General features: G+C 57.4%; 228 protein-coding genes, 1 tRNA gene and 3 pseudogenes (1 of these 232 only partly in view). 135 read left to right on the top strand and 97 right to left on the bottom strand.

Features of this window, described 5'->3' with window-relative positions; all coding sequences use genetic code 11:
- Together ACR0J8_RS01160 and ACR0J8_RS01155 are read right to left on the bottom strand one after the other, a co-directional pair.
- A protein-coding gene (locus ACR0J8_RS01160; RefSeq protein WP_480888732.1) for a DcaP family trimeric outer membrane transporter crosses the window boundary here: on the bottom strand, positions 1-221 show its beginning. It extends 931 nt beyond the left edge of the window; the window shows 221 of its 1,152 coding nt (coding positions 1-221); the start codon lies at positions 219-221; its stop codon lies beyond the left edge, outside the window.
- 96 nt (positions 222-317) lie between these two features.
- Entirely contained in the window at positions 318-668 is a 351-nt protein-coding gene (locus ACR0J8_RS01155) for a hypothetical protein (protein ID WP_480888731.1), read from the bottom strand.
- A 203-nt stretch (positions 669-871) separates the two neighbouring features.
- Here ACR0J8_RS01155 and ACR0J8_RS01150 point away from each other — a divergent pair, with 203 nt between their 5' ends.
- Both ACR0J8_RS01150 and ACR0J8_RS01145 read left to right on the top strand, forming a co-directional pair.
- Positions 872-1,075, top strand: coding sequence for a hypothetical protein (locus ACR0J8_RS01150; protein WP_170609939.1), 204 nt, complete (start codon positions 872-874; stop codon positions 1,073-1,075).
- Positions 1,076-1,192: 117 nt separating this feature from the next.
- Positions 1,193-3,238 (top strand): ATP-binding protein, encoded by a 2,046-nt coding sequence (locus ACR0J8_RS01145; protein ID WP_480525701.1) that lies wholly within the window; start codon positions 1,193-1,195, stop codon positions 3,236-3,238.
- A 76-nt stretch (positions 3,239-3,314) separates the two neighbouring features.
- On the opposite strand, the gene ACR0J8_RS01140 is transcribed toward ACR0J8_RS01145, so the two are convergent.
- Complete coding sequence (locus tag ACR0J8_RS01140; RefSeq protein WP_480525703.1) at positions 3,315-3,761, bottom strand: DUF4174 domain-containing protein; 447 nt, start codon at positions 3,759-3,761, stop codon at positions 3,315-3,317.
- 165 nt (positions 3,762-3,926) lie between these two features.
- On the opposite strand from ACR0J8_RS01140, the gene scpA reads away from it, so the two are divergent.
- The 6 genes from scpA (at position 3,927) to ACR0J8_RS01110 (ending at position 9,401) form a co-directional block, all read left to right on the top strand.
- Positions 3,927-6,053: a methylmalonyl-CoA mutase gene (scpA, locus tag ACR0J8_RS01135; RefSeq protein ID WP_480525705.1), complete on the top strand. Its 2,127-nt coding sequence runs from the start codon at positions 3,927-3,929 to the stop codon at positions 6,051-6,053.
- 109 nt (positions 6,054-6,162) lie between these two features.
- A complete protein-coding gene (locus ACR0J8_RS01130; RefSeq protein ID WP_480525706.1) occupies positions 6,163-6,759 on the top strand; it encodes a VOC family protein in 597 nt (198 codons plus the stop codon).
- A complete protein-coding gene (locus ACR0J8_RS01125; protein WP_480888728.1) occupies positions 6,756-7,244 on the top strand; it encodes an N-acetyltransferase family protein in 489 nt (162 codons plus the stop codon). Before ACR0J8_RS01130 ends, ACR0J8_RS01125 begins: the two co-directional genes overlap by 4 nt.
- A gap of 45 nt (positions 7,245-7,289) precedes the next feature.
- The gene (locus ACR0J8_RS01120) at positions 7,290-7,970 is read left to right on the top strand and encodes a molecular chaperone DjiA (protein WP_170609951.1); all 681 of its coding nucleotides are present in this window, start codon (positions 7,290-7,292) and stop codon (positions 7,968-7,970) included.
- A 4-nt stretch (positions 7,971-7,974) separates the two neighbouring features.
- Positions 7,975-8,988, top strand: coding sequence for an endonuclease/exonuclease/phosphatase family protein (locus ACR0J8_RS01115; protein ID WP_170681990.1), 1,014 nt, complete (start codon positions 7,975-7,977; stop codon positions 8,986-8,988).
- 38 nt (positions 8,989-9,026) lie between these two features.
- Positions 9,027-9,401 (top strand): hypothetical protein, encoded by a 375-nt coding sequence (locus tag ACR0J8_RS01110; RefSeq protein WP_480525710.1) that lies wholly within the window; start codon positions 9,027-9,029, stop codon positions 9,399-9,401.
- Positions 9,402-9,415: 14 nt separating this feature from the next.
- On the opposite strand, the gene ACR0J8_RS01105 is transcribed toward ACR0J8_RS01110, so the two are convergent.
- From ACR0J8_RS01105 to ACR0J8_RS01085, 5 genes are all read right to left on the bottom strand, one after another.
- Positions 9,416-10,960 (bottom strand): Ppx/GppA family phosphatase, encoded by a 1,545-nt coding sequence (locus ACR0J8_RS01105; protein ID WP_480525712.1) that lies wholly within the window; start codon positions 10,958-10,960, stop codon positions 9,416-9,418.
- 58 nt (positions 10,961-11,018) lie between these two features.
- Positions 11,019-11,699 carry a P-loop NTPase family protein gene (locus ACR0J8_RS01100; RefSeq protein ID WP_480525713.1) on the bottom strand — a complete coding sequence of 227 codons (681 nt, stop codon included), beginning with the start codon at positions 11,697-11,699 and terminating at the stop codon, positions 11,019-11,021.
- Entirely contained in the window at positions 11,700-12,773 is a 1,074-nt protein-coding gene (locus tag ACR0J8_RS01095) for an AI-2E family transporter (RefSeq protein WP_170609960.1), read from the bottom strand.
- 90 nt (positions 12,774-12,863) lie between these two features.
- Positions 12,864-13,838 (bottom strand): isopenicillin N synthase family dioxygenase, encoded by a 975-nt coding sequence (locus ACR0J8_RS01090; RefSeq protein ID WP_480525715.1) that lies wholly within the window; start codon positions 13,836-13,838, stop codon positions 12,864-12,866.
- Positions 13,838-15,202, bottom strand: coding sequence for an FAD-dependent oxidoreductase (locus ACR0J8_RS01085; protein WP_480440466.1), 1,365 nt, complete (start codon positions 15,200-15,202; stop codon positions 13,838-13,840). Before ACR0J8_RS01085 ends, ACR0J8_RS01090 begins: the two co-directional genes overlap by 1 nt.
- Before the next feature lie 168 nt (positions 15,203-15,370).
- Here ACR0J8_RS01085 and proS point away from each other — a divergent pair, with 168 nt between their 5' ends.
- Positions 15,371-16,711, top strand: a complete 1,341-nt coding sequence (gene proS / locus ACR0J8_RS01080; RefSeq protein WP_480888725.1) for a proline--tRNA ligase — start codon at positions 15,371-15,373, stop codon at positions 16,709-16,711.
- Positions 16,695-17,588 carry a glycosyltransferase gene (locus tag ACR0J8_RS01075; protein ID WP_480525719.1) on the top strand — a complete coding sequence of 298 codons (894 nt, stop codon included), beginning with the start codon at positions 16,695-16,697 and terminating at the stop codon, positions 17,586-17,588. The genes proS and ACR0J8_RS01075 overlap by 17 nt, the downstream gene beginning before the upstream one ends.
- A gap of 9 nt (positions 17,589-17,597) precedes the next feature.
- Here the strand turns inward: ACR0J8_RS01075 and ACR0J8_RS01070 are convergent, their stop codons facing one another.
- Entirely contained in the window at positions 17,598-17,933 is a 336-nt protein-coding gene (locus ACR0J8_RS01070) for a hypothetical protein (protein ID WP_480525721.1), read from the bottom strand.
- Positions 17,934-18,291: 358 nt separating this feature from the next.
- Between ACR0J8_RS01070 and ACR0J8_RS01065 the strand changes: the two genes are divergently transcribed.
- The 3 genes from ACR0J8_RS01065 to ACR0J8_RS01055 all read left to right on the top strand — a co-directional run bounded on the left by ACR0J8_RS01065 (position 18,292) and on the right by ACR0J8_RS01055 (position 21,336).
- Positions 18,292-19,278: a DUF6492 family protein gene (locus tag ACR0J8_RS01065; RefSeq protein WP_480525722.1), complete on the top strand. Its 987-nt coding sequence runs from the start codon at positions 18,292-18,294 to the stop codon at positions 19,276-19,278.
- An 83-nt stretch (positions 19,279-19,361) separates the two neighbouring features.
- Positions 19,362-20,657: a lipoprotein-releasing ABC transporter permease subunit gene (locus tag ACR0J8_RS01060; protein WP_480525724.1), complete on the top strand. Its 1,296-nt coding sequence runs from the start codon at positions 19,362-19,364 to the stop codon at positions 20,655-20,657.
- Positions 20,650-21,336: an ABC transporter ATP-binding protein gene (locus ACR0J8_RS01055; protein ID WP_170609973.1), complete on the top strand. Its 687-nt coding sequence runs from the start codon at positions 20,650-20,652 to the stop codon at positions 21,334-21,336. The genes ACR0J8_RS01060 and ACR0J8_RS01055 overlap by 8 nt, the downstream gene beginning before the upstream one ends.
- On the opposite strand, the gene ACR0J8_RS01050 is transcribed toward ACR0J8_RS01055, so the two are convergent.
- Positions 21,320-21,757: a DMT family transporter gene (locus ACR0J8_RS01050; protein WP_170609975.1), complete on the bottom strand. Its 438-nt coding sequence runs from the start codon at positions 21,755-21,757 to the stop codon at positions 21,320-21,322. The two genes, ACR0J8_RS01055 and ACR0J8_RS01050, sit on opposite strands and share 17 nt — an antisense overlap.
- A 96-nt stretch (positions 21,758-21,853) precedes the next feature.
- Here ACR0J8_RS01050 and ACR0J8_RS01045 point away from each other — a divergent pair, with 96 nt between their 5' ends.
- The gene (locus tag ACR0J8_RS01045; protein WP_480525726.1) at positions 21,854-22,255 is read left to right on the top strand and encodes a c-type cytochrome; all 402 of its coding nucleotides are present in this window, start codon (positions 21,854-21,856) and stop codon (positions 22,253-22,255) included.
- A gap of 6 nt (positions 22,256-22,261) precedes the next feature.
- On the opposite strand, the gene ACR0J8_RS01040 is transcribed toward ACR0J8_RS01045, so the two are convergent.
- Positions 22,262-22,948 (bottom strand): hypothetical protein, encoded by a 687-nt coding sequence (locus ACR0J8_RS01040; protein WP_170681977.1) that lies wholly within the window; start codon positions 22,946-22,948, stop codon positions 22,262-22,264.
- 42 nt (positions 22,949-22,990) lie between these two features.
- Positions 22,991-23,653: a DNA-3-methyladenine glycosylase I gene (locus ACR0J8_RS01035; RefSeq protein ID WP_480525739.1), complete on the bottom strand. Its 663-nt coding sequence runs from the start codon at positions 23,651-23,653 to the stop codon at positions 22,991-22,993.
- Between the two features lie 414 nt (positions 23,654-24,067).
- On the opposite strand from ACR0J8_RS01035, the gene ACR0J8_RS01030 reads away from it, so the two are divergent.
- The 9 genes from ACR0J8_RS01030 to ACR0J8_RS00990 all read left to right on the top strand — a co-directional run bounded on the left by ACR0J8_RS01030 (position 24,068) and on the right by ACR0J8_RS00990 (position 33,060).
- A complete protein-coding gene (locus ACR0J8_RS01030) occupies positions 24,068-25,018 on the top strand; it encodes an ABC transporter substrate-binding protein (protein WP_170609981.1) in 951 nt (316 codons plus the stop codon).
- Positions 25,019-25,027: 9 nt separating this feature from the next.
- Positions 25,028-26,080 (top strand): betaine/proline/choline family ABC transporter ATP-binding protein, encoded by a 1,053-nt coding sequence (locus tag ACR0J8_RS01025; RefSeq protein ID WP_170609983.1) that lies wholly within the window; start codon positions 25,028-25,030, stop codon positions 26,078-26,080.
- Positions 26,077-28,140, top strand: a complete 2,064-nt coding sequence (locus ACR0J8_RS01020; protein WP_480525729.1) for an ABC transporter permease — start codon at positions 26,077-26,079, stop codon at positions 28,138-28,140. Before ACR0J8_RS01025 ends, ACR0J8_RS01020 begins: the two co-directional genes overlap by 4 nt.
- Before the next feature lie 106 nt (positions 28,141-28,246).
- Positions 28,247-28,912, top strand: a complete 666-nt coding sequence (locus tag ACR0J8_RS01015; RefSeq protein WP_480888722.1) for an NnrU family protein — start codon at positions 28,247-28,249, stop codon at positions 28,910-28,912.
- A gap of 72 nt (positions 28,913-28,984) precedes the next feature.
- Positions 28,985-29,506: a DUF2478 domain-containing protein gene (locus ACR0J8_RS01010; protein ID WP_480525732.1), complete on the top strand. Its 522-nt coding sequence runs from the start codon at positions 28,985-28,987 to the stop codon at positions 29,504-29,506.
- Positions 29,507-29,871: 365 nt separating this feature from the next.
- Complete coding sequence (locus tag ACR0J8_RS01005) at positions 29,872-30,735, top strand: hypothetical protein (protein WP_171186125.1); 864 nt, start codon at positions 29,872-29,874, stop codon at positions 30,733-30,735.
- A 235-nt stretch (positions 30,736-30,970) separates the two neighbouring features.
- On the top strand, positions 30,971-31,273 hold the full coding sequence (locus ACR0J8_RS01000) for a helix-turn-helix transcriptional regulator (protein ID WP_171186123.1): 303 nt from the start codon (positions 30,971-30,973) through the stop codon (positions 31,271-31,273).
- Positions 31,266-32,486 carry a type II toxin-antitoxin system HipA family toxin gene (locus ACR0J8_RS00995; RefSeq protein WP_171186121.1) on the top strand — a complete coding sequence of 407 codons (1,221 nt, stop codon included), beginning with the start codon at positions 31,266-31,268 and terminating at the stop codon, positions 32,484-32,486. The genes ACR0J8_RS01000 and ACR0J8_RS00995 overlap by 8 nt, the downstream gene beginning before the upstream one ends.
- A gap of 376 nt (positions 32,487-32,862) precedes the next feature.
- Positions 32,863-33,060: a hypothetical protein gene (locus ACR0J8_RS00990; protein ID WP_171186119.1), complete on the top strand. Its 198-nt coding sequence runs from the start codon at positions 32,863-32,865 to the stop codon at positions 33,058-33,060.
- 311 nt (positions 33,061-33,371) lie between these two features.
- On the opposite strand, the gene ACR0J8_RS00985 is transcribed toward ACR0J8_RS00990, so the two are convergent.
- The 3 genes from ACR0J8_RS00985 to ACR0J8_RS00975 form a co-directional block, all read right to left on the bottom strand.
- Positions 33,372-34,739, bottom strand: a complete 1,368-nt coding sequence (locus tag ACR0J8_RS00985; RefSeq protein ID WP_171186117.1) for an exonuclease domain-containing protein — start codon at positions 34,737-34,739, stop codon at positions 33,372-33,374.
- Positions 34,740-34,816: 77 nt separating this feature from the next.
- Positions 34,817-36,844 (bottom strand): DNA phosphorothioation-associated putative methyltransferase, encoded by a 2,028-nt coding sequence (locus tag ACR0J8_RS00980; RefSeq protein WP_171186115.1) that lies wholly within the window; start codon positions 36,842-36,844, stop codon positions 34,817-34,819.
- Between the two features lie 71 nt (positions 36,845-36,915).
- Positions 36,916-38,058: a cysteine desulfurase family protein gene (locus tag ACR0J8_RS00975; RefSeq protein WP_171186113.1), complete on the bottom strand. Its 1,143-nt coding sequence runs from the start codon at positions 38,056-38,058 to the stop codon at positions 36,916-36,918.
- 126 nt (positions 38,059-38,184) lie between these two features.
- On the opposite strand from ACR0J8_RS00975, the gene ACR0J8_RS00970 reads away from it, so the two are divergent.
- The 6 genes from ACR0J8_RS00970 to ACR0J8_RS00945 all read left to right on the top strand — a co-directional run bounded on the left by ACR0J8_RS00970 (position 38,185) and on the right by ACR0J8_RS00945 (position 47,906).
- Positions 38,185-39,126 (top strand): DUF4007 family protein, encoded by a 942-nt coding sequence (locus ACR0J8_RS00970; RefSeq protein ID WP_171186112.1) that lies wholly within the window; start codon positions 38,185-38,187, stop codon positions 39,124-39,126.
- Entirely contained in the window at positions 39,116-42,466 is a 3,351-nt protein-coding gene (locus tag ACR0J8_RS00965) for an ATP-binding protein (protein ID WP_171186110.1), read from the top strand. Before ACR0J8_RS00970 ends, ACR0J8_RS00965 begins: the two co-directional genes overlap by 11 nt.
- Entirely contained in the window at positions 42,459-43,298 is an 840-nt protein-coding gene (locus ACR0J8_RS00960; RefSeq protein ID WP_171186108.1) for a phosphoadenosine phosphosulfate reductase domain-containing protein, read from the top strand. The genes ACR0J8_RS00965 and ACR0J8_RS00960 overlap by 8 nt, the downstream gene beginning before the upstream one ends.
- 267 nt (positions 43,299-43,565) lie before the next feature.
- Positions 43,566-45,230, top strand: a complete 1,665-nt coding sequence (locus tag ACR0J8_RS00955) for a DEAD/DEAH box helicase (protein WP_171186107.1) — start codon at positions 43,566-43,568, stop codon at positions 45,228-45,230.
- The gene (locus tag ACR0J8_RS00950) at positions 45,227-46,993 is read left to right on the top strand and encodes an ATP-binding protein (RefSeq protein ID WP_480888720.1); all 1,767 of its coding nucleotides are present in this window, start codon (positions 45,227-45,229) and stop codon (positions 46,991-46,993) included. The genes ACR0J8_RS00955 and ACR0J8_RS00950 overlap by 4 nt, the downstream gene beginning before the upstream one ends.
- Position 46,994: 1 nt before the next feature.
- Positions 46,995-47,906 (top strand): phospholipase D family protein, encoded by a 912-nt coding sequence (locus tag ACR0J8_RS00945; protein ID WP_480888719.1) that lies wholly within the window; start codon positions 46,995-46,997, stop codon positions 47,904-47,906.
- Positions 47,907-47,981: 75 nt separating this feature from the next.
- Here the strand turns inward: ACR0J8_RS00945 and ACR0J8_RS00940 are convergent, their stop codons facing one another.
- A complete protein-coding gene (locus tag ACR0J8_RS00940) occupies positions 47,982-49,022 on the bottom strand; it encodes a class I SAM-dependent methyltransferase (RefSeq protein ID WP_480888717.1) in 1,041 nt (346 codons plus the stop codon).
- 552 nt (positions 49,023-49,574) lie between these two features.
- Here ACR0J8_RS00940 and ACR0J8_RS00935 point away from each other — a divergent pair.
- The 3 genes from ACR0J8_RS00935 to ACR0J8_RS00925 all read left to right on the top strand — a co-directional run bounded on the left by ACR0J8_RS00935 (position 49,575) and on the right by ACR0J8_RS00925 (position 51,587).
- A complete protein-coding gene (locus ACR0J8_RS00935; RefSeq protein ID WP_480888715.1) occupies positions 49,575-50,453 on the top strand; it encodes an ArdC family protein in 879 nt (292 codons plus the stop codon).
- 625 nt (positions 50,454-51,078) lie between these two features.
- Positions 51,079-51,387: a hypothetical protein gene (locus ACR0J8_RS00930; protein ID WP_480888713.1), complete on the top strand. Its 309-nt coding sequence runs from the start codon at positions 51,079-51,081 to the stop codon at positions 51,385-51,387.
- Positions 51,384-51,587: a hypothetical protein gene (locus tag ACR0J8_RS00925; protein WP_025060004.1), complete on the top strand. Its 204-nt coding sequence runs from the start codon at positions 51,384-51,386 to the stop codon at positions 51,585-51,587. The genes ACR0J8_RS00930 and ACR0J8_RS00925 overlap by 4 nt, the downstream gene beginning before the upstream one ends.
- A 1-nt stretch (position 51,588) precedes the next feature.
- Here ACR0J8_RS00925 and ACR0J8_RS00920 read toward each other — a convergent pair whose 3' ends face one another.
- Entirely contained in the window at positions 51,589-52,224 is a 636-nt protein-coding gene (locus ACR0J8_RS00920; RefSeq protein ID WP_480888803.1) for a DUF429 domain-containing protein, read from the bottom strand.
- A 306-nt stretch (positions 52,225-52,530) separates the two neighbouring features.
- Between ACR0J8_RS00920 and ACR0J8_RS00915 the strand changes: the two genes are divergently transcribed.
- The 6 genes from ACR0J8_RS00915 (at position 52,531) to ACR0J8_RS00890 (ending at position 61,215) form a co-directional block, all read left to right on the top strand.
- Entirely contained in the window at positions 52,531-53,121 is a 591-nt protein-coding gene (locus tag ACR0J8_RS00915; protein ID WP_480888711.1) for a hypothetical protein, read from the top strand.
- Entirely contained in the window at positions 53,108-54,916 is a 1,809-nt protein-coding gene (locus ACR0J8_RS00910) for a relaxase/mobilization nuclease domain-containing protein (protein WP_480888709.1), read from the top strand. The genes ACR0J8_RS00915 and ACR0J8_RS00910 overlap by 14 nt, the downstream gene beginning before the upstream one ends.
- A complete protein-coding gene (locus ACR0J8_RS00905) occupies positions 54,909-56,801 on the top strand; it encodes a type IV secretory system conjugative DNA transfer family protein (RefSeq protein ID WP_480888708.1) in 1,893 nt (630 codons plus the stop codon). Before ACR0J8_RS00910 ends, ACR0J8_RS00905 begins: the two co-directional genes overlap by 8 nt.
- Before the next feature lie 104 nt (positions 56,802-56,905).
- On the top strand, positions 56,906-58,339 hold the full coding sequence (locus ACR0J8_RS00900; RefSeq protein ID WP_480888707.1) for an SIR2 family protein: 1,434 nt from the start codon (positions 56,906-56,908) through the stop codon (positions 58,337-58,339).
- On the top strand, positions 58,336-60,144 hold the full coding sequence (locus ACR0J8_RS00895) for an ATP-binding protein (RefSeq protein ID WP_480888706.1): 1,809 nt from the start codon (positions 58,336-58,338) through the stop codon (positions 60,142-60,144). Before ACR0J8_RS00900 ends, ACR0J8_RS00895 begins: the two co-directional genes overlap by 4 nt.
- A gap of 15 nt (positions 60,145-60,159) precedes the next feature.
- Entirely contained in the window at positions 60,160-61,215 is a 1,056-nt protein-coding gene (locus ACR0J8_RS00890; RefSeq protein WP_480888705.1) for a hypothetical protein, read from the top strand.
- A 113-nt stretch (positions 61,216-61,328) separates the two neighbouring features.
- Here the strand turns inward: ACR0J8_RS00890 and ACR0J8_RS00885 are convergent, their stop codons facing one another.
- From ACR0J8_RS00885 to ACR0J8_RS00820, 14 genes are all read right to left on the bottom strand, one after another.
- On the bottom strand, positions 61,329-62,327 hold the full coding sequence (locus ACR0J8_RS00885) for a TrbL/VirB6 family protein (protein ID WP_480888703.1): 999 nt from the start codon (positions 62,325-62,327) through the stop codon (positions 61,329-61,331).
- A 20-nt stretch (positions 62,328-62,347) separates the two neighbouring features.
- Positions 62,348-62,524: a DUF4177 domain-containing protein gene (locus ACR0J8_RS00880; RefSeq protein ID WP_480888702.1), complete on the bottom strand. Its 177-nt coding sequence runs from the start codon at positions 62,522-62,524 to the stop codon at positions 62,348-62,350.
- Positions 62,517-63,527 carry an ATPase, T2SS/T4P/T4SS family gene (locus ACR0J8_RS00875; RefSeq protein WP_480888701.1) on the bottom strand — a complete coding sequence of 337 codons (1,011 nt, stop codon included), beginning with the start codon at positions 63,525-63,527 and terminating at the stop codon, positions 62,517-62,519. The genes ACR0J8_RS00880 and ACR0J8_RS00875 overlap by 8 nt, the downstream gene beginning before the upstream one ends.
- 2 nt (positions 63,528-63,529) lie before the next feature.
- A complete protein-coding gene (locus ACR0J8_RS00870; protein ID WP_480888699.1) occupies positions 63,530-64,843 on the bottom strand; it encodes a TraB/TrbI/VirB10 family type IV secretion system protein in 1,314 nt (437 codons plus the stop codon).
- Positions 64,836-65,531 carry a TrbG/VirB9 family P-type conjugative transfer protein gene (locus ACR0J8_RS00865; RefSeq protein WP_480888698.1) on the bottom strand — a complete coding sequence of 232 codons (696 nt, stop codon included), beginning with the start codon at positions 65,529-65,531 and terminating at the stop codon, positions 64,836-64,838. The genes ACR0J8_RS00870 and ACR0J8_RS00865 overlap by 8 nt, the downstream gene beginning before the upstream one ends.
- A 3-nt stretch (positions 65,532-65,534) precedes the next feature.
- Positions 65,535-66,185 carry a VirB8 family type IV secretion system protein gene (locus tag ACR0J8_RS00860; RefSeq protein WP_480888696.1) on the bottom strand — a complete coding sequence of 217 codons (651 nt, stop codon included), beginning with the start codon at positions 66,183-66,185 and terminating at the stop codon, positions 65,535-65,537.
- 4 nt (positions 66,186-66,189) lie between these two features.
- The gene (locus ACR0J8_RS00855) at positions 66,190-66,969 is read right to left on the bottom strand and encodes a type IV secretion system protein (RefSeq protein ID WP_171186071.1); all 780 of its coding nucleotides are present in this window, start codon (positions 66,967-66,969) and stop codon (positions 66,190-66,192) included.
- Positions 66,966-68,114, bottom strand: coding sequence for a lytic transglycosylase domain-containing protein (locus ACR0J8_RS00850; RefSeq protein ID WP_171186069.1), 1,149 nt, complete (start codon positions 68,112-68,114; stop codon positions 66,966-66,968). Before ACR0J8_RS00850 ends, ACR0J8_RS00855 begins: the two co-directional genes overlap by 4 nt.
- Positions 68,107-68,250, bottom strand: coding sequence for a hypothetical protein (locus tag ACR0J8_RS00845; RefSeq protein WP_480888694.1), 144 nt, complete (start codon positions 68,248-68,250; stop codon positions 68,107-68,109). Before ACR0J8_RS00845 ends, ACR0J8_RS00850 begins: the two co-directional genes overlap by 8 nt.
- 7 nt (positions 68,251-68,257) lie before the next feature.
- Entirely contained in the window at positions 68,258-70,624 is a 2,367-nt protein-coding gene (locus tag ACR0J8_RS00840) for a VirB4 family type IV secretion/conjugal transfer ATPase (protein ID WP_171186068.1), read from the bottom strand.
- The gene (locus tag ACR0J8_RS00835) at positions 70,614-70,892 is read right to left on the bottom strand and encodes a VirB3 family type IV secretion system protein (protein WP_058260733.1); all 279 of its coding nucleotides are present in this window, start codon (positions 70,890-70,892) and stop codon (positions 70,614-70,616) included. The genes ACR0J8_RS00840 and ACR0J8_RS00835 overlap by 11 nt, the downstream gene beginning before the upstream one ends.
- Positions 70,893-70,899: 7 nt before the next feature.
- Positions 70,900-71,190, bottom strand: a complete 291-nt coding sequence (locus tag ACR0J8_RS00830; protein ID WP_114885057.1) for a TrbC/VirB2 family type IV secretion system protein — start codon at positions 71,188-71,190, stop codon at positions 70,900-70,902.
- Positions 71,190-71,768, bottom strand: coding sequence for a lytic transglycosylase domain-containing protein (locus ACR0J8_RS00825; RefSeq protein ID WP_171186066.1), 579 nt, complete (start codon positions 71,766-71,768; stop codon positions 71,190-71,192). The genes ACR0J8_RS00830 and ACR0J8_RS00825 overlap by 1 nt, the downstream gene beginning before the upstream one ends.
- 64 nt (positions 71,769-71,832) lie before the next feature.
- Positions 71,833-72,150, bottom strand: a complete 318-nt coding sequence (locus tag ACR0J8_RS00820) for a hypothetical protein (protein ID WP_480888692.1) — start codon at positions 72,148-72,150, stop codon at positions 71,833-71,835.
- Between the two features lie 202 nt (positions 72,151-72,352).
- Here ACR0J8_RS00820 and ACR0J8_RS00815 point away from each other — a divergent pair, with 202 nt between their 5' ends.
- From ACR0J8_RS00815 to eno, 16 genes are all read left to right on the top strand, one after another.
- Positions 72,353-72,610, top strand: coding sequence for a hypothetical protein (locus ACR0J8_RS00815; protein ID WP_171186247.1), 258 nt, complete (start codon positions 72,353-72,355; stop codon positions 72,608-72,610).
- 353 nt (positions 72,611-72,963) lie between these two features.
- Positions 72,964-73,140, top strand: a complete 177-nt coding sequence (locus tag ACR0J8_RS00810; RefSeq protein ID WP_480888691.1) for a hypothetical protein — start codon at positions 72,964-72,966, stop codon at positions 73,138-73,140.
- A gap of 38 nt (positions 73,141-73,178) precedes the next feature.
- On the top strand, positions 73,179-73,853 hold the full coding sequence (locus tag ACR0J8_RS00805) for a GntR family transcriptional regulator (protein WP_480888689.1): 675 nt from the start codon (positions 73,179-73,181) through the stop codon (positions 73,851-73,853).
- Between the two features lie 290 nt (positions 73,854-74,143).
- Positions 74,144-75,181, top strand: coding sequence for a TRAP transporter substrate-binding protein (locus ACR0J8_RS00800; protein WP_480888687.1), 1,038 nt, complete (start codon positions 74,144-74,146; stop codon positions 75,179-75,181).
- Positions 75,182-75,187: 6 nt separating this feature from the next.
- Positions 75,188-75,787, top strand: a complete 600-nt coding sequence (locus tag ACR0J8_RS00795; protein ID WP_480888685.1) for a TRAP transporter small permease subunit — start codon at positions 75,188-75,190, stop codon at positions 75,785-75,787.
- A complete protein-coding gene (locus tag ACR0J8_RS00790; RefSeq protein ID WP_480888683.1) occupies positions 75,780-77,123 on the top strand; it encodes a TRAP transporter large permease in 1,344 nt (447 codons plus the stop codon). The genes ACR0J8_RS00795 and ACR0J8_RS00790 overlap by 8 nt, the downstream gene beginning before the upstream one ends.
- Positions 77,124-77,133: 10 nt before the next feature.
- The gene (locus ACR0J8_RS00785) at positions 77,134-77,952 is read left to right on the top strand and encodes an SDR family oxidoreductase (protein ID WP_480888681.1); all 819 of its coding nucleotides are present in this window, start codon (positions 77,134-77,136) and stop codon (positions 77,950-77,952) included.
- Between the two features lie 20 nt (positions 77,953-77,972).
- Positions 77,973-78,914, top strand: coding sequence for a 3,5-dioxohexanoate:acetyl-CoA acetone transferase (kce, locus tag ACR0J8_RS00780; protein ID WP_480888680.1), 942 nt, complete (start codon positions 77,973-77,975; stop codon positions 78,912-78,914).
- A 79-nt stretch (positions 78,915-78,993) separates the two neighbouring features.
- On the top strand, positions 78,994-79,647 hold the full coding sequence (locus tag ACR0J8_RS00775; RefSeq protein ID WP_480888679.1) for a CoA transferase subunit A: 654 nt from the start codon (positions 78,994-78,996) through the stop codon (positions 79,645-79,647).
- Positions 79,648-80,325, top strand: coding sequence for a 3-oxoacid CoA-transferase subunit B (locus ACR0J8_RS00770; RefSeq protein ID WP_480888678.1), 678 nt, complete (start codon positions 79,648-79,650; stop codon positions 80,323-80,325). It begins immediately after the preceding gene.
- A 108-nt stretch (positions 80,326-80,433) separates the two neighbouring features.
- Positions 80,434-81,375 carry a 3-hydroxyacyl-CoA dehydrogenase gene (locus tag ACR0J8_RS00765; protein ID WP_480888677.1) on the top strand — a complete coding sequence of 314 codons (942 nt, stop codon included), beginning with the start codon at positions 80,434-80,436 and terminating at the stop codon, positions 81,373-81,375.
- 63 nt (positions 81,376-81,438) lie between these two features.
- A complete protein-coding gene (locus tag ACR0J8_RS00760; protein ID WP_480888676.1) occupies positions 81,439-82,965 on the top strand; it encodes a UxaA family hydrolase in 1,527 nt (508 codons plus the stop codon).
- Positions 82,966-83,037: 72 nt separating this feature from the next.
- Positions 83,038-83,553 (top strand): gamma carbonic anhydrase family protein, encoded by a 516-nt coding sequence (locus ACR0J8_RS00755; RefSeq protein WP_303963468.1) that lies wholly within the window; start codon positions 83,038-83,040, stop codon positions 83,551-83,553.
- A gap of 22 nt (positions 83,554-83,575) precedes the next feature.
- On the top strand, positions 83,576-84,709 hold the full coding sequence (locus ACR0J8_RS00750; RefSeq protein ID WP_480888675.1) for a DUF4147 domain-containing protein: 1,134 nt from the start codon (positions 83,576-83,578) through the stop codon (positions 84,707-84,709).
- Between the two features lie 10 nt (positions 84,710-84,719).
- The gene (gene pyk / locus ACR0J8_RS00745) at positions 84,720-86,147 is read left to right on the top strand and encodes a pyruvate kinase (RefSeq protein WP_480888674.1); all 1,428 of its coding nucleotides are present in this window, start codon (positions 84,720-84,722) and stop codon (positions 86,145-86,147) included.
- A gap of 10 nt (positions 86,148-86,157) precedes the next feature.
- Positions 86,158-87,435: a phosphopyruvate hydratase gene (gene eno / locus ACR0J8_RS00740; RefSeq protein ID WP_480888673.1), complete on the top strand. Its 1,278-nt coding sequence runs from the start codon at positions 86,158-86,160 to the stop codon at positions 87,433-87,435.
- On the opposite strand, the gene ACR0J8_RS00735 is transcribed toward eno, so the two are convergent.
- The 3 genes from ACR0J8_RS00735 to ACR0J8_RS00725 form a co-directional block, all read right to left on the bottom strand.
- Complete coding sequence (locus ACR0J8_RS00735; RefSeq protein ID WP_303963459.1) at positions 87,436-87,804, bottom strand: hypothetical protein; 369 nt, start codon at positions 87,802-87,804, stop codon at positions 87,436-87,438.
- Between the two features lie 377 nt (positions 87,805-88,181).
- Entirely contained in the window at positions 88,182-88,382 is a 201-nt protein-coding gene (locus tag ACR0J8_RS00730; protein ID WP_058260737.1) for a hypothetical protein, read from the bottom strand.
- 2 nt (positions 88,383-88,384) lie between these two features.
- The gene (locus ACR0J8_RS00725; protein ID WP_170349196.1) at positions 88,385-88,597 is read right to left on the bottom strand and encodes a helix-turn-helix domain-containing protein; all 213 of its coding nucleotides are present in this window, start codon (positions 88,595-88,597) and stop codon (positions 88,385-88,387) included.
- Positions 88,598-88,755: 158 nt separating this feature from the next.
- Here ACR0J8_RS00725 and ACR0J8_RS00720 point away from each other — a divergent pair, with 158 nt between their 5' ends.
- On the top strand, positions 88,756-89,397 hold the full coding sequence (locus ACR0J8_RS00720) for a hypothetical protein (RefSeq protein ID WP_480888672.1): 642 nt from the start codon (positions 88,756-88,758) through the stop codon (positions 89,395-89,397).
- Positions 89,398-89,399: 2 nt separating this feature from the next.
- Here ACR0J8_RS00720 and ACR0J8_RS00715 read toward each other — a convergent pair whose 3' ends face one another.
- Complete coding sequence (locus ACR0J8_RS00715) at positions 89,400-89,705, bottom strand: hypothetical protein (protein ID WP_131727396.1); 306 nt, start codon at positions 89,703-89,705, stop codon at positions 89,400-89,402.
- 471 nt (positions 89,706-90,176) lie between these two features.
- On the opposite strand from ACR0J8_RS00715, the gene ACR0J8_RS00710 reads away from it, so the two are divergent.
- Positions 90,177-91,253: a tyrosine-type recombinase/integrase gene (locus ACR0J8_RS00710; RefSeq protein WP_171186031.1), complete on the top strand. Its 1,077-nt coding sequence runs from the start codon at positions 90,177-90,179 to the stop codon at positions 91,251-91,253.
- Between the two features lie 62 nt (positions 91,254-91,315).
- Here the strand turns inward: ACR0J8_RS00710 and ACR0J8_RS00705 are convergent.
- A tRNA-Cys gene (locus tag ACR0J8_RS00705) sits at positions 91,316-91,389 on the bottom strand.
- 225 nt (positions 91,390-91,614) lie between these two features.
- On the opposite strand from ACR0J8_RS00705, the gene ACR0J8_RS00700 reads away from it, so the two are divergent.
- The 3 genes from ACR0J8_RS00700 (at position 91,615) to ACR0J8_RS00690 (ending at position 94,621) form a co-directional block, all read left to right on the top strand.
- The gene (locus ACR0J8_RS00700; RefSeq protein WP_480522619.1) at positions 91,615-92,268 is read left to right on the top strand and encodes a protein-L-isoaspartate O-methyltransferase family protein; all 654 of its coding nucleotides are present in this window, start codon (positions 91,615-91,617) and stop codon (positions 92,266-92,268) included.
- A 95-nt stretch (positions 92,269-92,363) separates the two neighbouring features.
- On the top strand, positions 92,364-93,782 hold the full coding sequence (locus ACR0J8_RS00695; protein WP_170676266.1) for a TolC family outer membrane protein: 1,419 nt from the start codon (positions 92,364-92,366) through the stop codon (positions 93,780-93,782).
- A gap of 74 nt (positions 93,783-93,856) precedes the next feature.
- Entirely contained in the window at positions 93,857-94,621 is a 765-nt protein-coding gene (locus ACR0J8_RS00690) for a hypothetical protein (RefSeq protein ID WP_480522617.1), read from the top strand.
- 4 nt (positions 94,622-94,625) lie between these two features.
- Here the strand turns inward: ACR0J8_RS00690 and ACR0J8_RS00685 are convergent, their stop codons facing one another.
- Positions 94,626-96,083 (bottom strand): cobyric acid synthase, encoded by a 1,458-nt coding sequence (locus ACR0J8_RS00685; RefSeq protein WP_480522615.1) that lies wholly within the window; start codon positions 96,081-96,083, stop codon positions 94,626-94,628.
- A 60-nt stretch (positions 96,084-96,143) separates the two neighbouring features.
- Here ACR0J8_RS00685 and ACR0J8_RS00680 point away from each other — a divergent pair, with 60 nt between their 5' ends.
- A complete protein-coding gene (locus ACR0J8_RS00680) occupies positions 96,144-96,713 on the top strand; it encodes a cobalamin biosynthesis protein CobQ (protein ID WP_480522613.1) in 570 nt (189 codons plus the stop codon).
- A gap of 64 nt (positions 96,714-96,777) precedes the next feature.
- Here ACR0J8_RS00680 and ACR0J8_RS00675 read toward each other — a convergent pair whose 3' ends face one another.
- Positions 96,778-97,098, bottom strand: coding sequence for a DUF6280 family protein (locus tag ACR0J8_RS00675; RefSeq protein ID WP_037310273.1), 321 nt, complete (start codon positions 97,096-97,098; stop codon positions 96,778-96,780).
- 219 nt (positions 97,099-97,317) lie between these two features.
- Between ACR0J8_RS00675 and efp the strand changes: the two genes are divergently transcribed.
- The gene (gene efp, locus ACR0J8_RS00670) at positions 97,318-97,881 is read left to right on the top strand and encodes an elongation factor P (protein WP_170610085.1); all 564 of its coding nucleotides are present in this window, start codon (positions 97,318-97,320) and stop codon (positions 97,879-97,881) included.
- 57 nt (positions 97,882-97,938) lie between these two features.
- On the opposite strand, the gene ACR0J8_RS00665 is transcribed toward efp, so the two are convergent.
- On the bottom strand, positions 97,939-98,883 hold the full coding sequence (locus ACR0J8_RS00665) for an ABC transporter transmembrane domain-containing protein (protein ID WP_170610087.1): 945 nt from the start codon (positions 98,881-98,883) through the stop codon (positions 97,939-97,941).
- A 106-nt stretch (positions 98,884-98,989) separates the two neighbouring features.
- A complete protein-coding gene (gene ygfZ, locus ACR0J8_RS00660) occupies positions 98,990-99,727 on the bottom strand; it encodes a CAF17-like 4Fe-4S cluster assembly/insertion protein YgfZ (protein ID WP_480522609.1) in 738 nt (245 codons plus the stop codon).
- A 73-nt stretch (positions 99,728-99,800) separates the two neighbouring features.
- Between ygfZ and ACR0J8_RS00655 the strand changes: the two genes are divergently transcribed.
- Positions 99,801-100,475: a TIGR04283 family arsenosugar biosynthesis glycosyltransferase gene (locus ACR0J8_RS00655; protein ID WP_480522607.1), complete on the top strand. Its 675-nt coding sequence runs from the start codon at positions 99,801-99,803 to the stop codon at positions 100,473-100,475.
- Positions 100,476-100,482: 7 nt separating this feature from the next.
- On the opposite strand, the pseudogene ACR0J8_RS00650 reads toward ACR0J8_RS00655, so the two are convergent.
- Both ACR0J8_RS00650 and ACR0J8_RS00645 read right to left on the bottom strand, forming a co-directional pair.
- Positions 100,483-101,238: pseudogene (locus ACR0J8_RS00650) on the bottom strand (hypothetical protein); the annotation flags it as partial.
- 88 nt (positions 101,239-101,326) lie between these two features.
- Complete coding sequence (locus tag ACR0J8_RS00645; RefSeq protein WP_480522605.1) at positions 101,327-102,196, bottom strand: MurR/RpiR family transcriptional regulator; 870 nt, start codon at positions 102,194-102,196, stop codon at positions 101,327-101,329.
- Positions 102,197-102,303: 107 nt separating this feature from the next.
- Between ACR0J8_RS00645 and ACR0J8_RS00640 the strand changes: the two genes are divergently transcribed.
- From ACR0J8_RS00640 to ACR0J8_RS00600, 9 genes are all read left to right on the top strand, one after another.
- Entirely contained in the window at positions 102,304-103,119 is an 816-nt protein-coding gene (locus ACR0J8_RS00640) for an N-formylglutamate amidohydrolase (RefSeq protein ID WP_480522603.1), read from the top strand.
- A complete protein-coding gene (locus ACR0J8_RS00635; protein ID WP_321252206.1) occupies positions 103,116-103,640 on the top strand; it encodes a TRAP transporter small permease subunit in 525 nt (174 codons plus the stop codon). Before ACR0J8_RS00640 ends, ACR0J8_RS00635 begins: the two co-directional genes overlap by 4 nt.
- A complete protein-coding gene (locus tag ACR0J8_RS00630) occupies positions 103,640-104,965 on the top strand; it encodes a TRAP transporter large permease (protein WP_170610096.1) in 1,326 nt (441 codons plus the stop codon). The genes ACR0J8_RS00635 and ACR0J8_RS00630 overlap by 1 nt, the downstream gene beginning before the upstream one ends.
- Before the next feature lie 57 nt (positions 104,966-105,022).
- Complete coding sequence (locus ACR0J8_RS00625) at positions 105,023-106,060, top strand: TRAP transporter substrate-binding protein (protein WP_170610097.1); 1,038 nt, start codon at positions 105,023-105,025, stop codon at positions 106,058-106,060.
- A gap of 57 nt (positions 106,061-106,117) precedes the next feature.
- Positions 106,118-107,479: a glutamine synthetase family protein gene (locus ACR0J8_RS00620; RefSeq protein WP_480522600.1), complete on the top strand. Its 1,362-nt coding sequence runs from the start codon at positions 106,118-106,120 to the stop codon at positions 107,477-107,479.
- Between the two features lie 99 nt (positions 107,480-107,578).
- Positions 107,579-108,961, top strand: coding sequence for an aldehyde dehydrogenase family protein (locus ACR0J8_RS00615; protein ID WP_480522598.1), 1,383 nt, complete (start codon positions 107,579-107,581; stop codon positions 108,959-108,961).
- Between the two features lie 65 nt (positions 108,962-109,026).
- The gene (locus ACR0J8_RS00610) at positions 109,027-110,172 is read left to right on the top strand and encodes an iron-containing alcohol dehydrogenase (protein WP_480522596.1); all 1,146 of its coding nucleotides are present in this window, start codon (positions 109,027-109,029) and stop codon (positions 110,170-110,172) included.
- A gap of 72 nt (positions 110,173-110,244) precedes the next feature.
- Positions 110,245-111,084, top strand: coding sequence for an EamA family transporter (locus ACR0J8_RS00605; RefSeq protein WP_480522594.1), 840 nt, complete (start codon positions 110,245-110,247; stop codon positions 111,082-111,084).
- A 73-nt stretch (positions 111,085-111,157) separates the two neighbouring features.
- Complete coding sequence (locus ACR0J8_RS00600; RefSeq protein ID WP_480522592.1) at positions 111,158-111,928, top strand: alpha/beta hydrolase; 771 nt, start codon at positions 111,158-111,160, stop codon at positions 111,926-111,928.
- A gap of 16 nt (positions 111,929-111,944) precedes the next feature.
- Here ACR0J8_RS00600 and ACR0J8_RS00595 read toward each other — a convergent pair whose 3' ends face one another.
- From ACR0J8_RS00595 to parE, 3 genes are all read right to left on the bottom strand, one after another.
- Positions 111,945-112,226, bottom strand: coding sequence for a hypothetical protein (locus tag ACR0J8_RS00595; RefSeq protein WP_170676297.1), 282 nt, complete (start codon positions 112,224-112,226; stop codon positions 111,945-111,947).
- Positions 112,227-112,480: 254 nt separating this feature from the next.
- Positions 112,481-113,443 carry an MrcB family domain-containing protein gene (locus ACR0J8_RS00590; RefSeq protein ID WP_480522590.1) on the bottom strand — a complete coding sequence of 321 codons (963 nt, stop codon included), beginning with the start codon at positions 113,441-113,443 and terminating at the stop codon, positions 112,481-112,483.
- A gap of 8 nt (positions 113,444-113,451) precedes the next feature.
- Positions 113,452-115,410 (bottom strand): DNA topoisomerase IV subunit B, encoded by a 1,959-nt coding sequence (gene parE / locus ACR0J8_RS00585; RefSeq protein ID WP_480522589.1) that lies wholly within the window; start codon positions 115,408-115,410, stop codon positions 113,452-113,454.
- Positions 115,411-115,581: 171 nt separating this feature from the next.
- Between parE and ACR0J8_RS00580 the strand changes: the two genes are divergently transcribed.
- The 4 genes from ACR0J8_RS00580 (at position 115,582) to ACR0J8_RS00565 (ending at position 119,649) form a co-directional block, all read left to right on the top strand.
- On the top strand, positions 115,582-116,400 hold the full coding sequence (locus ACR0J8_RS00580) for a class I SAM-dependent methyltransferase (RefSeq protein ID WP_480522587.1): 819 nt from the start codon (positions 115,582-115,584) through the stop codon (positions 116,398-116,400).
- A gap of 128 nt (positions 116,401-116,528) precedes the next feature.
- A complete protein-coding gene (locus ACR0J8_RS00575) occupies positions 116,529-117,137 on the top strand; it encodes a carboxymuconolactone decarboxylase family protein (protein WP_480888671.1) in 609 nt (202 codons plus the stop codon).
- 117 nt (positions 117,138-117,254) lie between these two features.
- Positions 117,255-118,181 (top strand): polyphosphate kinase 2, encoded by a 927-nt coding sequence (gene ppk2, locus ACR0J8_RS00570; RefSeq protein ID WP_480522585.1) that lies wholly within the window; start codon positions 117,255-117,257, stop codon positions 118,179-118,181.
- A gap of 91 nt (positions 118,182-118,272) precedes the next feature.
- Positions 118,273-119,649, top strand: a complete 1,377-nt coding sequence (locus ACR0J8_RS00565; RefSeq protein ID WP_480888802.1) for an MATE family efflux transporter — start codon at positions 118,273-118,275, stop codon at positions 119,647-119,649.
- Here the strand turns inward: ACR0J8_RS00565 and ACR0J8_RS00560 are convergent, their stop codons facing one another.
- Positions 119,650-120,051 carry a hypothetical protein gene (locus ACR0J8_RS00560; RefSeq protein ID WP_480522583.1) on the bottom strand — a complete coding sequence of 134 codons (402 nt, stop codon included), beginning with the start codon at positions 120,049-120,051 and terminating at the stop codon, positions 119,650-119,652.
- Positions 120,052-120,064: 13 nt separating this feature from the next.
- Positions 120,065-121,267: a pyridoxal phosphate-dependent aminotransferase gene (locus ACR0J8_RS00555; protein WP_480888670.1), complete on the bottom strand. Its 1,203-nt coding sequence runs from the start codon at positions 121,265-121,267 to the stop codon at positions 120,065-120,067.
- A 91-nt stretch (positions 121,268-121,358) separates the two neighbouring features.
- On the opposite strand from ACR0J8_RS00555, the gene ACR0J8_RS00550 reads away from it, so the two are divergent.
- The 7 genes from ACR0J8_RS00550 (at position 121,359) to ACR0J8_RS00520 (ending at position 126,369) form a co-directional block, all read left to right on the top strand.
- Positions 121,359-121,751: a helix-turn-helix domain-containing protein gene (locus ACR0J8_RS00550; RefSeq protein WP_480888669.1), complete on the top strand. Its 393-nt coding sequence runs from the start codon at positions 121,359-121,361 to the stop codon at positions 121,749-121,751.
- Positions 121,748-122,005: a succinate dehydrogenase assembly factor 2 gene (locus ACR0J8_RS00545; RefSeq protein WP_480522579.1), complete on the top strand. Its 258-nt coding sequence runs from the start codon at positions 121,748-121,750 to the stop codon at positions 122,003-122,005. The genes ACR0J8_RS00550 and ACR0J8_RS00545 overlap by 4 nt, the downstream gene beginning before the upstream one ends.
- A gap of 78 nt (positions 122,006-122,083) precedes the next feature.
- Positions 122,084-122,581, top strand: a complete 498-nt coding sequence (locus tag ACR0J8_RS00540) for a winged helix DNA-binding protein (RefSeq protein WP_170805411.1) — start codon at positions 122,084-122,086, stop codon at positions 122,579-122,581.
- 389 nt (positions 122,582-122,970) lie between these two features.
- Entirely contained in the window at positions 122,971-123,966 is a 996-nt protein-coding gene (dusA, locus tag ACR0J8_RS00535; RefSeq protein ID WP_480522577.1) for a tRNA dihydrouridine(20/20a) synthase DusA, read from the top strand.
- 34 nt (positions 123,967-124,000) lie between these two features.
- Positions 124,001-124,825 (top strand): sulfite exporter TauE/SafE family protein, encoded by an 825-nt coding sequence (locus ACR0J8_RS00530; RefSeq protein WP_321252227.1) that lies wholly within the window; start codon positions 124,001-124,003, stop codon positions 124,823-124,825.
- Entirely contained in the window at positions 124,819-125,604 is a 786-nt protein-coding gene (locus ACR0J8_RS00525; protein WP_480888668.1) for a hypothetical protein, read from the top strand. The genes ACR0J8_RS00530 and ACR0J8_RS00525 overlap by 7 nt, the downstream gene beginning before the upstream one ends.
- 39 nt (positions 125,605-125,643) lie before the next feature.
- Positions 125,644-126,369, top strand: coding sequence for an STAS/SEC14 domain-containing protein (locus ACR0J8_RS00520; protein WP_321252229.1), 726 nt, complete (start codon positions 125,644-125,646; stop codon positions 126,367-126,369).
- 138 nt (positions 126,370-126,507) lie between these two features.
- Here ACR0J8_RS00520 and ACR0J8_RS00515 read toward each other — a convergent pair whose 3' ends face one another.
- From ACR0J8_RS00515 to ccmI, 3 genes are read right to left on the bottom strand one after another with little or no spacing between them, the layout of a single operon-like run.
- The gene (locus ACR0J8_RS00515; protein WP_170610137.1) at positions 126,508-126,741 is read right to left on the bottom strand and encodes a DUF1289 domain-containing protein; all 234 of its coding nucleotides are present in this window, start codon (positions 126,739-126,741) and stop codon (positions 126,508-126,510) included.
- Positions 126,742-126,758: 17 nt separating this feature from the next.
- Entirely contained in the window at positions 126,759-127,223 is a 465-nt protein-coding gene (ruvX, locus tag ACR0J8_RS00510) for a Holliday junction resolvase RuvX (protein WP_170610139.1), read from the bottom strand.
- On the bottom strand, positions 127,220-128,449 hold the full coding sequence (ccmI, locus tag ACR0J8_RS00505; protein WP_480522574.1) for a c-type cytochrome biogenesis protein CcmI: 1,230 nt from the start codon (positions 128,447-128,449) through the stop codon (positions 127,220-127,222). The genes ruvX and ccmI overlap by 4 nt, the downstream gene beginning before the upstream one ends.
- Positions 128,450-128,625: 176 nt before the next feature.
- On the opposite strand from ccmI, the gene ACR0J8_RS00500 reads away from it, so the two are divergent.
- The 5 genes from ACR0J8_RS00500 (at position 128,626) to ACR0J8_RS00480 (ending at position 134,659) form a co-directional block, all read left to right on the top strand.
- On the top strand, positions 128,626-129,870 hold the full coding sequence (locus ACR0J8_RS00500) for a sarcosine oxidase subunit beta family protein (RefSeq protein WP_170610143.1): 1,245 nt from the start codon (positions 128,626-128,628) through the stop codon (positions 129,868-129,870).
- Complete coding sequence (locus tag ACR0J8_RS00495; RefSeq protein WP_480522573.1) at positions 129,870-130,664, top strand: FkbM family methyltransferase; 795 nt, start codon at positions 129,870-129,872, stop codon at positions 130,662-130,664. Before ACR0J8_RS00500 ends, ACR0J8_RS00495 begins: the two co-directional genes overlap by 1 nt.
- A 24-nt stretch (positions 130,665-130,688) precedes the next feature.
- On the top strand, positions 130,689-131,018 hold the full coding sequence (locus tag ACR0J8_RS00490) for a sarcosine oxidase subunit delta (protein ID WP_480522572.1): 330 nt from the start codon (positions 130,689-130,691) through the stop codon (positions 131,016-131,018).
- Positions 131,019-131,085: 67 nt separating this feature from the next.
- Complete coding sequence (locus ACR0J8_RS00485) at positions 131,086-134,100, top strand: sarcosine oxidase subunit alpha family protein (RefSeq protein WP_480522571.1); 3,015 nt, start codon at positions 131,086-131,088, stop codon at positions 134,098-134,100.
- Positions 134,093-134,659, top strand: a complete 567-nt coding sequence (locus tag ACR0J8_RS00480) for a sarcosine oxidase subunit gamma (protein ID WP_170610149.1) — start codon at positions 134,093-134,095, stop codon at positions 134,657-134,659. Before ACR0J8_RS00485 ends, ACR0J8_RS00480 begins: the two co-directional genes overlap by 8 nt.
- Before the next feature lie 51 nt (positions 134,660-134,710).
- On the opposite strand, the gene ACR0J8_RS00475 is transcribed toward ACR0J8_RS00480, so the two are convergent.
- On the bottom strand, positions 134,711-135,097 hold the full coding sequence (locus ACR0J8_RS00475; protein ID WP_480522570.1) for a hypothetical protein: 387 nt from the start codon (positions 135,095-135,097) through the stop codon (positions 134,711-134,713).
- 102 nt (positions 135,098-135,199) lie between these two features.
- Positions 135,200-135,961: an FkbM family methyltransferase gene (locus ACR0J8_RS00470; protein WP_480522569.1), complete on the bottom strand. Its 762-nt coding sequence runs from the start codon at positions 135,959-135,961 to the stop codon at positions 135,200-135,202.
- Positions 135,962-136,061: 100 nt separating this feature from the next.
- On the opposite strand from ACR0J8_RS00470, the gene ACR0J8_RS00465 reads away from it, so the two are divergent.
- The 3 genes from ACR0J8_RS00465 (at position 136,062) to ACR0J8_RS00455 (ending at position 138,226) form a co-directional block, all read left to right on the top strand.
- Positions 136,062-136,661, top strand: coding sequence for a superoxide dismutase (locus ACR0J8_RS00465; protein WP_480522568.1), 600 nt, complete (start codon positions 136,062-136,064; stop codon positions 136,659-136,661).
- Positions 136,662-136,664: 3 nt separating this feature from the next.
- The gene (locus ACR0J8_RS00460; protein WP_480522567.1) at positions 136,665-137,546 is read left to right on the top strand and encodes a metallophosphoesterase; all 882 of its coding nucleotides are present in this window, start codon (positions 136,665-136,667) and stop codon (positions 137,544-137,546) included.
- A gap of 221 nt (positions 137,547-137,767) precedes the next feature.
- Entirely contained in the window at positions 137,768-138,226 is a 459-nt protein-coding gene (locus ACR0J8_RS00455; protein WP_170676343.1) for a baeRF12 domain-containing protein, read from the top strand.
- Between the two features lie 52 nt (positions 138,227-138,278).
- Here ACR0J8_RS00455 and ACR0J8_RS00450 read toward each other — a convergent pair whose 3' ends face one another.
- A complete protein-coding gene (locus ACR0J8_RS00450) occupies positions 138,279-138,830 on the bottom strand; it encodes an LOG family protein (RefSeq protein WP_480522566.1) in 552 nt (183 codons plus the stop codon).
- A 126-nt stretch (positions 138,831-138,956) separates the two neighbouring features.
- Here ACR0J8_RS00450 and ACR0J8_RS00445 point away from each other — a divergent pair, with 126 nt between their 5' ends.
- From ACR0J8_RS00445 to ACR0J8_RS00435, 3 genes are all read left to right on the top strand, one after another.
- A complete protein-coding gene (locus ACR0J8_RS00445; protein WP_480888667.1) occupies positions 138,957-140,432 on the top strand; it encodes a LysM peptidoglycan-binding domain-containing protein in 1,476 nt (491 codons plus the stop codon).
- A gap of 79 nt (positions 140,433-140,511) precedes the next feature.
- Positions 140,512-142,317 (top strand): ABCB family ABC transporter ATP-binding protein/permease, encoded by a 1,806-nt coding sequence (locus ACR0J8_RS00440; protein WP_480522564.1) that lies wholly within the window; start codon positions 140,512-140,514, stop codon positions 142,315-142,317.
- A gap of 64 nt (positions 142,318-142,381) precedes the next feature.
- Positions 142,382-142,792 (top strand): DUF2147 domain-containing protein, encoded by a 411-nt coding sequence (locus tag ACR0J8_RS00435; RefSeq protein ID WP_480522563.1) that lies wholly within the window; start codon positions 142,382-142,384, stop codon positions 142,790-142,792.
- Between the two features lie 30 nt (positions 142,793-142,822).
- On the opposite strand, the gene ACR0J8_RS00430 is transcribed toward ACR0J8_RS00435, so the two are convergent.
- On the bottom strand, positions 142,823-146,620 hold the full coding sequence (locus ACR0J8_RS00430) for an efflux RND transporter permease subunit (RefSeq protein ID WP_480888666.1): 3,798 nt from the start codon (positions 146,618-146,620) through the stop codon (positions 142,823-142,825).
- Positions 146,617-147,849 (bottom strand): efflux RND transporter periplasmic adaptor subunit, encoded by a 1,233-nt coding sequence (locus ACR0J8_RS00425; protein ID WP_480522560.1) that lies wholly within the window; start codon positions 147,847-147,849, stop codon positions 146,617-146,619. Before ACR0J8_RS00425 ends, ACR0J8_RS00430 begins: the two co-directional genes overlap by 4 nt.
- 226 nt (positions 147,850-148,075) lie before the next feature.
- On the opposite strand from ACR0J8_RS00425, the gene ACR0J8_RS00420 reads away from it, so the two are divergent.
- The 5 genes from ACR0J8_RS00420 (at position 148,076) to ACR0J8_RS00400 (ending at position 153,726) form a co-directional block, all read left to right on the top strand.
- Complete coding sequence (locus tag ACR0J8_RS00420) at positions 148,076-148,747, top strand: hypothetical protein (RefSeq protein ID WP_480888665.1); 672 nt, start codon at positions 148,076-148,078, stop codon at positions 148,745-148,747.
- A 45-nt stretch (positions 148,748-148,792) separates the two neighbouring features.
- A complete protein-coding gene (locus ACR0J8_RS00415; RefSeq protein WP_480888664.1) occupies positions 148,793-150,115 on the top strand; it encodes a PQQ-like beta-propeller repeat protein in 1,323 nt (440 codons plus the stop codon).
- 49 nt (positions 150,116-150,164) lie between these two features.
- Positions 150,165-151,628, top strand: a complete 1,464-nt coding sequence (gene der, locus ACR0J8_RS00410) for a ribosome biogenesis GTPase Der (RefSeq protein WP_480888663.1) — start codon at positions 150,165-150,167, stop codon at positions 151,626-151,628.
- A gap of 434 nt (positions 151,629-152,062) precedes the next feature.
- Positions 152,063-153,049 (top strand): fatty acid desaturase, encoded by a 987-nt coding sequence (locus ACR0J8_RS00405; RefSeq protein WP_480522557.1) that lies wholly within the window; start codon positions 152,063-152,065, stop codon positions 153,047-153,049.
- Positions 153,050-153,141: 92 nt separating this feature from the next.
- Positions 153,142-153,726, top strand: coding sequence for a helix-hairpin-helix domain-containing protein (locus ACR0J8_RS00400; protein WP_480522556.1), 585 nt, complete (start codon positions 153,142-153,144; stop codon positions 153,724-153,726).
- A 64-nt stretch (positions 153,727-153,790) separates the two neighbouring features.
- On the opposite strand, the gene serS is transcribed toward ACR0J8_RS00400, so the two are convergent.
- Both serS and ACR0J8_RS00390 read right to left on the bottom strand, forming a co-directional pair.
- On the bottom strand, positions 153,791-155,083 hold the full coding sequence (gene serS, locus ACR0J8_RS00395) for a serine--tRNA ligase (RefSeq protein WP_480522555.1): 1,293 nt from the start codon (positions 155,081-155,083) through the stop codon (positions 153,791-153,793).
- Positions 155,084-155,168: 85 nt separating this feature from the next.
- The gene (locus ACR0J8_RS00390; protein ID WP_480522554.1) at positions 155,169-156,830 is read right to left on the bottom strand and encodes a mechanosensitive ion channel family protein; all 1,662 of its coding nucleotides are present in this window, start codon (positions 156,828-156,830) and stop codon (positions 155,169-155,171) included.
- Positions 156,831-157,031: 201 nt separating this feature from the next.
- Between ACR0J8_RS00390 and yajC the strand changes: the two genes are divergently transcribed.
- From yajC to ACR0J8_RS00340, 10 genes are all read left to right on the top strand, one after another.
- Positions 157,032-157,319, top strand: coding sequence for a preprotein translocase subunit YajC (gene yajC, locus ACR0J8_RS00385; protein ID WP_170610183.1), 288 nt, complete (start codon positions 157,032-157,034; stop codon positions 157,317-157,319).
- Positions 157,320-157,352: 33 nt separating this feature from the next.
- Complete coding sequence (gene secD, locus ACR0J8_RS00380) at positions 157,353-159,014, top strand: protein translocase subunit SecD (RefSeq protein ID WP_480888662.1); 1,662 nt, start codon at positions 157,353-157,355, stop codon at positions 159,012-159,014.
- 1 nt (position 159,015) lies between these two features.
- Positions 159,016-159,984, top strand: a complete 969-nt coding sequence (secF, locus tag ACR0J8_RS00375; protein WP_170610187.1) for a protein translocase subunit SecF — start codon at positions 159,016-159,018, stop codon at positions 159,982-159,984.
- Positions 159,977-160,723, top strand: coding sequence for a sulfite exporter TauE/SafE family protein (locus tag ACR0J8_RS00370; protein ID WP_170610189.1), 747 nt, complete (start codon positions 159,977-159,979; stop codon positions 160,721-160,723). The genes secF and ACR0J8_RS00370 overlap by 8 nt, the downstream gene beginning before the upstream one ends.
- Before the next feature lie 9 nt (positions 160,724-160,732).
- A complete protein-coding gene (locus tag ACR0J8_RS00365) occupies positions 160,733-161,086 on the top strand; it encodes an Mth938-like domain-containing protein (protein WP_480522551.1) in 354 nt (117 codons plus the stop codon).
- Between the two features lie 147 nt (positions 161,087-161,233).
- The gene (ccmA, locus tag ACR0J8_RS00360) at positions 161,234-161,848 is read left to right on the top strand and encodes a heme ABC exporter ATP-binding protein CcmA (RefSeq protein ID WP_480522550.1); all 615 of its coding nucleotides are present in this window, start codon (positions 161,234-161,236) and stop codon (positions 161,846-161,848) included.
- The gene (gene ccmB, locus ACR0J8_RS00355; RefSeq protein ID WP_170610195.1) at positions 161,845-162,501 is read left to right on the top strand and encodes a heme exporter protein CcmB; all 657 of its coding nucleotides are present in this window, start codon (positions 161,845-161,847) and stop codon (positions 162,499-162,501) included. Before ccmA ends, ccmB begins: the two co-directional genes overlap by 4 nt.
- 61 nt (positions 162,502-162,562) lie before the next feature.
- Complete coding sequence (locus ACR0J8_RS00350) at positions 162,563-163,336, top strand: heme ABC transporter permease (RefSeq protein ID WP_480522548.1); 774 nt, start codon at positions 162,563-162,565, stop codon at positions 163,334-163,336.
- The gene (ccmD, locus tag ACR0J8_RS00345; protein ID WP_480522546.1) at positions 163,333-163,491 is read left to right on the top strand and encodes a heme exporter protein CcmD; all 159 of its coding nucleotides are present in this window, start codon (positions 163,333-163,335) and stop codon (positions 163,489-163,491) included. The genes ACR0J8_RS00350 and ccmD overlap by 4 nt, the downstream gene beginning before the upstream one ends.
- Positions 163,484-164,023 (top strand): DsbE family thiol:disulfide interchange protein, encoded by a 540-nt coding sequence (locus ACR0J8_RS00340; RefSeq protein ID WP_170610201.1) that lies wholly within the window; start codon positions 163,484-163,486, stop codon positions 164,021-164,023. Before ccmD ends, ACR0J8_RS00340 begins: the two co-directional genes overlap by 8 nt.
- A gap of 25 nt (positions 164,024-164,048) precedes the next feature.
- Here ACR0J8_RS00340 and ACR0J8_RS00335 read toward each other — a convergent pair whose 3' ends face one another.
- Together ACR0J8_RS00335 and acnA are read right to left on the bottom strand one after the other, a co-directional pair.
- Entirely contained in the window at positions 164,049-164,750 is a 702-nt protein-coding gene (locus ACR0J8_RS00335) for an SDR family NAD(P)-dependent oxidoreductase (protein WP_480522545.1), read from the bottom strand.
- Between the two features lie 144 nt (positions 164,751-164,894).
- Entirely contained in the window at positions 164,895-167,585 is a 2,691-nt protein-coding gene (gene acnA / locus ACR0J8_RS00330) for an aconitate hydratase AcnA (protein ID WP_480522544.1), read from the bottom strand.
- A gap of 235 nt (positions 167,586-167,820) precedes the next feature.
- Between acnA and ACR0J8_RS00325 the strand changes: the two genes are divergently transcribed.
- A complete protein-coding gene (locus ACR0J8_RS00325) occupies positions 167,821-168,513 on the top strand; it encodes a DUF1223 domain-containing protein (RefSeq protein ID WP_480888661.1) in 693 nt (230 codons plus the stop codon).
- Position 168,514: 1 nt separating this feature from the next.
- On the opposite strand, the gene ACR0J8_RS00320 is transcribed toward ACR0J8_RS00325, so the two are convergent.
- The 5 genes from ACR0J8_RS00320 to purB form a co-directional block, all read right to left on the bottom strand.
- Positions 168,515-169,438, bottom strand: coding sequence for a lysophospholipid acyltransferase family protein (locus tag ACR0J8_RS00320; RefSeq protein WP_480522541.1), 924 nt, complete (start codon positions 169,436-169,438; stop codon positions 168,515-168,517).
- Positions 169,439-169,551: 113 nt separating this feature from the next.
- Positions 169,552-170,649 (bottom strand): flagellar motor switch protein FliG, encoded by a 1,098-nt coding sequence (locus ACR0J8_RS00315; protein ID WP_480522540.1) that lies wholly within the window; start codon positions 170,647-170,649, stop codon positions 169,552-169,554.
- Positions 170,650-170,717: 68 nt separating this feature from the next.
- Positions 170,718-171,260 carry a hypothetical protein gene (locus ACR0J8_RS00310; protein ID WP_170610210.1) on the bottom strand — a complete coding sequence of 181 codons (543 nt, stop codon included), beginning with the start codon at positions 171,258-171,260 and terminating at the stop codon, positions 170,718-170,720.
- A 102-nt stretch (positions 171,261-171,362) separates the two neighbouring features.
- On the bottom strand, positions 171,363-171,515 hold the full coding sequence (locus ACR0J8_RS00305; protein ID WP_480522539.1) for a chitin-binding domain-containing protein: 153 nt from the start codon (positions 171,513-171,515) through the stop codon (positions 171,363-171,365).
- Positions 171,516-171,632: 117 nt separating this feature from the next.
- On the bottom strand, positions 171,633-172,937 hold the full coding sequence (gene purB / locus ACR0J8_RS00300) for an adenylosuccinate lyase (RefSeq protein ID WP_480522537.1): 1,305 nt from the start codon (positions 172,935-172,937) through the stop codon (positions 171,633-171,635).
- 87 nt (positions 172,938-173,024) lie between these two features.
- On the opposite strand from purB, the gene ACR0J8_RS00295 reads away from it, so the two are divergent.
- The 3 genes from ACR0J8_RS00295 to ACR0J8_RS00285 all read left to right on the top strand — a co-directional run bounded on the left by ACR0J8_RS00295 (position 173,025) and on the right by ACR0J8_RS00285 (position 174,396).
- Positions 173,025-173,357, top strand: a complete 333-nt coding sequence (locus ACR0J8_RS00295) for a hypothetical protein (RefSeq protein ID WP_480522535.1) — start codon at positions 173,025-173,027, stop codon at positions 173,355-173,357.
- A gap of 144 nt (positions 173,358-173,501) precedes the next feature.
- Positions 173,502-174,062 (top strand): hypothetical protein, encoded by a 561-nt coding sequence (locus ACR0J8_RS00290; RefSeq protein WP_480522534.1) that lies wholly within the window; start codon positions 173,502-173,504, stop codon positions 174,060-174,062.
- A gap of 10 nt (positions 174,063-174,072) precedes the next feature.
- Positions 174,073-174,396 (top strand): hypothetical protein, encoded by a 324-nt coding sequence (locus ACR0J8_RS00285; RefSeq protein WP_170610219.1) that lies wholly within the window; start codon positions 174,073-174,075, stop codon positions 174,394-174,396.
- A 12-nt stretch (positions 174,397-174,408) separates the two neighbouring features.
- On the opposite strand, the gene ACR0J8_RS00280 is transcribed toward ACR0J8_RS00285, so the two are convergent.
- Both ACR0J8_RS00280 and dddP read right to left on the bottom strand, forming a co-directional pair.
- The gene (locus ACR0J8_RS00280) at positions 174,409-175,626 is read right to left on the bottom strand and encodes a bifunctional alpha/beta hydrolase/OsmC family protein (protein ID WP_170610221.1); all 1,218 of its coding nucleotides are present in this window, start codon (positions 175,624-175,626) and stop codon (positions 174,409-174,411) included.
- 187 nt (positions 175,627-175,813) lie between these two features.
- Complete coding sequence (gene dddP / locus ACR0J8_RS00275; RefSeq protein ID WP_480522533.1) at positions 175,814-177,157, bottom strand: dimethylsulfonioproprionate lyase DddP; 1,344 nt, start codon at positions 177,155-177,157, stop codon at positions 175,814-175,816.
- 123 nt (positions 177,158-177,280) lie between these two features.
- On the opposite strand from dddP, the gene ACR0J8_RS00270 reads away from it, so the two are divergent.
- Positions 177,281-178,024: a heme-dependent oxidative N-demethylase family protein gene (locus ACR0J8_RS00270; RefSeq protein ID WP_480522532.1), complete on the top strand. Its 744-nt coding sequence runs from the start codon at positions 177,281-177,283 to the stop codon at positions 178,022-178,024.
- A 36-nt stretch (positions 178,025-178,060) separates the two neighbouring features.
- Here the strand turns inward: ACR0J8_RS00270 and ACR0J8_RS00265 are convergent, their stop codons facing one another.
- From ACR0J8_RS00265 to ACR0J8_RS00245, 5 genes are all read right to left on the bottom strand, one after another.
- Positions 178,061-178,975 (bottom strand): hypothetical protein, encoded by a 915-nt coding sequence (locus tag ACR0J8_RS00265; RefSeq protein WP_480522531.1) that lies wholly within the window; start codon positions 178,973-178,975, stop codon positions 178,061-178,063.
- Positions 178,976-179,174: 199 nt separating this feature from the next.
- On the bottom strand, positions 179,175-179,969 hold the full coding sequence (locus tag ACR0J8_RS00260) for a lytic murein transglycosylase (RefSeq protein ID WP_480888660.1): 795 nt from the start codon (positions 179,967-179,969) through the stop codon (positions 179,175-179,177).
- Between the two features lie 78 nt (positions 179,970-180,047).
- Positions 180,048-180,695 (bottom strand): MSMEG_1061 family FMN-dependent PPOX-type flavoprotein, encoded by a 648-nt coding sequence (locus ACR0J8_RS00255; RefSeq protein ID WP_480522529.1) that lies wholly within the window; start codon positions 180,693-180,695, stop codon positions 180,048-180,050.
- A gap of 133 nt (positions 180,696-180,828) precedes the next feature.
- Positions 180,829-182,235: a type I glutamate--ammonia ligase gene (glnA, locus tag ACR0J8_RS00250; RefSeq protein WP_170610233.1), complete on the bottom strand. Its 1,407-nt coding sequence runs from the start codon at positions 182,233-182,235 to the stop codon at positions 180,829-180,831.
- A 43-nt stretch (positions 182,236-182,278) separates the two neighbouring features.
- The gene (locus tag ACR0J8_RS00245; RefSeq protein ID WP_480522527.1) at positions 182,279-182,617 is read right to left on the bottom strand and encodes a P-II family nitrogen regulator; all 339 of its coding nucleotides are present in this window, start codon (positions 182,615-182,617) and stop codon (positions 182,279-182,281) included.
- A 167-nt stretch (positions 182,618-182,784) separates the two neighbouring features.
- Between ACR0J8_RS00245 and ACR0J8_RS00240 the strand changes: the two genes are divergently transcribed.
- The 3 genes from ACR0J8_RS00240 to tig all read left to right on the top strand — a co-directional run bounded on the left by ACR0J8_RS00240 (position 182,785) and on the right by tig (position 187,279).
- Complete coding sequence (locus ACR0J8_RS00240; protein WP_480888659.1) at positions 182,785-184,320, top strand: NAD(P)H-hydrate dehydratase; 1,536 nt, start codon at positions 182,785-182,787, stop codon at positions 184,318-184,320.
- Positions 184,321-184,639: 319 nt separating this feature from the next.
- The gene (locus ACR0J8_RS00235; RefSeq protein WP_170676416.1) at positions 184,640-185,764 is read left to right on the top strand and encodes a porin; all 1,125 of its coding nucleotides are present in this window, start codon (positions 184,640-184,642) and stop codon (positions 185,762-185,764) included.
- 183 nt (positions 185,765-185,947) lie between these two features.
- The gene (gene tig / locus ACR0J8_RS00230; protein ID WP_480522525.1) at positions 185,948-187,279 is read left to right on the top strand and encodes a trigger factor; all 1,332 of its coding nucleotides are present in this window, start codon (positions 185,948-185,950) and stop codon (positions 187,277-187,279) included.
- 101 nt (positions 187,280-187,380) lie between these two features.
- Here tig and ACR0J8_RS00225 read toward each other — a convergent pair whose 3' ends face one another.
- The 6 genes from ACR0J8_RS00225 to rpsF all read right to left on the bottom strand — a co-directional run bounded on the left by ACR0J8_RS00225 (position 187,381) and on the right by rpsF (position 191,130).
- A complete protein-coding gene (locus tag ACR0J8_RS00225) occupies positions 187,381-188,244 on the bottom strand; it encodes an acyl-homoserine-lactone synthase (RefSeq protein ID WP_480522523.1) in 864 nt (287 codons plus the stop codon).
- 97 nt (positions 188,245-188,341) lie between these two features.
- A complete protein-coding gene (locus ACR0J8_RS00220; RefSeq protein WP_170610242.1) occupies positions 188,342-189,043 on the bottom strand; it encodes a helix-turn-helix transcriptional regulator in 702 nt (233 codons plus the stop codon).
- A gap of 226 nt (positions 189,044-189,269) precedes the next feature.
- Positions 189,270-189,746 (bottom strand): lytic transglycosylase domain-containing protein, encoded by a 477-nt coding sequence (locus ACR0J8_RS00215; RefSeq protein WP_170610244.1) that lies wholly within the window; start codon positions 189,744-189,746, stop codon positions 189,270-189,272.
- A gap of 145 nt (positions 189,747-189,891) precedes the next feature.
- Complete coding sequence (rplI, locus tag ACR0J8_RS00210) at positions 189,892-190,509, bottom strand: 50S ribosomal protein L9 (protein ID WP_480522522.1); 618 nt, start codon at positions 190,507-190,509, stop codon at positions 189,892-189,894.
- A gap of 12 nt (positions 190,510-190,521) precedes the next feature.
- The gene (gene rpsR / locus ACR0J8_RS00205; protein WP_005982441.1) at positions 190,522-190,749 is read right to left on the bottom strand and encodes a 30S ribosomal protein S18; all 228 of its coding nucleotides are present in this window, start codon (positions 190,747-190,749) and stop codon (positions 190,522-190,524) included.
- A 27-nt stretch (positions 190,750-190,776) separates the two neighbouring features.
- Entirely contained in the window at positions 190,777-191,130 is a 354-nt protein-coding gene (gene rpsF, locus ACR0J8_RS00200; protein ID WP_480888658.1) for a 30S ribosomal protein S6, read from the bottom strand.
- A 283-nt stretch (positions 191,131-191,413) separates the two neighbouring features.
- Between rpsF and ACR0J8_RS00195 the strand changes: the two genes are divergently transcribed.
- Positions 191,414-191,932 (top strand): hypothetical protein, encoded by a 519-nt coding sequence (locus ACR0J8_RS00195; protein WP_480522521.1) that lies wholly within the window; start codon positions 191,414-191,416, stop codon positions 191,930-191,932.
- Positions 191,933-192,058: 126 nt separating this feature from the next.
- Positions 192,059-192,631, top strand: a complete 573-nt coding sequence (locus ACR0J8_RS00190) for a YceI family protein (RefSeq protein WP_480522520.1) — start codon at positions 192,059-192,061, stop codon at positions 192,629-192,631.
- A 68-nt stretch (positions 192,632-192,699) separates the two neighbouring features.
- Here the strand turns inward: ACR0J8_RS00190 and ACR0J8_RS00185 are convergent, their stop codons facing one another.
- Positions 192,700-193,926, bottom strand: coding sequence for a cytochrome b/b6 domain-containing protein (locus tag ACR0J8_RS00185; protein WP_480522519.1), 1,227 nt, complete (start codon positions 193,924-193,926; stop codon positions 192,700-192,702).
- Between the two features lie 174 nt (positions 193,927-194,100).
- Between ACR0J8_RS00185 and fabD the strand changes: the two genes are divergently transcribed.
- The 7 genes from fabD (at position 194,101) to mltG (ending at position 200,436) form a co-directional block, all read left to right on the top strand.
- Entirely contained in the window at positions 194,101-195,039 is a 939-nt protein-coding gene (gene fabD / locus ACR0J8_RS00180; RefSeq protein WP_480522642.1) for an ACP S-malonyltransferase, read from the top strand.
- Between the two features lie 42 nt (positions 195,040-195,081).
- Entirely contained in the window at positions 195,082-195,819 is a 738-nt protein-coding gene (gene fabG / locus ACR0J8_RS00175) for a 3-oxoacyl-[acyl-carrier-protein] reductase (protein WP_170610255.1), read from the top strand.
- Positions 195,820-196,029: 210 nt separating this feature from the next.
- Positions 196,030-196,263 carry an acyl carrier protein gene (locus ACR0J8_RS00170; RefSeq protein ID WP_008756330.1) on the top strand — a complete coding sequence of 78 codons (234 nt, stop codon included), beginning with the start codon at positions 196,030-196,032 and terminating at the stop codon, positions 196,261-196,263.
- 138 nt (positions 196,264-196,401) lie between these two features.
- Positions 196,402-196,941 (top strand): GNAT family N-acetyltransferase, encoded by a 540-nt coding sequence (locus ACR0J8_RS00165; RefSeq protein WP_480888657.1) that lies wholly within the window; start codon positions 196,402-196,404, stop codon positions 196,939-196,941.
- 122 nt (positions 196,942-197,063) lie between these two features.
- A complete protein-coding gene (locus ACR0J8_RS00160) occupies positions 197,064-197,807 on the top strand; it encodes a 1-(5-phosphoribosyl)-5-[(5-phosphoribosylamino)methylideneamino] imidazole-4-carboxamide isomerase (protein ID WP_170610259.1) in 744 nt (247 codons plus the stop codon).
- A 208-nt stretch (positions 197,808-198,015) separates the two neighbouring features.
- Positions 198,016-199,281 carry a beta-ketoacyl-ACP synthase II gene (fabF, locus tag ACR0J8_RS00155; RefSeq protein ID WP_480522517.1) on the top strand — a complete coding sequence of 422 codons (1,266 nt, stop codon included), beginning with the start codon at positions 198,016-198,018 and terminating at the stop codon, positions 199,279-199,281.
- On the top strand, positions 199,282-200,436 hold the full coding sequence (gene mltG / locus ACR0J8_RS00150; RefSeq protein ID WP_480522516.1) for an endolytic transglycosylase MltG: 1,155 nt from the start codon (positions 199,282-199,284) through the stop codon (positions 200,434-200,436).
- 62 nt (positions 200,437-200,498) lie between these two features.
- On the opposite strand, the gene ACR0J8_RS00145 is transcribed toward mltG, so the two are convergent.
- The 3 genes from ACR0J8_RS00145 to phhA all read right to left on the bottom strand — a co-directional run bounded on the left by ACR0J8_RS00145 (position 200,499) and on the right by phhA (position 203,206).
- The gene (locus ACR0J8_RS00145; RefSeq protein WP_480522640.1) at positions 200,499-201,761 is read right to left on the bottom strand and encodes a DEAD/DEAH box helicase; all 1,263 of its coding nucleotides are present in this window, start codon (positions 201,759-201,761) and stop codon (positions 200,499-200,501) included.
- 299 nt (positions 201,762-202,060) lie between these two features.
- Complete coding sequence (locus tag ACR0J8_RS00140; RefSeq protein WP_170610266.1) at positions 202,061-202,399, bottom strand: 4a-hydroxytetrahydrobiopterin dehydratase; 339 nt, start codon at positions 202,397-202,399, stop codon at positions 202,061-202,063.
- 6 nt (positions 202,400-202,405) lie between these two features.
- Complete coding sequence (gene phhA, locus ACR0J8_RS00135; RefSeq protein WP_480522515.1) at positions 202,406-203,206, bottom strand: phenylalanine 4-monooxygenase; 801 nt, start codon at positions 203,204-203,206, stop codon at positions 202,406-202,408.
- Positions 203,207-203,303: 97 nt separating this feature from the next.
- Here phhA and ACR0J8_RS00130 point away from each other — a divergent pair, with 97 nt between their 5' ends.
- The gene (locus tag ACR0J8_RS00130; protein ID WP_480522514.1) at positions 203,304-203,780 is read left to right on the top strand and encodes an Lrp/AsnC family transcriptional regulator; all 477 of its coding nucleotides are present in this window, start codon (positions 203,304-203,306) and stop codon (positions 203,778-203,780) included.
- On the opposite strand, the gene ACR0J8_RS00125 is transcribed toward ACR0J8_RS00130, so the two are convergent.
- Positions 203,744-204,076 carry a hypothetical protein gene (locus tag ACR0J8_RS00125; RefSeq protein WP_480522512.1) on the bottom strand — a complete coding sequence of 111 codons (333 nt, stop codon included), beginning with the start codon at positions 204,074-204,076 and terminating at the stop codon, positions 203,744-203,746. The genes ACR0J8_RS00130 and ACR0J8_RS00125 overlap by 37 nt on opposite strands.
- 251 nt (positions 204,077-204,327) lie before the next feature.
- Between ACR0J8_RS00125 and ACR0J8_RS00120 the strand changes: the two genes are divergently transcribed.
- Positions 204,328-205,629 carry a DNA-packaging protein gene (locus ACR0J8_RS00120; RefSeq protein ID WP_480888801.1) on the top strand — a complete coding sequence of 434 codons (1,302 nt, stop codon included), beginning with the start codon at positions 204,328-204,330 and terminating at the stop codon, positions 205,627-205,629.
- A 77-nt stretch (positions 205,630-205,706) separates the two neighbouring features.
- Here the strand turns inward: ACR0J8_RS00120 and ACR0J8_RS00115 are convergent, their stop codons facing one another.
- Complete coding sequence (locus ACR0J8_RS00115; protein ID WP_480522511.1) at positions 205,707-206,279, bottom strand: dihydrofolate reductase family protein; 573 nt, start codon at positions 206,277-206,279, stop codon at positions 205,707-205,709.
- Positions 206,280-206,537: 258 nt separating this feature from the next.
- Between ACR0J8_RS00115 and ACR0J8_RS00110 the strand changes: the two are divergent.
- Positions 206,538-207,439, top strand: a pseudogene (locus ACR0J8_RS00110) (phage portal protein).
- Here the strand turns inward: ACR0J8_RS00110 and ACR0J8_RS00105 are convergent.
- The gene (locus ACR0J8_RS00105) at positions 207,420-207,758 is read right to left on the bottom strand and encodes a TraR/DksA family transcriptional regulator (protein WP_480522510.1); all 339 of its coding nucleotides are present in this window, start codon (positions 207,756-207,758) and stop codon (positions 207,420-207,422) included. The pseudogene ACR0J8_RS00110 and the gene ACR0J8_RS00105 sit on opposite strands and share 20 nt — an antisense overlap.
- A gap of 84 nt (positions 207,759-207,842) precedes the next feature.
- Here ACR0J8_RS00105 and cysE point away from each other — a divergent pair, with 84 nt between their 5' ends.
- Complete coding sequence (gene cysE / locus ACR0J8_RS00100; RefSeq protein WP_480522508.1) at positions 207,843-208,652, top strand: serine O-acetyltransferase; 810 nt, start codon at positions 207,843-207,845, stop codon at positions 208,650-208,652.
- A gap of 397 nt (positions 208,653-209,049) precedes the next feature.
- Here the strand turns inward: cysE and ACR0J8_RS00095 are convergent, their stop codons facing one another.
- The 7 genes from ACR0J8_RS00095 to ACR0J8_RS00065 form a co-directional block, all read right to left on the bottom strand.
- The gene (locus ACR0J8_RS00095) at positions 209,050-210,354 is read right to left on the bottom strand and encodes a pyruvate dehydrogenase complex dihydrolipoamide acetyltransferase (protein WP_480888656.1); all 1,305 of its coding nucleotides are present in this window, start codon (positions 210,352-210,354) and stop codon (positions 209,050-209,052) included.
- Positions 210,355-210,368: 14 nt separating this feature from the next.
- Positions 210,369-210,854 (bottom strand): hypothetical protein, encoded by a 486-nt coding sequence (locus tag ACR0J8_RS00090; RefSeq protein WP_480522506.1) that lies wholly within the window; start codon positions 210,852-210,854, stop codon positions 210,369-210,371.
- Positions 210,855-210,857: 3 nt separating this feature from the next.
- Positions 210,858-212,228 carry a pyruvate dehydrogenase complex E1 component subunit beta gene (locus ACR0J8_RS00085; protein ID WP_480522504.1) on the bottom strand — a complete coding sequence of 457 codons (1,371 nt, stop codon included), beginning with the start codon at positions 212,226-212,228 and terminating at the stop codon, positions 210,858-210,860.
- Positions 212,229-212,243: 15 nt separating this feature from the next.
- Complete coding sequence (gene pdhA, locus ACR0J8_RS00080; protein ID WP_170610291.1) at positions 212,244-213,233, bottom strand: pyruvate dehydrogenase (acetyl-transferring) E1 component subunit alpha; 990 nt, start codon at positions 213,231-213,233, stop codon at positions 212,244-212,246.
- 180 nt (positions 213,234-213,413) lie between these two features.
- Positions 213,414-213,713 carry an FtsB family cell division protein gene (locus ACR0J8_RS00075; protein WP_480522503.1) on the bottom strand — a complete coding sequence of 100 codons (300 nt, stop codon included), beginning with the start codon at positions 213,711-213,713 and terminating at the stop codon, positions 213,414-213,416.
- Positions 213,714-213,845: 132 nt separating this feature from the next.
- Positions 213,846-214,190, bottom strand: coding sequence for a lysozyme inhibitor LprI family protein (locus tag ACR0J8_RS00070; protein WP_170610298.1), 345 nt, complete (start codon positions 214,188-214,190; stop codon positions 213,846-213,848).
- Between the two features lie 69 nt (positions 214,191-214,259).
- On the bottom strand, positions 214,260-215,450 hold the full coding sequence (locus ACR0J8_RS00065) for a phosphoglycerate kinase (RefSeq protein WP_480888800.1): 1,191 nt from the start codon (positions 215,448-215,450) through the stop codon (positions 214,260-214,262).
- Between the two features lie 134 nt (positions 215,451-215,584).
- Between ACR0J8_RS00065 and ACR0J8_RS00060 the strand changes: the two genes are divergently transcribed.
- From ACR0J8_RS00060 to ACR0J8_RS00050, 3 genes are all read left to right on the top strand, one after another.
- A complete protein-coding gene (locus ACR0J8_RS00060) occupies positions 215,585-216,091 on the top strand; it encodes a peptidylprolyl isomerase (RefSeq protein ID WP_170610303.1) in 507 nt (168 codons plus the stop codon).
- A complete protein-coding gene (locus tag ACR0J8_RS00055) occupies positions 216,084-216,641 on the top strand; it encodes a peptidylprolyl isomerase (protein WP_480522501.1) in 558 nt (185 codons plus the stop codon). The genes ACR0J8_RS00060 and ACR0J8_RS00055 overlap by 8 nt, the downstream gene beginning before the upstream one ends.
- A gap of 362 nt (positions 216,642-217,003) precedes the next feature.
- On the top strand, positions 217,004-217,969 hold the full coding sequence (locus tag ACR0J8_RS00050) for a DUF3179 domain-containing protein (protein ID WP_480522499.1): 966 nt from the start codon (positions 217,004-217,006) through the stop codon (positions 217,967-217,969).
- A 21-nt stretch (positions 217,970-217,990) separates the two neighbouring features.
- Here the strand turns inward: ACR0J8_RS00050 and aqpZ are convergent, their stop codons facing one another.
- Positions 217,991-218,680, bottom strand: coding sequence for an aquaporin Z (gene aqpZ, locus ACR0J8_RS00045; RefSeq protein ID WP_480888655.1), 690 nt, complete (start codon positions 218,678-218,680; stop codon positions 217,991-217,993).
- Positions 218,681-219,039: 359 nt separating this feature from the next.
- Between aqpZ and ACR0J8_RS00040 the strand changes: the two genes are divergently transcribed.
- Complete coding sequence (locus ACR0J8_RS00040; RefSeq protein WP_480522496.1) at positions 219,040-219,804, top strand: hypothetical protein; 765 nt, start codon at positions 219,040-219,042, stop codon at positions 219,802-219,804.
- A 77-nt stretch (positions 219,805-219,881) separates the two neighbouring features.
- On the opposite strand, the gene ACR0J8_RS00035 is transcribed toward ACR0J8_RS00040, so the two are convergent.
- From ACR0J8_RS00035 to ACR0J8_RS00020, 4 genes and pseudogenes are all read right to left on the bottom strand, one after another.
- Entirely contained in the window at positions 219,882-220,382 is a 501-nt protein-coding gene (locus ACR0J8_RS00035) for a bactofilin family protein (protein WP_480888654.1), read from the bottom strand.
- A complete protein-coding gene (locus tag ACR0J8_RS00030) occupies positions 220,372-221,697 on the bottom strand; it encodes a M23 family metallopeptidase (RefSeq protein WP_321252372.1) in 1,326 nt (441 codons plus the stop codon). Before ACR0J8_RS00030 ends, ACR0J8_RS00035 begins: the two co-directional genes overlap by 11 nt.
- A 182-nt stretch (positions 221,698-221,879) precedes the next feature.
- Positions 221,880-222,068, bottom strand: a pseudogene (locus tag ACR0J8_RS00025) (DUF455 family protein); the annotation flags it as partial.
- Between the two features lie 534 nt (positions 222,069-222,602).
- The gene (locus ACR0J8_RS00020) at positions 222,603-222,887 is read right to left on the bottom strand and encodes a hypothetical protein (protein WP_480888652.1); all 285 of its coding nucleotides are present in this window, start codon (positions 222,885-222,887) and stop codon (positions 222,603-222,605) included.
- A 35-nt stretch (positions 222,888-222,922) separates the two neighbouring features.
- On the opposite strand from ACR0J8_RS00020, the gene ACR0J8_RS00015 reads away from it, so the two are divergent.
- On the top strand, positions 222,923-223,966 hold the full coding sequence (locus ACR0J8_RS00015; RefSeq protein ID WP_480888651.1) for a hypothetical protein: 1,044 nt from the start codon (positions 222,923-222,925) through the stop codon (positions 223,964-223,966).
- On the opposite strand, the gene ACR0J8_RS00010 is transcribed toward ACR0J8_RS00015, so the two are convergent.
- On the bottom strand, positions 223,963-224,109 hold the full coding sequence (locus ACR0J8_RS00010; protein ID WP_480888650.1) for a hypothetical protein: 147 nt from the start codon (positions 224,107-224,109) through the stop codon (positions 223,963-223,965). The two genes, ACR0J8_RS00015 and ACR0J8_RS00010, sit on opposite strands and share 4 nt — an antisense overlap.
- A gap of 291 nt (positions 224,110-224,400) precedes the next feature.
- Between ACR0J8_RS00010 and ACR0J8_RS00005 the strand changes: the two genes are divergently transcribed.
- The coding region (locus tag ACR0J8_RS00005) for a transposase (RefSeq protein ID WP_480888649.1) at positions 224,401-224,607 on the top strand (207 nt) is incomplete at its 3' end.

Below are 224,607 nucleotides of genomic sequence, written 5' to 3'. Positions count from 1 at the left end.
AAGAAATCGGCCTTGATATATCCGTAGACGTCCAGAGTGGTATTGCCGATCTTCAGGTCGCCAGTCCCGGCACCGGGTTTGGCGGCCTCCAGCGCTTCGACACGGGCGCGCAGGGCATCCAGTTCGGCCTGGGTCTGGGTATCCTGGGCGTTGGCCTTCAATCCGCTGAATCCGAGCGCCGAGACGGCGAGCAGAAGGGCCGTTTTTCTCTTTATTATCATTTAGGTATTTCCTTGTATGCGAGTGTGCACAAGCACAGTTCCACGTCCCAAAATCCGATGGAAATCACGACAACGGGACAAAATGGGCCCGATTTCTCAAGCAATCGTGCGGGAAATCCCAAGCACCTTCACGGGTGGGTGAAAGAGGGTCGTAACGCACGGAAATCGAGAGAAAATTTGGCCTTCGAATTCCATCGCGTTCGTGATTTGCCATTTGGCCAAATCGCCCTTGGAAACCGGGTCTGTAACAGGAATGTGACACCTTCCGGTGTGCTGAAACATGGATACGGCAAAGGTCTTGTCGGCGCGAAATTGCGCGGCATTACGCAGGATGGGCAAAATCCAGCCGGTATTCGGGGTGGAAACAATACTTTGTTTGCTGCCGGGATTGTGCCGTGCATTGTGGAAGGGCCGTGCGGCTCTACTTTGCCTGCGTCGCACAAGCACCTACTATTCCGTACCCCTTCCTATCGCGGGCAGGCTTGTGTTCCCCACAATATCCTGCCCGCGTTTTTCTTTTCTCAGACAGTAGGCAACAAGCGGCAAAAAACTGCGCAAAAAGTTTGGTTGCCGCCGTTGTTATTGCATAACAATGAGGGCTTCCGGCATCTGGCCGCAAGGAAACCAAGAAATCTGAAGGGGCAGAAACCATGCAAACCTCACGCATCTTCCTTGTGGTCGCGGCCTGCGCAGGCCTTGCGGCCTGTGGCGAAACCACCGGCGAACAAGCGGTCATCGGCGGCGGAGCGGGCGCCCTGGGCGCGGTCGTTCTGGACGCAAACCCGGTCGTCGGCGCTGCGGTCGGTGCCGCGGGCAACGTGCTGTATTGCAAGTCGCAGGGCACCTGCGACTAAATCAGAGCTTTTCGGGGCGCGTACCGCCCCGTCCGCCATCATGCAGAACGCCGTCGCGGGGGGAGTCCCCTGCGGCGGCGTTTTGCATTTCAAGAACACCAAGCCAAAGGACGTCTCATGTTCAAAAAGATCCTGATCGCCAACCGGGGCGAAATCGCCTGCCGGGTCATCAAGACCGCTCGCAAGATGGGTATCGGTACGGTCGCCATTTTTTCCGACGCCGACAAGAACGCGTTGCACGTTTCGATGGCGGATGAGGCGGTGCATATCGGACCGCCACCGGCGAACCAGTCCTACATCGTGATCGACAAAGTGATGGATGCCATCCGTCAAAGCGGTGCACAGGCGGTCCATCCCGGCTATGGCTTTCTGTCCGAGAACTCGAAATTCGCCGAAGCGCTTGAGGCCGAAGGCGTCGCTTTTGTTGGCCCCCCGGTGGGTGCGATCGAAAGCATGGGTGACAAGATCACCTCGAAGAAGATCGCGCAGGACGCCGGTGTTTCGACGGTTCCCGGTTACATGGGCCTGATTGAAGATGCCGACGAGGCGGTCAAGATCTCGAACGACATCGGCTATCCCGTCATGATCAAAGCGAGCGCCGGTGGTGGCGGCAAGGGGATGCGGATTGCCTGGAATGACGAAGAAGCGCGCGAGGGTTTCCAGTCGTCCAAGAACGAAGCGGCCAATTCCTTCGGCGACGACCGCATATTCATCGAGAAATTCGTGACCCAGCCGCGGCACATCGAAATTCAGGTTCTGTGCGATAGCCATGGCAATGGCATCTATCTGGGCGAACGCGAATGTTCGATCCAGCGCCGGAACCAGAAAGTGGTGGAAGAGGCACCGTCGCCGTTCCTTGATCCCGAAACACGCAAGGCGATGGGGGAACAGGCGGTCGCGCTGGCAAAGGCCGTGAACTACGCCAGTGCGGGCACTGTGGAATTCATCGTCGATGGGGAAAAGAATTTCTACTTCCTTGAAATGAACACCCGTTTGCAGGTGGAACACCCGGTGACGGAACTGATCACCGGCGTCGATCTGGTGGAACAGATGATCCGGGTGGCCGCAGGTGAGACGCTATCGATTACGCAGGATGACGTGACCCTGACAGGCTGGGCGATCGAAAACCGTCTTTATGCCGAGGATCCGTATCGCAACTTCCTGCCGTCGATCGGCCGTCTGACCCGCTATCGCCCGCCGCAGGAAGTCGCAGCCGGTCCGTTGCTGGTCAATGGCAAATGGCAGGGTGAGGCCCCCTCGGGCGAGGCAGCAGTGCGCAATGATACCGGCGTCTATGAGGGCGGCGAGATCAGCATGTATTACGACCCGATGATCGCCAAGCTCTGCACCTGGGCACCAACCCGTGAGCAGGCGATTGAGGCGATGCGCGTGGCGCTGGACAGTTTCGAGGTTGAAGGCATCGGCCACAACCTGCCGTTCCTGTCTGCTGTCATGGATCACCCGAAATTCGTCAGCGGCGACATGACCACGGCGTTTATTGCTGAAGAATACCCAGACGGCTTCGATGGGGTTCAACTGCCCGAGGTCGAGTTGCGGCGGATCGCGGCCTCGTGTTCTGCCATGCACCGGGTTGCCGAAATTCGCCGTACCCGCGTATCGGGCCGGATGGACAACCACGAACGCAAGGTTGGCACCGAATGGACGGTGACGTTGCAGGGGCAGGAGTTCGACACAACAATTGCCGCCGACCCTGAAGGTTCAACGGTGAGCTTCGCAGATGGCACCGTGCAACGTGTGTCCTCAGACTGGACGCCAGGTGATCAACTGGCAGTACTGGATGTGGATGGCAATCCATTGGTGCTGAAGGTGGGCAAGGTTTCGGGCGGGTTCCGCATCCGAAACCGGGGCGCGGATATCAAGGTGCACGTGCGCACCCCGCGTCAGGCCAAGCTGGCCAGGCTGATGCCGGAAAAACTGCCGCCGGATACTTCGAAAATGCTGCTGTGCCCGATGCCCGGCCTGATCGTGAAGATCGACGTCGAAGTGGGGCAGGAAGTTCAGGAAGGTCAGGCGCTGTGCACCGTCGAGGCGATGAAGATGGAGAACATCCTTCGCGCCGAGAAAAAAGGCGTGGTCTCGAAGATCAACGCAGGTCCCGGCGACAGTCTCGCCGTGGACGACGTGATCATGGAATTCGAGTGACCATGGCTGCGCTTTTGTCATATCTCCAAGGGCCACCGGCGATCATCGCCGGGGCCAATGGGCTTGGCGAAAGTGCTCAGCCGCCCTCGCGCCGGTCGCGAATCTCGCGTTCGCGCAAGGGGGTCTTGTCGATGGAGCGGCCAATCTCGCGCACGCTCCACGGGCTGGGCTTGCGCAGTTTCACCACCCCGTCCTTGTCGACAAACACCATCTGGAATCCACGCGGGCGCAGTTGTGACCGAATGGGCGACCGCGCCTTGGGATCGGTATCCGTCAGCACGATAACGTCGCGGTCGCGCATGGCGTCTTCACCTTCCAGCAGCATGTCGATCTGTTGCTGGAACCGTGGATCGGCAGGTGTATCGGCAAAGACAACGATGGGTCGGCTGACCCATAGGAACTCGTCCAGTTCGCTGTCGCCAGCGGGTCGGACAAAACTGTCATCTGCTGGTGCTGTGCCATCGGCGGCCAGCGCGGCCAGCGGGAATAGTGCCGAGAAAACAAGGGCAAGCGTGCGTGTCATATGGCCTCCTGTTCCACTGAATATAGCCACTGTGCAGGCGATTGCGACCAGCGATTTGCACTCAACGCTCAATTTTCCGCGCCCGGGCCGGATTGAAGGGCGGGATTGAACATACGCGTGCTGTCGCAAACCGGCCGCGCCCCGAATTGATAAGAGGAAATCGAAATGACCGACACGAAGGACTGGAAAGCGCTTGCCGAGAAAGAGCTGCGCGGTCGTCCGTTGGATGATCTGACCAAAGAGACGCTGGAAGGCATCGACGTCAAACCGCTGTATACGCCTGAGGACACGGCGGAACTGCCGCATATGGGGTCTTTGCCGGGTTTTGGACCGTTTACGCGCGGTGTGAAGGCGACGATGTATGCAGGCCGTCCGTGGACCATCCGCCAATATGCCGGTTTTTCCACCGCCGAGGAGTCGAACGCCTTCTATCGTCGCAACCTGGCGGCCGGTCAGCAGGGCGTGTCGGTGGCCTTCGATCTGGCGACACACCGGGGCTACGACAGTGACCACCCGCGCGTAGTCGGAGACGTGGGTAAGGCTGGTGTGGCCATTGATAGCGTTGAGGACATGAAGATTCTGTTCGACGGCATCCCGCTGGACAAGGTCTCGGTCTCGATGACGATGAACGGCGCGGTGATTCCGATTCTGGCGAGCTTCATCGTTGCAGGCGAAGAACAAGGCCACGACAAATCCGTCTTGTCCGGCACCATTCAGAACGACATTCTGAAAGAGTTCATGGTGCGCAACACCTATATCTATCCGCCTGAACCGTCGATGAAGATCATCTCGGACATTATCGATTACACGTCGAACGAGATGCCCAAGTTCAACTCGATCTCAATCTCGGGCTATCACATGCAAGAGGCCGGGGCGAACCTTGTACAGGAACTGGCCTATACGCTGGCTGACGGGCGCGAATATGTTCGTGCCGCGACGCAAGCCGGGATGGACGTGGACAAGTTCGCAGGTCGCCTGTCGTTCTTCTTTGCCATCGGCATGAATTTCTTCATGGAGGCCGCCAAACTGCGTGCCGCGCGGACCCTGTGGCACCGCGTGATGACCGAGTTCGGGGCAAAGTCCGAACGGTCGAAAATGCTGCGCACCCACTGCCAGACCTCCGGCGTGTCGCTGCAGGAACAGGACCCCTATAACAATGTGATCCGTACCGCCTATGAGGCGATGAGCGCGGTTTTGGGCGGCACCCAGTCGCTGCACACAAATGCTTTGGACGAAGCGATTGCGTTGCCGACCGATTTCTCGGCCCGCATCGCGCGGAACACGCAATTGATCCTGCAGGAGGAAACCGGCGTGACGGATGTGGTCGATCCGCTGGCGGGTTCCTACTACGTCGAAAGCCTGACCAATGAGCTGATCGAAAAAGCCTGGACCCTGATGGAAGAGGTCGAGGAGATGGGCGGCATGACCAAGGCCGTGGCCAGCGGCATGCCCAAGCTTCGGATTGAAGAAAGTGCTGCGCGTCGTCAGGCCATGATCGATCGGGGTGACGAGGTGATCGTCGGCGTCAACAAATACCGCAAGGAACAGGAAGACCCGATCGACATTCTCGACGTCGACAACGTCGCCGTGCGCGAGGCACAGGTTGCACGTCTGGAGCGCATCCGTGCTACCCGCGATGAGGCCGCCTGCCAACAGGCGCTGGACGCGTTGACGAAGACTGCCCAAGAGGGCGGAAACCTGCTGGCCGCCGCCGTCGAGGCCGCCCGCGCCCGCGCATCCGTAGGAGAGATCAGCATGGCAATGGAGAAGGAATTCGGCCGCCACCGCGCCGAAGTGAAAACGCTGGCCGGTGTCTATGGAGCGGCCTATGAGGGTGACGAAGGTTTTGCCGCGATCCAGAAATCCATCGAAGATTTCGCCGAGGCTGAAGGCCGCCGCCCCCGCTTGCTGGTCGTCAAGATGGGGCAGGATGGTCATGACCGGGGTGCCAAGGTGATCGCGACCGCCTTTGCGGATATCGGGTTTGACGTCGACGTTGGCCCTCTGTTCCAGACACCGGCCGAGGCAGCCCAGGATGCCGTCGACAATGACGTCCACGTGGTCGGCATTTCTTCACAGGCGGCAGGCCACAAGACACTGGCCCCGCAACTGGTCGAGGAACTCAAGAAAGCCGGTGCCGAGGATATCATCGTGATCTGCGGCGGGGTGATCCCACAGCAGGATTATCAGTTCCTCTACGACCACGGCGTCAAAGCGATTTTTGGCCCGGGCACCAATATCCCCGAAGCGGCACAGGATATTCTGCGCCTGATCGGCGAAGCCAAGGGGTAAGGCCCAGACAAGATTTTTCAACGAAGAATCTTGTGGCGCAGATGTCCGAGGACAGCTTTACTGGGAAAGGCAGCGCGTTTTCTGCGCTGCCTTTTTTGATGGGGTGGAAATGGAACTGGATCATCTGGCCGTCGCAGGGGAAACGCTGGAGGCTGCTGCCGCGCATGTCGAGGACGCCTTGGGGGTCAAGCTTGAGACAGGCGGCAAGCATGAGAAATTTGGTACTTATAACAAGCTGCTCGGACTTGAAGATGGCTTGTATCTGGAAGCGATTGCCGTTGACCCGAATGCGGCGCAACCTGAGCGTACCCGGTGGTTCGATCTGGACCGGTTTCAGGGTGCACCGCGCCTGACCAACTGGATCTGCCGTGTGAAGGATATCGAGGCGGCCATCATGCCAGGTGGCCCGTTCGACCTGACAGATCTGGAGCGCGGGGCGCTGCGCTGGCGCATGATCGTGCCATCGTCCGGGCGCCTGCCTTATGACAACCTCTATCCCGCACTCATACAGTGGCAGGGCGATCTGCACCCCGCGGGAATGTTGCAGGCCAGTGGTTGCCGGTTGCTGAGATTGCTGGTGTCCCATCCCGAAGCCGCGAAACTTGCCCAAAGCACCGGACCGGTCGAGGGTGTTGAATTTCACCAGGGCCCGCCGGGTCTGCGCGCTGAATTCGAGACACCAAACGGACGTCGCGTTCTGGAATGAGGGTTCGGCAGGCACAGATTGCGGATGCACCGGCGATTGCGAATATTGCCAACGCGATCATCAGGGATACCCTGGTTACGTTCACATCCGAGGAGCGGTCTGCCGCGGGAATTGCAGCCGACATAGAAGCCCGCGGTGCGGGGTTTTTGGTGGCTGAACTGGATAGCGAGGTTGTCGGTTTCGCTTCGTATACTCGGTTCCGATCCGGGCCGGGGTATGCCGAATGCCGCGAGCACACGATTCAACTCGCTCCATCAGCACGTGGCAAGGGGATCGGCCGCACGTTGATGAGCCGGTTGGAAGAGGTGGCCCGGGCCGAGAGCGTGCACGTGCTTGTGGCGGGGATTTCCTCGGAAAATCCGGCGGCCATCGCCTTTCACGCTCGCATCGGTTTTGCCGAAGTCGGACGAATGCCCCAAGTGGGCTGCAAATGGGGCCGCAGGTTGGATCTGGTACTGATGCAGAAAATTATTGGTCAGGACTGATCTGTCGCACCTGACACGCGCGATTTGTGGCGCTAGGGTGCGGCCATGTCGATCTGGACCCGTATATCCGATGCGCTGAGCGCACTGGCACAAGGTGAAAGCCTGACTGCCGTTTTTGAAAAACTGCGCTCACCGCCCGAAAGGTCGGTGGCCTTTACAATCGCTGTGATCGCGCTGGGCGCCAAGATGGCCAAGGCAGACGGGCAGGTGACGCGGGACGAGGTTACAGCCTTTCGCGATGTGTTCCAGATTGCCCGCGAAGACGAAGAAGGCGCGGCGCGGGTGTTCAACATGGCCCGAACCGACGTGGCCGGCTATCAGGACTATGCCCGCAAGATCGCCCGGATGTTTGACGAAGACAGCACGACGTTGTGCGACCTGATGGAAGGTCTGTTTCACATCGCCATGGCCGACGGGTTTTATCACCCGAACGAAAACGAGTTTCTGGAAGAAGTCAGCCGGATATTCGGGCAAACCGACGCTCAGTTTCTGGCGCTGCGCGCCCGGTTCGTGCCGGATGCCCCAAACGATCCGTATACCGTTCTGGGCGTGACAAGGGACATGCCGTTGACCGAAATTCGCAACATCTGGCGCAAGCTAGTGCGCGAAACCCATCCTGACGCCATGATGGCGCGCGGCGTGCCCGAGGAGGCAATCCGGCTGGCCGAGAAAAAGATGATCGACATCAACCGCGCCTGGGACGAAATAAACGGTGCAAAGGTCTGAACAGATGCGTTTGGCGACCTACAATATCGAATGGTTCGCCAATTTGTTTGATCGCCAGGATCGTCTGATCGTCGATGACGGCTGGTCCGGCCGCTATGATGTCACCCGGGCCCAGCAGGTCGAGGCGATCGCCAAGGTTCTGACGGCCATCGACGCAGATGCCATTCTGATCGTTGAGGCCCCAAACACCGGCAAAACCCAGAACACGGTCCGTGCGTTGCAGGGTTTTGCGGAAGCCTTCGATTTGCGCACCACTCATGCGGTCATGGGCTTTGCCAATGAAACCCATCAGGAACTGGCACTTTTGTTTGATCCTCAGTTGATGATGGTGCGCCATGATCCAAAGACGCGGTCTGCGCAGCCATTCGATCATCAGACAGCACCCCGGTTTGACACCGAATTCCGGATTGATCTGGATATCGACGCAACCGAGGATGTTGTGCTTTTTTCAAAGCCACCGATGGAATTGGCGGTGGAAACAAAGTCGGGTGCGAAATTTCGCCTGATTGGGGCACATCTGAAATCCAAAGCGCCGCACGGCGCGGAAAGCCGGGACGAGGCGATCCGGATTTCAATTTCCAACCGGCGCAAACAACTGGCGCAGGCGATCTGGCTGGCACGGCGCGTGGAACAGCACATTGCCGAGGACGAACCGGTGATTTTGCTGGGTGACCTTAACGACGGCCCGGGCCTGGACGAGTTCGAGAACCTGTTCGGGCGCTCATCCGTCGAGATTTTGTTGCAGTCCGGTTTGTTTGATCCCAATGCCGCAACTGCATACGGCTCTGTCGGCGGGGAAACACCTTCGACGGCCCGGTTTGTGCGCCGGGACAAGGGAGATTTTCTTGAGGCATTGCTGGATTACATCATGATCAGCGATCCGCTGCGCCAGCGAAATCCGGTCTGGCGAATCTGGCATCCGTTGCGGGACGACGCGATCCGTTCGAACGCGGAATTGCGGGACGCACTGCTGACGGCCTCGGACCATTTTCCCGTAACTCTGGATATTGACCTGTGATCTTTCAACGCCTTCCCGCAGTGCTTATGTTTGGCCCCATGAAACGAGTTCTTTTGATAAGTCTGATCGTGACGTCCACTGCGTTCTCAGCCGGCGCGCAGGAAGATACCGGCAAGTCCCTGATGGAGCGCGGCGCCGAGCTTTTCTTCGAAGGCCTGCGCAAGGAAATGGAGCCCACGCTGGATGATTTGCGCGACCTGGCTGAACAGTTTGGTCCTGCCATGCTGTCCTTTTTTGAGGAAATGGGACCGGCACTGGCAGAAATGACCAAGGAGATACAGGACTGGAGCGTGTACGAAGCGCCCGAGATCCTGCCCAATGGCGATATCATCATCCGCCGGAAACCGCAGGACGACACCCCGCAGATACCCGAGCAGAAAGAAGATCCAGACGAAAGTATGACGGATATCTGAGCGTTTACAGGGGATTACCCCTTGATGATGACCTTGGTCTCTGACTTCAACGCCTGAGCCAGAGAGCCGAAGCGTGCTTCGGCGGTTTCGTTGAACAGCGGTTCGGCAGCTTTCGGCAAAATCAGATCCAACTGGCGTTTCTTTGGGAAATAACGAAGTTTGCCCATCGTGGCGTCATTCTTCATCCACAGCATTGCGCCAAAACGCATTGCCTTGCCCAGAATCTCGGCCTGCTTCTGACTCTTTTCATCCAGCAGTTCATATTGTGGCGCGAACCGGTTGCCTTCGCGTTTGTTGCGGTAGCGGTGCTGCAACGCCAGACCAATGAACACCCGTTCCGAATGCTTCAGCCCACCCAGGTTGGCGCGGGTCACGTAGTCGAAACAGACCTCTGCCCGGTAATCGGGATGAGCGCGCCAACTGACATCGTGCAGAAGGCACGCGGCCTTGACCAACCGGACGCGGGTTGACGGGGCCGATTTGAACAGCGGCATGACGAAATCGAACAGGTGTTTTCCAAAACCGGGCAGACGGGCGTCCTTGGCTTCCGAAAAGCGGCTGGCTTCGATCAATGGATCGCAATCGCGCAGGCTTTGCGGCATCTGTTCGTACAGAAGCCCTTCGCGGATTCCATAGCTTGAAATGGCGATGTCCTTGGGTTTGAACGTCCGGATCAGTCGGGACAGCACATCCATCGCATAAGGGATCAGTGCCATGCGCGAGCTGGACACACCGGCCCGGCTGCGCAGTTTCTCGGGGTCGCCCTTTTCGATGAACCGGATGGTTTCGCGCACCTGCCTGTGGGTCATCCTGTACTCATGCAGAACGTTCAGCGGATAACCCCGCCGCAGCATGTCCAGCCGCGCAAAAGCGCGCCAGCTGCCGCCCACCAGGAACAGGCGATCCCGCTGGGGGCCCAACTGATCGCGCAACTCTTCCATGGTGGATTTGATGTGCGCCTTGCGGGCACGACGCCCGCCCTTGATGTCCCGCAGTTTCAGCGGACCCAGCGCCGATGTCACGCGGCGGCCGGTCTGGCCTTCGCCGATCTCGGCCAGTTCCATGGATGAACCGCCAATATCGCAGATCAGACCGTATGCACCCGGCCATCCCAGAAGCACGCCTTGAGCGGAAAAACGGGCCTCTTCCAGACCATCGATGATTGAAACGTGCAGACCGGTTTCGGCTTTGACCTCGTCGCAAAACTCCTGCCCGTCCTTGGCTTCGCGTACCGCGGCGGTTGCGACAACGTGCAGACCGGGCAGATCAAGGTTGTCGGCCAGATGCTGGAACCGGCGCAGGGCATCCAAAGCGCGAACACGCCCTCTGGGGTTCAGGTGCCCGGTCTCCGACAGACCCGCGCCCAGTTCGCACATCACCTTTTCGTTGTAGAAATACGCGGGTGAGCGGGCGGCCCCGTCAAATATGACCATACGGACCGAGTTCGACCCGACATCGACAACACCGACCCGGGACAAGTCCCTGACGCGGGGATCAGAAAATAGCGGTCTTCCGAAAGGTCCCCAGTCGGGGATGGTGGTATCGATAGTCTGATCCATGTCTTTCCCAGATATTCCTGTCTCAGGATGCGAAATCACCGGATTCGGGTCAATCTCTTCAATGGCCGTCGCCGGCATGGTGTTTCAGAACCCGGATCGCCAGCGCCCGTGTGATGTCGCGCCTTTCCGACAGTGCAAGTTTGTCCAACTGGGCCACCACGTCTGCCGCAGTTTCGAAACGCCGGTCCATGTGCTTGACCAGATAGGAAATCACCTCGGGTCCGGGGTTGAGCTGCCGGTCCACGAACAGCTTGGCCAGCACGGCCCCCAGAAGGGCGTCATCAGGCGGGTCCAGGGCGACCTGATGGGCGCCTTCGATACGGCTTTGCAAATCGGCCAGAGGCAGCTGCCAAAGCTTCGGCGCCAGCCGTCCGGTCATCAACAGCGCGTGGCCTTCGGCCAGAACAAGATTGTGCAGATGAAACAGCGTTTTCTGTTTTTCAGCGTCGGCTGCGATCATGGGTACATCTTCGACCGCGACCGAAGTCCGGGCCAACTCGGGCACCTCGCCGTGCTTCAGATCGGTGGCCGAAATGATCCGTCCGCCGCTTTCCGCCGCCCATACATGCGACAGATGTGTTTTCCCCGAACCTGCCGGCCCGCTGAGCACCAGTTTGTTGCCTGGCCAGGACGAGGCGGAAATCATCGCCACCGCCAGAGCATTGGCGGGGGAAACAAAAAAATCCTCGCGTCCCAGCGCGGTTTTCGCCGGAAGGTCAAAGCTGAGCTGGCGTGCCATTTACTTGTCTTCCTGATCCAGCCCTTCCAGCCCGGTATACAGGCGGCTTTCCAGATATTTCGAAGTGGCAAACCGGGCCAGTACGCCGAGTGCTGCGGCGACCGGAACAGCCACCAACATGCCCACAAAACCGAACAGTGCCCCAAACACGGACAGCGCCAGCAGCAGCCAGACCGGATGCAGGCCGACCGAATTGCCGACAAGTTTGGGTGTCAGGAAATTGCCTTCGGTCACTTGCCCAAGTGCGAATACACCAGCGACCAGCCCGATATGGGCCCAGTCACCCCAGAACTGAAACAGCGCCAGCCCGATCGCCAGCGTGCCGCCGATCAGCGCCCCCAGATACGGGATGAAGGTGACGAGTCCGGCAATGAACCCGACAATCAGTCCGAACTGCAGACCGACAAGCATCAGCGCGATGGCATAGTACGTGCCGAGGATCAGACAGACCGTTCCCATGCCCCGTACGAACGAGGCCAGGACATCATCGATTTCCCCGGCCAGTTTCTTGATTGTCGGCGCATGGTCACGCGGCAAAAGCTCGGCTATACGCGCAATCATGCGGTCCCAGTCCAGCAGCAGGTAAACGGTAACCACCGGCACGATGACCAGCAAAACGACCACGTTTATTGCCGACCCCAACGAGGCGACGACCGTTTGCAGGACATCGCCGGTCTTCGACTTCAGGGTCTCGCCAAGAGAAACCAGAAACTGATGCGAGTTGGACTGACGGTCCAGAAGGGACGGGAATTGTCGTTCGATAAACCCGCGCAGTTCCTTGAACAGGCTGGGCATGATCTCGACCAGATCGATCAGCTGAGTGATCAATGCGGGAACAACCATCAGGATCGCCAGGACGAAACCCAGCACACCGACTACGGTAATGATGCCCGTCGCCGCCATGCGCGAGAGACCCAGATTTTCAAGCCGATCCGCGACCGGATCCAGAAAATATGCAATCGCACCACCGATGACGAAGGGCAGAAGCACGTCCCCAAGAGCCCACAAAAGAAGGGCAATCACCACTGCGGCGATGCCCCAGTATCTGAGCTGATCCTTAACGGGCAAGGCCATATCGGTCCCCTGAGTTTGGCTCTTGCACGTGTTCTTGGCCCATGCGCGCCCGCGATGCAAGTGGTTCATGCCCGCTGAGATTTTGGGGTGTCAGCTGTGCAATGTTCCCAGTTCAGGGGTTTCCTCATCCGCCATTTCATCTGACCAGTTTGTGCGCCAGATCTCTGCCGACCAGTGCCCGCAATGGACTGCGGGCCGGTCAAAGCCGGGTAGGGGTGGCAATTGGGGTTGGATGACAACATCATGACGCGGCACGGCGAAATACGGAAAGGAATACCGTTCCCGCCCCGAGCGGTTGACGACCCGGTGCGGAGTTGATTTCAACCGTCCCCCTGACCAAAGCTCCAGCATGTCGCCGATATTGACGACAAAGCCACCGGGCGGGCAATCCGGAGTAATCCAGTCTCCGGCCCGCGTCTGAACCTCAAGCCCGCCGACGGGATCGGGCGCGATGATGGTCAGTGCGTCGGTGTCTTTGTGCGGATGAATCCCATAGCCCGCTTCCTCGGCGGCCTGAGGCGGGTAATGCAGCAAAGTCATATTGGTCATCGGGTCGCGGAACGCGTCGCGCAGACTGTCCGGCTCAAGCTTCAACCCGACTTCCAGCGCCCCAAGCAAATGGTCTGTGACGCGATCCAGTTCAGCCCAGTATTTCAGGATGACGTCCTGTGCGCCCGGGACTTCGCGCGGCCAGAGATTTGGCCCATAAAGGGCGCAGTCCTGACGGATACGCGCATCCGATGGGGTTTCGAAGTGCAACTTGTAGCCTTCGTATTTGTCGGCGGTCCCCGATCCGTCGTTCGGGGTAAAAAACCCCATGGGAATATAGCCGCGATAATTGTCACGGGTGATGGCCTGATCCCATTTGCTGCTGTCATCGATGCCGAAGATCTCACGAACGCAGTCCCGAACCTGCTCGACCATATTCGGGGGAACACCGGTGCCTGTAATCGATAGGAAGCCGATGCTGGTGCAAGCGTCCAGGATTTGCTGAACGGTGGTGTCAAAGCCCGGATGAGCCTTGTCGTTCAGGGGGGCAATGTCGATTGTAGGTATATGGTCCATCAGTTGATCCTCACCCCTTGGCGTTCAAGTTCGGCGTGAACCGGGCTCAGGTTCAATTCGTGCACGTCCTGATTGCTTTTGAGGGACAACGCCGCTGCAATTCCGGCGCCCTGACCCATGACAGCACAACAGGCCATGTTTCGGGTCGCGGCATGGGCGACGCGGTCTGCGCCGTGCGAACGCCCCGCCACCAGCAGGCCCTGCACACCTTTTGGCAGCATGGATCGGTAAGGGACCTGCATGTATCGGCCTGTGGTCGGCAAGATCAGGATGCCATAGCCGTCGATGAACTCGGGGTAGATGCCGATCGTGTCTTCGAACCGACCCTGATGGCGAGCGTCATCCTCGGTCATGTTATAGATCGCGTCGATCTTACGGGTGTCGCGGATGCCGATCGTCATCCCGAAGTTTCGCAGACGGGCGTTTTCACAACCGGGCATGAACCGGCGCAGCGCCTCGATGGCCAGCATCGACTGACGTCGGCCTTCGATCTCGCCGCGCGTCAGGCTGTCGGGGTCGGTGCCGTCTATCTCGGCCAGATGGATGAGGTTCATGTAGGTCAGCTCACCCGTGTCATGCATTGCGCCCCATGTACCGGCGATGGTGTTCAGGTGCGGCGGGATCAGCCCTTCATCAATGGCCTGTTGGAACGGTTTGTGCACGAAGGGCGAGAACATGTCGTCTTCTTTGCCGCTCGTCTCGATGTTCCACTCACCGCCGCCGCCCCAGTCCTTATAGGTCTGCGGGTCGGATTTGACACCTTCCATGAATGCGCGCTTGTCGACACCGGCCAGATGGAACATGACCGAGGCCGCCATCATGTCTTCGCGTGGGGTCTTGTGGGTCGGTGCGCCTGCACGGTGAGCCACATCAGCGTCCCCGGTGGCATCAATCACCACCTTGGCCAGTATCGCCTCGCGCCCTGCCTTGGATTCGGTGATGATCCCGGTGATCCTGTTGCCTTCCATGATCGGCGCAACAAACTGACGGTGCAGCATCGGATGCACGCCAGCCTCTTCGACCAGCTTGTCTGCCACCAGTTTGAAGCCTTCGCTGTCGAGCTCATAGCTCAGCGACTGGCTTTCCGGCACCGCAGCGCCCATCTCCTTGGCACGGGTTTCGAACTCCATGCCGATGCCGCCAGCTTCGACCGTCTGTTCGTGGCGATACCAGGCGAAACCTTCGACCCCGACAGCGGTGATGTTCCCCCCCATGCAACCGAAGCGGTCGACCAAGGACACTTCCGCCCCCGCCCGTGCCGCTGCCAGTGCGGCGGCAAGGCCAGCGGGGCCGGAACCTACAACAAGAACGTCGGTCTGATGAACTACGGGGATCTGGCGGGCGGGTTCCTGAATGGTTTGCACGGGGACCTCCTGAGAAAATGTTCTCGCTACCATCTTGAATGCTGACTGGCGGGTCAATCAAAAAACCGACTGCTCCGAGGTCGCAAAATCGCCAATGGCCGATTGCCCCCGGCGGGGCTTTGCAATAAGCAGCTTTGAAGTCGAATTCTCACCTTTGAAGGTCATACAATGCGCCTCAGCCGTTACTTTCTGCCCGTTCTCAAGGAAACCCCCTCCGAGGCTCAGATCGTCAGCCACCGGCTGATGCTGCGTGCCGGGATGATCAAACAGGCCGCGGCCGGGATTTATTCGTGGCTGCCGTTGGGTTTCAAAGTTCTGCGCAAGTTGGAAAACATCGTGCACGAGGAACAGGCGCGGGCGGGTCATATCGCCATCCAGATGCCTATTTTGCAATCCGCGGACCTGTGGCGCGAATCCGGACGTTACGACGATTACGGTCAGGAAATGCTGCGAATGCAGGACCGTCACGGGCGCGACATGCTGTATACGCCGACGGCCGAGGAACTGGTGACCGACATCTTCCGTGGCCATGTCAGCAGCTACAAGGATCTGCCGCTGACCCTCTATCAGATTCAATGGAAATTCCGCGATGAAATCCGCCCCCGTTTCGGCGTGATGCGTGGTCGTGAATTCTATATGAAGGACGGCTACAATTTCGATCTGACAAAAGAAGACGCGCTGCACGCTTACAACCGCCATCTGGTCAGCTATCTGCGCACGTATGAGCGGATGGGCCTGCAGGCCATCCCGATGCGCGCCGATTCCGGCCCCATTGGTGGCGATGACACGCATGAGTTCCTGGTTTTGGCTGATACCGGCGAGTCCGAAGTTTTCTATGACAGCGCCGTTACCGATCTGACCTTTGGCGACCGCGAGATCGATTATAACAACCGCGAGCAGTGTCAGGCGATCCTCGAGGAGTTCACCTCGAAATACGCGCGCACCGACGAAACCCATGACGAGGCGCTGTTCAACCAGATCCCGGAAGAGCGCCGCCGCGTGGCGCGCGGAATCGAGGTCGGCCAGATATTCTATTTCGGCACCAAGTATTCCGAACCGCTGGGTGCAACCGTGCAAGGCCCCGACGGTAAGCCGGTTCCGGTCCACATGGGCAGCCACGGCATCGGTGTCAGCCGCCTGATCGGCGCGATCATCGAAGCCAGCCATGACGGCAAGGGCATCATCTGGCCCGAGGGCGTGACCCCGTTCCATTGCGGTATCGTCAACCTGAAACAGGGTGATGAAGAAGCGGATACGGCTTGCGAAAGGATCTACAAGGCACTGACCGCGCTGGGGCTTGAGCCGCTTTATGATGACCGCAACGAGCGGGCAGGGGGCAAATTCGCAACCATGGACCTGATCGGCCTGCCGTGGCGCATCACTGTCGGTCCGCGCGGCCTGAAGAACGGCGTGGTCGAACTGACCAGCCGACGCACCGGCGAAAGTGAGGAACTGAGCCCCGAGGCCGCGGTCACCAAGATCGCCGGGATTTATGAGCAGATCGCCTGAGCAGACCGATACGCCGCTGATCTCGGTGATCACGGCGACTTACAACCTGCTGTCCCAAGGGCGGCAGGACAGTTTTCTGGGCGTCATCGACTGCATGGCGCGGCAGAACTGCGTTCGGGCCGAGCATGTCATTCAGGATGGCGCCTCGTCTGATGGAACCACTACGTTTTTGAATGAGGCGACTGCAGACGCCCCGCGTACACGTGTGATCAGTGCACCGGATGCCGGTCTGTACGATGCGATGAACAAGGGGGCACAGGCCGCGCGCGGAACGTATCTGCTGTTCCTGAACTCGGACGACGCTCTGGCGTCAGATGATGTGCTTAACATGGCGGCGGATCGGCTTGAGGCAACCGCGCCCGATTTCCTGTTCGGGTCGACACTGCGCAAACACGCGGACGGATCGGAAAGCCGTGAGAAACGAATGTCACTTACGGCGGTCCTGCAGCGGATGCCGTTCTGCCATAACTCGGTTTTCATTAAACGGGATGTCTTTCTTGCACTGGGCGGACATGACACGCAGTTTCGCGTTGCTGCCGATTACGACCTGATGCTGCGTCTGGTCGGTGGCGGCTATCAGGGTGAGCGGATGGATGATCCGGTCTCGTTGTTCTGGGAAAGAGGTGTGACCAGCGACGATGACGCAACAGGGCAGGACTATGCCCGTGTCTGGATGCAATATTACGCGGATTTCAGAACGGCCCATGGGCTGACGCAGCAGGATTTCTTTGGATACTATCGGCGCGGACACATGCCGGCCAACCTGATGCTTGAAGTTCTGCGTCGACCCGATACGCCCGAGGCGATCAAACGGGCCGCGCGCCATTGTCTGCTAAAGACCCTGCGCCGTTCGGTGCAGTTCTGGCGAAAATTCTAGGCTCTCAACTTAAGTGCCGTTCCGGGATGGACGTGCCGTCAGAACCTCTCCATCTGCCTGCCCGCCATGGGCGACGACAATCGGACGCCCAAGCTTACGCACCAGATCCTTGAATTCGAACCCAAGAAAACGCAGTCCACAGACCCGCTCGCCGGATGTTCTGTCGGTGATGCACAGGCGGCCCTTTCGGAATGCCAGCCTGTATCCTTTGTCTTTCAGGATGTCTGCCAGGCTACCCCAGCTTGCCGCGCTGGCGAATAACGGGCGGATTGCTGCGCGCAGCAGAGCCGCTGTTTCGCAATCGAGTTCTGTTGATGCCGTTCGGGCCACAATAGAACCCGACACCTCAGTCTTCCGTTTAATTAACATGAGCGACCCCCGCTCTGAAATGTATTCCCCCATTACAGGGTGTCAAAATTTCTCAGAATAATCAAAATTTGAAATAAAATTACTCTGAAAATGTTGCATTTTGAGTTCAATAATTCACGCAATACCCGCATTGATATCATAGGTGAAACAATTCAGCGCTGTCTGTGAAGGATGTCACAACTATTGGTATAGCCCGCTTGTTACTCTGTCGCCTTAAGCCCGAGCCCTTCCAGACGGACCGACCGCGTTTGATTCGTTCCGGCATTGCAATTGCCGGGCTGGACACAAGATATCAGAGTGGTAAATCGGTCTGGTTCAGACGGGGGATACGGACGTGCTGAGTTTTGCAACGGTTGTGTATTCCAAGGACTATCCCTTGCTTGAATTGCAGGCGCTGTCATTTGCCCGGTTCGTTGACCCCCGAAGTGTCGCATCGATCCATGTTATCATGAACGACATTGACGAGGCGTCGCTCAGACAGAAGATCGATCCAATCCTGCCGTCCTATGGTCCGTTGCTGCCCAAGGTTAAGGTGCTAAGCGGCGACGACGTATTGCTGGGCACCGGGCATTGTTCAGAACGGCCCTGGCGTGACCGGGTCCTGATCGAGAACCGTTTCCGGATTCCGTTCGCCCGAAAAGGCGGGTGGCGGGGCAACAACGGGTATCGCGCTCAGCAGGTGCTGAAACTGGGTGCCGCACGCGTGGCAGATGCCGAGAATATCGTTATCCTGGATACCAAGAACGTGTTTTTGCGCGCTTTCGAGCAATCTGAGTACTTTTCACAGGATGGCGCTGCCCAAATCCCGTTCATTCCGGTTCAAAGCGATTTTCACCGCAATTGGTTGTCTGAGAGTTTGGAGGCACTTGGGGTTAACAAGCCCGATACCGCCGTTCTTGAAACAACGAACTTTGCGACACCGTTCCCTGTCCGACGATCGCTTGTATTGGCGCTGCTGGACGAAATCAATGCGCGTTACGGTTCGGTGCAGGCCCTCTTTGCGTCGCGGCGGCGGCCGTCCGAGTTCATGCTACTTAACGCGTTTTGTATGGGCTCACCTGAAGGTTACGGACCTTGGTTTCAACCGATTGAAAACAACAGCGTCGGTATGTGGCCCACCTATTCGCCGGATGTTCTGAGTGCGCAGGTGTCACGACTGGACGATCCGCAGTCACTCAGCCTTGGATTGCACAATCGGGCGGTTTCGAAACTACCCGATGATCTGCGCGAACGGGTATTCAGAGCATTGGAAAGCCGCGGCATCAGCGACCCGGCCAGAACAAAGGCTGTATTGGATCAAACTTCGGCCCTTTCCGGCTAGCACAGTCACTGGCGGTGACAAGTCGCTTGACCATCCGGGCAAATGCCGAAAGGGTCGCCGCAAACAGAAAAACCGGAGCAGGCATGGCCACCACACCCCCGCCCTTTGCCCCTTTTGAATGGAAAATCGCCTGGCGTTATCTGCGTGCCCGCCGCGCCGAAGGCGGCGTCAGCGTGATGACCTGGATTTCCCTGATCGGGATCACTCTGGCCGTGTTTGCCCTGATCGCGACCCTGGCGGTGCGGTCCGGGTTCCGGTCCGAGTTTGTCGGCACCATTTTGGGAGCCAACGCGCATGTCACCGTCTATTCGGCTGGCCAGGTCGGCCAGCAGGGCAGTGTTGACAGGACGATTGCGGATTTTGACGGCATGGCTGTGCGGATCGCGCAGGTTGACGGGGTCGAGCGGGCCGCGCCATTGGTCAAGGGACAGGTGCTGATCACCAACCGCGACCGCAGCAGCGGCGTCGAGGTCTTTGGCATTCGCCCCGACGATCTGAGCGATTTGCCGGGTATTGCTGAAAGTGAACAAGCCATTGGTGATCTGTCGGGGTTTCAGGACGGTGAAGAAGTGGTTGCCCTTGGTTCCGGCGTTGCCCGCAGCATCGGGGCGACAGTCGGCGATACGATCAAGCTGACCTCGCCCAACGGGGTCAAAACCGCCTTTGGCACGTCGCCGCGGGTGAATGCTTACCGCGTGGTCTATGTCTTTTCGGCCGGCCGCTACGATATTGACCGGACCCGGGTCTACATGCCGTTTGACAGGGCGCAGAGCTTTTTCAACCGCGAAGGTGTCGCGGATGAGATCGAGGTGATGGTCGCGCAGCCCGAGGCACTGAACCCGATCCTGATCCCGATACTCGAAGCCGCAGGCGAGCGCAGCCAGATCTGGACGTGGCAGGACGCTTCGGGTGGGTTCCTGCGCGCGCTCGAGGTAGAGGACAACGTGATGTTCATCATCCTGTCGATCCTGGTGCTGATCGCGGCGATGAATATCGTCTCTGGCCTGATCATGCTGGTCAAGAACAAGGGGCGGGACATCGGCATCCTGCGCACCATCGGTCTGAGTGAAGGGTCCGTTCTGCGGGTGTTTTTCATTTGCGGGGCATTCACCGGCATCATCGGAACGGTGATGGGCGTGGTCCTTGGATGCCTTTTCGCCATCTATATCGATCCGATTTTTTCCTTCGTGAACTACGTCATGGGAGGCGGTGTCTGGGATCCGTCCATTCGCGGCATCTACGCTTTGCCCGCCGAATTGCACCTGACCGATGTACTCAAGGCAGTCGCGCTTTCGTTGGGTCTGTCCTTTCTTGTCACCTATTTCCCTGCTCGTCGTGCGGCGCGGCTGAACCCGGTTGAGGCGCTGCGCTATGAATGATGTGACGATGCGGCTGAACGGTCTGACCAAGACCTATCTGAGGGGCACTCCGGGCGAGGTTCAGGTTCTGCGCGGTGCAGATCTGGAACTTCGCGCGGGTGAGGCTGTGGCGCTGGTGGCACCGTCGGGTGCCGGAAAGTCGACGCTGCTTCATATTGCCGGGCTTCTTGATGCCCCCGATGCCGGATCGGTTGAAATTGCGGGTCAGGATGCCTCGGGCAAAGGCGACCGTACCCGCACAGCATTGCGGCGGCGCGATGTGGGATTTGTCTATCAGTTCCACCATCTGCTGCCGGAATTCACGGCGCTTGAGAATATAACCCTTCCGCAACTGGCCAATGGCGTATCCGAAAAAGCTGCCCGTGAACGGGCTATGTCACTGCTGGGGCGGGTTGGGGTTGCGTCCCGCGCCGATCATCGCCCGGCGGCCCTGTCAGGAGGAGAGCAACAGCGCGTTGCATTCTGCCGGGCGCTGGCCAATGCGCCGCGCGTTTTGCTGGCGGATGAACCGACCGGCAATCTGGACCCTGAGACCTCGGATCAGGTTTTCGATGCGCTGATGTCACTTGTGCGGGGTGAGGGGCTTTCGGCGTTGATCGCCACTCACAACCCGGATCTGGCCGCGCGGATGGACCGGATCGTGCGGTTGGACGGCGGTGTTCTCAAGCCAGTTGAGTGATGGCGACGCCAACTGCCATAACAGCAATCCCGCCCGCCCGCATCCAGGTTAGGGGTGTGATCTGGGCGCCAAACAGACCAAAATGGTCAATGGCGGCTGCACTGATCAACTGGCCCAGCAGGACAAAGAACACTGCGTTACCGACGCCAAAATGCGGGGCCACGTGGGTGATGGACAACACATAAAAGGCGACCAGAACGCCGCCGAGGAACAGGTGTTTCGGGGCTTCTGAAATTTTTGAAAGCGCGTCGAAGCCGGGAAACACCAACATGACCAGCGCCGAAGCGGTCAGGGCAACGGCGAACAGAACCACTGCCGCCGTGGTCGGCGACCCGATCAGTTTACCCAAGGCCGCATTCAGACCCGCCAGCAGAGGCACGCCGACCCCGGCTGCCAGCATGATGGCTGCGTATTGTGTCATTGCCCGATCCTTTGCCCTTGTTGCGTTGATCTGGATCATTGCCCCTAGCCGCAGAACGGGCAAGCCTGCAATTGCCAATCCTGACAGGAGACTACGATGAGAATGTCCGCCGCCCGGGTCACATTTCTGACAGCCGTCTTTCTGGCGTCCCAAGCGCCAGCGCAGGATGCCGAAAATGGTAGCCATTTGTACCTGCGCCACTGCGCCACCTGTCACGGGATCGAAGCAACGGGTCAGGGTCCGATGGCTGGTGTCTTGGTCATTCAGCCCACTGACCTGACCCAATTGGCGGATGCCAATGGTGTGTTTCCACGGGCAAGAGTTGTGGCACGGATCGACGGGCGCGATCCTCTGGTCTCGCACGGCAGCCCGATGCCTGTGTATGGGCCGTTCTTCGAAGGGCAGGACACGGCCATCAAAACGCATGATGGTCAGCCTATTCTGACGAGCCAGCCGATTGTCGATTTGGTCGCCTATCTGGAAACGCTGCAAAAGTGACGGTGATCAGCTGCAAATGCCGTTGATTTCCGCGCCCCGCCACGGCAGGGCGACGTCGCGCTCGCGCCCCTTCTCGGGCAGCGGTGACAGGTCAAAGTGCACACCCAGCATGTCGTGCAGACGCTGCGTGCGGGCCGCCTGGGGATCCAGCGCCCGGCAGCATACATATTCCTCGACGATCGCGCCCTGTTGTTCGAATCCGTAAGAAAGAAAGTCAGGCGAAGTTGCGAGGTCGAACAAATAGGGATCCTTGCGTCCGCCATGTTCTGCCGCTGCGCGTAATGGATGATACCCGGTGGTTTCGCGGTTTTGCCACTGCCAGACATGGGTCAATTCATGCGCCAGCAGCATCGCGGCAATCAGGTTCATTTCGTCCGGAAATCCGGACATGTAATTCTCAAGATACCAGTCACGCGAGAAATAGACCCGGTTGAACAGGGCCACTGCGGCAGGGGTGCTGGTGACAAGCCCCTCTTCGGCCGGTGGCAGAATGCGATCCCGGCAGGCCAGACGCGGTCGCGACTCGCGGTAGTATGTAATGGGCAGCACGGGCGCGCCATCGACAAGTCGGACGCGATCAATGTTCAGGCTTTTGCCCTGAATGGTATCGGTAAACGCGCGTTCGGTCTCTGTCAGCGGGCGGCTGCAGGACGCAAGTAGAAACAGGGCGACTAGCATAACGCGAGTGATCATGCCTTGCAGCCTAGTACGACGCATTCCGCCTGCAAGGTGATTTTAGAGGCTCATCGCCAGAACACGGCTGATTTCTGTCAACGACCGTCCGGATTGCTCCATCCATGTGTTGAAAGCCTGCTGTACTGCGGCCATTGCCTTTTTCGACGTAGCGGGCTTATCAATGATGCCCTCGGCGATCAGCCGTGCGGTGACGTCCTGTGACAATATGAAACTGTCACGCCCGGCAAACCGCATTGCATATTGAGCCGAAGCCCCTCCAAGGCGCGCCCCGCGTTTGGCCAGCATGGCCAGCAGGCCAATGTAGTCGTACGAAGGCCAGCCGCCCAGTACCTGACCCGCTCCGCCTTCTTCACGCAGTTCCAGCAGAAACGCGGCGTTGTCCCGCACGGCGGCGATCTTTGTTCCGTTGCGCACGATACGCGTGTCCTGCAGCAGGCTGTCGAACTTTTCGTCGTCCATGAAGGCGCACCGCCCGACATCAAATCCGTCAAATGCCGTTTCGAACCCATCCCACTTGGATTCGATGACTTTCCAGCTGAATCCCGCCTGAAAAATGGTCTTTGTTATTGTCGACAACCAACGGTCGTCCGGCATGGCGGCCAGCTCAGCGGCGCTTTTGGGTTTGCTCAGCTTTTCCTCCAGCCTGTCGGGGCCTCCATGCCGGCCGGCGGCAATGCTGTAGATTTCGTCAAAATGGCGCATCATTCGGTTCCTCCGGCGCTAGTGTTTCCTTTTTGTTCCTTTCTGGCAAGGGGGCAAGTTGCGCCCGGTTGGCCGGATTCAATAGATCGCGACTATTGCGAAATGCAGAAATTTAGACGGTTTTGCAAAGAAATGCTCGACAAAACAGGGGATTCGGGTTTGTGATTGACTCGTCAATCAATGTCCGGTGCCCTGGCAAACCTCAGCAACAAGCCAGGACGTTGCAATTGCGTTGCAAAGCGGGTGGGGGAAATCGCGCCAAAAAAGTGAAATTAGCTTAGCTCTGGTGTCAGTGTTCACTTTCCTTTTCCGGCTAAATTTGTGCATGTTGCGACATGGTATTGTCACCAGACAAGTCAGCCGGCGTAAAAACGCGTCGGGGTGGGCAAAACAAAGAAGACAGGGAGAAAAATCATGAAAAAACTGAGTGTAAGCCTTTTGGCCCTTGCGGTCGCGGGATCGGCACAGGCGGCGGATATGGGCGCCGTGGACGAGCCGATCAAGCTGGCGATCAACGAATGGACCGGTCAGCACGTTACAACGCATGTCGCGGGCGAGATGCTGAAGGCCGCAGGATATAACGTTGAATACGTGACGGCAGGCATGATGAACCAGTTCCAGGCGCTGGCCGATGGCGACATCGACGCAACGCTGGAAATCTGGTCGTCCAACGTGTCGGACGAATATGCCAAGAAAATCGACGAAGGCACCGTGGTCGAAATCGGCGATCTTGGGCTGGATGCCAAAGAAGGTATCGCATACCCGGCCCATGTGGCCGATCTGTGCCCCGGCCTGCCTGCTTGGGAAGCGCTGAAAGACTGCGCGCAGGTCTTTGCCACGGCCGAGACACTGCCCGGCGGGCGTCTGGTCGACTATCCTGCGGACTGGGGTACACCCGGCGCGGATCGTATGACGGGTCTTGAACTGCCGTTCAAAGCGGTTCCTGCGGGCTCGGAAGGTGCTCTGATCGCGGAACTGCGCGCTTCGACTGAACGCAAGTCGCCGCTGCTGATCACATTCTGGCAGCCGCACTGGGCGATGTCGGCCTATGACGTGCAATTCGTTGACCTGCCTGCGGGCGAAGAGGCTTGCTTTAACGATCCGGCCTGGGGTCCGAACCCGAACGCGGTGAATGATTGCGACTTCTCGCCTTCGCGCATCTTCAAAGCCGGTTGGAGCGGCATGGAGGAGAAATGGCCGGCTGCGTACGAGATCCTGACCAACTATCAACTGGCGGTCGAAGACCAGCAGCCGATGATGGGTGCGATCGACGTTGATGGCGGCTCGGTCGAAGAAGTTGTCGCTGCATGGATGGCCGAGAATGAAGGCAAATGGCGTCCGGTCGTCGACGCGGCAACCAAGTGAGCCGCATAAGTGACTGACGCAAACACGCCAGCCATTGCCTGCCGGAATCTCTGGCAGGTCTTTGGCCCTGGTGCTGAAAAAGCCCTGACCGACGCGCTGTCTCGGTCAGGGAACGACTCTGAAAAAGCCGCCGCCGATCTGCGCGAAAACGGGTTAATTCCGGCCGTTCAGGACGCGAATTTCGAAGTCCAGGAGGGCGAGCTTTTCGTCATCATGGGGCTTTCGGGGTCGGGCAAGTCCACGTTGATCCGGTGTATCTCGCAGTTGCTGCCCGGAACGGGCGGAGAAATCCATGTGGACGGCGAAAATGTCATTGGCGCATCAAAGAAGACGCTGACCGAGTTGCGCCGCAAGAAGCTGGGCATGGTGTTCCAGCATTTTGGTCTGTTCCCGCACATGACTGTTGCCGAAAATGTGGCCTACCCGCTGCGTGTTCAGGGCGTTGGCAAAAAGGAACGTCTGGCCCGCGCGCAGGAAGTAATATCGCTGGTCGGATTGGAAGGCCGCGAAGACAGTTTCCCACGCCAGCTTTCGGGCGGTCAGCGCCAGCGTGTTGGCATCGCACGGTCATTGGCCGTGAATCCCGATATCTGGTTTCTGGACGAGCCGTTTTCGGCCCTCGACCCCCTTATCCGCCGCCAGTTGCAGGATGAGTTCCTGCGCATTCAGGCGACGCTAAAGAAATCCATCGTCTTCATCACGCACGACATTCAAGAGGCGCTGAAGCTGGCCGACCGGATAGCGATCATGCGCGATGGCAAGATCGTTCAGATCGGAACACCCACGGATATCGTGCTGCGTCCGGTCGACGATTACGTGCGCGAATTCTCGAAAGATGTGGCCAAGGGCCAGCACGCCAAGGTCGCCTCGGTCATGCGCGGAGGCGAAAGTGAGTGTGGGCCGGATGATCCGGGCCTGACCACGGCGATGACGCTGGACGCCGCCCTTGCACATTGCATGGAACTCTACGAACCGGTGCCTGTGCGTGACGAGGCAGGCAACATCGTCGGCAGTGTCCACCCGTCGGATCTGGCTGCCGCGCTTCAGGTGGATGACACATGACCGCGGCTACGGATATTCCTGCGCAGCAGGCGCGGCTGACTGCAGGCGCGCAGGCGGCCCTGATCACCGTGATCGTCGGTGCCGTGTGTCTTGCACTGGAAGGCGTCGCCCCGTGGCTGGTGAAATGGCCCACCGCGTGGGAACTGCCTGCGACCCAATGGGTGGGCGCGCTCCTGGACTGGTTCCTGAACGGTATCAAACCCGCCATGCGGTTGTTTTCCGATCTGATGACCTATCCGATGAATGCGGCCAACTATGTGCTTGCCAATACCCCGTGGCCGATCCTCATTGGTCTTGTCACGGCATTGGGCTGGTATCTCGGCGGCTTGCCGATGGCGGCGTTGGGGTTCTTCGGCCTCACCTTCGTGCTGGCCTCAGGCTACTGGGCCGAGAGCATGAACACCCTGGCGCTGGTCGCTGTCTCGGTGCCGGTCGCGCTGATCGTTGGCGGAGCGATCGGTATCCTCGCGAATGAGGTGCCAAAGGTGAAATCCTTTGTGCAGGCGGTGCTGGACGTGATGCAGACTGTGCCGACTTTTGCCTATCTGACGCCGCTGCTGCTGCTCTTTGGTTTCGGCCCCGTTGTTGGTCTAATCGCCTCGGCAATCTACGCCGCGCCGCCGATGGCGCGAAACGTGATGCTGGGCCTCGAAAGGGTCGAGCCCGAGATCAAAGAGGCTGCCATCATGTCCGGCGGCACCCGGTTTCAGCAACTGTTTCAGGTGGAAATCCCCGCCGCCGCGACGCAGATCATGGTTGGTGTGAACCAATGTCTGATGGCGGCGCTGTCGATGGTGATCATCGCCGCAGTCATCGGCGGGTTCAACGATATCGGCTGGGAGGTTCTGCTGACCATGCGCAAGGCGCAATTCGGTGAATCCCTGCTGGCCGGTCTGGTGATTGTGGTTTTCGCCGTGGTGATCGACCGGATGAGCGGCACTCTGGCGACCGAGCGCAAACGTTATGACCAACGCGTCGTTTGGGCTGTCCTGGGCTTTACCGTGCTGTTCACGGCCGCCTTTTGGGCATGGCTTCCGAATCCGTCCGAACTGACGCTTCTGGACCCCATGGCCGAAGCGGTCGACAGTGGTCTGACGGCGTTCACGCAGGCGAACGGACCGTGGCTGGATGCGCTCAAGAACAACTCGCTGTTCTATGTTCTGTTGCCGTTGCGGATCGGTCTTGATCAGGCGGTTCTGCCGTTTACCTGGGGGTTCCAGTGGACGCCCGGGATGAGTTACGGCCTGTTCGCCGCCGGTGCTGGTATCACCCTGCTGATGGCGTGGCGCGGGCACCTGACCGGTGGGCTGGTCGTCCTGATCCTGATTGGCATGCTGGAAACCGGCATTGCCAACCTGCCGTGGCCGTTTGTCCTGACCGGAACCGCCGCCCTAGGCTGGGTTGCGGGCGGCTGGCGTCTGGCGGCGCTATCGGTGGGGCTGCTCTGCACCATTCTCGTCTCGGGCTTGTGGGAAAGGGCGCTGCTGTCGCTTTACCTCAGCGGTGCTGCGGTGTTTTCCTGCGCCGTGGTTGGCGGGCTGATCGGTCTGGCCAGCGCGGTATGGGAGCCGGTGTGGAAAATTGTCCGCCCGATCTGTGACATGCTGCAGACGATTCCGCTGTTCGTGTTCCTGATCCCGGTGCTGATGGTGTTTCAGATTGGCGAGTTCTCTGCCTTTCTGGCGATCTGCGCCTATGCCATCGTCCCGATGATCCGTTACACGCGGCACGGACTAGTCAATACACCGGAAGAGATGATGGAGGCCGCCATTTCAAGCGGCGCGACCGAGTGGCAGATCATGCGTGACGTGCGTGCGCCTTACGCGGCGCCGACCATCCTGCTGGGGTTGAACCAAACCATCCTTTATGCCTTTGCCATGCTGGTGATTGCGGCGCTGATCGGGACGACCGGCCTGGGCCAGTCGATCTATCTGGCGCTTGGGCAGGCCGATGTGGGGCTTGGTATCTCGGCTGGTGCCGCGATGGCCATCCTGGCGCTGATTGCCGACCGCATGGTGCAGGGCTTTGCCGAAGAACGGCGCAAGGCACTGGGCTTGTGAACAAGGGCAGGGGCAGCGTATCTGCCCCTCCGCCCGACTTGATTTCGGACAAGGACCACCCCCGCGCCGCAGCCTAAAACCGGGCGCAATATGTTCGGAGTTTATCATGACCGGTTGGGCCCTCTTCCTTGCAGCGCTGATCACCTTCCTTCTGACCCACGTTGTCCCGGCACGTCCCGCCGTGCGTGGCAGGCTGATCGAAACGATGGGGCGCAGGCGGTATTTCGCGACCTATTCCGCCTTGTCCCTGCTGGTGCTGGGCTGGCTTGTCGTCGCGGCCGCGCGGGCACCGTATGTTGAAGTCATACCGCCTTTTGCGCTCTTTCGCTGGATACCTTTGCTGATCATGCCAATTGCCTGCTGGCTGGCCATAGTGGGGCTGTCGATCCAGAACCCGTTTTCGTTCGGAGGGCTGGGACACCGCGCCTTTGACCCCGAGAACCCGGGCATCCTGCGCACAACGCGCCATCCGGTTTTGGCAGCGTTGATGTTGTGGGCCGGCGCGCACCTACTGGCCAATGGCAGCCTGTCCCATGTCATCCTTTTCGGGCTATTCGCGGGTTTCGCCGCGATGGGTATGGCGCTGATCGACCGCCGCAAGGCGCGGACGATGGGTATCGAATGGACGCGTCTGTCGCGCAATACCGCGCGCTTCTCGCTACGCGCACCGCGCCCATGGCCGGGCAAATGGTCCGGTCTTGTCGCGCTTGCCGTATTTGCGGTTCTGCTTCACCTGCACACACCTGTGATTGGCCTTTCCCCTCTGCCTTGACGCGAGGTGTGGCCGAGCAAAGACATGCGTGCTATCTGGAATGTCATGTATTTGTACGAAGAGGGTCTCTGAATGTACCTGGCCTATGTCACCACCACCGATCGCGGCGCAACCGACCGCCTGCTGAGCGCTGTGGCCGAGCATCTTCTGAACGCTGACGCGCGACTGGCTGGTGTGGTTCAGACCAACACCGAATGTGTGGACAGCAGCAAATGCGATATGGACGTCCGGGTGTTGCCCGAGGGTGAGACCATTCGGATTTCCCAGTCTCTGGGCACCCAGTCGCGCGGTTGCCGTCTTGACCCGGCCGCGCTGGAGCAGGCCGTTGGATATGTAACTGCTTCTCTGGACGACAATCCGCAGCTTCTGATTATCAATAAGTTCGGCAAACACGAGGCGGACGGCCGCGGCTTCCGCCCTGTCATCGCTGAAGCCCTGGCGCGGGATATTCCCGTTCTGGTCGGTGTCAACGGCCTGAACAACGAGAAATTTCAGGAGTTCACAGGAGGCGCCGCAGAGGAAATCACACCTGACCTGCGAGAGATCGTCAGCTGGTTCAATCAGGTAACGGCCCAACGCGCGACAGCGGCCTGAGCCAGCCATTCTTGCTGCAACGGCATTGAACCCTCGTGACAACGTTCTCAGTCAGGATTATCGATTGTTCGCAGGAAGATATGGAGGCGAGTACCGGAATCGAACCGGTGTACACGGATTTGCAATCCGGAAAATTTCGTTGATTTAAAAGGGAAAAATTGTAAACGGACTTGTTTCGTTCAGGGTCACTTTTCAATAGGTTACGAGGCCCAAGTAAACGGTTTTTCACAGGCTCTTGCTCTGGCGAAAGGGCAAAGAAAAACCGCTGAGGGGGCGGCCACCCACCTCAACGGCATAGAAGAATATTTCCGTCCCAATACCTACGGCATTTCCGGTTTGACCTCAACCCAATTGGCGGTGAGATCATGAGCTGGCGCATCGCAAACGAATGCGCCGAGCGCCGCTTTGGCAGCGCCGCGCGCAAGCAGATCATCATGTTCCTGGCCGATAAGGCGAGCGACGACGGTTCAGGCATCTGGTGCTCGAAAGGGACTATCCAGCGCCATACTGAGCTCAGCGAGAGCACTGTGAAGCGCACCATCATCGATTTCCTGCGCGAAGGCATTTTGATCGAGACAGGGCGGCGGCATTGCAAGAACGGCTACACTGTCATTTACCGCATCGTTCTGGAGCGCGTGGCCGCGCTCGAACCCACGGCCGAGCCCGATATTGAGACGGGGGTCACTGTGAACCCCGTCCAGCCTGAACCCGGTACGGGGTCCACGGTGAACGGGGTACGGGGTTCACGGTGGACCCCAAACCATCCTAAAACCATCCATAAACCACCTACGCGCAGGCGCGAGGCGGCGGAGGAGGTTGAAGATCTTGAAACTGAGAAGATCTTGGCGGCCTATCCCGAGGACAGGATCCGAGACCGGCGGACCAGTCTGCGTTTGATCGCAGCGGCTGCGATGGCCGGAGTGACACCCGATGACCTTCTGCAGGCGGTCAAAGCCTATGCCAAGGAAAGCGAAGGCTATACGCGCAGCAAGGTTTGCTTCTCGGACAATTGGTTCAAGATGCGCCGATGGGAGAAGGGGCTTGCCCAAATCCAGGTCGACCGCGAGAAGGCGCGAGAGGCCGAAGCCAAAGGTCGTGCGAGCCTCGCCGAATGGATCCAAGAGCGCCATCCCCTGTGCCGCCATATCACCAACCGGCAGATCGAGGACTTGATCGCGTCGAAGCTGGTGACACCCGAACAGGTTCGCGCTGCGGGGTTGCAGGCATGACTTTCGAAGGAAGGCAACGCAATCGTTTCGTTCGAGCAGACGCGTTGTATGTGTGCGGTGAGGCAACCAGGCCATGTTTCGTAATGGCAACCTTAATGCTCCCAATGTTATGATGAGATAACATAAGCCGTGGTGCGAGCAGGGGCGTTGGATCGTCAGGTTGAGTGGCGAAAATTGACATTAATGTTTTCTCAGGGTAACATATGGCCTCTTAGTGTCGCTTGGAGATATCATTATGGCTGTTCCGATCAAAATGCCCAGAGCGGCACGTAAAGAGCTCGTGACACTTGGGGAAAACATTCGTGTTGCGCGACTGCGCCGCAAACTGACCGCTGAGATTGTTGCGCAGCGCGCTGGCACAACGCGGCAGACCATTGCCAAGATCGAAAGCGGGAACCCTGCAGTCAAGATCGGCACTTACGTGGCAGTACTGCAGGCGCTCGGCCTTTTGAAGGGTTGGGGGGATATCGACGATCCGGTTGGCGAGCAGATGGCCCTGGATGACCTCCCGCAGCGCGCGAGACTGAAAAATGGTTGAGGTCTGGATCGACTGGAAAGGGTTGAAACAGGTCGGCATGCTCCACCGCACAGCGGGGCGCGGCCGAGAGCGGGTGTCCTTTACCTATCATGACGACTGGCTTGCCGATAAAAATGCCTTCGGGCTTTCGCCGGACATGCCTCTCGTTGCAGGGCAATTCGTGCCTGAGGCTGGGCAGGACATGCTTGCACCGCTTGGGGATTCCGCCCCTGATACTTGGGGCAGAACAGTCATGCGGCGCTTTGAGGGGCGCCTGGCAGAGGCCGAGGGGCGACGTCCGAGGACGCTGCAAGAAACCGACTACCTGCTTGGCGTAAATGACGAGACCCGTTTGGGTGCGCTGCGCTTCAAGGTTGATGGCGACTTTCAAGCGCGCGAAGGCATCGGCGTGCCTGCGCTCGTGAGCCTCGGGGATTTGCTTCATGCGTCTCAGCGCGTTTTGCGCGGGGAGGAGACCGCTGAGGACCTCAAAATGCTGTTTGCTCCGGGAAGTTCCCTCGGGGGTGCTCGCCCGAAGGCCAGCATACTCGACCAACACGGCCGTCTTTCTGTCGCCAAGTTCCCGAAAGAGACGGACACTCATTGCGTGGAACGCTGGGAAGCCATTGCACTGGAGCTTGCAAGGCGCGCCGGAATCACGGTCTCGGATCACACGCTTGAAATGGCTGGCGATAAGCCGGTTTTCTTGTCCCATCGGTTTGACCGGAACGACGACGGCAGGATCCCATTCATCTCCGCCATGGCGATGCTGGGCGGCAAGGATGGCGAAAACTACAGCTATTTGGACTTGGCCGATATTATCACCTCAGAAAGCGTGACGCCTGACCAAGACCGCGAAGAGCTATACCGGCGGGTCGCCTTCTCCATTCTCGTGACGAACCTTGATGACCATATGCGCAATCACGGATTTCTGCGTGGGCGTGGCGGATGGCACCTCTCACCGGCCTACGACATCAACCCTGTGCCGAACCAACCACGCGTGCTCAAGAGCTACGTTGATGACGACAACCCGGATGCCAGTATCGCCCTGCACCGCGCGCAACATGAATCCTATCTTCTGGAGCGCGCCGAGGCCGATCGCATCATCGCAGAGGTGGCCGAAGCGACCATTTCTTGGCGTGACGTCGCCCGTGCACTGGGGGCTCCGGAGAGGGAAATCAAAGAGATGACGACAGCCTTCGAGCACGAGGAAGCGGATCTGGCGCGAGCGTAAACTGGGGCAGCTGTCGCCTCTCGAGGACAAAGCAACACACCAGTGTGAAATTTACGCTGAAGCGCAAATCTAGAAAAATTACGCTGCAGCGTAAGATGTCGAGAATAGTGGCCGCCGCGATCTTTGAAGTTTCTGCGCCCTTTTGGAGCAGGTTGACGAGACCAGTTAAATTCTGAGTGCCAAATCCGTTCCTCAACGCCGTGTTTCCGATTGCTGAACATAAGCGGGCAGCCGTGTCCGACGCGGGGCAAGCCCCGCTTCAACAAGAAAATTCCCCTGCGCCAGCGCATTCCTCGCGAGGCAAGTTTCTCGCTGACAGCCCCTTGGTGCCAGCTTTGGTCATGTTCATCGAAACACTCAAAGTGAGAATCAAAAAATGGCTACTCAAACTCTGAAACTGAACGTCAAATCCGGCGAAAAAGACGGCAAGAAGTTCTGGGACCGCTGCGGCGTCCTCTTCGTCAACACCGATGACAGCGGCAACATCACGTCAATCAACGTCAAACACAGCATGTTCCCCGACGTCGAAATGGTCGCCTTCCCGCGCCGCGATGAAGATCCGGTCACTGAGTGACCTTAGCGCCAGGGCGGGTTTCCCGCCCTGGCTTTTTGCAAGGGCGTTAACGCTTAGCTGCATTTCAGATTTCTCTCAAAATTTTCGATGTATAACGGAAAAAGCTAAGGCGATTGAGTGTGGAAACATCTACACCAATCCAGGCGTGTGTTGTGATCTGAATCTATGAGCCGGGCTTTGGCTCGATCGCAATAGGCGCTCTACAGGTTTCGTTTTTGGGGCCAATTCACAACAGTGCTTCTGGTGAGCCAAGACCCACACAATAGATTAGGGGGTGGTCGAGGCGAAGCGCCGTGCTCGTTGGCGCAAACCTATGCGCTAATTTCTGAGATTCGTGCGTGATAGAAGTCTTGAAGTGCACAAATCCGATCCTGGTCGAGCACCTGACCACTAACAATCTCTTGGAGCTGTTCCGCTACCGTTGCCTTAGTCATCCATGGCGTGGATGGCTCGTTGGTCAACCAGCGATCTCGGATCGCAGCGCTTGCCGCTGCTCGGTAGTTCATGGACGCAAACTCTGGGGCGTTGGAGAAAATAAGCCGCATACCCAGTTGCTTCAGGCGGATGTCGCTCAGGTTAGCGACAAGACTAGAGCGGTCACGCCAGTCGGCTGAAGCGAAATCCTCAAGGACCCGCTTGTCATCGGCGCTGTAGAAGCCGTCGTAGATCAACTGTTCGACGTGTTGGGAAGGCTCTTTATCCGCATAGCGATCGGCCAAAGCCAGCCCCACTCGTTTCTGAAATTCAGGGTGCGCAGAAACTAGCTGGGCAAGCGAACTATGCGCAGCGCTCGGGTTGGCCACGGGAAAGACGTTCGGGACTTTGTTTATCGCAATCGTCCGTATCAGCTTGGGTGATGCAGCGACCGCTTTTGCAAGATCTCGATCATTGGCATCGATGATGGACGCATCGCAGAGGTCCAGGTCGAGGAACGCCATTGAGTTCTTGTTCTGCGGGTTTGCGCCGGCGTAAGCCCCGAAATAGGATCGTGGTGGTGCCGCGCCAAATCGTTCGATCAGGCACACGGGGTGCCCGCTTTGCAGCAACCGATCAACGTGGTGTTTGTCGCGGTTCAACAAGCATTGATCCCAAACGGCAGGGGCACGCTTGCGAATGAGTGACGCGATATGGATCGTTGCCTCTACGTCTCCGAGGGCATCGTGGGCGTCATGATTGGCAAAGCCGTTTGCCGGAGCGAGACGATCCAGTTTGAAACTTTCGCGTCCAAGATCATCTATTGGCCATTCGAGGGCGTCTGGCTGGCGATTCCGGACTGCGTAGACCACCTTCATGAGATCTAGGCGGTCATTGTTGTCAAACTGGGTTTGATACAAGTTGGGATGAAGATTTTGATAGAATGACTGCCTGAGGAACTCTTCGTCAAAGGCAAGTGTGTTATATCCGGCCCATGTCGCTGGAGCCCAGCGTTTGATTAGATCACTTATCTGATGTGAAAACTCAAACCAGGATGGCAGGCTAGGGTCCATCAGCTGATCTGGTGAGATCCCCGTAACAGCGAGTGCCCATGGTGCTGGAAGTATGTGAGGCGCGAGCCTGCAGCGAATATCTACGCGCTCAACTTGGTTGAAGTCGTCATCCGTCAGGATCGCCGCAAACTGTAAGGGCTGGTCGAAAGCGGGTGATGTCCCCGTGGTTTCAAGGTCGTAAAATGCAAACATACGTGACTACTACCTGCCTTATTCCGCCAAAGTCCAATTCCTACCGGCCTTAGCGACGAAGCCTAAGGATGCTTAATCTAGCTGGGAATTCTCACGCCAGCCTTGAGGAGGGTCTGAGCAAACTCCCGAAAACTTGGTCCCTCATTGCTGAAATTGAGAGTATTCAAGTCTAAGACTTCCTGATCAAATGCTTTCTGCGCCGCTTGCCGAGGATCAGTCTCTTTCATGTAGCGGGATTTTAGATAGAGAAGTCGGACGTCATTGTCTGCAGAATGGTCGATGATGGAAACGTCGAAGGTGTCGAACTCGACTTTCACTCGGGTCATCAAACGAGGCAAGAAGGACGTCTCAAAATCGGCATAGGTCAGCGCAGTCAGCTTTCGGCTGGTAATGTGAATTCTCAGCAGAGTTGTTTCGGACAGATCACCCGCTAGCCTTTCAGCGAGAGCTACGAACCCTCGAAGCCTGACGGACAGTTCTTGGAGCCGATCAGTGGGAAATTGAAATCTGCCCTGTTCTAAATGACCGATTCCAGCAGCGGCTGCTGTTTCAGCATCTTCTAGGAGAAGGTCCTGGTTGCCGATTGAATAGAGGAGCGCTTGTCCAGATTCCTGCGCTCTTTTGTGGCTGCCAAAGAAAGCACGAATGTCGCGCCTTAGTTCAGGAGGAAATGAGCCATACGATTTTCTTTGGGAGAATGCATGCATTGCGAAGTGAAGGCTTAGATCTTCAGTTCTTGTGGCGACGATTCCTTCAAGTTCCTCGTGACCTATTTCTGCAATTGCCTGACTTGCCGCATACTGAAGGCCTTGCTTTGATCGCGAAAGCTTTGTCACAAGGCTTTTGGGAAGTTCTGAGATGTCGGGCTGACGGCCAAAGGCCCTGATCTCAGCAGCAAGGTCTCGGATGGTTGTTTTGTTGAGCTTGTCGTTAAGTTTTTTTGGGGTGCCTGTTCTCGATGCACGTGGTTTTGGAACGGAGCGATACTCACGGCCTTTGAAGCCTATTTGACGCCTTAGTAGGTATCTCTGCTCTTCCAACTCGTCCCGAAAGACCAAAAATATACCTTGGCCTATGGCCAAGGGTTCGACATTCAAAATGCTTACTATGAAGTCTTTGAGTTCTGCTTGGGTATAGTACTTTTGGAATGTCTGTCGGGACGTCAAGTATCCGTCGCGGTAGGGCCGCACGCCACTCAGGTCAGCCTTGCCGTACAACATGACGGATACGGCCAAGCAGAGCTCCGTTAGGCTGAAGGCGCGCCTAAGTGCCTCTGCCCGCTCTTCAGGATCTTCGATTACGTTGAGGACAAATCCAAGATTGGTGATTTGGCTCTTTTTTAGAGTACTGGGATCTGGTCGATAGTGGGGATCCCAACCTTCGACGGTGTAGCCATCAGACTGTAGGGCTCGTACGTCATCACCTTGACCGCATCCATAGTCCAAAACGGTTCTATCGCGACGGATCAGACCACTTGTAAACAGCAGGTACATTGGCGCTGAGAGCGCAGCTCGCGTAATCGCCGTTTTGTGGCGCTCAACAGTGTTTTTCTCCGGGCCATTCATGTCATCGGCTGGTTTCTTGGCGGACTCTTCTGAGATCAAATCGCTCTGCACGATGTGTGGACCTTCGACGGTCAATCCGGCTTCAGCCAATGTCTTCATCCAAATCCGCCGCGTTCCCTTGTTTGCCATGTTCTTAAAGAGCCCCTTGCTCTCTAAGGACTGCGTCAACTTTGCAAAGTCATCTCTTAGCGGATGATCCGGGGCTAGGAGTAGCTCCTTTCTGTGGAGAATGGGTGGGTTTGCGTCAGAATATTTTCTCAGTTTTGCGCCTTCTTCCGAGAGGTTGACGAGTAGGCTTGCCCGCAGCTCTGGAAAAGCCACGGCGCTGAAATCTTGATAGTCCAAAAACGAGAAGGTCTGGTCGTTTTGCCCCGAGATCTTCAACACTGACCATTGGAAATCTTCCGGAACCCTTTGCAGTGCAAGGCTCAGCTTATCCTTGGCGCTCGTCTGAAGGTGATCGACCGCGCTACGATGCACGTAGATCGCCTGGCCTACCTTTTTTCCAACCGCATTTTTGAGAGATTTATTGTCTTGCAAGCTTCACCCCTCGGGTTGGATCTTTCTAAAGGCTCTTTTGAAACATCCTACCTGACCGAGGGGCGATCGATCTAGAGTACTGCTATGATGGCTTCTGCGGCTTCTAGAACTTCATCCGATGTATTGGTGTGCCCAAAACTAAAGCGTATGGAGGCTTGCGCTTCATCCGATGTGAGCCCGATTGCACGGAGGACGTAACTTGGTTCCGAAATTCCCGAAGAGCAGGCCGAACCTGTAGAAGCTGATACGATGGGTTGTAGTCGTTGGAGCATTTCTCCCGCATCGCGTCCTTCGAACCTTAGATTCGCATTGCCAGGATGACGGGAGCAAAGCTTATCTCCATTCAATCCAATATGGTCGCGGTTCGATTGCAGTTTGTCCACGAAGAGATCTCGTAGACCTGCGATCCGCGCTCTCAATGCAGATCCGGCTTCAGAGGAATGGAACTCCGCTGCTGAGCCAAGACCAACACACAAGGGAAGGGGCAGTGTGCCGGACCGAAGCCCACCCTCTTGCCCACCTCCGTGAAACAGAGGTTCAATCCGGTCCTTCAGCTCTCGGCTCACATAGAGCGCCCCAACACCCATTGGCCCACCAAATTTATGCCCCGACAGACTAACCATGTCAGCCATATCTGCGTATTCTTGGAGGTTGACTGCGCTTGGTGCCTGCGCGAAGTCGGAGTGGAGGATCGCGCCCGTATCACGGCAAAGTGCTGATATTGAAGCAAGATCTTGGATGGTCCCGATCTCATTGTTGACCAATGCCACGCTTACCAAAAGAACATCCTCGCTTAGCATGTCTCGCAGTTTGTCGAGGTCGACGTGGCCTTTCCCGTTGACCGGAATCTCTCGAACCGCACATCCTTTTGTCTGAGCTACATAGGCGGCACTTTCCAATACGCACTTATGCTCCGTCGCTGAAACAAGGATTGTCGTTCGCTGACTTTGCCGTTGCTCCGGAGTGCTCAGACCCTTGATGGCAAGATTGTTCGCCTCTGTAGCGCCGGATGTAAAAATGATCTCATCCGGATCAACTCCAAGGAGGTTGGCCACTTTGGCCCTCGAAGTCTCGGTAGCCTTATTCGCGGACCACCCTACGGAATGTTCGGAGGAGTGCGGATTGCCATGGAACTCAGTCCAAAACGGCTGCATTGCGGCCCGAACTGTTGGCAGCATCGGAGTGCTTGCTTGATGATCAAGGTATATGGTCAAAGGGTTTTCCTGCCAAATCGAAGGTTATCTGTAGACCAAGCTTGATCCTGGGGTCAAGCACCAGGTCGTCGTTGACCATCCCCTCGGAAGATCGCTATAACAACCACTAAGCGGGGTAGCAGATTTATGAAAAAGCAAACAACATTTACACAGGATTACAAGCCGCAGTTCTCCGGCCACGAGACCTTTCCGTTGCGCTACGGATGGTTGGAAAAAGCTTTCGAAGCTGTTGATGCTAGTGGCCTGAATAACAACAGGATTTTTTCAGAGAGTGAGGCGATTGCGCATTTTGGCGTGGGCAAGAACATGGTGGCGGCAATTCGATTTTGGGCACAGGTCGCAGGTATTCTCACAACGGATGGCAAGGATGTAAGAACGACCGAATTTGGTCAGCAGTTACTTGGCCCCAATGGGTGCGATCCATACCTTGAAAGCGCTTCGTCTCTTTGGAAAATCCACTGGGATATTGCCTCCAATCCTAGGCATACAGCCACCTATTGGTTGTTCAATATTTACAATGAACCCAACTTTGACCGCGATACTGTTCTACGAAGACTGATGGAATTTATTGGTCAGCGTGGTTGGAAATTGCCAACAGAGAAGACGTTGTCAAACGACATAAGCGTCTTATTGGCTAACTACGTGCCTAGCGTCCCGAAGCGGGGCCCTAGCGAAGAGGCATTCAATTCGCCGCTGACCGAGCTGGGATTAATACGGCGGCGCTCAAATGGAAAATTCAGTATGAACTTAGGGCGAAAGCCAGGCCTGTCTAACGGCGTATTCCTCTATGCGGTGTGCGATTTTTGGGAGCGAACATCTTCCGCAAACACGCTTAGCGTTCAGTCGATGTTACTAGAGCCCGGGTCTCCTGGAAGGGTTTTCGTTCTTGAGGAGGGTGAGCTGATTGATCGGTTGGCAGATGTCGCTGATGTGACCGACGGTTTGATTTCTTGGTCTGAGACAGCTGGATTGAAACAACTTCTTAGGCAAGCGGAGTTTCCCCAAGGTTTTGCAGAAAACCTGTGGTCCTCCGACATTTTTGCGTTGAGAGGCTCATATGCCGCTTAACGAAATTGTCTCGGTGAATGGGCGCTTTCTGCGATCTGTTCGAATTGATCAAGATGACCGTAATGAAGCCCTAGAAGGGTTTGTCTTTTCATCATCAGTAAGGGAGACTCTTAGTAATTTCTCACACCAACAATTTGAGAGCGGGCAAGGTGCCTTCACTTGGACTGGTCCGTACGGAAGCGGGAAGTCGAGCCTCGCACTCGCCCTCTCCGCGTTGTTGAGTGGTAGTAAGCAGGAACGCGCAACGGCTGCGAGCAAGACTGATCCGGAGTTTGCAAAGGAACTATGGAAGTTACTCCCTCCGAAGAGAGATGGGTGGAAGTGTGTGTCGGTCGTTGGGCGCAGCATGGAACCCTTCCAGCTGATCGGTGATGGTATCAAGGATGCACGACTTGCGGCCCGCCAAAGGAAGTTTGATACGCCTGAAAAAGTCATTGAGTACTTGCAGTATTTGGCCGCTGACGACAGTGAACATTCTGGAGGATTAGTCCTCTTTTTGGATGAAATGGGGAAGCTACTTGAGCACGCGGCATCCTCAACAGGAGATGCATATTTCTTCCAACTTCTTGGTGAAGCGGCGTCGAGAAGCGGTGGCCGCCTTATCGTTGTGGGTATCCTTCATCAATCTTTCCAAGAATATGCGAGCCGCTTGGCGCGCGACATCAAAGATGAGTGGGGAAAGATCCAGGGTCGCTTCGTCGACATTCCCGTAAATGTATCTGGCGATGAGCAAATTGAATTGGTGAGCAAGGCGATTATCGCTTCAGAGCAGCCGGACAGCGCTAGACGGAACGCAGAGGCGGCCGCGGAACTACTTGCCGACGTTCGACGTGGCGCGTCCGTAGTTTCGAAAGAGTTGCTTACTAGCGCTTGGCCACTCAACCCGCTTGTTACACTGGTGCTAGGGCCTGCATCGCGTCGGAGTTATGGGCAAAACCAGCGTAGCATCTTCAGTTTCCTGGGCTCTTCCGAGCTGTTCGGCTTTCAGGACTACCTTGAGAAGGCGAGCAAAGAAAATCCGAAAGACTACGGATTGGCTGATTTTTGGGATTATCTAGATTTCAATCTGCAAGCTGCAATCGCCGTGTCTTTGGACAGCCATCACTTTGCAAATGCTAGGGATGCAATTGCGCGGTGGGAGGCGAAAGATGGCGGTGAGATCGGTGTGCAGCTGCTAAAGTCGCTAGCCATTTTGGAACTGACGCAAAAGCAGACCGGAGTAGGTGCGACGCTGGGCGCACTTTGCCTGGCAATAAATCAAACAAGTGCTGCGGTAGAGGGGCTCTTGTCAGAACTTGAGGCGGCGTCGATTGTTGTTTTTCGAAAGTTCAGGGGCACTTACTCTCTCTTTGACGGGAGCGACTTTGACATTGAAGTGGCGTTGGATGAGGCATTGAGAGAAAGATCAGACTTCGATCTCAGCTCAATCTCAAACGCATTATCTTCACCCAATATCGTCGCGAAGCGGCACTACCGTGAAACTGGTGCTCTGCGCTGGTGCGAACTCAAGGTACTGCTCGAAAGCCAAGTCGAGAACTATGTTGCTAGCTTTACACCTACAAATGGATGCTTTGGCGCATTCATCATTGCGCTTGACGATGCGACTCCAAGCATTGTTGAGGATTTTGGTGAGTATGGGTGGGGGGCCGACTTTGCGGTTGTGAGGTCTGAAAAATCGAAGAACCTTGTGGCGCTCGCACGAGAGCACTCCGCTTTGAAGGATATCTTGGCATCGAACCCCGAGATTCATCGAGACAAAATCGCGCGCAGAGAGCTTACCGATCGTATCGAGGCGATTGGGGGTAGGATTGAGCATGAAGTCTGGCAATTGATCGCAAGCGCAGAATGGGAAACTGGAATTGATGATCTCCAGATTTCCGCGCGCCGGAACCTCACAGTTTTGGCCTCAGAAATGGCAGACCGTCGGTTTTCGCAGTCGCCCAAACTAAACAACGAACTGCTGAACCGCACCAAGCCCTCGGCATCGGCCAATTCAGCGCTCAAGCTGTTACTGCATGCTGCCGTCCTTAAAGAAGGTATTCCGGGGCTTGGGTTTGAGAAGTTCCCAGCGGAAAAGGCTCTTTTCGTATCGCTCGTTGAGGCCAACAAGCTATACGTGCAGGAGGGTGACAGTTGGCAGTTTGTACCGCCTTCAGGAGATGACCCCGCAAATCTGTTACCCATTTGGAAAGCAACGAAAGACTTCTTGAAGAAGCGGGGTAACCGCAACGTACAACTTACCGATGTTTATGACCTATGGCGGGCACCTCCCTTTGGGTTGAAGGACGGGTTGATGCCATTCCTTGCTGTGCTGTTTATGCTAGCTGAACGCCGGAACCTGTCACACTATCGGGAAGGTATTTTTCTATCGACTATTTCGGATGTCGACGTGGACTATGTTCTGAGAGCGCCGCAAATGGTCCAGCTGCGCTGGATCGAAATGAACCGAACGACCAAGAGGCTGCTTACTGAGCTGGCAAACGCGGTTGGTGAAGTTGTGGACAAACCAATCTCATCTTTAAGTCCACTAGAAGTTGGACGCGCGCTCATTGCAGCTTACGAAACTTCAGCACCTTGGGTTCAACGAACCGCACGTCTTCCTGAGCACGCAAAAAAAGTCAGAGCGCTCTTCAAGCGCTCTAATGACCCACAAAAGTTCGCATTTGATGACATTCCTGGCCTCTACGGACAGGACATCGACATTCTCACAGATCAAGGAATCTCTGAGATCGCTCAAAACATCAAAGAAGGGCTCATCGAAATCCGCGCAGCTTACCCTGCGATGCTCACAAGAATGCGCGAACACATTCTGAACGAGCTACAAGTTCACGGGCGCACTGCAAAAGCGTACCGAGAGCTGAATGACCGCGCGAAGAATATCCGAGATGTCGCAGGTGACTTGAGGCTTCGATCTTTTATCACCCAGCTTACAAGCTTCGGAGATGATTTACAGTCGATGGAGGCGCTAGCGGGGTTGGGCATCAATAAGCCCCCAAAAGCTTGGATTGATAGCGACATAGACCGGGCAATTGTTCAACTCACATTGCTTGCGCAGCAGTTCAACCAACACGAGTCAGTCGCGCGAGTGGCTGGGCGGAAGGACAAGCGCTCCGCTATGGCGTTGATTGTCAGCGTTGATGATCGGCCCACGCCTGTGATGGAGGAATTCGATGTTTTGGATTCCGATGATGAGGAAGTGAATAACCTCAGCAGAAAGATTGAAGAGGTATTGCAGCAGGCTGCGGAAGGCACCGGTAGAAACGTGATCCTGGCTGCGTTGGCAAGAGTTGGTGCTGCGAGGATCAAACAATCAGGCGCAAGAGAGGAAGTAGATGGCTGACAAGGTAAAACATGTGCTAGGCTTGTCTGGGGGCAAAGATAGTTCTGCCCTCGCGATCTACATGAGCCAGGCTCACCCTGAACTCGATATTGAGTATTTCTTCACTGACACGGGCGAAGAGCTGGATGAGGTTTATGAGTACCTAGCGATGCTCGAGGGGTTCCTCGGAAAGAAGATCCGGTACTTGGATCCAGGGCGAGATTTTAAGTTCTACCTTGCCCAGTACAATCAATTCCTTCCCTCAGCCCAAACGCGTTGGTGTACGAAAGACCTAAAGATTAAGCCCTTTGAGAAGTGGGTGAAATCTGAATTTACCGAGCAGGGGTACACTGTCTATAGTTATGTCGCAATCCGAGCTGATGAAGATTTTCGCCAAGGTTTGAACTCGAAAAACGGAAGTTTGATTACCAAGCTGCCCTTTAAAGATGATGGTATCGACAAGGCCGGCGTTTTCGAGATTCTTGAGAACTCGGGTCTTGGCCTACCAGCATACTACGATTGGCGTTCCAGGAGTGGCTGCACGTTTTGTTTCTTTCAGCAAAAGATTGAGTGGGTTGGCCTAAAGGAGCGTCACCCTGAAGCCTTCGAGAGGGCTAAGCAAATGGAGAAAACCTCTCTCGACCACGGGTCGCCGTTTTCATGGAGTGAAGGGGAGACACTGCTTGAACTGGAAAAACCTGAACGCATCGCTCAAATCCGCGCAGATCATGAAAAGCGTGTCGAAAGAGCTAAGGCGAAGAGGAAGGTTGATCCTCTACGGCCGGAACAAGGCGCAGTTGATCTAGATGAGATTTATGGCCAGCAAAAGGTGTGTTTGGCCTGCCATAAATGATCTGATGTAGGAATTCTTTTAGGATGCAGCGATGAAGGTCTTTGGAAGCGGGCTCGCGGATATCCACCGTCAGATTGTTTCGTATGAATCCAAAATTGGGTTTTGTTTCCTCAACAGATCACTGAGCTCGCATTTAGGGGTCGTCGATGAAAAAGCGTTTCCCTTCAGGGGCTTTACCAAGCAGCGGAATCTGTCAAAGTATGTTGAAAGCGTACACCCTTGGGGCGAGCTGCTGGCGAGTAGAAAATCGAGAGAGTGGAAAACAAGATGAGTTCGACTGCCGTAGTTGACGCCCTCGCAAGCATAGGTATCGCACGACTGTCGGCTTTTTGGGGTGAGAACCGGTTAGAAGGGCTTTCAGAGCTCGGGGTTAGTACTCGACCTCGCGCGGTAGCTGAAGCCATGCTGTCTGAGAGTGGGCTGGCTATCTTTAAGAAGCGAGACCTCAGAAACGCTGTACTAGAAGTGTTTTCGCCACAGGTTATCCGAGACAAACTCGGCTCAGGGCCAAATGGTTGCCCTGTAACTATTCCACCGAATTTTACTTGGGGAAGAAATGAGGCAACGACCAATTTTCTAAAGCTGATGGACCTGAACATCGACGAAGCTTTCCCAAACGATTTGATGTCTGGCCCAGAGCCGCATCTGCAAACACACATTGAAAAACCCCTATTTGATTATCAAAACAGCATTAGAAAACAGCTTGTTAGTTTCTCGTTTTTGGAGGCAGGTGCCCACGCCAATGCGGCAAGCAGAAGAATCGTTGCACATATGCCGACAGGCTCGGGGAAAACACGAACAGCCATGGAATTCATTTCAGATTTCCTTAGGTTTAGTTGTTCACGTGAAAATCCAGTTGTGGTTTGGCTTGCTCATAGCGAAGAGCTCTGCGACCAGGCGGTTCAAACGTTCCTTAGCATTTGGACAAAACTGGGAACTGAGAATGCAAATGTTTACTCAATGTGGGGGGGCAGGAAGCCAGACAACATCGATCTGAGCAAGCCCTGTTTTATAGTTACTAGCTTTCAGAGTTGCTACTCTAGCATTCACTCAAACAAAAACGCTGATTTTGACCGATTTGCAGAAATTAGGCGCGAATGTAGTCTGCTGATTGTCGATGAGGCGCACATGTCGATGGCGCCAACTTACAAAAAAGCAATAGAGTTTCTCTGTAACTCGAGCACTACTCTGATCGGCTTGACGGCTACGCCTGGTAGGCATCACGTTGGGGGTGATGTAGCTCAAACCAAGGCTCTATCTGATTTTTATGGCAACAGAAAACTCACGATAGACCAGCGATTGACCGGTGAGAGAAACTCAATTGAGTATCTTCAGGATCGTGGGATTTTGTCTACTGTTGAGCGTATGCGTCTCAACACCAGCGCTACTGTTAATCTTGACGCCGAGGCAGTCAGGCTAATTTCCGATCTTTTAGACATCTCACCCAAAGTGCTGGCGGAGTTAGGCAACAACGCCCAGAGGACATTGGAAGTAGTCGCTGCAGTCGAAAAGCTTGCACTTGTTGATAAGAAACAGACCATCGTGTTTTGCCCATCGAAGCAGAATGCATCTGATATGGCATTGGTCTTAAGGGAAAGAGGGTGCGCGGCAAGAGCGGTAACCGGCGAAACTCCACCAACCGATCGGCGCGAGGCGATTGAAGATTTCAAAAACGGAAGTGTCAGGGTTCTCACAAATTTTGGTGTTTTGACAACCGGATTTGACGCGCCAAAGACAGAGGCCGTTGTGATTGCGCGTCCGACAACGTCGGTTGTGCTTTATTCACAAATGGTGGGACGGGGCCTTAGAGGCAATTCAGTTGGAGGGACGCCTAGCTGTACTGTGGTGGATGTGGTTGATAATATTGTAAATTTACCCAACGTGCCGCAAGCTTTTACGTATTTTGACGAACATTTCGGGGAAGCAAAATGAACAAACAAGACAAGCCAGTGCAGATTGTTGATGCGTACTTGGCGCTGAATGCATTGCGCCAAGTCGGCTATCGAAACACAGCTACTGCTGTAGCCGAATTGGTTGATAACTCGATCGAGGCCGAGGCAAAAAAAATAACCATAGTTACGCTGTCAGCCAGAGAACCTGTAGCAAAGCGTACGGTCTACCGAGTTCAAAAAATAGCGGTTTTGGATGATGGGCACGGGATGACACCGGATGAGTTGGGACGCTGTCTATCACTAGGTTGGGGCACTCGACTAGATACCCGAGATGGTCTCGGACGTTTTGGCTTTGGACTTAAAGGTTCGTCTCTTTCACAGGCGGAGCTTGTTGAGGTTTATTCTTGGCAAAAAGGGTCGGTCCACAAGACGTATCTTGATCTACCGGAAGTCAAGGAAGGAAGGCAGCAGTACCTTAAAAGCGTTGAAGAGACGGACCTTCCCAAAGAGATAGTTGAAGCGGTTGGAGGAAAGATCGGTAGTAGTGGCACGCTGGTCTTATGGTCCAAGCTAGATGGAGTGGATTTCAAGCGCCCGTCGACGCTCTTTTCTCGGATGCAGGAAGAGCTCTGCCGCATTTATCGGCACTTCTTGGATGACAATGATGATTATGGCAAGAAACGTGATGTGAGCTTGGTCGACTTCGATCTAGACAATAACAAAGTCGAAGCGTCGCATGAACTGAAGCCCAATGATCCTTTGTACCTTTTGGAGCCGTCAAGCTGCCCAGACAGCGATGGGAAGGCTACGAACGTCGAGTTTGAGAAACCATATGCCATACCAATAGAGTATGAGCAGGGAAAATTTTCGGACATTGAAATTCGCCTTAGTATAGCCAAGCCGGAGACCCAAAAAATGGGTGGTAACTCAAATCTCGGCAAGCACTACGCACGCAATACTGGTATCTCGTTTGTTCGTGCTGGCCGTGAGATAGACTTTGGTTCCTTTGGTTTTCTAGACAGTGATACAAGGCAGAGGTGGTGGGGCGTAGAAGTTCGTTTCAAGCCGGTTTTGGATGAGTTGTTTGGTGTTACTAACAACAAGCAGCATATTCGAGGCTTCAAGAAGCTAGACCCGAAACATGACGCCGAGCAGATTGAAGCCTTGAACGAAGCTGCGGAGGACCCGGAGAATTCCGGCCACTACAAATCTTCACTACATCTTGAGCTCAATCGAAATCTCACAGTCAAGATCAATGCAATGTTGGACGTTATTAAAACACGCAAGGAAGGGAGTTCTGCGGACCCATCTAAAGCCAAACCGGACCCCGTTTCTGAAAAGGTCAATAAAGATGTGGCGGAGGATCACACTGAAACATCCTCAGACAAAGAGGCTGAGACCAAGTCGGAGCAGGAGAAGCTGGCAGAACGTACAAAATATGTTCTGGAAACTCGCCCGGAGCTTTCTGAAGAGGATGCCCAAGCGTTCGCCAAAGCAACGATTGACTACAAGGTTGACCTGAATAAGGGTAGTTGGCCCGGGACTATGTTCTTGGATCTGCAGTTCGTAGCAAATGCAGCGGTTGGAGTTATCAATACGCGTTCGCCATATTACGAAAAACTATGGCAACATGTCGAAGACTCTGGCGATGATCGAGCGCTCAGTGCTCTTGAAGTTTACACGATGGCTTATGTGCGTACTGAAGATGAGTTCAGGAAAACCCTAGATGGCGAAACTTTTGAGAAATTCCGTGATCGGTGGGGGTACTGGGTCTCAAAACTCTTAGAGAATATTGACGAGTAGAATGCTTCTCTTGGAAACGGGTGCTTTTAGACGAGAACTTGCGGATGCTTTGTCCTCAGCGGAGCAAGAAGTAATAGTTCTCAGCGCATTTGTTAAGCTCGATGCGCTCAAGTGGCTTATTGAAACAAGTAGAACTAGCAACCTTAAGATCGTATCTCGTTGGCAGCCGGCAGATCTGGTGGCTGGAGCTTCAGACCTGGAGTGCTTCTACCTCTGTGAGGAGGCTGATATTCCATTCGGGATTTCTCAGAACCTGCATGGAAAAGTCTATATCGTAGATTCTAAGATCTTCATTGGTAGCGCCAATCTAACATCAAAGGGGATGTCACTTTCGCATTATGAGAACGACGAGTTCGGAACTGGATTCGAATACGGTCAGACTGAAAAGATCAAAGTCCGGGACTATCTCGCTTCCGTAAACTGGCTTGATGTCAAAACTGTCGAATTGATGGCTGACTTCTTAAGAAACTTTGGTGGCAACACGGATGCGCAGTCGAATGAGTGGCCCCATGAAATTTCTGAAAAACTTCGTTCTCAACCCCTCGGTGTCTGGTTTCACGATCTGCCAATGTGCAACCCAAATCAGTTGCTAGCACAGACGGCTGTAGCGACGGCAATAGAGCACGATCTAGATTGCTTTCGAAGCAAGAATGGCGCGACCGAAGACGAGCTGTTGAAAGGCTTCAAGTCGTCGCAAATTTGCTTTTGGCTTGAAGTGCAATTGCAGGAATATGGTGAGCTATCATTTGGGAAGGTCACATCTTTGTTCCACAACCAACTCCTTGACGATCCTATGCCATATCGGAAGAGCATCAAGGAGGGCGTGGCAAACCTGTTCGATTGGGCTAGCAGATGCAACTCAAAGTTTGAAGTGGTCAGGCCGCAGTACAGTCAGGTAATCCGCGCGGTGTAGTCGTGCGGAGTTCACTATCGACCTGGATCGTTGGCACTTACAGTCTGGTTGTCTTACTATAGGTATGATCCGATTTTATTGCCGGATGCTGAGTTCATACATCTTCCAGCTTATTTGAGCGCGCCCGAGAAGGTCATCGAAATCACCGTGACTAAAGAGTTCGAAACCGGCTTGCTCTGCGGTGTCTTCAAACTCAGAGGCGTTGACTTCGTACATCCCACGATCTTCATCTTGCGGCCCAATTCTGAGTGAAACAAACGCTCTGCCACCGTCGGAAAGCAGTTCTCCTATGCGTAACAAAGAGGCCTTGCGTTGTTCCGGGGGGATGTGCATCCAAACAGCACTAGCTAAGATTATGTCAAAGCTGTTGGGCTTTAAACGCGTGTTTTCGAGTTCTGGAAGTCGTGCGTCGATCCATTCGATAGCATCATCGGGATGAATGGCTTCAGCAATTCTGCGCATAGATGCAGACGGCTCTGCAGCGACAACTTTGTGGCCATGGCGAACTAGCCAAGACGCATCTCGGCCGGTTCCAGAGCCAATATCAAGTATCGAAAGGGAATCATCACTCAAAGTCGCAACAAGAAACGGGTACGCGTCCTCAAAAGATATGGCTTCGTAACCGTCTGCCAAAGCAGCGGCATGGCTGTCGTAGAATTCAATGCCTGCGTCGCGATTCATTTTTGTGCTTTCGCTTTTCCATTGGTATAGCTCTACCGATAGCAGCACGAAACTTGCACCTGCAGCCCAATAAAGCAAGATTGAGAATGTTTGGCGAACACGCTGCTCTCCGGCGAAGAAACTAGCTATCCGCCCCATTCCGTCGTTTGGTGAACTAGCGTCTACAAACCCCTCTGGGTATGCGCGCTTGAGCTCATCTAGATAGCAGCGCATGACAAAGCGGAACCGGTAAAGCACCGCAGAAAATGCTAGATTTCCGACGACAGCGGTGCAGAGTAGGATGCTCGCTAAAAAGGGGTTGTCTTCAATTTTGGAAACGCCGAACCAAAGCCCCCCGGTCAACGTCATCGCCAAGACTGGGATCTGCCACATTATTTGGTTTAGAGAGCGAAACTGTTGATAGTTCTGCTCATATGCTTCCTTTTCGAGCGACATCCCCGTCACCTTTTTTGTGTCAATAGAATTGTTGTCTCATCAATTCAGAAATCTTGATTTTGACAAGGCGAAACGGATGCGCGCGTTGCTATCTGAGTTTCGCAACTTTCGTATCAAACGCGAAAGTTGATTTCAATGCGCCCGCGCTCTATCGAGCGGGCAAAGTTTCCCAATAGACTGTACCGAGGCTCAACGGGCCGATGGCCCGCTCACCTCGATCCAGACATCATTCTTTTTGTTTGGTCCGCCCAACATCCCTGACCGTGGCGGTCAACCTTAGTCCATCCCCAAAATCAGCCACCAATTTCCCCTGTCTCGCGGGCGAGCCATTCCTCGCGGGGCAAATTGGCGTTTGATTTCGGCGCAGACATTTTCTTCGCAAATGTGGCCGATTGACAGCCCCGTTCAGGGCCGTGGGTCGGGCTTTGCCCTCTCCCACTCTGTTCCGCCGAATACATGCGTATTCGGTCAGATCAGGTGGCCGAGGCGCAGCCCATCGGCGGAAGGGGGCGCGAAGCCTCACCCGCGTCACTTTGATCGAGGAGGCCACAAATGGCACCGAAGTTTGATGTTTATGCCCATGTCACCGACACCATTATTGCAGAGATCGAGGCAGGCACGCCGCCATGGCGCAAGCCGTGGACAGGGAGCGCGTCCGGTATTGCCCTGCCGACCCGACACAACGGCGAGGAGTATCGCGGGATTAACATCCTGATGCTCTGGGTTATGGCGGCCAAGCATGGTTATGTGTCCAGCCGATGGATGACCTACAAACAGGCGCAGGAGCTGGGCGGCCAAGTCCGAAAAGGCGAAACGTCGTCGACCGTGGTCAAATACGGGACGTTTACCCGAGAGAACGAATTGGGCATCGAGGAAGAGCTGCCCTATGCGCGCGCCTATCGCGTGTTCAACGCGGATCAGATCGAGGGGTTGCCGGTGGATTACTACATCCGGCCCGAAGCCCCGCGCGACCTCGGCACGGCGGAAGATCCAGAGCTTGAAGCGTTTTTCAGCCGAACGGGGGCGGAGATCCTCACCAGTGACGACCCGCGCGCGTATTACAGCCCTGCTAAAGATCACATCCACATGCCGCCGATTGCCACGTTTCACGATGCGGCAGGCTATTATGGGACGTTGGCCCATGAGGTGATCCATTGGACCGGCAGCGAAAAGCGGCTTGAGCGGATCAAGAAGTTTGCGAACCGTGAGGCCTATGCCTTTGAAGAGCTGGTGGCGGAAATCGGTGCTTGTTTCCTTGGGGCTCAGATTGGCGTCGCGCCGGAATTCGACCAAAGCGCCGCCTACGTTGAAGGGTGGTTGAAAGCGCTCAAAGAAGACAAACGGGCGTTTTTCCGCGCGGCGTCCGAGGCGCAGAAGGCAACCGATTTTGTCCTAGCAGCCACAGGTCAATTGAAGGCAGCCGCAGCATGAGCGGCCCCGCAATCCTGCCCCCTATGGCGTGCCGCAAATGCGGCACGTCAAATCCAGTGATCTTTCTCGCGCCGGTCGTCATGAAAGGCAGCTGCACCTGTATTTGCTTGGATTGCGCAGAGGCGCGCAAATGGCTGGATCCGGACGGAAACTTGAAACCTGGCGTTGAGCTTTGAGCACCCGCGCCCCGCCTCGCGTGGCGGGGCGCGGGCATCTTGAACCATATGACAAATTGTGGCCCGTGCTGCTTCGCACGGGCCGCCCTGAGAAACGGACTGTGTGGAGGATCGACTGGCTTTCAGCCCGCTCACCTCCTTCAGGCTTCTTTCAATTTGATTGGTCCGCCCAACATCCCTGTCGCGTCCCGTCAATGGGCAAGCGCCGCGCGGGCGCGTCGTCAAAGCCTGCAACCCGTGTCCTCGCGCGCGGGCTGCGCTGCGGGCCGCACCAGTTGCTGGCTTTGACCCATTGACTGGCCGCTCCTGGGCCGTGGGTCGGGCTGTGCCCCCACCCACTCTGTTCCGCCGAATACATGCGTATTCGGTCAGATCAGATTGGCCGGTGTGCAGCCCATCGGCGGAAGGGGAGCCAAGCCCCAACCGCAGCACCCAAGAGGAGGCCACAAATGGCTCACAAATATCAGCCCCCGAAATTCTGGACCTGCGACTGTGATCGCACGACCGGCGGTCACATCATCGACGGGCTCTATAGCACCTGCGTCTATTGCGGGAAGCATCGGCACGAGCTGAAGGAGATCGTTGTTCCGTCGGGTTTGGGCGGCGTGTTCTGCGTCGAGATCCTCAGCGTTGAGGATGATTACGCGAATGTAAAGGTGGTCAAAAGCTCGAACGGCTTCGACGCGCTGCCGCCCTTCACGGTGCCGTTCAAAGACATTGCCCCGCGCTGGAAACACAAGGCGGGAGAAATCCAATGATCCCTGACTATCACAGTGATGATTTTGCGACAGCGCGTCTGGAAGATACCGTCAGCTTGCGAAGCGCCGCCCGTGAGGCCCGCGCCACGCTTTACGCGGTGTTGAACCGGCTGGAGCTGAACGATCTGGACGGCGAGGAGCAGCCCTATATCGACGATTGTCTTGGCGCTCTCGCCATCCTTGAGGAGGCTTTGAGGTAGGTCAGTCCAATTTGTTTGGCTCAAGTGCTTCGAACCATGGGTAAGAGGCACTTGGCACAATGGGCACCGAATTGTTGTTTGGTAGTTTAAACAGATCAACATCCCAGAGCTTTAGGTGGCCCTGCGCAGCACACCATGCGGCGACAATTGCGTCCGCCATATCGTCATGCTGCTTGCCGGAGCGCTTGGAGCCATCAGCGCTCTGGAGCTTATGGCAGTACCAATTTTTAATGCTTTGGGATGCTGCGTTTGAAGTGGAGAGGGTTTTCATGAGTAGTTTTGGATGGCTCTCGTAGATCGGGATAGTAAGCATGCTAGCATGCTGAGCGACCATCGCTCCGTTGAGGGTCATTGAGCTATAAAGCGAATTTTGAGGGATAATAGATGAGGCCTGTTTCGGGTACTTTTTCCGCAAACGGTCATCACATTCCCTGCTGCCGGTAGGCGACCACGCCATAAGGGTGTCAATGCCTAGGGCCGCCACATTGCCGTGTATGTCAATCCATTCCAAAACAGCCTTGGCATCCTGAAGTACTGAGCAAACGGGAGGTTTGACTATCTCCCCCGTCTCACTGACCTCAAGTGCAGCGACGCCGTGGGTGGATTTTCCACCAGGATCATAACCCAAAAAAAGCACCAAAGAGTCCCTCGCGAAAATTTCAGTCAAAGCTTTTGGTTCTGTGGCTATAGGCTACCTTCGTGGCATTACCGCCAAACATAACACCCGAACCACATTGGTCCCCTGAGCGTGCAGCGTTAATGGGAAATGCGCAAGCAGGCCTTGCGCATGTGGCCGGGCTTTGCCCGGCGGTCGCAGCCTATGGCTGCTCCAAACGGAATACAGGCAGTTGATACAATATTATAATATTGAATCAATTATGGCGAAATGCCATAACAGGGCTGCCTGTATGATGCTGGCAAGAAATAGGGTTGATTACTTCACATGGGCCGACCGCGCGCACCACGGCACAAACGACTGACGCAAAACCAGCGTTTTGCCATCGTACGCAAGCGTGCCGAGGGTGTGCCGATCGAGGATCTGGCCCGTGAATTCGGGGTAACGACCCGCAGCATCTTTTACACGTTGAAGGCCGATCAAAGCCGCAAGCTGGATGCGCGCGTGCGTTCAGAACTGGTGAATGTCCGGCTTACGCCAAAGGAGCTTGCGGGCTTTGATGCGCTGCTGACGCGGCATGATATCGCGAGCCGTGCCGAGGGGCTGCGGCGGTTGATCCATGCCTCGAACGATCTCTTTGTTCCTGACGATGAACTGGCCAACCAGATGCAGGGGCTCTCTGCTTCGCTCAATCGCACCGGCAACAACATCAACCAGATCGCGCAGCGCCTGAACGAGGCAAAGCGCCAGGGTAAGACGCCGCCCTATGGCAATTCCGCCCATGCTCAGGTCCGCGCTTTGGCCGGGCTGATCTTCGATATCGCCGACCAGGTTCAGGACATGGCGCAGCGCCGCCGAAGCGTGCTGTCCGGCGAGGTTGCCCGCGTTCTGGGAGGCTTTGCCGATGGCCCGGAATAGCGCTGTTGCCGCCGCGCAGGAGGCCTTTTTCGATCGCGACTGGAGCCGCATTCGTGGAAGCGTGCCGCGTACCCGTACCAAGCAAATGGCCCGGGCGGCGATGGGGCATTCGCCCGCGATCTTCAAAGCCATTCGCGACGGCGGCACCCACAACAAAGCGCAGCTGCGCAACCAGCTGGAATACCTGACCACCAAGTCGAGCTTCATAATCGATAGCCGTGGCACCTATGACGGCCAAAGCGTTCTGTCAGCCAAAGAGATCGAGCAGGTCACGCGCCGGTTTTCAGCGCAGTGGAATGAGGGGTTTCATCCCAAACTGGGGCACACCTCACATCTGTTGATGGCTTTCCCGATTGGCACGCGCGGTGAAGATGTCGCCGAGATCACGCGCGAGATTTGCGAACGGTTCTTTCAGGGCGAAGGCAGCCATTTTGACTACATCGCCGCCGTGCATGAGGACCGGGATCACCCGCACGCGCACATCGTTCTGAACCGGCGCAGCAAGGACGGCGAGTTCTTCTTTTTGAAGGAGGGGCACCACTTCAACTACGACAGTTTTCGCGAGGCGATGGTGGAGGTGTCGGACCTCTATGGGCTGCGCCTTGAGGCGACCCGAAAGCTCGAGCGTGGGATCACGACGAAGAGGCCAAGCGATGTTGACCAGCGTCGCGCAGAAGCCACGGGGCAGGAGCTGACCGAGCGTGAGCGCGTGGGGCCGGAGCTTGACCGTGCCTTGGCTGACGTGGCGCAGAACGCGCGGCTTTATCGCGGCCTGGCTGCCGAAGCCACGCGCGAGAACCAGCATGACATTGCAGCAGCCTTGGACAAGGCCGCGACGCTTTTGGCGCAGGGCAAACCGATTGAAGCAGATGGAAAGGTATATGGCATGGCCGAAGAACAGCATTCCTTTGATCAGGTCGTGGATGCCTTTCACGACAAGATCAACCAAGCTGAACGCATTGTGGCGGACGCCCCGGTGGAGCGGCGCGCGGCGCTGGAGCATGAGCTGAACGACATCTATCGCTCTCTGTCGCATCTCAGCCCAATGGGAACGCAGTCCCACACCTTGCTTGAAGACGCGTCCAAGAGTGGGATTTATTCCGCTGCGAATATACGGACCGAGGCCCAAGGCGCTTTGCAGGATCCAGCTCTTTCCGAACGTCTTCAGCAGGCTTTGAAAGGTACCGGAATTGACGCGCAAGAGGTGACGCGCCGCGTTGAAATCGGCGCGAGCAATGCCGCGCTCGAGCGGCAATGGCTTGGTCAGGATTTGAAAGCGATTGCGGAGAAGGACGGCTATGACCTGTCTCGCGCCGATGAGCTCGAGAAAGCAATCGACCTTCTCGACGAGATACACAGTGATCTGGGCCGTGAGTTGGCCGATGCTAAGGTTCTCAAAGACAGCGGGACTGTGGAGATTGACCGGCAGGAAAGCATGGTCGACAGGTTGCCGCCGACCATGGCTGATATCCTGAGCCGAATGAGGGACGACCCAACCGCAGATCCTTTCCGTAGCGATCTGGAACGCGAGACCTTGCGCTCTGAGCTGGAGGAACTGGTCGGTGAAGAAAGCACCTCGGACTTGGCGATTGGAGATGAGTCCACCCTGGAAGAACATATCGAAGACCGCCTGGACCGGCTCTATGCGGCCAAGGCCTACCTTCAGAGCGATGCCGCTTTGGCGAACAGTGTGGCGATGGAGCATGTCCTCGACGAGATCGCCAATGAGGAAATAGACCTCCAACGCGAGCGGCATGTCGATGCCGATGGCGAAAAAGGTGTGACGCATGGGTAAGGCGCGGATCGCACTGGGCGTCATGAGCTTTGCTCTTCTGGGCGCGGCATTGGGCTATGTCCTGGCGTCGGCCTTTCTGACGTTTCGCTGGTTCGGGATCGGGGCGGATATCGATTTCTTGATGCTGGCACGCAGCTATGGGGTTCTCCGAACCGCCCATCCGGCCGATATGCAGAATGTTCACTTGATCGTAGGGATCAGCACGTGCGCGGGCGTTTTGCTCAGCGCTGTGTTGATGAATGACGCGCTGACCAAGTTCGGTGAAACCCACTGGCAGCAGTTGTCCGAGATGAAACGGAATGGCTTTTTCGGCAAGCCTGGCCACGGCTTTATCCTCGGCAAAATGGGCAAGCCCAAGAGCCGCAGACCCTTTGTCATGTCCAAGGTCTTCCCCCATGCTCTGATCGTGGCCCCGACCGGGCGCGGTAAGACGACGGGTTTCGTCATCCCGAACCTACTGACCTATAAGGGCAGTGCCGTTGTCCTCGACGTGAAGGGCGAGAACTTCGAGGCGACCGCGCGCCACAGGGCAGCGCATGGCGACAAGGTGTTCCGGTTCGCGCCTACAGATTGGAAGGATGGCCGCTCGCACCGCTACAATCCTTTGCTGCGGATCTCGGCGCTGGAAAACGTCGACCGCCAACAGATGGAGCTGCAACTCCTAGCTTCGCTTTTTCTGCAAGCAGATAACGACCGCGTCCAAGGGCTCCTCGATGGCGGTATCGATCTGTTCGTGGCCGCAGGGCTTTTGGCGTTCGAGCGAAAGCGGCCGACCTTGGGCGAGATCTACCGCATCACCGCATCTGGCGGGGACAAGCAAAAGGAATATCGCCGCCGCGCCGATGAAGTCGTCAATCCAGCTGCCAAGCTGATCTTCATGCGCATGGCCTCAACCAACAACGACACGCTGACCTCCTACCTGTCACTGTTGATGACCTCGGGCCTCAAGCAATGGTCCAACCCCGCCATCGACCGTGCAACAGCAACTTCAGACTTCGATTTTCGCGATATCAGAAAATCGCCGTTTTCGGTTTACCTCGTTGTCGAGCCGCTGATGGTGAAACCCCTCGCTCCGCTGATCCGATTGTTCTTCTCGGACTTGCTGGCATCGCTGCAGGACCATGAACCTGGCAAAGATGAGCCTTGGCCGGTGATGATCATGCTCGATGAGTTCAATCGCCTGGGCAAGATGCCGATCGTGCTCGACAGCATCGAAACCCTGCGATCGTACCGAGCCAATCTAGCGATCGTCACCCAGACCATCCCTGCGCTCGATGAAATCTACGGTGAAAATGCCCGGCGTGCCCTGCAGGGCAACGCGGGTATTAAGCTCTACCTGACCCCCTCAGATGAAAAGACCATCGAAGAGCTCAGCAAGGCCGTCGGGAAAACCACCAAGCGTGTTGTGACACGCTCGCGGTCGGTCGGCCGAAATCCCTTCGCCGGGCGCAGTATGTCTGAACGGACCGAAGAAACCGCGTTGTTACCTGAGGACGAGGCACGGCGCATGGATCTTGATGACATCGTTCTAGTGGTCGATGCGCAAATGCCCGTGCGCGCCAAGCGGATCAAATACTACGAAGATCAGTTCTTTAAGCAGATATTCGACAAGCAGGCAGGCGATATGCCATATCCGTCAGCTGGTGACCAGATGCGCGGGCTGCAAGGGCAGATCAAGGCGTTGGAGGCGAAGATTGGGGCGTTGGAGGTGCCGCGAGCAGTTTCAGATGACGGGTCTGAAGGCGGAGGGAAGCGGCGCCAAGAGATCGATGCTTTGGCCAATGAAGAGCGTGGTCCGGCGTCAGGCGAAAAGCCTGGTTTGGGCGAGTATCAAGCAGGAGCTGAACGGGTGGAGAGATTTATGGAGGAGGCAGCTCGGGGATGAATGCACGGAAACCGGAAGTTCGCCGCAGATGCAAACAGAAAGAGCTTCATGTCTATTGCTGCCATTGATGAGCCAGAAGCGCGATCCCTAAAACGCCTAGGTGGTTGTCGATTTTTGCTTGGTTTACTCGGCAGATTAACCAACCTAGTTTCATTCCAGAGTTGTATTTTGAGGTATTCGACGTGGCAAACTTTTGGGATGGAGAGCCAGTAGGTAAAAAGGGGTTGCTCCGCCTGTTGACGCGCGACGGCAAATGGCTGCGCTGGGAGGGTGAGAACGAGGACCCGAACGACCCCACCAAGAAGCCCAAGGCCGGATGCAAGGATCAGGTTGAAGAAGCTCTTTTGGCGGCGCTGCACTCGACCAATGTCGTGGTGCTCTTGGGGTCTGGGGCATCCTTCTCAGCCAAGAACGACGGCGGGCCGAATGCGCCGGGGATGGGCGACCTTTGGCATGCCGTGCGTGATGCTGTTTCAGAAGACAATTTGGTTGACCACAAAGAGTTCGATGATCTGGCGAAGAAAGTAATGGGCGGCCTGCCGCAGAATGATGCCGATGGGAAACAGAAGGCTGGAGATATCGAGAGCCTTTTGAGTCTTTGCAAAATGCAAATTGAGCTGCTCAGTATTCGGTCAAAGAACGATCCTGATTTCACCGATCGTCCTTGGCTGGAAGAGCTGATCGAGTTCGTTCGCGTAGCTGAGAACACGATCTTGGGCAAAGTGGGTTTCGTCGGTGCGGAAACTGATTTGCCAGCACACTGGGCGTTCTTAAAGAAATTCGCCCGCCGATCACCTGAAAAACCCAGAGTGAAGCTGTTCACCACGAACTATGATCTGTGTATCGAGACAGCAGGTCTCCGCTTGGGTGTGGTGCTGATCGACGGGTTTTCCCACAGTGCAGAACAGCGGTTCAACCGCGATAATTTTGACCATGATATTGTGCGACGGGCCGCATCCAGTACGAAGGCCGACTACCTTGACGGTGTGTTCCACCTTTACAAGCTGCACGGCTCGGTGGACTGGCGGCGACGGTCGGATGATGTCGTCATTCGAAGTGTCGATGCCCCCGGCGACGACCGCAAGCCTGTCCTGATCTATCCGCGATCTTCGAAGTATCAGGAGGCGTTCGAAAGCCCCTACCTCGACATGTTCGCGGCCTTACAGGCAGCGTTGCGAGAACCCGATACAACGTTGATCGTCTCCGGGTTCGGTTTTGCTGACGATCATATCAGCGCCCCAATCTGGTCAGCCATCGAAACTAACCTGTCGCTGCGCCTTGTCCTTTGTGATCGCGGGTTCGTGGAGCATCAAAAGCTCTTCGATGAAGACGCGCAGGAGATCGACCTCGATCTGGCCGTGCAACGCCCTTACCAGAGCAAGATCGCGCGGCTTGTACAGCAGGGTGATACTCGCATCACGATGTTGAATGGCCGCTTCGAAGACCTTGCCGACGCTTTGCCGATGATATCGGGCAAGACGGATCGTCAGCTCTTGAAGGATCGGCTTGAAAAGCTGCGCGAGGGCGACGGCGCATGAGCGAACTTGCCTCTCTGATCGACCCGTCCAAGCGCATCGGAACGGTTACAAGGGTGACGGCAAGTGCCGTTGAACTAACCTTACCGAATGCGCTTGCAGCCCTTGGACGGCGCGGGTTGGCCAAAGGTTCGGTTGGTGATTTCGTGTTTGTCGATTGTGACCGCTCAGCGATCTTGGGGCGCGTGACGGAAGTTGGCATTCCAGACAGGCAGCGAAATGTCCTTGAGCACCAGATCGAAACCGATCCTTCGGTTGAACCGCAGGGACGTGTCCAGTTGCTGGCAACTGTCAGCAAGACAACTCGGAAAGTGACGCGCGGTATCAACACGCAGCCGAGGGTCGGTGATGGGGTTTACCTCGCAGAGGGCGGAGCGCTGTCCAATTCCATCAAGGATGCCTTGGAAGGCGACGTGAAGGGAGACAGTGCACCGTTGCTCGTCGAGCTGGGGCACCTGTCCGGGCTGGATGATGCCTCACTCAGTATTCCGCCGGAGAAATTGTTCGGTCGTCATTGCGGAGTATTTGGTGCGACAGGCGGGGGCAAGAGCTGGACGGTTTCCCGCCTCGTCAATGAAATCGTGCGGATCGGTGGGAAGTGTATTCTGTTCGATCCTACCGGAGAATTCACAGGAAAGGTGGCTGGAGCATGGCAGTATTCGTTCAGCGAAACCGGCAATGACGAACAGCCCTTGGTTCGGTTCCCGAGTGAGAACTTGTCGGAAGTGGACCTACACGCTCTTCTTACTCCAACCGGCCAAAGTCAGGGTCCAGCCCTACGGAGTGCGACGAAGAGCCTTCGCATGGCTCGGGTCTTGGCGGCTGATGCGGAACGGTTCCCCGTCGAGGAGAACGGTTCAAGGCGAAAGGTACTAATCCACAGGGGCGACGATCCGGTTGGGCATGTCGTTGTGGAGGAGCAAGGAACCATTGAAAAAGCAAATCAGAGCCGCCTGGCATACGGTCAAGCTGAGTTAACGCTTGCGGACGAGTTGGCAGTTGAAACCTGCCAGTTTGACTTCAACGCACTGTCTCGGCAGGTGCGAAACGAGTGCGTACGGCCAGTTCACAACAATGATGCATCGAGATATGGTCAACTCGACAACAACGCAGTTGGATACTGCAACTCACTGATCATTCGCATTGAAACCTTTTTAACCTCCCCCGAGTTGGCCTGTCTGTTCTCAGACAATGGTCTGGACATTTGTCGAGAGATTGAGCGTTTCCTAACCGATCCAAATGCCAAGGCAATGGTGCTTTCCTTCGAGAAGGTGAGCTTCAAGCACAACACCAGAGAATTGCTTTTGAATGCTCTGGGGCGATACCTGCTCGGCCTTGCACGGCGAGGCCAGTTTCGCCAGAACCCGCTCGTTTGTTGTCTGGATGAAGCGCATCAATTTATTGGCCGGACTGTTGGCGATGAATTCAATAGTGTGAGCCTTGATGCATTTGGCCTGATTGCAAAGGAAGGTAGGAAGTATGGGCTGACGACCGTGATTGCGACCCAGCGTCCCAGAGATGTGCCGCAGGATGTCCTCAGTCAGCTTGGAACCTTGTTTGTCCACAGACTCACGAATGACCGAGACAGGGAAACCATCGAAAGAGCTTGCGGTGATCTGGATCGCAGCGCAGCTGCTTTCATCCCATCCTTATCACAGGGCGAAGCGATCATCGTTGGACCCGACCTGCCCGCTCCCTTGCCGATCATGATGAGCAAACCTGAAAAAGGACAGCAGCCGGAAAGCCACGGTCCGAATTACCAAGAGTTTTGGGGAGAACCGCAGGGTGCTCTTGTAATTGAGAAGTAAGTCAAAAGGTGTTGGATGAAGCGCCAATCAAGAAATCCCCAAAAATTCGACACGCTGGAGCTCTATTCGGCGCTTTCTAGAGAGGAAGGTTTTCGAATAGATACTCCCGACGACCTTGAGACATTTCATCAAAGGATTGAGGAGTCACTTAAGGCATCACTTCGCAACCCCAGCCTCTTGCACGGTAAGCGCGTGGAGGCGATGTTCGCTCACGTTGCTGGGGCGATGGGGCGGTGCAAGTTGATAACACAAGAAGATGGTGGTTCAGCTTTCGTAGCTTCTGATGATTTTATTGCCCCAGACTATCGAATAGTGACCCATGCAGACGAGCTCATTCTGGTGGAAGTCAAGAACTTCCATATGAAGAAGATTTCGGAACGATACCGGATCCAAAGGCGATATTTCGACAAGTTGGCGGCCTATGCAAAAATAAATCGAGCAGATCTTAGGATTGCGATTTACTTTTCAAAAGTTAACCAATGGACGCTTTTAGCGCCGGGATCCTTCTTCGAAGAAAACGATGAACTTTGGATAGATCTACCACATGCCATGGCTCGAAGCGAGATGTCGGTCATCGGGGATCGCAAGATTGCAACTTTGCCCTTACTGCGTTTTGAAGTTCTCTGCGATCAAGATGGTACAAATCCAACGATATCGGCCGATGGGACAGCAAAAATCATAATCCGGGAAGTACACATGTATTGCGCAGACGAGCGCCTGGAAAGCTCTGTGGAAGGAAAGCTTGCATTCTATTTGATGCGCTACGGTGATTGGGAAGTAGCTCAGGATCCAGTCGTGATGGTCGACGGAGCCATTTCGAAGGTGTCGTTTTCGGCATCGCCTCGTGAACGTGTTATCGACCAAGAATTTGAGATTGTGGGTAGTCTTAGTTCGATGATTAGCAACGCATTCCGGGAGCTTACTGTCAGTGACGATGACGGCATTGTCTCGCTCGATGTGAAATATGATCCTTCATTTTTTGAGTTGAAAATTCCAGAGGATTATAGGGGCAAAGGGCTGCCATTATGGCAATTCATCATTCAGCCGAACCCTCAATTTTTTGCTCCGTAAGGCCCACATTATTTGACGCTAAAGTATTATCCTCATTTTGGTGACAATGTCTGCTTCAGGGGCGCTGCATTGCGGCGCCGCTAAGCCGAAGCAACCGCAGGAATGGGCTGGTTTCATTCCAACCTTTTCGCACGTTCAGCGACCTTTTGAACCATCGAAATAGTCGCACCGCCCGCCTGGCGTATCCCAGCCCCTGCAATCTCAGCATTCGACCTGGTCCCAAACCGCGCCCGCGCCCGTGACCCCTTGGTGCCAATCAAGCCCTTGGTGAAGCCGCCAGGCCCCGGAATGCTTGGCGGTCCGGCCATCATGAAATTGCCTGAGATTGAGCGCACGATCAGCGGGGTGGCGATAATCATGCCGCCTGCGAGGAACATCATCATGAAGAAAGGCACTAGTGCGCCGATGTTGCTCGCACCTGAGGGATCTCCGAGTTCGGCCATGAGCGAGCGCGACATGCCGACCACAGTGGAAAACACGCCCGCGATCACGAGGGGGTAGAGCGCGTAGGATACTGTGCTGGACAGCCAACGGTGGAAATAGTCCTTGCTGACATCGAACAACGAAAGCGCGATCATAATTGGGGCGATGCCGATCATGAACGCCAGCATGATTTTCGCGAAAATCAGAACAAGCCCGCAAAGCGCGCCAATGACGCCGAGGAGGAATGCGCCGATCGCGCCGATCAGGGCTCCGGCCATCCAATGCATGTTGTCACCGGCCGCATTCAGGTAATCGCCAAATTCTTCGATAAGTTCGTCGAAGGCCTCTGCGAAGTAGGATGCTCCTGCGCCGCCGCCACCAAGTCCCGCCACCATGCCGCCCGCAAGCTGATCGAGACCGTTGATGAGGGCGCTGGCCACAGCGTTGAATTGGACCCAGTTCATAGCAAAGAGGGAGATCAACATGAGTTTGAGAGCGAACCAGAATGCGGTCCGGCCATCCATGGATTTGTATTGAAACACCATGTTGAGGAAGACGCCGATCACCGCGAGTGTCGAGGCCACGGCAATGACGCCGCCAAGCTGACCGGCGACGTTGCCAAAGGTGGTTTGGGCCGCGTCGTCCAGAAAGTTGTCGGTTGTCTCAACCATCCAGGTGACGACGCCCATAGTATCCCCCTCAGTTAGGTTTAGGCGTTCGCGCCGGTGCGACGTTTCATGAAGGCCTTCAGGATATGTTCGCCGTCAAAATCCGGCACGACTGAGACCAGCTCCCAGCCATCCTGACCAAGGGCCGTCAGCTGCGCTTCGATCTTCGGTGGCTTTGTCTTGGCGGTGTTGATCTGTTCAATCTTGTATTCAAACATGGGCTGTTTCCTTTGAATGGGGCTCGATTTGTTGGCTTTGGTCAACCGGCAGGTAGAATTCGGTGATGCCGCGCGCGCCTTCATGGCGACCGGCCTGGATGATCACATCGATGGAGCGGGTGATGTAGTCGTTCATGTCCTGGTAGGTCATAGGCACGTCGGTCTTCAGGGCAGCGATGGCGAGGCGCTGGACCGCCAGCTGCGGCGTCTCAGCGTGTAGCGTGGTTAGCGAGCCACCATGCCCGGTGTTGATGGCCTCAAGGAAGGTCATGGCCTCTTTGCCGCGTACTTCGCCCAGGACGATACGGTCCGGCCGCATGCGGAGCGTGGAGGTCAGCAGGACATCAGCGCTGCGCGTGGCCTCATCGCGGTCAGACATCAGCGTGACGACATTGGGCTGCGTTGGCCGCAGCTCGGCGGCCTCTTCGATCGTGATGATGCGCTCGTTGGCGGGCACGAAGGAGAGGATCTTGCGCGCCGTGACGGTCTTGCCTGTCGAGGTGCCGCCGGACACGATCATGTTGAGCTTGTGCGTGACGCAAAACTTGATTGCGGCATCAATGTCGCTGGTGGCCACGACATCGCGCAGCTCGGCATTGCGCTTGTGTCGTGCTTCTTCGTTGCTGCGCTCTTTTCCGAAGAGATAGGACAGCCTGATTTGCTCCAATGGCAGGTCGGCGAAGAACCGCAGAGAAATCGCGTAACCGCCATCAACGGCGGGAGGCTGAATGACTTGCGCGCGGATTGGGCGATCTCGATAGGTGATGCTGACCGAGACGATGGGCTTCGTTCGGCTGAGCGTGGTGTTCGCGGCGGAGGCAATCTGATTTCCCAGGTCCTTGATCTCATTAGCCGAAAGCTGTCGATTGACTTTCCGCATGAAGTGATCCCCCTGAAACTCCGCCCACAGCGTGCCGTCAGGATTGATGCAAAGCTCGATCAGCTTTGGATCGCGTGCCTCGGGGATCTTGTCCATCGAGCTTTGCAGATAGCTTGCCGCCATGATCAAAAAATCTCCAGATCGCGGTCGACCATCACGGTGACGCGGGCACCTTGATCGACATAGATCACGGGCGAGACGGAGAGATATTCGCCAATCACGCTTTGCGCGCTGTCCTGAAGGTCTTCGCCAATGCCTTCCAAGACATCTGAGGTGATCTCGTCTTCGGTGTTTTGGGCGGCCACGGCGGGCAAGGCTCCGATCAGCGATATCAGGGCGGCTGACCCGAACCGCGTGCCAAAGCGGCTGTCGACAAAACCGGTCGTGCCGGAGCGCCCCAGTTCATCGCCACCAAAGGCGCTGATTTCAACGGTCTGATTGCTGGGCAGAATGATCCGGTCCCAGGCGATGGTCACGCGTCGTTGCGCAATGTCGAGGCCGGATTGATACCGCCCGATCAGACGCGCGCCGCGCGGGATCAGGATCCGCGAGCCGTCATAGGCGTGGACATCTTCAGACACCATCGCGCGGACCTGACCGGCGAGCGAGCTGTCGATTGCGGTCTCAAGAACAGCCTGGATCATCATGCCCTGAACAACCGTGTTTGACGGGTTCACGATCAGCTGGGCCTGCGTCACCTCAGCGGGTTCAGCGCCGTTGCGAACAAAGTCTGTATCACCATCAAGTCGACGCTGCTCGGCGGCGGTATCATTGTTGCTGCTTCCAGTGCCGCCAAAGGCGATAATTGGGCTGGCAATACGCGCTTGCAGTTCCTCAAGCTCGGCTTGCCGCCGCCGCTCGAGCTCTTGCAGACGCAGCTCCTCGGCCGTGGGGCCGGTTGGTGCGGGCGTGCGCGGGGTTTCCAGGCGCGCAAGCTCCAGATCGTTCTGCAGTCGTTGTATCTGACGTGCGCGTTCTTCCAACTCTTCGCGCAAGGCGGCTTGGGTGGAGGCGGCCTCGCTGCGCAGGTCATCGATCTCCGCGCTCAGGCTGTCGAGCGCTTCTGTGTCGACGGCCGGGGCCTCGGGTGCAGGTGCGTTGCGCAGAGCTTCAAGCTCGCTCCGCATGGCGTCCATTTGCGCGCGCAGCTCTTCCGTCTCGCTGTCTGGTCCCGGCTCCGGCGGCGGCGTTGTGTCAATCGGTGCGGGCGTGGGCTCGAGCGCACCAAAGCCCGGTCCCGCCGCTTGGAATTCATCCGGGGAGGCAGTTTCCAGGCTGTCGGGTTCAGAGCTGCCAGAGAACAACAGCAAGAGACCGCCAAGGGCCGCGATTGCCCCAATGCCCAACGCAATAGCGACAATTGACGGTCGTGCCCTTGAGTTTTGTGGTTTGCCTTCAAGCGCTTCGAGGCGCTTCTTAAGCTCAGCTGTTTCACTCATCGTGGTTTGCCTCGCTCATCTCTTGGACGCAGATCTCGTCCTCGCCGAGCCTGAGAACCCATCGAGTGCTGACACCTGACACGCGGATCACGCCGTCTGGCCGCGCGAGCGCATTAACGCTGCGCTCATTGCCGCCAGACCAACGAAAGATCGCGGGCAACGGCGCATTCGCGGCAAAACGGAAATAGGTGAAGGTGCCGTCGTCCCAGATTTCACGCGGGGTGATCTCGGACCGTGCGCTGACGCCGTAGGCGTGGTTTGCAGGCTGGCTTGCGGCTACACGCGATTGCTGAGGGGCCGCCTCGGGATAGGTGAAGCGGATGACGTAGAAGGTCGGCGAACTCGCCTCGGTCACGTTGAAATAGTAGCTGCGCCGACTTGTGTAGACGGTGATGTTGGTATGCGCGCCGCGCGAAACCGGCTTGATCGCAAAAGCCTGGCCACCGGGCACGCCGTCCAAAAGGAACCCTTCGGTGTCGCCAGCAATGATCGAGCGGATGGTCTCGCCTTGGCCGAATTCAATGCTGGTCACGTGGGTCAGGCTGGTGCGGATGCGGTAGACCTGTCCATCCTGGTAGGTCGCCAGCCTGACGCGGGCATCATAGGGCCCCTGGCGCGGTTGAGTTTCGGCGAAAGCCGTGCCAGCAAGCGGAACCAGGAAGACGAGGATCAGGAACAGGCGGCGCATTGGTTACTCCAGACGATCCGAGCGGATCGCGTATTCGGTGACGGTGAAGCCGAAAGGGTTCTGCCAGACATCATCGATCGACCGGCTATTCTCAGGCCGAAACTCAAACATCAGCGTTGCGGTGAAGAGCCCGTTTTGAGAGCCGCGCGGTGAGTTGAGCCGCTTCCGCAGGCGCACCTGGGCACGGTTGGCGCTGATGTGCGTGATCGACAAAACCTCGACATCAAGCCGGGCATCTGTGCCGTAGCTGTCGGGCGGATAGGCCTCATGGCCACTTGTCCAAAGCGCGCGCAACCCTGCGGCGGCCGCTCCGTCCGACTGATCCAGGACCCGCCGCACCCGCACATCATTGTCGAGCTGATTGTATGTCTCTCGATCAATGACATAGCGGTACACCTGTGCTTCGATGATAGCGGGGCGTTCCGTGAGTGAGACCGCTTCAACCATGGCATTGGGGAGGGCCATGCCGGTTTCGCTATCAAAGGGCACGATCATGGGCGGCGGGTCCACGTCGAGCAGGGCAACGAGGGCAGCGGCGAGGCAACCTGCCATGCCAAACCCCATGCCTGTCAGCCCCAGCTTCTGCCACATGAGCTCGCGTCTTCGTGCGCCGTAGACGAGCTCTTCTTCGATGATTTCTGCCTCGCTGTTCATAGGGTCAGTCCGCGCGCAGGTCTGGCAGGGTGAAGTCCATGTAGCGGCGCTCTTCGGCCAGCGTGGCGGCATCCACCACGCCAGATTGGCCCGCGCCAACGGTCTGGATGGCTTCGAGCTCCCACATGCGCGTCATGGCAATGGCCAACTCTGCCGTGACGCGGGTGTTGTGATCGACGGCTTCCTTGAGCGTTTCCATGTCGGGGATCAGCGAGACCAACTGCTCGACCCGTTCAAGGGATTGCGCGGCCTCGTCATAGCTGTTCTCAGCGGCCGCCGACATCACCGCCCCGGTGCCCGCCTGACTGGCAATGCGTTCCGCGCCCGGATTGCCGCTGCTGGCCATGTCAGAGAGGGTATCTTGGTCAAAACCTGCGTCCTCGAGGGCTTGCGTCATACGGCCTTCCATCTGAGGGGCCGCGTTGCCGATCAGGCCGCTGAAATCACCGCTTTGGATTTGCTGTATGGTGCCAAGGAGGTCACCAAATTCTTGGTCTAGGAGGCCGTCAAGGTCGCCGCCCATGGCCATCTCGATGATGTCCGTCGCTCCGGTCAGGGCGGCGTAGGTCTCGTTGAGCGTGTCGAGTTGCTGCTGCACCAGATCCAACTGTTCGAGAAGCGTGTCGAGCTGGTCGGTCTGGATCCCGAAATCCTCCAGCATCTGCTGCAGCTGGCGAATTTCCTGGGCGATGTTGCGTGTGTCGACAGTCGGAACACCTTGGGCAGACACAGGTGAAGCAACCAACAGCGCGCAGGTGGCAACGGTGGATAGAAAGCGGGTCATCGGGGTGCCTCCAGATCGAATTGCATGAAGTCTTGTTCGCGGGCCTGCGCGGCCGCCATGGCCAGTTCTGCGGCGCTAAGTGGGCGGGTGTGGGCGGCCTTGAGGCGTGTGCGGATGGCGATCAGGCGAGCGAGTTCGGCCCGCGCGTAGGTGTTGAGCGACATCGCCGCGTGAATGTCGTCGGTTTCGCCAATGCGCCTGATGATGTCCTGGACGCGCAGCGCGGCGGCTTGCACCGAGACCATGGAATAATCGCCATAGACCCCTGCGCCGAAGGAGGTCAGGCTCATTGTGGAGTTGGCGAGCAGGACCGGGTCAATGGTGCCAAGCGCGTCGACGCCGCCCACGTGGGCAAGGTAGAGATTGTAGCGCTCGGGGATCACCTGAACGTAGTGCTGGGTCTCGGCAAACGGCGGCACGCCGCCGTAGCGCTGCACATTGCCGGGACCGGCATTATAGGCCGCGAGCCCGTGAATGATGTTGCCGTCAAACATGGCCAGCATCTGAGCCAAATAGCGTGCGCCGCCGGTGACCTGGATGTAGGGGTCTTCATAATAGGCCGGATAGATCCCGAGATCCTGCGCCGTGCCGGGCATGATCTGGGTCAAGCCGAACGCGCCGACAGGGGAGCGCGCTCCGATGGTGAAACGGCTTTCTTGCCAGATCAGCGCCTGCAACAAACAGCGCCATTGCTTGGGCGATAGACCCGCTGCGCGCACGCCGGACATATGGTGCGTTTCCTGAGCCGCGCGAATGATCAGCTCTTCAATCGATCCCGAGGCGTCGCCGAATATCTGGCCGGCACCGGGGTTTGGGTCGACCGAACCATAGAGCGTGCCTGCGGCGCTTTCAGGTGTTGAACCAGCTTCTAGGCTTGCGACCAGCGCGCCGGAATTTCCGCTGGCCAACGTCGTGGCATCGAGGATGTCTTCCAGCGCCTGGAGCTGTTCTTGCTCGAGCGCTTCAAGCTCTTCCTCTTTGGTCAACCGATCCCGCTGCAGCGCCAGATCTTGTTCTCCCTGCTGCAGCACGCGCTCGCGCTGCAAGAACATTCCCGCATCAAACGTGGGCACACCTTGGGCAAAGGCCATTGGCGCGGCGAACCACACCAAACCCGCAAGGATATGCGGGCGGAGGCTATTCATGCAGCGAACCAATCGGCCCGAGCAACTCGAAATTGCAGTTACTGTGGCTGACCTCGGCAAAGGAGTTGAAGCATTCAGCTTCTGACGGCCGGTATTCCGCGCAGGCTGTCAGGGTCAAAAGGGTGAGGGTCAGCATGCAAAGTCTACACATCAATTTGTCTCCAAAAATCGGGGTTCTGGCGATAATCCGCGCCGACCAGCGCTTCGCCTTTTTCCATGCCGCCAAGGATCGTGAGATAAGGGCCAAGCGCGCTTAGATCGGCATCGATCACGACCGAGCCTTGATCGTCACGCACCAACGCTAGGCGAGAGTTGCTGCCCGTGCCGAGCAAAACGCTGAGCTCTTTTTCAGTGAGGCCCAACATGGTGTAATCGCTGGCCGAGGCGCGGATGTTGGGAAGCAAGAGCTGCGTCGGGACGGCCTCGACAATCGTCTTGCCGGTGCGGGTTTTCTCTAGCTGGCTTGCGTATTGGGTCATCATCACGAGGACCGCGTTCTGTTTGCGTGCCGTGACCAGCCAGTTGCTGAGCCGATCTGCGAAATACGGGTTGTCGAGCGCCTTCCAGGCTTCATCGATGATGATTAATGTCGGTTTGCGATCCTCGATCACACGCTCCACCCGCCGAAACAGGTAGGACAGGACCGCCATGCGCTCTTTCTCGCTTTCGCTGTCGAGAATGCCGGTCAGGTCGAACCCCACGACATCACCATCGAGCGAGAAGGTATCCTCAGCGCTTTGACCGAAGATCCAGCCATATCGGCCGTCTGCGGTCCATTCCTGGATCCGCTCGAACAGATCCCCTTCATCCGCCCCCGCCACAAAGAGGGAGGCCAGATCCTGCCAGTTGCGAAGGGCGGCATCGCTTGCCCCGGCGTTCTGGCGCACCACTTCTTGGATGCGGTTGATCTGGACCGGGCTCAGGGGGTTGTCGGAGCGATGCAGCAGCGTGGCTAACCAATCAGAAAGCCAGGCTTGCCCGCGCCCGTCAATTTCTGTGCGGAGCGGGTTCAGTCCGGTGGCTTCACCTGCCTTGATGGCGCTGTAGCGCCCGCCATTGGCGCGTACGGCCATTTCCATGCCAGCGCGATAGTCGAAGACAAACACGCGTGCGTCGCAGCGCTGGGCTTGGGTCATGAGGAAGGCTGACAACACCGACTTGCCGGAGCCAGGACGACCGAGGATCAATGTGTGTCCACCGGTCGGCTCTTTGTCCGGCTGACCTGTCTCATGGTAGTTGAACAGGAAGCCCGAACGCTCCGGCGTCGGGAAGAGAGTGATCGGCTTGCCCCAAGGCACTTTGTGTCCGGGTTTGCCCAGTTGACCGCGATGCAGCGCTGCGAGGTCAGCGAAGTTCGTATTCGTGATGGCGGCCTTGCGGCTGCGCATCTGCCCATTGCCCGGATGCTGCGCGAAATAATGGGTCCGAGCCGCAAAGCTCTCATTCACCAGATTGACGCCTTCACTGGCCGCGATGTTGCGTACCTCGGCGGCGATGGCTTCCAGCTTTTCCTCGGTCTCGGCGAAAACCGTCACCGTCATGTGATGATCGCCAAAGCTGAGGCGCTTGGATTCAAGATCGTCCAGCGCGTCGACCAGCTCTTCGGCGAGTGAAATCGCGCCGTCATCGCTGGCCTTCATTAGGCGTTGCTGACGCTTGATCCGGCTGGCCATGATGTTGCTGTTGATCGGCGTGAAGGAGTGTGTGACCACCATGTCGACGGGCAGGTTCAGCTCATCGAACATGGTGCAGTTGGTTTTGGCCGGATAGGTCTTGATCGCAAAGTTCGTGCCAAACCGCTTGCCCGCCGTCCCATCGTCCAACGTAAAGCCTCGCCCCTGAAACGTGACGCGGGTGTTGGCTACATCTTCGGCAATGACGCCAAAGCGGGATTTTGCGAAGAGCAGTCGTTCCTGTCCGATGTTGAGCGCCCCGAGGAACCCGAGTAGCTCGCCGCATTCAGCGCCGAGCAGGCGCGGGTTCATCTCTGCAAAAGACGATAGCAGAAACCCGACGACCTCTTCGAGCTTGCGCAGTTGTTTGGCTGTCTGGTCTTTCATCTGAGCGATCGAGTCTGAGCGCTTCAGGCGCAGCCGCGCGCCGAGGGGCGGACGTTTCAGAACTGTGAGTGTGAGCGTTTTGTCCCGCAGGCCCGCCCGCGCCATGGCCGTTTGCCATCGGCTATCCAGCTCTTGCGCAAACCCCTCATTGGGCACCGGTGACAAGGCTGTCTCGATCGCCTTGGAGACCTTGTGAACGTAGAAACTGTACTCTGACCCGATCTGCGCGATGATCGCAGCAAAGAGCGCGCGGATCTTCTCCAAATGCGCGTCATCGCTGGTCATACTATTGACGCCATCAAGACGGATGCACTGGAACAGCGCATTGCCGCGCGTGCGGATCGTCACGTCATTCGCTAGGCTGACATAGGGCAGCATGCTGGCCATAGGGCGCTCTTTGCGCGCCCAGTCCGGTAGCGTCGCAAGATCATCCGATGGGTTATGGAGCATAGCTGTCCCCCGAATGGATCTTGCGGTTCGGGGTGGGCGGCGTTTCCTGCAGGGTGGTGACCATCACTTCAAGAAAGGCCGGATCCCAATCTGCGGCTTTCCACAGCGCGGGATAGGCCAGAGCGGCAATGATGATCACCGGCCAGCTTTGGACCCATAAAAACAACAACACAAACCCGAAGAGCCAGACCATGGCATACATGATCGGCAAGCCGATGAGCTTTGGCGGCCGGATCAGACCAAGGAAAAGGCGGGTTTGCGTTGCCATGCCGGACTTACGCGCCCCAGATCGCGGTCACGATGGTCGGCGCGGCTGCGATACCTGCAATGGCGACCAGTACCCAAAGAGCCTGGCGGAAGTCGAGGATGCCAAAGAGCCAGGAGAGGAACACGCCGATCAAAGCCAAGGTGCCGATGACAATGCCCAGGGGCCCGGTGATCGTGTCGACGATGCCCTGCAACAGGTTCTGCACTGGCGAGAGATCGATGCTCTGCGCAAGCGCGGGGTTGGCAATCATCAAGCTGGCCAGAGCCAGCGACAGGATTGTGCGGAATTGAATGTGCATCAGGAGGCTCCAGTCAGTCGATCACGCACGGCCATGACGCGGCGCACGTGATTTTGGGTTTCTCGGTAGGGAGGGATGCCGCCATAGCGCGCGACCGCGTCTGGTCCCGCGTTATAGGCCGCGAGCGCGAGTTCAGGCGTGCCGAACTGCGCCAGCATCATCAGAAGGTAGCGTGCTGAGCCATCCAGATTGGCCTGCCAGTCATTCGGATCAACGCCGAGCTGCGCGGCCGTCGCGGGCATCAACTGCCCGAGGCCGATCGCGCCTGCCGAGCTGCGCGCAGTTGGTCGATAGGCGCTTTCGATCTCGATATTGGCTTGGAAGAGGGCCTGCCATTCCGTCACCGACAGACCCGCGCGGCGCAACGCCGGGTGCCCGCCATAGCGATGCGCGGTACTTTCAAGGGCTGCGAGGATTTCGGGACGAGGAGCTGCGCGGGCGGGTGTAGGTGAAGTCGCTTCAGGTTCAGGTGCTGTGAAAACGATCAGCTCTGGTGGGGTTGCGCCAATCCCGTCGACATAGCTTTGCGAAAAACCCGATTGGGGGGCTTTGGTTTCCAGCTGGCCATCGGCCCGCATGGAAAGAACGAATCCTTCAGAATAGGCTGGTGCAGCAAGGAATACTGCCAGGACGGCAAGTGTCTTAGCCAGCGTCGTCCAGCTTGTGAGAGGCGATCTTGCCTTCGAGCATCGGGATTGAGACGATCGAAACGCCAAGCCCAGCAAGGAAGCTGGATAAGCCGTTGATTGTCTTGAACTCTCGGGCAGCCATGTTGTTGCGTGCTGTGACGAGCAGGCGATGCGTCTCGCCATCGGGCGAGACGCAATGCACGGTCCAAACTCCGGACCACTGAGCACCTGTGCGTTTGGGCGTAACCCGGCACACAACATCCGCCGAATGACCCTCGGCAAGCAGCGTGCGCAGCCCGTCTTCACTGACAACATTGGGGGCGTCTTGCATCAAATTCATAGGATCGAGCCTTGCAGAATTGTGCATTGGCCCGGCAGTCCCTCATGGACTACCGAACCGATACAATATTATAACTTTGCAATCAATAGGTGCAATTTGAGTTATTGCGCCTTTCATGCGTTGAAACAAATTTACTGCAACGGAGTGGCTGAGCCAAGATAATATGGCGCTTTTGAAACAAACATGGGTGGTTATGCTCGTTCTGAGCTGGGGCTCTGCCGCGATCGCGGGCAGTTGCCTGCCGCCTGCGCCGCCCTGGATGCCGACCAATGCCGATGACGTGCGGGCCTATGCGGACCTGTTGAAGCGCGATGCGGAGGCATATTTTGCGGATGTCGAGAATTACTTCCGTTGCCTAGATCAGCAGAGGCGAGAGGTCTTCGAGCAAGCGCGCGTGGTCAGTGGAGACTATGCGCGCGTTCTGGAATTCCTGAACGACATGAGGAAATGATACCCGTCCTCAAGTAGAGAAAACTGCCGTTCAACAAAGCTGCCGCGAAGGTCGCCAACGCGGACTTTTCCGCCGTTGCCCTTCCGGGTGTTTGCTGACGCAGCATATAATCGCAGGCGCGGCGCGCTCATCGCTGCGTTGCAGCCGATCTCGCAAAAGCAGTCATTGAAAGCCACTCTGAGGGTCGGGTGGCCAAAGGTCCGCTACGGTATCAGGTTTCTTGTAAAATAAAGGTCACTGATTTTTGATCAAAGGTCAATTATCTTTGAATGATGGAAGACTTTGCATAATAATGGAAAGCATCTTAGGGAAACAAAAATGAAAACATCTTTGAACGCCATCAAACCCGTGCAATGCAAGACGCTTCAGAAGGAAGTGGAACAATAGCTTTGCCAACTAACTTTGGGGTCAAGCTGGCAACAGGTGAAGAGATCACAGCCGCCACGATCACCCAGACCTTCGGTGTTTACCCAATGCCCTTGTGCGAGGTGATTGCCCGCCTGATAGCAACTGGCAACTGCAAAAGTTAGGTAGATTTTCACGACGAAATTATGCGAGTAGATAGAACATGCTTAAGAATGCCAAACCAATTCAAAAAGATAAGCTACACGACCAAGTCTATAGTCAGTTGTGCAGTCTTTTGCGCGAAGGTGAGTTCACACCCGGTCAGGCAGTCCATGTTGCTCGCGTCGCAGAAGCCTTTGGTGTGAGTGCCATGCCTGTGCGCGAAGCGCTGACACGGCTCCAAGCGATTGGTGTTGTGGCAAATGTTTCGGGCCGGTCGCTCGGTGTGCCGAGCCTGGGATATGAAGAACTTACTGACCTTCGCGATGTACGTCTTGAAGTTGAGGCGCTGGCCATGAAATGGGCTATGGCAAATCGCGATGATCGTTTTGTTTCTGACCTTGAGAAAATGCTGAAACGACTGGAGGCCACAGAGCTATCCAGCGATGTGCAGGGCTATATCAAAGCAAACTATGAGTTTCATCTGCGGATCTACCAGCAGTCGAACTCTCCGGTTCTGATCGATATCATCAACACGCTATGGCTGCGTGTCAGTCCGCACCTGTATCAGCTGGAACGGGAAAATCAGTACAAGGTTTCCAACATTCATCACCGGAAAATAGTGCGAGCTGTCCGGGAAGGCAACGAAGCAACTGCCAAACAGGAGCTTGTTCTGGATATTTCCGAGGCCTACGACGTTCTCGTTAGAACCTTGTTTTCGAACAACCCTTCTCGCTGAAAGTAACAGCAAGCGAATACCCGGCCGAGACCCTATTCTAATATGTCCGAATACCGGGCTCGCTGTGTTCCAGTCCTTTGAACGTCCCTCAACGCCGTGAAATCTGAGATTTCTTGACTGATTCGGATTCTCCCAAGCTATCAAAACTCACGCAACCAACTGAAATTTATCGAGAAATGGAGCACAAAAAAGAATATTGATTTTTGATCAATCATCAATGCTTATTGAGCATGTCCGACGAAACGGCCGCTATGGTCGTTCGTGACGGGCACAGTCACGGGAGGAATACAGTGAAATATTCGAAAATTGCCGCAACCTTGGTTGCCGGTTCTCTGGCCATTGGCGCATCTTCTGCCTCAGCCGATATTCTGGATGTCCACATGAGCATCCCCAAGGACCTGACGTTCTTGGCGGACAGTGCGAAATTAATGGACGAAACTTTGCGGAACATGAGTGGTGGCGATGTAGGTCTGCAACTTTATGGTTCCGGAGAATTGGTTCCAGCAGGTGAAATTCTGGAAAACGTAAGCTCTGGCGCCATTCCAGCTGGTTGGAGCTTTCTTGGCCAATGGGGCGGTAAAGTACCCGTGGCCCAGATCGGCGCGACACCATTCGGTGCCGGACCGGACGCGTTGGCCGCATGGCTACATGTGGGCGGTGGTCTCGAAATCGTTCAGCGCGGGTTTGACGATCTGAACATCAAGGTTCTGGCCTGCCACATCACGGCACCCGAGCCGGGCGGCTGGTTCAACAAGGAAATCAACTCGGTCGAGGACTTCAACGGTCTCAAAATGCGTATGGGCGGCGTCGGCGCGCGTGTTTTGAATGAATTCGGAGCCTCCGCCCAATTCATGCCTGCAAGCGAAATCTACCTGGCACTTGAGCGTGGTCGTATCGACGCTACAGAGTTTTCGCTGCCAATCATTGACAAGGATTTTGGTTTTAACCAGATCGCAAAATTCCAGTACTATCCGGGTTGGCACCAGCCTGGCAGCGTCGATGTATTGATGATCAATATGGACGTTTGGAATGGCATGGATGCAGGCGAACAGGCCATGTATGAGGCGGCGTGTCAGACCAGCCTGGCCTGGACACTGCAATATGCTCCGGCAGCTCAGACACCACAGATCGAAGTATTCGAAGAGGGCGGCACAATCGTCAAATCCTTCCCGGATGAAGTTCTGGCAGAACTGCGGGTTGCGACGGAACGTGTTCTGAATGCTGAAGCCGAGAAAGATGCGCTTTATGGGGAAGCGTACCACTCGATGAAGGCTTTCGTGGCATCGTCAGGACGTTGGACCAATCTTCAAACTCTCCCTGCCGAGTAAGCCAACATGGCACACGATATGGACACTCGCTCGAGTGATCCAAATCGTGGCACCGGCCCTGTCCATACGGTCCTTCGCGGGATCGTATGGATAGGCCAGGCCGCGGCTTGGCTCATCGTTCCCATCCTCGTTCTTGTAATGATCGGTGTCACGCTGTCAGCCGCCAAGATTGGCACGATCGTTCGATGGGAAAACGACGTTTTCTTATTTGGATCGAAGCTGACTCTTGCAAGTATTGGCGATCTGCAATGGCATCTGTTTGGGATCATGCTAATGCTCACAATGCCCGCAGCGATCGTTAAAGACAGGCATGTGCGTGTCGACTTTCTGCGACAGCGCTTTCGTGAAAAGACAAAACATATCATTGAAATCATTGGTTTTTTTGTCCTGTTGGCCCCCCTTTGCTACATTGTCGTTCTCCATGGTTACGACTTCACCATGCGGTCATTCACTATGGGCGAAGGGTCGGACTACGACGGAATGTATGACCGGTTTGTCCTGAAAGCATTCGTTCCAATTGGGTTTGGTCTGATGCTGATCGCTGGCCTCGGTCTGACAATCCAAAAACTTCGTATTTTGTTCGGGAAGCAGAAAACCCATGATTGAACACATCATTCCCCTATCGATGGTCGTTTGCCTGCTCTTAGGGATTTTCAGCGGCTACCCGGTTGCTTTTGTTCTTGGCGGCATCGGCATTGCGTTTGCCTTCATCGGTGGATTGCCTTTTGCATTCCTCAAAATCGGCGTCTCGCGAATATACGCTGGCGTTATCGAGAACTGGCTTCTGCTCGCGGTGCCCTTGTTCGTCTTTATGGGCGCCATGCTTGATAAATCCGGATTGGCGCAGAATTTGCTTTATTCGCTTGAGCGCGCCTTAGGACGCAGGCGCGGTGGACTGGCCATTTCCGTTGCATTGCTGGGCATCGTCATGGCGGCCAGCACAGGTATCGTTGGCGCATCGGTGGTTATGCTCAGTACTTTGGCTCTGCCGATTATGCTGCGCGAAAAATACAAACCTGAGTTGGCAGTTGGTACAATTGCTGCTTCGGGTACATTGGGTATCTTGATCCCGCCCTCGATTATGCTTGTGCTCGTTGGCGACATTCTGCAGATCTCTGTTGGCGAATTGTTTGTTGGGGCGATGATCCCCGGCCTGCTTCTGGGTGGTCTATATATTGCCTACATCGTCTTCGTCGCGCTAACGAAACCAAGTGATGCCCCTGTTTCGACCCAAGTGCCGGCAGAAGGATCCCTGGCACTGGCGCTCGTGCGCGATCTCTTTGCTCCACTTGTTCTTATTCTGACTGTACTGGGTTCCATTGCTACAGGCACAGCAACGCCGACTGAGGCGGCAGGACTGGGTGCGATCTGCGCCATGATCTTGGCGGCGATCAATCGCAAATTGACCATGAAGACTATGTCCAGCTGTGTTCGTGAAACTGGCTATACCTCCGCCATGATCTTGGGTGTTTTGGTTGGTGCTACGGTCTTTGGAATGGTGTTCAAGGGTCTCAAAGGCGACAAGATGATCGAGAACGCCATCCTGTTCTTCGATCTGGGCGCATATGGCACGCTGGGCATCTTGCTACTGCTGATTTTCATCATGGGCTTCTTCCTGGAGTGGGTCGAGATCAGCTTTATCGTTTTGCCGCTCTTTGCACCTATCGTTGCAGGATTGGACTTCGGACTTGGGATTTCGCGTGAACAGCAACTGCTGTGGTTTGCCATGCTTGTGGCGGTTAACTTGCAGACCAGTTTTCTAACGCCACCTTTTGGATATTCCCTGTTCTACGTCAAAGGTGTGGCTCCACCCGAAATATCGATCCGAACCATTTATCGCGGGATCATTCCGTTTGTCGCGCTGCAACTGCTTGGTCTTGCATTGCTGATTGTCTGGCCGAGCCTCGTCCTTTGGGCTCCGTCCGCCGTGTTCGGAAACTAGTGGGGGAAATATGACGGACCTATCTCCCAAAATGCCCTTACCGCTGGCAGGACTAAAATTGCCAGGTCTGAAAGGCAAAAAAGTTGTGATTACTGCCGGCGCAAGCGGGATTGGGCTAAGTATTGCCCGCTTGCTGTACTCACAAGGTGTTCAGATCGCGATCTGCGACGTCGATGCAGACGCCTTGCGCAGGGCCTGCGTTGAGCTTGAAGGCTGTGTCGCCGTCGAGGCTGATGTGTCTGACGAAACAGCGGTGGATACATTCTTTGACAAGGTGCAGGACACCTTTGGAGGGTTGGATGCTCTGGTAAACAACGCTGGGATTGCCGGGCCAACCGGCAATCTCGAAGACCTATCCCCCGATGATTGGCGGCGGTGTATCGACATTTGCCTGACAGGGCAGTTTCTGTCGGCACGTCGGGCCATACCGATGATTAAGGCGGGTGGCGGCGGCGCTCTGGTTAATATGTCCTCGTCAGCTGGCAAACATGGATACGCCTATCGCACTCCCTACTCGGCGGCCAAATTCGGCGTAATCGGACTGACACAAAGCCTCGCCAAGGAGCTGGGTCCTGACAATATCCGGGTCAATGCCGTTCTGCCCGGAATTGTTGAAGGACCCAGAATGGAAAAGGTGATCCGCGATCGTGCAGACACCGCCGGTACTAGCTACGCCGAAATGAAGAACGACTACCTCAAGAACATCTCAATGCGTCGGATGGTGAGCCCGGACGACGTTGCCGCGACCGTTGCATTCCTGATCTCGGATGCTGGCGCGAACCTGTCGGGGCAGTCCCTTGCCGTTGACGGGAACGTGGAAACGCTTTGAACTCAATTGGAAAATCAAGCATGAGTAACAACAACAAGAACGCAGGCAAGGTTATCATCACCTGTGCTGTAACCGGTGCCATTCATACACCATCGATGTCGCCGCATCTGCCTGTGACGCCGGAAGAGATCATCAAAGACTCCCTGGCCGCTGCCGAGGCGGGCGCGGCGATCCTGCATTTGCACGCCCGTCATCCTGACGGCCGGCCGGACCAAAGTCCTGAAGGGTTCGCTGCGTTTTTGCCGCAGATCAAGCAGAGCACAAATGCCGTGGTCAACATTACCACTGGCGGTAGCCCCTATATGAGCGTTGAAGAACGCGCCGCACCCGCGGCGACCTATCAGCCGGAACTCGCCTCGTTGAATATGGGGTCCATGAATTTCGGACTCTACCCGATGCTCAATCGGTTCAAGGAATTCAAGCATGACTGGGAGCGGGAGCACCTCGAGGGGTCCAAAGACCTTGTCTTCCGCAACTCGTTTAAAGACATCGAATATGTGCTGGAGACGTGTTACGGCAACGGGACGCGGTTCGAGTTTGAGTGCTACGACACATCACATCTCTACAATCTGGCGCATTTTGCCGATCGCGGCTTGGTAAAGGCCCCGTTCTTCGTGCAATCGGTTTTTGGCCTACTCGGCGGCATTGGACCGCACCCGGAAGACGTGATGCACATGAAGCGCACGGCAGACCGGTTGTTCGGTGACGAATTCCGTTGGTCCGTCCTTGGTGCGGGATCCAACCAGTTTCGGATTGCAGCGCAGGCGGCGGCGCTCGGTGGAAACGTGCGGGTCGGGCTGGAAGACAGCCTTTGGGCCGGTCGCGGTGAACTGGCAACATCCAGCGCCGTTCAGGTCAAAAAAGTGCGCGCCATTATCGAAAATCTCGGCATGCAGATCGCGACCCCGGATGAGGCCCGCAACATTCTCGGCCTCAAGGGCGGCGATCAGGTGGCATTCTGAGCATGCGCTACGACACCGATCATAATGGGCAAGTTTCGCCGCGCGCGGGCGCCCGGACCTGCATTTGTGAGGCCGCCGTATGAAAAAGGCACTCTCACCAAATGCGGTCGCGGATCTCGTGCCGGATGGTGCACGCATCATGATCGGTGGATTTATGGGGGTTGGTACTCCGACCAAGATAATCGACGCGCTTGTTGCCGCCAGAAAGAAGGACCTGACGCTGATCGCAAATGACACGGCCCTTCCCGGACGTGGCATCGGAAAGCTCGTAGCTGCCGGGGCCTTCAGGCGCGTTGTCGTGTCTCACATCGGCCTGAACCCCGAGACCCAACGCCAATTGAACGCAGGCATCCTTGAGGTGGAGCTTGTTCCGCAGGGCACTCTGATTGAGTGCATTCGTGCCGGAGGCGTGGGGCTGGGTGCGGTTGTCACACCGACCGGCCTCGGAACTCCTGTGGAGGGGGGGAAGCAAGTGTTGGAAATCAAAGGGAAAAAATTCCTTGTTGAAGAGCCCATACGCGCCGATTTTGCGTTCATTGCGGCGCGGCAGGCCGACTACCTCGGCAACCTGGAATATTCGCTGACCGCGCAGAATTTCAACCCGACCATGGCGATGGCCGCCGATACTGTCGTGGCTGAACCGGACCATATCGTGCCCGTTGGCGTGATCCCGCCGGATGCCGTGCGCACCCCGGCTAGTCTGGTCGACCACCTGATCGAAAGGTCGACATAAATGCAGCCCAAGGAACGCATCGCCCGACGTGTCGCCCGCGAGATCGCACCCGGAATGCTTGTCAATCTGGGGATCGGACTACCCAGCCTCGTTGCCGGTTTTGTTCCTGCAGACGCAGGTGTTTTCTTTCAGTCCGAAAACGGGGTGATCGGTCTTGGCGCGCGTCCACCTGAGGGCATGGAAGAACCGGACCTGACCGATGCCGGCGGCGGCTTCGTGACCGCTGTTCCCGGCGCGGCAGCCATCGACAGTGCAATGAGTTTTGGCCTGATCCGAGGTGGACATATTGATGTGACGGTGCTGGGTGGCCTGCAAGTGAACGAACGCGGCTTACTGGCAAACTGGATGATTCCCGGCGCCATGGTGCCCGGCATGGGCGGGGCGATGGACCTCGCTTCCGGAGCCCGCAAGGTCATCGTGGCGATGCAGCACATGGCAAACGGCAAAAGCAAAATCGTTCGCAAATGCGATCTGCCGCTAACATCCACGCGCCAGATTGACCTGTTGGTCACAGACCTTGCGGTTTTTGAGGTTGCCGGGTCCGGCCTAATACTGACGGAAACAGCGCCAGATGTAACCGTTGAGGAAGTCCAGGCCGCGACCGAGGCGCGGTTTGAGGTTTGCAGTGATCTTAAGCGCATGGACGAAACCCGACCTGCCCAGGCAGGGGCCCAATGAAGCAACTGCTTTGAAATTGGCGTCAAAAAATTCATCCAGAGTCGACGCGTTTAAATTTTGCCACCGGATCTGCTGAGCCCTTTCCGGACAGACAGAGAGAGGAAAATCATGGAAAAGATTGCTGTAATTGGCTGCGGATTGATTGGCCAGGGCTGGGCGGCAGTATTCGCTCAGGCTGGTTTTGAGGTTGCGATGTATGACGTCTCGGCTGAGGCTGCGGATCTCGCTTTGAAAGCCATGGAGAAACGGATTTCCGATCTCGCCGAGTTTGATCTGGTCGCGCCGTCCGATGCCTCCCAGATCCTGCAGCGTATCAAGTTGGCGGCCAGCCTCGAAGAGGCTTTGGACCAAGCCATATATGTTCAGGAAAACGGTCCGGAAGACGTTGGAATAAAGAACCAGATCACTGAAACGCTGGATGCAATCGCGGCCAGCGACGTGCCTATCGGAAGCTCTACATCAGGCATATCTGCATCGCGCTACTGCAAGGATATTGAGGGTCGGCACCGGTGCCTTGTGGTGCATCCCATCAACCCGCCCCATCTTCATCCCGCAGTTGAAATTGTCCCTACGCCGTGGACTGATCAAAATGCCATTTCGATGGTGAATGATCTGATGATCAAATGCGGACGCGAAACCATCGTGCTGAGCGAGGAGATCGACGGGTTTATTGTGAACCGCCTGCAAGGTGCGCTTCTGGAAGAGGCGTTCAAGTTGGTGGGCAATGGAATCGTTTCAGCCGAGGATCTGGATAAAGCCATTTGCGATGGGCTTGGGCTGCGCTGGTCCATCATGGGCCCAATGCAAACCATTCATCTGAACGCACCCGGAGGCGTCACTGACTACGTTGCGCGATATGGAAGCATGTATCGGGGATTTGGGATCGGCTCTTATGAAGGCGTTGACTGGGCCAGTGTCGCGAAGGACAAGCTTGCTGCCGAAATGGCCGAAAGAACGCCCGTCGCAAATATTCCCGAAGCGCAGATCGCGCGGGACAGAAAGCTGATGGCCTTGTTGCGCCATAAAGCTCAATCCCGGGCCAACAACTAAGAAGACTTTCGGCGTGGGCAAGCTGCGCTGCAGTCTCAAACGGACGGAAGGGGCCGTAAAGACATGATTCCTCAGCAAATTCTCTCGCTCAGCGGCGATGACAACATAGCCGTGGCGCTGCAGCGTATTGAGCGCGACGCAGAGCTGTCTCAATCCGGCCTGATGGCCAGGGATCCGATCCCATCGGGCCACAAGATCGCCGTGAGCCCCATCGCGTCCGGTCAGAAAGTCATCAAATATGGCCGCGTCATCGGTGTTGCCACCCAAGACATTCAAAGCGGTGAGCATGTTCACGTCCACAATGTTGCCATGACGAGTTTCCGGCGCGACGAGAACTACGGCCAAAGCGCCCGGAATACTGACATTTTGCCTTTGCCTGAACGGGCGACTTTTCAGGGATATCGACGGGCAAATGGCGAGATCGGAACCCGCAACTATGTGGGCATTGTAACCTCGGTGAACTGCTCGGCTTCGGCGGCAAAGCTTTTGGCACGCGAAGCCGAGCGCGCGGGTCTGTTGGAAAAATACCCCGGCGTTGACGGGATTGTGCCAATTGTTCACGGGGCGGGCTGCTGTATCGGGACCAATGACGATGCCTTTCGCAAGCTTCAGCGGGCGATCTGGGGGTTTGCCACGCACCCGAATTTCGCCTCAGTGCTGATGCTGGGGCTGGGCTGCGAAGCCAACCAGATCCCGCTGATGCTGGAAGCCTATGGCCGGCCACAGGACGAAAGCTTCCAGTATTACACGCTGCAAGAAGTGGGCGGGACACGTAAGTCGGTTGAGAAAGGCCTGCAGTGGCTTGAAACGGCCTTGGAAGCGGCTTCGAAAGCAAAACGCGAAACCGTGGATGCATCTCATCTGAGTGTCGCCTTGCAGTGCGGTGGCTCGGACGGCTATTCCGGCATCACGGCCAATCCCGCGCTCGGCTATGCCGTCGATCTTCTGGTCAAAAACGGCGGGACAGCGGCCCTGGCGGAAACACCAGAGATCTATGGTGCTGAGCACCTTTTGACGGATCGCGCGGCTTCGGCTGAGGTCGGACAGAAGCTGGTTGATTTGCTGGAGTGGTGGGAAGACTACGCCGCCAAGCATGGCTCGGAAATGAACAACAACCCGACGCCGGGCAACAAGGCGGGCGGTTTGACCACGATCCTTGAAAAATCACTCGGCGCGGTGGCCAAGGCCGGCAGCACGAATTTGAACGGTGTCTATCAATATGGCGAGAAGATCACCGAACGGGGTTTGGTCTTCGTTGACAGCCCCGGTTACGATCCGGTTTCACTAACCGGAGAGGTCGCCTCGGGCTGCAACATGATCTGTTTCACAACCGGGCGCGGATCCTGCTATGGTAACAAACCGGTTCCGTCGATCAAAATTGCCTCCAACACTGCGATGTTCGATCGGATGCAAGGCGATATGGATATCAACTGCGGCACCATTGCAGACGGCAGCGAAACTGTGGCCGAAGCCGGTGAGCGGATTTTCAACGCAATCCTGAAGTCAGCCTCGGGGCAAAAAACACTTTCTGAAGAACTGGATGTCGGCGACGCGGAGTTCGCGCCTTGGCAGACCTACGCCCAGATGTAGACCTGGAATTCGAAGCCGCGCCCAGAAAATCGGGCGCGAACAGAACTGTTGGAAAATCGAGAAGGAAACCCAATGATTTACAGTTTGGGAGCGGTCACTCCGAAAATTGCCAAAGACGTGTTCATCGCCCCAGGATCATTTGTTGTCGGGAATGTTGAGATCGCATCCGGTGCAAGTATCTGGTTCGGGGTAGTCATTCGCGGAGACAATGAACCAATGATTATCGGAGCGGGCAGCAACATCCAGGACAACTGCGTTCTCCATTCCGATCCCGGGTTTCCACTGTCGATCGGACGCAATTGCACAATCGGGCACAGCGCGATTGTTCATGGGTGTACGATCGGAGACGGGTCGCTGATTGGAATGGGCGCCACTGTATTGAACGGAGCAGTTATTGGCCAAAACTGCCTGATCGGAGCCGACGCGCTGGTCACTGAGAATACGAGTATTCCCGATAATTCTCTGGTTGTTGGGTCTCCTGCGCGTGTCAAACGGGAATTAAGCAAGGAGCAGATCGAGGGTCTTCACCAAAGCGCACTGAACTATCAAGCGAATTCAAAGCGGTTTGCCCAAGAGCTTTCAAGCTAGATTGTCCACGTTGGAATTCGACATGACCATTGCCCACAGAAATACGCTTTTGAACCTTTTCCGCGCAGCCGTTTCTTCCGTTAAGGGTGACATCAGCGTGCGCAATTGGGTGTCGCACCACGATGTCAAACCTCCAACGCATATCGTTGCTGTTGGAAAAGCCGCCACCGCCATGTTCGAGGGACTGCCAGACGACTGGCGCGGCACGATGCCTACCTATCTTGTCACCAAGACTGACCATCTGGGCAACGGGGAGTTCGGCAGCAACGTCGAGGCATTCGAAACCAGCCACCCGATACCGGATCAGTCTTCGTTGAAGGCGGGAAAAGGCCTGCTAGACTTTGTGGCCGGATGCCCTACTGGCAGTCGTATGATGATGCTTGTTTCAGGAGGCGCATCGTCGCTTGTCGAGCATCTGAAACCAGGTGTCAGCAGCGCTGATCTTGTGGCTCTGACGAAAGCCGCTCTGGCTGAAGGTGCGGATATCGGAGAAATTAACAAGCGTCGACAAGCCATCTCCGCAGTCAAGGGAGGCGGGCTGTTGGCGTCGTTCAAGGGCCAACAAGTCGATGTCCTTGCCATTTCGGACGTAGCCGGAGACAGCATCTCGGTCATCGGTTCCGGGATTGGCGCGGCGCCCAAGAGTGCCGGTCTTGGCTACAACTGCAGCGTTGTCGCCTCAAACGCTGTTGCGCGGGAAGCCGTCGTGCGAAGCGCAAAATCGATTGGGATCAAGACCATCACCAACCAAGAGAGTATGTATGCGGATGTGAATGAGATTGCCGCTCAGATCGCGCATGAGATCACGGAAGGCCCCGACGGCTTATATGTCTATGGCGGAGAGCCAACGGTTGTTCTTCCCGAAAACCCCGGCAAAGGCGGTCGCAACCAAGCCCTTGCACTGGAAATTGCAAGGAACGTTCAAAACCGATCCGAAATAACTGGCCTCGTCGCAGGGACGGACGGCACCGATGGTCCGACGAATGCAGCGGGTGCGTTCTTGGATGGCGATACCTTTTCTTCGGAACCTGGTGCAGAAGATGCGCTGCAAAGCGCTGATTCTGCCTCTTTTCTGGCCCGCACAGGCAATCAAATTATCACCGGGCCAACCGGCACGAATGTGATGGACCTCGCCATTTTTCTCAAACACAGATGAAGGTTCAGTCATGACCACTCATAATCACCAGTCCCGGCAGACGAAGATCGTAGCAACGTTGGGTCCCGCGTCCAATTCTTACGACAAGATCAAGGCTCTCGCCGAGGCGGGCGCGAACGTCTTTCGGATGAATTTCAGCCACGGAACCCACGAAGACCATGCTAGGGTTCATGCAGCCATTCGCAAAACAGAGAGTGACCTCGGTCGATCCATCGCCATTCTCGCGGATCTGCAGGGGCCGAAGCTTCGCATCGGTGTGGTGCCAGGCGGGGAAAAACCGCTAGCCATCGGCGACCGTATCCGGTTGGTCTGTGATCCCGCCCGGGAAAACGACGTACCTCTGCCTCATCCTGAGATTTTCGGCACTGTTGGGGTTGGCCATATGATTCTCATCGACGATGGCCGCATCAGGTTGCGCGTTGTTGAGAGCCATGACGACGCAATCACTGCCGAGGTTCTCAACAAAGCGACCTTGCGAGACCGAAAGGGGATCAACTTTCCGGACACCACGCTGAAGCTGGACCCGATCACGCCAAAAGACCGGAACGACTTGCGGTTTGCGCTCGAACTGGGGGTTGATTGGGTGGCAATGTCCTTTGTGCAGGCCGCAGAGGACATTAAGGGGCTTCGCCGGTTGACCGGAGGCTTGGCAAAGATCGTTGCCAAGATCGAGAAACCCGTTGCTGTTCAAGATATCGACGCAATTCTCCACGCCACTGACGCTATAATGGTTGCGCGTGGAGACTTAGGCGTTGAGTGCGATTGGCACGTTTTGCCGGCCATCCAGGCATCACTGGTGGCAACGGCCCGGTCACACGGCAAACCAGTTATTGTGGCCACCCAGATGCTTGAAAGCATGATCTCAGCACCTCTGCCCACTCGGGCGGAAACATCGGATGTTGCCAATGCGGTGTCCCAGTCCGCAGACGCGGTCATGTTGTCAGCAGAAAGCGCAGCGGGGGAATATCCGGTTGAAGCCGTTACGGCGATGGCCGAAATTGCCCAAGCGACCGAATCTGCCTCTCGTTCATTGAGTTCGAACGTCAACACCGCTCTGATTGATGCCCCGGACGATTCAAGCTCAATCGCAAGTGCGGCCAGCACCCTTGCAGATTTGAGGAATGCGAGCTGCATTGCCACGTTTACGACAACCGGGGCCACGACGCTGCGGGTGTCGAAGAATCGTAGCGCCATCCCAATTCTTGCAATCTGTCACTCGGAGAAAGTCGCGCGAAGCCTTTGCCTTGTCTGGGGGGTAACGCCTATCGTCAGTACCAGCGTGGAAGAGTTCTCTTCCAGCCGCGAAGGCCGTATCCCGTCGCATCTTGCCCCTGAATACCTGGTTCGGCCTGATCGCCCGGTTATTGTGACATCCGGATCGGTGCATGGCCAAGCTGGCGGCACAGACTCGCTAAAGATCGCCTATCTCGGCAGATAAGGATACACCAATGAGCACCATTATCGACATCCACGCCCGCGAAATTCTCGACAGCCGCGGCAACCCGACCGTCGAAGTCGACGTGATCCTCGAAGACGGCACCATGGGCCGCGCTGCCGTACCTTCGGGCGCGTCGACCGGTGCCCACGAGGCGGTGGAAAAGCGCGACGGTGACAAGGACCGTTACCTGGGCAAAGGCGTTCTGGAAGCCTGTGCCGCCGTCAACGGCGAGATTGCCGAAGCGCTGGTCGGCATGGACGTGACCGAGCAGGTAGCGATTGACGCTGCTATGATCGAACTTGACGGCACCCCGAACAAAGGCCGCCTCGGCGCTAACGCCATCCTTGGCGTGTCGCTCGCCGTTGCCAAGGCTGCAGCCGACTTCACCGCTCAGCCCCTGTTTCGCTACGTGGGCGGCACCTCGGCCCGCGTGTTGCCGGTGCCGATGATGAACATCATCAACGGCGGCGAACACGCCGACAACCCGATCGACATCCAGGAATTCATGATCATGCCGGTGTCAGCCGCGAACATCCGCGAAGCCGTGCGCATGGGCGCCGAAGTCTTCCACACCCTGAAAAAGGAGCTTTCCGCAGCGGGCCTCTCGACCGGCATCGGTGACGAAGGCGGCTTTGCCCCCAACATCGGCTCGACCCGCGACGCACTGGACTTCATCAAGAACGCCGTCGAGAAAGCCGGCTACAAGCTGGGTGACGATATCTACCTCGCCCTCGATTGCGCCTCGTCGGAATACTACAAGGACGGCAAATACGAGCTGAAAGGCGAAGGCAAATCGCTGACCTCGGAAGAGAATGCTCAGTATCTGGCCGATCTTTGCGCCGACTATCCGATCATCTCGATCGAAGACGGCATGGACGAAGACGACTGGGAAGGCTGGAAGCTCCTGACCGACAAGATCGGCGACAAGGTTCAGCTTGTGGGTGACGACCTCTTCGTGACCAACCCCGCCCGTCTGGCCGATGGCATCGCCCAGGGCGTTGCCAACTCGATGCTGGTCAAAGTGAACCAGATCGGCTCGCTCACCGAGACCCTGAAAGCCGTCGATATGGCCCACCGCGCGCGCTACACGAACGTGATGTCGCACCGCTCGGGCGAGACCGAAGACGCCACCATCGCCGACCTGGCTGTGGCCACCAACTGCGGCCAGATCAAAACCGGATCGCTGGCACGCTCGGACCGGCTGGCAAAATACAACCAGCTGATCCGCATCGAGGAAATGCTGGGCGCATCGGCTGAGTTCGCCGGGCGCTCTATCCTGCGCGGCTGATCAGCCCACGGTTTGAAAACGGGCAGGGCGGAAGGGGTCTAGCAACTCTGCCGCCTTGCCCTCCAGTATCTCGGCGGCCAGCGCCTCTCCAATGCCTGCGGCAAGCGTTGCACCGGAATGCATGACCGCCAGGTAGAGCCCTTCGGGCCCGACAGCCCCAACGCATGGCAGACCGTCGGCCGGCACGGGGCGCGATGCAAGGGCGACCATGCTCCAGCGCAATTCCGGGCGCCCCACGAGCCTGCCAAGGCAGCTCGCTGTCTCGCGTGCGAGGTCTTCGCCGGACTGGTCGACCTGCTCGGATCGGTGTAACCTGCTACGCCAGCGAAAGTTCCACACCACATGAGCAAATGCGTTCTGCGGGAGCATCAGTTACGTAAGAAACGGTCCTGCAAGTCCGCTTCTTGCCAGTGCAATCTCGGCGCAACGAATAACGGTAAAGGATTCGGTGGGTCGGTGGTGCCGGCCAATGACCGGTCTGGGGAAGTTCGCCATGCCGGCGAACTCGCATTGCTGCAATCGCGAAGGTCGGTGGCAAGTTTCTCGCGGTCGCACTGGCCGCACTTGCAAGCGTCCAGAAAGTCCGCGATCTGTGAATTGATCCCCCTCGGCTTGCTGCAACTTGCATGAACGACGCCTTTTCACATCGCGGCGCAGCACGGTTAATCACGCAGTTGCAGCAAAAATCGTGCCGCGTGCGCTCGCAGCGAGAATTTCAAATTCACAAGATGGGCTCTTTCCGGCCGTTAGCTGCGTTTTCCACCAATGTCTGGTTCAGTGGTAAGCTCTGAGTTGTGTTGCGCTATAGGCTCGCCGTCATTGTGCAACGCAGCCTGCGTCTCGCCGTTGTCCCAGCGATACAGAAGGCCGATTTCTTCACCTGTTTTGATGCATGAAATACGGCCGATGGCTTCGGCCGTTGTGCGAACACTCGTAATTTCGGGCAATATCAGCCCCTCTTGTTTAATAACTCTTGTGGGTCGATTTCGAGAGCAAGTGCGATCCGCTCCAGAACATCGATTGATGCTGAATTTTTGGCGAGTTCGATCTCGCTGATATAGCTGCGATCTACATCCGCAGCCAAAGCTAGCTGTTCTTGGCTCAATCCTCTGGAACTTCTTAGATTCCGGACATTTAACCCTACTCGTTCCCGTAATTTCATGGCCTCTATTCGGCCAGATCACAAGAACCGCTCTACGGAATATATTCCACAAAACGCGCGCGAGCATCACAAACACTATGCTCGCATATGGTGTAGAGGTCGGGATTTCAGGTAGCTTAACAATAATGCAGTAATGTAGTCGAAAGGCATTTATTGATATGTGGTCCAGACTTATCAGAAATTGGAGCGCTGGAGCTGTCGTGGCGCTGCTCTCAGCTGTGGCTCCGCAGGCGGCTAAGGCCTATCAGGTTGACTGCGCCATTCTGCTTTGCCTGGCTGGTGGGTGGCCCGCGTCAGCAGAATGTGCCCATGCCCGTGCCGTGTTTATTCGTCGGATCACGCCCTGGCCGATTGAGCCGCCGTTGCAAATCTGGCGTTGTCCGATGGGTGTTTCTGAGCGTGTGCCTTTGCAAAGCACGGCCCCGAAAATCTGGGAGGCCAGCAACCAATCAGGTCAGCAGCTCGCACAAGTCATTCTGGCACAGGTAGTCGAAGGTGGTGCCGATATCGACATCAGTGGTCTGGAATTCGATTTCGTACGCTCGATTCGTGTCTGGGATGTTCGGCACTACAGCCATCGCGAACGCGGTCGCGACGATGGTTGTTCTGAGAGTTACAACATGCGCCTCGGGACCTATGGCACGCAGGGCGAATTCGGCTGGCAAAGCACGACACCAGCGGCCGCCCCGCAATGGGTTCTGCCGTCACGGCGCTGTTCATCATCGAATTGGCGACGAGGAGTTGGCGTGGAATGGGAAGATCACGAAGGGAACCACGGATATGAGTGGGTGGCCTACTAGGGCTATTCCCCGATGTCTTTCATGCGTTCCGCGATATCGCCCGCAATGCGCTCATACAGGGCGGCTTGCTTGTCCCTTGGCGTCCCAGGCTTTGGGTTTCTTCGACGGATGCGTTTGGCGAGCCAGAACAGCAGCCGCGCGGCTGGATCCGACGTCGCATCCGGTTCTGCAGCCGGGTACTTCTCCTCAAGCGCGACGACGATTTCCTGAGACAGGCTGCGCCGGTTCAGTGTGGCATGCGTTTCCAGACGCTTCTTGAGCGCGGCGGGAAGCAAGAGTTTGAATTGGACCAAGGCTTCTTCTTTCATGATTCCATGATGGACAATATTTGTCCCCAATGATATGGACATTTTATGTCCTTTTATTGAGGTGTAAATATGAAGACAACCCAATTCAAACTTAACCTTCCAGCGGACGTGAAAGCCTGGCTCGAAGAGGAGGCTGTGCGGAACTTACGCTCACAGGGCGCTCAGGTTGTGTCTTGTTTGCGGGCAGCCATGTCGCGGCAAGAAGCCGTGGGTGAGAGGGCTGAAAAATGAGCCCAAGCCATATTCAGCTGATTCCGACCCCAGAGCTTGCGCTTCTCTTCGGCTACAGTGAGCCGAGCGCGTCCTTCTATGACTTCTGCCGTAGGACGGGTATCGCTCCGGTGCCAGGACGGCGCGGGTGGTATGATCCGAAACTCATCCGCGCGCGATTGGATGCTGTTCAGGGCATCAGCGCAGCAGAACGCGAGGCCACTTCGCAACCGAGCCTCGTTGCACAGCGGAGAGCGCGCCGTGCCCAGAAGTAACCTTCCCAAGGGCGTCCACCGTGTTCGGCGCAAGGTCGTGTCTGGTGTTCGTTACCATTTCTATGCTTGGCGGGGCGGCCCCAAATTTTGGGAAGGGACGGACCCAAACCCAAAGGAACCCGAATTCTTCCATGCGTTTTCGCAGTGCGGTACGCCCGTGAACCCAGCTGAATATCTGACGACTCAATTGGTCGACGATTTTCTGTCCAGCGCGTCCTTGCCCAAGGCTGAGCGTTCAAAGGCTGATATCCGCAAATGGCTGGAGCTGTTTCGCGAAGAATTCGGTGCAGATCCTGTCGCGATGTTCGAAGAACGCGCCTCGCGGGGCGAGGTCAATAATTGGCGCAAGAAGTGGCTCCATTCGCCCAAGCAGCACGACATGGCGGGCACCCATGCGACACGCGTCCTCAATTGGGCGGTGGAAGAGGGAAAGCTGAAAGAGCATCACTGCCACAAGCTCAAGAAGCTCTACCAATCGAACCGCACAGAGATCATCTGGACGAGCGGGGACATCGCTCAGTTCAATAAGTACGCGCCGAAATGGGTCCAGAGAATCCTGACCGCCGGATGCGAAACCGGTTTGCGAGCGGCCGATCTGGTTCAGGTCAAAATGGACCAATTCGAAGACACGCCGCACGGCAAACGCCTTCGTTTCAGGACCAGTAAGCGCGGCCAGATCGCATATATCCCGGCCACTTCAGCCCTTGAGAAACTGATCGCAGAGACGCCGGAGGGCCAAGATGTGCTGCTGGTGTCAGAGCTTGGCAGGCCTTTGACGGCCCGTTGGGCATCGAACCAGATCACCAAGTGGCGGCGCGAAGCGGAGATCCCACCATGGATCGATGGGCGCGAGAAGACTTTGTCCGATACGCGCGGGACAGCGGCGACAAGATTGCTGAATGCCGATCTGTCTTTGCGCCAAATCGCAGTTCTGATGGGGTGGTCGGTTCGCTACGCGGCGCAGGTAATCGAGCATTATGCGCAGGTTAGCCCGGACGAAAGCGATGCGGTTCTGCGCAAGCTCAATCGAGCGAAATCACTGTCTCAAGACACAAAAATGTAAACGCCCCTGTAAACGCAGGGCCTCAAGCACGGCAAGGAGTGATGTAAGTGATTGTTTTTAAATGGAGGCGAGTACCGGAATCGAACCGGTGTACACGGATTTGCAATCCGCTGCGTCACCACTCCGCCAACTCGCCTTTTTAAGTAAAATCAATTACTTGCCGTGGTGTGAGAGGCGTTTTAACAGCTTTCGTCTGGGGCGTCCAGAGGATTGATTGCAATTTTGGCATCCGGCTTTGGAAATGCAGTCCCGCATTGTGTGCAAACCGGGCATCATCGGCAAGATTCAGTGCATGAGCCGTTGCTGGCTGGCATGGGATGTGGCACAAGCCAAACAATCAAGAGAGCAAGTGAGCGATCCAATGACAGATTTCGCAAAACGTCGCCAAACGATGGTCGATACTCAGGTCCGGCCTTCCGATGTCACCAAGTTTCCCATCATCGATGCGATGCTCAGCGTCAAACGCGAGAATTTTGTGCCGCACGCACAGCGCGAAGCCGCTTATGTCGAAGATCTGATCGATCTGGGCGACGGGCGGTACATGACCGAACCGCGGACGCTGGCCAAGATGCTGGATGTGCTCAACATTTCCAACAACGAGGTGGTGCTGGACATCGCTCCGGCGCTTGGCTACTCGACTGCGGTTGCAGCGCGCATGGCGCAACTGGTCGTCGCTGTCGAGGAAGAGGAAAGCCTGGCCGGCGAAGCGCAAACGCTTTTGATGGAAGCTGACGCCGACAATGCCATCGTGCATGTCGGCCTTCTGGAACAGGGGGCTGCTGAACATGGGCCGTATGACGTGATCATGGTGCAGGGGGGTGTCGAACAGGTTCCGCAGGACTTGCTGGCGCAACTCAAGGATCACGGCCGGATTGCCTGCCTGTTCATGGAGGGTGAGCTGGGGGCAGTGCGCATCGGTTATAAATCCGGCGGGCGTGTCACCTGGCGCCATGCGTTCAATGCCAGCGCGCCGGTTCTGAAGGCATTTTCGGCCGAAAGTGCATTTTCGCTATAGTCCGACAGCAGATTATTTCGCTGCCTTGATTAGTTGAAAACAAAGGCGCAAACTGCCCAACGAGCAGTGTTATTTTGATTTGAGAGGACTTGGTTATGCGTGGTACGCCAACTGGTAGACTGGTCAGGGCAGCGGCCTTGACCGCCGCCATTGCCTTGAGCGCAATACCCGGCCGCGCGGTCTGGGCCGATAATCTGACCGATGCGTTCATCGGCGCGTACAATACAAGCGGTTTGCTTGAGCAGAACAGGGCGTTGTTGCGTGCGGCGGACGAAGATGTCGCCATTGCGCTGTCAGCGCTGCGGCCGATCATCAACTGGGCCGTCCAGGTAAGCCAGGACTACACCCGTGCACGGACCAATAATGTGGTCACGACCAACGAACCTTCTCGATTTTTCACGGGTCTGACGCTTAACCAACTCGTGTATGATGGCGGTGCATCGATCTTGGGGAAACAATCAGCTCAAGAAACTGTGCTGGCGACCCGACAGAGCCTGATTGATATCGAGCAGGGAGTTCTGAGCCGGGCGGCAAGTGCCTATCTGGATGTGTTGCTGCAGGAAGAGACTGTGGCCATTCGCCAGAACAACGTCGAGGTTTCGGCAGAGGAACTTCGCGCATCAAATGATCGCTTCGAGGTTGGTGAAGTCACCCGGACAGACGTGGCGCTGTCCGAGGCTCAATTGGCTGGCTCACAGGCCGATCTGGCCGTTGCACGTGGCGATCTGGATATCGCGCAAGCTGAATATGTAAATGCGGTCGGTAATGCTCCCGGACGAACAGCCGGTCAGCCAAGTTTGCCCAGTCTGCCTCGCTCCGAAGCGGAAGCGATCAGCCTGGCGCAACGTAACCATCCAGCGATTCTGTCGGCGCAGCATCAGGTGCGAGCGCTGGATCTCATCGTTCAGCAACAGCGGGCAAACTTGGGTCCGAACGTTTCCCTGGATGCTGACGCGGGTGTTACAGAACGCTATGACAATAGCGATTACATCAACGATGCCAGTGTCTCGCTAACTTTCAGGCAGCCGATCTATGCCGGTGGCCGACTGGCAGCTAACGTCCGTCGGGCCATGGCGCAACGCGATGGGTCGCGCGCCAATCTGCTGAATGTTCAAAAGAACATTACGCAAGGCGTAACAAACCAGTACGCGGCTTTTCAGGCGGCCAGCGCAAGCTTGAGAGCATCGACCGAACGGGTTCGTGCGTCGCAGGTTGCTTTCGATGGTATCCGTGAAGAAGCGACCTTGGGGGCCCGGACAACATTGGATGTTCTGAACGCTCAGCAGGATCTTTTGGATGCGCAACTCGCCGAAGTCAGATCGCGCACAGAGCGAACCCGCGCAGCCTATGATTTGCTGCAGGCTCAGGGCCTTCTGACCGCAGAACGCCTTGGTCTGGCCGTGCAGATTTATGATCCGACGCTGTACTATAACCTCGTCAAAAAGGCTCCGGCACAGGTCAGCAAGCAAAGCCGTGACCTGGATCGCGTCCTCAAAGCGTTGCGTCGTGACTGACGGGCAATACTATCGGTTGTGAGGTTCGAATTGTTTGGCTACACTTATCCGTAAGGATAGAGCGGTAGAGAACAATGACGGATAATGTCGTAAAAGCAGGGATCGAGGACGTCCTGTCCTCGGTCAAACGTCTGGTCAGCGAAGAAAGCCGCAAGGTTCCCGATTTGGCGTCCAAACGCAAGCCAAGCCGGCTGGTTCTGACCGATTCCCTGCGGGTCGATGATCCCGTCAGGGTTGAAAGAAAGCAGGAAGCGCCGGAAGGTGTTCCCGGGTGCGAAACAGAACGCACCGCAAAACCTCTGGTGCTGAGCGCTAGCGACATCATCAAAAACGGTGAGCGTGAGCCTGCCAATACATCAGTGTTGGAAGACGGGTCCAAAGCAGGGGCCGCGGACGATCTCGCGGGAAGTCTGAGCGCAAAGATAGAGGCGCTTGAGGCCGCCATAGCCCGGACCGAGGACCAGTGGGAGCCTGACGGGAACAGCGATGACGCTTATTCGGGGACGCAGGTCAACCCACTGAGCTGGGATGGGGCAGGCGGGTTCGTGGCTGGATCCGAGCAACTTGACGACCAGATTGACGAAACTGAAGACGAAAGCTTCTCGGCGACATTTGTACGATCTTCGCAGGCGTCATATTCTGAACGGGCGGAGCCTGAAGCAGATGATCTAGACGATTTGGATGTTCCCACATTGGACGAGGATGCATTGCGGGAACTGGTGGCCGATGTGGTCCGGCAGGAATTGCAGGGTGTTCTTGGGGAACGTATCACGCGAAATCTGCGCAAACTGGTGCGGCGGGAGATCCACCGCGCATTGTCTGCTCAGAACCTCGAATAAACTGTTACTGGCGGGTCGGCGGTGCGGCCAGGGACAGCAACAGGTCCAAGTCCATGTGCTGTTCCAGATGATCCGCCAGATCATCCAGCGTCTGTTCCACACCGTCATCGTAGCTGAGGTCTGAATTCACACCGAACTGCGCCAGATAGCTGGCGCGGAACGTGTCTGACGAAAAGATGCCGTGCAGATAGCTGCCCCGGATGCGGCCATTTCGACTGGCAGCGCCTTCCGGGCGGCCGTCAATCTCCAGCCAGGCATGGTCACAATCGGCCCCGTCGGTGCGTCCCATATGTATCTCGTAGCCGGTGACGGTTTCTCCGCCCGTCAGTGCCTTTGCAGTGCGCAGTCTGACGTGCTTGTCCCCGGCCATGATAGTTTCGACGTCCAACAGGCCCAAACCGTCTACTTTGCCCGGTCGACCATCGACGCCGTCCGGGTCAGAAATGGTTTTGCCCAGCATCTGATAGCCGCCGCAAAGGCCCAGAACGTGGCCGCCGCGGCGGACATGCGCCATAAGGTCCACATCCCAACCCTGTGCCCGGAAATAGGCCAGGTCGCCGATGGTGGACTTGCTGCCGGGCAGCAACACAAGATTGGCATCACCGGGCAGGGCCCGCCCGGCGGGGACAATCTCGACCGTCACGCCGGGTTCGGCCGACAAAGGATCGAGATCGTCAAAATTCGCCATGCGCTCCAGTTGCGGGACAACTACCTTGCACGCCCCGCCACCATGAGAGCGGATGTCCATCATGTCTTCAGCAGGCAGTTTCCAGGCGTCGTGAAACCACGGAACCACGCCCAGACAGGGCCAGCCGGTCCGCCCGGCAATGTCATCGCGCCCTTCATCGAACAGTGAAACATCGCCCTTGAACCGGTTGACGGCGAACCCTTTGATCATTGCAAGATCGCGATCTTCCAGAACGGCCTGTGTTCCGACGATTTGGGCGATCACGCCACCGCGATGGATGTCGCCGACCAGCACCACCGGCACCCCTGTTGCGCAGGCAAACCCCATGTTGGCAATGTCGCCCTTTCTCAGATTGGTTTCAGCCGGGCTGCCCGCACCTTCGATAAGCACCAGATCGGCGTCGCTGCATAACCGGTCAAAGCTTTGCAGCGCGGCGCCCAGTAGTTTGGATTTATCCTTGCGATAGTCGCCAGCCTTCATCGTTCCCGCGCGTTTGCCCTGCACGATAATTTGCGCCCCGGTATCCGTTTCCGGCTTCAGCAGGATCGGGTTCATATCGGTATGCGTCGGTCGTTTCGCAGCCATGGCCTGCAACGCCTGAGCGCGCCCGATCTCGCCACCGTTCTCGGTCACGGCCGCATTGTTGGACATGTTCTGCGGCTTGAACGGAGCAACCTTCAGCCCGCGCTTTGTAAAGGCCCGCGCCAGACCGGCGACCAGAACCGACTTGCCAACATTGCTGCCGGTTCCCTGAATCATGATGGCGCGAACCATGGGCGTCTCCTATACGTTGAGGCGCAGATGACCTGATTTGAGGCCAAAGGGAAAGCCCGGATGAATACGCCCGCGCATCTTTTGATCGGTGCGGCCGCAGTTGCGCGACCAGCCCGGGGCCGAACCTTATCGGCGGCTTTGCTGGGGTCTCTGCTGCCGGATTTGTCGCTCTATCTTATGGCTGGCGTGTCGCTGTTTGTTCTGGGCATTCCTGAACAGGTGGTTTTCGGCCAGCTCTACTACTCGAAATCATGGCAAACGGTCTTTGCAATCGACAATTCCTTCTTTCTGTGGGCGGCGATGTTGCTGATCGGTATCTGGCGCGGTTGGCGCTTACTGATCGTAGCCACCCTGGCCGCGCTATTGCATGTGACGATGGATTTCCTGCTGCACGCAGGGGATGGTCGCCCGCACCTCTGGCCCCTGACGGACTGGGTGTTTGATAGCCCGGTCAGCTATTGGGACAGCACACATCACGCCCTATGGGTCGCGCCTGTGTCCGTCGCGGTCTGTGCAGGTTCATACCTGCTGTTGTGGCAAAGAGGGTTGTCGGTTTCAGCCAAGCTGTTCTTTGCGGCAATGCTGGCAGCCGAGATCTGGGTCGCGCGCCAGTGGCTTTTGTTCTTCTGAAGCGTTCAAAAGAAAAACGCGCCCGTAGTTGGGGGCGCGTTTTTTCACCGGAAGACGCCGTTGATCAGGCGGCTTCAGCTTGCTGTGCGGCGTTGCGACGCTCGCTTTCTTCACGCGACAGCGCGACCGAAGTGCGCACGCCACGGCCAACGAACTCCATCAGTCCGCTGACGACCCGCTCGTTGGGGTCGATACCCGCGCAGGACAGCACCTCGCGACCATCGCGCGAACGGGCCCAGCGGGCGATTTGTTCCGGGCCGTTGCCGTATTTCTTGTCATCGGCAATGGCATCGTCCAAAGCAGCCAAAACAACGGCTGCAAAAAGTTTGCGAGCACGATTGCCTTGCTCGTTGTTAAAGGCAGTGCCGTCAACGAAATCTCTCATCTCGTCAATCCTTGTTGTTCTTGCTCTTGCATTTTCGGCGTGGCGGCTCTTATGACCTATTAGGTGCGATTCGGATACACTTAAAATGCATAGTTGCGTTGCGTCATGTGCATGGCTTGCTGCAAGTGCAGCACTAGGTGTCGTTGTCTTGTCAGGTGTGGTCACGCCAGATATAGGGACGGGAACTGACGCATCAACCGTTTGTGAAGGATTTATGTAATGCCCAAGATAAATGGGAACGAAATTCGCCCCGGCAATGTGCTTGAGCATAACGACGGGCTTTGGGCCGCGGTCAAAGTTGACCACGTAAAGCCCGGTAAAGGTGGTGCTTTTGCCCAGGTCGAACTGCGTAACCTGCGCAACGGCTCGAAGTTGAACGAACGATTCCGCTCGGCGGACAAGGTCGAACGCGTCCGCCTTGAGCAGAAAGATCAGCAGTTCCTGTACGAATCCGATGGCATGCTGGTGTTCATGGATTCCGAAACCTATGAGCAGATCGAACTGCCTGCCGATCTGCTGGGCGAGCGCCGCCCGTTTCTGCAGGACGGCATGACAATTGTTGTCGAATTCTATGAAAGCGAAGCATTGAACGCCACGCTGCCGCAAAAAGTGACCTGCAAAATTGTCGAGACCGAGCCGGTCGTCAAAGGCCAGACCGCCGCGAATTCGTTCAAGCCGGCCATTCTGGACAACGGTGTCAAGGTCATGGTGCCGCCCTTCATCGGGCAGGACGAAATGATCGTCGTGAACACCGAAACCATGGAATATTCCGAGCGCGCATAACGCGCCCTTTGTTCGAAAAGTGAAAAACCGCGCGGTTCCGTACTGCGCGGTTTTTCTTTACCTACTTCTTTCGATCTGCCGATAGCGCTCCGGGTGTGGGCCGAAAAGCTCGAGCATGAGTTCGTATTTGATGCGGTTTGCGCTGACCTGCCGGTAGAACGCGATCAGGAACGCGGTAGGGCCCTGAATTCGGCCAAGCCCGCTCGTGGCTGCGACGACCGTCCCGACATCCGTTTTGCCGTTCAGCACGAGATAGCCGCCCAGCATCAGCACGCCGACAGTTCCGGCCCCATTGATGACGCTAAGCAGAAACTTGGCGGACAGCTTCCAGAGGAACATTCTGCGCCGGGTTTCATAAATATCATCGAACAAGGCGTCGACCTCTTTCGAGACTGCGTCGATCTCCTCGATGGTCAGCTTGTCGGTTGCGCCTCGCAGGATATGAACTCGCTCGGCGACAAAGACGTTCACCTTACGCTGCGAGATCAGCACGATGATGATTTGCGGGACGATCATCGAAAAGGCGATCATGCCCAGACCCGGTTGGGTCGAAGAGATATAGCCGATCACGCTGATCAGGGTTCCGATTTGAACCACGGGGTCTGAAAACGCGCCGCCGGCGAATTTACCCAGTTCTTCGGCTTCGGCCGAAATGGCGGTGGTCATGGTTCCCTTGCGAACAGCCTCGCCTGACGCCTTTACATCCGAGGCCCGCACCAGCAACCGCTGGCGGATCATGCGGATCATGTCCTCGCCCAGTGTTCCGGCGCGAAACCCCAAAAGCCATTTCAGCGCGAGGCTGAGCAGAATGACGGACATCATTCCCGTGCCCAGATAAATCAGCTTTTCCGTCGTGACATCGTCCGAGGTGAGGTGGTTGATGATATCGCGCTGAAACTCCAGCGGAACGGCTGCCAGACCTGCGATTGCGATGGACAAAACGATTAGGAAGATCTGCCGCCCGGCGCTGGCACGCCAGATCGCTCTGTATAGCTGAAACATTGAAGCATCCGGTTTGCTGAACTCAAACCAGTGTGACAGCGCGGGTGGCCATGTTCAAAGGGCAGGGCAGAGTTCCTGGGCGCAGTCGTGCCGCTTTGGCAACATGTTAAGGGGCCAATGTAACCTTCGCGTCTTCGGCTATCATGTCGTCCCCGGCGCGGTCCAGGCGCAGGTAGGCGATCCCTAGGCCATTGGACTGGGTGAAAAGGGTCCCGGCAGGTTTTCCGCCTGAGGTAATCGGGGTTCCGACCGCCGCAATGCCATCAACGCTCACCCCGCGCAGACCTTTGCGCAGTTCGGTCTTGTGCTTCATGCGGGCGGTGACTTCCTGCCCAACATAGCAGCCTTTCTTGAAATCCACGCCGTTCAGCGCTTCGAACCCGGCTTCAAGGATAAAGGTGTCGGGTGTCAGTTCGACCCCGGTTTCCGGAATGCAGCGCCGCACCCTTATCGCGTCCCAGTCAGTGCCATCATCACTTTCTGCCGCAGATGTGTAAGCACGCCAACCCAGTTCGGTATGGCGCGGGTCGGGCAGGGCGCCTTCGGGTGCAGGCCCGGTTCCGCGTTGAACGTTCAAATCACTGTTTTCGATGGTCACATCGGCGCGCAGTTTGTACATGCCCAGCCGTTTGGCCACCCCGTCCGCCAATTCTTCGGCAACGTCCAGCAAAATGGCATCCCCGTCCCGTTTCAGAAAGAAATCGGCCAGGTATTTGCCCTGCGGCGTCAGCAATGCGGCGTAGACGAGGCCATTGGCCAGCTTGTTGACGTCATTCGTGACCAGCCCCTGCAAAAAGCTGTCAGTGTCCTTACCGGAAAGGCGCAGAATGCGGCGATTGGGCATGGGGTGGTCCTCGTCATTTCCTTGGGCTCCGTGATATAGGAGTTTCCGTGACCATGACCAGAGGTTAACGGACGTGCCCGCGCCAATCAGCATCGTGATCCCGACCCTGAACGCCTCTGGCTCGTTGCCCGGAACCTTGCAATCGCTGATGGAAGGGGTGCAGGTGGGTCTTATCCGCGAGTTAGTGATTACCGATGGAGGGTCAACGGATGAGACGTTGGCCATGGCGGAGGAGGCCGGGGCCAGGATCGTAGAAGGCGCGCCTTCGCGCGGTGGACAATTGCGGCGCGGATGTCAGGCGGCTTCGGCTGAGTGGTTGATGATTTTGCACGCGGATACGGTCCTGCAAAATGGGTGGAGCGACGCGGTGGCCTCACATCTGGAAACCGGAGCACCGGCTGCGTTTCTGCTGCAGTTTCAGGCCCGGGGATTTGCCCCCCGATGGGTCGCCGGCTGGGCCAATCTGCGCAGCCGCCTGTTTGGCTTGCCCTATGGCGATCAGGGGTTGCTGGTGCCGCGCAAAACCTATCTTGCTGCTGGCGGCTACAAGGATCAGCCTTTGATGGAGGATGTCGCGCTGGTCCGGGCGCTGCCGCGCGTGCGCATCCTGCCCGTACGTGCCGTTACGAGCGCGGAGCGCTATGAGCGTCTGGGCTGGCTGCGTCGGGGAGGGCGGAACCTGTGGCTGGTGTTTCGCTATTTTCTGGGGGCCGATCCGGAACAACTGGCACAGCAGTATCGGCGTTGAATGCGGCGCGCAGTTCGACCAGCGATTTGCCCAGCCGGAACGGAGCGGCGAAACTGACCAGGCACAAAGCGACGATCTGCAGAACCAGAATATGCGCGTTGGCCTGCAGGTATTCCCATTCATCCTTCAGCTTGCCGACCTGTTCGATCAGGTCATCATAGCTTTGCGCCAGAATAAGATAGTCCCCGGCGATTGCAGGCACTTTGCGACGCATGTTGTCGATTGCGGTCTGGGTTTTTTCATCCAACGAGGTGAAGACAAGAAACTGGTCGATGTTGAAAGCGTCGGCCGTGGCGGCCATGTCGCGCATTTCGTCCATGTCGTCCTTGGCCCCGGTTCCGAACAGAAAATGCAGACCTTGTAGCGGCGCAACCTCGTTCGTGACGGCAATGAACAGGGGTAGATCGGCATTGCTGGCGGTTGAAGCCGACAGGAACTCGACCTTGTCGCACAAAACTGCTGTATCCGGGTCATAGGCCGGGTCGCAGAACCGCAGCCGGAACCGCGCCGCATCGCGGTCAAAGGCCAGCGTTGCTGCATAGGCCACGTCGATCTGCCGGTCCAGCCGAGAACTGTCCGAGGTATAAAGGCCCGCCAGCACCGCCACCAGCGCGCCGATGCCGCCCAGCACGACCCAGACCAAGTCGGCAAGTTTCCAGGCCCGGTGCCCGGCCGGCTTGCGAAACAAAAATGCCGTTCCGACCGAACCCACCAGAAAGAACAGGATCAGCAGTGGCAGCTGGTTTTCCGTAATGAACGTCATGGGTTCAAAGTGTACGGACTGCCGTCCGGCTGGCAACAGTGTTCACGGGCAGTTGTACCGATTGGGATGGGTCGCCATTCGGCAGATGTTAAGACCCTGAGCTCTGCCCGAATTTCCGAAAGAGTTTCGTGCGGTCGAAGGCCTGTTCCAGCTCGTCGGTCCGCGCTTTCACCGAATCCCACAGACGTTCCTGTACTTCGGCAATGGCGCACTCCATCAAAACCAGAATGGCGGCCATCGAGTCCCACGCTGACGGTACCGAGATGCGTGCGCTGAACGTGTGCTTGGCCAGCCTGTGAATGGGTGAGCGCCATTGATCAGTGAACAGCACAATTTCCGCCTCACGCTCATGGCAGAGCTGCCCGATCAGCAAGGTCGAGTTTTCATACCGCCGGACATCCAGCGCGATCAGGACATCCCCTTTACGCACGTCCAGCAAGTCATGTGTCCACGAGGCGGCAACAGGCAGCATTCTGACATCCGGCCGGATCATTTGCAGGTGCAGGTAGAGATACTGCGCCAGTGTGCCGGTTATTCTTCCTCCGGTTAGGAAAATGCGCCGGTCCGGGTCGCACAGCAACCTGCAGAAACTGTCAAATTCCGCCGGATCCACTTCGTCGATCGTGCGTTTCTGGTTTTCCAGCGTTCGCCCCGAATAGCGATTCAGGATGTGTTCCTCGGGCAGATCGTTCTGCCAGAGATCGCGCTTGGCCTCGGGCCCCGAGATCATCTCTTTAACCTCGTGGCGCAGCGCTGCCTGAAACTGCGGGTAGCCGTCAAACCCGGTTTTCTGCAACATGCGCGCGACTGTCGTGGTGGAAACCCCCGCCGTGCTGGCCAGTTCTGTTATGCTGCCCAAACCGGCCATCGGATAGTCATCCAGCAACACACTGACCAGTTGCCTTTCGGATGGGGTCAGCTTGTCCCGGTGTGTCAGCAGCCTGTCCGTTACCCGCACGGTTGGACCCTCCTGTTTGATGACGTCGACTGTGATGTGAATATTTTTTCACTGCAATCAAGGTTGGAGAAATTTGTACAGGAAAAATATTGACAGGTGAATGTCCGATGTGGAATTTTTTCCACACGCCCAATCTGGGGCGCTTTCTGGAATCACGGGATTGCACATTGGACTACGGACCGGTCGTTCATATCGAAGCGAAAAACGATGCTCCCGCCGTGGTTGTGGTGTGCGAGCATGCGTCGAACCGTGTTCCCGAAGCGCTGGGAGATCTGGGGTTGCCCGCTGCGGCACTGGAAAGCCATATCGCGTGGGATCCAGGGGCGTTGGCGGTAGCCCGGCTGATCGCGGCGGGCATGTCTGCGGTATTGGTTCATGGCGGAGTGTCTCGGCTTGTCTATGATTGCAACCGCCCGCCCGAAGCGATCGGGGCGATGGTGGTGAAAAGCGAAGATATCCGAATCCCCGCCAACGCCGATCTGACCCCGCAGCAGCGGCAGGACAGAATAGACAATGTTTACAGGCCCTTTTGCGCCGGCTTATCCAATCAGATTCAATCGCATCGCAACACATTGCGGCTGATGGTGACGGTCCACAGTTTCACGCCGGTCTATCACGGCAAGCCCCGATCGGTAGAGCTGGGGTTGTTGCATGGCGAAGATGACCGGTTTGCGCAGGCCATGATGGCGTCTGCACCTGTTGATCTGAAGTTTGAAACCCGCCTGAACGAGCCATACTCGGCCGCGGACGGCGTAGCGCATACGCTGGATGCGCAGGCGAGGCCCAATGGGCTTTTGAATGTGATGATCGAGATCCGGAATGATCTGATCCGAACGGAAGATCAGCAAAAGGCGATGGCGGCGTGTCTTGTGCCATGGATCAGCCGCACGTTGAACGATTTCGGGGAAAGGACGGAAATGTGATCCGGGCGATGGAGATATATGTGCGGGTCATCGACGCGGTCAATCACAGGGTTGGCCGCGTGATGATGTGGGGGTTGTTCGCCATGATGGCGATCCTGCTGTGGTCTTCAATCTCGAAAACCTTTTTTGTTCCGTCGCTGTGGACCCTGGAAATGGCGCAGTTCGCGATGGTTGCCTACTACATGCTTGGCGGGCCGTACTCGATCCAGATGGGGTCGAATGTGCGGATGGATCTGCTGTACGGAGAATGGTCCCATCGGCGCAAGGCGTGGACTGACGCGTTTACCGTCATGTTCCTTATTGTCTATCTGATCATCCTGTTGTGGGGCGGCTGGGACAGCCTGATGTACTCGTTCCAATACGGAGGAGAGCGCAGCGCAACCATCTGGCGGCCGTATCTGTGGCCGGTCAAACTGATCATGGTTGTCGGCATCTTCCTGATGCTTTTGCAGGCCATTTCCGAGTTCTTCAAAGACATCCTGCGCCTTTGCGGCCACGACATCCCCCGAGAGGTAATCTGATGTCCTACGAGATGATTGCCTTGCTGATGTTCGCATCAATGATGTTGATGCTGCTGACAGGTCAGCGGGTGTTTGGCGCGATCGGCTTTGTCGCTGTGGTGTCTGCCTTGTTCCTGTGGGGGGACCGGGGCGGTTATGATCTTGGGTTCGCGGCTGCGATCAAGGTTATGAAGTGGTATCCGCTGCTGACACTGCCGATGTTCATCTTCATGGGATACATCCTGTCCGAAAGCCGGATCGCGGATGATCTGTACAAGATGTTCCATGTCTGGATGGGCGGACTGTCGGGCGGGCTGGCGGTCGGAACCATCGGGCTGATGGTGCTGATTTCGGCGATGAACGGGCTGTCCGTTGCGGGCATGGCCATCGGGGCCACGATTGCTCTGCCGGAACTGCTGCGGCGGAACTACGACAAACGCATGGTCACCGGGGTGATCCAGGCAGGGTCATCATTAGGAATTCTGGTGCCGCCATCTGTGGTTCTGGTTCTCTATGCCATGATCGCACGTCAGCCGGTTGGTCAGCTTTGGCTGGCCGGGGTTCTTCCCGGCCTGATGATGGCCGCCATGTTCATCATCTATATCATCATCCGGTGCCGGATCACCCCGTCGCTGGGCCCGGTTCTGCCAGCCGAAGAACGCGATATCCCACTGAGAGAGAAGCTGCGCCTTCTGCAGGCCGGATTACTGCCGGTCGGGATTTTCATGGTGATGATGGTCCCCTTCGTGAACGGCTGGACTTCGCTGGTTGAATCTTCGGCCATTGGTGCGATCACGGCGCTGCTGGCAGCAGCGCTGAAAGGGCGCCTGACCCGCGAAGTGTTTGAAAACTCGATGCGGCATACGCTGGGAATATCCTGCATGTTCATGTGGATCATTCTGGCGGCGTTGGCGTTTGGTGCCGTGTTCGACGGGCTGGGTGCGGTCAAGGCCATCGAAAGCCTGTTCACCGAAAAGCTGGGGCTATCCCCTTGGATGATCCTTGTCCTGATGCAGCTCAGCTTTATCCTGATGGGCACGTTCCTGGACGACACCGCGATGCTGGTGATCGTGGCCCCGCTATATGTGCCGCTGGTCGGAGAGCTGGGCTTTGACCTGATCTGGTACGGCGTTCTCTACACCATCACCACGCAGATCGCGTATATGACGCCGCCGTTTGGCTATAACCTGTTCCTGATGCGGGCGATGGCCCCGCCGGAAATTACGCTGCGCGACATCTATGGCTCGATCATTCCTTTTGTTCTGGTGATGGCCTGCGCCTTGGCAACGATCATCATCTTCCCCGAAATCGCGCTTTGGCTGCCGAATTATGTCTATGGAAAATAAGCCAGAAGACCCCGCAAAGGGGCGAAACTCAGTTCGACTAAACAGAGGAGAAGGATAATGACAACAAGACGCAGATTTCTAAGGTCGGCGGGGCTGGCCGGGGCGGCCACTCTGGCAAGCCCTGCAATCGTCAAAGCACAGTCGGCCATCAAGTGGCGGTTCCAGACCTACGCCGGCAGCGCATTGGGCGAGCACGTGACCAAGCCTGCCATCGACTACATCAACGCCAACGCAAATGGCGAACTTGAGATCGAGCTGTATTTTGCCGATCAGATCGTTCCCACCGGCGAACTGTTCCAGGCGCTGCAGCGCGGTACCATCGACGGGGTGCATTCGGACGACGACTCGATGGCGTCGCCGACCCCGCTGCGCCAGTTCGGCGGCTACTTCCCCTTTGCGACCAAACATATCCTTGATGTGCCCGTGCTGTTCAATCAGTACGGTCTGGCCGATATCTGGCGGTCAGAATACGAAAAGGTCGGTGTGGCGTGGTTGTCTGCTGCGGGTCAGGACCCGTGCAACTTCAACACCAAGAAGGAAATCAAGACGCTCGGCGATCTGGACGGGCTGAAGCTGTACACCTTCCCGACGGCGGGTCGCTTCCTGGCCAAGTTTGGCGTCGTGCCGGTGAACATTCCTTACGAGGATGCCGAAGTGGCGGTTCAGACCGGAGAGCTGGACGGTATGGCATGGTCGGGCATCACCGAAGATTACACCGTGGGCTGGGCCGATGTGACCGACTACTTCCTGACCAACAACATCTCGGGTGCCTGGATCGGTTCGTGGTTCGCAAATCAGGAACGCTGGGCCGAACTGCCCGATCACCTGAAATCGGTTGTCATGGCCGGGATCGAGGCGGGCCACACCTATCGCAACCAGTGGTACTGGGGTGGCGAAGCGGCGTTGCGTGCCAACGGCGACAAGCTGGAACTGCGGCAAGTTCCGGCCTCGGAATGGAAAGAGGTTGAAAACGCAGCTATCGAATTCTGGGATGAGGTCGCGCAGGAAGGCGAGATTCACCAGAAGATTGTTGGCATCTTCCGCGAGTACAACTCGGTCATCAACCAGGCCGGTGCTCCCTATACCTTCGATTGATACCAAACTCGGGGGCACCGCGTTTGGTGCCCCCGTCAGCAGCTAGAGGTTTGTTTCATGACCGCAACTTTGACATTCGAAACCCTGAAATCCCAGGTCGCATCCGGTGACATTGATACAGTCTTGGTTTGTTTTGTTGACATGCAGGGCCGTTTGATGGGGAAGCGGTTTCATGGGGGTCATTTTGTTGCGGGTGCGTGGGAAGAGACGCATTGCTGCAACTATCTGCTGGCGACGGACCTCGAGATGGGGACGCCGGACGGGTATGCCTCGACCAGCTGGGAGCGGGGATACGGCGACTACGTCATGAAGCCGGATCTGGACACGCTGCGGCCGGTGCCGTGGCTTGAGGGGACGGTGATGGTGATGTGTGATGTGCTGGATCATCACACGCATGAAGAGGTGCCGCATGCGCCGCGTTCGATCCTGAAGAAGCAGGTGAACCGCCTGAAGGCGATGGGCTATGAGGCGATGTGCGCCACCGAGCTGGAGTTTTTCCTGTTCGAAAAGAGCTTTGATGCGATCCGCAAGGAGGGGTTCCGCGATCTGCAACCGATCTCGGGCTATAACGAGGATTATCACATCCTGCAGACCACCAAGGAAGAGCATGTGATGCGACCGATCCGCAACCATCTGTGGAATGCGGGCATTCCGGTCGAAAACTCGAAGGGTGAGGCCGAGACCGGGCAGGAAGAGCTGAACATCAAATACGCTCCGGCGATGGATACGGCGGAATATCACTCGATTGCCAAAAACGCGGTGAAAGAGATCGCCTGGCAGCATGGCCATGCGGCGACGTTCCTGCCGAAATGGCATCACGACAAGGTGGGCAGTTCGTCCCACGTGCACCAGTCGCTTTGGGCCGATGGCAAGCCCGCGTTTTATGACGCGGAAGATGAGCTGGGCGTGTCGGCGCTGATGAAAAGCTATATGGCGGGCCTGCTGAAATACGCCGCCGATTACACGTACTTCATGGCGCCTTACATCAACAGCTACAAGCGGTTCATGAAGGGCACCTTTGCGCCGACGCGGATCATCTGGTCGGTGGACAACCGCACCGCCGGGTTCCGCCTGTGCGGGGATGGCACCAAGGCGGTTCGGGTCGAGTGCCGGATCCCTGGGTCGGACATGAACCCCTATCTGGCGATGGCCGGAATGTTGGCGGCCGGGATTGCGGGTATCGAAGAGGGGCTGGAGCTACAACCGCCTGCAAGGGGCGATGTCTATCAGGGCGACACGGGCATGATCCCCGGCACTTTGAAGGATGCGCGCAACGCGCTGCATGGCTCGGCGATGTTGCGCGGGGCTATGGGGGATGATGTGGTGGATCACTATACCCGCGCGGCCGAGGTCGAGATTGAGGAATTCGAGCGCGTGGTGACGGATTGGGAAGTGGCCCGGGGCTTCGAGCGGGCGTAGGCTAGGGGAGAGCGGGCGCTGCGCGCCCGGGTGCCTTCGGCGAGAGTATTTGGAAAAAGATGAAGCAGGGCGCGCCCTGCGAACAGTCAAGAGGTTGGGATGGCCCAGACACTGAAGTGTATCTCTCCGGTCGATGGATCGGTTTTTGCCGAGCGGGAAGTGCTGTCGCGCGAAGCTGCGTTTGAGCTGGCCGCAAAGGCCCGCGCGGCGCAGGCGGGCTGGGCGGCGCGGCCGTTGCAGGAGCGGATTGATCTTGTAATGGCGGGCGTGGCCGCCGTTGGCGCGATGAACGACGAGATCGTGCCGGAATTGGCCCATATGATGGGTCGCCCGGTGCGCTATGGCGGTGAGTTCGGCGGCTTCAATGAGCGCGCCAGTTACATGGCCGAGATTGCCGCAACCTCTCTGGCCGATATCGCGGTGGGCGAGGATGAGACGTTCAGGCGCTATATCAAGCGCATCCCGCACGGGGTCGTGTTTGTGGTGGCGCCGTGGAACTACCCCTACATGACCGCAATCAACACGGTGGCACCGGCGCTGATCGCGGGCAACACTGTGATCCTGAAACATGCCACGCAGACCCTGCTGGTGGGGGAGCGTATGGCGCAGGCCTTCCATTCGGCAGGTGTGCCCGAGGATGTGTTCCAGAATGTTTTTCTGAGCCATGACGTGACCAATGATCTGATCGCAGGCAAGGCGTTCGACTTCGTCAACTTCACCGGCTCGGTCGGGGGCGGTCAGGCGATGGAATGCGCGGCGGCAGGGACATTCACCGGTGTCGGCACGGAACTGGGCGGCAAGGATCCGGGCTATGTCATGGAGGATGCCGATCTGGACGGGGCAGTTGATACGCTGATCGACGGGGCGATGTTCAATTCGGGCCAGTGCTGCTGCGGGATTGAGCGGATCTATGTGCACGAAAGCCTGTATGATGACTTCGTCGCCAAGGCTGTTGAGATCGTGAAGGGGTATAAGCTAGGCAACCCATTGGATACCGGGACGACAATTGGTCCGATGGCGAATGTGCGCTTTGCCGACGAGGTGCGAGCGCAGATTGCCGAGGCGGTTGCGGCTGGAGCGGTGGCGCATATCGACACTTTCCCCGAGGATGATGGCGGCGCCTATCTGACACCCCAGATTCTTACAGGCGTCACCCATGACATGCGCGCGATGCGGGACGAAAGCTTTGGCCCCGTCGTTGGCATCATGAAAGTGTCCTCGGACGAAGAAGCCATCGCGCTGATGAATGACAGCGAATTTGGCCTGACCGCGTCGCTCTGGACCCGCGATGTGGACCGCGCCGCGCGGGTCGGCGACCGGATCGAGACCGGCACCGTGTTCATGAACCGGGCCGACTACCTGGACCCGGGCCTGTGCTGGACCGGCTGCAAGAATACCGGTCGTGGCGGCGGACTGTCCGTGATCGGTTATCACAACCTGACCCGTCCAAAGTCGTATCACCTAAAAAAAGTGACTGGCTGAGGATACCCGCCCGTCCCGTTCTCCCCCTCTGCGGGACGGGCCCGAACACTGAGAGAAAATAGGACATGAGCCTTCAAGGAAACTGGTCTTATCCGACCGCGATCAAATTCGGCGCAGGCCGAATCCGGGAACTGCCCGAGGCCTGCGCGGCCGCCGGGATGAAACGCCCGCTGCTGGTCACCGACAAGGGGCTGGCCGATCTGCCGATCACCAAGGCAACGCTGGATATCATGGAGGCCGCCGGTCTGGGGCGCGGCCTGTTCAGCGACGTGGACCCGAACCCGAATGAGAAGAACCTTGAGGCCGGTGTCGCGGCCTATAACGCGGGTGGCCATGACGGGGTGATCGCGTTTGGCGGCGGCTCGGGTCTGGATCTGGGCAAGATGGTGGCCTTCATGGCGGGTCAGATGCGGCCAGTCTGGGATTTTGAAGACATTGGCGACTGGTGGACCCGCGCCGACGCAGATGCCATCGCGCCGATCATCGCCGTGCCGACGACCGCGGGCACCGGATCGGAGGTGGGTCGCGCCAGCGTCATCACCAACTCCGAAACCCATGCCAAGAAGATCATCTTTCACCCGAAAGTGCTGCCAACGGTCGTGCTCTGTGACCCGGAGCTGACCGTGGGCATGCCCAGGTTCATCACCGCAGGCACCGGGCTGGATGCCTTTGCCCATTGTGTCGAGGCCTATTCCAGCCCACACTACCATCCGATGAGCCAGGGCATCGCTTTGGAAGGGATGCGCCTGGTCAAGGATTACCTGCCGCGCGCCTATGCCGACGGCACCGATATCGAGGCCCGCGCCCAGATGATGAGCGCCGCCGCCATGGGCGCCACCGCCTTCCAGAAGGGCCTGGGCGCGATCCACGCCATGAGCCATCCCGTCGGCGCGCACTTCAACACCCATCACGGGACCACCAACGCGGTCTGCATGCCCGCCGTGCTGGACTTCAACGCCCCCGCCATCGCCGACCGGTTCGCGCAGGCCGCGGCCTATCTGGGCATCGATGGCGGCTTTGACGGCTTCCGCGCCTTTGTTCAGGACTTCAACGACAGCCTCGGCATCCCGCGCAAGCTCTCCGAACTGGGCGTCACCGAAGCCGCTATCCCGGACCTCGTCCAGGGCGCCCTCATCGACCCCTCCTGCGGCGGAAACCCGGTCGAACTCACAAAAGAGAACCTTACAAACCTCTTTAACACCGCGTTGTGATCCACCTCTCTTTGTGACAATAGGACACCGGCCCGTTTTGCGGGCCGGTTTTGTTTCACGAAAGGTTCGGACGTGACCCCGTTTGTCATCGCCATCACTTTGGCGGCTGCAATGCTGCATGCAGTTTGGAACGCAATAGTCAAATCTGCGGCCGACCGAACCACGACCATGGGCTTGGTGGCTCTTGGACAGGCTATTCCCGGAGCGATCATGGTTGCTGCACTGCCCATGCCCAGCGCCGAGAGCTTCCCCTACATCCTGATCTCGACCTTCGTGCATTTCGGGTACTATTTCATGCTGGGCAAGGCGTATCAGCACGGTGACCTGAGCGTCGTCTATCCCATCGCCCGCGGGATCGTACCGGCGCTGGTGTCCCTGTGGGCGATGCTGTTGGCGGGCGAAATGCTGCCCCTGCAGGCTTGGGCCGGGATTGCTTTGATCGCGGTTGGTATCCAGCTCAGCAACTGGAGGGCATTACGTTCGGGGCTCGGGCGCTCGACCCTGTTGTTCGCGATAGGCACAGGGGTGTGTATCTCGATCTATTCGGTGTTCGACGGGATCGGGGTGCGCTTGTCGGGAAACACGCTCAGCTACTGGGCCTGGGGGGCTTTTCTGCACTTGTTTATTGCCGGATTCGTCGGCATCCGCAGGCGAAAGAAACTGGCGGATTATCCTATGAACGTGTGGGTTGTTGGCCTGTTGGGTGGCCTGGTGTCGATGGCGGCCTACGGGTTGGTGCTTTACGCCAAGAACTTTGCCCCACTGGGCGCGGTTTCGGCGCTGCGCGAAACCTCGGTTATCTTCGCGGCGTTGATCGGGTTCATTTTCCTGAAAGAAGGCAACTGGATGCGGCGGCTGGGGGCCGCGGTTCTGATGGCCGTTGGCGTGGCGCTGATCGGGCTGGCCGTTTAATCCCCCCAAGACCATCTTGCTGAGTGCGCCCCTGATCTCTCATATTGAGTCGGAGTGATGAGGGAGCGTTTTCATGACCAAAGAGATTGTTCTGATCCACGGGGCCTTTGCCGGGCCGTGGTGCATGCAGGATTACGCGGGTTTCTTCCGCGACAGGGGCTGGACCGTCCACACACCCGCATTGCGACATCACGGCGGAGATCCGAAGGCCGAGCCTGATCAGGGCCTGACCGATACCAGCGTGATGGATTATGCGGACGACATCGCGGAATTTGTGAAAGGACTGGACAGCAAGCCGGTTCTCCTTGGCCATGCGATTGCGGGCGTGGTGGCCCAGCAGGTGGCCTCGCGCGGGTTGGCAAGCGCCATCGTCCTTATCAACCCGAACGCAGCGTGGGGCACCTTGCCCGAAACCGACGACGAACGGGCCATCCCCCGCGCGCTGATGGAGGGCGGGGCGTTCTGGAAGCAACCCATGCGAGTCGAGTTCGACCTGATGGCGCCCTTCGCGCTGAACAAGATGCCCGAGGCGCAACAACACGCGGTGTTTGACCAGTTGGGCGCCGAAAGTGGCCGGGTGATGTTCGAGATGTTCTTCTGGATGTTCGACGACCACCACGCGATGAAGGTCGACATCGACAAGGTCGACTGCCCCGTGCTGATCGTTTCAGGCACCGAGGATCGGGCGGTGAACCCTGACACCTGCCGCGCTTTGGCGGAATTGTACGGAGACCGCGCGACCTTAATGCCCGCAAAGGATCACGCGCATTTCTTGTTCATGGAACCCGGCTGGGAGAAACCCGCCGGGCAGATTGCCGATTGGTTGGATGGAAAGGTGGGCTAGCAGGCCCGCCATTTCATCACCGGCTGGTCTGAAAGCTGCTTTGTGGCCGCCAGCTCATCGTGCCATCATCCCGTTTGACACAGCGGAGCAGATGTTCCTCTCGCGATGTTGAGGTAGTGGTGACGGTGTTGTCGCCCGAGATCACCACGAAGGAATCCAGTGAATAGGCCATGCCCTGATAGTAGCAGAACCGTAACTCTGCCCCGACCGGAATCGGTGACGCGGTGAGCAGAGCCTGCTGCGCGTTTGCCTGGCTGGCCAGCACGGCAAAGGCCAGCCCGAGGGTTAGTGTTTTCATGTCGTCCTCCCGTTCGGAAAATTGTTCGTGGTCAAATTGGGTTTTGGACGCTCGGAACCTCAAATGTCGTTCTTTGGTGACGGATTGAGGGGAAGTGTGAACGGGATCAGCGGGTTAGGCAAGCGATGTGTTTGGAGGGTGGCTGTTGTCACGCGTCAACTATGAATTTTGGCCAGCATAAACCACTCCATTTAAATGGGTCAATTCAGTTACATGAAACCTAGTGTCGTTAGCCAGTTGTAAGGCGGACGTATCTACTTCTTGATCGTATATTCAAATCGAATTGAGTTTATCAGCAGATTTACATCCGAAGCGTCCGTTTGCTTGTGGATCATTCGATGGCACGTTGGACAAAGAACCAAGAAATCATCTGGTATTCTATATCTACGGCTTTCACCTTCAGCCAAGCCGCTAATTGGCTTCGCGTGATGTACGTCTATCGGAGTGTTCTGTAGTGGACCGTCAAAGCCAAAGTGTATTTTAGGATCCATACCGCATGCTTCGCAAACAGTACCCCTCGCTTGAAGGACGGTCTTCCTAATATTCGGCGTCCGTTCTATGCGACGTGATAGAAAGTACTTGCGGGTTTCTGTTATGTCTGTTGTTCCCGCTTCTTCCATCATGGTGTCTGTGGGAGTAGTACCACCGCGATCTACAAGTGCATTATAGGCAGACAGCATTGTATCTAAGTCTTTGTAGAACTGATCGGAATCGATTTGAGCTGCTGAATAGGTGCGCCCAAACGAATGGCCAGATTCATACCCAAGCGGTAGGGACTCTGTGGAGCCTAAATCAATTGGTTCCACAGAGAACAGCTTGGCAAATTCTGGAACCCTTTCCGCCAAGCCAATTGCTCTTCGGCGCAGAACTTGACGACCTTTGCGTTCGCCAAACTCGTTGTATATTTCCGTCGTCCCTTGGTTCATCGACAGCACAATTTCTTCTGATTGTGCGTTAATCAGGTAAACTACGTAAAAACCTCTTGTGGCGCTCTCAGTAACTAATGGGTCAAAAAAAGCCAACCAAGGTACAGCTGCCCAGTTGCCTGCACCAACGCTAGATTTGACCTTTAACGCGTAGGGTAGAAATATTAACTGTTTCTTGGCTTCTATTGATACGTCGTGTCGAACAAAATTCCCAAAATCGCTGCCGGCAAAAGATTTGGCTCGTTCAAAAACGAACTCCCTCGCCATTCTGGCGAGCATTTGGTGAAGCATTATTTCTCCTAGACATCCAACTCCTCCACAAACCGCGCGTTTTCCTGAATGTACTGGAACCGCAGTTCGGGTTTTTTACCCATCAGACGCTCGACCAGGTCGCCGGTCTCGCCGGGTTCGTCCTCGTCGATCGTAACGCGGATCAGTTTGCGCGATGCCGGGTCCATCGTGGTCTCTTTCAGGTCCTTGGCGTCCATTTCGCCCAGACCTTTGAAGCGTGAGACGTCGATCTTGCCTTTGCCGCCCAGACCTTTCTCAAGCCACTCATCCCGCTCGGCCTCGTCCAGACAATAGACGCGCTTGGGGCCTTGGGTCAGGCGGTAGAGGGGCGGGCAGGCCAGATACAGGTGGCCCGCGTCGATCATCGGGCGCATCTGGGTGAAGAAGAACGTCATCAGCAGCGAGGCGATATGCGCCCCGTCAACATCCGCGTCGGTCATGATGATGACCTTGTCATAGCGCAGGTCGTCCACGTTGAACTTGGTGCCAAGGCCGACACCCAGAGCCTGCGTCAGGTCGTTGATTTCGGCATTGGTGCCCAGTTTCGAACTGGCGGCGCCCAGCACGTTCAGGATCTTGCCGCGCAGGGGCAGCAGGGCCTGTGTCTTGCGGTCGCGTCCCATTTTGGCGGAGCCGCCCGCCGAGTCGCCCTCGACGATGAATAATTCCGTGCCGTCGCGTGTTGAACTACTACAGTCCACCAGCTTACCGGGAAGACGAAGTTTCTTAGTGGCGGACTTGCGTTGTGTTTCCTTCTCGGCCCGTCGGCGCAGACGTTCCTCGGCCCTCAGGATGAGGAAGTCGAGGATCGCCCCGGCGGATTTCGTATCAGCGGCCAGCCAGTTGTCGAAATGGTCGCGGACCGAGTTTTCGACCAGCCGTTGTGCCTCGACCGTGGCCAGCCGGTCCTTGGTCTGGCCGACGAATTCCGGTTCGCTGATGAAACACGACACCAGCGCACAGCCACCGGTGATCAGATCGTCACGGGTGATCTGACCGGCCTTTTTGTTGTTAATCAGTTCCCCGTAGGCCTTGATCCCCTTGAGGACCGCGGCCCAGAACCCGGCCACATGGGTGCCGCCTTCGGGCGTGGGAACGGTGTTACAGTAGGATTGGATGAAACCGTCGCGCGAGGGCGTCCAGTTGATCGCCCATTCGACCTTGCCGGGGGCGCCGAATTTCTCGTTAAAGTCCACGGTGCCGGCAAAGGGTTGCTCGGCATAGGTGGACGAACCGTTCATCGTCTCTTTCAGATAGTCCGACAGACCGCCGGGGAAGTGAAAGGACGCCTCGGTCGGGGTTTCACCATCATCGATGGCGGATTTCCAGCGGATTTCGACGCCCGAGAACAGGTAGGCCTTGGATCGGATGGACTTGAACAGCCTCGCCGGTTTGAACCGGTGATGGCCGAATATTTCCTCATCCGGGTGGAAGGTGACGGTGGTGCCGCGCCGGTTGGGGGCCGCACCGATTTTCTCGACAGGGCCCAGCGGGATACCGCGCGAGAACCGCTGTTCGAACAGCGTCTTATCGCGCGCGACCTGCACGACCATCGAATCCGACAAAGCGTTGACAACGGACGCACCCACGCCATGCAGACCGCCCGAGGTCTGGTAGGCCTTGCCCGAGAACTTACCGCCCGCGTGCAGGGTACAAAGAATGACCTCCAGCGCCGATTTATCCGGGAACTTTGGGTGCGGATCGATCGGTATACCGCGCCCATTGTCGCGCACGGTCAAAGCGTAATCCGAGTGCAGTTCGACCTCGATCCGGTTGGCGTGGCCCGCAACGGCCTCGTCCATCGAGTTGTCGAGGATTTCGGCAACCATGTGGTGCAAAGCGCGTTCGTCCGTGCCGCCGATATACATGCCGGGGCGTTTGCGGACCGGTTCCAGCCCTTCAAGCACCTCAATCGAGGAGGCGTCATAGGCGGCGGTGGCGCTGGGCGTCAACAGATCGTCGGGCATGGGTGCTGCTCTTGTTTTTGGGTTTGCTCCATTATGGCAGGTGATGTGTGCGGGGGGAAGAGGGGCGCGAGGTGTTGTGGATAGATGTGCTGGCGGCTGAGTTTTCGCCTGATCGACGGTAATTTGCTAGTCTGGGTTCGAGCAACGGCCTTATTGCAAAGGAGTGGGTTGATGAACACGAGCGCGTCCGGTTTTGTTGGAGAGATTCCTGAGCATTACGACAAGGGGCTAGGGCCCAATATTTTTGTCGACTATGCAGACCGGCTTGTCGACGAATGCTGTGCAGAGGCCGTGGCAAATGTGATCGAACTAGCGGCTGGCACCGGAATTGTCAGTGGCAAGCTGCGCGACAGATTACCGAAGGACGCCAGTTTGCTGGTGACGGATCTGAACGGGCCGATGCTGGAGGTGGCAAAAAAGAAACTCGAAGAGGGCGATAATCTCCGGTTCTCAGTCGCGGATGCAATGGATCTACCATTTGAGGAAGCCCGTTTCGATCTTATGGTTTGCCAGTTTGGAGTGATGTTCTTTCCCGACAAAGTTGCCTCGTTCCGCGAGGCAGCCCGAGTTATCAAGCCTGGCGGCCGTTACGTTTTCAACGTGTGGAGCGCAATGTCCGAGAACCCGTTTTCGCAGATGGCTCACGAAGTGGCCCGACAGTTTTTTCCGGATGATCCGCCCGGGTTTTATAAGGTTCCCTTTCACTACGGTGATCCACAGTTGGTCAAGGCGGACCTTGCCGAGGCAGGATGGGGTGACATCAGGTACGAGACCATTCGACTGAACAAACACATTGAGGCACCCGAGACATTTGCGAAAGCTCTGGTTTTCGGGAATCCATTGATTGATGAAATCAGATCCCGAGGCGGAGTTTCTTCGGATGACGTTGCCTGGGAAATGGCGTCTGCTCTGCACCGCACTTTTGGCCCAACCGAAATGACGATGCCGTTGTCGGCTACGACATTTGTTTGCCGCAAGACCCAAGCGTGACAGATCTGGACTTTTCTTAGTCTGCTGTTTTCTGGACTTTTGTTCCGCCTTTTCCTTTGGCATCAATATCCCGACAGAGCGCTGAGGGTTCACGGCCAAGGGCGTTTGGCCCATAGAGAGGATTGCGAATGAGCTGGATCAAAACCATTCCGTTTGACGAGGCGAAAGGTAAGTTGCGAAAGCTGTATGAGCGAGTGACCGGCCCGGACAACAACGTGGACAACATCATGATGGCGCACAGCCTGCGCCCGCATTCGATGGAAGGCCACATGGCGATCTACAAGAACGTGCTGCACCATTCAGGCAACCAGATTCCCAAATGGTTTCTCGAAGTCCTGGGTGTCTGGGTCAGCTCGCTGAATCGGTGCGGCTATTGTGTCGAACATCACTTCAAAGGGTTGCAGAGGTTGCTGGGTGACACTGAGCGAGGTGATGCCATACGCGCAGCGATTGAGGCGCGACAGCCGGAAACGGCGCCACTGGATGCGGCACAGGTGGCGGCGATGGGATATGCCCGCAAGCTGACCGAAGCGCCGGCCGAACTGACCGAGGCCGATGTGATCGCTTTGCGAGATGCGGGGTGGGACGACGGAGAGATCCTCGAGATCAATCAGGTCTGTTCCTATTTTTCCTATGCCAACCGGACAGTTTTGGGATTGGGGTGTTCGACCAAGGGGGATGTTTTGGGATTGTCGCCAAACAACTCCGACAATCCCGACGATTGGGGCCATCGGTAAGGGCGCAAGCGAGCGTGGGCAGGCTGTTGCGCCTGTCAGAGTTTGATGCCGATCAAAGCGAATTTTATGAGTTTCTGCTAGGCGTTCCGGGAAACACTGAAACCCAGGAGCATATGCATGGCGGCAATCGTCCAGACCGACTTGAAACCCACTCAGATCAATACTGTACAGGCTGAAGTTCAGGATGCCGCGCAGCCATGCGCCGAGAAAATCCGGCACGCTTTCGAGAGCGGCAAGTACCCTTACGGCCACAAGATGGCGCGCAAAACCTACGAGGCGGAAAAGGCGAAGCTTCAGGCTGAATTGCTCAAGGTGCAGCTTTGGGCGCAGGAGACGGGCCAGCGGTTTGTTCTGCTGTTTGAAGGGCGCGACGCGGCCGGCAAAGGCGGCACGATCAAGCGGTTCATGGAGCACCTAAACCCCCGTCAGGCCCGCGTGGTAGCCCTGAACAAGCCGACGTGGGAAGAGAAGGGGCAGTGGTACTATCAGCGCTATGTGCAGGAGTTGCCGACGGTCGGTGAAATGGTGTTCTACGACCGGTCCTGGTACAACCGGGCAGGTGTCGAGCGCGTGATGGGGTTCTGTTCGCCAAACGAATACCTTGAGTTCATGCGGCAGACGCCCGAACTGGAACGGATGCTGGTGCGATCGGGTATCCAGTTATACAAGTACTGGTTCTCGGTCACGCAGCCCGAACAGCAACGCAGGTTCAAGAGCCGCGAAACCGATCCGCTTAAGCAGTGGAAGCTGTCGCCAATCGACAAGGCCAGTCTGGACAAATGGGATGATTATACCGAGGCGAAGGAGGCGATGTTCTTTTACACCGACACTGCCGATGCGCCCTGGACCATCGTCAAATCGAATGACAAGAAACGCGCGCGGCTGAACTGTATGCGGCATTTCTTGTCGACGCTGGATTACCCGGACAAGGATCAGGAATTGGTTGGCGAGCCTGATCCCCTGATCGTCGGGCAGGCGCATCACGTCATACATCGTTCGGATCACGTGCTGGGTACGTCGCTGCATCCCGAAGCGCGTTTGTAAGAGTCTGGCCTTTCGGGAATTCGGAGTCTCAGTTTGAAAATTCGATGATCGGCTCTTGTCCCTGACGATGGCCGGGCCTATGGCTGTTGCGATGAGCAAAGTCATGTCATATCCCGGCCATTTTCGCGCGATTGCCGTTCTGGGCCTGCCCCTGATCGGCGGGCATCTTGCGCAGTATGCGATCGGCCTGACCGATACCATCATGCTGGGATGGTACGGGGTCGAAGCGCTGGCGGCGGTGACGTTGGCCAGCAGCTACTACTTTGTTCTGTTCCTGTTCGGCGCAGGGTTCGGCTTGGCGGTCATGCCCATGGTCGCAACGGCCGCGGCGGAGGAGAACGAAACCAGCATCCGAAGATCAACCCGCATGGGGTTGTGGCTGTCGCTGATTTACTCGGCCCTGATCATGCCGCTGCTTTGGTGGTCCTATCCCATACTGATCGCCCTGAAGCAGGAGCCGGAGGTTGCTCAAACAGCGTCGGAGTACTTGCGTGTCGCAGGGTGGGGGATCATCCCGGCGCTATTGGTCATGGTGCTGAAGTCTTATCTGGCTGCGTTGGAGCGTACGCAGATCGTCTTGTGGATTACCGTTGCCGCTGCCCTGGTGAACGCGGTGACGAACTACGCGCTGATCTTTGGCAATTGGGGGGCTCCGGAACTTGGTGTCATGGGGGCCGCCATCGCATCGGTTGTCACGCAGATCGTTTCGTTGATTTGCGTCATCTACTATGCCGTGCGCGTTTTGCCTGAACACAGCCTGTTTCAGCGTTTCTGGCGGCCGGACTGGGAAATGTTCGGCAGTGTTCTGCGGTTGGGCGTTCCAATTGGCCTGACCATGCTGGCCGAGGTTTCCCTGTTTGCCACTTCGGCCCTGATGATGGGATGGATCGGGCAGGTACCGCTGGCCGCGCACGGTATTGCGCTGAACCTCGCCTCGGCAACGTTCATGGTTCACCTGGGCCTTTCAAACGCCGCCACCATAAGGGCAGGCAACGCGCTGGGCCGGAAGGATCGAGCGCACCTGGAAAAAGGCGCGATTGCCGTAACCGGGATGTCGCTGGTTGTGTCAGTGCTGACGATCATCCTGTTTCTGACCTGCGCCGAACCGTTGATTTCGCTGTTCATGGAAGCGGACAACCCCGAGCGTCCGCAGATTCTGGCGATCGGCACCGGGCTTCTGGCCATGGCAGCCCTGTTCCAGCTGGTTGATGGCGCTCAGGTCATCGCGCTGGGCTTGTTGCGCGGTGTGCAGGACGCCAAGATCCCAATGGTGATGGCCGCGCTCAGCTATTGGGTGATCGGTATTCCGGCCTCTTACTACTTTGGCTTCATGCGGGGTATGGAGGGTATCGGAGTTTGGCTTGGCCTTGTCATTGGGCTGGCCTGCGCTGCGGTGATGCTGATGGCCCGTTTCTGGCTCAGGTCCGTGCGAGAGGTCGGGTTGCCGGTCGAAAGACCGGCGGCCTGATCAGTTTTTGTTCAGGCGATCGGCCTTCTTCCGTACAAGCACAGTCCGGAGGTCGTGCATCGCCATCAGCAATCGGTCGCTGACATCTTCAAGCTGTTCTTCCGTGGCCTTGGACTGGGCCCACTGTGTCGTCAGGTTCAGGTAATCGACCGCGCGGTGAATGTCATCAATATCACGTTTCGCCAACAGGGCTTTACGTTCTGTCATCCAGCGTTGGATCTCGGCCTTGTCAGCATCGGAAAGCGTGTGCTGTCCATGAGGTTTGATGTCGTCATTACGGATGTTGATAACGGCGATCTGATCCATTTCGATCCGGCGGTGTCGATTTGCCGTATCGATTTTGAACACGACCGCTCCGTTTTCACGGACACGAAAATAGTATTCCGGCAGGTCTGTCGACAAGATTCTTCTCCGATCAGGTCAGTGCGGCGCAAAACCGTTGAATGCGGGCACACGCCTCTTTCAGGGCCGCGTCCGAAGTCGCGTAGCTGATCCGGAAATTCGGCGACAGCCCAAAGGCTGAACCAAAGACAACGGCGACGTCCGCTTCCTCCAGCAATGCGGTGGCAAAGGTTTCGTCACTGTCAATTAGGATGCCTGCAGGGCTGGTCTTTCCGATCAGACCTGCGATGGACGGGTACACATAGAACGCGCCTTCGGGCGTGGGGCAGGAAATGCCGTCGATTTCATTCAGCATCTCGACGACCAGATCGCGGCGTCGTTTGAAGGTCTCGTTGTTAGGGGCCAGAAACGCCTGGGTGCCGTTCAGTGCCTCAACCGCGGCCCATTGGCTGACTGAACACGGGTTCGAGGTGGATTGCGACTGGATTTTGCGCATGGCCGCAATGATCTCGACCGGGCCCGCGGCGTAACCGATCCGCCAGCCGGTCATGGCATAGGCTTTGGATACGCCGTTGCAGGTGAGCGTACGGTCATACAGTCCCGGCTCAACCTCAGCAGGGGTGCAGAACTCGAATCCGTCATAAGCTAGGTGCTCATACATATCGTCGGACATGATCCAGACATGCGGGTGGCGCATCAGCACATCGGTCAACGCCTTCAGTTCTTCCCGGCTATATCCGGCCCCGGTTGGGTTCGATGGAGAGTTGAAGATGAACCACTTTGTCTTCGGCGTGATCGCGGCCTCAAGCTGTTCGGCAGTCAGCTTGAAATTGTTTTCGAGTTTGGCTTCGACCACAACCGGCGTGCCCCCGGCCAAAAGCACCATGTCCGGGTAGCTGACCCAGTATGGCGCGGGGATGATGACTTCGTCGCCCGGGTTCATCGTCGCCATCAGCGCGTTGTACAGCGTCTGCTTGCCGCCCGTTCCGACCGAAATCTGGGCCGGTGTGTAATCCAACCCGTGGTCGCGTTTCATCTTGGCGCAGGCCGCCTGCTTGAGTTCGGGGATACCGTCGGGGGCGGTATACTTGGTCTTGCCGGCGGCAATGGCAGCGACCGCCGCGTCCTTGATGTTCTGCGGGGTGTCGAAATCCGGTTCGCCCGCGCTGAGGCCAATGACGTCGCGTCCGGCGGCCTTCATTTCAGCCGCCTTTGCCGTCATCGCGATTGTGGGCGAAGGTTTTACGCGTGACAGTGTCGCAGACAGGAAACTCATGAGTGGCCTCGGTTTGTATGTTTTGCCTGTCTGTCATAGGGTGCGCCCGAATGACGATCAAGCGCTATGAAAAATAGATTTGGAGCCCCAGATGACTGAAGAACACGACTGGTTCGGACCGGATGCAGCAACGTTTGGGGATCGTCTGGCAGGCGCGCGAGAAGCGGCCGGGATGTCACAGTCTGAGATGGCCCGCAGGCTGGGTGTAAAAAAGGCGACCATTGTCGCGTGGGAGAACGATCTGTCCGAGCCGCGCGCGAACCGTCTGTCGATTATGGCGGGCATGGTGAATGTCTCGATCATGTGGTTGCTGACCGGAGAAGGTGAGGGGATGGGCGCTCCCTTGGAGGAGGATGTCGAAAGCCTGGAGTTGGCAGGAGTCGCCGCCGAGTTGCGCGCAATTCGCGGCGAAATGCGCGCCAGCGCCGAACGCGCGGCGCGTCTTGAGAAAAAGATCCGCCTGATGTTGGAGCCTCAACAGTGACGGAAACACGCGATGTTCGGATCAAGCGTATGAAAATGCGCTCGATGCGGCGGGGGATCAAAGAGATGGATCTGATCCTGTCGGCCTATGCCGACCGCAACCTTGCGGGCATGGATACGGTCGGTCTGGATGCCTACGATGCGCTGCTGCACGAAAACGATCAGGACCTTTATCAATGGGTGACTGGGCAGGCCAGGCCTCCTGAAAGCTTTGCGGACCTGATCGCGGATATCGCGCAGACCATTCAAAAATAACGGAAAATCCCACTTAACCGATTTTTCGGGAATTCGGTTCATCGTGTCAGAAACTGCGCGACTGAATCGGAGGGTCGGATGAGTATGGAATTGCAGGTTTCCGCGCCGGGAACCAAAGGGTTCATGACCAGCTATCTTGAGGCGCTGGCCCTTGTCGAACGGCTGCACCGGTTGCTGCTGGATGTCATCAAGGATGAATTCGAACGAGTCGGTGTGCTGGAAATCAATGCTGTGCAGGCGCTTCTTCTGTTCAATATTGGCGATCACGAGGTGACGGCGGGCGAACTAAAAAGCCGGGGTTACTATCAGGGCAGCAATGTCAGCTACAACCTCAAGAAACTGGTCGAAATGGGTTACATGCATCACCAGAGATGCGAGATTGACCGGCGGTCCGTCCGGGTGCGCCTGACCCCACGCGGCCGAGAGATTCGCGACATCGTGGCCGAGCTGTTCTCGCGCCATGCCGAAGGCCTGCAGAGCCGTGGTGTTCTGGAATTTGACGGGATCGAACATATCACCACGTCTTTGCGCCGGGTCGAGCGATACTGGACCGATCAGATCCGCTACATTTACTGAGCTTTCGGGCACGTCGCTTGGCAAAATGTGACCGCCAGGTACCGGATTGCGATTCAAGCTCTGCGGGTGCTGACCGGAACGTCGTATTCGCGGCAAAAAGCGACTGAGGGTCGAGGGCCGGACAACTTCGAGCCCTCTCAACAAAAAGCCCAGTACGCTAACTGCGCATCTTCCTTCCGTGGTTTGAACGCCAGCCTTCGGGCAAAGTTTGGGTAATAACCTTGAGCGTGATGGGTACCGGATCACATCGCGTTCAAGTCGCTGTTCGCTCTCACCGAATATGCTACACCGTGGCACGCTCGAATCAGAAACCCCAGTGCCCCGAAACCGGCAAGACAGCCCGGTTAAACCTCGTGGCGCTTTGCTTGCACGAACACGGAGCCAGCGCTTTGACGAAAAACGCACAGAAAGCAGCGCGTCTGAGCGTGGCCCCCATGATGGACTGGACAGACCGGCATTGTCGGTTTTTTCATCGGTTGCTCAGTCGTCAAACCCTGCTTTACACGGAAATGGTGACGGCCCCGGCATTGGTCCGGGGTGGGGCAATTCATTTGCTGGACTACAGCCCGCAGGAGCACCCAGTTGCCCTGCAACTGGGCGGGTCGGATCCTGAAGAACTGGCACAAGCAGCGCGCTTGGGCGCGGAAGCCGGGTATGATGAGGTTAACCTGAATTGCGGCTGCCCTTCCGACCGGGTTCAGTCGGGCACGTTTGGGGCGGTGTTGATGAAGGACCCCTCTCGCGTCGCCGAATGCGTGGCGGCGATGATTGATGCTGTCGATATCGAAGTTACCGTCAAATGCCGCCTTGGTGTCGATGATCAGGAAGCCGAAGAAGTGCTGCCTGCGTTTCTGGAGGCAATCCGCGCGGCAGGCTGTGGTCGCGTTACGATCCACGCGCGCAAGGCCTGGCTTCAAGGGCTCAGCCCAAAGGAAAACCGCGATATTCCGCCGCTGGACTACGGTCTGGTGCATCGGATGAAAGCGGCTTTTCCTGATCTGCATGTCTCGATCAACGGCGGTATCACCTCGCTGAAACAAGCGAGGGAGCATCTGGTCGCCGGGCTGGATGGTGTGATGATCGGACGTTCGGCCTATCATCAGCCCGCCGACATTCTTTGCGATGCTGACCCGCTGATCTTTCAAACAGGACTTGCCACTGACCCGTTTGAAGTTGTCCATGAAATGGTGCCTTATGTCGAAAAACACCTTGCCGACGGTGGGCGACTGCACCAGATCACGCGTCACATGCTGGGCCTGTTCGCCGGACGACCCGGTGCGCGGGCATGGCGACGCGCACTGTCCGAGGGGGCAGTACATTCCGGGGCCGGGCCCGAGGTGATGCTGCAGGCGCTGGAACAGGTTGCGCCACTGGCTGAGGTTTAAACGAAATCCGGTTTGACACCGGTTTGGGGGGACAATGCCCGAGACGATGTTGCTGGCCCAAATGCTGGGCCTTTTGCTTGTGATCGGGGCCCTGGCCGGAGTGCTGGCCGGGTTGCTGGGCGTCGGGGGCGGAATTGTTCTGGTACCTGCGTTTTTCTATGCGTTTCAGACGCTTGGATATGGCGGGCCGCAACTGATGCAGCTGTGTCTGGCGACATCTCTGGCCACGATCATCGTCACGTCTGTCCGGTCCGTGCTTGCGCACAACGAGAAAGGCGCGGTGGACTGGGATATCCTGCGCGGATGGGGCGTTGGTATTGCTATTGGTGCCGTTCTGGGCGTGCTGGTGGCTTCGGCCTTGCGAACAGAGGCGCTGCAGGCCCTGTTTGGGATACTCGGCATGGTCATCGGGGCTTATCTGGGGCTGGGCCGGTCAGAATGGCGGCTGGGTGACGCCATGCCCAAAGGGGTGCGTCGCGCGGTTCTTTCGCCATCGGTCGGCTTTTTGTCCGTGCTGATGGGGATTGGCGGTGGCAGTTTCGGTGTGCCTTTGATGAGCCTTTTCAACACCCCCATTCACCGCGCCGTGGCCACTGCCGCCGGGTTCGGCGTGATTATCGCCGTGCCATCGGTCCTGGGCTTTCTGTTTGTGGAAATCCCGGTCGAGCATCGTCCGCCTCTGACAATCGGGGCGGTTAACCTGGTTGCATTTGGCGTGGTGGTCGCAATGACGATGATAACGGCGCCCTGGGGGGTGAAACTGGCCCACGCGATGGATCCCAAACCCCTAAAACGGGTTTTTGCCGTGTTTCTGACACTGGTCGCCCTCAACATGCTTCGCAAGGCGGTGGGATGGTAGACCATTTTCAAGATAAGGGCTGGATCTCGTTTCCTTATGATCCGGTTCTGGCCGAATGGGTTGAAGAGGCTTTGCCTGCTGCCCGAAGCTCGGTCTCGGACCCGGCGCACGCTCAGTGGCTCGATTGCGAGGAGACGTGGTTCATCGGTGTCGATGCTCTGACCAATGATCGCCAGGGCCGGGTGGGGCGTTCGTTGCCGCTGGCCGGGCAAGCGATGGACTTCATCACTGGGCAGTACGGTGTTCTGCCGTTGCACAAAGGGCAGGTCTCGGTCATCTACCCCGGCTACCCGCGCCCCCGACGCGGTGAAAGCGAGGCGGCCGCACGGTACAGGCGAAACAAGGATGCCGCCCATGTGGACGGACTGCGCCCCTCTGGCACTGGCCGACGCCGCCATGTGGATGAGCCGCACGCATGGATTTTGGGAATACCGCTGAACAAAGCCAGCGCCGATGCTTCGCCGATGGTTCTGTGGGAGGGGAGCCACAAGATCATGGGGGCGGCCTTTCGGAACGCCATGGCCGGACACCCGGATGAGGCACTGCATCAGATCGACGTGACGGAAATCTACCAGACGGCACGACGAGAAGTCTTCGACACATGTCCGCGAATCGAACTGCCGGCGGCACCGGGCGAGGCTTATCTTTTGCATCGACACTGTCTGCATGGGGTCGCCCCGTGGGGTGAAGCTGCAAGTTGTGGGCCCGACGGACGGATGATCGCCTATTTCCGCCCGGAATGTGCCGGGGGTGTAGCCGAGTGGCTCGAAACTCCGTAACGTCCTGCCATTGTTTAGCTTTGGAGGATTTTCGGTATGATGACCGTCCACACGAATTCTGATGGTGCACAGATTGAAGTTGAACTGTCTGGCCAGATCACTGCCGACGACTATGCTTCGACCCTTGTTCCGGCCATCGAAGCTGCTTTGACCGAGCATGACGCGGTTCGCCTTCTGGCGATCGTGCATCCGGAGTTCAAAGGTTACGACCTTGGAGCCGCGTGGTCTGACACCAAACTTGGTCTGAGCCATTGGCGCGGCTTCGACCGGATCGCAGTGGTGGCCGATCAGGGCTGGGTTCAGACTAGCATCCGGCTGGCAGCTCCGATCCTGCCGTGCCCGGTGCAGGTATTCGAGATGACCGAGTTGGAAGCCGCCCGGCGCTGGATGCGCGAGTCCCTCGGGGCCATTCATGTCACAGATCTGGGCGGCCCGTGTATTCAGATTTCCTTGATGGGCAAGTTGGACCCCGATGAATACAAGCAGGCCGAGACCGATCTGGACAGCCTGCTTCGCGAGCGTGACGGGTTCAGGTTACTGATCGATCTGCGGGAATTTGATGGCTGGCAGGGGCTGACGGCACTGGCTGCACATTTCCGTCTGGCGCAGGGGCATATCGGGATGCTTGATCGCGCAGCAATTGTTGGCGACAAGGGCTGGCAGAGGATTGCGCAAAAAGTGGCAAGCCACGTGTTGGGAGCGCGAACGCAGTATTTCCCGTCGGAAGAAATCGAAAACGCAAAATCCTGGCTTACGGCTGGCTGATCCCTTCGCGGAAAGACAACTGAACTGATCGCGCCGCTGTGCTGGCCACTCACTCACGATCCGCGAACTCAACCCCTTCGGAGTTCACTCGGCCCGCAGCGGCGCAGCTTCAGACAGGTCTATTCTGGAATTGAAGTGTCAGCCTTTGTTCAGACGGGCAGCGCGGCCACCACGCCGTTTCGCGAGACGCGGTTTACGAGCCGGCAGGTCTGTCATGATTTCCGCCCGCTCGCTGCTTTCCATCTTGGACCAGCGCGAAATCTCGTCAAGGGTGCGGTAGCATCCTGTGCAGATACGTTCCGTCGGGTGCACAACACAGATCTGGACGCAGGGGCTTTCCACCTCATTCCTTTTCCAAACCATGTTTGTCATCGCGCCAACCCGCCTTTTTAAAGAAAGCGCAACCTGTCGAGCGCTCCTTGCAAAATATAACCAGCCGCGACGTGATCAATAACCTGTCCGCGACGTTTTCGTGTCGTATCCGCCTCAAGCAGTGCCTTTTCTGCCGCAACTGTGCTTAATCTCTCGTCCCAAAAACCGATGGGAAGGTCCGTCAGGCGCGACAGATTCCGGGCAAAAGCGCGGGTTGACTGGCATCGGGGGCCTTCAGTTCCGTCCATGTTTTTGGGCAGGCCCAGAAGTATTCCTCCGATTTCGCGGTCAGCAACAATTTCCAGAAGCCGCGCGGAATCGAGCGTGAATTTCTTGCGCCGGACCGTCTCGAGCGGGCTGGCCACGCCGCGCATCCGGTCCGAAACCGCCACGCCGATCGTCTTCTCGCCAAGGTCCAACCCCATGAGCGCCGTCATCGGGGCCAGCGCGGCGGCGAAATCTTCGAACTGATCGTGGATCATGGTTCCAGACCTGCCCTTCGGGCGGCCGCGGCCAGCATGTCCAGCGCATTGGCATTGCCGGCGAAAACAGATTGCGCTTCGTCGTATATTCCGCTTGCACGTTCCACTTCCCCAAGAACGCCCAGTGCTGCAATCAGGCGGGCCCATTCTTCGGGCGATCCGCCTTCGGTTGCCAGCCGGTCCGACAACTGGTTGACCATTCCGCGGATCATGTCCTGACGTTCTTCCGGCGTCAGTTCCGCTGCTGCGTCGACAGCGGCCTGATCAGGGCCTGGCGCGGTGGAAGGTGCCGGGATTTCCGGAGCATTGAAAACGCCCGCCCTGAAGGCCAGTTCGTCAATTTGGGCGCGGATCGCATCTGCCCAGGGTGCGCCGGCGGGCGCTTGGGCCAGTGCATCGGCCCAAAGCCGGTAGGCCAGGTCGGGTCGTCCGGTCTGCACAAGCATCTGCCCCCAATAGTACCGAGCAGGTCCATGAAGCGGGTCGCGATCCAGCGCCTGTTTCAGCGCGTCCTCAGCCTCGGGCGAAACATATCCGCCTGCGGCCAGAATCATCATCTCGGCCAGATGGGAATAGGCATCCGCTGGCGCTGCATCACCCGACAGTTCGATCACGCGTTGCTGCGCCTTGTAAGCAGCCTGAAAATTGCCTGCGTTGGCCTCATGTTGGGCCAGCAGTATGTGACCCTGCAAGTCGTCGGGCCGGCTAGCAACGGTTTCGCGCAACTGGCCCAGCAGTTCGACATAGCTTTCTTCCAGCTGAGGCGCCGGCGCGTGTGGTGTCGACGCTTCAAATTCGGCCTGAGCCGGACGATCGGCGCGCAGGCTCTTGGCCATTTCCAGTCGCATTTCCAGTGGTTGATCCGGCAACCCGTTGGCACCGAGTTGACGATAAAGCCCCATTGCACCACCCACCAGAACAAGCGCCACGACAACAAGTGATCCGACCGTAACGGCACGCGACGGGCCGTTGCCCGCTGCAGACTGCTGCATCTGCGCATCCGCAGCCAGAATGCGACGAGAGATTTCGGTGCGTACCCTGTCGGCATCCGCTGCTGGGATTACACCCCGGGCCAGGTCCCGGTCCACGCCCGCCAACTGTTCACGGTAGACGCGCAGGTCGTAGGCCGCGGCAGGTTCGCGGTTTTTCCTGTTGCGCAGCATGGAATATCCCAAAAACACGGCAATCAGCAGTGCAGTCAGTAAGATCAGGACCCAGAACGTCATAGTATCTCCGAAACGCTTGCCCTGACTTAGACCCGCTGGCCGCCCGACAAAAGGGACAAATGGCCGCGAATGGCGTACATGTCGCAATAGTGCGATATTGCGGCGTTGTGCGGCAGGGGTAAACTGTCGCCACAGGTCATATCTGCGCCCAATCACCGAACCGGATGGATTCGCTTATGAAACACTATTCAGCCTTTGCCGTTGCGCGCGAAGCGCTTCGTTACCACACAGGATGGGAACGCGCCTGGCGGTCACCTGAACCCAAGAAACGCTACGACGTAATAATCGTTGGTGCAGGGGGGCATGGTCTGGCCACTGCATACTATCTGGGTAAGAACTACGGCATCCAGAACGTGGCCGTGATTGAAAAAGGCTGGCTGGGCGGTGGCAACACCGGCCGGAACACGACGATCATCCGCTCGAACTATCTGCAGGACCCGTCGGCGGCGATCTACGAAAAGGCGCGCAGCCTCTATGAGGATTTGAGCCAGGACCTAAACTATAACATCATGTTCAGTCCGCGCGGCGTGATGATGCTGGCGCAGACACAGCACGAAATCCGCGGCTATCAGCGCACAGCGCACGCCAACGCATTGCAGGGCGTCAAGACCGAGTGGATTACGCCTGAACGCGTCAAGGAGCTGGTGCCGATCATCAATCTGGACGGTCCGCGCTATCCGGTTCTGGGCGCGCTTTGGCAGGAACGCGGCGGTACCGCACGCCATGACGCGGTGGCGTGGGGCTATGCGCGCGCCTGTTCCGCGATGGGCATGGACATCATCCAGCAATGCGAAGTCACCGGCGTCCGTTCGGACAATGGCCGCGTGGTTGGTGTCGATACCACCAAGGGCGCCATTGACTGTGACAAGTTGGGCATCGTTGTTGCCGGGCACTCGGGGCAATTGGCCGAGATGGCAGGCTTCCGCCTGCCGCTGGAAGCCATCGCGCTGCAAGCGCTGGTATCCGAGCCGATCAAACCCTGCATGGACGTTGTCGTAATGGCCAACACCGTGCACGGCTACATGTCTCAGTCTGACAAGGGCGAGATGGTAATCGGCGGCGGAACCGACGGGTTCAACAACTTCACCCAGCGCGGTTCGTTCCATCATATCGAGGAAACTGTCCGCGCGCTGGTCGAGACCTTCCCGATGATCTCGCGTCTGAAGATGCTGCGCCAATGGGGCGGGATCGTGGATATGACCGGTGATCGCTCGCCGATCCTGTCGAAAACACCGCTGCAGGGCTGCTTTATCAACGGCGGCTGGGGCACGGGCGGCTTCAAGGCGATCCCAGGCTCGGGCTGGGGCATGGCACAGCTGATGGCCACCGGTCATTCGCCACTGACCGAAGCCTTCTCGCTGGACCGCTTCAAAGAGGGCCGCTTCATCGACGAAAGCGTCGCCGCCGGGGTGGCGCATTGATGGAAGTTGAAACGCTCCCGACGGCTGTTCCAGGACGACCGCGCCTGACGAAACTGGCGTTGCAGAAATTTGTTCTGGCATGCTTCGATGCGCAGTCAGATCAGGTCCGTGTCATACAGGTCGGCGCAAATGATGGGCAGTTAGATGATCCGATCACGGCCTATTGGTCCAAAGAAAAATGGAGCGGCGTCCTGATTGAACCGCATCCTCTATACTTCGCGGATCTTGACGCGCGACATGGCCGTAATCCCAATGTGCAACTGGTCAACGCGGCAGTGTCCGAAACGGCGGGGCAGATCACCTTGTATCATCTGGATGAAAAATGTCGCAACGATGGCCCAAGCTGGTTGCGAGGCTGCGCATCTCTGGACAAACAGCGCATGATTGCATCTATCGAAATGGCCAACCGGCGTCAGCAGGTTGCGCTGCCGCATTCTGCCGTTGCCGAGACCAATGTGGTTGCGCGTCGCCTTGATAATATACTTGCTGAATTGAACGTATTCTCGGCTGACTTGTTGGTTGTTGACGTGGAAGGCCACGAAGCCTCGGTTCTGAACAGCGTCGACTTGTCCGGCCTCGATATCAAACTTGCAATTATTGAAAGCAACGATGGAAACAAAGATGATGAGCTTAAAATCGTTTCGACTCTGAATGAGGCCGGGCTGATCGCATTCAAGGTCGCTGCCGACATCGTCGCTATTCGTCCGGGTGGAATCAAAGTTCCGATCGAGGCCATGTTTCACTTCAATAATCTTGTGCCTTTAACTGCTGACGCGAAGCTGGTCGCAACCTGAAATGTCTGAGTATGGTGTAAAAACATGCTGATCCTGAATTGCCCCTATTGCGGCGTTGACGCCGAAGAAACCGAACTGGCCGCTGGTGGTGAGGCGCATCTGAAGCGCTTTGGCCCCGGCTCGTCGGATGACGAATTCCACGACTACCTGTTTACGCGTGAAAACCCCAAAGGCGTGCATTTCGAACGCTGGCGGCACGCCAATGGCTGCGGCAAGTGGTTCCACGCCGCGCGTTGTACGCAAACGCTCGAAGTGTTCGGCACCTACACCGCTCAGACCTCCGAGCCGCCGCAAGACATCAAGGACGCCATCGCCGCCAAACGGCCCGGCTGGACGTGGAGAGAGTTCTCCTGATGCTTCACCTTTTCAAAAATACTCCCGCCGGAGGCTCCGACACCTCCACCTGCGAAAGGTCCGCAAAATGAGCACCCGCCTCGCAAAACTCGGCCGACTGATTAACCGGTCGAAACAGGTCACCTTTACTTTCAACGGCACCGCGATGCAGGGCTACGAAGGCGATACGCTTGCCTCGGCCCTTCTGGCCAATGATCAGATGATGATGGGCCGGTCGTTCAAATATCACCGTCCGCGTGGCGTCGTCGCCAGCGGGGCCGAGGAACCGAACGCTCTGGTCGGTCTCGGGCAGGGCAGCCGCTTCGAGCCGAACCAGCGTGCCACCACGACCGAGCTGTTCAACGGCCTGACCGCGATCTCGCAAAACCACTGGCCGAACCTGGAATTCGACATCGGTGCCGTCAACACTCACCTGTCGCGGTTCCTGCCGGCCGGCTTCTACTACAAGATGTTCATCCATCCCAAGCCGTTCTGGAAGCACGTCTACGAACCCTTCATCCGCCAGTCCGCCGGTCTGGGCAAAGCGCCGGACAAGGAAACCAAGGACGCGGACACCTATGAACACTTCTACGCCTTCACCGATGTTCTGGTGATTGGCGGCGGTGTGGCCGGTCTTCAGGCCGCCAAAGCAGCGGCGCAATCCGGTGCCAAGGTTCTGCTGATCGAGCAGACCGCACATTGGGGCGGTCGCGCTCCGGTTGATGGCGGAACTGTCAATGGCGAGCCTGTGGATAAGTTCGTGGAACAATTGGTTTCCGAACTCGAAACAATGGGCAACGTCACCATGCGGTCCCGTTGCATGGGCGCAGGGGTTTATGACCATGGGTACGTACTGGGTTACGAGCGTCTGAACGATCACAAACCGGGCACGCAAGGCCCACGTCATCGCTTGTGGCGGATCCGGGCCAAACAGATCGTGACTGCAACAGGCGCGATCGAGCGTCCGCTGTCCTTTGCCGGAAATGATGTGCCGGGTGTGATGCTGGCTTCGGCCATGCGCGACTATGTGATCAACTGGGGCGTGACCCCCGGCGAGCGTGTCATCGTCGCCACCAACAACGACGACGCTTATCGCACGGCGATCCTGATGAAACAGGCGGGTGTCGATGTCCTGCGCGTTGTCGATGCACGTACATCTGCCGGGCCGTTGGCCGAAGAGGCGCGTCAGCTTGGCATCCGTGTCGATCCGGGCAAGGCCATCGCCAAAGTCAAAGGCGGCAAACGTGTCAAGAAAGTTGCGATCTGCAATCAGGAAGGAATCGGGGGCGCTCGCGAAGAAGTTGAATGCGATGCGGTCGCCATGTCGGGGGGCTGGTCTCCGGTGGTTCACATGTGGTCGCATTGTGGGGGCAAGCTGATCTGGGATGAGGCGCAGGCCCATTTCAGTCCTGATCCGGCGCGCCCGCCTCTGGGTGCAAATGGTGAAGGTTTCGTTCTTGCCGCGGGTTCCTCGAACGGTCCGCTGGCGCTGGGCGAGGTGCTGTCCGATGCCCATGCCGCTGGCAAAGCGGCGGCCAAGGCGGCCGGGTTCAAACCGAAGAACACCAAGGCCCCGGCTGGGGAAGCTACCGGCGAAGCGGCGATGGAAGCTGTCTGGCTGATGCCTGCCAATGCCGAAATCCAACTGCGCATGAAATCCTGGCTCGACTTCCAGAATGACGTCAAAGTTTCCGACGTCCAGCTGGCTGCGCGTGAAGGGTACGAAAGCGTTGAACACACCAAGCGTTACACCACGCTTGGCATGGCGACGGATCAAGGTAAACTGAGCAACATCAACGGCTTGGCGATCCTGGCTGATGCGCTGGAATCCGAAATTCCGAAGGTCGGCACCACAACCTTCCGCCCGCCCTATACCCCCATTTCGATGGGTGCGATTGGCGGTGAAGCGCGTGGTGAAGTGTTCCAGCCGATCCGCCAAACACCGATGCGCAACTGGCACGACAAGAACGGCGCCGACTGGGAGCCGGTCGGCCACTGGCGCCGGACCTACGCCTACGTGCGTCCCGGAGAGTCCGTGCATGACGCGGTCAATCGCGAGGTCAAGAACACCCGCGAAAACCTTGGCCTGCTTGATGCATCGACGCTGGGCAAACTGATTGTCAAAGGCCCGGATGCCGGCAAGTTCCTCGACATGATGTACACCAACATGATGTCCACGCTGAAGGTCGGCAAATGCCGTTATGGCCTGATGTGCTCGGAAAACGGTTTCCTGATCGACGACGGCGTTGTTGCCCGCATCGACGAGGACACATGGCTGTGCCACACTACCACCGGCGGGGCCGAGCGTATCCATGGGCACATGGAAGAGTGGCTGCAGACCGAATGGTGGGACTGGAAAGTCTACGTGGCCAACGTGACCGAGCAATACGCGCAGGTCGCCGTGGTTGGCCCCAACGCCCGCAAGGTGCTTGAGAAGCTGGGCGGCATGGACGTCAGCAAAGACGCGCTGCCGTTCATGGAATGGCGTGATGGCAAGATCGGTGACTTCAACTGCCGCGCCTACCGCATTTCGTTCTCGGGTGAGCTGTCCTATGAAATCGCGGTTCCGGCCTCTCAGGGTCAGGCGTTCTGGGACGCGCTGATGGAGGCAGGTAAAGAGTTCGGCGTGATGCCTTACGGCACCGAATGTCTGCACATCCTGCGGGCCGAGAAAGGCTTTATCATGATCGGCGACGAGACCGACGGCACCGTGATCCCGCAAGATCTGGGGCTGCACTGGGCGCTGTCGAAAAAGAAAGAGGACTATCTGGGCAAACGCGCCCATTCGCGCAGCCACATGGCAGACCCTGAGCGCTGGAAACTGGTCGGGCTTGAGACTGTGGATGGATCGGTTCTGCCGGATGGTGCCTACGCAGTGGGCGAGGGCGTCAACGCCAACGGTCAGCGCAATATGATAGGACGCGTGACCTCGACCTATTACTCGGCCAACCTGGACAAGGGCATCGCCATGGGTCTGATCAAACACGGGCCCGACCGGATGGGTGAGATTGTCGAGTTCCCGGGTACGGATGACAAAGTCTACAAAGCCAAGATCGTGGATCCGATCTTCTACGACAAGGACGGGGAGAAGCAGAATGTCTGAACCCATCAGCGCACTGAATCACGCAAGCTTCGACGGCATTGCCAAAGTCGAGGAATGCGGCCTGCAGGGCATGATCACCCTGCGCGGCGACCTGTCCGACAAGGTGCTGGCCAAGGCAGTCAAAGACGCCACGGGCCAAAAGGTTCCTGGCCAGCGCGAGGCTTTGGTGAACGGCGATACCGGCGTTTGCTGGATGTCGACCGACGAATTGCTGGTGCTGGTGCCCTACGCCGAGGTCGAAGCCAAGCTGGCCGCGATGACCAATGCCCTGAGCGGCACACACGCCCTGGCCGTCAACGTCTCGGATGCCCGCGCAGTGTTCCGCATCTCGGGCGGCAGCGCACGCGAGGTACTGGGCAAGCTGGCTCCGGTCGAGTTCTCGGAAGAGGCATTCCAGCCCGGCCAGATCCGGCGCTCGCGTCTGGCACAGGTGGCAGGTGCGTTTTGGATGGATGACACCGAAACCTTCCGGGTGGTTTGTTTCCGGTCCGCTGCAGACTATGTGTTCAAACTGCTGAAAGTCGCGGCGCAGCCTGGCAGTGAAGTTGGGGTTTACTGACCTCTGCCTAAGTGCAGTTGAATCGAAAGCCCCGGGTCATCCGGGGCTTTTTTATTTGACCAACGCGCAGTTTCCGGTCCCGTAAGGTTTGTTTGATGCACTTACATTGCCAAAGCTACCGCGGACTTTAATTTTGTTTTTGGCTTGATCGAGGTTTGCCTGATACCGCATGCGCACCGCCTGCCCGTCTGAACTCGGCAATGTGACTTTCCAGCTCATCTGGTAATCGCTGTTTCTGCGGGTATTCAGATTTGCGTCCATCCAGTCGTGGTAGTTACTGACGACCTTCGCTTTGTTGGCTTCTGGATCAATGCGAAAGTAGTATTCCGGTGCGACCAACCTTCCCGACCCTTTGACCTTGCAATGATATGTCAAATCTTCAGCTGCTGCCGTCTGAGCGGCAAAAGCCGCAACAATAAATCCAAATAGTCGTTTCATTTCTAATATTATTTATCAATAAGTTAATGGCGTAAGGAAACAGGTTTAGCTCGGAGAAACAAGCAAAACCGCACGTAAAGTGAGCAGGTGGATTGTCGCATTCTACCCGTGCAGAACAATCGCGCGATAGCGTGTCAATTCTTCGGGTTTGAGCATTGTCTGAACGTCTGTCGGTTGCCCGCTTTCGTCACAAACATCGGAGTAAAAGGAAAGGCTTTCCAGCAGCTCGGATGTGCGGGTCAGGCGATCTTCGTCGGCCAACAGGGGGGAGTGGAGAGAGAGATACAGTGCAGGCCGTACCTTTTCCAACCATGACAACAGGGTTGGCATTACGAAGAACTCGGCCCCTTCGATATCCATTTTGACCAGTGACACGTCAGACAGATCATTCACCGCCTCGAACTGATCCCACGCAATGGTCAGTGCATCGCTGCCATGTGCGCCGTCATGAAGCAATGAACTGGTGGAATCACCGGGCTCTCCGCGCAGGGATGCCATGCGGGCCACACCGAACTCGTCTGACAGTGCCACACCAAAGGCTGAAACGTTATGAATGTCGTTCAGGTCCAGATTCCACGCCAGATGTCGGTATGCCGTCGGGTCCGGCTCGAAACACCAGACATGCCGCGCCTTGCGTGCGCCATAAAGGACGGTCGGGCCAATCCACGCACCGATGTCCAAATAATCGCTGCCCGGCGTCAGGTACTCATCAAGAACGGCGAAGGTCTCGGGTTCCCAGTCACCCGCAGACGCCTTGCGCCAGAATTTCGAATGATAGGGGTCAAGGCGAAACGGCTCGCCGTTCAGGTTGCCCGCATAGTATCCGCGGGCGCGGTAGAACATCTTGCGCGCCTGTGTCAGCATCGACTGCCTCCGGGTTTTCTTGTCTCGGCTCTTGACCTGCGGCGGCTGCCAAAGCATTTAACCTTGGGAACCGCAACTTACATTTTAACAGGGGGCCGACATGGCTTTTGAACTTCCTGATCTTCCTTATGCACATGACGCGCTGGCAGCCAAGGGTATGTCCGCGGAAACACTGGAATATCACCACGATCTGCACCACAAGGCCTATGTCGACAACGGCAACAAGCTGATCGCCGGGACAGAGTGGGACGGAAAGTCGCTGGAAGAGATCATCGTTGGCACTTACGACGCAAACGCAGTCGCACAGAACGGTATCTTCAACAACATCAGCCAGCTGTGGAACCACAACCAGTTCTGGGAAATGATGGGCCCCGGCGGCAATGCCATACCCGGCGAACTGGAGAAGGCGCTGACCGAAAGCTTTGGCTCGGTTGACGAATTCAAGTCGCAGTTCAGCGCCGCTGGAGCAGGTCAGTTCGGTTCGGGCTGGGCGTGGCTGGTCAAGAACGCGGACGGTTCGCTGGCCGTGACCAAGACCGAAAACGGCGTGAACCCGCTGTGCTTCGGTCAGACCGCGCTGCTGGGCTGCGATGTGTGGGAGCACTCGTACTACATTGATTTCCGCAACAAGCGCCCGGCTTACCTTTCGAACTTCCTCGACAATCTGGTGAACTGGGAAAACGTTGCATCGCGGATGTAATCATTGACCCGACGAGGGTTCATACGGGGTCTGCTGGCGGTAACGCTGGCAGGCCTTTTTACTGCGGCTTATGGCTTTTTTTTCGAGCCGGCCCTGCGGCTGCGCGTACGTAAATGGCGCCTGAAACGAACCGACTGGACTGCGCCCCCGGTTCGTATTGCGGTTCTGGCTGATCTGCATGTCGGAGAGCCGATGATCGGGCTTGACCGCATTCGCCAGATCGTGCGGCGCACCAATGCACTGGCGCCGGATCTTATATTGCTGCTTGGGGATTACTCGGCAGACCTGAAAATCTTCATGCAACCGGTCAGGCCGGACGATCTGGCCGACGTTCTTTCTGATCTTGATGCGCCGCACGGGGTTTTTTCGGTGTTGGGCAACCACGACTGGTGGGATGACCGGCAGGCTCAGCAGCGGGGTGGTGGGCCGAATATCTACGCCGAGGCGCTGGGACGCAAAGGCATCACGGTTCTGTCGAACACCGCGATCAAGCTGGAATCGTTGGGGTTCTGGCTGGCCGGGCTTGAGGATCAGTGGGCTATCCGGCGCAAGGGCGGCGGGTATCAGGGGCTGGATGATCTGCCGGGCACCTTGAGCCAAGTAACGGACGATGCGCCGGTCGTGATGATGGCGCACGAACCGGATATTTTTCCAAAAGTACCAAAGGAAGTTGCACTGACACTATCCGGGCATACTCATGGCGGACAGGTGCGCCTGTTTGGCTGGTCGCCCGTGGTGCCATCCCGCTATGGCAATCGGTACGCCTATGGGCACGTGCAGGAAAACGGGCGGGATCTGGTGGTTTCAGGCGGTATTGGCTGTTCGATCCTGCCCGTGCGGCTGGGGGTCACGCCTGAGATTACAGTGATCGAAATGTCGGCCTGATCCTTTTCTTAGCGCTGGTGAAAACCTGCCGATACGTCGACTTTTGCCTTCGCCGGGATTGTATCGCGCCCCGCAGACCCTACGTAAAGTAGGCGGCAGGAGTGAGCTGCAAATCAAATAGACAAGCGACAGTAAGCGCGCCAATCCAGTGTTGGCACGCTACAAAAGACTTGTGCCCAAAGGGCGGGGGGCGACCTCAACGGCCGATACAGGAGATCACTATGGTCGCAATTGAACAGGGAACATGGGTTATCATCGCAGACGGGGAAAAGGCGCTGGTGATGGAGAACATCACAGACGCCGAAGATCCCAATCTTGTCGTCGTCTCGGTTGAAGAGCAGGACACAGCGGACAACAAACCCAAGGACAGGGCAGGACGCCGGTTCGATTCCGGGCCGAACCAGAAGTCGGCCATGGAAGAGACGAACTGGAAAGCCCACGCCAAATCCTTGTTCGTTCAGGATGTGGCGGATTTGCTGAATCGAAAGGGGCTGAAAGGTGCGTTCAAGCGGCTTGTTCTTGTCGCCAGCCCTCATGTTCTGGGCCTGTTGCGCCGGCGGCTTCACAGCGAGGTGCTGGCCAAAGTGGTCGCCGAGGTCGACAAGACCCTGACCAACCACCCGCTGCACAAGGTCGAACAGGTCTTGCGTCAGCGATTGGCAAAGCCTGCGGTTGCTTGACTATTTTTTCCCCGGGAGGCCAAAGGGTCCCCGGGGTTCCGAACATCCTGAGTTACGTCAGAAGCGAACGCAAGGCCTCAATGGCCCCTGTTGGGGAGTCCACCCAGGTCAGAAACTCGCCTAGCGATGGATCGGCAAATTCCTGATCGATAACCTGCGCGACCAGTTCGCGCAGCTTGTCCCAATATCCATCAACATTCAGGATCAGGATGGGTTTGTCGTGCAGGCCTAGCTGCCGCCATGTCAGGGCTTCGAACAGTTCGTCCAGCGACCCGGGGCCACCCGGCAGAACGACAACCGCGTCTGCATTCATGATCATGACCTTCTTGCGCTCGTGCATGGTCTCGGTGATCACGAAATGGGTCAGGTCGGTCTTGCCGACCTCGCGCCGGACCAGATGCACCGGGATGACACCGAAAGTTTCCCCTCCGGCGGACTGCGCCGCGCGCGCGACCTTGCCCATCAGCCCGACATCTCCGGCACCATAAACCAGACGCCAGCCTTCATTTGCCAGCAATGTGCCGAACGCTTCGGCGGCTGCGGCATAGGCGGGATTTGTGCCATTGCGTGACCCGCAATACACACAGACTGATTTCTGAGACATCAGATGGGTTCTCCGGGCTTGTGTCTGAGGTTTTGACCCCTGATAGCGGGATTGATAGGTTGCCTCAACCGTCAGGCAGAATGTGTGAAAGTCAAAGCATTTGCGCTGCGGAGTGAAAGGAAAAGAATGGACGCCAAGTCGGGAAGCGGAAGCTCTGGAAACTTCCTCTGGGGATTGATCGCTGGAATTGCAGCTCTGATCGGAGCGGGAGGTTTGTATCTGTCCGGCATTTTTGGCGATGAACAGGACACTCCGGTGCCTCAGCAGACCGAACTCGCTGCCGAAGCGCCACAGGAAGATGTCACCACCGAAGCAGAAGAAACCGCTGAAAAGTCTGTGCAGCCTGCGGAAACGGCGGAGCCTGAGCAGTCTGTAGATCAGGCCGGGCAAGGCGATAGCCAACCGGAACCAGCGGGCGAGGAAAAGGCTGATACCGGGGAGGCAGTTGAACCTGCGCCCACGCCGGTCATCGCGCCTGCTCTGGATCAGGTTTTTATCGAAACGGACGGGAACGCCCTGTTGTCCGGCACCGCCGCACCGGGTTCCGAAATCCGCGTGTTGCTGGATGGTGAGCCTGTGCACAGCTTCACGGTCGATGCCAGCGGGCAATTTGCCGAGTTTCTGGTGATCCCGTTCTCCGATATCGCAAGGGGCTTGGTGCTGGAGACATCCGACGGAGCCACGGCGTCGCGTTCGGATGATTACCTGATAGCGGCGCTGCCCGCGCCCGAGCCGCAACAGACCGAGGTGGCTTCGGCCGAACCGTCAGAGGATGCCGGAGCGCAAACGGTTGAGCCCGGTGCATCCGAAGTGGAAGTCACGGAACCCGAACCGACCGAGACCGCAGCAGCGGAAGACACGGGAACAGACCAACAGCCTTTGACTTCGCAAGAGGAGCAGACGGCAGAGGCATCTTCTGAGGATCAGCCCCAGCCCGAATCCGAAACAGCAGATACTGAAACCGCCGAAACCGATACCGCAGAAACTGAACAGGCAGAAACTGAACCCACAGTATCTGAACCGGCAGCCGAGGCTTCTCAGGATCAGCAGGTCGCCGTATTGCGGTCTGGTGAAGAAGGTGTCGAACTGGTGCAGCCTCCGGCGACGCAAACTCAGCAGCCGGATCAGATTGCTTTGGATACGATTGGCTATTCGGAAACCGGCGAAGTCGAGCTGACAGGGCGTGCGCAGGGCGGATCGGCTGTGCGCCTTTATCTGGACAACCGCCTTGTCGGCGATCTTCCGTCCGCGGAAGACGGAAAATGGCGGGGCGAGATCGAGGGTATCGACCCAGGTATCTATACATTGCGGGTGGATGAAGTGGCCCCCGACGGAACTGTCGTCAGTCGGCTGGAAACCCCATTCAAGCGAGAACCAATCGAGACGCTGCAGGCCGCTGATCAGTTGGATGAAGCGGATGCCGAGAGCCAAACCGCCGCAATCCGGTCAGTCACGGTTCAGAAAGGCGACACACTCTGGGCGATTTCGCGGGAACGTTTTGGTGACGGTATTCTCTACGTCAAACTTTTCGAGGCCAACCGCGACTCGATCCGCGATCCGGACCTGATTTATCCGGGTCAAATCTTTACCATCCCCGAATGAACACCCGGCTCTGGCCCTTTTGGGGGCGGGGGCCTATTTCTGATCTCAGGACAGACACGTGAAGCGACGGACAGCCCCAATGCAATCTGATAACGGGTCAGAACCTGACGAACGGCGCTCTGGCTGGCGCACGATCCGAAAGGTTTCACCTTACCTGTGGCCCGATGATGAGCCATGGGTTAAGCGCCGCGTTGTTCTGGCGCTGACGATGCTGGTCGTGGCCAAGCTGATCGCGGTATATACGCCGATTCTGTACAAGGGCGCGGTCGATGCGTTGGCGGGCGAAGGTGTGCCGCCCATAGCGCTTGGTGCTGTCGGGCTGACAGTGGCCTATGGCGTCGCGCGGATGATGACCGTTGGCTTCCAGCAATTGCGCGATGCGGCTTTTGCGCCGGTTGGACAGCGTGCTTTGCGTGCGCTTGCGCTGGAAACCTTCCAGCACATCCACCAATTGTCCATGCGCTATCACGTGACACGCCGAACAGGCGGTCTGAGCCGGATTATCGAGCGGGGCGTCAAAGGGGTAGAGTTCCTGCTGCGGTTCCTGTTGTTTTCGATTGGGCCGCTGATCCTGGAACTGCTGCTGGTTGCGATCATCCTGATGTGGCTGTTCGACGTGTGGTACCTGGTTGTCGTCGCCGTCACCATCACACTGTACATATGGTTCACGTTCGCGGTGACGGAATGGCGGGTCAAGCTGCGCCGCGAGATGAATGATCAGGACACCGAAGCCAATCAGCGCGCGATCGACAGCCTGCTGAACTTCGAGACCGTCAAGTATTTCAATGCGGAGATGCGCGAAGCCGAACGGTATGACGTTTCGATGAAGGCTTATGCAAAGGCCGCCCTCAAGACCGCTTATTCGCTGGCCTTTCTGAATTTTGGACAGTCCTTCCTGATCACGTGCGGGCTGATCGGTGTCATGGTTCTTGCGGCCATCGGCGTGCAGAACGGAGGCCTGACGGTGGGCGATTTCGTGATGGTGAACGCCTACATGATCCAGATCACCGTACCGCTGAATTTCCTGGGCACGGTCTATCGCGAAATCCGCCAGTCTCTGGTGGATATGGGGCAGATGTTCGATCTGCTCGAACAGCCCGCTGAAGTAACCGACAAGCCTTGTGCACCCAATCTGAAGGTGAATGGCGGCCAGGTAACGCTCGAGGATGTGCGATTCGGGTATGAGGCCGACCGGGAAATCCTCAAAGGGGTATCCCTGACCGTACCGGCAGGGCAGACCGTTGCCATCGTCGGGGCGACTGGGTCCGGCAAGTCGACTATCGGGCGGCTTTTGTTCCGGTTCTACGATGTCACCGGTGGCGCGCTGAAAATCGACGGACAGGATGTCCGCGATGTCAGTCAGACCAGTCTGCACGCGGCCATCGGTGTCGTGCCGCAAGACACCGTGCTGTTCAATGACACGATCCGCTACAATATTGCTTATGGCCGCGAAGGAGCCAGCCAGCCCGACGTGGAAGAGGCCGCGAAAGCTGCTCAGATACACGACTTCATCGCCAGCCTGCCTGACGGCTATGACACAAAGGTTGGCGAGCGGGGGCTGAAACTCTCAGGCGGTGAGAAGCAGCGCGTTGGTATCGCGCGCACCTTGCTGAAGAATCCGCCGATCCTGCTGTTGGATGAGGCGACCTCGGCGCTGGATACCGACACCGAACAGGACATCAAGGACGCACTGGCGCGGGCGGGAGAGGGGCGCACTGTGCTGACCATTGCCCACCGACTGAGCACGATTGCCGAAGCGGATCGCATCGTTGTGCTGGAACGGGGCGAGATCCTGGAACAGGGCACGCATGACGAGTTGCTCTCTCGAGCCGGGCGCTATGCGCAGCTATGGAACCGGCAGCAATCGGACACGCAGGCTGCCTGACGCGCGTTGTGTCCGGCAGGATGATTTTGTGATAAAACAAGCCTGTTGATACAGGAGATTTCCGATGCGTCGATTTGTTCGAAAAGGCACAATTGCGGGCATACTTGCCGTGGCTATCAACCTTCCCACACTGGCCGCAGCTGATCCGATAGAAGGCGTCTGGAAGACCGAGCCGGATCGAAAGGACTTGATCTCGCACATCAAGATTACGGCGTGTGGCGACAAGTTTTGCGGTCAGATTTTGTCGGCCTATGACAAATCCGGAAAAGAGGTGCAGACGCCCAATATCGGGAAGAAACTGTTCTGGGATGTGTCCAGCGAAGGTTCGGGCACATATGGCGGCGGAGAGTTCTGGGTGCCACTACTGGATGTCGAGGCGGTGCCTCAGATGACGTTGCAGGGCGACACGCTCAAGGTCAAAGGATGTGAACATCACCTTTGTGGCCATCAGACCTGGACACGATTGCAGAATTGAAAAGGGCCGGTGTTGGCCGGCCCATGATCTTTATTCTGCTGCTTTCAGAGGCGGATTAGGTGGCTGATCCGACGCCTGGTCCGGTTTGACCACGGACAGAGCGTCTGTGACGTCATCGTCCTCCCAGATAACCTCGGTCGCCTGCGCTTTTCGCGCCGCCCGTCCAATGGCCATATCCTGCGCCAGCCGGCTGGCGTGGCCTGCCGAGGCGCGGGCCAGTGCCTTGCCCAGCCAGATTGTGTAGGTCGCCACCCAGACTCGCAGCGCCAACAGCGATGGTGTCACGATCAGTGTCAGTACGGTCGCGATACCCAGGCCAAAGACAACCGCAGTGGCAAGCTGTTTCCACCACAGGGCGGTGGGGCTGTCGATGGAATAACCGCCGTTGATGAAGTCCAGCGACAGACCGAACATCATCGGTGTCAGACCCGCCATCGTGGTCAAAGTGGTCAGCAGAACCGGACGAATGCGCGCCTCGGCGGTGCGGACGATGGCCTCGATCCGGGGCATGTAGCGGCTGTATTCCTGATAAGTGTCGATCAGAACGATGTTGTTGTTCACCACGATCCCGGCCAGCGCCACGATGCCCGTCCCGGTCATGATGATCGAGAACGGCTGTTGCATGATCATCATTCCGATCAGCACCCCGGTTGTGGATAGAACAACCGCCAGCAGCACCAGCACCGAGTTGTAGAACGAGTTGAACTGCGCCAGCAGGATCACGAACATCAAACCCAGTGCACCCATGAACGCATTCACGAGGAAGGCACCGGATTCTTCCTGTTCCTCCTGGTCGCCGGTCCATTCCCAGCTGACTGCTTTCGAAAAAGGTCCAGTGTCCAACCACTCTGTCAGGACGGCAATCCGTTCATTGGGGTTGATCAGCGAGAACTGCGCGTCGCCATCCTCGATCGCAGACCGGATATCCGCGGCGCTCTGGTTGCTGGTCAGCTCGACAATCTCATACGCCTCACCATCGGGGCTGGTCAGGGTCGCGCCCTTAGGCTCCGCGCCTTCCGCAACCGCCCGGACAACGGCCAGCCTTTGTTCAATGCCGTCCGCGTCGGTGATAACGACCTTGCTCAGCCCGGGCTCTACATCCGCTTTGATGTCGTAATACCGTTCCTGATTGATGCGGTTGATCTCGGCCAGTTTTTCAACCGGCTTGCGGGTTACGAAATTCGACAGTGGCACCAGACCATCCGAAGTGCGGACTTTCAGCGAATCCAGCGTCGAAAGAACGCGGTCTTCTTCGGGCAGACGCACACGAATCTCGACTTCTTCGTCGGTATTGTCCGGGCGCATCTCACCCAGCAGGATACCGCGTGTGACCAGCTGCACCATCGCGCCCACGGTCGCCACATCGGCCCCGAACCGACCCGCCTTGGCCACGTCCACGTCGATCTGCCAGTCAATGCCGGGCAGGGGCAGGGTGTCCTCAATCCGGACCAGACCGGGGGTGGTGTCGAACGCCTCACGCGCCGACAGTGTTGCTGAGGTCAACTCCTCCCAATTGTTGCCCTTGATGCGCAGATGCACCGGTTTGGCCGAGGCCGGACCCTGATCCAGCGGCTGAAGCTCGACGATGATTCCGGGCAGTTCGGCCAGACTTGCGGTCAGTTCCTCAAGCACCCTATCACCGTCGTATTTGGGATCGATGAAATGACGGTCAAACAGCCCGCCAAGGATCGGCTCTGACACGTTCGGGCGGTCTTCCCACGGGATGATTTCGAATTGCACGCGGCCAACGGTGTCGCCGGGGGCCTGCGCGCCACCGGTGTTCTGGTTCAGCCCGCCTTCACCGGCAAAGGCGAAGACGTTGATAACAGCCGGGTGCGCGCTGATGGTCTGTTCAGCGGCCAGAACAATTGCGTCTTTTTCCGCCAGAGACAGGTTGCCACGGGCGCGGACATACGCGGTGGCCTGTTCGGGCTCAGTCTCGACAAAAAACTCGACGCCGCGGTTGTTGTTCGAAAAGGCAGTCATCACCGACACAACGGCAAATCCGATCACCGCGATCGAGATGATCGGCATGATCGGATTTCCGACGAGGAATTTCACCACGTAACCAAAGGCCGTGTGTTCCTTGGCCGTATGCACATGGTCGTCTTCGCGGCGTTCGATCTTTGCCGCGCTCAGCGTAACCGACCCCGCAAAAGCGCCCGTCAGAAACAGGAACGCGCCGAACAAACTGCCTGCGGTGCCGCCGATTGGAAGCAGATAGGTCGGGTTCAGAACCTGCATCGCACCCAGGAAAATCAGGTAGAGCGATGGCGGCACCAATACGGCGCGTACCCACCAGCGGGTTCGCGCGCGCAGCCAGTTCGACGTGCGGTCAAAAGTCCGGCTCAACCGGCCCGAAACACCGCCCATCACGGGCAGATAGATCAGCGCCACAATCAGAGAGGATGAAAGAACGAAGATCAGCGTGATCGGCAGCATCTTCATGAACTCGCCCGGAACGCCGGGCCAGAACAGCATGGGCAGAAACGCACAAAGCGTGGTCGCCGTCGATGACACGATGGGCCAAAACATCCGCTGTGCCGCCTCGACATAGGCGTGCATCGGGCCAACGCCTTCCTTGATGCGCTTGTCAGCGTATTCGACCACCACGATGGCCCCGTCGACCAGCATCCCGACCGCAAGGATCAGGCCGAACATAACCATGTTCGAAATGCTGACGCCCATCATGGCCAGGAAGGCGAAGCACAGCAGGAACGAGGTCGGAATCGCAAAACCCACCAGCAGCGCCGCACGGGTGCCCAGCGACGCCAGCACAACGATCATCACCAGCGCAACGGCCGTCAGGACGGATCCTTCGAGCTGACTGACCATCGAGCCGACGATACGGCTCTGGTCATTCGACGTGCCCACATCGACCGCAGCCGCCAGTTCCGGTGGCCAGATCTTCTGAGCCTCGGCAACGACCTTTTTGACCTCGTTGACTGTGTCGATGACGTTAAAGCCTTTGCGCTTGACCACCTGCAAGGCAACGGTGGCCTCACCATCGAACCGGGCAGTGCCTTCACGGTCTTCAAAGGTGTAATTTATCTGCGCCAGTTCGCCCAGCGTGACAACGCGGTCGCCATTGACCTTGACCGGCAGCCCGTAAACATCCTGCGCCGTCTTGAAGGACGAAGGGATTTTGACCGAGAATGTGCCTTGCGCCGTCTCGACCTCACCAGCAGCGATCAGCTGGTTGTTGTTCTGCACAACGTTGATCAGTTCTGCGGCGGTGACGTTGTAAGCCTCAAGCCGCAATGGGTCGATCACCACTTCAAGCAGTTCGTCCCGATTGCCGGCAATCCCGGCTTCCAGAACGGAATCCAGCGCTTCAAGATCATCCTGCAGGTCTTTGGCAACACGGGCCATTGTGCGTTCGGGAACCGCGCCGGTCAGGTTGACGATGACGATCGGAAATTCGGAGAAGTTGATCTCGTTCAACGAATATTGCTCGGCACCGTCGGGGAAATCAGCCTGTGCGCTGTTCATCGCGTCGCGGACATCGGCGGTGATCGCGGTCTTGTCCCAGCCGAAGTCGAATTCAAGTGCAATCCCGGCATAGCCTTCTGCGGCGGTGGCGGTCATTTCCTTCAGACCGTCCAGATCCGCCAGTTCGGTTTCCATGGGCTTGATGAGCAGGTTCTCGGAATCCTCGGCCGAAATGCCGGGGAACGAAACCGAGACGAACAGAGCCGGAATTTCGATATCCGGCTCGCCTTCTTTTGGCAGGCTGACATAAGCAAACCCGCCGACCATCAACGAGATCGCGATGAAGGCCAGGACCATTCGGGCTCTGTCGGCGGCCCAACTGACAATACCCGTCATTGCGACAATTCCCGGTAGGTCGGCGCGACACTGACGCCTTTGGTCACGAATTCCTGCCCAACGACAATGATATCCACCGTTTCAGGCAATCCGTCGATCCAGACACCGCTTGCGGTGTCACGCAGCAGATGAACAGGCATGAAGTCGACTACATTGCCCGCTGCAATTGTGCGAACCCCCAATTGGCCTTCATTGTTCAGCGTCAATGCGGATTGCGGCAGCAGGTGCGCCTTGGCGCCTTCGGCTGCGATGCGAATGTCAGCGGTCTGGCCATCGCGGATGGCCAGTTCCGAGTTCGGAACGGTGATCTCAACCTCGAAGGTCCGGGTGGTTTCATCGGCGGAACGGCTGAGGAATGTCACACGGCCCGTAACCTCAAGACCGGTCACCAGTTTGGCCGAAGCCTCGGACCCCACAATGATCCGGTTCACTTCGGTCTCGGGAACAAAACCCACTAGTTTGATCGGATCCAGCTGGATGACGGTTGCGCACAGCGATCCCGGCTGCATCAGGCTGCCCAATTCCGCTGTGTCGCTTTCCAGCAGGCCACGGAACGGCGCTTCGATGGTAAGGCGGTCAATCTCGCGCTGGGCCGCTTTCACCTCGGCCGCGGCAGCTTCGATTCCGGCGCGAGTGGCCTCCAGACCCGCTTCGGCCGATTTCACACCTGCTTCAGCGGTGCTCATGGCCGCTTCGCTGGAAATCCGGCGTGTTTCCGACCCAAAACCCGTTTCAGACAGCTTACGCGCCGCTTTCAGGTTGATCTCGGCCTCGGCCACGCGCGCATGTGCTTCTGCAAGCCGGGCTTCGGCTTCGGGGATGCGGCTTTCGGCCTCAAGCTTGCCCGCCATCGCTTCGGCCAGGCTGGCCGGGCGGGTGCCAGGGTCGAGTTCGCACAAAAGATCTCCGGCCTCGACAAAAGTGCCCTTGCGCTTGGGTTCTGACACAACGGTCGATATCGTTTCGGCCAGCACTTCGACCTGACGGTTCGCCTTGGTCTGGCCACGCAAAAGCACTGCGCTGTCGATCTCGCGCGCCGATGACCGCAAGGCTACGACCTTGATTGCATCCGGATTTTGGGCAGCTTCCGCGCTCTCACCACCTTCAGCGGCTTGTGCTTCCGTTACGTCATCTTTTCCAGCAAAGGCGAACAGCGCGTCCCTTTCGAACACTAAAAAGTATAATGCAACAATTACCAAAAGCGCGTTTGCGAATGAAATCAATCGCATGCAGAAATTCTCCTAGGATTCATTGCCAGATTTTCACTGGCGCTTATGCCTCAAAATGGGGTCCGGCATAGGCCATTTCCATACTGAACTGAATAGTTCGGTTTAGTTTTTTTCGCAAGGGCGCACTAAGCCGGTGAAAATGTGCGAAATCGGACCCTTGGCTTGGACGTGGTGCCGGGGTATGACATGGCGCTAATATGACAGGACACTAAGCCTGGGGGCAGGGATGAGCGACGTCGACAGTTTCATTGATGAGGTGACAGAAGAGGTGCGCCGCGACCGGCTGTATCTGCTTTTGCGCCGCTGGGGCTGGGTGGGCATTGCGGCGGTTGTACTTATTGTAGGCGGGGCCGCTTTCAACGAATATCGCAAAGCCAGCATTACAAGTCAGGCGCAGGCGCTGGGCGATGAAATTCTTGCGGTGCTGTCGCAAGATGATTCCGCCGAACGTGCCGCCGGTCTAAGCGGGATTCAAACGCAATCGCCGGGTGGGGGCGCAGTTCTGAAAATGTTGCTGTCCGCATCTCAGAACGAGGCCGGTTCGGCGCAGGATGCCGTGACCAGCCTGAACGCGGTTGCGACGCAAACTGATCTGCCCGAAATCTATCGCGCCATCGCGAGCTTCAAGGCGTTGCTGTTGCAAAGTGAAACCCTTTCTGCGGATGAGCGTCGCCTGCAATTCGAGGCGCTGGCCGCGCCCGGTGCGCCGCTGCGTCTGTTGGCAGAAGAACAGCTTGCGCTGATTGATGTCGCCGAGGGCAACGCCGCCGCCGCGATTGATCGTCTGCAAGCGCTGCGGCAGGATGCCGAAGTTGGTGTCGATCTGCAGCAGCGTGCGACCCAGCTGATCGTGGCGCTGGGGGGCGAACCGGAACAACTGGTCGCCCAACAAGGCTGATTGAGACAGCGAAACAAGAATGACGACAGGCGAGTTCGGAACATCATGGTAACGAGACTATTCCCCCGCATTGGACTGCCATTGGCGGCGATTGCCCTGACGACGCTTGCGGCCTGTCAGGAACCCGAAGTCATTCTGCCGGGTGAGCGCGAAGACATCCGTCCTGCGTCCGATACCGAAACTGTTGAAACCCGCGGGTCCAAACCGATCAGCCTGCCGGGGCAGACATCGAACGCCAATTGGGCGCAAAGTCCGGGCACAGCCGCTTTCCGAACCACAAACGCTGCGCTCAGCTCAGCGCCGCAGCGCATCTGGTCCACTTCGATTGGCGAAGGCGATTCCCGTAAGAAACGGATTACAGCGGAACCGGTTGTTGCTGGCGGGCTGATTTATACCCTTGATTCCGGAGCCACAGTATCGGCCGTTACACCTCAGGGGCAGGTCGCCTGGAGCACCAACCTTATACCTCCAAGCGACGGCGATTCCGACGCGACAGGTGGCGGAATGGCCTATGCCGACGGGGTTTTGTACGTCTCATCCGGGTTTGGTCGCCTCACGGCGCTGGATGCCAAGACTGGCGCGCAACGCTGGCAGAAGCGGCTGAACGCAACCGGCAGCGGTGCGCCGCTGGTCAAAGACGGGTTGCTTTACGTCGTCGCCGGGGATGAGACCGGCTGGGCTGTGAATACCAAGGATGGCCGTATTGCCTGGCAGGTCGAAGGAACACCCAGCGTTGGGAACGTGCTTGGGGCACCGTCGCCTGCGCTGACTTCGGACCTCGCGGTCTTTGCCTTCGGGTCCGGCGATATTGCCGCGACATTCCGCAGCGGCGGCATCCGCCGCTGGAACGCTTCGGTCGCGGGCGGACGTCGCGGTCGTGCGGCGGCCCGGATCGTTGATGTCACCGGGGGGCCAATGGTAACCGGGGACACGATCTACATTGGGAACCACTCGGGCCGGACCGTGGCACTGGAAGGTGGGTCCGGAGAACGTAAATGGACCGCCAACGAAGGTGCGGTTGATACGGTCTGGCCGGTCGGAAACAGCGTCTTCCTGATCAGCGACCGCAGCCAGTTGGTGCGTCTGAACGCAACAGACGGATCGGTGATCTGGGCGCAGGACCTGCCCGGATTTGTCAAGGACAAGCCCGGACGGCGCGGGGCGATCTTTGCGCATTATGGTCCGATCCTTGCTGGCGGGCGCATCGTTGTGGCCTCGAATGACGGGTACGTGCGCTTTTACAGCCCGGTTGACGGAACCCTGGTTCACCGGATCGAAGTCCCCGGCGGGGCGACCGCGTCGCCTGTTGTTGCGGGGCGCACTTTGTATATCGTGTCCACCAAAGGTGCACTGCACGCTTTCCGTTGACGGCAAGATGCGCTAAAGGGCGCATCTTGAGTCTTGAAAGTTGAGTATCATGTCGCTGACCCTCGCTATCGTGGGGCGCCCGAATGTGGGCAAATCCACACTGTTCAACCGCCTTGTGGGCAAGCGCCTGGCACTGGTCGACGATCAGCCCGGCGTGACACGTGACCTGCGCGAAGGCGAAGGGCGGCTTGGCGATCTGCGATTCACCGTGATCGATACGGCGGGTCTTGAGGATGCAACGGATGACAGTCTGCAGGGGCGGATGCGCCGCTTGACCGAGCGCGCGGTGGACATGGCCGATGTCTGCCTGTTCATGATCGATGCGCGTGTGGGACTGACCCCCACGGACGAAATGTTCGCGGAAATCCTGCGCAAACGATCCAAACATGTCATCCTTGCGGCCAACAAGGCCGAAGGAAATGCGGCGGATGCCGGCGTGCTTGAGGCTTATAATCTGGGTTTGGGAGAGCCCGTGCGCCTGTCGGGCGAGCATGGCGAAGGAATGACCGACCTTTACGCCCACCTCATGCCTCTGGCGGACGCGATGGCAGAACAACAGGCCGATGAGACGCCTGTAACAGATGTGGAACTGGACGAAGAGGGCGAAGGCGAAGCGCGCCTGATCACCGATGCGAAACCGCTTCAGGTCGCTGTCGTTGGTCGTCCAAACGCCGGAAAATCCACCCTGATCAACAAGATTATGGGTGAAGATCGTCTGCTGACAGGTCCCGAAGCCGGGATTACCCGCGATGCCATCAGCTTGCGGATCGACTGGGCCGATCCCGATGGCAACAGCACGCCGATGCGGATTTTTGACACCGCCGGAATGCGCAAAAAGGCCAAGGTGCAGGAGAAGCTGGAAAAGCTGTCCGTCTCGGACGGGCTGCGCGCGGTAAAGTTTGCCGAGGTCGTGGTGGTTCTGCTGGACGCGGCCATACCGTTTGAACAACAAGACCTGCGCATCGCCGATCTGGCCGAACGCGAAGGCCGTGCCGTGGTGGTCGCGGTCAATAAATGGGACATCGAAGAGGACAAGCAGGAAAAGCTGCGCGATCTGAAAGAGTCCTTTGAGCGGCTGTTGCCTCAGTTGCGTGGTGCCCCGCTGATCACCGTTTCAGCGAAAACGGGCAGGGGGCTTGAGCGTCTTCGTGCCGCCATCCTGCGCGCTCATGACGTCTGGAACCGCCGTGTGCCGACCGCAGCCCTGAACCGCTGGCTGGCAGCCATGCTGGAACAGCACCCGCCGCCTGCGCCGCAGGGACGTCGGATCAAGCTGCGCTATATGACCCAGGCCAAGACCCGCCCGCCTGGGTTCGTGGTCATGTGCTCGCACCCGGACAAGATGCCGGACAGTTATTCGCGGTATCTGGTGAACGGATTGCGTGAGGATTTCGACATGCCCGGCACACCAATCCGGCTAACCCTGCGTGGGCAAGGAGACAAGAACCCATACAAGGGGCGGCGCAAGAAAAACGCCGGGGCCCTGGCAAAGCACCTGAAGGGTCGCGGCTGATCCTTGGGTCAGGTTCGGCTGATGTAGCCGTACCGGATCATGGATTTTTGATATGTGCCCGATTCCAAAGACTCGGTACGCTTCGGCCGGTTCATGAAAATTGCGATGTGCGCGGCCCCGATTTTCGGTCAAGCGCGGACATGAGTCAAAAAAGATAAAAACATCGCGATATTTGTTCGTACTGGCGCCGTCAGTTTTGATCTTGAGAATGCGAGACAAAGGTGCCGTGGGGTCAATCTCGGCGCCGGTGACGGAACAGCTTGGCAAAGACTTGAGCGGATTTCCCCGATCACTTGGACAATGTCTGAAAGAAAATGCTATCTATGCCTTTGTTGGAGCATAACAATTACCTGCGCCGGTCTTGCTTTGAGACTATTCGTGTATAATCTGACGATGAACGTTCACACCGGCCAACAGAGGAAAGTGGGACGGTTATGGATCTCAGGGAATATACCCGCCGATATGCGGTTCAGGACAATCGGCTTGCCAGCCTAAGCTATTTTGGGACCTTTGCGGTGTATTTCACATCGCTGGCTTTGGCGATCATCTTCGTGGACCGGTGGTATGTCATGGTCCCGGCCGGCATTGTTTTCGCATTTTCGGCAGTGCGCCTTTACGTGTTGCAGCACGATTGCGGCCATCATTCCCTGTTTGAGACGCGTCAACAGAACGAATGGGCGGGGCATGGCTTGTCACCCTTCACCTTTGCACCTTTCGAGGTGATGAAGCAGAACCACAATCTGCACCACGCCGGTATTGGCAATCTGGAACATCGAGAGACGGGTGAGATTCACACCATGACCTTGCGGGAATGGAATGGTGCCGATTGGAAAACGCGGCTGTTTTACCGGCTTTATCGCAATCCGTTCATCCTCGTGCCGGTTGGTGCGCTGTTCACCTACTTCATTCGCTATCGCTGGCCCAAGAACACCGTGCGATTTGGGGCAGGTGGGGTGCTGTTGCACAATCTGTCGATCATCGTGTTTCTGGGTTTGCTTTATTATGTGGCCGGGACAACGGGGATTCTGGTCTGGTTGGTTTTTTCGTTGTTGGGCGGAATGCTGGGGGTGTTTCTTGTGTATCTTCAGCATAACTTTGAAGACACATACTGGGATCGCCGCCCGGATCTGGACCCACAGGTTGCCGCTTTGCAGGGGTCTTCAGCACTGGACTTCGGCTGGTGGTTCGACAATGCAGTCGCCTGCATCACGCTGCATGATATCCACCATTTCAACGCGCGCATCCCGTCCTATCGACTGCGCGCCTGCCACTATAACCTTCCGCCTGAATTTACCCCGCGGCGGATCAAATTTCGCGAGGCGGTGGCAGCACTGAACCTTAAGCTCTGGGATGAGGATGCCAAACGCCTTGTTCCGTTCCCCAGGAAGGCCTCGACAGGCGATCTGGCTCATAGCGGCTGACGTCTGGCTGGTGAGCCTAACTGTCAGGGGGTTGGGCTGATGTACATCCAACGTATATATGTATTCGAGTGAAGAATTGGAAAGGACCAATAATGACCGCAGTGACCAAAATAAAAGGTGTGGGCCAGGCGCTTGCAAAATCATTGAGCGACAATGGTTTCAAAACTGCGGAAGCCATCGCCAAGGCAAACGCCGCTGATCTGGTCAAAATCCCGCACATAGGTGCATCACGTGCGCAAAGGCTGATCGCAGCCGCCAAGGAAGCTGTTGCCAAGCCAACTGGGACCAAGCCGGCGACCCGGCGCGCACCGGCCCGAAAACCTGCGGCCCGCAAAACCGTAGCGGCGGCTGCCGCTGAAAAGCGGGCAAAAGAAGAGGCGCGCAAGGCGGCCGAAGAAAAAGCTGCGAAGGAACAGGCAGCAGCCAAAGCCCAAAAAAAGGCCAAAGCCAAGGCCAAAGCCGAAAAAGCCGCCAAGAAGCGGCTCGAGATGGAGGCGGCCTTTTCCGAGGCGAAAGATAAAGTGAAGGCCAAGTCCAAAAAGGCCAAACAGAAGGCAAAGTCCAAAAAGGACAAGGCAAAGAAAGACGTTGCCAAGAAGTCGGGCAAAGACGCCGCCAAGAAGTCCGGCAAAAAAGAGGGAAAAAAGAAGAAGGAAAAGAAAAAGGCGAAGAAGTAGTCCCTCTCCGCCTCGACTTGTTTCGCAAACCGGCGCCGTATCAGACGGTTGCCGGTTTTTTGTTTCAGGACAGTGTGCCGTCCGTCTGCAAAGTCAGCTTGCCGCCCAGGTAAGGGGCCAGGACATCCGGAAGGGTGACGGTTCCGTCTTCATTCTGACCGTTTTCCAGGACGGCAATCAGGCAGCGCCCAACCGCAAGACCCGAACCGTTCAGGGTGTGAACATATTCCGGCTTGCCTCCGCTTTCGGGGCGGAAACGCGCGTTCATGCGGCGGGCCTGAAAGGCCCCTGTTGTCGAAACCGAACTGATCTCGCGGTATGCATCCTGCCCCGGCAGCCATGCCTCGATGTCGTAGGTCCGGCGTGCGCCGAAGCCCATGTCACCCGTGCACAGAACCACAGTGCGATAGGGGATGCCCAATTGCTCCAGCAAATCCTCGGCGCAGCGCAGCATACGCTTTTGCTCGTCATCCGAGTTGTCGGGATGGGTGATCGAGACCATCTCGACTTTTTCGAACTGGTGTTGCCGCAGCATGCCTGCCGTGTCCTTGCCTGCGCTTCCGGCTTCGGACCGGAAACAGGCGGTGTGTGCGGTCATGCGTATAGGCAGGGCGCTTTCTTCCAGAATGTCACCGGCGACGGAATAGGTCAGCGTGACCTCGGATGTCGGAATAAGCCACCAGCCATTGGTTGTCTGATAGCTGTCCTCGCCGAATTTGGGCAGTTTGTCGGTGCCATACATCGCCTCGTCCCGCACCAGAACGGGCGTCTGCATTTCCGTCAGGCCGTTCTTGTCGATATGCGTGTCCAGCATGAACTGCGCCAGTGCGCGATGAATGCGGGCGACGCCTTTCGACAGGTTCACGAACCGGCTGCCGCTGGTCTTGGCGGCGGTTTCAAAGTCCATGGCTGCGGCAACGGCAGGGATTTCGTAGTGCTCCTTGGGTTTGAATGCGAAATTACGCGGAGTACCCCAGCGATTGACCTCGACATTTTCGTTTTCATCCGCGCCTTGCGGCACGTCGTCGGCAGGGACGTTGGCAATGCGCGCTAACTGGTCGGTCAGCAGGGCGTCCAGATCTTTGGCTTCGGTCTGCATCCGGGCAATCTCGGCCTTTTTCTCGGCCACCAGTGCGCGCAGACGCTCGAACTCGGTTTCGTCGCCGCGCGCCTTGGCGGCGCCGACTTCTTTGCTGGCCTTGTTCTGCTCGGCCTGGGCGGTCTCGGCGGCAAGTATCTTGGCGCGTCGGCTTTCATCCAGCCTTAGCAGGTCCGACGACACCGGCGCGTCCCCACGGCGCGCAAGTGCGGCGTCGAAGGCGGCTGGGTTTTCGCGAATGGCGCGGATGTCGTGCATTGTTCAGATCCTTGAATACGTGAATCACTGGAACCGCTTATGCACTATCTCGCGGGGAGGGTGTAGCCGGGACAAGACGCCCGGACTATTTCTCTTCCTCTTCGGTGACTTCATGCGCCAGATGGCCGTCCCAAGCCTCGGCAGGGATCTTCGGTTCGGGTGGATCGGCCATATAAGAGGGCGTCATGATCTGAACACTGTTTTCGTTGAAAACGGCCACGATATTGCGATGCAGATCCGAGCGGATTTTCGGGATGATGCTGCCGCGTGTGGTGTACCCGTTGATCTGGTAGTTGATCGCGTAATCGGCCAGCGCGGTCCACAGCACAAAGGGGACGGGCTTGGACTTGATCCCTTTGGTACGGTTGGCCGCCTCGATCAGCATCGCCTCGACCTTTTCGGGCGGCTCTTCATAGCCGATGCCGACAGTGGTGTGCAGCAACAGGCCGCTGCCATCTGTTTGTTTGGAAAAGTTGACCACATCCGAGTTCATCAGCTGCGCGTTTGGGATCGAGATCAGCTCGTTCTTGATGGATTTCAGATGCGTCTCCATCAACTTGATCTGCACCACGTCACCGATATGGTCACCAATCTGAATGCGATCCCCGATCGAAGTTGAACGGCGATAAATCACAAACAGGCCAGCAAGCATGTTCGACACGACCGAGTTCGCACCCAGCGACAGCATGGCGCCGACCAGAATGGTCAGCCCCTGAAACGCGGCCGAATCCGAGCCCGGAATGTAGGGCACGGCAAAGACCAGCGCGATCAGGATCACGATGACACGGGCAATGTTGAATGTCGGATTCACCCAGTGCTTTTCGAAATCGCCCATTTCGAAGGACCCGGCCTCGACCGCATCGAAGAACACCCTCATGCCGCGGATGATGTAGACGGTGATCCAGGCGATCAGGCCCAGCATGATCAAATTCGGGATATAGCTGAGGATGCCCTTGAAGATCAGCAGGACAGGTTCCGTCAGATAGGTCAGCAGCAGTTGCGCGAAATACCGGGTTTCGGCAAAGGCCAGAAGGACAAAGGACAGGTAGTAGTAAAAGCCCAGAAAGAAGATAACCAGCAGGATGAAATTCAGGCCGTATCGGATCAGGGCTGCAATCGCTTCGGCTTGAACGCTTTTGGCGGTCGCTGTTTCGACGTCCTTGAGATAGCGCTTGACCAGCTTTAGGGTGCGTCGTCGTATGCGCCGGTGTAGCCACATGATAATGATGACAAACAATGCAAAGCCGACAGTCCAGGCTAATGCCTCGATCGCGCCTGACACGCGCGCCTGGTCCGTCCGGTTCGCACGGTAGTCGACAATCGCCTCTTCTATCGCGTCGCCATGCAGAAGGCTGAGAACGTCCAGTTCCATCTGGTCCAGTTCCGCATCGGCGACGGTTACGATCGAAACTCTGACGCCATCAGCGAAAATGCGTGTACCAAGATCGGTTTTTTCGAAAGTAATGTCGACTTCGGGGTCTTCCGAAGATTCGGCGACTTCGACAATAATCTTCTGAACCTGCTCGGCCCGTTCCGATGCCGGCAATGCGCTTGAGCCGCGCAGAAAGAACAGTGTTTCGCCGTCGACAACCACCGGGGCCTTGAAAACATCCGTTTCATCGGTCTCGGGGGCCAGAATTTCGGGGGGTGCTTCCTGTGTCTGTCCGGCAGTGGACATGGCAAAAGCCAGCAGGGCTGCGATCAGCAAAACTTTTAATGCTTGCAGGTGTTTATATAGCTGATTCATTGTGACCCCCACGGCCTGACTATACCCCGCCTGACCGTCGTTCCTAGGGTATATCTGCAACGCTTGGAAACATCTTTCGACACGGTGACACAATCAGGACGGGTTACACCGCCGCCTTTGCTTGCAAACGGACACCTCAAAGCATAGGTTCCCGCCAAATTTGCGGAACTTGTCCGCGATCCAAAGTAAAAGGAATGTCCCATGGAAGGTGGCGCAATCGCCCAGTTTCTCCCGCTGATCCTGATTTTCGCGATCATGTATTTCCTGCTGATACGTCCGCAGCAGAAGAAGATGAAGGAACATCAGGCGATGGTCGATGCCGTGCGCCGGGGCGATCAGGTCGTCACCCAGGGCGGGATGATCGGCAAAGTGTCCAAGGTCAAGGAAGGCGAGAACGAGATCGAGGTTGAAATCGCTGAAGGCGTCAAGGTGCGTGTGGTCAAATCGACCATTGCACAGGTTCTGAACAAGACCGAGCCTGCGAAATAACTTCGCGCGACAATCCCTTGAAAAGGCAGGGTAATGCTGCACATTGATACCTGGAAGCGGGTTCTGATCTGGTCGGTCTGTGTGATCGGTCTGCTCATGGCCCTGCCGAATGCGTTCTATACGCGTGTCGAGAAATCGAACGACGCCAAAACCGCCATTGAACTTGGCATTGATACTCCGGAAATGCAGGCCGAGGCCGCCCAGTGGCCAAACTGGCTGCCGTCTTCTCTAGTCAACCTGGGCCTCGATTTGCGCGGCGGCGCGCATCTCTTGGCCGAAGTCCAGACCAGCGATGTCTACGAAGCCCGAATGGAGGCGATGTGGCCGGAAATTCGCGACGCCCTGCGCGATGAACGCGGGACGGTAGGCACCATCCGCAAGCAGCCATCCGCACCGGATGAGATTCGCGTACGGATCAGCCAACCCGAAGGCATGTCTCGCGGGCTGGAAGTTGTACGTGGTCTTGCGCGTCAGGTGCAGACGCTGACCGGTGTTGGGGCGACCGACATCGAAGCGCGCGCCGACGGTGACATAATCGTCGTGCAATTGTCCGAAGCCGAGAAACTGGCTTCGGATGACCGGACCGTGCGTCAGGCGCTGGAAATCATCCGCCGCCGTATCGATGAGGTCGGAACACGCGAACCCACCATTCAGCGTCAGGGTGCGGACCGTATTCTGATTCAGGTCCCGGGCGTCGGCAGCGCAGGTGAGTTGAAAGAGATCATCGGAACGACCGCGCAACTGACCTTTAATCCGGTTGTGGGCCGTGGGACCGACCCGGATGCCGTACCGGGTATCGGTGAAAAAGTCGTGCCCTCGCTGGACGAAAGCGAAGTATTCTACACCATCGAATCCGCTCCGGTCGTGACCGGTGAAGAACTGGTGGATGCGCAACCGTCCTTCGACCAGAACGGCCGCCCCGCAGTCAGCTTCCGGTTCAACACCTCGGGCGCGCGCAAGTTCGGCGACTATACCCTCGATAACATCGGCGCACCGTTCGCGATTGTGCTGGATGATGAGGTGATTTCGGCCCCCGTGATCCAATCCCACATTCCGGGCGGGTCCGGTATCATCACCGGCAATTTCACCGTGGAAGAAAGCACCAACCTTGCTGTGCTGCTGCGCGCCGGTGCCCTGCCTGCGGGGCTTGAGTTCCTTGAAGAACGTACGATTGGTCCCGAATTGGGGCAGGACAGCATCGATGCGGGGAAGGTGGCCACCACGGTCGCCTTTGCCGCAGTGCTGGTCTTCATGGCACTCAGCTATGGCCTGTTCGGAGTGTTCGCCAATATCGCGTTGATCATCAACGTTGGTCTGCTGTTCGGCCTTCTTTCGGTGATCGGTGCAACGCTGACCCTGCCGGGTATTGCGGGCATCGTTCTGACGGTTGGTATGGCAGTCGACGCCAACGTGCTGATTTTTGAGCGCATACGCGAGGAACTGAAATCCGCCAGAGGGCCCTCACGCGCTATCGAGCTGGGATATGAAAAGGCGCTGTCGGCCATTCTGGACGCCAACGTCACTACATTTATCACTGCGACGATCCTGTTCGCCATGGGCAGCGGTCCGGTGCGCGGCTTTGCCATCACTCTGGGTCTGGGCATTCTGACCTCGGTCTTCACCGCGATCTTCGTGACGCGCCTGATGATCGTCATGTGGTTCGAACGCCGCCGCCCCAAAACGATCGAGGTTTGATATGCGACTGAGACTTGTTCCCAAGGAAACCTCGTTCGATTTCTTCAACCGCTGGAAAGTCTGGCTGGGCATTTCGGCTTTGCTGATGATCGTGGGCTTCGCCTCGTTCCTGATCCAGGGCCTGAACTTTGGTATCGACTTTCGCGGCGGCACCACGATTCGGACGCAAAGCGCGCAGGAAATTGATGTGGGCACCTATCGCGATGCCATCGCGCCGCTCGAACTGGGTGACGTGACCATCACCGAGATTTTCGATCCGACTTTCGGCGAGGACGAAAACGTCGCAATGATCCGCATTCAGGCGCAAGCCGATGCCGAAGCCGTTTCCGCTGCTACCGTGACAGCAGTAGAAGGGGCGTTGCAAGCTGCGGTGCCGGATATTCAGTTCGTCTCGGTCGAATCCGTTGGCCCAAAAGTGTCCGGCGAGCTGATCCAGACTGCGGTAATCGCTGTGGCTTTGGCCATCGCTGCGGTGCTTGTCTACATCTGGCTGCGGTTCGAATGGCAGTTTGCCCTGGGTGCAGTGGCCGCGCTGGTACATGACGTGATCCTGACCATCGGTATCTTTTCAGAGCTGCAGATCCGCTTCGATCTGGCCATCATCGCGGCGCTGCTGACCATTGTCGGCTACTCTCTGAACGACACAGTGGTTGTGTTCGACCGGGTGCGCGAGAACCTGCGCAAGTATAAGAAAAAGGACCTCAAAGAGGTTCTGAACCTTTCGATCAACGAAACACTCAGCCGGACGGTGATGACCTCGGTCACCACTCTGCTGGCGCTGATTTCGTTGTATGTACTGGGCGGTGACGTGATCCGCGGCTTTGTCTTTGCGATGATATGGGGCGTGATCGTGGGTACCTATTCCTCGGTCTTCGTGGCATCGACCATCTTGCTGTGGCTGGGGGTCAAGCGCGACTGGTCCAAGCCGTCAAACACGGCGGGCAACCAGTTCGCAAACATCGATGCCTGAGCTTTCGGGCCAGTCCCCGGCGGGGCTGGCCATCGTTTTGTTCGCGGCTTTTCTGGGCGGTGTCGTGCGCGGTTTTTCCGGGTTCGGCACCGCTCTGATCTTTCTTCCTCTGTCCGCGCCATTTCTGGGCCCGTTCGGTGCGCTGATTGCCCTGACAGTCATGGATATTTTCGGTCCGGTCCCGAATCTGCGCCGGGCCTGGGCCTCCGTCGATCGGTCGGATCTTCTGCGGCTGGTCCTTGGTTGTGCGGTGACCTTGCCGATCGGGTTGTGGCTGCTGACGCAGGTGGAACCCGTGGTGTTCCGGTACGCGGTCAGTCTGATCTCACTGTTCATGCTCGCCGTACTTGCCTCTGGCCTGCGCTATCGGGGGCGCGTGCGCCGCGCCATGGTTGCGGGGATCGGAGCCGCCGCTGGTTTCCTTGGTGGTGTCGCAGGGTTGCCGGGTCCCGCCGTCATTCTGTTCTACATGTCGCGTCCGCTGCCGATTGAAGTTGTTCGGGCCACCATTCTGTTGTTCCTCTTTGCCTTTGATTTCCTGCTGCTTGGGATATTGACTGGAATGGGCCGGGTCACCCTGGCGTCGATCGGGCTGGGTCTGGCGCTGGCCGTTCCGAATCTGGCTGGAAACTGGCTCGGAGGGTGGCTTTTCCGGCCCGAGCGCGAGAGGATCTACCGTGCAAGCGCCTATCTGGCGATTGCCGTTGCGGCCTTGTCGGGCTTGCCGCTTTGGGGATAAACACGGGCCATGCGTTTGAACGAGATAACATATAACAGCTCTGCACCTGTTGACGGCTACGGTCCCGGCTTCTTCCGCATCGGCGGGCAGGTCTACGAAGGGTCTGTTCTAACCGGTCCGACCGGCACCGCCGGTTGGGGCGGCTACGATAATCAGGACGCTTTGCTGGAGTTGTCCGACGACGTCGATGTGGTCTTCATCGGCACCGGCGCTGAACTGTCTCACATCCCGGCCGACTTGCGTGTCGCATTGGAGGACGCAGGCCTTGGGGTCGAGATCATGAACTCACCAGCGGCCTGCCGTACCTATAACGTGCTGCTGTCCGAAGGCCGGCGCGTGGCGCTGGCCCTGATCCCTGTTTGACCGGATCCGCTCTTCATCTGGCCAAAAGTATCCCGGGGAGCGCGAGGGGCCGGCCCCTCGCTCCGCTTCCTTCCAAAAACGCAAAGGCTGTTCTCCTGCGGCAAATCCCGCCTTTTGCGTCTGGCAGCAATAAGATAAGCGGAACTCATGACACTGACCGTTAGCGATCTTGCCGTCACCCGGGGCGGTATCCCTGTTCTCGAGGGACTGAGCTTTGTGCTGGAACCCGGTCGCGCACTGATCCTGCGCGGCCCCAACGGGATTGGAAAAACTACCCTGCTACGAACGCTGGCCGGGTTGCAGCCGCCCTTGGCTGGCCGGATCGAAGGGGCTGAAGACCGGATCGCCTATGCCGCGCATTCGGATGGTTTGAAACCCACCCTGTCAGTGACAGAAAACCTGACTTTCTGGGCTTCGGTTTTTGGCAAACCGGACATTCAGCCCGCGCTGGACGCCTTTGATCTGAATGATCTGGCAGACCGCCACGCAGGCAACCTGTCCGCAGGTCAGAAACGTCGTCTGGGTCTGGCCCGGATGCTGGTCACCGGACGCCCGATCTGGATGTTGGACGAACCCACCGTGTCTCTGGATCGCAATGCCGTGCAGATGTTCGCCGATGCGGTGCGGGCACATCTGGGGCAGGGTGGTTCGGCCCTGATCGCCACTCATATCGACCTCGGGCTGGACGGAGAGGTTCTGGATGTCGGTCCCAACAAGGCCAAACCAAAACCCATCGACGACTTTGACGGAGGTTTCCTGTGATCGCCTTGCTTTTGCGCGACCTGAAGCTGGCCTTCCGTGCGGGCGGGGGTTTTGGTCTGGGTCTGGCCTTTTTTCTGATCGTGACCGTTCTGGTACCGTTTTCCGTTGGGCCGCAATCCTCGCTGCTGTCGACTATCGCACCGGGCGTCCTATGGCTGGGGGCGCTGTTGGCGTGCCTCTTGTCGCTGGATCGTCTTCTGGCACTGGATTGGGAGGACGGATCGCTGGACCTGCTGGCCACCGCGCCGCTGCCGCTCGAGGCTGTCGTGACGATCAAGGCGCTGGCCCATTGGCTGACCACCGGCTTGCCGTTGGTTCTGGCCGCGCCGTTTCTGGGCGTTTTGCTGAACCTGCCTGCGCCGGGTTTTTTCTGGTTGGTCATCTCGCTGCTGATCGGCACCCCGGCGATGAGCGTCATCGGCACGTTTGGCGCGGCGCTGACCGTGGGGCTCAAACGTGGCGGACTGCTGCTGTCACTGCTGGTTCTTCCGCTTTACGTGCCGACGCTGATTTTCGGTGCCGAAGTCGCCCGGCGGGGCGCGACTGGCATGGAAACACAAACGCCCCTGTTGATGCTGGCCGGAATCACGGCAGCGACCATAGCCCTGCTGCCCTTTGCCAGCGCCGCCGTGCTGCGGATCAATCTGCGGTGAACCGCCACAACTTTGACTGATGTCAATTGAGAACAGACCCGAGTCGGACTAGATAGAGCCCATGTCGATTGCAGCCAAAGCCAACGCCCTCTGGGAATATGCCAACCCGCGCAAGTTTCTTGCCACCAGTGAACGTGTGCTGCCGTTCTTCTGGGTCACCTCGACGGTTTGCATTGTCGTCGGCCTGATCTGGGGGTTTTTCTTTACCCCTGACGACTACAAACAGGGCTCGACCGTCAAGATCATCTATCTGCATGTGCCCGCCGCTTTGATGGCGATCAATTGCTGGCTGATGATGCTGGCGACATCGCTGGTCTGGCTGGTGCGGCGCCATCATGTCAGCGCGCTGGCTGCGCGGGCTGCGGCACCGGTCGGAATAGTCATGACACTGATCGCACTGGCAACCGGCGCGATCTGGGGGCAGCCGATGTGGGGAACATGGTGGGCCTGGGATCCGCGCCTGACCTCGTTCCTGATTCTCTTCCTGTTCTATCTGGGCTACGTCGCGCTGTGGGAGGCCATCGAAGACCCCGATACGGCGGCCGACCTGACATCGGTGTTGTGTCTGGTGGGGTCGGTCTTTGCGATCCTCAGCCGCTATGCGGTGAATTTCTGGAATCAGGGTCTGCATCAGGGTGCATCCGTGATGCGCGCTGCAGCTGTGACCGGGGCGGATACCGAAGAGAAGGTCAGCAACATCTATTTCTACCCGCTGCTTTTGTGCATCGTTGGCTTTGTCCTTCTGTTCATCGCGCTGGTGCTGTATCGCACCGGCACGGAAATCCGGGCGCGCCGGATCAAGGCGCTGCTGGCACGGGAAAGGGTGGGCGGATGATCCCCGATCTTGGTAAATATGCGGATACGGTTTTGTCGGCCTATGCGGCCTCGATTGTCCTTTTGGTTGCCCTGATCGTGTTCAGCGTGCTGCGCGGACGCAAGGTGCGCGCCGAAATGGAAAAAATCGAACAGAGGATGACGCGTAATGGCTAAGATCTCGCCACTTATGATCGCGCCGCCGCTGATCTTTGGCGCGTTTGCCGTTTTGGCGGGAATCGGGATGTTCCGCGACGACCCCAATGCATTGCCCTCGGCCCGGGAAGGCCAGACCGCGCCGCCCGTCGTCATGACTGAGTTCCCAGGCAAATCCGGCTTCGACGATGCCACCCTGCGCGACGGAGAGGTCAAGCTGGTCAACTACTGGGCCAGCTGGTGCGCCCCGTGCCGGGCCGAACACCCGAATCTGGAGGCTCTGGCGCAGGAAGGCATTCCGATCTACGGCATCAATTACAAAGACCCGTTGGGTAATGCCGAAGCTTTTCTGACCGAACTGGGCGATCCCTACGCCGGGATCGGACGGGATGAGCAGGGGCGTATGGGGTTGGACTGGGGCGTCTACGGCGTACCTGAGACCTATGTGATTGACGGCGAGGGCACCATCATTCTGCGCCATGCCGGGCCAATCACCCAGCGCGTCATCGCAAGCACGATCCGCCCTGCACTGGAGAAGGCGGCAGTGCAATAGGCTGGTAAGCTTGGGCCGACTGCATTCAAAGGCGATATCCGCCCGAGACTGTCAGAACCTCTCCGGTTATGAAGGACGCCGCGTCGGAACACAGAAATCGCACGGCCCCAGCAATATCGCTTGGGGTTCCAGCGCGTCCCAGCGCGGTGTCCTTGACGAATAACTCGGTCAGGTCATCCGGACGTGGTGCCTCGGGGATGTTGATCGCACCTGGCGCGACCGCATTGACGCGAACTCCGGCCGGCCCAAGCTCTTTCGCCATCGCGCGGGTCCAGAGGTTCAGCGCCGCTTTGCTGGCACCGTAAGTGACCGCGTCACGTGGTGGCAGAACCGAATTGACCGAAGAAATGCTGACGATGGCCGTCCCTGGTTGCAGGTGCGGCAGGGCCGCTGCCAGCAATGCGGCCGGAACCAGAAGGTTCAGATCCAGGATCGCCCGATGGTCTTCCGCTTCAAAATACTCTTTCGGAGTCGAGGCAACCAGACCGGCGTTGTTCACGATCACATCCAACTGGCCGAAATGATCCAGAACTTGTGCTATGACAGCTTCTGGCTGGTCCTTTTGCGTCAGGTCAGACCGTATTGACAGCAGGTTGTGGTTCGCTTTCCAATGGACCGGCTCAGTGGAGCGCCATGTGAATGCCACCCGATGATCTTTTTCCAGTTCCTCGACAATCGCACGTCCAATTCCCCGTGCGCCGCCCGTAACCAATGCCACTTTTTTCATCTGCTTCTCCTGCCCACACCAGAACGGGATTGGGGGCAAAAGGCAACTTCTTCTGTTTAAAAATACCCTGTAGAGCGAGGCAATGCCGCGCAAGAGAAAGGCGCCCGCAAAGGGCGCCCTTCAAAAAGCTATATCTGGTCCGGCTCAGCCAGCTTTGGCCAGGTTCCGCAACACATAGTGCAGCACGCCGCCGTTCTCGATGTACTCGATCTCGGGCGCGGTATCGATGCGGCACTTGAGGCTGATGGTCTTCTCGGAACCGTCACCATAGACGATGGTACAGGGAACCTCTTGCAGCGGCTGGATGGTATCCAGACCGTGGATCGAAACCGTTTCATCCCCCTTCAGACCCAGCGATTTACGAGTATCGCCACCGGTAAACTCGAACGGGATAACACCCATGCCAACCAGGTTCGAACGGTGAATACGCTCGAAGCTTTCAGCGATCACGGCCTTGACGCCCAGTAGTGCCGTGCCTTTGGCCGCCCAGTCACGCGAAGACCCCGCGCCGTACTGCTCGCCGCCAAAGACGACCAGCGGAACGCCCTGTTCCTGATAAGCCATCGACGCCTCGTAGACCGAGGTCTGTTCGCCATCAGGGCCCTTGGTATAGCCGCCTTCGACGCCGTCCAGCATCTCGTTTTTGACGCGGATGTTGGCAAAAGTGCCGCGCATCATGACCTCGTGGTTGCCGCGGCGCGACCCGTACGAGTTGAACTCGCGCGGCTGAACCTGACGGTCCGTCAGATACTTACCGGCCGGAGTTGTCGTCGCAAAGGAACCTGCAGGCGAGATGTGGTCGGTGGTGATCATGTCACCCAGGATCAGTAGAACCTTGGCACCATCGATATTCGAGATCGTGCCAGGCTCGGACCCCATGCCCTGGAAGTAGGGCGGGTTCTGAATGTAGGTCGAGGTCGGGGGCCAGTCATAGGTCTCCGCATCGGTGGTCTCGACCGACTGCCACTTCTCGTCGCCCTTGAAGACGTCGGCGTATTTCGACTGGAACGCCTCGCGGGTCACGGTCTGTTCGACCAGTTCCGCAACTTCCTGCTGGGTCGGCCAGATGTCTTTCATAAAGACGTCATTGCCGTCCTTGTCCTGACCAATCGGTTCCGACGTCAGGTCGATATCCATCGTGCCGGCCAGCGCGTAAACGACAACCAGCGGCGGTGAGGCCAGATAGTTGGCACGTACGTCAGGCGAGATACGGCCTTCGAAGTTGCGGTTGCCCGACAGGACCGACGTGGCAACCAAATCGCCTTCGGCAATCGCATCGGACAGCTCTTTCTGTATGGGACCCGAGTTGCCGATACAGGTGGTACAGCCGTAACCGACAAGGTTGAAGCCGATCTGGTCCAGATCTTCCTGCAAGCCGGCGGCTTCAAGATAGGCCGACACAACCTGCGAACCCGGTGCCAGCGAGGTTTTGACCCACGGCTTGCGGTCAAGACCCAGCGCAGCCGCCTTGCGCGCCACCAGACCCGCGCCAATCATCACGTATGGGTTCGAGGTGTTGGTGCACGAGGTGATCGAGGCGATTACGACCTTACCCGATTCCATGGTGTAGTCTTCGCCTTTGACGGCGACTTCCTTGCCCATAGGGCGCTTGAACGTCTCGGCCATTTCCTTGGTGAAAGCGGCCTTGGCGTTGGTCAGTGCGACATAGTCCTGCGGGCGTTTCGGGCCCGAGATCGCGGGAACGATGGTGCCCATGTCCAGCGACAGGGTGTCGGTGTAGATCGGCGCATAGTTCTCATCGCGCCAGAAACCGTTTTCTTTGGCGTAGGCTTCGACCAGTGCGATGCGATCTTCGTCACGGCCGGTGTTGCGCAGGTAGCGCAGCGTTTCACCGTCGATCGGGAAGAAACCACAGGTCGCGCCGTATTCCGGCGCCATGTTGGCGATGGTCGCACGGTCGGCCAGCGGCAGACGGTCCAGACCCTCGCCGTAGAACTCGACGAATTTGCCCACGACGCCTTTTTCACGCAGCATTTCCACGACCTTCAGAACAAGGTCGGTCCCGGTGGTGCCTTCGACCAAATCGCCGGTCAGTTCAAAGCCGATGACTTCGGGGATCAGCATCGAGATCGGCTGACCCAGCATTGCGGCCTCGGCCTCGATTCCGCCGACGCCCCAACCCAGAACGGCCATGCCGTTGACCATGGTGGTGTGGCTGTCAGTGCCGACAAGCGTGTCGGGGTAGGCGACTTCATCCCCATTCTGGTCAGTGTCTGTCCAGACGGTCTGCGCCAGATACTCCAGGTTCACCTGGTGGCAGATACCGGTTCCGGGGGGCACAACGCGGAAGTTGTTGAAGGCCGACTGTCCCCACTTCAAGAACTGGTAACGCTCCATGTTCCGCTCATATTCGCGGTCCACATTCATCTGGAACGCGCGCGGGTTGCCGAATTCGTCAATCATGACCGAGTGGTCGATGACCAGATCAACCGGGTTCAACGGATTGATCTTCTGAGCATCGCCGCCCAGACCCTTGATGCCGTCGCGCATCGCGGCAAGGTCGACCACGGCAGGAACGCCGGTGAAGTCCTGCATCAGGACGCGCGCCGGACGATAGGCGATCTCGCGCGGGTTCTTGCCGCCCTTGGCACCCCATTCGGCAAAAGCCTTGATGTCGTCGACTGAGACCGAAAAGCCGTCATCTTCGAACCGCAACATGTTTTCCAGCACAACTTTCAGCGCGGCGGGAAGCTTGGAAAAATCGCCCAGACCGGCCTCTTGCGCGGCGGGGATCGAGTAATAGGAAATGGACTTGCCATTCACGCTCAGGCTGCGGCGTGTCTTGGCGGTATCCTGTCCGACTTTGATGGGCATCTAATGGCCTCCCTCTCAAAATGACGTGGATTATGGGATTCGCTGAGGGGTATCTGCATCACGTTTAGCCTTGGTTCAAGGTCCAACACGACAAGTGCGGCAATTTTTGTATACCATTGCACACATTTTTTACAATTTGGGTGTCATAGGTCTCAAGAAACCTTGATTGGCGGTTGATCTTTGAACGGTCTAAACCTGTCTGGCAACCGACCAAACCGAGGCCGCCATGTTCAGAATGACTATCTTTTCAACGCTTGCGTCATTGCTACTGGCGGCACCGGTTCTGGCTGAAAACGATCCCGTCGTTGTAGAACTTTTCACCTCTCAAGGCTGTTCATCCTGCCCGCCTGCGGATCGAATCCTGCATGATCTGGTCAAGCGCGACGACGTCATCGGGCTGGCGCTACACGTCGACTACTGGGACTACATCGGCTGGAAGGACGAATTTGCCGATCCCGATCATACCACGCGCCAACGCGCCTATGCCCGTCAGGGCGGGCGGTCGATGATTTACACACCGCAGATGGTGATAAACGGCCAACAGGACATCGTTGGCGCGCAATTGCGGGAACTGAACCGACTGATTGACGCGCATCTCAAAGCCACCCCTAAGGCTTCAGTCAATGCCAGCCGGACTGGGAACGACGTTGTTGTGGATGTGACGCCCGTCAACCTACCGGTTGGAGAGACGTATGACGTGCGTGTCGTTCAGTATTCTCCGATGCGACACGCCTCGATCCGCAGGGGCGAGTTGGCGGGACACGAACTGGACTATGCCAATGTTGTCGAATCCTGGCAGAGCGCCGGGCAGTGGGACGGGGTCGCGCCACAGCGGTTTTCGACGGTGTTGACCTCGGATCTTCCTGCGGTTGTGCTGGTGCAGAAAACGGGGCACGGCCCCATCGTTGCTGCAGCCAAGGCAAAATGAATTAGGGCATATCTTCCGGCTGAACCCCCAGCCCGTTCCATGTTTTCCAGCGTCGGTGAATCCAAAACCACTGACCCATGTGTTTGCGAACCACGGCTTCAAGATCATCATTGGTGAACTGGGTCATTGTTTTGGCGTCAGTATGCGGAACAGGATCATGCAGAATGATCTCGAAATCGATCCCGTTCGGCTGGCGCACTGCATAGCATGGGATCAGCACGGCACCATATTTGATCGCCAGTTCAGCATTCAAAACCGAGGTGACAGCCGGTTTGCCGAAAAAAGTCAGATCCTCACCGCCCTGGGCGTGCAGGTCGGACACGATGGCGATGATCCCGCCTTTTTTGAGCGAACGAACCATTTCGACCATACCCCGACGGCCCTGTTCGAACATCGGCTCACCGGTTTTGTAGAAAGCTTCAACGTAAATGTCGTTGAAATACGGGTTGGCCATTCGGCGATACAGGCAACCGATGGGTTTGCCGCTGTGGTTCTGCAGCGCGACTCGGGCCGCGAGGTAGTGTCCGAAATGCGCGGTAATCATCATGACCGGTTTGCCTTCGGCCACGGCGGCATCAAAAGCAGCGATGCCGGGACCCGAAATTTTGGCATCCTTCTGCCGCTCGGAAAAGCCTTCGGGCGAAAAATGCTCCATGATCGCCCGGCCCGCATTGTCGGGAACGGCGCTGCAAATGCGGCGAACCTCGGCATCGGGCAGATCGGGGCATGTCAGTTTGAGGTTGCGGCGCACGCGGTTTGTGAAGCCAACAATCGGCGACAGGCCGCGCACAATGGCACCCATTGCCGCAATGCGCCGTTCGTACGGCAATAGCCGCATCGTACCGATTACAGCTTTGAGGAAAAGGCTGGTGATGTAGTATTTACCAAGCTCAAAGCGGCTCAGTTCCGACTTTTCGACGGGCATGTAGGTGTCTCACCAGATATTCGATTTGCGGGCTCAGACATACAGGTCAGAAACCGCAACCACAAGCGTTCAGCAAATCCGGAGGGATCACCATTGCGTTCCGGCGTGTCGCATTATTGTTCATCGCCTTCTTGTTCGATCAAGGTGATGGCTCCTTCATCCACCAGTGCGCGAATGACACCGACAACCTGCGCCATCGCGTCGTCCGCATCCTTTTGCCTGACCTTGCCCCGTTCACCCATTTCCTCGCGCAGATTTTCCGCCATGCGCGTAGAAATGTTGGAAAGCAGGAATTCGACCGAAGCCCTGTCTTCATCGGCGATTGCGCCCGCCAGTGCGGTCACTAGCACGGGTTGATCGATACCGCGCAACAGCGCGGGGATGTCCCGCGCAGTGATGCGGTTTGATATGTGGGCAAAGGTAAAGATGGACTGGCGTACCACACTGGCAAAGTCGGAATCCTCTTCATCCAGCGCGGTCAGCAACCCGTCCCGGGTTGTTGCAGCCGACTGGTTCAGGATTGCACCGACACGGGCGCCGGGGTGGTCCGCAAAGGCCGGGGCAGGGCGCTGATCCAGTTGGGCGGCCAGCGACCATCCAATCCGCTCAACCGCTTCGGGCGTGATGTTGGCCGTTTTGGATACGGCATAGGTTATGCGGCGGGCCACGGGGCCTGGAAGGTGACCAAGCAGTTCTGCGGCCTTGGGCGTATCAAGCTTGGACAACATCACGGCGGCAATTTCGGTGCTTTCCGCCTGCGCCATACTGGCCAGATCTTCGATAGGTATTTCACGAAGGCGCAGCCACGGGTCGCCGATCTGACGCACGCCGGCAACCTTTCGCAATCGCGCTGCCGTTGCCGGTGTAATTTTGCCGTTGACGGCATCCAGAGCGCCTGCCAGCCCGTGCGGGAAGGCCAAGCCGACGCCTTCAAGCGCGCGCGTAAATTCCCGAGCGACCGCATCAAGCGTGACGCGGTCCACCAGACCCATCTGTCCCAGCTGGTGGGTCAGTTTCTCCTGCAAGGCGTCCGGGAGTTCTTCCAATGGAATGTCGGCGCCTTCGTTTAGAAGAAGCCTAACGATAACAGCGGCTTTTTGCCGGTTGCTAAGCTGTCGGGGCACAACACGCGCCGCGTCTTCTTCTTCCCCTTCGATCACCGGCGTCGAAGCAGCCGGAGATATATGTACCAGAGCTTTGGCGTCTTGCATCTGTCCGCGGTCCCAAATTGCGATTTCACGAGCAGATTACGAAGCAACAGGTAAATTTACCCTGAACCTCAGTAGCTGTAGGTCAGCCCGGTGCGGATTGCATCGCGCAGAGAGGTCTCGGCCCATGTGCCTTCGCCGCCCCGTGCCTTGATCTCGCGCCACTGTGCTATGGCTAGATCGGTTTTCCCTTCTGCAACAAAACCCTGCGCCATATAGCTACGGGCAAGGATGTTGTCCGGGTTAGCGGAGATAGCGTTTTGATAAAAAACGTTGGCCAGTTCCAGTTCGCCCATCTTGCGGTAGGTAAAGCCCCAGTAGGTCATGACGCGGTCGTCATTCTGATCCATCACGCGCAATATCGCCTGCGCGTTTTCATACTGGCCATCGTAGGCCAGTTCCCGAACTGCATCATAAAGCTGATCTTCGGTGAAATTGGTTTTGTTCGGTTTGACACAGCGACCAGCCGTCTCGTCATACACGCGCCCGAACAGGCATTTCTTGGTCGTGTTTGTCGGCTTTGGGGGGCTGCTGTCGCCACCACCTGCTGCGAACGCGGCGGGAGCGAGCACAAAAGCCTGAAGGGCAAGTGCTGAGGCTAGTACGAGGCGCATATTCCTACTCCGTTTTCAAAGGAACTTGTCAAAAGCATAGCGTGATCTTCAGAAAAGCTAACAATTGACTGATCGCTTTTATTCACAAGCAGGAAAGATTTTTCAGCTGTTGACGATTTTGGTGCAGCTTTGTGTCTCGGTGTCCCAGATTGTGCCGGGTTCGCAGGACTGGGTCTGATTGGTGTGATTGCTGCAGGCAAGTGCGACCGATGCAACGCAGGAAAATGTCAACGCGCAGAGAATGGTTCGAAACATTGGACTCTCCCATCCGGAAAATGCACCTGCAGGATAACCCAATTCCGTCAATCTGGCAAAAAACAAGACCCGGATCGGGGAAGCGACCCGGGTCCTAAAAGAAATCAAACGTCTGCGCTATTCACCAAAGACGCGGGCGAAAATGGTGTCCACGTGTTTGGTGTGATAGCCAAGGTCGAATTTCTCTTCGATTTCCTCGACGGTCAATGCGGCGGTGACGTCGGGGTCTGCCAGCAGCTCTTCTTTGAAATCGGTGCGGTGTTCCCAGACTTTCAGTGCGTTGCGCTGAACCATGGCATAGGCGTCCTCGCGGCTGACGCCAGCTTGTGTCAGCGCCAGCAGCACCCGCTGGCTCATCACAAGGCCGGGGAACTTGTTCATGTTTTCGATCATGTTCTCGGGGAAGATCAGCATCTTGTCGATCACGCCTGTCAGTCGTGCCAGCGCAAAGTCCAGCGTGATTGTGGCATCCGGTCCGATCATGCGTTCGACCGAAGAATGCGAGATATCCCGCTCGTGCCAGAGCGCCACGTTTTCCATCGCCGGGATCACGGCCGCGCGCACCATGCGCGCCAGACCGGTCAGGTTCTCGGTCAGGACCGGGTTCTTCTTGTGCGGCATGGCCGAAGAGCCTTTTTGACCCATCGAGAAGAACTCAGCCCCCTCCAACACCTCGGTCCGCTGCATGTGGCGGATTTCGATGGCGATGTTTTCGATGCTGCTGGCGATGACGCCCAGCGTTGCAAAAAACGCGGCATGACGGTCACGGGGGATGACTTGGGTGCTGATTGGCTCGGGGACCAGACCCAGTTGATCGCAGACATGCTCCTCGACGCGCGGGTCGATATTGGCGAAGGTGCCGACCGCGCCGCTGATCGCGCCCGTGGCAATCTCGGCGCGCGCATCGCGCATCCGGGACAGGTTGCGGTCCATCTCGGCGTAGAAACGCGCGAATGTCAGGCCCATCGTTGTCGGCTCGGCGTGGATGCCGTGGCTGCGACCAATGCGGACAGTGTCCTTGTGTTCGATTGCGCGACGTTTTAGGGCGGCCAGCAGACCTTCGAGGTCGGCGACCAGAATATCTGCGGCGCGGGTCAGCTGCACGTTGAAACATGTGTCCAGCACGTCCGAGCTGGTCATGCCCTGATGGACAAAGCGGGCCTCATCGCTGCCGACATGTTCTGCCAGATGGGTCAGAAAGGCGATGACGTCATGTTTTGTGACGGCTTCGATCTCGTCGATGCGGGCCACGTCGAATTCCACGTCCTTGGCTTTCCAGACGGCTTCGGCGTTTTCGCGCGGGATCACCCCCAGATCGGCCATGGCGTCACAGGCATGCGCCTCGATCTCGTACCAGATGCGGAACTTGGTCTCGGGCGACCAGATGGCAACCATGTCAGGGCGGGAATAACGGGGTATCATTGGCGGCTGCACCTTTTTGTGTTTGGGATGAGGCGTTGCGCGGGGTTTAGCCGTGCATGCAAAAGGGAACAAGGTGCGAGTGCCGAGATGAGACGGTTTGCCCTGATTTTGATGCTGTGGCCCGGATTTCTGGCCGCAGAGGAGTTCCGCCAGTTGTCGGGCAACGAGATACTTGTCGCCTTGACCAGCAAGAAGCTCGATTATGGAGAAGGAGCCTGGCAGAGCTTCGACGCCAATATGCTGACCCAGTATTTCTCGGGCAGGCCCAGTTCGGGCCGCTGGAATGTGCGTGACGACAGGTACTGTTCGCTTTGGCCGCCTTCGGATTTGTGGGCGTGTTACGACGTTCAGGTAAGCGGGCAGAGGGTGCGTTTTGTCGATGACAATGGCGGCGTGACGGATGGGACCTACGTTGATTGAAAATATGGGTTGGTCAAGTAGCTGAGCGCTGCATATTGAAGATCGTTGCCGCCCGGTTTCCCGAACCATGCGCGCCCTGATGCTGGACAAGTACCGTTTTGGTGGGCCAAGCTGCGTGAAGTGAAACCAACAGGTTATTGAGATATGCGTATTATTTTGAATTCCGCACTGGCTGCCTGTGCGGGGATGTGGTTGGTATGCATCCCACCCGCATCGGCGGACACACCGGTCACCTATACCGACGACGGGCGCGCGCTGTTCCGGTTTAACGTGCCCGATTTCTGGACATTGCGCACAGGCGGAATTCGGGAAATCGAAGATACGCAACTTGGCGATCCGCGTGCTGTGGCCCGGGTCATGGGGATGCGTCCAGTCACTGACGATAATGTCTGGATGGGTTTTGTGTCGCCGAACGGTGTCAAAAGCATCGCTGACGGGCTGCGTTATCTGGAAGATATCGACAAGTTTCTGGTCAAGGAGCCGACGGTCACAAGTACCAGTGACAGGCGCATCGGCGGTTTGCCCGCACGTGTGATCCGCGGGACAGGCAACAGGGATGGCAGGGGGGTGAACTTTACCGCCACTGTGATCGATCTGCCGCGTGACCGTGTTGCGATCGTCGTCGCAATCCTGCGCAACGGAGCGGATCCGGCCTATGCCGATACACTGAATGCCGTTTTCGCGTCATTCCAGCCTGCGCGGTAAGGAGGTTCAGATGACAAGAAGATTTATCAAACCCTCTGTTCTGGCGCTGGGGCTTGGGGCATCCAGCCTTCTGCTGACGGCATGCGACGGTGTCTCGGTTGGTGTCGGGGTCGGATATGGATATGACCCGTTTTACGACTCGATGCTGTGGAACGACTACTACCATGACGTGGATGTCGATATTGACGTGAACAGGCCAGTCAGACCTGATCGACCGAACCGACCCGGCGGGCAACCACCGACACGTCCAAGGCCACCTGTGGCGAAGCCACCGGTGACCCGGCCTCCGGCCGCCCGACCGCCGATACACCGCCCTGCTCCCCGCCGACGGTAATCAACGGGGCGTTCAGGTCGGCAGCAATTCGGTTGTAATGTGGACGGACGCTTCCAAAGTTCTGTGCACGGGGCATTTGTCGGCGATTTCCATAAGCCGGGTGCGTTGGTCCTGCGTCAGCGGGCCTTCCAGCCGGATTTTTCTGCGGAACAGGTCAACCTTGCCTTCCGTGACAAGCCCGGCATCCTGCGCATGAACCTTGTCATGGCAGACATCGACGCTGACATGGGTCAGCGGCCAGTTCTTGCGCCGCGCATACATGCGGATCGTCATGGACGTGCACGCACCCAGGCCGGATGACACGAAACCATAGGGCGACATGCCCCGATCCGTACCCCCGTACGAGGCTGGCTCATCCGCGACCGCGTGGTGACGAGGGCCAGCCTGAATATCCTGCAAGAAGCCGGATGGGTCGGCCTCGATCACCCGCACCACACCTTCCGGCGCGCCGGGCGGCGGTGCGGGCGGACACAAGGGTACGTAACGTCCAACCCAGGCCGAGATTACATCGGCGGCGTATTCGGCATCGGAGGCCCGCGTAATTAGGTGATCGGCATCATCGAGGGTGACAAAGCTTTTGGGATGTTTGGCGGCCTGGAAAATCGCACCGGCATTGTCGATGCTCACCGTTTCGTCACGTGGGGCATGCAGGATCAGAAGTGCAGCCTTCAAATCACCGATGGCCGGGGTCAAAGCGGATTCTGAAATGTCATCCACAAAGGCCTTACCGATCCGAAACGGCCGCCCGCCCAGCAGAACCTCGGCCGAACCGTCCTGTTCGATTTCCGGCAACGCGGCTTCGAAATGGTGGGACACGTGCCCGGGATCGGCCGGTGCGCCAAGAGTGACAACAGCCTTGACCGAGGGAATGCCCGCACGTGCCCGCAGAACAGCGGCGCCGCCCAGCGAATGCCCGATCAGCAGGGCAGGAGCCATGTCGCGCCCTTCCAGATAAGTCGCCGCCGCGATCAGATCTTCAACATTTGACGAAAAAGTCGTGTTTGCAAACTCGCCTCCAGAATGCCCCAAACCTGTAAAATCAAAACGCAGCACGGCAATGCCCATGACCGCCAGGCGCGCAGAAATGCGCCGCGCGGCAGGGATGTCTTTGGAACAGGTAAAGCAGTGCGCAAAAAGGGCTGTTGCCAAAACCGGCCCGTCGGGCAGGTCAAGGCGAGCTGCCAGTTGGCTGCCATCGTGCCCGGAAAATGTAATGCGTTCGGTCGGCATAAGGAACTCCTTGGTCGTTGGCTTCACAGTGGGCACAGCGACGCCTTATCTCAACCCGCCTGACATGTGCCTCACGCGGAGGTGACAGGAATTCCCGAGTTCTTCTTATGCCAAAAGCATCTGTGAAGGCACGAGAGGCAGAACCTCTCGCAGAATGCCAGGTGACGCGGTCTGGTTGGAAGGAGACCTAAGCCAAACCCATCAGGGCTGGATCAAAGGGATATTTCGTCAGGTTCTCATATCCGTCCTCGGTGATCAGAACCTGATCCTCAAGCTTGATCGAAAAGTCGCCGCCGACTTCTCCGACCGCTGCCTCGACACACAGAACCATGCCCGGTTCAAGCGGGTAGTCGTAGGCACCCGCAACCGCCTGATCCGGATAGGCAACCAGAGGCCATTCATCGCACAGGCCCACGCCATGCATCAGGCAGCCGTATTTCTGGGCCTGGAACTTTTCGTCCAGCCTATGAGCATTGGCCGTCAGTTCGGGGATCGTGACGCCGGGCTTCAGCATTTCCATGTTGGTCATGATATGTTCATGCGCGTGCTGCATGGCATAGATCATGTCGGCGCGCGGCTTCTCATCGCCGATCCACCAGGTGCGGGAAATGTCGATGCAGATCCCGTAGGAACCGATCAGGTCCGTGTCAAAGGCAATGATTTCGTTCTTCCGGGTTACCCGGGGGCCACATTCCTGAAACCAAGGGTTTGTTCGCTGGCCCGAGGCAAGCAGGCGCGTTTCAATCCATTCGCCGCCGCGCCGGATGTTTTCGGCGTGCAAGATAGCCCAGACATCATCTTCCGAGGTCTTGCCGTCACCAACATTGGCGCGGGCGAACTTTTCCATCTCGCCAACAGCGGTTTCACAGGCGTGATTGGCGCAGCGCATGGCGAGGATTTCGTCGGGACCTTTGATGGCGCGGGTCTTTTCGGTGACCTCTTCTCCTTCCATGATCTCGAATCCCTGCGCTTCAAGTGCGCGCAGCCCGTGCAGCATGATCTTGTCCACTGCCAGTCGTTTGTTGCCGCCGCTGTGTTCGTCGATCAGAAGGCGCACCTCGTTCGAGAAAACATCGGCGGCCACGTCCACCTTGTCACCGCGGTCGAAATAAAACAGATCAGCGCCCGAACGCTGTTCACGCACCAATGGATTGAACTTGGACAGAAAGGGAGAGTTCTTGTAGTCCCAGATCACCATATAGCCGTCGGCGCATAAGAGAACCGCGCGAAAGGGGTTATGTGTATTCCACAGCTGCATGTTGGTGCTATCGGTGGCGTATCGGATGTTCAGCGGATCGAACATCAGCAACCCGCCGTATCCGCGATCAACGATAGATTGGGTCAGCTGTTTCCACCGATATTCCCGCATCCGGGCCAGATCGGGAAGAACCAGACCCGCTTGTTCCCATTCTGCAAACGCCAATTGGGTCGGGCCGATTTCTATGCGATCGTTTTCGTTTGGCGTACCGTCACCCAGCGTTGCCCCCTTGGTCGGGTCGATCTTGCGGGTGTCCCGGTAATGCTGATTCATGGCTTCGCTCCCTTTTGGCCCGGTAAAGATGGTCGTACCGTCCCATGCCGTCTTAGTAGTTTGCGACCCATGTTCAGTCGCTTTTGGACCGACAATACCAAAATACGGTGATAGCCCTAGGCCATGACTGAAATACTGCAACAACACATTCCCTATAACCCGCTGGCTGCGAAGCCGCTGCCGGGGATCCAGCCCGCACACCCCGAAGACTGGTTGAACCGCGACGAAGCGTTTGCAGCCCAGATGCGCAGGCGCGAGGATTTGTTGGCAGAGCGACGCGATGATGTTCTGGCACTGGATCCCGGTGCAGAACCGGCTGCGCAGGAATTGCTGGATATGGTGTTGCGGCAGGTTTACCCTGAAACATCCGATCATGTGATCCGGTCTGACGGGGCGGAAGTGCTGATTGACCGCGCAAGGCCCCTGGATACTCTGTGTCGGCTTGTTCAGGAAGATTTTTGCATTCTGCAGAAACAGGGCGGCGAACATGTTCTGACCGGTGCGATCCTGTGTTTCCCGGCCAGTTGGCGACTGTCCGAGAAATTCATGCGTCCGCTGATCGATATTCATCATACCGTCAACAGTTATGATGAAAACGTCGCCAGGCGGGTTCAGCGTCTGTTTGACGGGATTCAGCCGGATCGACCACTCTGGCGCTTTAACGCGCTGTGGTACGATGACGCCGAGCTGTTTCAGCCCCGAAGTACCAGCGAGCCGCGGAAAATCCGGGATCCGGGAAACACGCCTTTTCTGCGCAGCGAGCGTCAGACCATTCTAAGACTGCCCCAAACGCGCGCCGTTGTTTTCTCGATCCACACTTATGTTCTGGCGGCTGACAGGGTGCTGGAAATGGAAAACCCCGCCTGATGGCGGGGCCTCCTAGGAGGGTCTTCTAGTAAAGCTTCATAGACCTAGGGCGCCGGCAACACCTGCAAATGCGCCACTGGAATTAAGGGTCACGATCGCGACCGTAAAAGCCAGAACCTGAGTATTGAGTCGGAAATCCTCGCCCCGGATCAGGTTCACAGCAGCCAGAGAAAGCGCGATCGGTGCCGACATGCTGGCCACGGCCCCGGTCAGGCCCCAACTTGTCAGACGCAGGATGTCGCTGGGCTTTTCAACCTCGTCGGTGGTCGTTTCATTTGGTGCGTAAGACTGTTGATCCGTCTGCTCTGTTCTGAACGCGATGCTCAGCAATTGATCGTCCGACAACTGGATCGGCCTTGCGTTCGGTTTCGGTATCGCAGCTTCCGGCTGGTAATGATCTGCGGTATTCGAGGTGCTGACGCCTGCAAACGGGCCGGTTACGGACTGAAATATCTGTTTTCTGTCCCGGGGTTTGCTTGGCATTAGCGTATCAAACGCGCTCATGAACTGTTCGATGGTCAAAACCGCGTTGGGCGAAAGCCACTCCACGCGCTGGGTCGAACAGATGTCGACCATGCGATACAGGATCACAACCAGCATAAGCTCGGAAATTTCGCTGTCATCCAGCAAAGCTGACACCGGTGAGACCGAAATGACCAGACGGTTCTTTGGTCGTGTCACCGGAGGTTTGGGTATCGTTTTCAGGCCAGCAGTGCGGTCCAGCCGGTCGAAACGGTCGTCGACCCCGTTCAATTCCGTATCCAGTGTCAGACGAACCAGATACTGGCTTGAGACGATGCTGGCCTCGGTGCCGCTGAGCAGCGACTTGCGCTCGATCAGATGACCATAGTCTTCCAGCGTCGCCGCGACGATATTGCCAAAGCGTTCGATCGCGCCCTTGGTCTCACCGTCAAATTGCAGACCGCCATGATAACTGTGCTTCCGACTCACCGCGCATTCCTTTGTCGCTTTCTGTCTGAGACCGCAGACTAGCGGGTGATCTGGGGGAGAATTTGACGAAAATGCAAAAAAAATCAATTTTCGCGGGATTGATTACGCTTTGGAAACCAAGAGACTAGGGGAAAATTCGGGCATCTGTGGCGACAATGTGGCCAAAGTTGGGATCGCCTGTGTTGGAACCTTGTTTCGCCTATTGCTCGATTCGCTGCCCCATGATTGCTATGGATTGCTGATAGACCGAGGCGGCATTCCACTGCTGGATAACCGCAAAATTGGGCTGCCCTTTCTGATAGCCCCGGCCGGGTTTCCACCCTTTCTTGCGAAGAAAATTCGCGGTCGAAGCCAGGGCGTCGGTCATGTTGTAAAAGTCCACCCGACCGTCACCCGTCGCATCGACACCATAGGTCAGGGCATTCCCCGGCAGGAACTGCGTGTGGCCCAGCTCGCCATGTTTTGCCCCTTTTGTCGCCATCGTGACGCTGCCCTGATCCACCAGTTTCAATGCCCCGATTGCGTGCGGAATGAAGAATTCGGAACGGCGACAATCATAGGCCAGTGTCGTTATTGCGGAAACAACCTGGCTGTCGCCCATGAAGTTTCCAAACCCTGTTTCCATGCCGTGAATGGCGATCAGAACACCGGCAGGTACGCCGTATTGCCGTTCAAGCGCGGCGTAAAACTGCGGGTTGCGGGCCTTTCGCTTGCGTCCCTGCGCGACAATCGTGTCGGCGCCGCGCACCTGCATGAACTTGTCCAGCGAGTATTTGAAACTTTTCTGGTTACGATCTGCTGAAATTGTTCGCGTGGCGTATTGCGTCTGGGCCAGTGCCTGCAGCCCTTTCTTTTTTACACCCGCGCGCCGCGCCTGTTTGGCGAAATCGGCCTTCCATACCTCAAACCCGCTGCCGGTGTTGCCGCAAGGCGCGGAGATTGCCAGGGACGGCAGGGACAAGGCACAGAATATCGCCGTTGCAAGTCGAAGCATGAAACCTATCCAATAACTTGAAACTCTGGGGCAGCGTACGCGCCATGCGGGAAATGGCAAACGAATTCCCGGGACGGGTCAGTAAAGGTCCAGTTCTCCGGCCTCTTTGAGGCTTTCAAACCACTGTTCCGGCGTGGCGTCGATTCTGGCGTGTTTGACCATCATCGCGTTCATATTGGGTAGATGAGATGAATCCGGCCATTCTTCGGGTTGCCAAAGGTGAGAGCGGACGATGCACTTTGGGCAATGCGCAAAAATCGTCTGGATATGGATCAGTAGTGCCAGCTTTGGTGCCTTGCCGTGCATGGTCATACCGCTCAGCAAACCCGGATCGGCACAAAGCCGGGCCGTGCCGCGCAATCGCAATGTTTCCATTTTCCCAGGGACCAGAAAGATCACACTCACGCGTGGGTCCTGCAAGATGTTATGAAACGTATCCACCCGCTTGTTGCCGGGGCGATCCGGGATAGCGATCAGAGTGTCAGACAGGATTTCGACAAACCCCGCGGGATCGCCGCGGGGCGAGATATCAAGGTGACCGTCGGGATTGGCCGACGCGATCAGGCAAAACGGCGATGTGCCGATGAAATCGCGGCACATCTGGTCCAATGCCGGTATTTCCTTGGCAACAATCTGCGGCAGGGGCGCACCGGTAATCTGTTCCAGTTCGTCCGCAGACGTAATGAAATGCGAATACCGTAGAAAGGGCGCGTCACTGGCGGGCATGAGGTTTCTCCGCTGGGATCTGTGGCCCGAGTGTGAAAGATCGCTCGCAATCCGTCAAATCCGGTACGGTGACAAGAAAAGGGGCGCCCGATGGACGCCCCCTTTTGCGAGAATTTTCGTCGAAAATTCCTGATCAGCAGCTGTAGTACATGCCGTATTCAACCGGATGCGGCGTGTGCTCGTAGGTTTCGACCTCTTCCATCTTCAGCGCGATGTAGCCGTCGATCTGGTCTTTGGTAAACACGTCGCCCTGCAGCAGGAAGTCATGATCAGATGCCAGAGATTCCAGAGCTTCGCGCAGCGAGCCACAAACGGTCGGGATGTCGGCCAGCTCTTCGGCAGGCAGATCGTACAGGTTCTTGTCCATGGCTTCGCCTGGATCGATCTTGTTCTTGATGCCGTCCAGACCGGCCATCAGCAGCGCGGCAAACGCCAGGTAGGGGTTTGCAGCCGGATCGGGGAAGCGGGCCTCGACGCGCTTGGCTTTCGGGCTTTCGGTCCATGGAATACGGATGCAGCCCGAACGGTTGCGTGCCGAATAGGCGCGCAGAACAGGTGCCTCAAAGCCCGGGATCAGACGCTTGTAGCTGTTGGTCGACGGGTTGGTGAAAGCATTCAGGGTCTTGGCGTGTTTCAGAATACCGCCGATGTACCACAGGGCTTCGTCTGACAGGTCGGCGTATTTGTCGCCTGCAAACAGCGGCTTGCCTTCTTTCCAGATCGACATGTTTACGTGCATGCCGGTGCCGTTGTCGCCATAGATGGGCTTGGGCATGAAAGTTGCCGATTTGCCATAGGCGTGCGCCACGTTGTGAATGACGTATTTGTACTTCTGCAACTCGTCCGCCTGTTTGGTCAGGCTGTTGAAGATCAGACCCAGTTCGTGCTGGCACGAGGCAACTTCGTGATGGTGCTTGTCGACCTTCATGCCCAGACGCTTCATAGTCGACAGCATTTCCGAACGCAGGTCCTGCGCCTCGTCGATCGGGTTCACCGGGAAGTAACCGCCCTTGACGCCCGGACGGTGGCCCATGTTGCCCATTTCGTATTCGGTATCAGTGTTCCAGGCCGCGTCGGTTGCATCAACTTCGAACGATACCTTGTTCATTGTATTTGAATAACGGACATCATCGAACAGGAAGAATTCGGCTTCGGGGCCCATATAGGCCACGTCACCAACACCGCTGGCTTTCAGATAGGCTTCGGCCTTCTGCGCGGTGCCGCGCGGGTCGCGGCCATAAGCTTCGCCGGTGTCAGGTTCAACGATCGAGCAGTGCAGGCACAGCGTTTTTTCGGCGTAGAACGGATCGATGTAGGCCGATTCAGTGTCGGCGATCAGTTTCATGTCCGAGTTTTCGATCGACTTCCAGCCAGCAATCGAGGAGCCGTCGAACATAAAGCCTTCTTCCAGGAAGTCTTCATCGACTAGATCCACATCGACGGTCACGTGCTGCAACTTGCCCCGCACGTCGGTGAAGCGGATGTCGACGTAGGCGACGTCTTCTTCGCGGAGAGTTTTGAGAACTGCTTCTGCGCTCATTCCCTTGGTCCTTCTGATTAATATGTCAGGATATTCGGTTGATTTACAGGGCTTCCGAGCCGGTCTCGCCGGTACGGATGCGGATGGCTTGTTCGACGGGCGAGACAAAGATCTTGCCGTCGCCGATCTTGTCGGTTTTGGCGGCATCCACGATGGCTTCGATGGCCGCGTCGACTTGATCGTCGTCCAGCACCACCTCGACTTTTACCTTCGGCAGAAAGTCGACCACATACTCCGCGCCGCGGTAGAGTTCGGTATGGCCCTTCTGACGACCGAACCCTTTAACTTCGATGACACTGAGGCCCTGGACGCCAACGTCCTGTAGCGCCTCTTTCACTTCGTCCAGTTTGAACGGTTTGATGATCGCTTCGATCTTCTTCATCCCGGCCTCCTAATCTGCTTGTCAGGTTGGCAGTGATCACGTCTAAGATCGCTGGGCAATCTGATTGCGAAACGGACCGGTTGCTTGTGCGTAGAATTTCAGCGAGCGGTGAAATTTTCATCGAGTTGCACAAAATGTAATCGAAATTGAATCGCGCGGGAGATGAGATGACGGATTTGCTGACGGCGGCGCAGATGCGGGCGATTGAACTGGCTGCGATTGAATCGGGCAAGGTTACCGGTCTGGAACTCATGGAACGCGCCGGGCAGGGCGTTGTTGTGGCGATTTTTGAGGAATGGCCCGAGCTGGCAAAAACGTCCGGTCGCGCATTGGTGCTGTGCGGGCCGGGAAACAATGGTGGTGACGGGTTTGTTGTTGCCCGGTTGTTGAAAGAGTGGGGCTGGGAGGTTGAGGTGTTTCTGTACGGCGACGCCGCAAAACTCCCGCCTGACGCACGAAGAAACTTTGAGCGGTGCCAAGGCAAGTCCGACGTCAGTGTCCGAAAGATCGATACGCTTGCAGATGACAATCTCAATTTCCCTTCAGACCTAGACCTGGTAATTGACGGATTGTTCGGAACCGGGCTGACGCGACCGTTTCAGGGCGGCTTCTCCTTGCTGGCAAATGAGCGGGTAAGGGACCTGTCTTCAGAACGCGGCCTGCGGGTGGTTGCAATCGATATTCCCAGCGGCTTGTGCGCCGACAGTGGGCGCGTGCTGGGAAACGTGATCCAAGCGGATCTTACCGTAACTTTTCACGACATGAAGGTTGGTCACATGATCGGCGAAGGCCCCGCCAATTGCGGTGTGGTTCGGACAAAGTCGATCGGCCTTGAACGAGAAAATAACAATCGAGTTGTTAAGCTGGTTTTGGAAGAGAGTTTTCGGGTCTCGAAGGAACCGAAAGATCACAAATATTCTTATGGCCATGCCCTGATCCTTTCCGGCGGGCCGGGCAAAACCGGTGCCGCGCGGTTGGCCGCGCGGGGCGCGTTGCGGATTGGGGCAGGGCTGGTGACAATTGGTGTGCCCCCGGCCGCGCAGTTGGAAGTTGCCGCGCAGGTCACCGCTGTCATGTTGCAACTGGCTGAAGGGGCTGACGAGCTTTCCCGGGTGCTGAAGGACGGGCGACTGAATGCGTTATGCCTTGGTCCGGGAATGGGGCTGGATCGTGCCCGTGACTTGGTGCCGGCGGCACTGTCGGCAGGGCGCTCAACCGTGCTGGATGCCGATGCGTTGACGGCGTTTGCAGAGGACCCCAAGGCATTGTTCGATCATCTGCATGAGAACTGCGTGCTGACACCACACGGGGGCGAGTTTGCCCGGCTGTTTCCGGATATTGCACAGAAGCTGGAAGAAGTTCCCGACAAAGGCCCGGCATACTCCAAGGTTGACGCAACCCGTGATGCTGCCGAGCGGGCAGGATGCGTGGTTCTGTTCAAGGGGCCGGATACTGTGATCGCGGCGCCGGACGGGCGGTGTTCCATAAGCTCGGCGTTTTATGACCGATCGGCGCCATGGCTGGCCACGGCAGGGGCCGGAGATGTTCTTGCAGGCTTCATCACCGGATTGATGGCGCGAGGGCTTGGGCCGATGCAGGCCGCCGAAGCTGCTGCGTGGTTGCATGTGGAATGTTCGCGGCAATTTGGCCCCGGACTGATTGCCGAGGACCTGCCCGAGCAGTTGCCAAATGTTTTGAAATAGTTGAATGTTTGATTGTCTGCGCGGCGGGTCGCCGAAAAGCTGGCTGATCGGCGTAATTTTGCCAGCGGCGTTGACGAAAATGCACAGCAAGTGTTTGCCAGTTGCATGGCTGATTGGCAGAATTTTCTTGCAGACTACCTTTGACTGCTGAAAGTCAGATTTAAGCGGTTGAAATTATTGAGTATAAATCTCTGCCTTGGGCTCTCGATGTGGCGAATATGCAATGCTTCTACTGTCTGAAATGCCGGCTATTGGAACCTCAGATTTTCGTGGACAAATGGGCGGGACGTGAAACCAGAACCCCATCATGGTGACAGATATGACTAAGATTCTCCGAAACTCATCAATAGCCGCGATTTTGGCGGCAACAGGCGCGATACCAGCTGCTGCTGAGTTAAAATATGAAAATAACAGCGGCGGATATGTGCATCTATACGGACAGTTCCACCCAGCTCTTGTTTCGGTGGACGACGGCCAGGATACCGAGACACGTGTTCTGGACAACGACCTGTCCAACAGCCGGGTCGGTCTGCGTTTGATGCAGCCCTATGGCAGCAACGAGTTCATGTTCTGGTTGGAAACCGGCCTGGGCTTGCCCAGCACAGGGACGGCCAACCAGTTCGGCACCAACAACAACGGATGGTCGCGCGAAGACATTCGCCACGTCGATTTCTCGCTGAAGGGGGGGTACGGAAAGTTCTCGGCTGGTCAGGGCAGCATGGCATCGGATGGGGCCGCAGAAGTTGATCTGTCTTATGTCGGGACCGCTTTGTATTCGTTCACCAACGATGAAAACGGAGCGTTCTTCTATCGTGATCCCACAGGCACACTGAGCACGATTACAGTGGGCGACTCGTCAAGCAACTTTGACGGGGCACGTCGCGGGCGCATCCGCTATGACACGCCGGATTTCAACGGGTTCTCGGCGGCAATTGCCTATGGTCAGAACATCCTGTCCAGCAGCGATGACGACGACTACTATGACATCGCGGTTTCCTACGGCAATACGTTCTCCAACGGCGTCGAGTTTGCCGCCAGCATCGCCTACGCCGTGCGCGACTTTGACAACTCATCTGGTGAGCGAAAAGACACGATCGGGTCAGCCTCGGTTCTGCTGCCCAGCGGGTTCAGCTTTACCGCGGCCCTTGGTTCGCGCGATGACACCTCATCCGGTGCAAGCGATCCGGACTATTGGTACACCAAGCTGGCTTATGAAGGGGACTGGGTTTCCTGGGGCAAAACCGGCGTTGGTATCGACTATTTCGACGGGTCGGATTTTGAGAACAGCGGTTCAAGCACCAAGTCCTGGGGTATTGCCATCGTTCAACGGTTCGACAGCATCAACACCGACGCATATCTGAAGTACCGCAACCACGATTTCGACGACACGATCAGTTTCGACAAAAACGAAGCGTGGGTTCTGGGCGCGCGCTGGCGGTTCTGATCCTGCTTCTGAGGCATGCAAGCGCTCCGGTTCGTTCCGGGGCGCTTTTTTGTTCAATTCAGCGGCAAAACAAAGCTGATCCGGGCTTTGCCCCCTTGCACGCGGGCGGCTGGGCAAATAGAAGGCGTCAAATTTGCCCGGCGCGCCGTTTTGCGCGCCCCGAATCCTATGGGGACTACCATAATGCAGGTTACCGAGACGCTTAACGAAGGTCTGAAACGCGGCTACAATATCGTCGTATCCGCAGCCGAGCTGGACGAAAAGGTTAACGAGAAGCTGACCGAAGCGCAGCCGGAAATCGAAATGAAAGGTTTCCGCAAAGGCAAGGTACCGATGGCGCTGCTGAAAAAGCAGTTCGGCCAGCGCCTGTTGGGCGAAGCGATGCAGGAGAGCATCGACGGTGCGATGAACAAGCACTTTGAGGACAGCGGCGACCGTCCTGCGCTGCAGCCCGAGGTCAAAATGACCAATGAGGACTGGAAAGAAGGCGACGACGTCGAGGTCGCAATGTCCTATGAGGCGCTGCCTGCGATCCCCGAAGTAGACCTGAAGTCGGTCGAACTGGATAAGCTGATTGTCAAAGCAGACGACGCGGCTGTCGAAGAAGCGCTGAGCAACCTGGCCGAAACCGCGCAGGACTTCAAAGCGCGCCGCAAGGGTTCCAAAGCGAAAGATGGTGATCAGGTTGTGATCGACTTTGTCGGCAAGGTTGACGGCGAAGAGTTCGAAGGCGGTTCCGCCGAAGACTATCCGCTGGTTCTGGGTTCCAACAGCTTCATCCCCGGCTTCGAAGAGCAGCTGGTTGGTGTGAAGGCCGAGGAAGAAAAAGACGTCAACGTGACTTTCCCTGCGGAATACGGTGCCGAGCATCTGGCCGGTAAAGACGCTGTCTTCACCTGCACCGTGAAAGAGGTGAAAGAGCCGGTCGCTGCCGAAATCAATGACGAGCTGGCCACCAAATTCGGTGCCGAAGACCTGGCCGCTCTGAAGGGCCAGATCGCTGAGCGTCTGGAAGCCGAATACGCCGGTGCCTCGCGCGCTGTCATGAAGCGTGCTCTGCTTGATGTGCTGGACGAGAAAGTCTCGTTCGACCTGCCGCCGTCGCTGGTTGAGGCTGAAGCCAAGCAGATCGCACACCAGCTGTGGCACGAAGAGAACCCGGAGGTGGAAGGCCACGACCACGGTGAGATTGAGCCCACTGACGAGCACAACAAACTGGCGGAACGCCGCGTGCGCCTGGGCCTGCTGCTGGCCGAACTGGGTCAGAAGGCCGAGGTTGAAGTCACCGACGCAGAAATGACGCAAGCTATCATGAACCAGGCCCGTCAGTACCCGGGGCAGGAACGTCAGTTCTTTGAGTTCGTGCAGCAGAACGCTCAGATGCAGCAGCAGCTGCGCGCGCCGATCTTCGAAGACAAGGTCATCGACTATATCGTTGAACTGGCGCAGGTTGCCGACAAGGAAGTCAGCAAAGACGATCTGCAAAAAGCCGTTGAGGCACTGGAAGAGGAGTAATCCTCTTCCAATCCCCCGGGCAACATGGGGCACAAAAAAGCGGAGCCGTCTGAAATTAGACGGCTCCGCATGGGTGGCTTTGTACTTATGAGGTGAGGGGGTCAGGCCTCATGAGCAAAAGCACGGGGGGTTCGTAGCAGAGCGGTCTTTTGCTCTGGCGTAAATCGGTCCGAAAGCTCTTCGATCAGTTTCAGAACATCTTCGACTTCGGCCTTGCTCGTGGCCGCGTTCATCTGTTCGACAAAGTACCGTTCCAGTTGCGAAAGCGGCTGATGATCGAAGTTAGCGACCGGCTGCTGTGGCGTTGCTTCGGTTTTGCCGTGGGCATAAAGATCCAGAGCCGCTTCTTCGGTCAAGAAGACATCATGCTCAATCCCTGCATAGTTGCGAATTCCTGCAATCCGTTCATCCGAGCAATCCATGAGTGCGGCCATGGCGACGACCTTGCCCATGGGCTTGGCTGTGCCGACATAGTCATAGGGCGCGTTGCCTGAACGTTGCAGGACCCGGTTCATCACTGGATCGATCACTGCGATCGAGTCCAGAACTCCGGCTGTCTGTGCGTATTCGAACGAGCCGATCATGACTTCGCTGGTGACGTAGGATACAGAGTTCTTTCCGCGTCCCCGCCCGAGTTTTTTGGTGTCGACGCAGAAGCGCGTCGCTTCCCAGACCTGGGCACTGCGTATGGGTGCCTCGCCATCCAGGATAGAGCTAAAGACGTCGGCCAGCATGTGTGGCCCGGTCGTCTGCAACAGTCGCATGCACCCAACGACGTCCCCTTCGTCGTTGATGCTGACAACATGTGCAGGATGCAGGTCGTCAAAGTGATCGCGCTCGCGCCCATCCTTGATGTTGACATCCCAGCCAAGGCGATCCCCGAAAACCCGTGCCCGCAGCTTGAACATGTCGTCCAATACATCTTTGAATTTGTGCTGGTTCATACCATCAATTACGATGATCATTTCCATCCCCCTACAGTCTGGTTACCGTGTCTTAGAATTTAACCAAGATTCGGTTTAAGGCTATTGGGGGTTTCCCGTAATTTTGTCTTTTTTTTGATTAACCTGGGGCAATTAGGCCCATTCCGATGGCCCGTCCGATGGCCTGCGGAGTGGTGAGCGCGCCGAGTTTCTCGCGGCCCGACCGCATGTGCACTTCTACCGTGCGGTGTGAAATGGACAGAATATCGCCAATGTCCTGCTGAGATTTGCCCTCGGCGACCCATTGCAGGATCTCTTTTTCCCGGGTCGAAAGGGTCGGCAGGTACAACGCTTTCGCCAAAAGACCGGATTGCATAACGGTGTCATGCGCGTGAACCGCGGCCATCTGAAGATCGCCCATCACATGCTTCTTCAGCTTTTCCCATTCCGCGTCCGAGCAATCCCTTGTGACGCTGAGCATTCCGCATTCGCCGTAAGGCCCCCGGATCGGAACAGTCAGCCCGCGCGATGTAATCCCGAAATCATTGGCATCCCGGAATACAGCATGGAATTTCTCGTCATGGTTAAACCGCCCCCAGTCAACGGGCGCGATGCTCAGTACTGACTGATAAATCGTGGGGTCAAAGTGGTGATAGCCGTGGCTGCCATAGTGAATCTTCCACTCGTCAGGGTAGTTAGCATAACCCTGCACATCACCTTTGATGGGGTTCATGGTTGCATAGGAAGCGTAGTCAAAGCCGAGCTCATCGCAGACGGCATTGATGATGTCTGAGGCCGACTTTTCCTCATGGTCGATTGCGGCCAAGTCTATCAGTTTCACCGGTCCAACCCTTACAGTGACACTCCTAGCCCCAAAGAAATGCCGTCTTCGTCCTTCACGGTGTATACGTTGCGTCAACCTTGGGGTGTTGTGCAAGCCATTTGTGCAAGCCGCGTATGCTTATTGCGTACTTAAAGCAACAGAACGGGGAAAAACATACCTTTTCGGCACTTAATATCCCGGAAAACCTCCGGTTGACGCGAAGTTCGGGGTGTTTTGAGGGGGTTTATTCCGATCGCAGGCCCGTTTCGACTAGCATTTTTCGCGCTTTCGCTTCGGGATAGAAGCCCTTGGCGTACAGAAAAATCGCCCGTTGCTGATCCCCGTCGGACAACAACCATGCCCCCCTTAGGTACTTTCCGGCGAATTCCAGATTGGTGTCTGCATCCAGCAAGCCTTGCGCTTTCCCGTCATACCCCATCGAGCGTGCCGTTGCGGGAAGGATTTGCAGCAATCCGTAATACGGGCGGTTGACTGCCCAGGGCCGATGTGTGCTTTCCCGGATCGCCAGCTTGTGCACCAGTTCGCGCGGCAGTTCGTAGTGATCGGCCCACTTGTTGATCGATTCGCGCAGTTCGGCTGTCTCGTTCGGATAAAGCGGTGGATCAAATGCTTCGTCTGAGGGCCGGTTGGAGCCGCTACAGGCGGCTATGGGCGTTGCAATCAGAATAGCCAGCACACTGCGGCGAAGGAACAAAGTCATAAGATAGCTCCGACAATGGAGGGGCCGATGATATGAAACGAAATTCTGACTGCAAGGTTGGGTTTTTTGGAGCAGCAAAAACTTGCTGAAATAAAAAAGAGGCCGCGCATGGCACGCAGCCCCTTTCTCGTCATTTCCTGTCAGATCAGGCTTTGGCTTCGTCTTCTTCAGCCGAAGCTTCCGGTGCCAGTTCTTCGTCTTCCGAAGCGGCAGAACCGATGTCGTCGAACAGTTCGGCAATCTCGAATTCAGCGGCAGCTTCTTCTTCAGCAGCCAGTTCCTGGATCGATTTGCCGGAGGCTTGCAGTTCGGCTTCTTCTTCCGAACGTGCAACGTTCATCTTGATCTCGACTTCGACCTCGGGGTGCAGTTTGACTGCGAGCGAGTGCAGGCCCAGTTCCTTGATCGGAGCAATCAGAACGACCTGTTTCTTATCGACAGTGAAGCCTGCTTCGGTTGCGGCCTCTGCGGCGTCACGCGGAGTGACCGAGCCGTAGAGAGCGCCGGCATCCGATGCCGAGCGAATCACGATGAACTGCTGACCGTCCAGCTTTTCAGCCAGTGCTTCAGCTTCTTTCTTGGTTTCCAGGTTGCGTGCCTCAAGCTGCGCTTTCTGGGCTTCGAACGACGCGATGTTGGCGCTCGACGCGCTCAGCGCCTTGCCCTGGGGCAGCAGGAAGTTGCGGGCGTAGCCGGGTTTGACGTCAACGACGTCGCCCATCTGACCCAGTTTCGCAACGCGTTCCAGAAGGATAACTTGCATGTCAGTCTCTCCTTACTTCACGGCGTAGGGCAGCAGGGCGAGGAAGCGCGCGCGCTTGATAGCACGGGCCAGTTCACGCTGCTTTTTCGCCGAAACGGCGGTGATGCGCGAAGGAACGATCTTGCCACGCTCAGAGATGTAGCGCTGCAGCAGACGAGTGTCCTTGTAGTCGATCTTGGGCGCGTTGTCGCCCGAGAACGGGCAGACCTTGCGGCGGCGGAAAAATGGTTTTGCGGCCATGGTTTATGTCCTTTCGTCAGGCTTTGATCAACGGCGCTCGCGGCGGTCGCCACGCTCGTCACGCTTTTGCATCTGAACCGACGGGCCGTCTTCGTGGCCGTCGACCTTGATGGTCAGAACGCGCATGACGTCTTCGTGCAGACGCATCAGGCGTTCCATTTCCTGAACGGCGCCCGAAGGAGCGTCTGTCTTCAGGAAGGCATAGTGGCCTTTGCGGTTCTTGTTGATCTTGTAGGCCATCGTCTTGACGCCCCAGTACTCGCTATCAACCAGCTTGCCGCCGTTGTCAGCCAGAACGGAGCCGAAATGTTCGACGAGGCTTTCCGCCTGCGCGTTGGACAGGTCCTGACGCGCGATCATTACATGCTCATACAGTGGCATGTGCACTCCTGTTTATATCAAGGCGCATTTCAAAGGCGGGGCTTTCTGGTCCTTCGCGACCCTGCCACGAGAGGCTGCGCGATTCATAACTCTTGCGAAGGATGGCCCCGTATACACGTTTGAGCGCGAGGGGCAAGCCCCGCCACATATGCCTTTGTGAAGTCGCCCTAATTCCTTTGGCGTGCCCAATTCCTGACGCTTTTCGGCTCAAAGTTGTTTTGTATGCCGGGGACTAGCCGGAACGAGCAAATTCAGTACGGCAACCTGAGACGGGGTAAAGAAAATGACCGCTACGAACACAAACGCAATTCACAAGACGGCCACTGGTTCGCGATTTGAACATTCTGTGCCTGTCATGGTGGCCTTCGCACCGAACTGGAAAGCGAGAATGATCTTGGCGCGGGCCCTGGGCTTGATTTTGATCGTAGCCGCGTTTTCCATGTGGCTTATGTCCGGATCCGTTGCAGGACCCGAAGTGTGGCCCATCAAACTGGCGGCTTCGATGATGTTCCTGCTGGTCGGGGTTAGCTTGCTGACGATCGAGATTATGGATGCCCGGCCGGACGCATATTTTGACCCGATCCGCCGCGAAGTGCGCGTGCTGCAGAAAAACGAAAATGGCCGCCCGCAAACGGTTCTGCGTCGCAGCTACGAAACCCTGGGGGGTGCACGTTTTGCGGATGATCAGGTCGAGTTGTTCGACATGGATGGCAGCCTTCTGATGAAGCTGCCGCTGCAATCAGCGGATGTAAGCCGGGCGCTCAAGGGGCAACTCAGCGGAAACGTTACGATCTTCGCCTAAATCCCGTTCTGTTCAAAAAAGAACAGAATTTGTGAGAGAATAGAGGTTGAGTGCCGCCCTTGGGCGGCACATTTACGTTAGTGAGCAACCATTCTGGGTTGCACCACCAATTCTGCGGAGTTTGTTATGAAACCTATCCTCCTGGCCGCCGCACTGGCCGTATCAGCAACATCGGCTTTTGCTGCTGCCGAGAAATATGTTCTGGACTCAAGCCACAGCCAGGTCGTCTTTACTTACAATCACCTCGGATTTTCGACCACAACCGGGATGTTCTCGGGTTTTGAAGGCGAGATCATGTTCAATCAGGAAGACCCCGCTGCGTCGAGCGTGTCTGTCTCGATGCCGGTGGTCGAGATGATCACGGGCTGGAAGCCGCGCGAGGATCATTTTATGTCCGAGGATTTCTTTGCTGCGGCCGAGGGTGACTTGGCCACCTTTACCTCGACCGGTATTGAAGTGACAGGCGAGAACACTGCCAAGATCACCGGTGATCTGACCCTGAACGATATCACCAAGCCCGTGGTGCTGGACGCAACGCTCAATCAGGTTGGCGAGCATCCGATGGCTGGAAAACAGTGGGCCGGATTCGACGCGACCACAACCCTGCTGCGCAGCGACTTCGACCTGGGTCAATTCGCACCGTTCGTCAGTGACGAGGTGGAAATTTCGATCTCGATCGAAGCGCAAAAGGCTGAATAAGTCAGATTTGGCTATTGAATGGAAAACCGCCGGTGCTGAAACACCGGCGGTTTTTTTGTCGGTCAATGTTACTTGGCCTGCGACGCGGTCAACTCTACTGCAACGGTAACGGCAAAAGCCAGCGAATCCTCGGCAGGCATGTTTTTGCCAATGTCGAAACTCAGCCGGTCCAGCGTAATTTCTCCGGTCATTGTTGCGACATCATCCTGAATACTCAGAGCGAAGGGCAAAGCGATGTCCAGCGTCTTGTCTCGGATTGTCAGGGGGCCACGCGCCTCGTATCCGGATTCGGTTTTGAACAGGTCGGCATCGAAGCTGGCGGTCGGGAACTGGCCGCTGTCGAAGAAATCCGCGCCCATGGCCTGATCCGTTACGGTTCCGAGGCTCAGCGAGCCGATGGCAATGGTCACGTCCACCGACCCTGCGAGGCCGGGTTCTGCCGGCTCGTCGAAAGTGATCGCGGCGGTCCAGTCAGAGAAACTGCCGGTTACAGGGCTGCCAAGTTGCTTGATCGTGATCGACAGGTTTCCTTCCTGCACCTGCCAGTCCGACTGAACCTCTGCAAGTTCGGCGGTGTCAGTGGAAGCGGCAGAGTGTTTGTTGAAAACACCGGTGGTCCAGCCACCCGCCAGCACACCGCACCAGATGACCAGCGCGGCGGCGGCGGGGACAAGTGAGTGTTTCTGTGCGGGCGGCTTGGGCGCATCCGTTGCGCCCGGCAACATCCGACGCAGCGTGCTGTCTTTATCCACGACATGGTGTTTCAGCGCTCCTGTGATGTGCAGCACCAGCGAACCCGCCAAGACGAGGATGAACAGCCAATGCAGGCTGGCGGTCAGTTCAGCCAGAGCGGGCGACTTGGGAATGAATGGCAGGTTCTGGCCAAAGGGCCACAGGATAGGCGCGAACCCTTCGGCGGCTGCGTGGTGCAGCCAGCCGGTCAGGGGAACCAGCACAAGCGAGCCATACAATAGCCAATGCACTGTTTCGGCGGCGAATGCTTCGGGCTTGTTTTCTGCGTTCAGCAAACCGGGTTTGGTTTGTGTCATCGCCCAGAGGATACGGGCCAAGGCCACGAAAAAGACGGTGATGCCCACAGTTTTGTGCAGCGAAAACAGCCGTGCGGCCTGTGCGATGTCGTCCTCGGTTGTCGGAATTGACGGGTCATAGATCGCCTGGGCCAGGTTGTTGGCAAAAAAGCCCAGTGGCAATGCCGTGAAAATCAGCAATGCCGTCAACCAGTGAAAGGTCTTGGCAATACTTCCGTAGGTAGAGAAGGTATTTTTCGAGTGCATTGATCGGATGCTCCGAAGGTGAAGGTCTGGACACAACCTATATCCGTGTGAACAGGACACAATATGACCGTGCGCACAGCGATGGTGCCGGAATGCAGAGCGCAGGCAATGCTTGTGCCGGGCCAATTGTCGGTTTACACCCCGCCGCAACCTAACGTCATCCATGAGGTTGCAATGACACTCGCGTTCGTTTTCCCGGGGCAGGGCGCCCAGACCATCGGTATGGGCAAAGCACTGGCCGAAGCCTATCCCGCCGCGCAGGCGGTATTTGACGAAGTGGACGAGGCACTGGGGGAAAAGCTGAGCAGCCTGATCTGGGATGGCGAGATCGAAACACTGACGCTGACACAGAACGCGCAACCGGCGCTGATGGCGACCTCGATGGCGGCGATGCGCGCGCTTGAGGCCGAAGGGGTTGCGATTACCAATGCGTCCTATGTCGCGGGGCATTCGCTGGGTGAATATTCGGCGCTTGCTGCTGCAGGGGCTTTGTCGGTCGCCGATACTGCCCGCCTGCTGCGCACACGCGGTCAGGCTATGCAGAGCGCCGTGCCGGTAGGTGAAGGCGCGATGGCCGCCGTGCTGGGGCTGGATCTGGAGGCCGTTCGCGCGGTTGCGGAAGAAGCCGTGCAGGGCGAGGTCTGCCAGGCGGCGAACGACAATGATCCCACACAGGTTGTGGTGTCGGGCTCAAAGGCGGCTGTGGAACGTGCCGCAGTTATTGCAAAGGAAAAAGGTGCCAAGCGGGCGGTCATGCTGCCGGTCAGCGCGCCATTCCATTGTGCTTTGATGCAGCCTGCCGCCGATGTGATGGCCGAGGCCCTGGCTGCCGTTGAAATCAAAGCGCCTGCTGTTCCGTTGGTGGCGAATGTGCGTGCCGAGGCGGTGACGGACCCGGATCTGATCCGGCAGTTGCTGGTCGAACAGGTGACGGGTTCGGTCCGGTGGCGTGAAAGCGTGCAGTACATGGCGGCGCAGGGTGTGACCGAGACATGGGAAATTGGCGCGGGAAAGGCGCTGTCGGGCATGATCCGAAAGATCGACCGGGCTATTGCCGGCAAAGCTGTCGGTACACCCGAAGACGTGCAGAATGCGGTGCAGGCCGAATCGTAATCTCCATACGCGTCGACACAGACGAACCAAGAGGGAAACCGAATGTTTGATTTGACAGGTAAGAATGCGCTGATCACCGGGGCTTCGGGCGGTATCGGGGGCGAAATTGCGCGTACCCTGCATGCGGCGGGCGCGTCGGTAGGGCTTTCCGGTACACGGGTCGAGCCATTGCAGGCGCTTGCGGACGAACTGGGCGAACGGGCCCACGTTTTGCCCTGCAACCTGAGCGACGCCGAAGCGGTTGCAGCGCTGCCGAAGCAGGCGGCCGAAGCGATGGGATCCGTTGATATTCTGGTGAACAATGCGGGCATCACGCGCGACAACATCTTTATGCGCATGTCGGATGAAGAATGGCAGAGCGTGATTGACGTGAACCTGACCGCGACCGCCAAACTGTGCAAAGGCGTTCTGCGCGGCATGATGAAGGCCCGCTGGGGTCGTATCATCAATATCTCGTCGGTGGTGGGCGCAACCGGTAATCCGGGGCAGGCGAACTATGCGGCGTCCAAAGCCGGAATGGTGGGCGTGACCAAATCGCTGGCCTACGAAGTGGCAAGCCGCGGAATCACCGCGAACGCCGTGGCTCCGGGCTTTATAACCACCGCGATGACCGACAAACTGACGGACGACCAGAAGAGCGGAATTCTGGGGCAGGTTCCGGCGGGCCGTATGGGTGACCCTTCGGAGATTGCCGCCGCAGTTCTGTATCTGGCTAGCCCTGAAGCGGGATATGTTACCGGAACCACCTTGCATGTGAATGGCGGTATGGCCATGTTGTAAGCGCGGCGCAGGGCAGGCGCGAAACCGTTTGCCTTGTGCGTTGTCTGTGCTATAGGCGGCGCAGATATGTGGGGGCCGGTCATTCAGGTTGGCCTTCGCCATGCCCGGTCAGCCGGGTCTCAAACCGCCCGGAACGGGCAAACCAAAGCCAGCCTGAGCGGGCAAGGGCAGAACCGGGCAATGCGCCCTGAAACGGAATGAGGAAAAGACATGAGCGACGTCGCAGATCGCGTTAAAAAGATCGTTGTTGAGCACCTGGGTGTCGAAGAAGACAAAGTCGCGGAAAACGCGTCCTTCATCGACGATCTGGGCGCGGACAGCCTGGACACTGTTGAACTGGTTATGGCCTTCGAAGAAGAGTTCGGCATCGAAATTCCCGATGACGCAGCCGAAACCATCCAGACCTTTGGCGACGCCGTCAAATTCATCAGCGAAGCGTCCTAAGCGTTTCGTGTCGAGATAGAGCGGCGCTTCCGGGCAACGGAGGCGCCGTTTTTTTGTGCCCGGACCGATTTCCCGCTTGCACGGCGTCTTATTGCTTCGCACTGTTTCCACTGAGGCAAAATTCCAGGCGGGCAGGGCATGATAAGATCCACCCCGATGATAAACACGGCGCGACTGACGCTTTGTGCGATGCGACCAGAAGATTTCAACCGCTTTGCGGAAATCTGGCGAAATCCGTGTGTTGTGCGCCATATTGGCGGCAAACCGAAATCGCGGGGCGAGGCGTGGGATGCGTTCCTGCGCAATGCCGGACACTGGCAGATGGCCGGATTCGGACAATGGGCGGTGATCCAGCAATCGAATCGGCAGATGATCGGTCAGGCAGGATTTTTCTATGGTGATCGGGGTCTGGGCGAGGATTTTGGCCGTTTCCCCGAGGCAGGCTGGGTCCTGGCCCCCGAAGCGCAGGGAAAAGGACTGGGATACGAGGCCGCACAGGCGGCTCACGACTGGTTCGACAGGGTCATTCCCGGGCAGTTGGTCGCCATGGTGGATGCCACAAATGAAGCGTCGCAAAGTCTGGCGCAGAAGCTGGGCTACGTTCTGATGCGTGAATGCGAATATATGGATACGCCTGTCCATCTGTTACGGCGAAATGGTCCGCCAGCACGCGCCTGAAACACAGTAATTGTAGCAATGCCGCAAATAGAGCGTGGTTTGCCGAAACTGTTTGAAACAACCGTTTCGGCGCTGTCTATGCTATGCTGGATTTTACAGCGATTGGGCGAAGGAGCATGCTCATGAGGATTTATCCCACGATGGAATTGCAGAACGGACGGTGTGTCTCGCTGGACAAAGGCCGTCTCGATGAAGCCATGGTCTGGCATGTCGATCCGGTTGCAACCGCACGCAGCTGGTCCGCGGCCGGGGCCGAATGGATGCAGCTTACGGACTTCGACGCAATCGAAGGGCGCAATACCAACGCCGAACTGATTGAAGAAATAATTCGAAGCGCGGAAATGCCGGTGCAGCTTGCCGGTGGTATGCGAAGCCGCGAGCACGTCGAGCACTGGATCGACAAAGGTGCCGGCCGGGTTGTGATCGGAACCCTGGCCGCGCGTGATCCCCACGTGGTCAAGGAACTTGCCAAACTGCACCCCGACCAGATCGTTCTGGCCGTGGATGTCTGGCAAGGTCAGGTTATGACCGAGGGCTGGCGCAGCCAAAGTGCCTTTACGCCAGAAGCCTTCATCGATGCTTTTGCCGACACGCCTTTTGCTGCCATTCTGGTCACTGATATCGACAGCGACATGGATGACGTCGAAGCGCAGTTGGGATTGATTTCGGGTCTGGCCAAGCACTCGCGGACCCCGGTCATTGCCAGCGGTGTCGTTCGTACGGCAGACGATATTTCGCGGCTGGCCTACATCTCTAACATCTCGGGCGCGATTGTGGGCCGTGCGCTGTTCCGCAAGACACTGAGCTTGTCCGAAGCGCTTAAGGTTGCGGCCGCTGCCCATGAACCTGTAGCGCAGTTCCAATAGGACCGGCCGGGTAATTCTGTTCCGCCCTTTTCCGTTTCAGGGAAGGGGCGGTTTTTTGTGCAGAGAGGTGGTTCATTCCTGCTGAACCACAATATATGACCGGAATTGGCGAAATGACGCTAACAAGGAATGCGCCCTTGCTCTTGCCCCCGGACCCCGGGGCGGGGTATGGACGGTTCTCATACAGGAAGCAGGCAAGAGGCATTTCATGCGCAGAGTCGTTGTAACCGGTCTGGGATTGGTCACTCCTTTGGCCAGTGGGGTCGAGGAAACCTGGTCGCGGCTGCTGGATGGGGAATCCGGCGCGGGCCCGATTACCTATTTCGATGCTGAGGCAAGTGGTGTCACCACGACATATGCCTGCGAAGTGCCGCGTGGAGACGGCACGAACGGGACTTTCAACCCTGACGACTGGCTGCCGCCGAAAGAGCAGCGCAAGATCGAAGATTTCATTCTGTATTCGATTGCTGCTGCAGACATGGCCTGTCAGGATTCCGGCTGGTTGCCTGAAGATGAGGAAAGCCGCCTGCGGACTGGTGTTTTGATCGGCTCGGGCATCGGCGGGCTGGGGTCCATCGCGGAAACTGCCAATCTGATCCGCGACAAGGGCCCACGGCGTGTTTCGCCATTCTTTATTCCTGGCGCGCTGATCAACCTGGCGTCGGGTCAGGTGTCGATCCGTCATGGCTTCAAGGGGCCGAACCATTCGGTCGTGACCGCCTGTTCCACCGGGGCGCATGCGATCGGCGACGCCAGCCGCATCATCCGCGCCGGGGACGCTGACGTGATGGTGGCCGGTGGCGGCGAAGGTTGCATCTGTGAGATCGGTATTGCCGGTTTCAACGCGTGTAAGGCACTGTCGACCAAATACGCGGATGATCCTAAAAAGGCGAGCCGCCCATATGACATCGATCGTGACGGGTTCGTCATGGGTGAAGGTGCGGGTATCGTGGTTCTTGAAGAATACGAACACGCAAAGGCGCGCGGTGCAAAGATTTACGCCGAGGTTCTGGGTTATGGCATGTCGGGTGACGCTTATCACATCACGGCGCCATCCGAGGACGGTGATGGCGCCGAGCGTTCGATGAAAGCCGCGCTGCGCAGTGCCGGTCTGGAACCGAAGGATCTGGACTATATCAACGCGCATGGCACTTCGACCATGGCGGATACGATCGAGTTGGGTGCGGTGGAACGTTTGCTGGGCGATCATGCAAGCAAGGCAACCATGACTTCGACCAAGTCGGCCACGGGCCACCTTTTGGGTGCGGCAGGCGCGATTGAGGCGATTTTCTCGATCCTGGCAATCCGGGATCAGGTTGCCCCACCGACAATCAACCTGGACAATCCGGCGGTTGAAACACCCATCGATCTGGCACCGAACGCCAAGCGTGAGCGTGAGATCAACGTGGCACTTTCCAATTCGTTCGGCTTTGGCGGCACAAACGCAAGCGTGATCTTTGGAAAGGTCAGTTAAATGTGGCGGGCCCTAGCGTCCAACGCGCTGACCTTGCTGGTGGTCGGCCTGTTTCTGATGGGCGGTCTGATCATTTGGGGGCAATCGCAATACAAGGCTGAAGGTCCGCTGCAATCCGCGATCTGCCTGCGGGTGGAAAGCGGTTCGAACATGACACGTGTTAGTCGCGATCTGGAGGATCAGGGTGCGATCAGCAATGCCATGATCTTTCGCATGGGCGCCGACTATTCGGATCAGGCGCAGAAATTGAAGGCGGGCAGCTTTCTGGTGCGCGAAGGCGCCTCGATGCAGCAGATCATCGACGAGATCACCAGCAGTGGTGTAAGCACCTGTGGTTCCGAGATTGAGTACCGTATCGGTGTAACCCGCACGCAGACCCGGGTACGCGAATTGGACCCTGCGACTTTGGATTTTGTCGAGGTTGCCTCATTTGGATCAGATGAGGAAACTCCGCCGGAATACGCAGAAAAACGTGGCGAGGCTGACACGCGCTATCGGGTGTCAGTGGCCGAGGGCGTGACCGCGTGGCAGGTTGTCGACGCGCTGAAGTCATTTGACGCGCTGAGTGGTGACGTAACCCAAATTCCGGCCGAGGGTGAGTTGGCGCCTGACAGCTATGATATCAAGCCGGGCGACGACAGGAATGCTGTCTTGCAGAAAATGCAGGATAAGCAGCAGCTTCGGATCAACGCAGTCTGGGAAGGTCGTCAGGACGGGTTGCCACTGGAAAGCCCGGAAGAAATGCTGATCCTCGCGTCCATCATCGAAAAGGAAACCGGCGTGCCGGAAGAGCGCGGACAAGTAGCCAGCGTATTCGTGAACCGCTTGAAGCAGGGCATGAAGCTGCAGACAGACCCGACCGTGATCTACGGGATCACCAAGGGTCAGGGTGTCCTTGGACGCGGATTGCGGAGAAGTGAGCTACGGCGCGCAACCCCTTGGAATACTTACCTGATCGATGGGCTTCCGCCGACACCGATTGCCAATCCGGGACTGGCAAGTCTGGAGGCCGCAGTTGCGCCCGAAGAAACCGACTATGTCTTCTTTGTTGCTGACGGAACCGGCGGTCATGCTTTTGCGGAAACCTTGCAGGAGCATAACCGCAATGTTGCCAAATGGCGTGAGATCGAAGCCGAGCGCAACTCGAGCAACTAATCCGCAAGAGACATGAATAAGTGGCCGGGGGCGCATCGCCGCCGGCCATTGTTGTTGTGCGATCAGGCCGCCGGGCGTCGGCGCTGTCTGCGCCGTTTGGAAGGGGCGGCATTCGAGTTTCCGGAACCCGCATGCGGTTTGGAACCTCTGCGACGATTGCCCTGACGGCGCGCAGGTTTCTGAGGCTCGGCTGCTTCAGGCAACGCGCCGCTGGCGACGGGAATTTCAATCTTCATCAGCTTTTGAATTTGCCGCAGCAGATCGACTTCTTCCGGTGCGCAAAACGCAATGGCTTCACCTTCGCGCCCGGCACGGGCCGTCCGCCCAATGCGGTGGACATAATTGTCGGGCACCTCGGGCAAGTCATAGTTGATCACATAGGCAACGCCGGGGATGTCGATCCCGCGTGCGGCCACGTCCGTCGCCACAAGAATCTTGATCTCGCCCGTGCGAAACGCCTTGATGGCGCGGTCGCGTTGTCCCTGGCTTTTGTTGCCATGGATCGATGCCGCGTTGAAACCATCTGCGACCAGCCCCTTCATCAGCTTTTCTGCGCCATGTTTGGTGCGGGAAAACACAAGCGTCAGCGCCTCGGGGTCGGTGGACAGAATATCACGCAGTTTGCCGGGCTTTCCGGGCTTGTCGATGAAGTGGATGGATTGAGTGATCTTGTCCGCAGCTTTGCCCGGTGGCGAAACCTGCACCCTTTGCGGGTTGGTCAGGTATGCGCGGCTGAGTTCCTCCATCTGCTTGGGCATCGTGGCCGAGAACAGCATGGTCTGGCGCGGGCTTCCCAGATGCGGCGCAATGCGGCGCAGGGCGTGGATGAAGCCCATGTCCAGCATCTGATCGGCTTCGTCCAGCACAAGATGCCGGACGGCGCCCAGATCGACGGCGCCGCGATCCATCAGGTCGATCAGGCGTCCGGGCGTTGCCACGAGGATGTCGGTGCCGCGTGACAGGAACGAAATCTGCTTGTTGATGGACTGGCCACCAACAACGGTCGCTACACGCAGTTTGGTCTTCTTGGTCAGATTGCGCAGACTTTCAGCGATCTGATTGACCAGTTCGCGGGTCGGGGCCAGGATCAGTGCCTTTGCCGTTTTGGGGGCCGGTTTGCCTGGCTGGGCCAGAAGGTGGTCAATCAGCGGCAGGCCGAAGGCCAGCGTTTTACCTGTACCGGTCTGGGCCAGGCCCAAAATATCGTGTCCCTGAAGCGCAAGCGGAATGGCCTGGTTCTGGATGGGGGTGGGTTGGGTAAGTTGCGCGTTTTTCAGGGCGTCATTCAGAGCGGGTGCAAGACCCAGCATGTCGAAGTCGAACAAATCGTATTCCTTTTTGGTCCGCAAAGCCGGGTTGGCCGCGAACATGAGATTCTGGCCACGCAACTTGCGCGACCGGCAGGGTTTAGCGAGACCTCAGGACGGGCAGGCGGGTCCTGCGCCATCCGGCCATCGCATCAAGAACCCTGCGTGAAGGGGAACTGGAGGGTAGGAGCGCTTTGGGCAGGCTACGAGCCTGCCGATGCTCACGCGTCAGCGCTGTGTTGAGCGGCACATGAGGGTTACGAGCGCAATTGTCAAGCGCTGCTGAATGCAAACGCTTGTTTGGGGTGATTATCGTGTTACGCCGTCAGAGCGTCCAGTTTTGCGGCCCAGATGAAGTCATTGTCACTGAGGCCGCCGATCTCATGCGTGGTGAGCCGGACCACTACGTAACCATAGCCGAAACTGATATCGGGGTGATGCCCCTGCTGATCGGCGAGCCATGCGCAAAGATTGGCCAGATAGGTCGCCTTGGCAAATCCCTTGAACTTAAAGCGCCGCGTCAGTGTTTTGGTTTCGGAATCAAGCTGCCAGTCCGGGCTGAGGGCCTTGAGATGCGACTTGGCGTCTTGCGCGGTCAGCGGCGGTATGCCGCCGGAACAAGGGACGCATGTTTGATCTGCTAGTTTCTGTGTCATGGTGGATCACTCGGCAGCGGTTGTTTTTTCAGGGAACTTGTTCGGCAACAGACCGAGAGACTGGGCGCGGTGGACGTCGGCCAGAAGGTTGCGCTCGGCCGCTTCGAACAGCTCCTCTGGATCGTTTAGCAAAAAATACCCCATCTGGTGCATATCGATCCGATAAGGAGTGCGCAGGATCGTCAGGACATCAAACGGTTCCCGATCAGGTACGTCGCTGTTCACGGCGTATACAAGTTCGGTGGGCGAGGAAGCCAGTCCGGATCCCAGCGCTTTGATACCACCTTCCTGTCGACGCAGCCCAAATTCGATTGTGAACCAGTATAGCCGGATCAGCCACGCATAGTCGTTCGGTCCGGCCTGTTGCCCGGCTTTACCGATGGCATGGCTGAACGCCGCAAAACGCGGATCACTCAGCAACGGAGTATGGCCGAAGATTTCATGAAAAATGTCGGGCTCTTCAATATAGTCAAAATCTTCACGTGAGCGAATGAAGGATGCCGCAGGGAAAGTTCGATCCGCCAGCATGCCGAAGAACGTCTTAAACCCGATGAGGGCCGGAACCGGCTGCACCCGCCAGCCGGTCAGATCCAGCAGACGCTCGGAGATGTCCGCGCAAGAAGGTACGGTTGTTTTGGGAAGATCGAGGCGTGCCAGCCCGTCCAGGTATTCGCGCGCCATGTAGCGCTGAACATTTGGCGCTTGCGCGGCATAGAGATCGGCCCAAACCGCGTTCTCTTCATCCGTGTAGACTATGTGGCCGCGGCTGTCGGGTACTTTCGCGACGTAGCTGGTTGATTTGGGCATGATGTATCCTCCTGAAACAATTGTAGCCGGGAAGCTTGGAATAAATGTCTGGAAAGAGGCGATTGGATTGCTATTTTGAAATGTATGGATGCCCAGAATGGAAATTGTGAAACATATGCTTCATGATGCGGATATTGCGGTTTTGCGAGAGTTGCAGCTGAACGGCCGACTGTCGATGCAGGATTTGGCAGAGCGAACCGGGTTGTCGGCCTCACAATGCTGGCGGCGGGTGCGTGATCTGGAAGCGTCGGGCGTTATTGCCGGCTATGGGGCGCAGCTCAGGGCCAAGGAAATCGGGCTGAATGCGATCGCTTATGTCCATGTTGCGCTGCGAGATCATCACGAGGACAGCATCAAGTCATTCCTGCGTTTGGTGGAGACTGAACCGCAGATAGTGGAATGCGCGTCCATCACCGGGGACCATGATTTTATTCTGAAAGTGTATGCACGAACACCGGAGGAACTTGAGGGCTTTATCATGCAGCGTCTTCTGAAGTCCGGGCTGGTTCGGGATACCCGGAGCAATTTCGTGCTGCGTCAAAACAAAACACGGGCGCCTTTGCCTTTGCGTTGATTGTTCGACAAAGGCTTGAAGGTTGCCCGGTAGGCGAAAGAAATCATTAATAATTTTGTCACGATGCCTGTTGCGCCGACGTTGCGCGAAGCCTTGACTGGGCGGCCTTTCTCGCGTAAAGGTTGTGTCATGCTAGAAGAAGTGGGCAACGGCCCCGGGGCAACCCGGTGGCCGTTTTTCGTTTCTCTCGTGCGGAAAAACTCTCGCATGAGGTCACAGGCAAACATGACTTTGATTACCCCGGAAGAGCGGATGTCCCAAACGGCGGAACTTTTGCAGTCGCTCGAGACGTCCATTCGCGGTTTGCGCCAGGCAGCGGAAGAACTGCGCAGGCAAATCGGAGCTGGGGAGGATGCAGATCTTGCTGGTACAGCAAAACAACTCGGGCAGTTAGAGGGGCTGATCCGAAGTTGCCAAAAAGTGGAGACAAGCTTTGTCGAACAACATCACAGACAAGCCGGGATTGCCCAAGGAGGATACGCACTTGACCTTGAGCGCGCTCGATTTGAAATCGGGTGCAGGCTGGCTCGCCTCCGCAGATGCTGCAGTGAGGGAGAGGTTTCTGAATGAGATCGGGAAGGGGGGGCTGTGCGCCCTCCCTTTCCTGTTTGAATTCTGGGCGCTGCCGCATCAGTTGCCGCCCGAGGGCGACTGGCGGTCCTGGGTGATCATGGGCGGGCGTGGAGCGGGCAAGACACGTGCCGGGGCCGAGTGGGTGCGTTCGATGGTCGAGGGGTCTTTGCCTTTGGATAAAGGGGAGGCCAGTCGGGTCGCGTTGGTTGGTGAGACGTTTGATCAGGTGCGTGATGTGATGATCTTTGGCGATAGCGGGATATTGCAGTGTTCGCCCCCGGATCGTCGACCTGTTTGGAAGGCATCGGAACGGAAACTGATCTGGCCCAATGCGGCCGAGGCGCAGGCTTTTTCGGCGCATGATCTGGAGGGGCTGCGTGGACCGCAGTTCGATGCGGCCTGGGTGGATGAACTGGCCAAGTGGAAGAAGGCGGGCGAGACCTGGGACATGTTGCAATTTGCGTTGCGGCTGGGCGAGCGACCTCGGGTCTGTGTGACCACCACGCCGCGCAATGTGAAGGTTTTGAAGGAATTGTTGGCGTCGCCCTCTACCGTACAAACCCATGCGCAGACCGAGGCGAACCGGGCCAATCTGGCGGAGTCCTTTTTGGAAGAGGTGCGCGCGCGATACGCGGGCACGCGGCTGGGGCGACAGGAGTTGGACGGGGTACTGCTGTCAGATGCCGAAGGGGCGCTGTGGACGGGTTCGATGCTGGAGGCGGCGCGCTGTGCGCGGGTGCCTGAGTTGGATCGCATCGTTGTGGCATTGGACCCGGCGGTGACGGCGGGATCGGATGCGGATGCCTGTGGGATCGTGGTCGTGGGCGCTCAGGTGCAGGGGCCGCCCGAGGAATGGCGGGCGTTCGTGCTGGCTGACCGGACGGTGCAGGGTGTTGGCCCGGCGGGCTGGGCGCAAGCCGCGATTGACGCGATGGATGAGTTCGCGCCGGAACGGCTCGTGGCCGAGGTCAATCAGGGCGGGCAACTGGTTGAGGAGGTCGTTCGGCAGGTGGACCCTCTGGTCCCGTTCCGGGCAGTCCGTGCGTCGCGGGGCAAGGTCGCGAGGGCAGAGCCTGTGGCGGCCCTGTACGAGCAGGGGCGTGTGGCGCATGTGGCGGGGATGGACGCGCTGGAGGAGCAGATGTGCCAAATGACCGCGCGTGGGTTCGAGGGGCAGGGCTCGCCTGACCGGGTCGACGCTCTGGTCTGGGCGCTGCATGAGTTGGTTGTGGGGCCTGCGGGGGCGTATCGGAGGCCGCGGGTAAGGGCGTTGTAAGAGGTTGTTCACTTCAAGCCTAGATGCCGAACGACTGCAAGCATCCTGTTTTATTGATGCTGCGCAAGACGCAAAAGTCAGCTCTCGGGGACGCCTTTTTCGATACGATAGCGGAACTGGATATAACCGCTCGGGCAGGCGACTGCCTGCGCGTCAGTTAGAGTGACATCTCGGAGAGTTCTTCCGAACAATGGTGTTCCATCGCCGATCAGGATCGGCATTTGGGTTATGGTGATCTCGTCAAGTCGACCGAGGTTAATAAAATTCTGAATAGTCTTGCCGCCGTCGATATACGCACTCTGATAGCCTTCAGCCTCAAGCCTATCCAAGAGTGCTGTCAGGTCGCCTGAATACAGTTCGATTCTGTTTTTCAGATTGGCTGGGGGCGTTTGAATCGTTTTGCTTAGCACAACAATCTTTGTTGTTCCGTAGGGCCACTGATCGGGTGGCAGATCAAAGCTGCTGATCATTTCCATGCATTTGCGACCCATGATCATGCAATCGATGGTCGCAAAGTAGGTCGCAAAGTCGATGTAGCTCTCGGCCATGCCAGCCTCCGGGTTGCCCGCGGATTCAAGCCAGTCAACACTGCCATCAGCACGGGCAATAAACCCGTCTGCGCTTGTTGCGATATATGCGCTGCACTTCATGACGACCTCCTTGGTTTTCTAGTCAACTCAAAGGATGCTGGTTGTTATCTAACTTGATAGCAGACATTCGTTCCAACAGATATCTCGGCAGCTTCGTCCGCAATGAGGCAAATTGAACTCAATGCAAATCTGGAGTGAAGCAGGCGGTTGAGTTGGGCGTTGCACAACCCCCGCACGCCCCATTCCCGAGGCTTAAACGTTTTTGCGTCATAACTCCTTTCAACAAGCCGGGCAGAGCGGCGGCAGAAAGGAGCACAGATGGTATTCGATTTCTTGCGTCGTGGATCGGCTGGCGAGGCACCCGAGGCGAAGGCGAGCGCGGCGGGGCCTGTGGTGGCGTGGCAGACGGGCGGGCGCGTGGCGTGGAGCCCTCGGGATACGGTATCGCTGACGCGGACGGGGTTTTCGGGGAACCCGGTGGGGTTTCGGTCGGTCAAGTTGATTGCCAAGGCGGCGTCGGCGTTGCCTTTGGTGCTGCAGGATCAGGCGCAGCGGTTTGATACTCATCCGATCCTGTCGCTGGTGCGTCGTCCAAATGCGGCGCAGGGGCGGGCGGAGTTGATGGAGGCCTTGTTCGGGCAGTTGCTGCTGTCGGGCAATGCCTATGTCGAGGCGGTTCAAGCCGAGGAAGGCCGGCCTGTTGAGTTGTACGTCTTGCGATCGGACCGGATGAATGTGGTGCCGGGGGCGGATGGTTCTGGAAGGAGGGCTGGATTGGAAACCGGTTGGTTTCTCGCCGTCCGATATGGAATTTCAAAAGACCAAGGAAGCCGCCGCCTGCGAGATCGCTCTGGCCTTTTGGGGTCCCGCCGATGCTGAAGGGACCCCGGGGGAAGCGACCTATTCGAACTCAGGAGGCCAATCGGGCGTTCTATCGCCTGACAGTTCTGTCCCTGGCGACGCGTGCCTTGTTGGCCGCGCCGCAGCGGGAGCGTCGGAAACTATGCGCCCTGATGATCGCCGAGGCTGAGCTGGCCGATCAACATGTCAGGCGAACCGGCGATCTGCATCCGGTTTTCGGCAACGGATCGTTGATGGCCGCGGCGCGGAGCCGTCGGCTGGCGGATGAACCAGACTTTGAAGATATTCAATATTGCCAGTGCTTTGAGATGGTTCTGAGCCAACTGATCCGCTTTCTGGTTAGCCGGATGCGCAGCTGACACATTTGCCGGCGGCTGGATCAAGGTCCAGCCGCCCGCGCGGGATTTCATCGCCGCAATCCTCGCAATATCCGAACTCACCATCGTCGATCCGTGTCAGGGCCGCTTGCAATCGGCGGGCCTCAAGATCCCGGTTTGCTTGCTGGGCCTTGGCCATGGCCTGATTTTGCAGCGCATCCATTCGGCTGAGGCGCCCCACGGCCTGTTGATCCAACGGAACGATCGCCTGGGCCTCTTTGCCCGCCTCTGATTGCGCGGCCAGTTCGCGCAATCGGTCGCGAATTTGTGTTTCGAAATCGGCCAGTTCGGACTCATTCATTTTCGTTACACTGCGGATCAAGGGTTTGCGTTTGGTGTTTTTACAACTAAATGGCATTCTAGGCGCAGCAAGGGATCAATAGCTATGTTTGAAACGCGCACCAAAGTGAGAAATATGGATCCGGTCTGGGATCGGATCACGGCCGAGGCGCACGCGGCTGTTGAAAAAGAGCCACTGATGGGCGGGTTGGTGCACGCGTGTATCCTCCATCACCGCAGCCTTGAACGTGCGCTGTCGTATCGGGTGGCGGCCAAGCTGTGCTCGAACGAGATGTCGATGATGGTTCTGCGCGAGATCGTGGACGAGGCCTATGCCGACGACCACGGATTGATAGAAGCAGCGCGGGCAGACCTGATGGCCGTCTACGAACGCGACCCGGCCTGCCACCGCTTGTTGCAGCCCATTTTGTATTTCAAAGGCTATCAGGCGATGCAGGCGTATCGTGTCGCGCATTGGCTGTGGCGCACGGGCCGTCATGACTTGGCTTATTTCTTCCAGATGCGTTCGTCCGAGATCTTTGGGATCGACATTCACCCGGCAGCGCAGATCGGAAAAGGCATCATGATCGATCACGCACACTCCATCGTGATCGGGGAAACCGCCGTTGTCGGTGATAACGTCTCGATGCTGCATTCTGTGACGCTTGGCGGAACCGGCAAGGAAGAAGAACAGCGCCATCCGAAGATCGGAAACGGTGTTCTGATTGGGGCCGGGGCCAAAGTGCTGGGCAATATCAAGGTCGGTAACTGCAGCCGAATAGCCGCGGGATCGGTGGTGCTGCAGGAGGTTCCGCCTTGCAAGACCGTGGCGGGCATTCCTGCCAAGATCGTGGGTGAGGCGGGCTGTGATCAGCCGTCGATCTCGATGGACCACATGCTGGGCAAAGACCAGTAAGGCAAATCAGTTCGAGTGGTTGTTCATTTTCTCCGACCGCTCGCACCTTCTTTCTTCCCATCGCTTCTTGCGCTCTTTGATCACACTATCGCGCCGTTTTCTGTCTTGCGAATGCAGCAGGATCAGATGAACTGAAACGGGAATTTTCGCGCGGGCAGCTGTTGGGCTTGGCCCTTAATGGCGCTGGAAGTGCTGTCGCCAGCAAAAAAGAGAAAAAGCAAAATTCTGACTGATTTCGCAGAGGTCATTGCACTCCGACAGGTAAAGGAATCATGCGCAAAGAGATGCGAGACGCCGATCTTTCTGAACAAGGTCGATGGTGATCTCGCCATCTCACATTCTGAACAAGGGGCAAAGCCTCGCCGGATCAAGGATGCGGCGAGGCTGTTGTCTTGTTTCAGGCCAGCATGACCATTGGGTTTTCAAGGTTGTCCACTATGGCTTGCAGCAACTGTGCACCAAGCGCGCCGTCAATGACCCGGTGATCAACCGACATTGTGACCGACATGACCGTCGCGACCGTCAGTTCGCCATCTTCACCCGCGACCGGCTTCTTCAACCCTGTACCAACGGCCAGAATACCTGCATGGGGCGGGTTCACGATGGCGTCGAAATTGTCGATACCAAACATGCCGAGGTTCGAAACCGCGAATGTACCGCCCTGATATTCATGCGGTGCCAGCTTGCGTTCACGGGCACGACCGGCGAGGTCCTTCATCTCGGTTGACAGCGCAGAAAGCGATTTGGTGTCGGCGTCCTGTAGAACTGGGGTGAACAGGCCGCCTTCGATTGCAACCGCAACGGCGACATCCGACGGCCTCAGTTGCAGCACCCGATCGCCCGCCCAGACGGCGTTGCATTCCGGGACCTGTTGCAGCGCGTTGGCGACGGCCTTGATGATAAAGTCGTTGACGCTCAGCTTTACGCCACGGCCCTCCAGTTGTTTGTTCAACTGGCTGCGGAACTTGAGCAGTGCATCCAGCTTGATGTCGCGGCGCAGATAGAAATGCGGGATGGTCTGTTTAGCTTCACCCAGACGCGCGGCGATGGTCTTGCGCATCCCGTCGAGTTTGATCTCTTCGTATTCACGACCCTCGTACATGCGGGCAACCATATCGGCGGATGGGCCAGTTGGAGCCGCCGCCGCTGCAGGTGCTGACGCGGCTGCGGCGGGTGCCGCAGCAGGTGCGGTTGCTGTCGCGCCTTCCACATCTGCCTTGACGATACGGCCATGGGGACCCGATCCGGACAATTGCGCAAGATCCAGGCCTTTCTGCGCCGCGATGCGTCTGGCCAGAGGTGATGCAAAGATGCGTCCGCCATCGGCTTTGGCCGGAGCAGACGGGGCAGGGGCCGGCGCCTCGGGTGCCGCGGGCGCGGCAGCCTCGTTGCCCGCGGCGGCTGCAGGCGCAGCCGCTGGAGCAGCGGCAGGCGCGGCCGCGATATCATCGGCGCTTTCGCCATCGTCCAGAAGAACCGCAATAGCGGTGTTGACCTTGACCCCTTCGGTGCCTTCCGGGATCAGGATCTTACCAACAACACCTTCGTCGACGGCCTCGAACTCCATCGTGGCCTTGTCGGTTTCGATTTCGGCCAGCAAGTCACCCGAGGCGACGGTGTCGCCTTCCTTGACCAGCCATTTGGCAAGTGTTCCTTCCTCCATGGTGGGTGAAAGGGCGGGCATCAGAATTTCGGTGGGCATGTCTTCATGTCCTCTTACTTCGAGAATGAGTAGATCAGCGTTGCGATGTCGATAAGCAGAATAGCGGCACAAAAGGTGACGAACACACCAATCACCATGGAACGCGCGCGCGACACATGCGGGTGGTTTGTCTTCAGCCACTCAGTGAAGTTTCCCAGTGCCGCCGCGTCGCTGTGATCCAAAACCGCCAGGTAATCCATGCCAAGCTGCAAGCGCTGCTGCTCGAGCACGATGTAGATGACGGAAGCATACGAAACGATACAGGCAACGCTCAGCATTGCCCGGATAGGCCAGGCGTCGGTCAGACTTCCAACCATAAAGGAAAACTGAAACTCGATCCCGTTCAGGCCTTCCAGATTCAAAGCTATGCTGATGAAGGAAACGGCAAGGAACGCTGCGCAAACATAAAGCAGATTGCGGTTGTTGTCCTTTCGTGCGGCATCGAGGCTTTCGAAAAGCCAGTCTGCTCCCGAAGGATAATCTGCGTTCCTTGCAATCATCGCCTAGCGGTACGTCACTTGTTTGACGGCTGCGATCACCTCATCGGTGGTCACCAGCGCCAGTTTTTCCAGGTTTGCAGCGTAGGGCATCGGAACATCCTTGCCGGTGCAGTTGATGACCGGCGCGTCGAGGTAATCGAACGCCTCCTGCATCACCACGGATGAGATATAGCTGCCAACCGAACCTTGCGGCCAACCCTCCTCGACAGTCACCAGGCGATTGGTCTTCATCACGGAATTGATGATTGCACCTGTATCCATCGGGCGGATTGTGCGCAGGTCGATCACTTCGGCGTTGATACCTTCTCCGGCCAGCTTGTCGGCGGCTTCCAGTGCGAACTGCATGCCGATACCGAAGCTGACGATGGTGACGTCGGAACCTTCGCGCCAGATACGGGCCTTGCCCAGCGGGACGGTCAGGTCGTCAACCTGAGGCATGTCAAAGCTGCGACCGTAAAGGATTTCGTTTTCCAGGAAAACGACCGGGTTGGGATCGCGGATGGCAGACTTCAGCAGACCTTTTGCGTCAGCGGCAGAGTAAGGCATGACAACCTTGAGGCCGGGCACCTGCATGTACCACGCCGCATAGTCCTGGCTGTGTTGGGCTGCGACGCGTGCCGCTGCGCCGTTCGGACCACGGAACACGATCGGACAACCCATCTGACCGCCGGACATGTAAAGCGTCTTGGCGGCCGAGTTGATGATCTGGTCAATTGCCTGCATGGCGAAGTTGAAGGTCATGAACTCGACAATCGGTTTCAACCCACCAAAGGCCGAACCCACCGCGATGCCAGCAAACCCGTGCTCGGTGATCGGAGTGTCGATCACACGCTTGCTGCCGAATTCGTCCAGCAGGCCTTGCGAGATTTTGTAGGCACCCTGATATTCGGCGACTTCTTCGCCCATCAGGTAAACGTCCTCATCGCCACGCATTTCTTCGGCCATGGCGTCGCGCAAGGCTTCGCGAACGGTTTGGGGTTTCATTTCGGCATCTGCCGGCCAGTCGGGGGACAGATCCACCACCGGTGCCGCCGGTGCAGCAGCCGGAGCCGCAGCAGCGACCGCCGCCGGGGCAGCCTCGGGCGCCACTTCAGCAGCGGGCGCGGCCGACGGCAGGGCCGAGGCGTCTTCACCTTCCTCAACCAGAATGGCGATTGGAGTGTTCACCTTGACCCCTTCGGTGCCTTCCTCGATCAGGATCTTGCCAACGATGCCTTCGTCGACGGCTTCGAACTCCATTGTGGCCTTGTCGGTTTCGATCTCGGCCATGATATCGCCGGATGAAACGGTGTCGCCTTCCTTGACCAGCCATTTGGCCAGCGTGCCCTCTTCCATCGTGGGCGAAAGGGCGGGCATGAGAATTTCGGTTGCCATGTCTTATTCGTCCTCTCAGGCGTAGATGTCGGTCCAGAGCTCGTCCAGTGACGGCTCGGGGCTTTCTTTCGAGAATTCGGCGGCCTTGTTGACGACCTCTTTGATCTCTTTGTCGATTGCTTTCAGATCATCTTCTGTCGCGTGTTTGCCGGACAACAGCAGCTCGCGCACATGTTCGATCGGGTCGCTTTGCTCGCGGACCTTCTGAACTTCTTCCCGTGTGCGATACTTGGCCGGGTCGGACATCGAGTGGCCGCGGTAGCGATAAGTCTTGACTTCAAGGATATAGGGACCCTTGCCCGCGCGGCAGTGGGCGACGGCCTTTTCGCCGGCCTCCTTGACGGCCAGAACATCCATGCCGTTGACGATCTCGCCGGGAATGCCAAAGGCTTCTCCGCGAACGTAAATGTCCTGGGTCGAGGTAGAGCGGGCTTGCGCGGTGCCCATGGCGTACTGGTTGTTCTCGATCACGAAGACAACGGGAAGATCCCACAGGGCAGCCATGTTGAAGGTTTCATACACCTGACCCTGGTTCGCCGCTCCGTCGCCGAAATAGGTGAATGTCACCCTTCCGTTGCCCTTGTACTTGTCGGCAAAGGCCAGACCCGCGCCCAATGGCACCTGCGCGCCCACGATGCCGTGGCCGCCGTAGAAATGTTTCTCTTTCGAGAACATGTGCATCGAGCCGCCCTTGCCCTTGGACAGGCCGCCCTCGCGCCCAGTCAGTTCGGCCATCACGCCGCCGGGATCCATGCCGCAGGCCAGCATATGGCCATGATCACGATAGGAGGTGATGCGCTTGTCGCCTTCTTCGGCAGCAGCTTCGAGACCGACCACAACGGCCTCCTGACCGATGTACAAATGGCAAAATCCGCCGATCAGACCCATACCGTATAGTTGTCCCGCCTTCTCCTCGAATCGGCGGATTAGCAACATTTCGCGATAATAGAGTTTGAGTTCGTCCGCAGAAACGTTTGGTTTCTTTGTGGTTTTTCGCGCAGCCATTGTGGCAATCTCCCCCTTTCGGCAAGATAGTTTAGCGTTAAACTATCTCATAGAACATTTGACCGCATCTGGCGAGAGTAAAAGTAACGCAGGGGCAGGATACGCGATCCTTGGCCTTGCGGTCTTCGTTAAAAGACTGCGGGCAAAGGTTTTTCGATGAAAAATCTGAAACCTCAGGGATCAATGAATGACGATTTCATCCGTTCGGACCATGCCCAGAACCGAGCGGGCCTGCTGGTCCAGCAAATCAAGATCCAGATAGGTGTCCGACAGACGGCGGGTCAGGTTTTCCATTTCCGAGGTCTCAGCCTCAAGCCGGGCCAGATCGCGCGACAGAGCGTCCCGTTCCGCAGCAATCTCGACCCGTCTGAACAGGCCAAAATCGCCCTGCACAGCGGCGAAGGTGAAATAGACACCCAGCATGAAAGCCACCATGAAGAACAAAACTGAGCCCAAACCGGGCCGATGGGAACGGGACACTCTGTTAACCGCCGTATGAAGTCTGCCTCAAAAACGTGCCCTTTGCGGACATCTGATCGCACTATGTCACAGGCGATTCGCGTTGTGAATCCCTTGATTCGCACTTTTTTGCGAATTGCCGAATTAGGTTTCTCAGCGCCATGCCGCCAGCGCCTGATTGCGGGTCAGAGTTTGCTGCTCCATGCAGGCCCAATAGAACATGGGCGCCGCGCTGCCATCGCTTGCCAGCTCCGGATCGCAAGTCGCGTCACGCGCCTTCAGCCAGGCGCGCTGTTCGTTCAACAGGGATTGACCGTTCCCACGCGCATCGGCAAGCGGTTTGACTTCGGCCCAGATACGGTTCAACTCGCGATCCGCGATTTCCCATTTTTCCTTGGCGCAGAAATTGGCGTCGAGTTGGGTTTGTCCGCCACAACTGGATTGTGCGGCGGAATAGGCGGGGATCAATGCAACGATCAGGCAGGCAAGGTACCTCATGACAAAATCTCCAATTCAATAAGGAGAGTTTATCATGAGGCGCGAAATGCAGCTAATTTGTCTTTATGACTAGCCTTCCAATGCCGCGACGCCGGGCAGGGTTTTGCCTTCCATCCACTCAAGAAACGCGCCGCCGGCGGTTGAGATGTAGGTGAAATCGCTGGCTGCCCCCGACGCATTAAGGGCGGCAACCGTGTCACCCCCACCTGCAACCGAGATCAGCTTGCCCGACCGGGTCAGCGCAGCCGCTTTAAGCGCTGCGGCGTTTGTGGCAGCGTCGAAGGGTTCCAGCTCGAAAGCACCCAGCGGGCCGTTCCAGATCAGGGTCTGGCTTTGCGCAAAGATTTCGTTGATGGCCGCGACACTTTCGGGGCCGGCATCCAGGATCATACCCTCCGGGGGGCATCCATCAGATTGCAGAACCTGATGCGGAGCATGGGCTTCGAACTTTTCGGCGACCACGATGTCGCGGGGCAGGACAATCGTGCAGCCCGACGTCTCCGCCTTTGCCAGAATTTCCGCAGCCGTGTCCTTCATCGCGGTTTCGGCCAGCGATTTCCCGACATCAATGCCCTTGGCGACAAAAAATGTGTTCGCCATACCTCCGCCAATGACCAGATAGTCGACCTTGTCGATCAGATTGCCCAGCAACTCCAGCTTGGTCGATACCTTGGCCCCACCGACAACGGCAGTGACGGGGCGTTTCGGTGAACCCAAGGCGCCTTCCAGCGCCTCAAGTTCCGCCTGCATCAGACGACCGGCGCAAGCGGGAAGCAAACGTGCAAGCGCCTCGGTCGAGCTGTGGGCGCGGTGCGCGGCGGAAAACGCGTCGTTACAATACAGATCACCCAGGCGAGCCATACCTGCGGCCAGGTCCGCATCGTTCTTGGTCTCTGCCGCATGGAAACGGGTGTTTTCCAACAGCAGCACCTGACCGGGCTTCAGTTCCTGCGCGGCCAGTTCGGCTTCGGCACCGGCGCAATCGGCAGCAAACAGGACCTCGGCTCCAAATGCGGCCTCCAGGGTCGGTACCAGCTGTTTCAGAGACAGGCTCTCGCGGCGTTCACCGCCAGGGCGTCCGAAATGGGCCAGCAGGATAGGTTTGCCGCCTGCGTTCAGGATATCGCGCACGGTCGGAACGATCCGCTGAATACGGGTTGCATCGGTCACGACGCCGTCCACGACCGGAACGTTGATGTCCACGCGCACCAGCACCCGTTTGTCGCCCATGTCCATATCGTCCAGCGTTTTCCAGCTCATCGCCCAATCCTCGTCATTTTTGAACCGATCTAGGCGGTTCTTTTCCTGCATTTTGCATTCAGGTCAATGCGTCACTTGGCATTCATGCGCCCGCATCATAGGTATTTGCGCAAGATAAACGACAGGAGGGCCAAATGGCCGAGATCAAGGATCCCGAAAACACCATCATCATCGAACTGAAGGATGGCAATGTCGTCATCGAGCTTCTGCCGGACGTGGCGCCCCAACACAGTGAGCGGATGAAGGAACTGGCGCGAGCGGGCGAATACGACAACGTGGCCTTTCACCGTGTGATCGACGGCTTCATGGCGCAAACCGGCGACGTACAGCATGGCGACATGGAAGACGGGTTCAACCTGCGTATGGCAGGTACCGGCGGTTCGTCCCTGCCGAACGTTCCGGCGGAATTCTCGAAACTGCCCCACGACCGGGGAACGCTGGGCGCCGCCCGGTCACAGAACCCGAACTCGGCGAATTCGCAGTTCTTCATCAACTTCAAGGACAATCATTTCCTGAACGGCCAGTACACTGTTTACGGCCGCGTTATCGAAGGCATGGAGCATGTCGACGCCATCACCCGCGGCGAGCCGCCTGCAAGCCCCGACCGGATGGTCAGCGTCAAGGTGGCGGCCGATGCATAAGCTGGCGGCAGTTTTTGCTCTGATTGCCGGCCCGGCGCTGGCAACCGGGCTTGAGATCAAGGTCGAAGGTCAAGGGGCCAATGGCACCATCACCATCGAACTGTTCGACGACGTAGCCCCCAAACATGTTGAACAGATCGCGGCGCTGGCCAGCGAAGGTCAGTATGACGGTGTGATCTTCCACCGCGTGATTGACGGGTTCATGGCACAGACGGGTGACGTGCATTTCGGCGATCAGAACTCTGATGAGTTCAACGCGGGTTTGGCCGGGCGCGGCGGTTCCAAACGTCCGGACCTGCCTGCCGAGTTTTCGGACGTGACGTTCGATCGTGGCGTTGTAGGCATGGCGCGGGGTAATAACCCCAACAGCGCCAACTCGCAGTTCTTCATCATGTTCGAGCCCGGTCCGTTTTTGGACGGCCAGTACACGGTCGTCGGAAAAGTCACGGACGGCATGGATGTTGTTGATGCGATCAAACGCGGTGAAGGGCAGAACGGTGCCGTCATCGGACAGCCTGACGTGATGAAAAAAGTCACCGTGACCGAGTAATACCTCAAACCCGGCGCTGTTTCGCGCCGGGTTTTCCCATTCCGCTACCCATCGATTAAATCGTGGATCGCACGGTATGAGCTTCCGGCGCCTGAAGCGAAGCGAAGTGGCTTACATCTTTCAATGTTAACATTGCAGCAGCAGGGATCGCATCGGCGATTGCCTGTGAATAATCCGTCAGGATCGCCTCCTTGACTGGTGCGCCGGTTATGACGGCACATGGCCCTGGCTTTTGATAGAAACAGAATTGGGTGCCAGCGGAAGCTTCTTTACCCCGATCCGGTGCATTCAATTTTGCGTGTATCGGTCTGGTCCAAGGGGGAAAGCTGCGTCAGCATGACAGAACGTCAAGAGGTGGGCTGATGCGCGTTCTCTTTACATGTGCGTTGATGATTTGGGCCACCGCCACAGGAGCCGGCCCTGATGAATGGCGCGCGGAATGGCCGGAGACCGATTTCAGAAAATCCGCAATAGCGAACTGGTCCGAAATCCGGTCTGGTGGTCCGCCGAAAGATGGGATTCCGGCATTGGACAATCCCGGCTTTGTCCCCGTTTCCACTGGCTCGCTTGCAGATGTCGAACCTGTGATAACTGTGGAACTGGCGGGAGACGCGCCACGCGCCTATCCAATCCGCTATCTGATGTGGCATGAGATCGTGAACGACCGTATCGGCAGCACCCCCATCGCCGTTACATTTTGCCCGCTTTGCAACTCGGCCATCGTGTTTGATCGGCGATTGTCCAATCGTGTGTTGAGTTTTGGCGTCACCGGCAAACTACGTCATTCCGATATGGTGATGTATGACCGCGAAACCCAAAGCTGGTGGCAACAGGCGACGGGTCAGGCCATTGTCGGACGCATGACAGGTCGCGAACTCAGGACTTTGCCGGTTTGGATGGAAAGCTGGGCCGATTTCAGCGCCCGCAATCCCGACGGGCTGGTGATGGCTGAACCCGCCTACAACCGCGACTATGGGCGCAACCCCTATCGGGGCTATGACACGTCGCGTCGACCGTTTCTGTACTCCGGACAAGACCCGCCGCACGGTATTCCACCGCTTGAACGGGTCGTGCGGGTGGGGGACAAGGCGTGGCCCCTGACGCGCCTGAGCGAAGAACATGAAGTGCAGGAAGCGGGGCTGACAATACGGTGGTCACCGGGTCAGGCCTCGGCGCTGGACACGGGGCGGATTGCAAAAGGGCGTGATATCGGATCGATCCGCGTGCGGGATGACAAGGGCAGGGACGTTGTCCACGATGTCATGTTTGCCTTTGCCTTTCATGCCTTCTGGCCGAACGGGCAATGGATGGTCGGAGGCCGCCCTTAACGGCCTCCGACAGAGTTCACCCTAGTCTTCCGGGGACATTACTTTCCAGATCACTGCTCCGATCGCGGCCCCGATCAGCGGCGCGACCCAGAACAGCCACAGCTGCGCCAGCGCCGGACCATCCGCAAACAGCGCCACACCGGTCGACCGCGCCGGGTTGACCGACGTATTCGTGACCGGGATCGAGATCAGGTGGATAAGAGTCAGGCCCAGACCGATTGCAATCGGGGCAAAACCCGCAGGCGCGCCGGCAGACGTCGCACCCAGAATGATCAGAATGAAGAACGCCGTCAGAACGATCTCAATGATCAGTGCGGACATCATCGAATACCCTTCGGGCGATGCATCACCGTACCCGTTCGATGCAAACCCGCCCACGCCTTCAAAACCGGGTGCACCGCTGACGATCATATACAGAACAATCGCCGCAACAATCGCGCCGACCACCTGCGCGCTCCAATAGGGCAACAGATCCTTGGCCGGAAACCGCCCGCCAATCATAAGCCCCAGGCTGACGGCAGGGTTGAAATGTCCGCCTGAAATATGCCCGACCGTATAGGCCATTGTCAGCACGGTCAGGCCGAACGCAAAGGAAACACCCAGCCAGCCAATACCAACATCAGCTACACCTGCAGCAAGTACCGCACTGCCGCACCCACCCAGCACCAACCAGAAGGTGCCGAAAAACTCTGCCATTAGTTTTGATGACATCAAAAGTCCTCCAGAAAACAATGATTTTCAGGATAATTCAAAAAACACGTTTTGTGAAACTATTGAAATCGGAGAGTTTTTTTGCGAAAGCGGGCCGCACTCAACAGACCATCGAGGACGCTCTGGCTGCGCTACTCAATCGCCTGAGCATAGAGGGCGCGAAACCCGCGTCGCATAAGCATCCTTAGTTGATGTTCTATTGACCGCCGCCAGTTGCCGACTGCGGCAAGCGCATTACATCCGAGGCTCGAGATTCTATGTAGATACCTGATGAGTGTTTCAGTGACCGGACCTCAGCGGTATGTCTTGTTCAGTCGATTGCGATCAAGGTCAAATCTTGGATGGGTCAAAAACGGAAAATGCCTCTCAGTGCAAAACTGCCCGGGGACCATTCGTTCGCCGGTGTCATCGAAGATGCATATCGCGTTTTTTCCTACCCCAAGCCAACACGAACCGGCGTCTGCGAAGGGTGCTGCATGGAGGCGTCCATCGAAGCGGATTTCTTCAATCCGGGTATTGAAGATCTGCCTCTGCACTATATTCGGGATTGGTTCTTTGCGGCATGTGATCCGAAAGGCGTCGATAAGATAATTTGGGCCTATCTCCTGCCACGTATACTGGAAGTGCTGGCATGTGATGAAGACGTCAGCTCGAACGGGCTTGAAGTCAGCCTGAGCCGGTTTGAAACCGGCAACCCGGATAACTGGTCAGCCGAGGAATGGAATGTGCTCGATCGGTTTCAGCGCCTCTTCCTGATGCGCGAGATCGACCGGCAAGGGCATGATTACCTGGATGATACGATCTGTATGTTCAGCCTGGGTGGGTGGCCATTGGAAACCCTGCTGGCGCAGGTTGCGGATGTTGCCGATGACAAGCTGGTCTGCCGTTTCTGGAACGACTGGTGCGCCGGTCGCGTACCTGGTCGCGAGGCGATTTGGATCACCGCCTTTTGGCCAAGCCCGAACAACTCCAGAATATTCGACTTCTACACTTCAAAAGAGATGCATCAGAGGTTTGAGAAGTTGGCTTTTGCAGACGACACCAAGGCAGAACTTGCCGAAAAGGCAACTGCAGTTGCGGGAATCATAGAAACCAATGCCACGTGGAACCAGCGTGAGACCTAGAAGGCCCAGATGCAGTCAAAGAAAAACGCCGCAGTGTTGCTGCGGCGTTTTCCAGACATTTTCTGTTTCAGCAGAGGTTACTGGCTGACTTCCGCTGCCGGGTTTGCGCCCGACTTGCCGCCGCGGCCAGGGTTCAGAGGGTCGTCCTGACGTTGCACCGAACCTTCGAAATGCGCGCCGCTTTCGATAGCGATGGTCTTGTGGATGATGTCGCCTTCAACCCGTGCGGTCGAAGTCAGGCGGACCTTCAGGCCGCGGACCCGGCCGACAATGCGGCCATTGATCACCACGTCATCGGCAGTCACTTCACCCTTGATGGTGGCCGTCTCGCCAATGGTCAGCAAATGGGCGCGAATATCGCCTTCGACGGTGCCTTCCACCTGGATGTCGCCGGACGTTTTGATGTTGCCTGTGATGTGCAGGTCCGACGACAGAACCGATGCTGGTGGCTTCGGCTTGGGCGGAGTGCTGGCCTTGGTTTCGGTCGAGGTGGGTGCTGCCGGCGTTGCCGGGGCGGCCGGCTTGGCCGCTTCAGGTGCCTTGGAACCGGGCTCGTTGATTTTGCTCTTAGAAAACATTTCTCGCAGCCTTGATGTAAGTCATTGGGTTCACAGGTCTCCCGTTCGACCGCACCTCATAGTGCAGATGCGTGCCGGTTGACCGTCCGGTGCTACCCATATCAGCAATATGATCCCCGCGCGAGACCCTTTGACCGACCTTCACGCGGATCTTTGTGTTATGAGCGTAAAGTGTCTCAAGTCCGAACGCGTGCTTGATCTTTACCAGCCGCCCAAAGCCTGACTGCCAGCCCGCATGGGTGACAACGCCATCGGCCGTGGCAAAGATATCCGTGCCGTGCGGTCCGGCAAAATCTGCACCATTGTGCATGCGGCGCCCACCGGTTTTGGGGTCACGACGGGTGCCATAGCCACTGGTGTATCGCACCGCGGCACGCACCGGGCTCGCAAAGGGCGCTTTTTCCGCCGCAATACGGTAGAGGTTCAACTGGTCCATCTGCTGCAGCAGACGGTTCGCGCGGATTTCTTCCGGAGATAACTCCTCACCGCGCGTGCTGAAGGATAAAGGGGTCAGCGGACCGCCCATACCGCTATATCCGCGCCGGACCTCTTCGATGATACGGTCTGTGGGCATACCTGCCTGCTGGAACATCTTGTCCAATGGCTCGACAGAAATGACCATCGCTTCTTCCAGTTGCCGGAAAATCTCGTCGCTGCGCTCCTGCATCAGGCGGATTTCCAGTTCAAGCTCGTCACGCTGATCCAACGCATCGCGGGCATTGGCGGCGATCTGATCGCGTTCCTGCGCCGTCCGCGCCAGCGCTTCGGTCATGAAACCCATTTGCGCGGGGTTCGCGGCAGCGGCCATGTAGACGTCGCCCCCGTCGGTGCCCTGTTGCACTTGGGCCAACTCGGTTCGCGCCTCTTCGCGCTGCTTCATCGTCGCGCGCAACGTGGTCTGGATCACGTCAATCCCGGTTTCCAATTCACGGCGGCGATTTTCCGATGCCAGCAGTTCTGATTGCATGACGGAAATCTGCTCAAGCGCGGCGTTGAACCGGTCCTGCGCGGCCAATGCCTCCTGTGCGCGCGCGTCGCGTTCTTCCGAGATGATATTCAGCCGTTCCTGATATGTCGCCTGATCGCGCCTTGCCTGATCGCGGAAATTGCCCGACCCGATACTGTCCATCAGCAGGATCGCCGTGGCAACGGCGGTCCAGCCGACCATGATGGCCACACCGGCAACCGCCGCAATCTGGGTTTCGGAACTCAGCCGTATGAACCGGGTGTCCTGGTCGGATTTCAGAAAAACTCTGCGCTCGGGAAAGTGCCGCTCGAGCAGTGAGTGAATTTTGATTGCCAGACGTGTTCGCACGCGTCTTCCCTCTCTCGTCCCCATTTTCGGGACCGGTCGTGAGTGATAGCCGTCCCTTGGGCGAAGTGCATAGAGGGCCGGTTCGATTTGGGCAAGTTTGTTGACCGGAGAGACAACTTAACAGCCGGTAATGGGCCAATTGTCGGCGGGATTTTGCCTAAACAGCCGCATTGGCCCCCAGATCATGTGCTTCCCGGCAATGGCATCTCTTCAGTGAGGGGCCAGTAAAAATCCGGGGGCAGCCCGGCTTCGGCGCGTTTCTCTTCGTTGAAAGGTGGTTTCAGGCTGCCATGAAAGTAGCGCCGGACAAGCTGGTGGAACACGTCTTTTGGGTCGGCGTTTTCGCGTCCACACAGAGATTCGTTATACCAACTAAAATCGTTTTATCATTGTATTCATCAGTGCAATCCCCTTGAAAACAATCAATACATCGAACCGAGATACTTCCACTTCAAAAAGTTCCACGTACATTGTGGAACTTTTTCGCCTCAAAACCCGATCAAAAGTCCCATGTACTTGAGTTCCAATCTTGATCGAAACGAGGACAGAAACGGCGAACGGGAAGAGCATTAGGTTTGGCTTGGGTAATCCTTCTGCTTCACTAGGATAGGTTGGAAGGCTCAGGCGGTTACACATTGGTGCAAGCTGGGCCTGCTCGGATCACGCAAAGTTCCGCATGGCCCAAGCGAGTCTTTCTTGGTCAGACCGCAGCAGCTTGCGATCTTCCAAAGCGAGTACATGCCCCTTGCGACACTGGCGAGGTCAAGAGGTACAACGTCCCGAAAGCTTCTGTCTGATTTTGAGAGCAAAGGGATTGAGACACATGGCACGCAAATGGAAGGTAAGACGACGCGAGGACACTTGGTAAAACTGAGTGATCTGGCTTCGCTGCTGTCTGAGACTGCCTAGTGCTCGCCTGCACCATCCGAAAAGAACACCACAGAAATGCGCTGTCCAATTGCGGGTTCGTGGTCGCGTGAATCCTGTTCAGCTTCCTCGATGACCCGGACCATCTTTTTATGGATTTCAGCGGACGCCTGATGATCGCTTTCGAGCTTTTCCAGGATAACCTTAGCAAACTGATTTTCGAAGGGCTTGCTGTCAGATACATGTGTGGCGCAACAAGCTGTCAGCCTCGACCCGGGAAATGGTGTGGTCGAGAGAGACTTGCCGTAACATGTTTTCGCCATTTGCTTTAATCCATTGAACCTATAGAGCCAACAAAATGCACTTCTTTCCGGAACCTGATGATGTCTACAAAGTCGTTGGTCGAAGCATGATTTCTGACCTTGTGGGAAGTAAGAATACCAACGAGAGAGCTCACCAAGCCGCCAAGCGCGCTCGTGAGAGGGGTGATCCGATGTCAAAGATGGCGAAAAGCCAGGGTGGTCGGGACGTTCTGGATGCTCTGCATGACAAGATGAAAAGACTGAATTATGGGGAGCGTGATATTTCGTTTTTCAATCAGGCTCCCGACAGTGAAAGAGAGTCTGAGTGGTCGCGCTTACTGTTGTTGGGCAGGGTGAAGAGCTGGGCTCCTAAGACCGCAGACTTCACAACGAAGCTGGCGAGAGGGTCTATTATTTGTCACGCCCTCTGGAGCGTGAACCGGCGCTCCGAGGCAATCGACATGATCTCTCAGCTGCCCTGGGCTCATACGAATACAGTGCAGTGGTATCTAAGCGCCCTTCAGACCGATGAGGCAGATTTGCCCGATAAGTGGCACCTTCCGGCCCGAACCATGGGGTTGTTTGCCTGCATTCGGATGTTGATCATCGAGGGGGCGGAAAGACATCCATCACAGGACGCCATCTGGAGCGTTTCAGAGATGCTCGCCTCCAGGAACTCTGAGACAGGCAATCTTGAGGCTATCCGGTACTTCATGGATCGCGCCAAAGAGTTAAGCGGCATCAAGACCAATACTGACTTCTACAGGAAGGCGTTTAATCTCTCTTCGACACTCGGTTCTGATCGAGAGGTCAAGAGATACCGGGCAGGAACCAGTATTCCGGCCCATGCGGTCTGTCTCAGGGTCCATGCGAACCTGAAGAAGGATATGGATGAGAGATCGGCCATGGCACTCTTTATGCTCGCAAACCTTGCCAGCTTTTGTCAGCGGGCATTTGAGGGCCTGCGAAAAACTAGCAACCTAACGCTTGATCCGATCTCTCCCTTTGACGACTTTCGGGAACTTCAGGCAATGCCTAAAGAGAGGTTGCAGGAGGCTCTTAACCTGGAGACCTCCTACTATCCCGCTTTGACCTCTTAATCGTCGTCGTAGGCACTTTCCCAGTCGTCCGGCCGCTCGTCATAGCCTCGGTCGGTCCAGTATGTGTCGTTGTTCGGGTTCCCCTGGTTCCCGTGATTGTTGTTTTCGTCCTGGCTGTGATCGTTGCCGTTATAACGTCCCATGTGCTTGTCCTTTCGTTGCTTGGGTGACCTCAATTTATGAAAGGCGATCTGCCCCGTGGAGTGGGGAAATGGGGACAGAACTCGGGATGCATGCCAGCAACAGTTTCACGTCCTGGAAGGTCACAATTTGCGGTTGCAGCCGGACGAACGTTGTTGGAATGTTCGTCTCAATGGCTGTTTGAACTTGAAGAGAAGAATTTTGAGCTACCGTACAGGTTTTTATCTGGCACGCACACTGTCTTAGCCCCGTAAAACTGTGCCACTATTTTGGTGTCACGGAAGGGATGATGGATGGCTCGGAAGCGGTATTCGGATGAAGATGCGTTGAAGCTTTTGCGCGAGATCGACGTGCATTTGCATGATGGTTTGGATGTTGTGAGCGCTTGTCGGAAGGCGGGGATTTCAGACAAGACGTATTACTACTGGCGCAAGAAGTTTGGCGGCATGGGGCGGCCGCAGTTGTCAGAGATGCGAGCGCTTCAGAAAGAGAATGAGCGG

The sequence above is a fragment of the Ruegeria sp. N11 genome (assembly GCF_056531525.1).
Note: the sequence above shows the minus strand (reverse complement) of the source record. Positions and strands in the feature narration are given on the sequence as shown.

Bases quoted from the DNA above. Each gene is read 5' to 3' on its own strand.
- ACR0J8_RS01150 (WP_170609939.1), top strand. From the start codon at position 872: ATGCAAACCTCACGCATCTTCCTTGTGGTCGCGGCCTGCGCAGGCCTT.
- ACR0J8_RS01145 (WP_480525701.1), top strand. From the start codon at position 1,193: ATGTTCAAAAAGATCCTGATCGCCAACCGGGGCGAAATCGCCTGCCGG.
- ACR0J8_RS01140 (WP_480525703.1), bottom strand. From the start codon at position 3,761: ATGACACGCACGCTTGCCCTTGTTTTCTCGGCACTATTCCCGCTGGCC.
- scpA (WP_480525705.1), top strand. From the start codon at position 3,927: ATGACCGACACGAAGGACTGGAAAGCGCTTGCCGAGAAAGAGCTGCGC.
- ACR0J8_RS01130 (WP_480525706.1), top strand. From the start codon at position 6,163: ATGGAACTGGATCATCTGGCCGTCGCAGGGGAAACGCTGGAGGCTGCT.
- ACR0J8_RS01125 (WP_480888728.1), top strand. From the start codon at position 6,756: ATGAGGGTTCGGCAGGCACAGATTGCGGATGCACCGGCGATTGCGAAT.
- ACR0J8_RS01120 (WP_170609951.1), top strand. From the start codon at position 7,290: ATGTCGATCTGGACCCGTATATCCGATGCGCTGAGCGCACTGGCACAA.
- ACR0J8_RS01115 (WP_170681990.1), top strand. From the start codon at position 7,975: ATGCGTTTGGCGACCTACAATATCGAATGGTTCGCCAATTTGTTTGAT.
- ACR0J8_RS01110 (WP_480525710.1), top strand. From the start codon at position 9,027: ATGAAACGAGTTCTTTTGATAAGTCTGATCGTGACGTCCACTGCGTTC.
- ACR0J8_RS01105 (WP_480525712.1), bottom strand. From the start codon at position 10,960: ATGGATCAGACTATCGATACCACCATCCCCGACTGGGGACCTTTCGGA.
- ACR0J8_RS01100 (WP_480525713.1), bottom strand. From the start codon at position 11,699: ATGGCACGCCAGCTCAGCTTTGACCTTCCGGCGAAAACCGCGCTGGGA.
- ACR0J8_RS01095 (WP_170609960.1), bottom strand. From the start codon at position 12,773: ATGGCCTTGCCCGTTAAGGATCAGCTCAGATACTGGGGCATCGCCGCA.
- ACR0J8_RS01090 (WP_480525715.1), bottom strand. From the start codon at position 13,838: ATGGACCATATACCTACAATCGACATTGCCCCCCTGAACGACAAGGCT.
- proS (WP_480888725.1), top strand. From the start codon at position 15,371: ATGCGCCTCAGCCGTTACTTTCTGCCCGTTCTCAAGGAAACCCCCTCC.
- ACR0J8_RS01075 (WP_480525719.1), top strand. From the start codon at position 16,695: ATGAGCAGATCGCCTGAGCAGACCGATACGCCGCTGATCTCGGTGATC.
- ACR0J8_RS01060 (WP_480525724.1), top strand. From the start codon at position 19,362: ATGGCCACCACACCCCCGCCCTTTGCCCCTTTTGAATGGAAAATCGCC.
- ACR0J8_RS01055 (WP_170609973.1), top strand. From the start codon at position 20,650: ATGAATGATGTGACGATGCGGCTGAACGGTCTGACCAAGACCTATCTG.
- ACR0J8_RS01050 (WP_170609975.1), bottom strand. From the start codon at position 21,757: ATGACACAATACGCAGCCATCATGCTGGCAGCCGGGGTCGGCGTGCCT.
- ACR0J8_RS01045 (WP_480525726.1), top strand. From the start codon at position 21,854: ATGAGAATGTCCGCCGCCCGGGTCACATTTCTGACAGCCGTCTTTCTG.
- ACR0J8_RS01040 (WP_170681977.1), bottom strand. From the start codon at position 22,948: ATGATCACTCGCGTTATGCTAGTCGCCCTGTTTCTACTTGCGTCCTGC.
- ACR0J8_RS01035 (WP_480525739.1), bottom strand. From the start codon at position 23,653: ATGCGCCATTTTGACGAAATCTACAGCATTGCCGCCGGCCGGCATGGA.
- ACR0J8_RS01030 (WP_170609981.1), top strand. From the start codon at position 24,068: ATGAAAAAACTGAGTGTAAGCCTTTTGGCCCTTGCGGTCGCGGGATCG.
- ACR0J8_RS01020 (WP_480525729.1), top strand. From the start codon at position 26,077: ATGACCGCGGCTACGGATATTCCTGCGCAGCAGGCGCGGCTGACTGCA.
- ACR0J8_RS01015 (WP_480888722.1), top strand. From the start codon at position 28,247: ATGACCGGTTGGGCCCTCTTCCTTGCAGCGCTGATCACCTTCCTTCTG.
- ACR0J8_RS01010 (WP_480525732.1), top strand. From the start codon at position 28,985: ATGTACCTGGCCTATGTCACCACCACCGATCGCGGCGCAACCGACCGC.
- ACR0J8_RS01005 (WP_171186125.1), top strand. From the start codon at position 29,872: ATGAGCTGGCGCATCGCAAACGAATGCGCCGAGCGCCGCTTTGGCAGC.
- ACR0J8_RS01000 (WP_171186123.1), top strand. From the start codon at position 30,971: ATGGCTGTTCCGATCAAAATGCCCAGAGCGGCACGTAAAGAGCTCGTG.
- ACR0J8_RS00995 (WP_171186121.1), top strand. From the start codon at position 31,266: ATGGTTGAGGTCTGGATCGACTGGAAAGGGTTGAAACAGGTCGGCATG.
- ACR0J8_RS00990 (WP_171186119.1), top strand. From the start codon at position 32,863: ATGGCTACTCAAACTCTGAAACTGAACGTCAAATCCGGCGAAAAAGAC.
- ACR0J8_RS00985 (WP_171186117.1), bottom strand. From the start codon at position 34,739: ATGTTTGCATTTTACGACCTTGAAACCACGGGGACATCACCCGCTTTC.
- ACR0J8_RS00970 (WP_171186112.1), top strand. From the start codon at position 38,185: ATGAAAAAGCAAACAACATTTACACAGGATTACAAGCCGCAGTTCTCC.
- ACR0J8_RS00965 (WP_171186110.1), top strand. From the start codon at position 39,116: ATGCCGCTTAACGAAATTGTCTCGGTGAATGGGCGCTTTCTGCGATCT.
- ACR0J8_RS00960 (WP_171186108.1), top strand. From the start codon at position 42,459: ATGGCTGACAAGGTAAAACATGTGCTAGGCTTGTCTGGGGGCAAAGAT.
- ACR0J8_RS00955 (WP_171186107.1), top strand. From the start codon at position 43,566: ATGAGTTCGACTGCCGTAGTTGACGCCCTCGCAAGCATAGGTATCGCA.
- ACR0J8_RS00950 (WP_480888720.1), top strand. From the start codon at position 45,227: ATGAACAAACAAGACAAGCCAGTGCAGATTGTTGATGCGTACTTGGCG.
- ACR0J8_RS00945 (WP_480888719.1), top strand. From the start codon at position 46,995: ATGCTTCTCTTGGAAACGGGTGCTTTTAGACGAGAACTTGCGGATGCT.
- ACR0J8_RS00940 (WP_480888717.1), bottom strand. From the start codon at position 49,022: ATGTCGCTCGAAAAGGAAGCATATGAGCAGAACTATCAACAGTTTCGC.
- ACR0J8_RS00935 (WP_480888715.1), top strand. From the start codon at position 49,575: ATGGCACCGAAGTTTGATGTTTATGCCCATGTCACCGACACCATTATT.
- ACR0J8_RS00930 (WP_480888713.1), top strand. From the start codon at position 51,079: ATGGCTCACAAATATCAGCCCCCGAAATTCTGGACCTGCGACTGTGAT.
- ACR0J8_RS00925 (WP_025060004.1), top strand. From the start codon at position 51,384: ATGATCCCTGACTATCACAGTGATGATTTTGCGACAGCGCGTCTGGAA.
- ACR0J8_RS00915 (WP_480888711.1), top strand. From the start codon at position 52,531: ATGGGCCGACCGCGCGCACCACGGCACAAACGACTGACGCAAAACCAG.
- ACR0J8_RS00910 (WP_480888709.1), top strand. From the start codon at position 53,108: ATGGCCCGGAATAGCGCTGTTGCCGCCGCGCAGGAGGCCTTTTTCGAT.
- ACR0J8_RS00905 (WP_480888708.1), top strand. From the start codon at position 54,909: ATGGGTAAGGCGCGGATCGCACTGGGCGTCATGAGCTTTGCTCTTCTG.
- ACR0J8_RS00895 (WP_480888706.1), top strand. From the start codon at position 58,336: ATGAGCGAACTTGCCTCTCTGATCGACCCGTCCAAGCGCATCGGAACG.
- ACR0J8_RS00890 (WP_480888705.1), top strand. From the start codon at position 60,160: ATGAAGCGCCAATCAAGAAATCCCCAAAAATTCGACACGCTGGAGCTC.
- ACR0J8_RS00885 (WP_480888703.1), bottom strand. From the start codon at position 62,327: ATGGGCGTCGTCACCTGGATGGTTGAGACAACCGACAACTTTCTGGAC.
- ACR0J8_RS00880 (WP_480888702.1), bottom strand. From the start codon at position 62,524: ATGTTTGAATACAAGATTGAACAGATCAACACCGCCAAGACAAAGCCA.
- ACR0J8_RS00875 (WP_480888701.1), bottom strand. From the start codon at position 63,527: ATGGCGGCAAGCTATCTGCAAAGCTCGATGGACAAGATCCCCGAGGCA.
- ACR0J8_RS00870 (WP_480888699.1), bottom strand. From the start codon at position 64,843: ATGAGTGAAACAGCTGAGCTTAAGAAGCGCCTCGAAGCGCTTGAAGGC.
- ACR0J8_RS00865 (WP_480888698.1), bottom strand. From the start codon at position 65,531: ATGCGCCGCCTGTTCCTGATCCTCGTCTTCCTGGTTCCGCTTGCTGGC.
- ACR0J8_RS00860 (WP_480888696.1), bottom strand. From the start codon at position 66,185: ATGAACAGCGAGGCAGAAATCATCGAAGAAGAGCTCGTCTACGGCGCA.
- ACR0J8_RS00855 (WP_171186071.1), bottom strand. From the start codon at position 66,969: ATGACCCGCTTTCTATCCACCGTTGCCACCTGCGCGCTGTTGGTTGCT.
- ACR0J8_RS00850 (WP_171186069.1), bottom strand. From the start codon at position 68,114: ATGAATAGCCTCCGCCCGCATATCCTTGCGGGTTTGGTGTGGTTCGCC.
- ACR0J8_RS00845 (WP_480888694.1), bottom strand. From the start codon at position 68,250: ATGCTGACCCTCACCCTTTTGACCCTGACAGCCTGCGCGGAATACCGG.
- ACR0J8_RS00840 (WP_171186068.1), bottom strand. From the start codon at position 70,624: ATGCTCCATAACCCATCGGATGATCTTGCGACGCTACCGGACTGGGCG.
- ACR0J8_RS00835 (WP_058260733.1), bottom strand. From the start codon at position 70,892: ATGGCAACGCAAACCCGCCTTTTCCTTGGTCTGATCCGGCCGCCAAAG.
- ACR0J8_RS00830 (WP_114885057.1), bottom strand. From the start codon at position 71,190: ATGCACATTCAATTCCGCACAATCCTGTCGCTGGCTCTGGCCAGCTTG.
- ACR0J8_RS00825 (WP_171186066.1), bottom strand. From the start codon at position 71,768: ATGCGGGCCGATGGCCAGCTGGAAACCAAAGCCCCCCAATCGGGTTTT.
- ACR0J8_RS00820 (WP_480888692.1), bottom strand. From the start codon at position 72,150: ATGCAAGACGCCCCCAATGTTGTCAGTGAAGACGGGCTGCGCACGCTG.
- ACR0J8_RS00815 (WP_171186247.1), top strand. From the start codon at position 72,353: ATGCTCGTTCTGAGCTGGGGCTCTGCCGCGATCGCGGGCAGTTGCCTG.
- ACR0J8_RS00810 (WP_480888691.1), top strand. From the start codon at position 72,964: ATGCAAGACGCTTCAGAAGGAAGTGGAACAATAGCTTTGCCAACTAAC.
- ACR0J8_RS00805 (WP_480888689.1), top strand. From the start codon at position 73,179: ATGCTTAAGAATGCCAAACCAATTCAAAAAGATAAGCTACACGACCAA.
- ACR0J8_RS00795 (WP_480888685.1), top strand. From the start codon at position 75,188: ATGGCACACGATATGGACACTCGCTCGAGTGATCCAAATCGTGGCACC.
- ACR0J8_RS00790 (WP_480888683.1), top strand. From the start codon at position 75,780: ATGATTGAACACATCATTCCCCTATCGATGGTCGTTTGCCTGCTCTTA.
- ACR0J8_RS00785 (WP_480888681.1), top strand. From the start codon at position 77,134: ATGACGGACCTATCTCCCAAAATGCCCTTACCGCTGGCAGGACTAAAA.
- kce (WP_480888680.1), top strand. From the start codon at position 77,973: ATGAGTAACAACAACAAGAACGCAGGCAAGGTTATCATCACCTGTGCT.
- ACR0J8_RS00775 (WP_480888679.1), top strand. From the start codon at position 78,994: ATGAAAAAGGCACTCTCACCAAATGCGGTCGCGGATCTCGTGCCGGAT.
- ACR0J8_RS00770 (WP_480888678.1), top strand. From the start codon at position 79,648: ATGCAGCCCAAGGAACGCATCGCCCGACGTGTCGCCCGCGAGATCGCA.
- ACR0J8_RS00765 (WP_480888677.1), top strand. From the start codon at position 80,434: ATGGAAAAGATTGCTGTAATTGGCTGCGGATTGATTGGCCAGGGCTGG.
- ACR0J8_RS00760 (WP_480888676.1), top strand. From the start codon at position 81,439: ATGATTCCTCAGCAAATTCTCTCGCTCAGCGGCGATGACAACATAGCC.
- ACR0J8_RS00755 (WP_303963468.1), top strand. From the start codon at position 83,038: ATGATTTACAGTTTGGGAGCGGTCACTCCGAAAATTGCCAAAGACGTG.
- ACR0J8_RS00750 (WP_480888675.1), top strand. From the start codon at position 83,576: ATGACCATTGCCCACAGAAATACGCTTTTGAACCTTTTCCGCGCAGCC.
- pyk (WP_480888674.1), top strand. From the start codon at position 84,720: ATGACCACTCATAATCACCAGTCCCGGCAGACGAAGATCGTAGCAACG.
- eno (WP_480888673.1), top strand. From the start codon at position 86,158: ATGAGCACCATTATCGACATCCACGCCCGCGAAATTCTCGACAGCCGC.
- ACR0J8_RS00735 (WP_303963459.1), bottom strand. From the start codon at position 87,804: ATGCTCCCGCAGAACGCATTTGCTCATGTGGTGTGGAACTTTCGCTGG.
- ACR0J8_RS00725 (WP_170349196.1), bottom strand. From the start codon at position 88,597: ATGAAATTACGGGAACGAGTAGGGTTAAATGTCCGGAATCTAAGAAGT.
- ACR0J8_RS00720 (WP_480888672.1), top strand. From the start codon at position 88,756: ATGTGGTCCAGACTTATCAGAAATTGGAGCGCTGGAGCTGTCGTGGCG.
- ACR0J8_RS00715 (WP_131727396.1), bottom strand. From the start codon at position 89,705: ATGAAAGAAGAAGCCTTGGTCCAATTCAAACTCTTGCTTCCCGCCGCG.
- ACR0J8_RS00700 (WP_480522619.1), top strand. From the start codon at position 91,615: ATGACAGATTTCGCAAAACGTCGCCAAACGATGGTCGATACTCAGGTC.
- ACR0J8_RS00695 (WP_170676266.1), top strand. From the start codon at position 92,364: ATGCGTGGTACGCCAACTGGTAGACTGGTCAGGGCAGCGGCCTTGACC.
- ACR0J8_RS00690 (WP_480522617.1), top strand. From the start codon at position 93,857: ATGACGGATAATGTCGTAAAAGCAGGGATCGAGGACGTCCTGTCCTCG.
- ACR0J8_RS00685 (WP_480522615.1), bottom strand. From the start codon at position 96,083: ATGGTTCGCGCCATCATGATTCAGGGAACCGGCAGCAATGTTGGCAAG.
- ACR0J8_RS00680 (WP_480522613.1), top strand. From the start codon at position 96,144: ATGAATACGCCCGCGCATCTTTTGATCGGTGCGGCCGCAGTTGCGCGA.
- ACR0J8_RS00675 (WP_037310273.1), bottom strand. From the start codon at position 97,098: ATGAGAGATTTCGTTGACGGCACTGCCTTTAACAACGAGCAAGGCAAT.
- efp (WP_170610085.1), top strand. From the start codon at position 97,318: ATGCCCAAGATAAATGGGAACGAAATTCGCCCCGGCAATGTGCTTGAG.
- ACR0J8_RS00665 (WP_170610087.1), bottom strand. From the start codon at position 98,883: ATGTTTCAGCTATACAGAGCGATCTGGCGTGCCAGCGCCGGGCGGCAG.
- ygfZ (WP_480522609.1), bottom strand. From the start codon at position 99,727: ATGCCCAATCGCCGCATTCTGCGCCTTTCCGGTAAGGACACTGACAGC.
- ACR0J8_RS00640 (WP_480522603.1), top strand. From the start codon at position 102,304: ATGTGGAATTTTTTCCACACGCCCAATCTGGGGCGCTTTCTGGAATCA.
- ACR0J8_RS00630 (WP_170610096.1), top strand. From the start codon at position 103,640: ATGTCCTACGAGATGATTGCCTTGCTGATGTTCGCATCAATGATGTTG.
- ACR0J8_RS00625 (WP_170610097.1), top strand. From the start codon at position 105,023: ATGACAACAAGACGCAGATTTCTAAGGTCGGCGGGGCTGGCCGGGGCG.
- ACR0J8_RS00620 (WP_480522600.1), top strand. From the start codon at position 106,118: ATGACCGCAACTTTGACATTCGAAACCCTGAAATCCCAGGTCGCATCC.
- ACR0J8_RS00615 (WP_480522598.1), top strand. From the start codon at position 107,579: ATGGCCCAGACACTGAAGTGTATCTCTCCGGTCGATGGATCGGTTTTT.
- ACR0J8_RS00610 (WP_480522596.1), top strand. From the start codon at position 109,027: ATGAGCCTTCAAGGAAACTGGTCTTATCCGACCGCGATCAAATTCGGC.
- ACR0J8_RS00600 (WP_480522592.1), top strand. From the start codon at position 111,158: ATGACCAAAGAGATTGTTCTGATCCACGGGGCCTTTGCCGGGCCGTGG.
- ACR0J8_RS00595 (WP_170676297.1), bottom strand. From the start codon at position 112,226: ATGAAAACACTAACCCTCGGGCTGGCCTTTGCCGTGCTGGCCAGCCAG.
- ACR0J8_RS00590 (WP_480522590.1), bottom strand. From the start codon at position 113,443: ATGCTTCACCAAATGCTCGCCAGAATGGCGAGGGAGTTCGTTTTTGAA.
- parE (WP_480522589.1), bottom strand. From the start codon at position 115,410: ATGCCCGACGATCTGTTGACGCCCAGCGCCACCGCCGCCTATGACGCC.
- ACR0J8_RS00580 (WP_480522587.1), top strand. From the start codon at position 115,582: ATGAACACGAGCGCGTCCGGTTTTGTTGGAGAGATTCCTGAGCATTAC.
- ACR0J8_RS00575 (WP_480888671.1), top strand. From the start codon at position 116,529: ATGAGCTGGATCAAAACCATTCCGTTTGACGAGGCGAAAGGTAAGTTG.
- ppk2 (WP_480522585.1), top strand. From the start codon at position 117,255: ATGGCGGCAATCGTCCAGACCGACTTGAAACCCACTCAGATCAATACT.
- ACR0J8_RS00565 (WP_480888802.1), top strand. From the start codon at position 118,273: ATGAGCAAAGTCATGTCATATCCCGGCCATTTTCGCGCGATTGCCGTT.
- ACR0J8_RS00555 (WP_480888670.1), bottom strand. From the start codon at position 121,267: ATGAGTTTCCTGTCTGCGACACTGTCACGCGTAAAACCTTCGCCCACA.
- ACR0J8_RS00550 (WP_480888669.1), top strand. From the start codon at position 121,359: ATGACTGAAGAACACGACTGGTTCGGACCGGATGCAGCAACGTTTGGG.
- ACR0J8_RS00540 (WP_170805411.1), top strand. From the start codon at position 122,084: ATGAGTATGGAATTGCAGGTTTCCGCGCCGGGAACCAAAGGGTTCATG.
- ACR0J8_RS00530 (WP_321252227.1), top strand. From the start codon at position 124,001: ATGCCCGAGACGATGTTGCTGGCCCAAATGCTGGGCCTTTTGCTTGTG.
- ACR0J8_RS00525 (WP_480888668.1), top strand. From the start codon at position 124,819: ATGGTAGACCATTTTCAAGATAAGGGCTGGATCTCGTTTCCTTATGAT.
- ACR0J8_RS00520 (WP_321252229.1), top strand. From the start codon at position 125,644: ATGACCGTCCACACGAATTCTGATGGTGCACAGATTGAAGTTGAACTG.
- ACR0J8_RS00515 (WP_170610137.1), bottom strand. From the start codon at position 126,741: ATGACAAACATGGTTTGGAAAAGGAATGAGGTGGAAAGCCCCTGCGTC.
- ruvX (WP_170610139.1), bottom strand. From the start codon at position 127,223: ATGATCCACGATCAGTTCGAAGATTTCGCCGCCGCGCTGGCCCCGATG.
- ccmI (WP_480522574.1), bottom strand. From the start codon at position 128,449: ATGACGTTCTGGGTCCTGATCTTACTGACTGCACTGCTGATTGCCGTG.
- ACR0J8_RS00500 (WP_170610143.1), top strand. From the start codon at position 128,626: ATGAAACACTATTCAGCCTTTGCCGTTGCGCGCGAAGCGCTTCGTTAC.
- ACR0J8_RS00495 (WP_480522573.1), top strand. From the start codon at position 129,870: ATGGAAGTTGAAACGCTCCCGACGGCTGTTCCAGGACGACCGCGCCTG.
- ACR0J8_RS00490 (WP_480522572.1), top strand. From the start codon at position 130,689: ATGCTGATCCTGAATTGCCCCTATTGCGGCGTTGACGCCGAAGAAACC.
- ACR0J8_RS00485 (WP_480522571.1), top strand. From the start codon at position 131,086: ATGAGCACCCGCCTCGCAAAACTCGGCCGACTGATTAACCGGTCGAAA.
- ACR0J8_RS00480 (WP_170610149.1), top strand. From the start codon at position 134,093: ATGTCTGAACCCATCAGCGCACTGAATCACGCAAGCTTCGACGGCATT.
- ACR0J8_RS00475 (WP_480522570.1), bottom strand. From the start codon at position 135,097: ATGAAACGACTATTTGGATTTATTGTTGCGGCTTTTGCCGCTCAGACG.
- ACR0J8_RS00470 (WP_480522569.1), bottom strand. From the start codon at position 135,961: ATGCTGACACAGGCGCGCAAGATGTTCTACCGCGCCCGCGGATACTAT.
- ACR0J8_RS00465 (WP_480522568.1), top strand. From the start codon at position 136,062: ATGGCTTTTGAACTTCCTGATCTTCCTTATGCACATGACGCGCTGGCA.
- ACR0J8_RS00455 (WP_170676343.1), top strand. From the start codon at position 137,768: ATGGTCGCAATTGAACAGGGAACATGGGTTATCATCGCAGACGGGGAA.
- ACR0J8_RS00450 (WP_480522566.1), bottom strand. From the start codon at position 138,830: ATGTCTCAGAAATCAGTCTGTGTGTATTGCGGGTCACGCAATGGCACA.
- ACR0J8_RS00445 (WP_480888667.1), top strand. From the start codon at position 138,957: ATGGACGCCAAGTCGGGAAGCGGAAGCTCTGGAAACTTCCTCTGGGGA.
- ACR0J8_RS00440 (WP_480522564.1), top strand. From the start codon at position 140,512: ATGCAATCTGATAACGGGTCAGAACCTGACGAACGGCGCTCTGGCTGG.
- ACR0J8_RS00435 (WP_480522563.1), top strand. From the start codon at position 142,382: ATGCGTCGATTTGTTCGAAAAGGCACAATTGCGGGCATACTTGCCGTG.
- ACR0J8_RS00430 (WP_480888666.1), bottom strand. From the start codon at position 146,620: ATGACGGGTATTGTCAGTTGGGCCGCCGACAGAGCCCGAATGGTCCTG.
- ACR0J8_RS00425 (WP_480522560.1), bottom strand. From the start codon at position 147,849: ATGCGATTGATTTCATTCGCAAACGCGCTTTTGGTAATTGTTGCATTA.
- ACR0J8_RS00420 (WP_480888665.1), top strand. From the start codon at position 148,076: ATGAGCGACGTCGACAGTTTCATTGATGAGGTGACAGAAGAGGTGCGC.
- ACR0J8_RS00415 (WP_480888664.1), top strand. From the start codon at position 148,793: ATGGTAACGAGACTATTCCCCCGCATTGGACTGCCATTGGCGGCGATT.
- der (WP_480888663.1), top strand. From the start codon at position 150,165: ATGTCGCTGACCCTCGCTATCGTGGGGCGCCCGAATGTGGGCAAATCC.
- ACR0J8_RS00405 (WP_480522557.1), top strand. From the start codon at position 152,063: ATGGATCTCAGGGAATATACCCGCCGATATGCGGTTCAGGACAATCGG.
- ACR0J8_RS00400 (WP_480522556.1), top strand. From the start codon at position 153,142: ATGACCGCAGTGACCAAAATAAAAGGTGTGGGCCAGGCGCTTGCAAAA.
- serS (WP_480522555.1), bottom strand. From the start codon at position 155,083: ATGCACGACATCCGCGCCATTCGCGAAAACCCAGCCGCCTTCGACGCC.
- ACR0J8_RS00390 (WP_480522554.1), bottom strand. From the start codon at position 156,830: ATGAATCAGCTATATAAACACCTGCAAGCATTAAAAGTTTTGCTGATC.
- yajC (WP_170610183.1), top strand. From the start codon at position 157,032: ATGGAAGGTGGCGCAATCGCCCAGTTTCTCCCGCTGATCCTGATTTTC.
- secD (WP_480888662.1), top strand. From the start codon at position 157,353: ATGCTGCACATTGATACCTGGAAGCGGGTTCTGATCTGGTCGGTCTGT.
- secF (WP_170610187.1), top strand. From the start codon at position 159,016: ATGCGACTGAGACTTGTTCCCAAGGAAACCTCGTTCGATTTCTTCAAC.
- ACR0J8_RS00370 (WP_170610189.1), top strand. From the start codon at position 159,977: ATGCCTGAGCTTTCGGGCCAGTCCCCGGCGGGGCTGGCCATCGTTTTG.
- ACR0J8_RS00365 (WP_480522551.1), top strand. From the start codon at position 160,733: ATGCGTTTGAACGAGATAACATATAACAGCTCTGCACCTGTTGACGGC.
- ccmA (WP_480522550.1), top strand. From the start codon at position 161,234: ATGACACTGACCGTTAGCGATCTTGCCGTCACCCGGGGCGGTATCCCT.
- ACR0J8_RS00350 (WP_480522548.1), top strand. From the start codon at position 162,563: ATGTCGATTGCAGCCAAAGCCAACGCCCTCTGGGAATATGCCAACCCG.
- ccmD (WP_480522546.1), top strand. From the start codon at position 163,333: ATGATCCCCGATCTTGGTAAATATGCGGATACGGTTTTGTCGGCCTAT.
- ACR0J8_RS00340 (WP_170610201.1), top strand. From the start codon at position 163,484: ATGGCTAAGATCTCGCCACTTATGATCGCGCCGCCGCTGATCTTTGGC.
- ACR0J8_RS00335 (WP_480522545.1), bottom strand. From the start codon at position 164,750: ATGAAAAAAGTGGCATTGGTTACGGGCGGCGCACGGGGAATTGGACGT.
- acnA (WP_480522544.1), bottom strand. From the start codon at position 167,585: ATGCCCATCAAAGTCGGACAGGATACCGCCAAGACACGCCGCAGCCTG.
- ACR0J8_RS00325 (WP_480888661.1), top strand. From the start codon at position 167,821: ATGACTATCTTTTCAACGCTTGCGTCATTGCTACTGGCGGCACCGGTT.
- ACR0J8_RS00320 (WP_480522541.1), bottom strand. From the start codon at position 169,438: ATGCCCGTCGAAAAGTCGGAACTGAGCCGCTTTGAGCTTGGTAAATAC.
- ACR0J8_RS00315 (WP_480522540.1), bottom strand. From the start codon at position 170,649: ATGCAAGACGCCAAAGCTCTGGTACATATATCTCCGGCTGCTTCGACG.
- ACR0J8_RS00310 (WP_170610210.1), bottom strand. From the start codon at position 171,260: ATGCGCCTCGTACTAGCCTCAGCACTTGCCCTTCAGGCTTTTGTGCTC.
- ACR0J8_RS00305 (WP_480522539.1), bottom strand. From the start codon at position 171,515: ATGTTTCGAACCATTCTCTGCGCGTTGACATTTTCCTGCGTTGCATCG.
- purB (WP_480522537.1), bottom strand. From the start codon at position 172,937: ATGATACCCCGTTATTCCCGCCCTGACATGGTTGCCATCTGGTCGCCC.
- ACR0J8_RS00295 (WP_480522535.1), top strand. From the start codon at position 173,025: ATGAGACGGTTTGCCCTGATTTTGATGCTGTGGCCCGGATTTCTGGCC.
- ACR0J8_RS00290 (WP_480522534.1), top strand. From the start codon at position 173,502: ATGCGTATTATTTTGAATTCCGCACTGGCTGCCTGTGCGGGGATGTGG.
- ACR0J8_RS00285 (WP_170610219.1), top strand. From the start codon at position 174,073: ATGACAAGAAGATTTATCAAACCCTCTGTTCTGGCGCTGGGGCTTGGG.
- ACR0J8_RS00280 (WP_170610221.1), bottom strand. From the start codon at position 175,626: ATGCCGACCGAACGCATTACATTTTCCGGGCACGATGGCAGCCAACTG.
- dddP (WP_480522533.1), bottom strand. From the start codon at position 177,157: ATGAATCAGCATTACCGGGACACCCGCAAGATCGACCCGACCAAGGGG.
- ACR0J8_RS00270 (WP_480522532.1), top strand. From the start codon at position 177,281: ATGACTGAAATACTGCAACAACACATTCCCTATAACCCGCTGGCTGCG.
- ACR0J8_RS00260 (WP_480888660.1), bottom strand. From the start codon at position 179,969: ATGCTTCGACTTGCAACGGCGATATTCTGTGCCTTGTCCCTGCCGTCC.
- ACR0J8_RS00255 (WP_480522529.1), bottom strand. From the start codon at position 180,695: ATGCCCGCCAGTGACGCGCCCTTTCTACGGTATTCGCATTTCATTACG.
- glnA (WP_170610233.1), bottom strand. From the start codon at position 182,235: ATGAGCGCAGAAGCAGTTCTCAAAACTCTCCGCGAAGAAGACGTCGCC.
- ACR0J8_RS00245 (WP_480522527.1), bottom strand. From the start codon at position 182,617: ATGAAGAAGATCGAAGCGATCATCAAACCGTTCAAACTGGACGAAGTG.
- ACR0J8_RS00240 (WP_480888659.1), top strand. From the start codon at position 182,785: ATGACGGATTTGCTGACGGCGGCGCAGATGCGGGCGATTGAACTGGCT.
- ACR0J8_RS00235 (WP_170676416.1), top strand. From the start codon at position 184,640: ATGACTAAGATTCTCCGAAACTCATCAATAGCCGCGATTTTGGCGGCA.
- tig (WP_480522525.1), top strand. From the start codon at position 185,948: ATGCAGGTTACCGAGACGCTTAACGAAGGTCTGAAACGCGGCTACAAT.
- ACR0J8_RS00225 (WP_480522523.1), bottom strand. From the start codon at position 188,244: ATGATCATCGTAATTGATGGTATGAACCAGCACAAATTCAAAGATGTA.
- ACR0J8_RS00215 (WP_170610244.1), bottom strand. From the start codon at position 189,746: ATGACTTTGTTCCTTCGCCGCAGTGTGCTGGCTATTCTGATTGCAACG.
- rplI (WP_480522522.1), bottom strand. From the start codon at position 190,509: ATGCAAGTTATCCTTCTGGAACGCGTTGCGAAACTGGGTCAGATGGGC.
- rpsR (WP_005982441.1), bottom strand. From the start codon at position 190,749: ATGGCCGCAAAACCATTTTTCCGCCGCCGCAAGGTCTGCCCGTTCTCG.
- rpsF (WP_480888658.1), bottom strand. From the start codon at position 191,130: ATGCCACTGTATGAGCATGTAATGATCGCGCGTCAGGACCTGTCCAAC.
- ACR0J8_RS00195 (WP_480522521.1), top strand. From the start codon at position 191,414: ATGACCGCTACGAACACAAACGCAATTCACAAGACGGCCACTGGTTCG.
- ACR0J8_RS00190 (WP_480522520.1), top strand. From the start codon at position 192,059: ATGAAACCTATCCTCCTGGCCGCCGCACTGGCCGTATCAGCAACATCG.
- ACR0J8_RS00185 (WP_480522519.1), bottom strand. From the start codon at position 193,926: ATGCACTCGAAAAATACCTTCTCTACCTACGGAAGTATTGCCAAGACC.
- fabD (WP_480522642.1), top strand. From the start codon at position 194,101: ATGACACTCGCGTTCGTTTTCCCGGGGCAGGGCGCCCAGACCATCGGT.
- fabG (WP_170610255.1), top strand. From the start codon at position 195,082: ATGTTTGATTTGACAGGTAAGAATGCGCTGATCACCGGGGCTTCGGGC.
- ACR0J8_RS00170 (WP_008756330.1), top strand. From the start codon at position 196,030: ATGAGCGACGTCGCAGATCGCGTTAAAAAGATCGTTGTTGAGCACCTG.
- ACR0J8_RS00165 (WP_480888657.1), top strand. From the start codon at position 196,402: ATGATAAGATCCACCCCGATGATAAACACGGCGCGACTGACGCTTTGT.
- ACR0J8_RS00160 (WP_170610259.1), top strand. From the start codon at position 197,064: ATGAGGATTTATCCCACGATGGAATTGCAGAACGGACGGTGTGTCTCG.
- fabF (WP_480522517.1), top strand. From the start codon at position 198,016: ATGCGCAGAGTCGTTGTAACCGGTCTGGGATTGGTCACTCCTTTGGCC.
- mltG (WP_480522516.1), top strand. From the start codon at position 199,282: ATGTGGCGGGCCCTAGCGTCCAACGCGCTGACCTTGCTGGTGGTCGGC.
- ACR0J8_RS00140 (WP_170610266.1), bottom strand. From the start codon at position 202,399: ATGACACAGAAACTAGCAGATCAAACATGCGTCCCTTGTTCCGGCGGC.
- phhA (WP_480522515.1), bottom strand. From the start codon at position 203,206: ATGCCCAAATCAACCAGCTACGTCGCGAAAGTACCCGACAGCCGCGGC.
- ACR0J8_RS00130 (WP_480522514.1), top strand. From the start codon at position 203,304: ATGGAAATTGTGAAACATATGCTTCATGATGCGGATATTGCGGTTTTG.
- ACR0J8_RS00125 (WP_480522512.1), bottom strand. From the start codon at position 204,076: ATGGACGTCTCGAGCGACTGCAAAAGTTCCGCCGTTTGGGACATCCGC.
- ACR0J8_RS00115 (WP_480522511.1), bottom strand. From the start codon at position 206,279: ATGAAGTGCAGCGCATATATCGCAACAAGCGCAGACGGGTTTATTGCC.
- ACR0J8_RS00105 (WP_480522510.1), bottom strand. From the start codon at position 207,758: ATGAATGAGTCCGAACTGGCCGATTTCGAAACACAAATTCGCGACCGA.
- cysE (WP_480522508.1), top strand. From the start codon at position 207,843: ATGTTTGAAACGCGCACCAAAGTGAGAAATATGGATCCGGTCTGGGAT.
- ACR0J8_RS00095 (WP_480888656.1), bottom strand. From the start codon at position 210,354: ATGCCCACCGAAATTCTGATGCCCGCCCTTTCACCCACCATGGAGGAA.
- ACR0J8_RS00090 (WP_480522506.1), bottom strand. From the start codon at position 210,854: ATGATTGCAAGGAACGCAGATTATCCTTCGGGAGCAGACTGGCTTTTC.
- ACR0J8_RS00085 (WP_480522504.1), bottom strand. From the start codon at position 212,228: ATGGCAACCGAAATTCTCATGCCCGCCCTTTCGCCCACGATGGAAGAG.
- pdhA (WP_170610291.1), bottom strand. From the start codon at position 213,233: ATGGCTGCGCGAAAAACCACAAAGAAACCAAACGTTTCTGCGGACGAA.
- ACR0J8_RS00070 (WP_170610298.1), bottom strand. From the start codon at position 214,190: ATGAGGTACCTTGCCTGCCTGATCGTTGCATTGATCCCCGCCTATTCC.
- ACR0J8_RS00065 (WP_480888800.1), bottom strand. From the start codon at position 215,450: ATGAGCTGGAAAACGCTGGACGATATGGACATGGGCGACAAACGGGTG.
- ACR0J8_RS00060 (WP_170610303.1), top strand. From the start codon at position 215,585: ATGGCCGAGATCAAGGATCCCGAAAACACCATCATCATCGAACTGAAG.
- ACR0J8_RS00055 (WP_480522501.1), top strand. From the start codon at position 216,084: ATGCATAAGCTGGCGGCAGTTTTTGCTCTGATTGCCGGCCCGGCGCTG.
- ACR0J8_RS00050 (WP_480522499.1), top strand. From the start codon at position 217,004: ATGCGCGTTCTCTTTACATGTGCGTTGATGATTTGGGCCACCGCCACA.
- aqpZ (WP_480888655.1), bottom strand. From the start codon at position 218,680: ATGTCATCAAAACTAATGGCAGAGTTTTTCGGCACCTTCTGGTTGGTG.
- ACR0J8_RS00040 (WP_480522496.1), top strand. From the start codon at position 219,040: ATGCCTCTCAGTGCAAAACTGCCCGGGGACCATTCGTTCGCCGGTGTC.
- ACR0J8_RS00035 (WP_480888654.1), bottom strand. From the start codon at position 220,382: ATGTTTTCTAAGAGCAAAATCAACGAGCCCGGTTCCAAGGCACCTGAA.
- ACR0J8_RS00020 (WP_480888652.1), bottom strand. From the start codon at position 222,887: ATGGCGAAAACATGTTACGGCAAGTCTCTCTCGACCACACCATTTCCC.
- ACR0J8_RS00015 (WP_480888651.1), top strand. From the start codon at position 222,923: ATGCACTTCTTTCCGGAACCTGATGATGTCTACAAAGTCGTTGGTCGA.
- ACR0J8_RS00010 (WP_480888650.1), bottom strand. From the start codon at position 224,109: ATGGGACGTTATAACGGCAACGATCACAGCCAGGACGAAAACAACAAT.